The sequence below is a fragment of the Mucilaginibacter sp. P1_D10 genome (genome assembly GCF_056406215.1).
In genome coordinates this window covers 115344-346029 of sequence record NZ_JBFUAP010000006.1, presented here as the reverse complement: position 1 = coordinate 346029, position 230686 = coordinate 115344, and the positions used below count along the sequence as shown (strand labels likewise).

The window sequence follows — 230686 nt, the reverse complement described above, 5'->3', positions numbered from 1 at the left end:
TTTGGTGTTTTTAAGTAATATATTGATGCGGGTGAGCGTATCGTCATCAGGGTCGCAGGCTTGTGCTTTTTCCAGGTAAGGGATAGCCTTTTTTGCAGCGGCGGCGTATAGCGCCATCACTTTCTTGTTTTCGGTAGGGTTGTTTGCTGTCTCATTTAATTTATCGGCAAAGCCCTCGGCTTCTTTGGCATAAATATAGCCCAGTGCGCGCTGCGCCACATAGTAGTCGGGAACGGCTGCTGCAACCTTTTCATAAAACTGCTTCGCCCTCACCGTTTGCGCATCATCCTCATACAACTTCCCCATCGAGTAGTAAAAGTTGATGCGTGCTTTGGCAGTCAGCTTAGCGGTATCCGGAATCAGGTTTTCGCCAAGTTGTATGGCGTTGCCTTGTACGCCATCTACCCGGGCCAGGTTAAAATCAAGGTAATGGTTATAAACTTCTTCGGCGGTTTGCGCTTTGGCACTTGCCATAGCAAACACAGCTAACAGCAGTAGGAAAGACTTTTTTATCATAGGTAACATTTGCCGTAAATATAATCAGCTAACGTAATAAATGAGGTTTGATTGTGCCTGTGTTTTTGGAGCTAAGCGTAGAGGAAGGGCGATGGCTTTCAACCTCATCGCTATAATTATCAAAACCGTACCGAAAATACATGCCTTTCGTTAACAAGGTTGTATTGCAAGGTAAAGCCGTAGTTGTCGCATATTTGCTTGCAAATAGTGAGGCCCAGCCCAATACCCTCAGAATCTGTTGATTTATGGAACCTTTTGAGCACCTCGGTAATATCGAAGGTGTTTTTGCCGGTATTGGCAACGGTTATTTGCCGCTCCTGTAAGGTAATATCGATTTCGCCGCCGGGGTAATTGTGCCTGATGGCGTTGCTTATTAGATTATTCAGTAGTACCTCCATCAGCAGCTTGCTGGTTTTTAATTGTTTGTCCTCCAGGTTGGTTATCAGGCTAATATTCTTGCCGTGGATAAGATCCTCCTGCTGGTAAAGGCTTTCTTCTATGATAGCTTTGATATCTACCTGCTCATCGGCACCAATTACGCCGTTCTCAATTTTGGCCAGCAGCAGCATCGATTTATTAAGCCGGGTAAGCCGTGCCACGGTGCCGTAGATATCGTTGAGCAGTTTGCTTTGCTTATCGGTGTACGCATCGGTTTGCAGCAGGGTATCCAGCTTGGAGTTGATAACCGAGATGGGTGTCATCAACTCGTGCGAGGCGTTCTCGGTAAAGGCTTTCAGGTTTTGGTAATCGTGCTTTACGCGGCCGGCCATGGCGGTCACGGCCTGGTCCAACTCATTAAACTCGTCAATGCCCGATGGTGTGTTGTTTGCCGTCACCGTATCGGCTACGTTGAAACCTTTAAGCTGGGCCAACACGCGGTAAAATGGCTGCCAGATGCTTTTGAGGATGAACCGGTTTAGCGCTGTAAGCATCACCAGCAGCACGAAAATTACTACGATAGTTATTTGGAAGATGATTTTGATGAGGTATTCCGTTTCTACCTTTGATTGGGTTACCAGTATGCGGTAGTTTTGGCCCTTTACTTTCACCATACTGATGAGCGCGCGGCCCGCCTCCAATTCGTTCTCATCAATTTCTTTATAAACGGTGTCTACAAAACGCCTCTCAACCCGTTGGTTGCCCAGCAGCTTAAAGGTAATTTGCTGATGGTTAGATTCGTACACCTCTGGCAGGGCCTGGTTCAGACTTACGTAATTGAAAACCTCCTGCTCTTCCAGCTCCAGGTCTTTATCTATCCGGTTGGTTAAGATATGGCTGATGGCGTAGTAGTAAATAATGCCGGTTACCAGCATGGTGGCTATGGTAACGGCAATGTTTACGCGGTTGTATTTGTTCAGCAGTTTCATGCGCCGGCAAATTTGTAACCCATGCCATAGGCGGCTTGTATATAATCGTTGCCGCCGGCCTCTACCAGTTTTTTGCGGATGTTTTTGATGTGCGAGTAAATAAAGTCGAAGTTATCGGCCACGTCGATATTGTCGCCCCAAAGATGCTCTGCAATGGCGTTTTTTGATACTACTTTGCCTTTGTTGGCGATGAAGTACAGCAGCAGGGAATATTCCTTCCGGGTGAATTTTATCGGCTGCCCGTGTACGGTAACGGTTTTGGCAGCAAGGTCTATGCCTATCTCGTTGTACTTAAGCAGGTTGTCGCCGTTAAAGGTTTTGCGCCGTACGATAGCCGCCACGCGCGATTTCAGTTCAGACAGGTGGAAGGGTTTGGTGAGGTAGTCGTCGGCACCTAAATCCAGCCCGGTGAGGCGGTCGTCCAGGGAGTTTTTGGCCGATATGATGAGGATGCCGTCGTTATGCCGGTTATCCTTAAGATGCTTAACGATGTCGAGGCCGTTTCCATTGGGGAGGGTGAGGTCTAAAATAACGCAATCGTAGCGGTAAACGCTCACCTTGGCCAAGGCCGCTGCAAAGTCGGCCGCGGTTTCGCAAATGCTGTCGGCACCTGTAAAATAGGCTTCTATGCTATCGCGCAGGCCTGCCTCATCTTCTACTATCAAAATCTTCACAGCATAAAGTTAAGCGTAAAATTTGGAGAAATGCTGTGTTGCCGTCTATGGAAGGGTGGCTTGTGTTAATGTACTGATAATCTGATTTATGGTGCGTTTTTTAAAAAATATATCCTTGCCATTAGTGTTCTTGTGACAATTAATCTTTAATTTTATCTACGGTAAATACCCCCCGAAGCGTTACCATTGCCAATTATAATTTACGATGAGATTAAAGCTATACGTGTTTTGTGTACTGTGTATTTTATTGCAGCAGGGTGCATTTGCTCAAAAGAATAATTACGAATTCTCGCGCCTGGATATTACCAACGGATTATCTGATAACCAGGTAAACTGCATTTTTAAGGATAGCAAGGGTTTCGTTTGGTTTGGCACTACATCCGGCCTTAACCGTTACGACGGCTCCAAATTCAAGGTTTTTAAGCGGGATAACAAAAACCCCAATTCCCTTTCCGAAAATCACGTGGTGCGGATAGAGCAGGGCCCCGACGATAAGATGTGGGTGTTTACCCATAACAATATCAGTGTGTATGACCCTCATACCGAAAAAATCACCAACAATATTGCCGCAGAGGCAGCCCGGTACAAGGTACCCACCAACCAGATAACACATGTGCGTGCAGATGCGGATGGCCGGTTTTGGTTCGTTACCAACCGCGCGGGCCTGTATTGCTACAACCCGGCAACCAAATCAACATTGTTTTACAGCACGCTATCCAACTCGGCGGCCATATTGCATTCCAATTATGTGATGGACGTATTGCCCACCAAACAAAACTCCGTTTGGCTGCTGTATAACGATGCCGTGTTGGAAGAGTTCAACACCAGCAGCAACAAGGTTACCCGTAGCTTTGATGGTTTTGCCAAAGCCATAGATGCCAGGCCGCGCAACTATACCCTGATGATGGATAACCGCAGCAACCTGTGGATAAGCTCGGATGCTGCGTCCATCGGTGCTTTTTGCTACAACACGGTTACCAGTACTTTAACGCATTATAGCAGGGATACCCGGCAGGCCAGGTTAAACTCCAATGTGATAAACAGCATAGTGCAGGCCGATGACGGCAAGATATGGCTCGGCAGCGACCATGGCGGCCTCAACATCATCGACCCGAAAACCAACACGGTAAACTATGTAATGAGCAAACCCGACGATGCAAAATCCCTCAGTGGCAACAGCCTGAATCTCTATAAAGATAACAGCGGCATTATTTGGGCAGGCACCTTTAAGCAAGGCCTAAACTATTACCATAGCGGCATTATGCAATTCCCGCTATACAAGCACTCTAACAGCGATTCTAAGAGTATGCCCTACGAGGACATCAACAGCTTTGCAGAAGACGCTAAAGGCAACCTGTGGATAGGCACCAACAGCAACGGGCTGGTGTATTTTAACCGCACAGCAAATACTTACACCAGTTACAGGCATAACCCGGCCGACGCTAACAGCCTGGCCAACGATGTTATTGTGAGGCTGTATATCGACCGTAATAGTAAGCTGTGGATAGGCACCTATTTCGGCGGACTTGATTGCTACGACGGTAGCAAGTTTACCCATTACCGCCATAACGAAAAAGACCCCACCAGCATCACCGACGACCGCGTTTACAGTATCATAGAAGATTATAAAGGCGAAATGTGGGTGGGCACCTTCCAGGGAGGCTTCAACGTTTTCGACCCGAAAACCAACTCTTTCAAACACCCCAAATACCCCATGCAGTCCGAGTACACTGCCTTTGTTTACGAGGACCGCGACCGCAACAAATGGATAGGCCGTGATAAAGGAGTTGACGTGATAGAATACAAAACCAACAAGGTGCGCCACTACGCCGCGCAGCCCAAAAATGCTAACAGCCTGGTGGGTAACGATGTTAACGCCATTACCCAAGACAAACGCGGGCTGATATGGATAGGCACCAAAGACGGCCTGAGCATACTGGATACCAAAACCAATAACTTTCTCAATATAGAAGAGGGCGTAAACCTGCCTGCCAACAACATAAGCAATATCATCGAAGATAAGCAGGGCAAGATGTGGGTAAGCACCACCAATGGCCTGGCCAAGATAGAGCTGAGCCTGGTTGACGGCAAATACAAGTTTCGCCTTAATAATTATAACGAGCTGGATGGCTTGCAGGGCCGCGCATTCAACCTGTACTCGGCCATGCGGCTGAAAAGTGGCGAACTGGTTTTTGGTGGGATAAACGGCTTCAATATCTTCGACCCGAACATTGTCAACACCTTTAAGCCTAAGCCGAGGCTCATCTTTACCGATCTGCACGTGTTCAACAAAAACGTAACCGTTGGCGATACCGTAAATGGCGGCGTGGTGCTTACCAGGGCCCTATCCGAAACCAAGGAGATTACCCTTGCCCACAGCCAAAACGTATTCGATATTGAGTTTGCCGCCTGCGATTACTTTAACCCCGATAAGGTGAAATTCGAGTATAAGCTGGAGGGTTTCGATAAAAATTGGATAACCGCTACAGATGGCAACCGCAAGGCAACTTACACCAATCTGGATGGTGCCGACTATGTATTTAAAGTGCGCACGCAAAACGCTGTAAGCGGCGATGATACCATATCGCTCAATATCACGGTGAAGCCGCCGTTCTTCAAATCGCCGCTGGCTTATGTAGGTTATTTTGTGGTTTTGATAGGTAGCTTGCTGCTGATACGCCGCCGTGGCATTCAAAAAATAAAACAGCAGTTCGATGCCCGCCAGGTTAAGATGGAGGCCGAGCGCAAGATAGCCCAGGAGCGCGAAGAGGCACGCCGCATGCATCAGCTGGATCTGATGAAGATCAAATTCTTCACCAACGTAAGCCATGAGTTCCGCACGCCGCTGTCGCTTATCCTCTCGCCGATAGACAGCCTCATTAAAACAGCCGAGAAACCCGACCAGCAAAACCAACTGGTCACCATCAAGCGCAACGGCAAGCGACTGCTTAACCTGGTAAACCAGCTGCTCGATTTCCGTAAGATGGAGTACAACGAGTTGAAGCTAAGTCTGAAGAAAGGTGATATCATCCAGTTCATCAACGAGGTGTGCGGTTCGTTTAAGGATGTAGCCAGCCAAAAGCAGATACAGTTTCTGGTGGAGAGCGAAGTTTGCGCCTACGTTACCGATTTCGACCATGATAAGATAGAACGTATCCTGTTCAACCTGCTCTCCAACGCCTTTAAGTTTACGCCATCGGGCGGGCACATCAGCGTATTGCTTAGCCTGGCAAGCCCCGATGAAGCCAGGCCGATACAAACCATGCTGGAAATAAAGGTGATAGATACCGGCATTGGCATAGCCAAAGAAAATCAGGAGCGAATTTTCGAGCGCTTCTTCCAGGATGACCTGCCCGAGAACCTGCTAAACCAAGGCAGCGGCATAGGTCTATCCATAACCCGCGAATTCGTGAAAATGCAGGGCGGTACCATACAACTGGAAAGCGAACCTGACTACGGTAGCTGCTTTACTATCAACCTGCCTATTGGCGTAAAATGCGAGGAAGTGCAGCCGGTGGTAGAGGTGCAACCAGAGGAAGCGGTACCTGCCATGCTGAAGGACCCGGAACCGACCGGCCCCGGTTCGGCACGCAAGCCTACTATTTTATTGGTAGAGGATAACGATGACCTGCGCTTTTACCTGAAAGATAACCTGAAGAACAGCTTCCACATTGTAGAAGCTGTGAACGGTAAGGATGGCTGGCAAAAGGCCCTGGCCATGCACCCTAAGCTGATTGTAAGCGACATCAGCATGCCCGAGATGAACGGCATCGAATTGTGCAAAAAGATAAAGGCTGATAGCCGCACCGCCGAGATACCCGTATTGTTGCTGACGGCCCTCGGCACCGAGCAGGACCAGTTGGCCGGCCTGGATAGCGGTGCTAACGACTACATCATAAAACCGTTCAACTTCGAGATACTGCTGAGCAAAATACACAACTCGCTGCGCATGCAGCAAACCTTCAAGAAAACCTATCAGAAACAGATAGAGGTAAAGGCCAACGATATCAGCGTGGTATCTGAGGATGATAAATTCCTGAAGGCTGCCTTCGCGTACATCGAGCTGAATATCACTAACCTTAATTTTTCGGTAGAAGAACTGGCGCGGCACCTTAACTTAAGCAGGGTATCGCTTTACAAAAAGCTGCTCACCCTTACAGGCAAAACCCCGGTTGATTGTATCCGTACCATCCGTCTGAAACGCGCGGTGCAACTGCTGGAAAAAAGCAAGCTAAGCATTGCCAATGTGGCATACGAGGTAGGTTTCAACAATGCCGCCTACTTTGCCAAGGTGTTCCGCGAGGAGTACGGCATACTGCCATCAGAGTATATTACAGAGCTGAAAAACAAGGAAAAGGAAAACGAAATGGTGTAAGTTCCATAGATACTGCCGCGGGCTTCCAGCCCGTGGTACGCACAAGTCAGCTTTCAGCTGACGCAAGCTGGAAGCTTGCTCGATGCCCGCCACGATATACGCTGCGCTAATCCCGCGGCAGCGATAGTTTTTTTATTGACGTTGCCGCAGGGTCTCTCGATAGAGGACCCTGCGCCGTAGGACAGGTCGCCAACATGCATCACCGAGAAAATGCATCACGATGCGAGCCGGAATGTCCTGCTTCCGCAGGGTCCTCTATTGAGTTTAAGTTAACCCATAAAAACACTGCACTTAAAAAGATCTCGCCACTGCATACTGAATATCATAAAACGTTCCGATGGAACGTAAAAATGGACGGTTTACATATTTCTACCCATAAGCCGTCCCGAAGGGACGAAGATGGTAAATGCGTATCCCTTCGGGATACCTTATCGGTAGAAAAAAGAAAGATATAAAAGCGCGTTCCATAGGAACGCTTTATGGGTTCTGACGATTTGATAGATGGCTTGAAGATTTTGTGGGTTAACTTAAATCTATTGAGAGACCCTGCGGCGACAAAAGGGCTAACTATTTTACTCCATTGCTGCCGCGGGCTTTCAGCCCGTGGTGTGCACAAGGTCAGCTTTCAGCTGACGCAAGCTGGAAGCTTTCACAATGCCCGCCACGAGATATGCTGCGCTCGCGCGGCAGCGAAGAGTTTAACTATGTTACCCCAATATCTGCTGATACAACTTAAAGTAATCCGCCGCCATCTTCTCTGCCGAAAATTGCGAAGCGGCCCAATCGCAGCAGCGTTGCCTGCTGATGCTGTTTAATTTCTCTACCGCGTCAACCGCTTCTTCAACCGTATCAACTAAAAAGCCGGTACGTTCGTGTTGTATCAGCTCAGGCATCGATCCTTTGTTGAACGCGATTACCGGTGTACCGCAAAGCATGGCCTCGGCTACGCTCATGCCAAAGGGTTCAGCAAAATTGATGGGGTGCAACAGGGCTGCGGCTTTGCCTAAAAGCTCGTTGCGCTTCTCCGGACCGGCATGGCCAATGTATTGTATCTGCTCATCCAGGTATGGCTCAACTTTTTCTTTCCAGTAATTTTCATCCTGTATAATGCCGGCAATCAGCAGTTTTTTTTTCGCTTTTTTTGCTATCTGTATCGCCTCGGCTGCGCCTTTATCATGATGGATTCGGCCAAAGTATAGCAGATAATCCTCCGGCACTTCGGTAAAGGTAAAGTCTTCCGTATTCAGCCCGTTATACACAGTGGCAATGTATTCCAGTTCGGCGCTGCGGTCGGCATTGCTGATGGATACGTAATGCCCCTTTGCATTGTATTTTTTATAAACCGGTATAATACGTGGCGACGAAAAGCCATGTATAGTAGTAATCACCGGCGTTTTTATCAGCCCGCTATAGCTAAGCGGCAAAAAATCGAAGTTATTGTGTATGATGTCGAACTTATCCGCCTTTTCCATCAGGTTACTGATGTGCAGGCACTCCAGCACCTTGGCATCCTGGGTGCGGTCTTCCTCGTAACCACGTTCGCAAATAGCTTCCAGTTCGCCTGCGGTGACAGAATCGCCGGTGGCGAAAAGGGTTACCTCTACGCCCAGCTTTATCAGGCCTTCGGCAATGTTAGATGCTACTTGTTCCCATGGCCCGTAGTGCCTCGGCGGCGTGCGCCAGGCAACGGGTGCTAATATGGCGGCCCTCAACTTAACAAACTTTGATATGTTCTTCCATTTTGTTGTACTCATATTCCAACTCGAATGCTCTCAGCACAGTTAAATGGGAGATGAGGTAAGCCAGCGTACTTTCGGCACCCTGGTTGCGGTTGATGCCGGTTGGCAGCAAGCCGTCGCAGCAGCCCTTGGTTTCGTGATCGTACAATGGGGCACGCAGCGTGTTTTCGCCCAGGAACCATTTATAGCTCAGGAACATTTTTTCGATGTATTGCGGCTTGCGGAAAATCTGGTAAGCCTGGAAATGCATCAGCACCATGGCCATAGTTTCTATAGCCTGCTGATCGAACGCAGGGAACTTGCCGCCGCGGTGATACCAGCCATCGTTACCCACCGGGCTAAGGTACCCGTTAGATAGCGTCAGCTTATCCAGGAACGCCATGGTGGTTAGCGCGATTTTCTTGGCTTTCTCGTCGCCGGTTATTTCGCAGCTGTGCAGTAAAGCTAAAGGTAATATGGCGTTATCGTAGGTCATGCTTTCTTCAAACCACTCCCAATCGTCGCTGCGGGTGTTGTCGTAGGCATCTATTAAAGGCTGGGTCATACGTTTTAATTCGCTTACCATACCCTCGTCGGTAGGGAAGGCCTGCAGGTAAAGGCTTATGCCGATAATGGTGTTGGCCATCCCGCGCAGGTATCGCAGTGCTTTAAAATGAGGATAAGAACGGTGGAACAGTTCCAGCGCAAACTCCCGATACGAATTGCTGGCTGCACAATTGATCAAATGGCCCAATGCCCAAATGGTGCGGCCAAAGGAGTCTTCGGTACCCACTTCATCCAGATACCGCCTGTCGAAACTCAAAAAGTTACGGAAGTTGCCATCCTCGGTTTGCATGTAGTGGATGTAACTTAGATAGATAGGCAGCAACTTAAAGGCCTCCTGGCTGCCGTTGCGCTGGTAGGCCATCAGGGCCATAATCAGCGCGCGGGCGTTATCATCTACGCAATAGCCTTCTTTTAAATTCGGGATGCCATATTTTGCATGCTGAACGATACCGGTATCATCGGTTAAACGCTGTACATGCTGTAAACTGAATTTTGGCAATACTTCCGGGTCTACAATGCTGTTCTTTAGTATCTTATCGCTGAAATCGTGTTTGGCCGCTGCTTCTTGCGCTACCCTGATAAATTCAGCACCTGTAACCGGCCAGCGCAGGTGCAGGCCGTATTCGTAGGCATTTTCTTTTAATTCGTTTAACAGGGCATCATCATCCAATAACTCATTAACGGTTTCGGCCAGTGCATCGGCGTTCTTAAAATCGAACAAACGGCCACGGTCGTTAGCCAGCAACTCGGTAGCGTGCCAGTAGGGGGTAGATACCACCGCAGCACCTGCACCAACAGCGTAAGATAATGTGCCGCTGGTTATTTGCGCCTCGTTCAAATATGGCGTTACGTAAACTTCGCAGGCGGTAAGGTAATCTATCAGTTCGTCCTCGGCAACAAATTTATTGATGAAGGAAAGATGTTGAGAAACTTTTAATTGTGCTGCCAGGCTTTTCAGATGGTCGCGGTATTCTTCTCCCGAGTGTTTTACCACGCCGGGGTGGGTGTTGCCCAGTATCACATACATCACATCAGGATGTTTGGCTACAATTTTCGGTAAAGCCTTTATAACGGTTTCTAAACCTTTGTTGCGGCTTATTAACCCAAAAGTGAGCATTACACGTTTGTTTTTAAAAGGCGTAAGGCTTTTAACCGGGTTCACTTCGGGCGCTTCCAAATCGGGTACGCCATGTTCTATAATTTGTATTTTTTCTACCGGGATATCGTAAATATTAACCAAAAATTCTACCGCCCGTTTGCTCATCACGATGATTTTTGACGATTGCTCGGCAATTTCGCGGATAATGATGCGCTGTACGTAGCTGGGGTCTTTTAAGATGGTGTGGAGAATAGATATCAGCGGTTTCTCCAGCCGGTTGATGAGCGGCAGGATGTAGATGCCGCTTTCGCCGCCGTAGATGCCGAATTCGTGCTCCAATATAACGGCATCAACTGCGCTGGTATTGATATAATTTGCTGCGCGGATATAATCCTTTTGGTGGTTTTGGCGGATAACGTATTTTACGTCCTCGGGGTATTCGTATTCCTGCAGGTTTTCAGAATCGTTAAGTGCCACCACGAAACCGCCCTCGAGCAAAGTTTTCCTTTTAGGAAAATTGGCATTGATGGCGTGCATCAGGTTCTGGTTAAAGGTAGCTATACCGCATTCGCGGGGCGGATAGGTAGATATATAAGCGATTTTCATAGTAGATGTTTGGTGCCGATAAATGTTGTTTTTGAGATACTATTGCGCCCTCTTGACCAAAAAAACATGCATCGTGACCTTTTAAAAGGTATTTATGCGGGTAAAAAGCAATATTTATATGGGCACACCCCATAGTGCATAAACTATACCAATTAACTCGTAATAAAATTGAGTAACCGCGTTTTTACACAGGAATTATAGTATTAATTAAAATTGGAGGGTGGGTTGGCGAGTTTAACCACAAAGAACACAGAGACTTGCAGGATGTATGATCACAAAGGGCACAAAGATTTTTTGGAAAGGTAAGACTGAAAAACACCCGGTAAAAAACTATAAAAGCTTTGTGCTACTTTGTGTTTCCCCTCTTTGCGTTCTTTGTGGTTAAAAAACGAATATTATGCAGGCGAATAAAACTCAATAGCCTCCATAATCACCGCACAAGCATGAAGTATCTGCGCTTCGGTAATGATTAATGGTGGCGCAATACGCATAGAGTTGCTGCAGTGGAGGAACCAGTCGGTTATGATACCATTTTCTATACAGCGGTCGATTATTTTTTTGTTCAGTTCGAAGCTTTCGAATTCGGCGGCCAGCATAAGGCCTTTGCCGCGGATGGCTTTGATGGCGGGGTGAGTAAGCTGCGCGCGGATAAGGGTCTCTTTAGCTGCTACGCCGTCTATCAGTTTATCTTCTAAAAGCACTTCCAATGCTGCCAATCCCGCAGCGCAGCACACGGGGTGCCCGCCAAAGGTGGTAATGTGGCCAAGTATGGGGTTCTCTTTAAATGCCGCCATCACCTCTCCCGAAGCTACGAAAGCCCCTACGGGCATACCGCCACCAAGTGCTTTGGCCAGCAGTAAAATATCCGGCACAATGCCGAAATGCTCAAAGGCGAAGAGCTTGCCCGTGCGACCGAAGGCAGCCTGTATTTCATCCAATATCAGCAGGGCACCCACTTGGGTACAACGGGTGCGGAGGGCCTGCATGTAGGCTGCCCCGGGCACGCGGATGCCCGCCTCGCCCTGTATGGTTTCTACGATTACACAGGCGGTTTCGGTAGTGATATATTGTAAGTCATCCGTCTTGTTGAATCGTATGAAATTTACGCCCGGCAATAGCGGGCGGTAAGCCTGCTTGAATTCTTCGTTACCCATTACGCTGAGCGCGCCATGGGTGCTGCCATGGTACGAGTTGTGCATGGCCGCTATTTGTTGCCGCCCGGTAAAGCGTTTGGCGAGTTTCAGCGCACCCTCAACCGCTTCGCTGCCAGAGTTGGTAAAGTAAACCGAGTTGAGTCCGTCGGGCAAAACAGCAACCAGCTTTTCGGCAAAGCGCACCTGCGGGGTTTGCACGTATTCGCCGTACACCATCAGGTGCATGTATTTATCGGCCTGATCCTTTATGGCATCAATAACCCGCGCATTGCCATGCCCCAGGTTGCTTACGCCGATGCCCGAGATAAGATCGGTAAAGGGTTTGCCATCCTTATCGTACAAATAAACGCCCTGCGCACGCTCAAACTCCAGTAACAACGGGAAGTGGGTGGTTTGGGCGTTGTTATTCAAAAACAGCTGGCGAAGGGTAAGCATGGGGCAAAGGTAATAATATATTGTTTTGGGGTGGGATGGCGTTGTACTGGGTGGTCTGTTTTTTTCTTGCCGGCGGCAGGGGCGGAGCAAGGGTTTCGCAGTCTTTACCACCATCGGTAGAAATAGAATTCCCTGAAAAATCCACTCGATTTATCGAGAAAAACTATACGCTGTTTTGTTAGTCATTTCGTGAGGAAAAAATCAAAAGAAAGTCCCTAAAAAATGTGCATTGTGGTAAAAACACGGAGATTTTCGACAGTGTTTTGTGGCGTTTTTACTTGGCATCGAGAAAAATCGCTGCGCCTGATTTTCCGGTTATGGCTCATCGTAACAAATGTGTTTAAATAACACAATGCCATCGTATTATCGGATAATATGTATATTATTGCTACTCGTTCCCAAGTATTCTAACCATTAGCTTACACCCATTGTCGACAGGAAAACTCACCTTACTGCTGCTTTGCTTGTGCCTGCCTGGCCTTGCCGCCTTTGCCCAAAAAAAGAACGCCGCTTACCGCTACCATATCAAACGGGCATCGGGTCCCATAAAAATCGATGGCGTGGTAGATGAAGCCGACTGGCAGCGCGCCGACTCGGCCAGCAACTTCTACCTCGTTTTACCTATGGATACCAGCTATGCCAAGGTGCTGACTACGGTAAAGATGACCTATGATAATGATAATCTGTACGTTGTGGCCATCTGCTACGGCGGCCTGCCGGGCCAAAATATGGTAGAATCGCTTAAGCGCGACTTCAGCTTCGGTAAGAACGATAACTTTTTGCTGTTTATGGATCCCTTCGATGCTCGTACCGATGGCTTCAGCTTCGGCGCAAACGCGGCCGGCGCACAGTGGGATGGCACCATGTACGAAGGCGGCAAGGTAGATTTGAGCTGGGATAACAAATGGTATTCGGTAGTGAAGAACTATCCCGACAGGTACGTGTGGGAGGCTGCTATCCCTTTCAAAAGCATCCGCTATAAAAAAGGCATCCGCGAGTGGGGCATCAACTTCAGCCGTAACGACCTTAAATCTACCGAAAAATCGAGCTGGGCACCTGTGCCAAGGCAGTTCCCAACGGCATCGCTTGCCTACACCGGTACGCTGGTTTGGGACGAAGAACCACCCGTAGCCAGCAGCAATGTATCTATCATACCCTACGTTTTGGGCGGCGTTAGTAAAGACTATCAGAACAAAACAGGTACCAGTTGGCGCAAGGATATTGGCGGCGACGTAAAGATTGGGCTCACTTCCTCCCTCAACCTGGATATGACAGTAAACCCCGATTTTTCGCAGGTTGATGTGGATCAGCAGGTGATAAACCTCAACCGCTACGAACTTTTCTTCCCCGAAAAACGGCAGTTCTTTTTAGAGAACGGCGATTTGTTCTCCAACTTCGGCTATGCCGATATCCGGCCTTTCTTTTCGCGCAGGGTGGGGTTGAATGCGCCTATCCGTTTCGGCACCAGGCTTACCGGTAAAATAAATAAAGACTGGCGCGTAGGCGTAATGGATGTACAAACCGGCCAAACGGATATCAACAACCTACCCGGCCAAAACTTTGGCGTCGTTACGCTGCAAAGGAGGGTTTTCTCGCGCTCCAACATCGGTATCATGTTTATTAATAAGGATGCTACCGGCAGCGCGCCAGTTGCCGGCAATACTACGCCCGCCTATAACCGTAATGTGGGGGTAGAATACAACCTGGCATCCTCCAATAACCTATGGACGGGTAAACTATTGGGCCTGAAATCGTTCAGCTCCGGTGTCAAAGGACACGATTACGTACAGGCCGCACACCTGCAATACCTCAGTAAATACTGGACATTATACCTACAGCAGCAATACGTAGGCAGCAATTACAACGCCGAAGTAGGCTACGTGCCTCGCCGGGGATATAATAAGCTTAGTCCGCTATTGCTGCATAACTTTTTCCCAAAGAATGGCTCGGTGCTGATACACAGCCTGCAGCTATCCTCTAACTATTTTTTCGACGAGCACTTCAAGAGAACCGACAACGAAAGCATCTTCAGCTATATCATCACCTTCCGCAACCGTAGCCAGCTCTGGTTTTCGGGGGTAGATACCTACGTAAAGCTACTGCGCCCCTACGATCCCACCAACATTGGCAAAGGCAACCTTCCCATCGGTTTCGAGAGCCACTGGAACACTGCCGACGTGCAATACATCTCCAAGCCACAGAGCGTATTTACCTATGTGTTCGAGGCGGCATACGGCGGCTACTATGACGATGGCACTAAGCTTACCCTCAGCAGCCAATTGGGCTACCGCTTTCAGCCATATGTAAATATAGCCGTGACAGCCTCTTATAACGATTTGCGCCTGCCACAGCCCTATGGCCGCAACAGTTTCTGGCTCATTGGTCCGCGTACCGATGTTACATTCACCAATAACCTGTACTTTACCACCTTTGTGCAGTACAATGAACAGGCGCGTAACATGAATATCAACACCCGCCTGCAATGGCGCTACAAGCCGGCTTCGGATTTGTTTATCGTGTATGGCGATAACTCTATCCCCTCGCCCTTTATGGTTAAAAACAGGCAGTTGACCGTTAAATGGACCTATTGGTGGAATATATAGAGCTAGGTTGAGGAAGAGGTTGCATCATAAATCGGGCAAGTTGATATTATAACATCCTTGTGGTTTTGTTGTGGCAGCAAACAAACGCCAGAAGCTTTCATTAAGTGTTCACGCAGCGCAGTGTGAACGCCGTGAACACTAGCAATATGCTATTAATCAGGTATTTGCAAATTTAAAAATGGTGTCAAAATAGTGTCACCACCTATGTAGTTGCTGGGTGCTATATTTGCTTAAAAAACCATTGCATCTAATATCACTCTATGCTTATCGGGCAACATGGGTTTTGCTACAGTCTCCGGTTGCAAATACATGATGCAAATCCGATTTGCAGATTTGACCTGTTCTACGGCATACGCAAAATATTGCGTCTCTACGGTGAAAATCAGGTATATTTAGACGACTAATCTCTAAACCCGTGAGCAAAGAACAAACCATAGACCTGCTGAAATTTATGGAACCCTTTAAGCCCGAAACCATCGAACTGGCTTTATGGCTGCGCGATTTTGCATGGGATCTGTTCCCCGATACCAACGAACTGGTTTACGATGCTTACAACGCCGTGGCGTTTGGCTGGTCGCCAACGGAGAAGCTGGGGCAGGTATTTTGCAACGTGGCTATATGGCGCACTAACCAAAATGTGATATTCGGTTTCAACTGGGGCAGCGAACTGGAGGACCCTCAAAAGATGCTGGTAGGCAACGGCAAGCAGTTCCGCTACATCAAAGTTGCCAGTAAGGACGATTTCCCCAAAGAATATATGTATAAGCTGATGGCCGATGCCTACATCAACTCCCTGGCCAAAGTGAAGAACCCAAAAGACATCATCCAGGGGTTTACCACCACCAAATCGGTTTCGCCGGTGAAAAGGGAGTTGAAGGGGAATGTGGTGAAGAAAAAGTAATGCGACGATGAAAGTATTGGAGAACAACTGGCGTTACAAATCGCTCGAAAATTTAGAGAAGGATAAATGGCCTGATGAACATTCTGAGTATGGGCTGGTAAACCGCGTTGCCGCTTTAAGAAAAATTCGCCTGAATGAATTTTCGATTGAAGATTTGCGATTAATGATTGGTCAAAACGAGGGCCTTGGTTATTTAATCCCATTGGCTATAGAGGTGCTTACCAATGATATTCTTGCGGAAGGAGATATGTATGAAGGGGACTTACTTCAAAATGTATTGCGGGTAAACGCGGGATTTTGGAAAGAAAACAGAGATTGTTGGGCGACCTTAAACGATTTGATTTCCGGGAATATCGAAAGCATCGAAGAACAGCGGATAGATGCCACAATATTTATAAAAAATCAACCTTAAATCGGTGCTAAACGAGGATGTTAAAACTGATTTTAACTATAATAGTGCGATTCCGGGGATAAATTGAAAATGCCTTTTATTTAAAGTTAATAAAGGGATTTGGTAATATATCGCAGTGGCGCCTATCAGCGTGTCAGCTATCCCTGGCCTATGGCTTAAGCTATAGGTTTTGAAAATATCTAAAAAAATATCTAATATTTCTGTTGTAATCGGGATGACGTTGTATTTAGCCAAATGTTTTTCTACTCGACCAAATTCGGCTTTGTCTCTCGCCCCAACTAAAAATTCAGCAGCGGTTATACTGCTTACATAAAATGCGTCAGCCCCGAAGCTCTCAATCTTTGTTTTAATACCAGGGTTTCCACGATAAATTTCTATTAAAATATTAGTATCAAGGATTACCATTTGGATGGCCAGGCTTTAGCTCTTATCTCTTCAATAGTTGGGAAATTAGGGTTTGCACCAAAATCTTTTAATAATTCAGCAGCAGAAGTTCTTTTGTTGCCCGGAGGTATAGGGTGCGCCGCGGCCGCGTCTTCTGCTATCTCTGTAACAATTACCTCTACTTTTTTACCAAAAAACTCCTTTGGCATTTCTATACTGTGGTTTTCTTTATCCGGAAATAAAATTGTTCTGTACATCGCCCTGCAGTTTGATTATATCAAATATAAGGAAATAGGGGTAACATTAAAATTATTGAAACTGAAGTTAACTGCGAATACATAACAAAATGTTACTGCCCGATGTAAAACCGCTCCCTTATCTCCACCAAAATATCTTCGGCTAATTCGGCGTTCGGCCTCTCGGGAAGCGTGGATTTGGCAAAGTTTGTTTTAATCTCCTCCATTTTTTCGTCAACCATCTGCATCAGTTGCTCAAACGAATATTCGCCGTTCCTTATCTTCAACAAGAAATTACGGTCGGGCCGATGCACATTAACCTCGCGATGCAACGCAATTTCATTAGCCATATTGAGTAAACGGAAGGTGTGCATCATGTTTTTAGCATCGTAGTTCTGCCCATGCGATACGGTGCTTTTATACCTGGCATCGTTGCGTTTGTCCTCCCATTCTTTGTATTCCCGGTATTCGCGGCAATAAACCGAATAACCATCTTTATTGAAATTCATCACCGCCAATGGCTCAATTCCCTTTGGCACGTGGGCCAACTGTACATCTTCGGCGTGCGGGCCTGATATTATTCCGTAGAACTTGTCTCCGGTTTTTAACTGTGTTTGATGATAAAGCAAATAAGCATCCCTAAAATGCGGTATGCCGGTTAGCCCGCAATTTTGCTGCTCAAATCCATTTTCTTTAAGCCATTCGGTTACCCGGAGGCTTCCGTTTCCGCTTACCACGTAGCAAAACTCTAATACCGACTTCCGTTCCGCTTCGAAGGTTTTGTTTATCTTTTTATTTAAGCCTTTTGCTTTTTTAATTTGCGTTTGCGCGTACCCGGCAAATGTATCGAGGCATAACTTCGATAGGAAATCCTCGGCCCGCACAAGGTTCATCAACGGGTGCCGGTACAACACATGAGCTGGCGGCGTGCTGAGTAATTCTAATATATTTGGATTGTTTTTAGTTAGCAGATCAAGAAACCGGGCAATTTCAAAATACACTTCGTCGTTGGTGGCATTCGCAACTTGTTCTGTATTGCCAAATCCATAAAGCTCTCGCTGTGGTAAAATAAAAATCCCTTTTTTGTCGATATCGGATGTTTCAATTGCCAGGTTGTAGGCATGGCTGCCGCTAACGCAATCGAGCACTAAAAATTCGGGCTGCTGTTTTAATCCCTCGAAAGTCATCAAACTACGTATTTTCTAAAGATAGCGTTTAGTTCATCGGTGTTCTTGTTTGTAGAAGGCAGTTGAGGCACGGCAATCTTGCTGGTGCTGAGTGTATCGTTTAGCCATTCGTTTAGCAAAATAACCGGGCTTATCATCGTTTTTTCATCAGAAACCAATTTCCTTTTCATCAATTCGTCAATAGCAGATTGAATTATGCTATCATTGATAAGCACCCTTAGATGCGCAAACTCCATCGGCGGAACCGTCCCTCTTTCAATTATCCAGCGGCAAGCCAAAGCGGGCCGAAGTGCATAAAAATAGCGCTTCATTTTTACCTGTTCGCTTTGCAGGTCGTTCGTAAGCGTATTAAAAGCCATGGATAAATAATGGTTGGCCCCCGATCTTAAGGAATAATAATCAGGCATCAACGCTTTCATTTCAGCCGCAAAGGCATCATCCTGCTGATAAATAATTGGCGATTGCAGCCATTCATAAAGTGGCGAGTTGGATTTCAGGAAAAGTTTAAGTGCTTTGCGAATATCCCAGCCGCCAATATCGAGTATCTCATTAACCGGCAATTCAACAACATCTTTAACATCGGCGATGTTCAGATAATCGTTCAGTTGGCGTGCGTAAATAAAGCGTACATCAAAATCACTATCGGGCGATGCGAAACCCCAGGCCCGGCTACCCGATTCGCAGGCATAAAGTATCCTGATGTTTTGTTGCTGCTCCAGCTCTGATAGTTTTTGCTTTATTGTTTCCCGCATCTTATCACCCCTTCTTAGTCCCCGCTACGTTTACGATAATAAAGCATGCATGCGGAATGCCCAGGGTAGTGCCTGGTTTTACGTTGAGGTATGCCCTCAGGTACCCATCAGTTATGCCGCGCATGGCCCGGTTATATGAAGCCACAAATTCCGGGTACAAGAAGATTACGGAGCGCAGGAAATGCAGTGAGCCGTCGGCATCTACCCGTACCGAAAATGAGTATTTAAAGTCGTCGTAAGCGTTTTTGATGCTAATGTTGTACTCGGGCAGCATATAACCCTGGTTAACGCCTTCCCGTATTTCATCTACGGTTAGGCTGCTTATGGGTTCTATGGTAAGCAATTTAGTTTTGCTGGTGAGTACTGCGGGCTCCCGGGCGGAAAATGCCTTTGAGGTATCCTTATTGGCCAGGGCCGTTTTTCGTTGGATAAACAGCGTGTCGGCCCGCGTGGGTTTCATTAACGCCGCAGCGGTGGTGTGTAATTTATTTTTGATGTAATCATCAGCGTAGAGCGTCATGTACACTACCGATTGATCGCGCATCAGCGAGCGACCCTCCACCTTCATTATTTGGAAGGTGATGCTATCGCGGGTAAGTTTACGAAGGCGCATCCACGACCATGCAATGTTAAAAAGCGAATCGTGATCGAACAGCACCGGGGCATTCACGAACATCTTACGCTTGGGGTTATAGATGTTCACGGAGTCTTCTGACAGGAACGAAAAACGCCACTCGGGTTCCAACTGGTAACCATCTTCGTTAAACGCTACGCCATTTTTAAAGTTCCGCCGCACCTCGGTATAGCGGATGCCCTTTACCGGCATAAAAGTCGGCTTTACAGATTCATCGTTCTGGATGCTGGTATATATCTTATTTTTTTTTGGTCCACCGCAGGCAGTGAGCAAAAAAACTAAGGCAAGTATGGCAAAGATGCTGGATTTATGTTTGGCGAAGTTGGTGTACATCATACAATTGCGAAGATAGGATAATGGCTTTAAACGTAAAACAGGCGGGTTAAATCTTGGCGGGTAAAAATTTTTAAGGGAAGGGAGGCCGCCTTTTCAAATAGGTTTTTTCGAAAATCTGTAAATTTTATTACTTTTGTACCCCGGCAGTACTTAAAGCCGCAAGCTTTCGCATAGTGTAACGGTAGCACATCAGACTCTGACTCTGCTAGTAGTGGTTCGAATCCATTTGCGAAAACCCTCAAAGGGCGAATGATGTTTAGTCATTCGCCCTTTTTATTTGTAAAAAGATTTGTGCGGATAGCCGGCAGGTTTCGTAACGGGAAGCGCCGAAACTGCATATTTTATTTAAATTCGAAAGCATTTACTAAAACAACCACCGATGAAATTACGGACACTTGCCGCAAGTATATTGGCTTCTGCAGGCATTATCGCCCTGCTCTCCTCGTTCGCCATACCTCCCAAACCCAAATTTAAGCCGAGGATAGTCAACATCGTAAACTTTATCCGTTTGCTGGAGCCGAGGAACCCTGCGGTTACGCAAGATGTGCTTTACCAAACAGTTGTAAAACAGGTGGATATCATGAACAAGTATAAGCTGCGCGGGACATTCCTGCTGCAATACGATGCTTTGATGGATGGCCGATACCAAAAGCTGCTTAAGGGCCTGCCCGCAGGCAGTTTTGAAATTGGTGCCTGGTGGGAGATACCTCAGCCCATGGTAGAGAAAGCCGGCTTAAAATGGCGCGGCCGTTACCCCTGGGATTGGCACGCCAACATTGGCTTCTCTACAGGCTATACGCCCGAAGAAAGGGAAAAACTGGCCGATGTTTACATGCAGGACTTTAAAAGCATCTTTGGCTATTATCCTAAATCGGTGGGCTCTTGGTTTATTGATGAACATACTTTAAACTACCTGTATCAAAAATACCATATCGTAGCATCCAGCAATTGCAAAGATCAGTATGGTACCGATGGTTATACACTTTGGGGCGGCTATTGGAACCAGGCTTATTATCCAAGCAAAGTAAACTCGTATATGCCGGCGCAGAACGAAAGCAACCAAATCCCTGTGCCGATATTCCGAATGCTGGGCAGCGACCCCGTGCGGCAGTACGATGCAGGATTAGGTACCACCTGGCAGGGCGTTATTACGCTGGAACCCGTTTATAAAGATGCGGGGGGCAGCGCAGAATGGGTAGATTGGTTTTTTAAGCAGTTGGTAAATGGCGAACCAATGGAGTTTGGCTACACGCAGGCGGGGCAGGAAAATTCTTTTACCTGGGATGCCATGGCAAAAGGTTTTGATATACAGATGCCCCTGATAGCCAAATTGAGAGACGAGAAAAAAGTACAGGTAGAAACGCTGGCAGAATCGGGCACTTGGTTTCGTAAGCATTACAAAACCACCCCGGCAACATCGGTAACCGTTAATGAGGATATCGGCACAGGCGACCGCAAAACGGTGTGGTTCAACAGCCGGTTTTACCGGGCCAATTTGCTTTGGGAAAAAGGCACGCTGCTTTTTAGGGATATCCACCTGTTTAACGAGAAGCTTCCCTCGGCCTACCTTACCAAAAAGGTGGAGACCAATGTATGTTCGTTTTACACGCTCCCCTTTGTTGATGGTTATTTATGGAGCACCCCTGATGATATAGCCGGCTTAAGTTTTAAAACCATAGAAAACGGTGAGATTGTGGCATTAACCGGTGGAAGCCCCAAAATCACCAATCCTTCTCCGGGTAAGTTGCGTATTGCCTGGCCGCTAAAAACCGGCAAGGGCACGCTGGTAATAAATCTGGACGAAAAGAAACTGACAGTTACCATTACAGGTAAAGCAACGGCCAACTGGTTTCTGGACCTTAATGTATCGGCAAAAGCAAGTTTGCCTTTCCAGTCCATCGGCGAATCGGACATTAGTTGCCAATTCCAAGGGTTAAATTACCGCATTCATACGCCTAACGGTAAATTTTCTAAATTGGAGGGTAAAGAGGTGTTCCGCATCAGCCCGGGGGCAACCGGACTTACATTGAATTTTGCTGAAGGATATTAATGATTGTGTATGCGAAGAATGTTAGAGATTAAGATAGTGCCTTTTTATATCATCCGGAAATATTTGGCGTTCCTGGGCGCGTTTATATTTATTTTCGCCGGTGCATCGGCACAAACCGAATGGAAGAAAGCGAAGAGCGAGCTGGTGTTTGACGCACCTCCCTTTGCGCAATGCCACGCTTCTACCATCGTAGAGACAAAAAAAGGCGACCTGTTGATAGCCTGCTTCGGTGGCTCGGCAGAGAGCCGACCCGATGTTTCTATATGGCTCAAGAAGGTTGGCGATACTACGGATAAAGCGCAACCGATAATGATTGCCGATGGCGTGATAGATAGTGCAACCCGTTACCCCACCTGGAACCCGGTGCTGTTCAAACTAAAAACGGGCAAGCTGTTCCTTTTTTACAAAGTTGGGCCCAACCCCAGGGAATGGTGGGGGATGGTTAAAACTTCCGACGATAACGGCCTTACATGGTCGGCGGCGAAGACTTTGCCGAAGGGTATATTAGGGCCTATCAAAAACAAGCCCATCCAATTGCCCGATGGCAGTATCTTATCCCCATCAAGCACCGAAGGAAACAACGGGCGATGGGAAGCACACATCGAACGCTCTGTTGATATGGGGGCATCCTGGACAAATATACCTGTAGATACCACCAAGGGGTTTGATGTGATACAGCCGAGCATTCTTACCTATAAAAATGGCAGCCTGCAGATTTTATGTCGCAGCAAACAGGGCACGGTGGTGCAGGCATGGTCTTACGATAAGGGGAAAAGTTGGGGTGCCCTTTCGGCTACCAGTCTCCTGAACCCAAACTCGGGTACGGATGCCGCGACCCTCAAAAGCGGTAAACAGCTTATCGTTTACAACCCCGATGTGCCGGGCAAAGAATGGTACAATGGGCGCAGCAAACTACGCGTGGCCTGCTCCACAGATGGCAAAACCTGGCGCGATGTAGCAGTTTTAGAGGATGGCGCTACAGAGGAATACAGCTACCCTGCAATCATCCAGACCAGCGACGGCCTCATTCATATCACCTACACTTTCAACCGCAAAAACATCAAGCACGTGGTTTTGAAAGAGGGGATTTGATTGCCCTTACTTATCCCACCATACCCTCGCCTGCGGGTTAAAATCGTTCAGGCCGCCGTATGCGGCCAAGGCACGGTTTACATTATTGCTGTTCAGCGTAAACTCTTGCTGCGGGTAGGGCAGCTTGCGTGGTATAACGCCATGCGAATCGCTCGGCCCGGTAATGGTATTGGGGTTGGGCGTGAGTTTGGGGTAGCCCGTACGCCGCCAGTTAGCATAAGCCTCATCGGCATCAAAAATAAAACCCGCCAGCCAAAATTCGGTGTTGATGCGCTCTATCGAACCTTCGGTGGTAGGGTTTGCCGGGTTTACCAAAGGGTTTTTGGCTAAGTAAGCCGTTATTTGCGCGTTGCTGATATTAGGTGCGGTAGGTAACAAGGTCAGCGATTGCATGTGCGCAGTTACGCCTGCCTGGTAATGTGCGGCGGCATCGCCGGTAATAAAGCCGCGCAAAATGGCCTCGGCCAATAGAAATTCTACCTCGGCGTATTGAAAATCAAAGAACACAGTCTCCTTGGGTTGGAACACCGCGTAGTTTACGCGCGTGTTTGGTGCCGAGGCGGTGGCTTTGAAACTATAGCCGATAAATTTTGATGTATCTGTAGAGGTAACCACGCCGCCCAAAAAAGCTTCTTTGCTGTAAACCGCGCCATATATATTCAGGCGAGGGTCGCCGCTGGCGCGCATATGGTCTATAAGGGTTTGATGCAGGAAGAAATGCTGGTCGTTCAAATTAAAGGCGAAGCCGTTGGGGGCCGCAGTGTTATGTTTCAACACAGGCATATCCATATTGGAGGCCATCACGCCCTCGGCATAAGCTTCTTTAGTCAATGTGGATGCCTGCGCGGCATCAACCTTTATCAGGCGCATGCCTACCCTCAGCAATAACGACGCGGCGAGCTTGCGCCATTGGTCGGCACTGCCGCCGTAAAACTGGTCGCCCTGCACGGCTATGCCTGGGTTGGCGCGCAGCAAGGCGATGGAGGCCCTAAGCTCGCTCCCCAGGTCGGCGTATATCATTTGCTGGGTATCGTATGCCGGGGTGAAAATGCCGCTGGCCAACGCCTTGCCTGCCTGGCTGTAGGGGATGTCGCCGTAAAAATCGGTGAGTTTTTGGTAGATGAAAACCCGCCATATACGCGCGGCGGCATAGGTGGTTACCAGGCCGGCATCGGCTTTTAGCAGCGGTAATACGTACTCCAGATTTTGCAGCACGGGGATGTAAAAATTGTTCCAGTAACGGCGGGCGATATCGTCTGAAAGGGCGTATGTAGTGCCCGACCAAAAATCTGAGTATCCATACTGCATAAAAGCATGGCAATAATTGGTGCGCGGCTCCATATCGGCCTGGGAGGTTCTCACCAATGCATCCGACAATAAATAGGCGGGCTGGGGTGTGCTTACGCCATCGGGGTTCAGGTTATAATCGGCAAAATCTTTAGTACAGGCGGGCAGTAGTGCAACCGTACACAAAAGGGCGAAGATCTTTTTTATCGTGGCTTTCATGGCTTGTTGCAGCTAAAAATTGACGTTTAAATTAAACCCGAAAGTACGGCTGATGGGTAACCCACCCGTGTCGAAACCAAAGCCATTGCCTATACTATCCGATGCCTCCGGGTCGAAAATGGGCAAATCCTTGCGGATATAGAACAGGTTGCGCGCTATAAGCGAGAACGTTGCCGATTTTGCGGGGGTATGCGCCAGCATGCCTTTTGGCAGCGTATAACTTAAGGCCACTTGCCTGAATTTGATGAACGTACGGCTAAAAACCGACATCTCGTCGGCATAATAGACCAGCGTGGCAGCGGCGTTGTATTGCTGGTAAGGGCTGTAAGGCAGCGTGTTTTTGATGTAGTTTGGCGCAGCATCGGTGCCCGTATTTACCAGGCCCTGTGGTATGTATTTACCGTCGCGGCCCTGCAGCGTCCATTTGGAATTGCCGAAAAAGCCAGCCCAGCGGGCACCATCTTCATAAACCTGGCCGCCAAATTGCCCGTCTATCAAAATGCTCAGTCTGAAGTTTTTGTACCGGAAAGTGTTGGTTACGGCGCCCGACCAATCGGGGTTGACGGTACCCAAATAAGTTTCGTTGTTCACCGCCAGCGAACCATTGCTTTGCTTTAGCGGGTTGCCCGATGCATCGTAAGTTAAAGCCCCTTTGTCAATCACCACCGCGTTTTTTACGCCCGTGCCATCGGTACTTATGGCTTTGTAAAGTAGTTGCCCGTCGGCATCGCGGCGCAGCGGCGTACCGAATATAGAGCCCAGCGGATACCCCACTTTGGCTTTGATATTGTAATAAAAGGCCACGCCATTCACAGCCGATGCATCGTTCAGCGCGGTAACGCGATTTCTGTTTTTCGCATAATTTACGCCCAATTCCCATGAAAAATCCGAGGTTTTTAGGGGTATTCCGTTAATAAGTAGCTCAATTCCTTTGTTAGTCATAGAGCCGGCGTTTTGGTACGATGAATTGAAGCCGGCAGCCGCGGGCAGCGTAATGGGCAGCAGGAAGTTTCTGGATACTTTATTATACCAGGCAAAATCGATAAAAAGCCTGTCGCGGAAAAAGCGCAGTTCGGTACCTAATTCGGTTTCGGTAGTAGTTTCGGGTTTTAATGAGCTTGGCGGCAACGATACATTGCTTATTTCCTGCCCGGGGATATTGTTTACCGTCGGCGTAAATTTGAAGGAAAGGTCGGTTTGATTGGGATTGGGATTGCTGCCGGTTTGGCCTATAGCCAATCGCAATTTACCGTAGGATAATACCACGGGCTTTATCTTAAGCGCATCGGTGAAAATATAACTAAGGTTGGCCGAGGGATAAAAGATATAGTTGATGAACCCCGGCCGTTTTGAGGATAAGGCCGAATACCAGTCGTTACGCCCGGTAACTTCTAAAAATAGGTAATTCTTATACCCAAATTGCGTGGCCGCGAAAACAGAATTGGTTTTTGAGCGCGGGGTTGATACCTGCACCGGCTGGCCCAGGGTTACGTTGCTCAGAGCGGTAGAGTTGGGGTCGGCGAGGCCCGTGCCGGTGAGGTTTAAGGAGCGGTAGGTAGATTTCTGGAACTCGAACCCGGAAAAGGCATTCAGGCTGAAATTGCCGAAGGCATCGTCGTAACTCAGCAGTCCGCGCACATCGCTCCGTTGCTGGTAAATGGTAATATTGTTCAGCTCGCCGTTGCCGTTTTTATTATTGGTGAGGTTTACCAGCAAACCCTCGGTAACTACGTAATCAATGCCGCTTATTAGATTGGCGTGCAACTTATCGGTAATATCGTAGCTGATATTGGCCGACGACAGCACCCGGTTTTGCGTTTGGTTATTTACTACTTTTTGCAACTGTACATAGGGGTTGGTATAGGTGTACAGGTAATTGCCGGCGTCGTCTTTCTGGTTCAGGAAGGCGATATCGGTAACATTATCCGAGCGGATGAAGTACTTTACGAACGAGCCCCGGTCATCGCCCCTAAGCAGTGGGATGTTGAAACGGAGCGTGCGCGATAGGTCGGCCTTGAAGTCGGTATGCAGCTTTGGGCCAAAATCCTGCACGAACCGGAACACGCCATTATACCTTTCGTACCGCGAGCCCGGCATAGGCGTATTGTTATTGGTTTGCGATAAGGAAGCCCGGAAGCTATTATCGTCGGTAGTTTTGGTAAAAGCAAAGGTATTGGTGGTGGCAAAGCCGGTGCGGAAGAATTTATCGAAACGCGTTGAAGCGAATTGCGGCACGTATGGCCCTATTTTGCCATCGGCACCTAGTGCCATTTGCCCGGCAAAGGCCTCGCCCCAGGACTGGCCTGTTAAGTAACTGCTGTTGGGAATGTTATCTGCCGCCGTATATAGCCTGCCGTTGTTGCCACGGCCATATTGGTATTGCAGGTCGCCATAGGGTACCATGCGCTCTATGGTGGTATTACTGTTGAAGGCGATGCCTACGCCGGGGCTTTTAAGACCCTTTTTTGTGCTGATGAGTATAACGCCTGCCTGCGCGCTGCCTCCGTAGAGGGCCGCTGCCGAAGCACCTTTCAGGACGCTTATCGATTCTATATCATCCGGGTTAATGGAGGATAGGCCATCGCCCGGGTCGCCGCCGCCGAATACTTTCAAGGGCTCGTCGGTATTTTCTTTGGTATTGCTGTTGATGGGCACGCCATCGACTACATACAAAGGCTGGTTAGAGCCCGAGAACGACGAGTACCCACGCAGGATAACCCTTGACGAGCCACCCGGCCCGTTCGGCGGCGATTGTACGGTTAAACCGGCTACTTTGCCCGCAAGGCTATTGATAAAAGTTGTTTCGCGCGTTTCGGCGGTTTCAATGCCGCTTACCTGGGTAATGGCGTAGCCAAGTTTCCTTTCTTCACGCTTAAAGCCCAGTGCAGTTACCACAACCTCTACCAGCGCCTTATCCAACGGTGCCATTTTCACGTCCAGGTTGGTTGCGCCATCTACGGTGACTTCCTGCGGGGCATAGCCGATATAGGTAATTATCAATACAGCGTTATCCGGCGCGTCTACGGCGAAATAGCCGTCGGTATCCGTTAAGGTGGCAAAGGATGTTTTTTTTATCTGGATGGTGGCGCCTGGTAGCGGCTGGTTATTTTCGTTGATTACGCGGCCGGTAACATTGCCGGTGTTCATTTGCTCGCCCAGCGGCAAAATAACGATGAGGTTGTTGGGCAGTTCGTTATAGGTAAAACCCGTGCCCTCCAGTATCTGGTCTAAAACCTTTGCTATTTCCTGGTTTTGTACGTTGATAGTTATCTTTTTATCGGCCGGTATCTTATGCTCGCTGTAAACGAAGTGGTAGCTGCTTTGCTTTTCTATGGCAGATAAGGTCTTCTTGAAATCCACCGATTTCAAGTTGAGCGTTATTTTGCTTTGTGCGCATACGGTGGCAATTGCAGTGATATTCAAGAATACTGTTAATATAAACTTCAATTTCATTATCAATAGCTACTTATTAAGCTGCAGTAGTTTTTGTATAGGGTGCCGGTATAAATTTATCGTGTTTTTTTTAGATGCCTGTAGGCAATATTGTAGAATAAATTGTTCTTGCTATATACTGATGTGTTTTGATCATAAGAATTGGTTTAATTAGGCGCTTGACTCCATCAGAGATTTAGTTGAAAGCCGGGGAGGAGTCCCCGGCTTATTTTTTTGCTGTCAGCATAACAATAATATCTCCTGTAGTGCGCCTAAGCCATAGCCTAACTGCTCCACCAGCATGTGTATTCGCCCATAAAAAATTAATGTTTAAAATAACATAATTTTTTGCGGAAAACATTGAAGATACAGCGGTTATTTGATAATAAAACGCTGTACTATGGCCTCGTCGGCCGAGTTGCTGCCCACTTTTATGGCATAGCTGCCGGGGAACAATCTAAACTTATGCTGCACCGAATCCCATTTTTGCAATTCGGCTACGGAGACCTTCAGTTGCACCACTTTAGTTTCGCCGACGTTTATTTCTACCTTTTGAAAATCCTTCAGCTCTTGTATGGGCAGGTTGGCATTATCAGGGTAAACGATGTAGGCCTGTGCGGTTTCTATGCCTGCCGCCTTGCCGGTATTGGCTATGTTACAGCTTATGGTGATGGTATCCTTTAGCTTATATTTTTTGTTGATGGTACTGGCCGCCTGGTAGCCGAAAGTGGTATAGCCCAACCCATAGCCGAAGGGGTATTGCACCTTGCCCGTGTGGTACCTGTAGGTGCGGCCGGCCATGCCGTAGTTATCGAAGGCCGGCAAATCGTTAATAGAGTTATAAAAAGTAAGCGGCAGCCGACCTGATGGCGGCACTTTGCCAAAAAGTATATCTGCCAGCGCGTTGCCGCCTTGCTCGCCGGGGTACCAGGCTAATATAACGGCATCGGCATATTGGGCTATTGCTGCTATGTCCACATCGCTACCTGCGGTAATCACTGCGATGATAGGCTTTTTAACGTCCTTGCGCAGGGCTTTCATAAAGGCAATCTGGCTGGCAGGCAGGCTCAGTGTTTTTTTATCGCCGCCCGATGGGGACAGGAAAGCATCGCCTGCTTCGCCCTCATTAACCGGCAACAAGCCCAGCACAGCTATGGTAATATCGGCATTGCCAGCGGCCCATATCCCGCCGAAGTGGGTGGTATCGCTTTCGCCAACGGCAAGGTCATATTCTACCCTTACGCCCTTATCTACCGCGCCTGATATACCCTCCACAAAGTTCACCATATTGGCATTCAGGCCGTGGTAGCTACCCACCAGTGCATCAAGCGATGCTGCATTTGGGCCAACTACCATAATGCTGCTATACAAGTTGCTTTTTAAGGGCAGCAGGTTGTTCTTATTCTCCAGCAGCACCATACTTTGCTGCGCGGCCAACCTTGCCAAATTGATGTGGCCGGCATTGTGTATGCTATCGGCACCGAAACCGTAATACGGCGATTGCTTTGGGTCGTTATAAAAGCCGAGCTTGAATTGCGTAAGCAGCATGGGTGCCAGTGCAGCATCTACATCTTTATCGGTTATCAGTTTCTGTTTTACGGCTTCGGCCACATCGGTTTGCAGCACGCTGGAGCAATCGAGGTTGATGCCCGCTTTTATGGCCGCCGCCGCTGCTTCTACGCGCGTTTTTAAATATTTATGGGTGGTGTACACATCGTCCAGTGCGCCGCAATCGGTTACGATGTAGCCTTTAAATCCCCATTCTTTACGCAGTATGCTTTGGAGTAGCGTATTATTTACCGAGTTGGGCGTACCGTTTACGCTGTTGTAGGCCGTCATCACGCTGGATACGCCGCCTTTTACCAGTTTGTTGAACGCGTATAGGTAGGTGTTGTGCAAATCTTGTTCGCTCACCAACGCATCGAAGTAATCGCGGGTGGCTTCGGGGCCGCTGTGGGCTACAAAGTGCTTGGCGGTGGCTGCAATTTTAAACTGGCCGGGTATGCTGCCTTGCATGCCATCTACATAGGCCATACCTATTTTGCTGGTGAGGAACGGGTCTTCGCCGTAGGTTTCCTGCCCGCGGCCCCAGCGCGGATCGCGGAAGATATTGATATTGGGCGACCAGTAGGTAAGCCCCACGTATTGCCCATGATTGTTTTTAGCAATAGCCAGGTTGTATTTAGACCGTGCTTCGGTTGATATGGCGTTGCCTACCTGCTTTATCAGCGCAGGGTTGAAGGTTGCCCCCATAGCAATCGCCTGCGGGAAAACCGTGGCCTCGCCCGCGCGAGCCACGCCATGCAGGCCCTCGTTCCACCAGTTATAGGCGGGGATGTTAAGGCGTTCCACCGGTTGGTTGCGGTAGCCCAGCAGCATCGCTTTTTCCGTCAAGGTAAGCTTACTCAAAAGGTCCTTCACCCGTTCTTGGTCCGTAAGTCGGCTATTTAAATATGGGGCCTGCTGCGCGTTGCAATCGGCAGCAAAACTAAGGGCTATGGTTACCGAAAGTAACGCAGATAAGAGGGTTTTCATGAAGCGTAAAGTAAATTTTCTTAAAAAATTATTTAATAATTAAGCGGTATTTCCGGAGGGGACAAATCCATATTTACCGTTAAATGCTTGTTGTTGCTATACCGCCTGAAGGTACCGATTTTACGGGAGAGGCGTTCGTTTTGCCGGGCTTTTTTTACCAAAGCGTATGTATAAGCATTGCAAATAAAAGCATAACCGTGTGGTGAAAAATTAACGTTTTTGTCATATTGTTAAGCGATATTGGAAAAAAATGTAAAAAATTGCTCAGTTTAAAGTATAATTAGCTTACTTTAGATAACCAGTTATCGTACATACTTTTTGTAAGCCCTCATCAGATAAATGAAACCACAGCTCCTGAAACTATCGCAGAACGCTATCCATTCGTTCAGTGCCCGCAGGGATACTATGCCCAACGTAAACAGCCGCTGGCATTACCATACCGAAGTGGAGCTGGTATATTTTAAAAATGGCGACGGCACGCAGTTCGTAGGTGACAATATAAGCACCTTCGGTAGCGGCGATGTGGTGCTGCTGGGCGCAAACCTGCCCCATTACTGGAAGTTCGATGATAGGTATTTTAACAAGGAATGCCCTGTTGCTGCGGACATCAGCGTAGTGCATTTCGACCAGAATTTTTGGGGCGAAGCCTTCATGAGCCTTCCCGAAAACATCGGCATCCGCACCATTATAGAACTGGCCCAGCGCGGCATCAAAATTACCGGGGCAAACCAGCAAGCCATTGGCGAATTGGTGGAGAAGATACTCTCTGTCGATGGCGCCCGCAAAATTATCCTGTTGATGGAAGCCCTGCTGGCCATTGGCGAATGCAAAGACGTAGTGCAACTAGCCTCGCTTGGCTTCAGCCATAACTTCCAGGAGCCGGAGAAAGACAGGATACACGATATCTACAATTACTCGATAGCCAACTTCCGCAAAAAAATAAGTTTAGATGAGATCTCGGCCATCGCCAATATCAGTCCCAAATCGTTCTGTAAATACTTTAAGCTGCGTAGCCGCAAAACTTATTCGCGCTTTATCAATGAGATTAGGATTGGCCACGCCTGCAAACTGCTGATAGAGGACAAATTGCATGTAAAAGAGATATGTTACCAAAGCGGCTTTTACAACTTTGCCAGTTTCCATAAATACTTTAAGCAGATAACCGGCAAAAGCCCGTTGACGTATCAAAAAACGTTCAAGAATTATTAATTGGTGAGTAGTGAGGTGTGAGTAGTGAATAGTTTAATAAAAGGTAGTAAGCAAGCAGCAGTAATTAAACGGATAAGTAACCACTCACTACTCAACCCTTTAGTCGATATAAATAGTAGTCCCCTCTATCTTGTAGCGGAATTTCTCTATCCTTTGCAGGGCCATGAGTGCATCGGCAACGGTATCGTTCTCAAAAACGCCGCTGAAGTGGTATTGCTTGGCTGCTTCATTCCTGAATACCACATCAACCCCGTACCAGCGTTCCATCTTTTTGGCGAGGGTGATGAAGTTATCGTCGTCGAACGCGAAGCGGTTGTTTATCCACGAAGTTTCGGATACAGTGCTGTCGTTCTGGCGGATGTAGCTAAGCGATGTCAGCACATATTGCGCAGCCGGGGTGGTATCGTTAACGGCTCCTTTGCGCTGGGTTTTCTTAATGGTTGCAGCATCGTTCGTCACGATGAGTTTTTCCTTTGGTTTCAGGATGATACGGTCTGAAGGGCGGTCTTTCAGCGTAACTTCTATGGCACCGCGTATTAGCGTAGTTTCGCTAACGGCATCATTGGGATACGATTTTACATCGAAAGCGGTACCCAGCACCTTAACGTTCATCTTGTCGGTATGGATGATGAAGGGATGCTCGTGGTCTTTAGTAACGTCAAAGAAAGCTTCGCCGGTCAGGGTTACTTCGCGGGTTTGGCCGGTAAATACTGCCGGATACCTAAGCGTACTTTCTGAGTTAAGTGTAACGCTGGTACCATCGGGCAGTGTGATGATGGATTTTGCGCCTTTCTTTGTGGTTTTTTGCTGCCAGCCCAAAGTAGAACCATCCTGTTCGTGCTGAGAAGTACGTCCTTTTAAAAAATAGAGGCTGCCTGCCAATAAAATTACTGCAGCAGCAGCTGCGGGCCAAAAACGTGTTATGCTATTGTTTTTTTTTATGATGGGCAGGGGGAAGATTTGCGCTATCTCGTTTTCATCTTCGGCTTTGTTTTCGCCGGCAGCTTCGCGCTTGCTTATCTTATCCTGTATTTTCTGGAAAGCGGTCGCATCGTCAGTATATTCGGTATCCGTGTGCTCCCAATAGGTGCAAAGCTCGTCGTATTGTTTTTTACAGGCAGGATAGGTACTGATGAGGTGCTTAAGCTCGGCGCTTTCCGCCGGACTTATATCGTCTGTAAGTTGTTTCGAAACCAGTTCAATAAATTTATCGTTGCCCATCGTTATTAGTACCCGCACTTTTTACTATGGACAACTTTTTAGCGGAATTACTTACAAGCACGAAAAAAAAATATAGTAAAACTATAATCATGCTTTTAATCATCACCATTATTGCCATTAAATTAAGAAAATATTTTCTTCAGGTTTAAATTGCAGGCTTTTCTGTATTCTTCTAATTAATACATTAAAAAAGCGGCATATTAAACGCTAATTTACATATAAGACGCTGATTTTTAGCATCAGGTTACACTAAATATCATTATGTGCATTAAAATGTTAAAAAAGTATTTCAATTTGCCTGTAGGCAATAGGCAGCTAATCGTTGTCATTTAAGCAAAAGGCGTTTATTGCGGCATCCGAGGCACAATATCCTGCAAAAAGCGCGATGCTTTTGAAATCCCCACATCACATAAAAAAACATGATTAAATCCCTTACCGTTGCCAAGGCACTATTCATCTCTGCGCTGGTAATCACTTTAGCTGCCGCTACCAAATCCGTAAAAGCGCAAAATAGTTATGAATTGAATTCCGGCTGGCGTTGCGCCCCTATTGCTAATACAAAAGACCAGGGCACGGCTATATCCTCAGTCAACTATAATATCGCTGCCTGGCTGCCTGCCACGGTACCCGGCACCGTGCTTACCACTTTGGTAGCCAACAAGCAAATGCCCGACCCATTCTATGGCATGAATAACGAGCAGATACCCGATATCTACAAAACCGGGCGCGATTATTACACCTATTGGTTCGTTAAGGATTTTAAGCAGGCTACTACAGCAAAAGGTAACCAGGTTTACCTCAACTTCAGGGGGGTAAACTACAGCTTCGATGTATTCCTAAACGGGCATAAGCTCAATAGCCGACTTAACAAAGGCATGTTCATGCGCCGCAGTTTCAATATTACCAAGTGGCTTACGGCAACAGGCAATAACAGGCTTGCGGTAATCGTGTACCCGCCCGATGTGGTGGGCAATGCCAATGGGGGACAAGGGGGTGATGGCACCATCGCCAAAAACGTAGGCATACAATACACCGCAGGCTGGGATTGGATACAGCCTATCCGCGACCGCAACACCGGCATTTGGGATAAGGTTACCATTCAAACTACGGGTGCAGTAAAAATAAATAACCCGCATGTAATCACGCTGGTCCCCGGCATCCGCCTGCCCGAAGGCCCTCAGCAACCAGCCATCATCAAAGTAAGCACCGAACTGGAAAATGCGACCAATACGCCCGTTAGCGGCACGCTGCAATATATATTAAATGGTAAAACGATATCAAAGAAAGTAACCTTAAAAGCGAATGCAACGCAGGAAATAAAGCTGGACGATTACAGCTTGGCTAACCCAAAGCTGTGGTGGCCAAACGGCTACGGTCGGCAGGATTTGTACAACCTTAAGCTGCAATTTGTGGCGGATAACAAGGTATCCGACCAGCAGCATATTTCCGTCGGCGTGAGGCAGCTTACTACCGAATGGAACGCCCGTACCGAGAGCCGCCAGATAAACGTAAATGGCCAACGCGTATTTATCAAAGGCGGCAACTGGATAGTATCTGACGAAATGCTGCGCTTTAGCGATGCCCGCTACGATGCAGAGGTGCGCTTTCACCGGGATATGAATCTGAACCTGATAAGAGTTTGGGGTGGCGCATTGATAGAACGCCCCGAGTTTTACGAGGCTTGCGATAAATACGGCATGTTGGTTTTTCAGGATATGTGGGGCTCCGGCGATTGCAACGGCCGTTGGATGGACCCGATGAAGCTGGAGGACCAATGGACCCGCCGCCAATACCCCGACGACCACGGGCTATACCTGGCATCTATAAAAGACCAGGTGAAAATGATACGTAACTACGCATCGCTGGCCATATGGTGCGGTGGTAATGAAATTACCCCGCCCGAGGATATCCTAAAGGCCTTAAAGGACACGATTATGCCCGCGCTGGACAACACGCGCTGGTTTATAGAATACTCCAACTCCGAAAATATGTCGCGAAATGTCGCTGGCGGCAATGGCGATGGGCCTTACGGCATCCAACCGCTATCCGTATTCTGGAACGACCGTACTTTCCCTTTCAACTCGGAGGTAGGTTCGGTAGGGGTAAGCGATTATGAATCGTTGAAAAGGTTTATCCCGGCAGAGAACCTGGTGCCGCCCGTTTACGACGAAAATACCCACAAAACCAAAACCGACCCGGTTTGGGATTACCATAAGTACATCGGTTACGATGGTTTCATCAACAAATACGGCAAACCGAAGGATGCGGAGGATTTTGCCAATAAGGCACAACTGGTAAATTACGACCAGTACCGCGCGCTGATGGAGGGCTTCAGCTCGCACATGTGGGATTGGTACACCGGCACCATCATCTGGAAAACGCAAAACCCATGGACGGCCATGCGCGGGCAGATGTACGATTATTACCTCGACCCCAACGCCTGCCTCTACGGCCTGCACAACGGCAGCGCGCCGCTGCACATTATGTACAACCCAACCGATGGCATGGTAATGGTGGCCAACAACACGTTCAAACCCATGACCAACCTGATGTTGGTGGCCAAAATATACGATATGGCCGGCAAAGAAACCCTGATAACGCAGGTATTTGCCGATGTTACGGCGGCTACCACTAAGCGATATCTATCTATCAAAACAAATATCGATGCGGCGGCTAAAGAGGATGGCGCATTCGTAGTGCTGGAGCTGTTGGCGCAGGATAAGACCTTATTGAGCCAAAATATCTATTGGGTAGCCAATGAAAAAGGCGACTACTCCGGACTCCAAAAAATGGATAAAGCCGATTTGCAGGTAAGGGCCAAGGATCTGTCCAACGGTAAAATAGAGGTAACCCTTACCAATGCGAATAATGGCCCGCTGGCGTTCTTCAACCGGCTGTCAGTGGTGGATGCGGTTACAAAACAACGCCTGCTACCTGCTTTCTACAGCGATAACTACGTTACGGTTTTGCCGGGCGAAACAAAGAAGGTAATCATAGATTATACCCTGGTGAAAGGTGTAGCCTCGCCAATGATTAGCATTAGCGGCTGGAACATGGCTGAGCAGTTTATTAGGGTTGGGAATTGAGCCGAGGTTTTTCTCGCAAAGGCGCCAAGTTCGCAAAGTCTTTACCAAAAAAACTTTGCGGCTTTGCGCCTTTGCGCGAAATTAATCTTTTATATCTTGGGCTGGTGCAGTTGGTTTTCTAAAAGGACAAGGCCGTATTGGGCGCTCTTCCAGCGCTGGTCTAATGATGGGGGTACGGCACCCGGTGTTTGGGCAAAGTTGCCTAAAATGATGTCCATATCGCCGTCGCCGTCTACATCTGCTTTTTCTATGGTGAGGGATTTGACGGGCAGGCCGCTGTTTAGCGTGTAGGATTTGAAGTGGTAGGTTTTGCTGTCGGTGTTTTCCAGGTAAACAAAGGATTCGTTAAGCAGCCGGCCGAAATCGGGGAAGAAGGCGGAGGCTGCCAAATCTATATCGCCATCATTGTCGAAATCTTCGGCAAGTACTTTGGTAACGCCGTATATGGGGTAAAAGAATGCTTCTTCGAACACATCCTTGCCTTTGTTGATGTTCAGCCTTATGCCGTGGTAAGGTTTCAGGATGTTGGAGTAATCGGCGTTATCGCCATGTACGGTAACGATGTCCGTCAGCCCATCGTGGTTATAATCGGTCAGTACCATATCGGTGGTGCCGTAATTGGGCGGGAAACGCAGCACCCGTTTTGCCTTGAATTTGAGGTTATCCTGCTGATAGAATATGTAAACGCTCTCATCGCCCTGCGAAAACATGGCCACGATGTCCTTCTTGCCGTCGCCGTTCATATCCTTAACGTAACACATGATGGCGCCGGGCATCGGCAACAAAACATCTTCTTTATAGGTGCCGCCGGCTTTAATCTTTTTGAACAGCGAAAGCGAGCCCGTTTTATTGCCGAAGTTGCACACCACAATTTCCGGGATGCCGTCGCCGTTAAGATCTTCGATTTCGGTATGTACGGGGCGGTGCAGGTTGGTAAGCAGGGGCGTTTCGGCATCGTTAGCCAATTGCGTGTAGCTCCCCGTGCTTAGTTCGGTGGGGTAAAGCTTGCCAATTTCGGTAAGGTAGGTGTGGTTTTGGTAAAAGTTGAAATCGACCACGGTGCCGCCAACATCATAATTTTTGGTGATTCCTGCCTGGTATTGCCAGTTGATGATTTTGTTGTGCGCGTTGCTTACCCAAAGCGTTTTTGTATCGGCATTGTATTTTAGCCCGGTGATAAGCGATGGCGTCTCTTCGTCTATCTGGATATTTTTGCGGGTAAATTGCGTAAGCGGGGTATTGCGCGAAAGGCGTTTTTCATCGTACAGGATGGTATCGGGCGCGGTGCTTACGATGTAGTTTTCCAGTTTGTCCCAATCTGCTTTGCTGATGATGGGCGTTGCCGGGATAATGTCGTGTTTGGCTATGATGTCTTTTTCCTCGCCGCTAAGACCGCGCAATGGGTCGTAACCGGGGTAGATGATGCCCATGCGGCTGGCCATAATGGGCAGCACGTGGTTTTTCCAGATATCTTTGGTGAGGCTCTGCACATCGGGCTGCATGTGGCAAAGGCTGCAGTACCGGGCAAAAAGGTCGGCCCCTGTAGCTTTGGTTACAGGATTATGCTGCTTGTTAGTGAACGAGTTAAGGCTGATGAACAGCGTAAATAGGAAACATACCGTTAAAGCCCAACCCCTCGTTTTCATAAAACACGTGTATAATTACAACTACGTGTAAGAGAGGGGTATGGATGCCCTTGGTGGGCGAATTTTCTAACAACTACAGGCTATATTGCTAATTGCTCAACAGTGGTTTTACCTGCGCTGCCTTTAACTTCTTTACGATATCAGCCCCAACCTGTCTTCCCTGGGTGTTGCCGTTTTCGATAGCATCTTTAAAATGTATGCCGCCGTAAAATCGCGATAGTGAGGCTTCCTCGGCGGCTTGTATGAATGATTTGAAGCTGCGCGGGCCCACGCCGTACGGCATCTCCGAATCGTCGGTGTATTCGAAATGGTCGCCCAGCAGGTAAGATAATAGGGTTGCTGATGCGTTCGACAATACCGCGTGGCCGCTCGGGTACTCGGGGAAGGGGGGCGTTTGCAAAAAGGGCATCCATTTTACATCGATATAGCGGTTGATGTAGGTTTCGGGGCGTATGCCGTTGCTGCGGTATTTCTCGTCCCAGCAGCTGATAAAGGCATCCATTAGGGTGATGCCTTCTAAAGCTAACACCTGCACCGAGGCATCGAAGCTAAGGTTGGCCTTTTTTACCGCGATACCCGCTATATTCATCCAGTGCCCGCCCGGACTTATCTTTTTAAAGCCGATGGCCATATGGCCCGATGTGGTTACCGCAAAGGGATTACAATCCCAAAACGATGCGATGTTGATTTGCTCTCCGCCGGGGTGCTGCGATACCTTGTACACCTCGTAGGCCTGCCGGTAAAATTCGCTGGTGCTATCGGTGCTGAAAGGCGTTGGCCGGGCCGGCATGAATTGTTTGGATGAATCAATCATCATCGGCCTAACGGTTTTCCAGTTTGGTTCTACGGCTTCCATATACATGGGTGGGGTAGGGTACCAGTTTTTGCCGCCTTTTACGGGCGTGTAGCGCAGTTTGCCGCTCAGGCGGTTATAGTTATCACCACGGCTAAAAGCAATCACTTTGTTGGTCATCTCTACCGCTGCCGATACCGATGATTTGATTACCRCTTCGCTGATGCTGTTCTTCTTCAGCAACTCGATGTATTTGTCCTCATCGTCCTGCAGCATAAAACCCGACGGTAGCATCTGCTTGCCGAGTTCTAAAATACTGTACACCGCGGCTATGCGGTAATCGTAACTCCCGGCGGGCAGGCTGATGGTATTATCTATCTTGTAGCTTTTGATAAAGTTACCAATGGGGACTATCTCTTTATTATTCAGGGCCACCAGGTTATAAGCACCCATCATAAAATAATTGTAATAGCGGGCGGCGGCGGGCGGGTTCACCACGTCATGTATCATTACCGCCGATACCGAATTGATGGCTTTATCCAGCGCGAGGTAGTCGGGCAGGGGCGTTTTGGCCTGTTGCGCGTGGCTAAACTGGCTGATGATGATGGCCAAAGCCAGTATGAGTATTCTTTTAATCATTAGTTTTCCTTGTAAAATTGTAAAGGTTGGCCCGATACGCCAAGCACCAGGTATTTAAGGCCGCTAACGGTTATTTCAGTGGCCGATTTTACGTCGCCATCAACGCTAAGGCCCGATGCCGCTTGTGTTTGGTAGGTAAAGCCGCCTTTGCCGTCGCCGGTTAACAGCACGCCGTAGTTGGCATCAAAACTACCCAGCTTAAGGCGGTTATCGGTATGGTTGCCAAATAGCAGCAGGTCGGCTTTGCCGTCGTGGTTAAAATCGCCGCTGAGTATCTGCGATACGGATGAGAACTGCGCCTGGATAGGCAGTTCCACCGCCACGAACTTACCGTTACGGTTTAAGAAACAAGTGGTATTTACGTTCTCAACACTTAGCTTTTTGGCTTTTGCCAGTTCGTCGGGGGTGAACACATCCTTCATGGTAGCATCGCAATAGGCCTTGTAGGAGCGGAACCTGCGGCGCATGGGGAATATCTGGTCGTTCAGTTCGTCGCGGCTCACAAAGGGGTAGCTTACGCCCTGCACATAAAAGTTAAGGAAGGGGTCTATCGAGCCGTTGTTATCGAAATCGGCGTAATACATCTCGGCGGGCTGGCTGCTATCGGCGTGTACCTGGGTGTTTGCGCCCAGGTTGCCCGCTACAATATCGGGTTTGCCATCGCCATCTACATCGGTGATGGTGAGGTCGTTCCAGAAGCCTCCCTGGGGTTTGCCGAAATAATCCGCTGTTTTATCTATGAAGCCCGCTTTGGTATTGAGGTAAATGGTTATCGGCATAAACTCGCCGCAAATCACCAGATCCTTGCGGCCATCGCCATCCAAATCTGCCCATTGCGCATCGGTAACCATACCTACGGTGCCGAAAGGGGTAGGCGTATTGGCGAAGGTACCATCGCCGTTATTGGTAAGCAGGTAGCTTTGCGGCGCAACGGGGTATTGGCCGGGTACGATGCGGCCACCTATGAATAAGTCGATTTTGCCATCATTGTTGTAATCGTAAGGTCGAACGCAACTCTTGCTGCTGGCAATAAGCAGGGGCAAGGCGGCACTATTAAAGCTGAAGTTGCCTTTGCCATCGTTAAGATACAGTTTATCCTGCAGCTCGTTGCTGTTGGGTTCCAGCAGGGCGTAGCCGCCTTTTGCCAGATATAGGTCGGGGAAGCCATCGCCGTTGGCATCAAAAAAAACCACCGCGGAGGTGTTTTCGGCATTCAAATCGGCTATATCCTTTACTGTCCAGCCTGTTTTGGTTTGCAGGCATAGTTTGCCGGGGCTGGACTGATCGCCGGCAATGAACATATCTTCCAGCCCGTCTTTGTTCACATCTGCACGCGCTATTACCGGCCCTGTTTTAGATGCCATAAACAACATCAGGGGCTGACGCTTGAAATCGTTGATGGTGTTTTCGGTATGGGTATAATCTACCGGCGTTTTTACCTTGGTGAACACCTGTTTCGGTGTTGATGATACAGCAACATTGCCGGGCTTTTTGGCATCTGCATAAGCTAAATTCAGCCTTTGGTTTGCCTTTACGCCAGTGAGCACTTGCACGCTTTTATCGGGCCAGATAACCTTTACTGAATCGATGGTCTGCGCATCGCCCAAGCCAAAATTCAACACGGTAGATACGCAGGAAAGATAGCCGCGGTTGGAGTTAAGCTCCTGGTATTGCGTGCTTTTGGCGGTGTACACATATACTTTAGCCCCGGTGGTGATTATTTTGCCCAATTGGGTATTGAGGCTAACTGCCAGGTAATTGGTGTTTGCGGCTTCGCGGCTGGTGTTCTTAAAAACAGAGGCGACGTTGTTGATGTTGTTGGTGATGATATCCAAATCGCCATCGTTATCCAGATCGGCATACACCGCGCCGCTGGATATGCCGGGGTTATTAATGCCCCAATCCTGCTTCTTATCGGTGAAACCAAGGTTGCCGTTGTTTTTGAATATGTAGTTGGATAGGGCGGTAGAGGGCATAGCTTGTACCAGGTCCATCAGCAGGGCGGGCTCCCTGTCCATCGCTTTTTTCATTTTGTAATCGCCCCAGTAGCGCAGGAAATCTTTGTTGGTATAATCGCGCAAGTAGCCGTTGGATATGAAGATATCCTTATAACCATCGTTGTCGAAATCGGCAATAAGGGGGCACCAGCTCCAGTCGGTGTTAGAGAGGCCGGCCAATTGGCCAATCTCGCTGAAAGTGCCGTCGCCGTTGTTTAGTTGCAGCATATTGCGCATGTACTGTTTGTACAGGCCCTGGCCCAGCATCAGTTCGAAGGTTTCGTAATTCTCCTGCAATTGCAGGAGTTTTTGCCTGCGGTTATCGGGCGGCAGCATATCCAGCGTCAGTATATCCGGCAGGCCATCGTTGTTGATATCGGCAATATCAACCCCCATCGAAAATTGCGACATGTGCCTCAGCATCTTTTTCGAGTCTTCGCTAAAGGTGCCGTCGCCTTTGTTGATGTATATATAATCGGGTTCGTTGTAGTCGTTGGTTACGTAAATATCAGGTAGCCCGTCTTTGTTGATATCGGCTATGGCTATACCCAGCCCAAAGGTTAGCGGGTTTTGTATGATGCCTGCTTTTTTGGATACATCTACGAAATGGCCGCCCTGGTTTTCGAAGAGCTTGTTGCTGGCCAGTTCGTCGGTCTGGCTTTTTATCTGGGCCAGCTCGATGTTGTTTATTTTTTTGACGTTGTGGTTCAGCAGGAACATATCCGGCTTGCCATCGTTATTGTAATCGAAAAATACGGCCTGGGTACTGTAGCCGGGATCATCGAGCCCGTATTCTTTTGCTTTTTCTACGAATTTGTTTTTGCCCTTGTTAATGAAGAGCTGATTGCGGCGTAATTCGGGGTCGCCCGTGCCCGAGTAGCATACATAAATATCAAGCAGGCCATCGCCGTTTACATCGGCCATGGTTGCGCCGGTTTTCCAGGCACCGCTGCGGCCGGATAAGCCCGATGCGGCATCGCTTGTAATATCTTTAAATTTTAAGCCGCCCAGGTTTAGGTACAGCTTGTTTTGCCCCATATTGCTGGTGAAGAAGAGGTCCTGCAGCCCATCGTTGTTGATATCGCCCACGGCAACGCTGCCGCCGTTGTACAGGTACTCGTACGATAGTACGTTGAGTTTTTCGTCTTCCTTAAGGTCGTTCCTAAAAGTAATGCCGGTTTGCTCTGCAGGGAGCAGGTTGAACAGCGTTTGCTGCGCAGGGCTTTTTTGGGCAATACCTGTTGCCGATAATGCCAGTATAGAAATCCTGAGGCTTTTTTTTGCGGACTCTAATAAATTGCAGCAGCGATAACGCATGTAATTAGGGGGATTATATATCAGTAACGTAAACTATAAAAATAGCGATTGCTTTCTACTTTAAACAAAAAAACAAGGCTGCTTGCACAGCCTTGTTTTTTTATAAGCGATTGGGGGAGATTATTTATCCCACCATACCCTGGCGGTGAATACGTCGCCACCGGTTAACTTTGATACAGCATCGTTGTAGTTTGCTGCGTTGGTAGATGGCAAGCCAAGCGGATAAGGGTTCCTTCTTGGGATAGAGCCATCGGTAAACTGGCCGATGTATTTAACAGGAGTCAACACAGGGAAACCTGATCTTCTCCAGTTAGCCCATGTTTCGTTGAAGTTGAATGTAGTAGATGTTACCACAAAGTACTCCATGTTTATCTGTTGCAATGCAGTTGCAGGCACCAATGGGTGCGTAGCTACATAAGTAGCAACAGTGGCAGCCGGAACGGCACCTGCAGCGTTGAACTGTGCTATGCTGTTGATATCGGCAGCAAGCGCATTGGCGTAGTGGGTAGCGGCAACGCCGGTGTTCCAGCCTCTGCTTGCAGCCTCGGCCAATAGCAATTCGCTTTCGCCATAAGTGTACAGCATGTTTATACGGCTACGGTCATCATAAACGGCAAACCTTGGGCGTGAGTATTTGCCATCGGGTGCTGCAACGTCGCCTGTCACGGCAGGGTTAGCAGGCGAGGTACCCGGGTAGCCTGGTGCTTTTGAAATGTCGGTAGTGCCACCGTTTTGGTCATAACCGTTTGGCATACCAATTTGTAAAGAGGCGGTATTATCACCTGCTGCGTATGCTTCGTTGGCAGCTTTACCAGTGCCTGCTGCAATTTCTGCAACCGCGCTGACACGTGGGTCTGTAGTTGACTGCATGTAGCTGATCAAAGTATTTGACCATCTAACTTCCCTGAAATCATCTTTTACCAATAAAGCGTTAACATCGCTGTTGCTGTTACCGTTAGCTTCGTCGGCTTTTACTTTGGCGTTATCATCAATAGATGCCATAGTGCCGCCGGCGTATGCTTTCTCAGCATATTTCTGTGCAGTAGCCGCATCAACTTTAGTTAAGCGCATAGCAACTTTCAACATTAAAGAGTAACCCAGTTTTTTCCATTTTGCAATGTCGCCGCCGTACATCAAATCTGATGATGGCTTGTCTTTAGCTACATTTAAAGCGGCAGTTGCCGTTTCTAACTGAGAAAGCATTGAGGTGTACACCGCTTGCTGCGTATCAAAAACCGGGGTAATAACGCCCGATTTTGCCTGGCCTTCCTGAGAGAAAGGGATATCGCCGTAAGCATCAGTAACACGCTGCAAAATCAATACGCGCATAATGGTACCAACGGCATCAAGGTTAGCATACTCTGGTTTGCCTGCTATCAGGTTCTTCATTTCGTCAACCAAGGTGGCCGCGCCATAGCTGGTGTTCCAGGTACGCTCCAGGTAACCCCGTCCGCTACCTCCGTAAACATACTTGTCGCCATTGCTGTAGTATGAGTACGTTCCTGCTAATGATTGCGACCACATGCTCTGAAAAAGTAATTGATCGTAACCGCTGTTTGAAAACTTGATCTGAGATTGAGCCAACAAAAAGTTTGGTGGAAATGTAGCCGCGTCTACTTTGGTTGGGTTTGTGTTGATTGCCTCAAAGTCTTTAGTACAACCCGCTATAAAGGTGGCGCCTGCAAGCAGGCAACTATATATAAGTCGTTTTTTCATCTTGTTATTTTTTAAATTTAAAGTTAACATTTAACCCGTAAGTCCTAACAGCAGGAACGCTGGTACCTTCGATGCCTGCATAGTTGATGCCTGGAGCAAAGTTCGATTCCGGATCGATATTGTCAGTATGTTTCATGATGGTCCACAAGTTCCTGGCAACCAACGAAACAGTGATTGAGTTAAACGGCGTATTAGCTATAGTAGTTTTTGGTATAGCATAGCCTAAAGTAACCTGACGAAGTTTGATGAAGCTACCATCCAGTACGTTAAGCGCAGAAATACCTCGGGCTAAGCTCTGGTAGTAAGTTTGCGCTGGTACGTTTACTGTATTTGGCTGGCCTGCTTCGTTTACACCCTGGCCAACAACACCGCCTTCGCGACCAGCTAAGGTCAATTGGTTTAAACCGCGGAAGATGCTGTAGTAGTTGGTAGCCGATAACACCTTGTTGCCGTAACGGTAATCGATAAGGAACGAGAAGTTGAAGCCTTTGTAGCTAAAATCGTTACTGAAACCACCATAGAATTTAGGCATAACGCTACCCATTGGGTTACGGCCTGTAGCTTTAGGGATACCCTGTGCATCAAAGATGATTTTGCCGCTTGCATCGCGCAGGTAATCGTTAGCTAAGATCTGCGGGCCTGCCATACCAACAATAAAAGCTGTTGTAGCATTCAATGGGCGATAAGTACCTAAACCAATATTACTATTATTGGCATCTGTTGATAATACCTTGTTTTGAACATAAGTAAAATTGAATGATGAGGTCCAGCTAAAGTCCTTGCTTCTAAATGGAGAACCGTGTAATTCAACCTCTAAACCTTTATTTTGGGTAGAACCTGTTGGAACATAATAGCTGGTGTAGCCACTGGAGATATCAAGCGATCCTCTCAGGATTTCACTCTTGGTTTTTTTAGAGAAGTAAGTTACATCTAAGCCTACGCGGTCATTAAAAAATTTCAACGCGGTACCAATTTCCAACTCCCCTAGTGTATAAGGTTTTAAGAAAAGGTTTGGCAACGATGTGTCAAAGCTACCCGCACTTATGCCATTTATTGAATTGTTTACATTGTAATAAACTCTGTTAGCGTACGGATCGGCACCCGCACTGGTCTTAGCATAAGAAATGCGCAATTTACCAAAATCCAGTCCGTTAATATGAGTAAGCTCAGAAAAGATGAAACTACCGGAAACTGAAGGCGTAAATATACCATGACCAACGTTGCTGCCAATACTTGAGTAAGCATCGTAACGGCCTGTTGTACTTACCACCAGGAAGTTTTTAATACCAAAATCAGCCGTGTAGTAAGCAGAGTTTACTTGTTGCTTGATGATGCCCTGGTTACCGGCGTCGCGGGTTTTACCGTTAGACAGATCGTAGAAGTAAGGGATGATGAATTGGTTGGCATTTACATAAGTACCCGATGCATCGCTTTTGCGGATGTTACCACCCACAGATAGATCCAGGTTTAACAAATCTTTGATCAGGTCATGTTTTGCCCCGATCAAAACGTCGGAGTTTAATTCTGTGATCTGAGTAGTTTGAGTAGACATACCGCCATTGTTGCCGGCGTAAGCAGTACCTGTTGGGGTGATACCTAAACGCTTATCGTTTATTTTATCATAACCTACACGGCCCTGTATGTAGGCCCATGGGGTTATGGCATATTTAGCCGAGATAGACGATATCAAACGCTCCCTGGTAGTGTTGGTTACAAAGTTGTAAGCAGCAAAATAAGGGTTGGTTACATAGATATCATCAGTGAAAGACTGCTCGGTACCATCGGCTTTAGTGCCGGGCGCAAGGATACTTTGGCCTTCGTTTGGTGCCAGGAACTGAACGTTGTTAGGGTTGCCCGGGCCATCGCTCAAGCCTGAGCGGTTTTTCGCATTATCTAAAATGTAGTTGGCTACGAGATTGATATCCAGGTTTTTGATAACCGTTTGCGACCCGTTGAAGTTAAAAGTCTTTCTGGTTAAACCGCTATTTGGCGTAATTGCGTGGTTGGTTAAGTTAGATGCTGATAATCTGAACGCGCCGGTTTCGTTACCGCCGGTTAATGAAACCGTATTGGTAAAGGTGTTGCCTGTTTTGTAGAATTTGGTGTAATCGTCGCTGGTTTTTGAGTAAGCATAACTGTTGCCATCGAACTGTATTACCGATGAGCCATCCAATTTAGCGCCCCATGCCTGGTTGCCCGATGCTAATGCACCTGCAGCAGTAGTAGGCTTGGCCCCAAGTAAACCCTGGCCGTAAGTTGTTTGGAAATCGGTGTTATCATAAACCTTATCCGCCTGGTAGTTGCTATTGTACTCAACGCCGAAACCGGAGTTTTTCTTGCCCGATTTGGTGGTGATCAAAATAACGCCGTTTACTGCACGTGTACCGTATAATGCCGAAGCCGACTGGCCTTTCAGTACGGTCATGGTTTCGATATCATCAGGGTTGATATTGCTGATACCGTCGCCGAAGTCAGCACCACCCCATTCGCCCGATTGGCCTCTTTGGGTGTTGTCCATTGGTACACCGTTGATAACGAACAGCGGGCCGCCTGCAGTTAAACTGGTTACACCACGTAATAATATACGTGCTGATGAACCAGGGCCGCCGTTGGTGCCGCTGATGCTTAAGCCCGCTACGCGGCCTTGCAACGAGTAAGCAACGTTTGTTTCTTTAGCAGTGTTTAACAAGTCGCCTTTTACGGTTGTTACCGAGTAACCTAATTTGCGCTCGTCTTTTTTGATACCGAGGGCCGTTACTACAACTTCGTTCAGTTTGGTGTTAGATACCAGGGTAACCCTAAGGGCTTTGCCTGTAAATGCTACTTCCTGGGTAGTGAAGCCAACGTAGCTGAATACTAATGTTGAATTTACCGGGGCATCCAACGCAAACTTACCGTTTACATCGGTCTGGCCGCCGTTTGAAGTGCCTTTAACGGTAACGCTAACGCCTATAAGAGGTTCGCCGTTTTCGTCGGTAACTAAACCGGTAGCAGGTACAAAGGCACCGCTTTTGGTTTTTACGCTTACCGTGTTTGCGGTGGCCGCAACTGCAGGTAGCTGTATGCCGGCAATTATTAAAAATGCCAGGGCAACTTTACATACCGGTATCGCAGGCGACATCCGGTACCTATTTCTTACACCCATTGGATGTTTAAAAAATTCCATATTTAATTGATTTAAAAAGGGGTTAATTTCAATGCCCCGATTGCGGGGATTGCTTAAACAGTTTTAGTTTTCATAAGCTGTAGTCCCTACCAGGTAACTATGCTTTTTGGGGAGTGGAGGTAATTTTTTCTTACATAGGCAAGCTGCTGTGTTTTAGTTTTTTGATCATACTTTTTTGAGTTTAGTTATTATGCATATGCGGTTACATCACCGCGCATGATGTGTTCTGATGGTATGGACAAATAAAAACTGGATGTTGCCTACACGTTATGAAAATATTTTTTACTTTTTTAAAAAGAAAACCCACTTATTAAAAATTATTAAGAAGATTTAATGTGAGTCTTAGATTATTGTTCGCCGTTTGTTGCGTAAAAGGAAATAATGACGATGCAGCCAAAACGCGTGCACAGGGCATTTAGCGGCCCATTATTAATGAGAAAGGCAAAAGCTTAGTGTACAGGGCGGGCAGAGGATTGCTTTTTTTTGCGTGGGAACGCAGGAGCAGGAATCGATTAGAAAAATAAAGGGAGCGATAACAGTATGGTAATGATGCCGAAGACGGTTTTGTCGGTAGCGGGCTGTGGTATGCGGCGCTGGTCGGGATCAAGCACGGTAGTGAGTTTTTTGAGGGCCCTGAAAAGTTGCGTTTGCACCGTGCGGGGCGATATATCCAACACCTCGGCCACTTCTTTATACCGCATGCCGTCTTCTTTTATCAGCCTGAAAATGATGCGGCATTGCTGTGGCAGCGAGGCTATTGCTTTATCAAGCTTAAACACCAACTCTTTTTTTTCGAGTTCTTTTTGCGGGTTATAGGTGTTAACCAGGGCAAAGTCGTCGGTGTCTTCAATTTGTACCAGATGTATGTTAGAGTACTTTTTTACGTAGTTGAGGCTTTGGTTTTTTACGGCGATGTAAAGGTAGGTGGCAGGGTTAAGTATGCCGGTAAGTTTTTTGCGGCTCTCCCAACATTTTACGAATAATTCCGACACGATATCCTCCGCAACCTCGTTTTGCTTTACATAAAGCACGCAGAATTTGATAAGGGGTTTGTTTAATGCGTAGAAAAGCTGCTCAAAGGCTTTCATATCGTCCTGGTGGCAGGTACGGCTCCATAATTCAGCGATATTGGTATTTTTGTTTCTCAAAGTATCCTTAATTATAGTACGCAGTAAACTTTAACATTTACGTAACAATAATAGTACATTTAATATAATAATCAAACAAGCTGGAGTGTATTTTTAAAAAATTTTAAAAAGAATGGGAACTTAGTGTAGGCAATACAGTATTTAATTTTGTCTTACGCTATATATAAATAGTTTAATATTGTTTACAAAAACCTAATTGTAAGATGATGAAGAAGTTAGCGGTACTGTGCCTTTGTGCCTTAAACGCCTCCGTTTTGCTGGCGCAGGAGCACCAAATGTCTAAAAATTACCAGCCACCCACCGATCCCCTGGTGCAGCAGAAGCTGAGCCAATGGCAGGATCTTAAATTCGGGCTTTTTATGCATTGGGGTACCTACAGCCAATGGGGCGTGGTAGAAAGCTGGAGTATTTGCCCCGAAGACGAGGGTTGGACGCAACGCAAGGGCCCTTACGGCGAAACCTATAACGGCTACGTAAAAGCATACGAAAACCTGCAGACTACCTTTAACCCTACGCGCTTCAACCCCGAGAAATGGGTGGCCGCTGCAAAACGTGCCGGCATGAAATACGTGGTATTTACTACCAAGCACCACGATGGTTTCAGCATGTTTGATACCAAACAAACCGATTATAAAATAACATCGGCAAAAACGCCTTTTTCTGCTAATCCGCGCAGCAATGTTACTAAAGAGATATTCGATGCTTTCCGCAAGGAGAATTTTATGATAGGCGCTTACTTTTCTAAGCCCGACTGGCATTCGCCCGATTATTGGTGGCCATACTTCCCGCCTAAGGACCGCAACGTAAACTACGACCCGGCACTGCATCCGGATAAATGGCAAAAATTTAAAGATTTTACCTACAACCAGATAAGCGAGCTGATGACCGATTACGGAAAGGTGGATATCTTATGGCTCGATGGCGGCTGGGTGCGCCCTAAAAGCACTATCGATACCGCGGTAGATTGGCAGCGCGGTATTAAATTCAATCAGGATATAGATATGCCCAGGATTGCCGCTATGGGCCGCGCCAAGCAACCGGGCCTCATCGTAGTAGACCGCACCGTAGCGGGCGAATTCGAGAACTACACCACGCCCGAGCAACAGGTGCCCGGCGCGCCTTTGGATCATCCCTGGGAAACCTGCATCACCATGGGCGATTCGTGGAGCTACGTACCAAACGATCATTATAAATCGGCACAGCAAATAGTGCAGTTGCTGGTAAAGATCGTATCGCGCGGCGGTAATTTATTGCTCAACATTGGCCCCGGCCCCGATGGCGACTGGGACCCGGTAGCGTACTCGCGCCTGGCGCAGGTAAGCGGCTGGATGGAGACCAATGGCGAAGGCATTTACGGCTCGCAATCGGTAGCGCCATATTCCACAGGCGACATTTTTTATACCAAGGCAAAAAACAGCAACACCATATATGCCTTTTTAATAGCGGGTAAAGATAGTACGGTTAAGTTTGAGTCAACGGTTACTATTAAACTGAACAATATAAAGGCTGTTAAAAGCGTAAGCCTGTTAGGCGCAAAGCAAAAACTTAAATATAAACTGAAGGGCGATGAACTAATTGTGAGCCTGCCCGCCGCCATACAGCAAAATACTGGCTGCCAATATGCAGCAACCTTTAAAATAACGTACTAAAAAAAGTTTAAATGAGATTATATAAAGTTGCTGCTTTGGCTGTCATCATCACAGCAACAGCCGCCCTTACCGCTACCGCGCAACAAAATGATGCGCGGTATCCCATTATTCCGTATCCTACCGAATTGGTACCGGCAAGCGGAGGGTTCAGGATTACGCCGGCTACCAAAATAGTTGCGCAGGCAATGTTCAAAAACGAAGCTGCGTTTTTAAACCAGCTTATCGGCAATTGCCTCCGGCGGAAATTGGTCATCGGCACTGCATCGGCAGGCAAAAATATCAGCCTGAAATATGATGCGAGCGTTGCCGCCGAGGAAGGATATAAATTGAGCATCAGCCCTACACAGGTGGTAATAGGCGCCAGAACGGCTAAGGGCATGTTTATGGGCGTACAAACTTTAAGGCAATTGCTGCCTGCTATCGCAGAGGTACGTGGGGGAATGATACCGGCCAGCCACATCTATTTGCCCGCCGTAGCTATAAACGATGCTCCCGCTTACGCATACCGCGGCATGCACCTGGATGTATCGAGGCATTTTTTCTCGATAAGTTACCTGCATAAGTATGTGGATATGCTGGCGCTTTACAAGTTCAATAAGTTGCACCTGCATCTGACGGACGATCAGGGCTGGCGCGTGGAGATAAAGAAATACCCCAAATTGACTGAAAACGGCGCATGGCGCACCTTCAATAACCAGGATTCCATCTGCATGAAAAAAGCGGTTGATAACCCCGATTTCGAGATAGACAAAACGCATATCATCCATCGGAACGGCAAAACCCTGTACGGCGGTTTTTATACCCAGGCGCAACTGAAGGAACTGGTGATCTATGCTGCTGCCCGCAAAATAGATATCATCCCCGAGATTGATATGCCCGGCCACATGATGGCTGCCATAAACGAATACCCTTACCTAAGCAGCGATGGCAAAAAGAGCTCCTTCGGCGAGTTGTTTACCAAGCCTATTTGTCCCTGTCTGCCATCAACTTTTACCTTTGCGCAGGATGTGTATAGCGAGATAATGGATATATTCCCCTCGAAATACATGCATATCGGTGGCGACGAGGTAGACCGCTCTACCTGGGCAACATCTGAAGATTGCAAGGCATTGATGAAAAGAGAGGGATTGAAGAACACTGCCGAACTGCAAAGCTACTTCATCAACAATATGGAGAAATTCTTCAACTCTAAGGGCCGCAAGCTGATAGGGTGGGACGAGGTGCTGGAGGGCGGCGTAACCAATACCGCCGTAATTATGTACTGGCGCAGCTGGGTGCCAAAAGCGCCCATAGAGGCGGCAAAGCTAGGCAACAAAGTAATCATGACACCGGGCAACCCCTTGTATTTTGATTCGCCGCCCGATAAGAATTCTATCCCAAACGTTTATAACTTTCAGATTATCCCGAATGGTTTGACGGCAGATGAAGCCCGGAATATCATTGGCGCACAGGCCAACCTGTGGTCGGAATACGTCCCTACTGAAAACCGCGCCGATTACATGATTATGCCCCGCATGACAGCCCTGGCTGAAGTATTGTGGACGCACAAGCGGGATTATCCCTCGTACCAGCAACGTTTATTAGCCCAATATCCGCGTTTGGATGCAATGAAAGTACACTACCGTTTACCGGATTTGGGTGGATTTTTATCATCGAATGTTTTTACGGATGAAACCAAACTGGATATCCAAATACCATTGCGAGGATTAACCGTGCACTATACCATCGATGGCACATTGCCTGATATGTTATCGCCCGCGTTGACCCAGCCATTGGTAATCAAAACCTCGCAGCACATACGCCTGGCAGCCTTTAAAACTGATGGATCGATGGGCGATGTTTACGATTTGCAGTACCAAAAGCAAACGCTGGCCGAACCGACAAGCATAGCTAACCCCGCCAAAGGATTGCTTTGCAGCGAATACAGGCAGTTATATAAAAACACCACGCTTATCCCCAATACCAAGCCCGATACAACGTTTACCGTACAAAGCATCATCGTGCCAAAAGAAGCCGAAGCACCAAGCTTCGCCATAAAATACCGGGGTTATTTGGATATCCCGGCGGACGGCATCTACAGCTTTTATTTAACTTGTGATGACGGCGGCACGCTGAAAATTGCCGGCCGCGATGTGGTGGACAACGACGGCCTCCACGCCGCGATAGAAAAGAATGGGCAGGTTGCCCTAAAGAAAGGACTTCAGCCTATCGCGCTTGATTTTATCGAGGGCGGCGGCGGGTACTCCCTGAAGTTGAAATATAGCCTGAATGGCTCGGAACCGAAAGATATACCGGCGGACTGGTTGAAAAATTAAGCATCATGCTAAAGAAAATATTGCTTTTTGGTTTTTTGATAAGCGGCACGGCTGCCACATTTGCGCAAGCCCCGCCAAAACCTTACGGCGCGCTGCCCAGTAAAGCGCAGTTGAACTGGCACGAGATGGGGATGTATTGCATTATCCATTTTGGGGTAGATACGTATACCAACAAGGAGTGGGGCTTCGGCGATGAGGACCCTGCGATAGTGAACCCAACCAAATTCGACGCGATGCAGATCGTGGGCGCGGCTAAAGCCGGCGGATTTAAGGGCGTGGTAATTGTTGCCAAGCACCACGATGGACTTTGCATATGGCCAACCAAAACTACCGAGCACAACATCACCAAAGCCACCTGGAAGAACGGACAAGGCGATATGGTACGCGAGTACCAGTTGGCCTGCCAAAAACTGGGGATGCAATTGGGCCTTTACTGCTCGCCCTGGGACAGGAACAACCCGCAATACGGTACCCCCGAATACCTGGAGATCTATCGGGCACAGCTAAAAGAACTTTATACCAATTACGGCCCGCTGTTTATTTCCTGGCACGATGGTGCGAACGGCGGCGATGGCTACTACGGCGGCAAGCGCGAAGAACGTAAAATTGACCGCACCACTTATTACGATTGGGATAACACCTGGGCCATGATACGCAAATGGCAACCCAACGCCGCCATATTCGGCGATATTGGTGCGGATGTGCGCTGGGTAGGCAACGAGGAAGGCGAAGCAGGCATAACCAGTTGGGCCACTTATTCGCCACAGGCACCCGATGCCGGCAAAAAGCCATCAAACGGGTACAGCAAATATTGGGAAGCTACCGAAGGTACCCGCCAGGGCAGTTGGATGCCCGCCGAATGCGATGTGCCCCTGCGACCGGGATGGTTTTACCATGCCTCGCAAAACGAACAGGTGAAAACGCCTTATCAATTATTAGAACTTTACTATAAAAGCGTAGGCCGCGGTGCCGACCTTGACCTTGGCCTCTCGCCAAACCAACAAGGCCTGCTTGATGACAGGGATGTAGCATCGCTGAAAACCTTTGGCGAATTGCTGCAACAAACCTTTGCCGTAAACCTGCTCAAAGGCGCAGGGTTTACCGTAAGCAATGTGCGCGGTGGCAACAAGCAAAAGTTCGGTCCGGCATTTTTGACGGACGCCGACCGCTACAGCTACTGGGCCACCAATGATAATATCACCACCCCGCAACTGGTTGCCGATATGCATGCCGCCAAAACCTTCAACGTGATACGCCTGCGCGAGAACATTAAACTGGGGCAGCGCATCAACGCCGTAGCTGTAGATGCCTTTATTAATGGTGTATGGAAGGAAATCGCTACAGCTACCAGCATCGGTGCCAACAGGCTCATCCGTCTGCCACAAAATATTACCGCAAGCAAGGTGCGGCTGCGCATAGTCAGTGCAGCGGCCTGCGTTGCCTTAAGCGATTTCGGCCTGTTTAAAGAACCTGCGCACCTTAGCGCACCCATTATTACCCGCGATAAAGCCGGTATGGTAAGCATTGCCACCGATGCGCCTGTAGGCAGCATACATTATACGGTTGATGGCTCGGCACCAACGCTTGCGTCGCCGGCCTACCAAAAACCTTTCCTACTGGCGGATGGCGGCATCGTAAAAGCCATCAGTTTTGATGCAGCCAAAGCGGGGGATGTAAGCGCAAAAGAATTCGGCCTATCTAAGGTGGGCTGGAAAGTTGTCAAAGTATGGCCGCCGGCCGATGGCAAGCCCGAGTTAGCTATCGACGAAGATATCAATACCAACTGGAACACCCTGCCGAAAGATACCCTTGCCAAAACGCAATATCCACAGGAAATAACAATAGACCTGGGTAAGGAGCAAACCATTGCCGCCTTTACCTACCTGCCCCGGCAGGATAAGCAAACACCCGGCATTGTTGATCGTTACGCGCTCTACACCAGCACCAACGGGCAAATATGGGATCCGGTTGCCAAGGGCGAGTTCGCCAACATCCAATCGAACCCAATAGAACAAGTGGTTACGCTGGCACAGCCCGTAAAAGCCCGGTATTTTAAATTTTCGGTATTGCACGTAACCAAAGGCAACGGCCTTGCAGTGGCTGAATTGGGTATCAAAGTAAAATAAACCATGAAAAAGTACCCGATATATTTCCTTTCTTTATTAGCCTTATGCAGCTTAAGCCTTAATCTTTCGGCACAAACAAAAAAGAAGACGGCTAAAACCACCAATTACACCAGTTTTGTAGACCCCTTTATCGGTTCGGCATTGCACGGACACGTGTTCGTTGGTGCCAATGTGCCTTTTGGTGCCGTGCAGTTGGGGCCGGTGAACATCAAGGCGGTAGATTGGGATTGGTGCTCGGGCTATAATTATTCCGACAGTACCATCGCAGGCTTCGCCCACACGCACCTTAGCGGTACGGGTATCGGTGACCTGGGCGATATCCAGTTTATGCCCACTACAGGCGATGTAAAGGTATTGAGCGGCAACCTTAGCGGCTACAACAGCGGATACTATTCGCTTTTCAGTCATAAAGAAGAAATTGCCAGGCCGGGCTTCTATTCAGTGAAACTTAAGCGCTATAACATCGGCGTGCGGTTAACGGCCACCACAAGGGTAGGCATACACGAATACACGTTCCCAAAATCGGATAACGCGCATATCGTTATCGATCTGCAGAAGGGTATCGGCTGGGATCATCCCGTTGAAACCTACATCAAGCAGGTTAACGATACCACAGTTATTGGTTATCGCCATTCCTCGGGCTGGTCGGTAGACGACCGTATTTACTTCGCCGCTATTTTCTCTAAACGCATCAGGAATTTCGCGGTGTATGATAGCCTTGCCAAAACAAGCGGTGCTGAATTGAAAGGCCGCAATGTAAAAGGTGTACTCAGTTTTGCTACCCTTGCCGGGGAAAAAGTGAAAATCAAAGTAGGTATTTCGCCTGTGAGCATGGATAATGCCCTGGCCAATATAAATGCCGAAGCCTGCAACTGGGATTTTGATAAAGTGAAGAACGATGCCAATGCCTTATGGAATAATGAATTGGGTAAAATAGCTGTTAAGGCTACCCCGGCGCGCATGCGTACTTTTTATACCGCATTTTATCACACCATGATAGCGCCCTCGGTTTATAACGATTACAATGGCGATTATTTGGGCACCGATAAAAAGGTGCACCACAAGCCGGGTTTCACCAACGTTACCACCATGAGTTTATGGGACACGTACCGCGCCGAAAACCCGCTGATGACCATAACCCAGCCGCAGCGCGTTAACGACCAGATAAGCTCGATGCTGGCCATCTACCAACAGCAAGGCAGGCTACCGGTATGGCCCCTGATGGGCAGTGAAACCGACTGCATGGTGGGCAACAGCGCCATCCCCGTAATTGCCGATGCATTCCTGAAAGGCTACGTCGGCTTCGACCGCAATTTGGCCTACGAAGCCGTAAAAACAACCGCCATGGGCGATCGCCGCGGCCTTAAATTCGTGAAAGAACTTGGCTACATCCCCGCAGATACCATGACCGAAACAGTAGCCACCGGTATGGAATACGCTATTGATGATTGGTGCATTGCCCAAATGGCCAAGAAATTGGGCAAGATGGACGACTACGCATACTTTAGCAAACGTGGCCGTAATTACATCAACTATTATAACAAAGAAACGCACTTTATGCGCGGCAGGCTTGGGGCAAACGAATGGCGCAGCCCGTTCAGTCCCTTTGTGTCGCGGCATATGAAGGATGATTTTACCGAGGGTAATGCCTGGCAATATACCTGGCTGGTGCCGCAGGACGTTGAGGGGCTGATGCAGTTGTTAGGTGGGAGGGATGCCTTCGTGAAGAAGCTCGATTCACTATTTATCGCAAAAGGCGATATGGGCAACGAAGCCTCTAACGATATCACGGGCCTGATAGGCCAGTACGCGCACGGCAACGAGCCCAGCCATCACATTACCTATATGTACGCCTATGCCGGGCAACAGTACAAAACTGCCGAGAAGGTGCGGTTTATACTGGATAGCTTTTACACCAATAAAAAGGATGGTATTATAGGTAATGAAGACGTTGGGCAGATGTCGGCCTGGTACGTTTTATCGGCTATGGGTTTTTACCCGGTGAATCCGGCAAATGGGGCTTACGTTTTTGGCAGCCCGGTAATCAATGATGCCGTGCTGAAGCTGGCGTGCGGCAAGTCGTTCCACATCAGCATAAAGAATAATGTCGGTACTAATAAATACATCCAAAGCATAACCCTCAACGGAAAGCCGTATGCTAATGCTTACCTGCTGCACAGCCAACTGGCTAAAGGCGGCAACCTCACCATAACCATGGGCAGCAAGCCATCGGCGGTGTTTGGGGTAGCAGCATCGGCAAGGCCGAAGTCGGTTTATTAAGAAAGCAAAGCATTATAACACCCTTTTGTGGTTTTACAGTGGAGTAATTAAACCGCCAGAAGTGTTCATTAGGTGTTCACGGTGCGCAGTGTGAACACCGTGAACACTTTCAATATGCTCTTAATCAGTTGTTTGCAAATTTCAGTATGGTGTCAAAATTGTGTCACCACCAAGGTGGTTGCGGTTTGCTATATTTTATGCCGATTTGCGGGTAGTTTGATAAAGCGAGGAGGCATGAAGCGAATCTAAAATTTGCGAAGCGGAGATTATGCCGTTCAACTCATAATCAACCTCATCGTACAAGATCTGGTTATTGGTATCCAGCACATAAGTTGCCAGTAAAGGCACATTTACATCAATGCCCGAATAGGTGTTCCACACCGGCGATGCTTCTGAGAACAGCTTTAGCTTTTGGGCTATGGCGTTATCTTCATCGTAATAGAAGCTCAGCGAGAGGCTGTTATCCCATATCATGTTTTCGAAGGCTTTGCTTTCTTCGTCGGGCGTGATGATGAGTAGGTTTGCGCCTGCAGCCCTTATCTCGTGTTGTATGGCGTTCAATTGTTTTAGGCGGGTTGTGCCACTCTCGCCCCAATGGGTAGAGTAGAAGCTGATAACCAGTGGTTTATTCAGTAGTTGGCGCAGCACAACGGGCCCCTGCACCTGCGAGCCGTTGAAGAACTGCCGCCAGTTGTTGAATTCTTTTTTTAGGGTGAAGCCGGGTAGGCTCTGGCCGGTTTTCAATGGTTTCAGCGGTTGGTATTTTTTGTAGGAAAGCTCAAGTTCGTTAATAATCTCTAAAAAATCGAAGCTATGCTGAGTGTAGTAGGTTGATGCCATGGCGTTTACTGTTTTTCGGTTTGGGTTTTTAATTCCTGTACTTCCAGCCTAATCTCCTGGGCTAATGCCTTTACCTGCTGCAAGGCTGTGCGCAAGCGGGTGCCTGCTGCGTGGTTGCCTTTTATGTAAAACTTATCTGCATCGGGCTCAATGGCGGCTATCAGGTTTTTGAGGTCGGTATATTTGCTCATGTCGACTGGAATTTTGATGATGCTCTGTATCAGCATCTATAATAAGTAAGGTTTATGTGATTTATTCTGGATGATCGGGCCATTCGTGGGCCGCTATATTGAAGAGGACTTAACAGCAACAACAATACTGAACGCCTTTGGGGAAGCGGTACATTTTGTGCGATGCGAGTAGTTGAGTAGTCATTGTATATAATATCTATAGATTTAATAGATAATTCAAATGTAGGAAGATTACCTGATCGCATGCAAATTTTATTTGAAAAAAATTTATTGGTCGCGGCGCCTTCCGGCAAACAATAGCCTCCCAAAACAATATGCCACCCCCCCTGCAACCTTGCCAATCCATTTTTGTTATTTTGACGTCGGCAACAAACAAGGTATAACAATGGATGAGTACGCATTAATTACCGGGGCAGGCCGGGGGATAGGTAAAGAACTGGCTGTGCAACTGGCCCAACGCGGGTATAATTTGCTGTTGGTTGCCCGTTCCATAGGCGATTTGGAGGCGCTTGCCCAAACAGTTGAAGCAGATTATCAGGTAAAGGCCCACTGCCTCAGTGCCGACCTTTCCGCAGACGGTGCTGCTATAGCGGTTGCCGATTGGTGCAAAACTTTGGGCGTATCCGTAAGCATCCTCATAAACAATGCAGGCTACGGGCTGTGGGGTAATTTTGACGGACTTGATTTAACTGCTCAAACGAATATGCTTAAACTGAATATCAATGCCCTGGTAGAGCTTACCTATTGCATGTTGCCGCTGTTAAAACAGCAGAGCGAGGCCTACGTGCTTAATGTATCCAGTACGGCGGCGTACCAGGCTGTGCCCTCGCTGGCGGTGTATTCGGCAAGCAAGGCGTTTGTTTTGAGCTTTAGCAGGGCTTTAAGGTACGAGCAGCAGTGCGGCAATGTAAGCGTTACCTGCCTGTGCCCGGGCCCAACAGATACAGGTTTTGCCAAACGCGCAGGCATGGATGCGTTGCAGGAAATTGCTGAAAAATTCAATATGTCGCCCGTGGAAGTTGCCCGCGCGGGGCTGAAAGCCATGTTCGATAAAAAAGCCGAAGTAGTGCCGGGTTTCCTAAACAGGGTTTCGGCCATCGCCGCCAGGCACGTAAATAAAGGCCTGGTAGAGCGGATAACGGCAAGCTTATATAAAAAATAAAAAATATATTAAATAATGGTTGCAGGATTGGTTTAAGTCCTTACATTTGTAATGTCTATAAAATACATAGATTTTATAGAATATAAATAAATGACCATCAATAGCCAAAATATCATCGCATGCCCAATGCGAATGCCATTGCCAACAGCGGCAATGTGTTGCTGTTGTTGTTGATTTTCCCTCAGTCCCCTTTAGTCCTGCAGGTTAGGTGCTTTTTAAGCACATAGCATTTTTGTCAACCTTACATTTCATTTCCATGTCGGTCATATACCAAAAATTTACGCTGGGTAGCCAGATTACCCAGGGACAAAAAACCTTTTTTAACGAGCACGGGTTTATCCATTTCCGTAATTTTATCAAGCCCCAAACCGTTGCCGATATCCTGCATGCCTCGGAAGAAGTGCAGCAAAAATGGATTAGCAGCAACACCGAGAAAGTAAACGGCGTGCCCATAAAATACGGTAAAGACCTTGATGGCAGCAAGATAGTGCAGCGCTTTGCTTTTATCAACCAGCACCACAGCCTGCTGGGCGAGTTTGCTCAGGACCCTCGTTTTGATGTATTGCTGGATATCATAGGCCCCGGTGCCAGGCTGGGTACCGAGGAAAAGGATGGCATGGTGTTTAACCACTACGTAAACGGCCCCGAAAGCGGCTTTACCAAAATGGGCTGGCATACCGATGGCCTTCGCGATATTTTCCTGGGCGGCAAGCTAAACCCGATGCTCAACGTGGGCATCCACCTGGATAACCTACACCCCGATAACGGCGGCCTGCGCATATTGCCCGGCACGCATAAGCAAGGCATCTACAGCATGCTGTTCAAGAAACGATACTTCCTTGATAATGATGCCGATGCGGCCGAAATTGCCATAGCGCCCGCCGCCGGCGACCTTACCATTCACGACGGCCGCCTGTGGCACCGGGTAGCGCAATCTGCAGTTATTGGCGAGCAAAGTCGCCGCAGGGTTATCTATATCCCCATTATTGCAGGCAAGTATCAGCCCAAAAACGAGAATAGCCCAACCGCTTTCTACCAGAAATTTGCAGGCTTAGTAAAATAGGTAATATGTTGATAGCGTTGATAATAGGATACTTTATTCGCCGCCGTAAGCTGGCTGCGGCGAGGCAACAGATGCAGCCTGCGATACAAACACTTAACACGTAAACTATGTCGCTCACCATCACCGATGCAAACTTTAACGAGCTGGTACTGGGTGCCGACAAACCCGTATTGGTTGATTTTTGGGCCGATTGGTGCGGCTCCAGCAATATGGTAGGCCCTGTGGTTGAGGCTATTTACCGCGAATATGCAGGCAAGGCCATCGTAGGCAAGATAGATGTAGACACCAACCCCGAGGCAGCCAAACGTTACGGCATATGCAATATCCCGGCATTGCTATTTTTCAAAAACGGCGAGATTGTGGATAAACAGATAGGTGCCGCACCAAAACAGCTGCTTGCAGAGAAACTCGAAAAGCAATTGGTGTAAGGCTTTGATTTTCTGTATCAACGTCAACTTATCCTCCAATATTCCTACAGAATACCTGCGTAATATGGCTGGAAATTAAGAGCCTACCATGAAGATTATCAACAAACAAGGGATTGCCATTGCCCTAATCGCGCTGGCCTCCTTTACTGCTTCGGCACAAAATAAAACAGGCCTGCATATCCTTAAAAGCCACAGTATCAATAGCCCGGGCGGCTGGGATTACGTAACCGTAGATGCTGCTAACAAGAAAATATACGTATCGCACGGTACACAGGTGAATATCCTGAGCATTGCCACCGGCGATTCTATCGGCGTGATCCCCAATACCAACGGCGTACATGGCATTGCCCTGGTGCCTGCCCTGGGTAAAGGCTACACCAGCAACGGGCGCGATAATACCTGCTCGGCTTTCGACTTGAAAACCAATGCTTTAATTGCCACCATCCCGGTCGGCACTAACCCCGATGCGATCTTTTATGACGATTTTTCGAAGAAAGTGTATGCCTTTAACGGCCGCAGCAGCGATGCCTCGGTGATAGACCCCGCTACCGATAAAGTGGTGGCTACCATACCATTAGGCGGCAAACCCGAAACCGGCGTATCTGACGGCAAGGGCAAAATATTCGTGAATTCTGAAACCACCAACGAGGTAATTGCCATAGATGCAGCTACTTACAAAATAATTGCCCGCTATAAAATTGCGGATGGCGACGAACCAAGCGGCCTCGCTATAGACAGGGCAACCAATCGCCTGTTCGTGGGCTGTGGTGGCAACCAAACTTTGGTGGTAATGGATGCCGCCAACGGTAAGAACCTGGCTAAATTCCACATCGGCGATTGCGATGGCGTGGCCTTTGATCCGGAACTGAAACTGGCATATACATCTAATAATGAGGGTACTATATCCGTAATTAAAGAAATCAGTGCAAATAAATTCGTGTTCGTGGAGAACATTACCACCGAAAAAGGCGCGCGTACCATCGGCATAGATGTGCTTACACATCACCTGTTTTTGCCCACCGCAAAGCTGGAGGCAGTGGCCCCAACTGCCACCAACGCCAACCCAAGGCCACGGATGGTGCCGGGGACGTTCCATATAATAGAGGTAGGTAAATAGTAATTTGGCCGCAAAACACCGGAGAAAATCCGAGAAAATCGGAGGATTTTCGGTGTTTTCCTTTGCTATCCTTTTATTTCACCCGGCTTTTTTAAGAGATGGTTTTGGCATCGGCGTGGCGATGCATTTAAAGGCGTGGAAAAGCAAACCTACGGTTTCGGATGGATGGCCGGGTGGGCATCGGGGGAGATGGCATTAGCGTCGCCAAGTGCGGTTTTTAAGCGACTTCAAACTGCTAAAGCCCCACCGCCAACTGCCCACTGAATGTGCCTATCCCTCAATTTTTAATTCGGTTTATCACAAATACATAGTTGTTACATTCTGCGCTTTAACTTTTCAAAAAATTTAAGTACGTTTGAACAACTTTAACTGATCTTTATGCGATTTAAAAAACCTCTTGATTTACTATTGAAGGAAGCTGCGGAAAGCGGCCAGGGAACCTTAAAACGAACCTTAGGCAGTTTTAACCTGGTAACTATGGGAATAGGTGCCATTATAGGAGCCGGCTTGTTTTCTTTGACCGGCCTGGCCGCCGCGAATAATGCGGGCCCCGCCGTTACTATTTCATTTATTATTGGCGCTATCGGTTGTGCTTTCGCAGGCTTATGCTATGCAGAGTTTGCCAGTATGATACCCATCGCCGGTTCGGCTTATACTTACTCTTACGCTACCATGGGTGAGTTTGTGGCCTGGATCATCGGTTGGGATCTTGTGCTGGAATATGCTTTGGGTGCTGCCACGGTATCCATCAGTTGGTCGCAATACCTCATCAAGTTCCTCCACCTATACGGACTGCAGATACCGCCTCAGTGGACCATGTCGCCATGGGAAACAGCAACGCTTGCCGATGGCACAGTTGTTAACGGACTTTGCAATCTGCCTGCCGTTTTTATCATCGTTTGCCTTTCGCTGTTGCTGATAAGGGGTAATAAAGAATCGGCATTCGTAAACAACACACTGGTAATTTTGAAAGTTGCCGTAGTATTGGTGTTCATCGCCGTAGGATGGCCACTTATAAAACCAGAGAATCATATACCATACATGCCTGCTAATACCGGCACGTTCGGCGAGTTTGGCGTATCGGGTGTGTTAAGGGGTGCCGGCGTGGTATTCTTTGCCTTCATCGGTTTCGATGCCGTATCTACTGCTGCGCAGGAAGCTAAAGACCCTAAAAAGGGTATGCCTATCGGTATCATCGGTTCATTGCTGGTTTGTACCGTGTTATACGTACTGTTCTCTCACGTAATGACTGGTGTAGTTAAATACACCGATTTTAAAGGCAGTGCAGCACCTGTTGCCGTAGCTATCCACGCTATGAATTATGCCTGGTTAGAAAAAGCGGTTATCATCGCTATCCTCGCAGGTTATACCTCAGTTATCCTGGTGATGCTTATGGGCCAGTCGCGCATATTCTTTACCATGTCTAAAGACAGGCTAATGCCTCCTATATTCTCTAAAGTACACCCTAAGTTCCAAACGCCGTATGTGGCCAACTTGTTCTTTGCGGTGTTCGTGAGCTTGTTCGCCGCGTTTGTACCGGTGAAGATAGTAGGCGAAATGGTGTCTATCGGTACCTTGTTTGCTTTCGTACTGGTTTGCGTTGGCGTAATGGTGATGCGTAAAAGCGACCCTACCACCCCGCGCCCCTTCCGTACGCCTTGGGTACCTTTCGTACCTATCGCAGGTATCTTGATCTGTATTGCCATGATGGTTTCCTTACCAGGCGATACCTGGATACGTTTAGCCGTGTGGATGGCATTAGGCCTCATTATTTACTTCGTTTACAGTAAAAGACATTCGTTGGTGAGGGCCAATCTGGCAAAAGCCGAAGGCAACGCTGACAAGCTGTAATAGCTATATAAAACATAAACAAAAAAGGTTCTGTGCAAACAGAACCTTTTTTGTTTTCATCCCTTTTGTAGCTGATGAAAACTAACAAAACCCTTTGGGTGCTTGTTTTTATTTCGGTAATCAACTCCATGGGGTTCGGCATCATCGTGCCGTTGCTGTACTCTTATGGCAAAAAGTTCGGGGTTACAGAGCAGACTATAGGCCTGCTCACCGCGGCATTTTCTGTAGCGCAGTTTTTTGCCACGCCTGTGCTTGGTTCCCTGTCAGACAGGTTTGGCCGTAAGCCTTTGCTGGCCATCAGCCTGTTGGGCACCTGCGCATCATTCATCATGTTTGGTTTGGCCGGTAGCATCTGGATGCTTTTTGCTGCGCGGATACTGGACGGCATTACCGGCGGCAACATCTCCGTGGCGCAGGCGATGGTATCGGATATCTCCTCGCCAAAAGAGCGCGCCAAAAACTTCGGGATACTGGGGTCGGCTTTTGGGTTCGGTTTTGTTATTGGTCCGGCTATAGGCGGTTTGCTGAGCAAGCTGGGCGAGGGGGTGCCATTCTTCTTCGCGGCGGCTATTGCCATGGTGGGCGTACTGCTCACGGTGTTCCTGTTAAAAGAGACCAACGATACAAAAAAGAGGGGAGCGGATAAGGCTCACAAATTTACCTTTACCTCGTTGGTAACTGTTGTGCAGAAACCCGTTATCGGCACAGCAATATTCGTAGGTTTTTTGCTTACCATGGCGCAGTTCACCATGATTATTGGTTTCCAAACCTTTACGGTAGATGTGCTGAAGATCAACCCCACCCAAATAGGCCTGATGTATGCGGGCTTCGGCGTAACGGGCATATTGATGCAGTTGGCGGTGCCGCTCATCAAAAAGGCTATACCCTCGCAGGCACTGATCCTTTTGCTCTCTACCCTGGTGTGTTTGGGCACGATGATACTTACAGGCATTGCAACCGGCATAGTGCTGTTCTCGGCTGCAATGGCTGTTTACGGTCTGTTCAACGGCTTGCGCAACCCCATGATCAATGCCATCATAGCCGACCATAACACCGATGCCGGGAAAGGGGCGGTGATGGGCGTTAACCAATCGTACGCTTCCATCGGGCAAACGCTGGGGCCGGTATCCGCCGGACTGGTTACGGCAATTTCGATACATAGTGTTTTCTTTTTATCGTCTTTATATATTTTAATCGCACTTTTGCTGAGTATTCGCTTAAAATCGAGAGAATAAAATCCTGCGCCAATGCCACACTTTATATTCAAAGAGATATTATCGGTTACGATGATCCTCTTCGCTATCATCGATATCCTCGGGGCCATACCCGTAATCATACAGCTTCGCCAGCGCGCAGGGCATATCCAATCAGAAAAGGCAAGCATAGCGGTGCTGGTGCTGATGATCGCGTTTCTATTCGTAGGCGATGAGCTGCTAGCCATAATAGGGCTGGATATCGCATCCTTTGCCATAGCGGGCTCCATTGTGATATTTATCATTGCACTGGAAATGGTTTTAGGCGTAGATTTTTTTAAGGAAGAAGTGCCCGAATCAGTATCCATCGTCCCCCTTGCTTTCCCACTGATAGCCGGTGCCGGAACCATGACCACGCTGCTGTCCCTCAAATCGCAATATCAAACCCAGAATATCATCGTAGGCATCATATTGAATACCATGTTTGTGTATCTTGTCCTTAAAAACGTGCAATGGCTGGAAAAGCTCTTCGGCAAAACCGGCCTGCACATCCTGCGTAAAACATTCGGAGTGATACTGCTGGCTATAGCGATAAAATTGTTTAGGAGTAATTCGGGGTTGTAGAAAGAGTTAAGAATCAAGAGGCAAGAACCAAGAGTTAAGAATCAAGAAATAAGATAATTCCTAAACGCCGGGACGAGCGCCTACGCTTGTCCCCCGCGTCATTGCGAGGAACGAAGCAATCTCTACGCAGGACAATCCACTATGCAAATCGCTCTGATTATCGGGAGATTGCTTCGTGCCTCGCAATGACGATGTGGTTATTTTAGCGCTCAAACGCCGCAGCAGGCACCGGCATGCAAAGCGACCGGGAGGAATACAGTATGAAAATTTACGTTGATAAACAATCTTTTGAAATTTCGTCACGGAATGTGATCACAGGAATTGTTTCGTTGAAAATAGATAAAGACATTTTTTTCCCGGAAAGAGATTGGAACGATAGCGTAGTCATTATTCTTATATCCTGGATTGAGTATATCATTGAAATTCGTGTCAAGAAACTTAGGAGCATGAAATTTTATTTTTTTGATGGTCCTTTTGCATTTGAATTTATAGAAAAACAAAAATTGTCTTACCTGCAATTATTTGACAATGGTAAAACCGTCTCAAGGCGCCACGTTAATTTTAATAATTTTGTCAATGGCTTCGAACGCAATTTGCTGCAATGCTGTGAGGAAGTGATTGAGGAAATGGATAAAAGGGGATGGGTAACTCCTGAAACTGTTAAATTAAAGTTGTTATTTAACGAATTGAGCTCATAGGCTGCCGCGAGTTTTCAACTCGTGGCGGGCATGGTGTCAGCTTTCAGCTGACGCAAGCTGGAAGCTTGCGCCATGCCAACCACGAGATGCGCTACGCTAACCCGAACGCCGCGACAAGCGTCCACGCTTGTTGCAATTGTTTCGGTGAGCGTCCGCGCTCACGAGGCTAACAAGGGCAAAGAATACAGTATGGAGGTTTAGATAGGCGATAATTTATACCACAATAATGAACGAAGATTTAAAACGAAGGGCTTACCTGGAAGGGCAGAAGCTGCAAAAAGCCGGGCACGATGCCGAGGTGATACGCGCAAGGCTGGATAAAATGGGCATCCCCGAAGATTTGATAGCACAGGTAGTAAGAAACCTGTACATTCAGCAAACAGTAGATGAGAGTAACCGGGAGGCTGCTTCGTCAAATATAAAGTTAAATACAGCGTTGATCCGCGTAGGTGCTGGCTTTGCTTTGGCTGTTATAGTTTATTTGATCTTCCCTGGCATCATTATTTTACCCATTGGCCTAATTGGCGGGGGTATAATTTCAGCTTTTATGGCCAAATCGAACAGGAAGTAAGTAATTCCGCTGCCGCGAGTTTCCAACTCGTGGCGGGCATGATGTCAGCTTTCAGCTGACGCAGGCCGGAAGCTTGCTCCATGCTAACCACGAGATACGCTGTGCTAATCTCGCCGTAGCGGGCGTGTTTAGAAATGGCGGGAGCCTAGCTAATAAAATGTCTACAATTTATCGTATATTTCACCATATCAAAACCTATCAATAGCCATGAAATCCGACTTACAGATATTAGCAATTTACATCTCGATATTGAGCTTATTGGCATTGATAATCTACTTTATATCGCGGGCTGTGGAGCGCAGGCTCGAAAGATCGGGCAATAAACGGGCGAGATTATGGGGCGCACTAACCTTCATACTGACTTATTTTATTATAGTATTTGCTATTGGCACTATAATCCTTCTACGTATCAGTTTTAGAAGATGATGATGGAAAGCGTTACCCCGGATAAAACGCAAACCAAGCTATAAGATTGAAATGCTGTCACCTATCGCTATTTTATTGTTTCTTAACATCGGCACACCCGAATTAGTGATCATATTGTCTATTGTTTGCGTTCCCGCTTATTTTGCATCACGTGCCATTCGGCGGGCCTTTCAAAGTTCAGGCAGAGCATACGCCATGCTTTGGAGTATATTAACTTTCATACTTTGCTTTTTCGCTACTTTGTTTGTTATAGGAGCCATTATTGCCGCCAGTTTTGATTTTGGCAGGTAGGATGTGTTTAAGCTTTGCTCTTTTGAGCAACCATTCTGCAAATACAAACACCGTTGCAGCGAGATACGCTGCGCTAATCTCGCAGTAGCGGAAATTGATGTTGATTTGCAATGTGTTATTTTATAACTTAGTTTTATAAACCAAGGCCTCACATGGGTATTCTTTTTATCTGGATTTCTGTATTCCCAATACTTGCCGGTATTGCCGCCTATTTTGTGTCGAAAGTTGCGCGGAAAAAGTTGGAGATGGCGGGTAACAGGCACGTTAGGCTAATCAGCGTCATTACATTTATTTTCAGCTTTGTATTAATTTTTGTGACCATGTCTGCCCTGTTGTTTTACAATGTCCAATTCCGGCGATAATTTTTTGACGCGTTTCCTCCGTATCAACCATTCGGCAAATAGCAAATTCGGCACAAAGCCCATCCAGGCATCTATCATATAAAGGGGTAGCGGATCTATGCGGACCAAGCTGGAGATAATAATTTTCCAAAGCCTTAGCGTTACTGCCGATAGGGTAAGCGCATAGCTCCGTATCATATATTCTTTATGCGACTTTATGTTCCCTGCTTTAATTTCCAAAACGGCCTTATAAGTGAACCAAAACCAAAGGCAATCCAGTATCACGAAGGCAGTTTTTGTCGGTAGCAGGCCGTTAGCGTAGATGGCCATAATCATAGCAGCCGGGAAATTCACCAATAAAATATCGTAAGCATAAATACGGCCCATAAGCCGGTGGATAGGTTTATGATCGCGCAGTATATCGCTGTTGAATTGCGTAAAGCCGGCCAGCAAAGCAAATATCACGGAGAATACGTGTGTATAAAAAGCTATTTTCCAAGGGAGGATGTGCAGGTATTCCTGTTTAAATTGCAGGAAGCCGATATCATCACGCATGGGGAAATATTCCACTATTCCCCGCAGCATCAAAAAAGTTGCCACGCACAGCAACATATACGCCACTGTTGTTTTAAGGATATATCGTACTGCTTCCAGATGCGTGTTGTTTTAAATGATAGCCAAATTAGCAAATGTAATTGTAGTACCAAACGCCGCTTGCTGCCGCGAGTTTCCAACTCGTGGCGGGCATGGTGTCAGCTTTCAGCTGACGCAAGCTGGAAGCTTGCCCCATGCCAACCACGAGATACGCTATGCTAATCTCGCGGTAGCAGACCTTTGGTTTTTTTCTTGATTCTTGTCTCTTGTCTCTTGCCTCTTAATTCTTGATTCTTTCTACAGCCGCTACTCGCTCCTTAAACTCTTCACCGGGTTGGCCAATGCGGCTTTTAGCGTTTGCAGGCTAATAAGCACGGCAGTAACAGCAGTTAATGCCAGCACAGCCAATACAAAAGGTGCGGGGCCAAGGCTGATGCGGGTGGCATAATTATCAAGCCAGTGCTGCATCATATACCAGGCCAGCGGACAAGCAACCAAACCGGCAATAAGCACCGTGCCTAAAAAATCTTTCATAAACAGCAGCATCACATGGCTTACCGATGAGCCCAGCACCTTGCGGATGCCTATCTCTTTGGTGCGTTTTTGTACACTTAGCGAAATCAGCCCCAGCACGCCCAGCAGCACGATGATGATGGCCAGGCCCGTTGCCAGGTAGGCGGCTTGTTTCAATTGCAGTTCGGTTTTGTACATTTTGGCGAGGGCATCGTCCATGAAGTTATATTCGAACGGTGCGCCGGGCATTACTTCGGCCCATTTGCGTTGCAGGGCTTCCAGGTTGCTTTGGATATTGCCCGGCCTTAGCTTGATGGAGAAATAGCGATAAAAGGGCATTTGGTTTACGTTGTAGAACGTTACCGGCTGCATCTTAGCCTGCATGGAGCCAAATTGGAAATCGGCCACTACGCCGCAGATGGATAAGGGGTCGCGGCTGCCCAATGCCCGGAATTGCTGGCCAATGGCATCTTTTGCGTTGGCGAAGCCGAGCATTTTAGACTGCATTTCGTTGATAACCACCTTGGCCGAATCGGCCTGCATATACTGCCGCATAAAAAACTGGCCGGCCCTTAGCTTCAGTCCGTAAGTTGCTGCGTATTGGTTATCGGCAACCAATATCTGTGAGGAGAAGCCCGATGCCGAATCGGCATCCATTTTTGTTGCGCGGAAGGTGCCGCCGTTGTTGCCGTCGGGGATTTCCCATGACAGGCTGACTGCGCTTACCTGGGGCAGCTGAGCCAGTCGGTAACGAATGCCCTCCATTTTTTGCACGCCGGGTTTGCTCCAATCGCGCGGTAGCTGGGCATACACCACATAGTCTTTATCGTAGCCCAGGCTTTTGCCGAAGAAAAGGTTGATTTGTTTCGACACCACTATCGCGCCAATCAGCACCACAGCTGCTGTGGCAAACTGGAAGGCAATGAGCGCTTTGCGGAATAGCACGTTATCCTTTACCTGATTGAGCTTGCCTTTTAGCGAATCGACCGATTTTAATGCCGATAGCACCAAGGCGGGGTACATGCCGGCGATAAGGCCAATGGCCAAAGCCAATGCAAAAGGCAGCAGGTAAAAATAAAGGGGGAAGGAGAACAGCCCGCCGATATCCGTAGCCAGCAGCGAGGCGAAATAGGGGCGCGCCAGGCCATAGATGCCAAGGGCAAAAAGCGTGGCGATAAGTACCATCAAAACCGATTCGGTGAGGAACTGCCAGATGAGTTGTTTCCTTAAGCCGCCCAGTACCTTGCGGATGCCCATCTCTTTCATACGCTGCGAGGAGCGGCTGATGCAGATGTTGACGAAGTTGATCACCGCCATCAGCAAAATAAACAAGGCGATGGATGATAGTGTGTAAAGCATCTTTTTTACCAGCCCGTTGTTGCTCTCCAGGTAATACTGGGATAAGGGAACGAGGTAGGGGGTGAGGTTGGCGCTGATTTGGGGTGGCGCATTCTTTTTAATAAGACTAAGCATCGGCCCGGTCAGGGCTTCGGGTTTTACGCCGGGGCGCAGTTCTACCAGGCCGACAACTACGGTATTGTTCCAGCCGTCTAAACTCCTGCCCATGAATTTTGCGGCGGCACCGGGTAAAAAGAAGGTGCTGTTGCTTTGTTCTATTACGTTGGTTACCGAGTTTTTGCTCAATTTATCCAACACGCCCCGTATCACGAAATCGTGACGTTCGCCCTTAAAATTTTCGATACTGAGGGTTTCGCCTACCACATCTGTTTTGCCAAAATATTTGATGGCCCGGTCATCGGTAATCACTACGGAAAAAGGGTCGTTAAGCGCGGTTGCAGGGTTGCCATGCAGCAGCTTAAAGCCGTAGGTAGTTAAGAAGGTGCTATCGCCCACCTGCAGGCTCTCCCTAAAGTGCATATCGCCTTTAGATACGTTGGAGCTTACGCCATCCCAATGGTAGTAATTGGCTACAAGCCCCGGGTATTCGTCCTTCAGGGTCTTGGGCATAGGCGCCAGTGCCGTAAGCGGGTAGCCCATGTTAGGGTCTTTCCATTTGCTTTGGATGATATACTGGTTTCCGGCGTTTTTGAGATCGGAGTTAATATTCACCTCGTGCCAAACGTAGCCGGCAATGAGCAAGGTAAAGGCGATGCCTACTGATAGCCCGAATATGTTGATGAGCGAGAAAAGCTTATGCTTGATGATGTTGCGCCAGGCAATGATGAAGTAGTTGTGCAGCATAGGTGTGGGTTTATGCACCTAAATTACGCAGCTAATACGCGATAAATGAAAAGATTAACATTATTTAACAAGGTGGAGTAATTTGAAGATTTGGTAATTTGAAAATGAAGATTAACTAAACTTTCGCTACTGCGGGTTTTCAACCCGTGGTTTGCACAAGGTCAGCTTTCAGCTGACGCAAGCTGGAAGCTTGCCCCATGCCAACCACGAGATACGCTTCGCTAATCCCGCGGTAGCTTCATCGTCAAAAACTCCCCCTTCAGGGGGCCGGGGGGCTATACCTAATCTTTCTTAGGATGCTCTATCACGAAAACGTCTTCATTGTCTTTCTTCATGAAGTATTTTTCGCGGCCAAATTTTTCGAGTTTGGCTTTGTCGGTAGAGAGTTCGGCAAAATCCTTGTTGATCTTAGTGGTTTCGGTTTTATAGAAATCGCGCTCCTGCTCCAGTTTTGCCAGTTGCTGGCGGTATTGGTATTGCGAAAAGATATCGTTGTTATCGAAGAAAATCATCCATACCACAAATATTACGGTTACCAGGAAAAATTTGTTCTTGATAAGGTTGATGAAACGTTTCATATATAGCTACCGGCTGAATTTAATTATAAAGCTATTTAATTTATTTGGGCGTTGCAAGCCGGATTACTAACTTATTAACACCCTTACAGCTAAAATGCAGATAAACAAGGGAAATCGCGGAGACTCCCCTTGCTTAGATGCTGCCGGAAATTGTTAGTGGTCGTAGTGAAACTGTTCTTTTACGATCTTGCCATCCTTCACTTCGTAAACGCAAAGTTCGCTCATGGTGGCGCGGCCCTGGCCTTCCATTTCGTTATCCATGGTGAGGATAAAGGCGATTCCGTTGCCCGCAACCAATGGCTCGGATACGGTGTACCCATACGATTTTACTACCATGGCTTCATAACCTTTGGCTTTCTCCTTTAGTTTAGGCAGCCCCTTGGTTTCTATGCCCGATAAAGGCGAGGCAACGGGTTCGATGTTGATGGCATCTTCTGCAAATAAATCGTCGTACGCGCCTTGCCAATCGCCTTTGCGGCAATAGTCGGCTAATTTCTGTGCGATTTCCCTGGTTTCCATGTTTCAATTATTTGGTTGATAATTCCCTACCCGGCTTACGTCTGTACGCGCAGGAGGGGTTTCTATACGCTCTTTTAATGCCGCCCTGAAAGCTTTAAAAGCCGGCATTTCGGTAAATGCGGCATTGTCGCCCTCGTTGTCGAAGGATATCATGTGCATAAAAGAGCTGTCGCCGGTTTTATACACCACATATTCTATGCCATCGGGCTTATCGGCCTGCAATTGCGTGAATACATCTTTAATCAGGTCTTCGTTTTCGGCTGCGCGGCCATCTTTTACGGTGTATTGGATAATGGAATGTTGCATGATGATTGGTTGTTTGATTGAATCAAAGCTACCGCAAGCTGTTGGTTTTACGTGAGGTGCATAAGCGACAGGTTGCGGGGCGAAACAGGTCAAAAAGCATATCAGATGGATTACCCTTACATCAATTTAAAAACCAATCCTTAACATTATAGTAACATTAACTCTTTTAATGTTAACATTGAGATAATATTGAGGTAATACATTTGCATTAAAATAATATTAAGTAAATGTTAAAAAATACCGCCCTTGTACTATTAACCCTCATCATGGTGTTATTATTCAGCACTGCAAATGCTCAAAACAATAAAGCAGGCACCTGGGGCATTGCCACCGTAGTTTTACCAGGCGACAGCACACACCGCTGGGGCGGCTATATCGAACTGCAGGCCCGCGCCAACACGCTGTTTAACCAGTTTTTTTACTACGAAACAAAGGGTGGTGTGAGTTACGACATCGCAAAAAATTATACCGCGCTGGTAGGTACCGGGCGATACGTAACTTACGATTTTAACAACCTGGATGCGCCGCCAACGGTAAAAGAGTTTAGGATGTGGGAACAGCTGACGATTAACTCCTTTTTAGACAGGATAAAAATAGAACACCGCTACCGCGCCGAGCAGCGCTGGCTCAACGGCATCTACCGAAACCGTTTCCGTTACCGCCTTAACCTGGTTGTGCCGTTAAACCACAGAAAAATAGAAGCTAAAACTTTCTTTATATCGGTATTCGATGAGATCTTCCTGAACAATGTAGCGCCGCACTTCGAACGTAACCGTTTTTCGGCGGCGTTTGGCTACCAGTTTGATAAATCTTTAAGCGTGCAAGCTGGCTGGCTGGATCAGTATAATTACAACCTAACAACGGCAGGGGCCAAAAACAACCTGGCAATAACGGTTATGTATCGTATAAACCGCAAAAACACTAAGCCAAAGGAGCATATACCTACCACAGTTGACTAATAATCATTACAAATACAAAATTTACGTTGCGATTTGCTGTTTTTGCGCTTAACTTAGCCGACCAAAATGGTATAGTAATCCAAAAAAACACAATAATATAAATTTATGAGCTTGATAATTGATGTTCATGCGCGCCAGATACTTGATTCGCGCGGTAACCCTACGATAGAGGTAGATGTTTTAACCGAAAATGGCGCTTTGGGCCGTGCTGCAGTACCATCGGGTGCTTCTACCGGCGTGCATGAGGCTGTTGAGCTTCGCGACAACGACAAAAAAGTATATATGGGCAAAGGCGTATTGAAAGCCGTTGCCAACGTAAACGATAAAATTGCTGCCGAATTGAAAGGCATCGATGTTTTTGAGCAGAACCTGATCGATAAGATCATGATAGATCTTGACGGCAGCGAGAACAAAGGCAATTTGGGCGCAAACGCCATCCTTGGCGTTTCTTTAGCCGTGGCTAAAGCTGCTGCACAGGAAAGCCGCCAGCCTTTATACCGCTACATTGGCGGCGTAAACGCCAACACTTTGCCTATCCCGATGATGAACATCGTGAACGGTGGTTCGCACTCTGATGCGCCTATCGCTTTCCAGGAGTTCATGATCATGCCGGTTGGCGCTTCTTCTTTCTCTGAAGCCTTGCGCTGGGGTACCGAAGTGTTCCACAACCTGAAAAAAATTCTGCACGATCGCGGCCTTTCTACCGCAGTAGGTGATGAAGGCGGTTTCGCACCAACCTTTGAAGGTACCGAAGACGGTGTTGAAACCATCCTACAGGCTATCGAGAAAGCCGGTTACAAACCAGGCGAAGATATCTACATAGCGTTTGATTGCGCCGCATCTGAGTTTTACAAAGACGGCAAATACGATTATACTAAATTCGAAGGCGAAAAAGGTTCTATCCGCACCAGCGAAGAGCAGGTGGAGTATCTTGCCGAATTAGCAGGTAAATATCCTATCATTTCTATTGAAGATGGTATGGCTGAAGATGACTGGGCTGGCTGGAAATTATTGACCGAAAAATTGGGCAGCAAAGTACAATTAGTAGGTGATGACCTTTTTGTAACCAACGTAAAACGTTTACAACAAGGTATCGATAGCGATACAGGTAACTCTATATTGGTAAAAGTAAACCAGATTGGTAGCTTAACCGAAACCATCAACGCGGTTACTTTGGCGCAAACTAACGGTTATACATCAGTAATGAGTCACCGTAGCGGCGAAACTGAAGATGTTACCATTGCCGATTTAGCTGTTGCCCTTAACTGCGGCCAAATCAAAACCGGTTCGGCATCACGTAGCGACAGGATCGCGAAATACAACCAGTTATTGCGTATAGAAGAAGAACTGGGCGACAGTGCCCGTTTCATCGGCAAGAACTTTAAGTTTTTGAAGAAATAAATCGAATAGGTTATTCATTTATCTTAAATATAAAAGTCGGCTTTGCGGTCGACTTTTATATTTAAGACAAAAATTAATTCTATAAATTACAGCCAAAATATAAATTACAGTTTCATGAAATCAATTGAGTTGTTTGCTGGTGCCGGTGGGTTAGGAATTGGGCTTCACCAAGCAGGATTTCATCCTTTGAACGTTGTGGAATGGGATCGCTATTGCTGTGATACCATTCGAAAAAACAAAAAGCGCAAGGGCTCACCTGTAGAAAACTGGTCGGTTGTAGAAGGCGACGTTAAGGCGGTTGATTTTGTTAAATTTTCAGGCCAGCTTGATCTTGTATCGGGCGGCCCACCATGTCAACCATTTTCTTTAGGTGGTAAACACCAGGCATATGATGACAAGCGTGATATGTTTCCAGAAGCAATCAGAGCCGTTCGGGAGACGCAACCTAAAGCTTTTCTATTTGAGAATGTTAAGGGCTTAACGAGGGATTCATTCCAGAACTATTTTGAATATATTCGATTGCAGTTAGAACATCCTGATTTAGTATGTACTGGAAACGAAGATTGGCTTCACCATTTACAACGGCTCGAACGCCATCATACGAGCGGCATTCGAAACGACTTGCATTACAACGTTGTTACGCGTGTTGTAAATGCCGCAAATTATGGCGTACCGCAAAAAAGAGAACGAGTACTTTTCGTTGGATTTAGGGATGATCTTGGAATTGAATGGAGTTTTCCGGAAGAAACCCACTCATTAGATGCTCTAATTTGGAATCAGGTAAAAGATAGTGCTTATTGGGATAGACACGAAGTGCCTTATAGCTTGCGTCATGTTAATCAAAGAATGATGCAACGAGCAAATTTATTAAAAGAAAGACCAACCCTATTGCCATGGCAGACCATCCGCGATGTAACCAAAGACCTCCCGGACCCCGAGGCACTTTTTACAGAGGTTAGTGTTTTTTCTGATCATATTTTCCAATCAGGAGCAAAAACCTATAAAGGGCATACAGGCAGTCCAATTGACGAGCCAGCAAAGACATTGAAAGCTGGCGTTCATGGTGTACCAGGCGGTGAGAACATGCTTTCGTTTCCTGATGGGCGAGTTCGCTACTTTACAACACGCGAAAGTGCGCGTTTACAAACTTTTCCGGATAACTACGTATTTCATGGCTCTTGGGGTGAAAGTATTAGACAATTAGGTAATGCTGTGCCCGTTCAATTAGCGAAAATAATTGGGCAAGGCATAGCCATGCATTTAATATAACTTTCAAATCATGGGCACCATATCAACTATTGCGGATCTGCAAGGGAATCTGGATCGATTAATGCAAGAGGCAAAAAGCGAATCACTTACGCCAAGGTCAAGAAAATTATTAGAAAGCCATATAAGGAAAGTAATTGAAGATTTAGGCGGCCTTTTAAATCAGCTTGATCCTATACGGCAACCGACTTCCTTATTCGACCCAAGTAACCCTAAAATAGTGGGCCGTTTCGTTTCTCTTGCATTAGTTGCGCAATCGCGAGTACCGATGTCCGAGATATCGAGATTTTATGGATCTGGTGTTTATGCCATTTATTATAATGGAGATTTCCCACCTTATCGAGCTATTTCGAAATCGGAAACGCCAATTTACGTTGGTCAAGCTGCTCCTTCAGTTTCCAACGCCAAAACCCCTTCGGAGCAAGGAGATAAGCTATCAAATAGACTTACCGAACATTATAAAAATATTAATAAAGCAAGTTCATCATTATCTGTTCATGACTTTGAATATAGAGCGTTGGTGGTTCAAAGTGGTTGGGAAACAGCGGCGGAAGATTACTTGATTCACTTATTTCGTCCGATATGGAATAGCGAAACTCAATTAGTTTACGGTTTGGGAAAACACGGTGATGCAGCTTCAACTCGTTCAAACAAAAGATCGCCATGGGATACTATTCATCCTGGTAGAATATGGGCAAGTGATATTACACTTCAAGACGCTAAAAATTTGAGCCGAATCGAATTGGAACTTGAAGATCATTTTAAAAAGCACGTGGCTTTTCCAGATTTGGATTCTCTACTTTTAAGTTTTATTGACGAGTTGAAGCAAGTATAGCATTATCCTACCCAACATTAGCATTTCTCGTTTTCTCTTTTTACTTTCGTGGCAATGAAGATGAAGACAGTGTACAGGGCTATGGTTATTTTAGTGGTATTGGCCCTTAATATTGGTTGCGACCAGGTTTCCAAATCTATCGTGCGCAAAAAGCTAAGTTACGAGCAACCCATCAGCTTTATACACGACCATTTTACGCTTATCAAGATAGAGAATACCGGCGCATTCTTAAGTGTTGGCGATACCCTGGGTAAGCCTTACCGTTTTATATTGCTTACCCTGTTGCCTGTACTTTCCTTACTGGCGGGGGTAATCTTCCTCATCGCACAGAAGAATTTCACGAAGCTTATACTGGCCGGCATGATATGCGTTATCGGCGGCGGTATCGGAAATATTTACGACCGTATTGCCTATGGTTCGGTTACTGATTTCATGCACATCCGTTTCGGCATTTTCCAAACCGGTATCTTCAACGTGGCCGATGTATCCATCATGATAGGTATCGGGCTCATTTTGCTGGATGCTTTGGTGAAGAAAATGGAAGAGAAGAAACTACAGCCGCAAACCGAGCCGCCGATTGAAACAGTAGACGCTGAGTAACCCCACCCTACCGCGTTAACGATTGCAGCGGATACCGGCCCTGTGGCTAAGGCCTGTGCAGTATGAGCGGAAAGCGTGGGCCGAAGGCAACGCCCATGAATCAGTCAGCAGTTTTCAGAAGGCAGTTGGCAGTTTTCTTTCAAGGTCGCAGATGAAATGCAAGGCTCTTTACCTTAACAACATCCCATAAAATTTACGCATCATAAGTCGGTACATCTTCGCCGCCGTATACCCATTTGCAATCTAAAATTTGCACATCTGCATATCCGCACACATCTGATTTAAAAACCGTATCTTTGCAGAAATAATTACCCGTTGATTTACGGTTTTGATCAATAGACACTCTTCAGATCCGCTTAATGCTTCGCGTTAGCACACAATACAATACATTTATTACATTACATGTCATTCGAAAATTTAAATTTAATTGAGCCTATCTTAAAGGCTTTAAAAACAGAGGGTTATACTACGCCAACCCCAATACAAGAACAAGCAATCCCTTACATATTACAACACCGCGACTTGCTTGGCTGCGCCCAAACGGGTACAGGTAAAACGGCTGCTTTTGCTATCCCTATTTTGCAGTTATTGTTTTTAGATAAGCAAAAACACAAGGAGCAAAAATCTATCAAGGCCCTTATTTTAACCCCAACCCGCGAACTGGCCATCCAGATAAGCGAAAGCTTTACGGCTTATGGCAAGCACACCGGGTTGAAGAACCTGGTTATCTTTGGTGGCGTGTCGCAAGGCCCGCAAACGGATGCTTTACGCCGTGGCGTGGATATCCTGATTGCTACTCCAGGTCGCCTTTTGGACCTGATGAACCAACGCTTCGTACACCTCGACCAGATAAAAATGCTGATTTTGGATGAGGCCGACCGTATGCTGGATATGGGTTTCGTACACGACGTAAAGAAAATCATTGCCAAGGTACCCCAGAACAGGCAGACCTTGTTCTTCAGTGCTACCATGCCTAACGAGATACAGAGCCTGGCCGATTCTATCCTGCAGAAACCTGCTAAAGTAGAGGTTGCCCCGGTATCTTCTACTGCCGATACAATACAGCAGTCGCTATACTTCGTGGAGAAAAACGATAAACGTTTATTGCTTAACCACATTCTAAAAGATAAGAACATCAAAACTGCGCTGGTATTTACCCGTACCAAGCATGGCGCCGATAAGGTGGTTAAAGACCTGGTAAAAGCCGGCATCACTGCCGAAGCTATTCACGGTAACAAATCGCAGAATGCCCGCCAGCGCGCGTTAACCAACTTTAAGAACCGTACTACACGCGTTTTGATTGCAACGGATATTGCTGCCCGTGGTATAGATATAGACGAGTTGACCCACGTGATCAACTACGAGATACCTAACATCCCCGAAACCTACGTACACCGTATTGGCCGTACCGGCCGCGCGGGTGCAAGCGGCATAGCCCTTACGTTTTGCGATGGCGAGGAAGAAATAGATTTCCTGAAAGATATCCATAAGCTGATAGCCAAAGAAATCCCTGTAGAAGAAGGGCATCCTTACCCGCTTAGCATACAAGCCATGACGGAGAAGATGATGAGCAAAGCTAAAAACGCACCGGCGAAAAGCAAAAGCGGTGGTGGCGGCGGTTCACGTGGCGGTCGCCCCGGTGGTGGCGGCGGCGGTGGTGGCCGTAGCAATGGCGGTACCAGGGCCGATGGCAGCCGCAAAGCAGGCGGTGCCAGCGGCATGAGCGGTGCCGGCGGCCGGATGGGTAGGCGGTAAGAGCCCCCTCCGCCCCCTGAAGGGGGGACTTCTCGAAAACATTAAACAGAAATGCCCGGTTTTGCCGGGCATTTCTGTTTGAAAATAATCCGTCATACCGAATTTATTTCGGTACCCCACGCGGCAGGTGACCGGCATGCAAAGCGGCTATATATGGTGGCGACCGTTATGATGGGGTCTTGAAACAAGTTCAAGATGACGTTTGGTGGTTTTTTGGAACGCCCGAACTCAACACCGTTAATATGGGCAATAACTCCTACCTCTAATTTACTGACCTCTAATTTTTTTACTCCCACTTAAACGTCTTCACCGCAACGGCGTACACGCCTATGCCCCATAGTAGCAGGATGAATAACTGATGCGTAACGTCGCCCAATCCGGCGCCTTCAAAGGCTACCTTACGCATGGCGTTGTTGAGGTGGGTGAGGGGCAGCGCATTACTTACATACTGTAGCCATTTTGGGAAAGCCGTTACCGAAAAGAACGTGCCTGATAGCAGGAACTGCGGCAGGGTAATGATATTGGATAATGGCGGTACGGTGCTCTCGTTTTTGGCGATGCCGGATATGTTGAAGCCGAAGCCCATGAATATGATAAGCCCGATAGTGCAGAGCACAAGCATATTCAGCACCGTGACGACCCCATGCACCAACGTAAACCCGAACGCGAAGTGCCCCACCATCAATATGAACAGGGCGCCAAGCAAGGAAAAGGTGAGCCTGGCCAGAGCCTCGCCTAGCACAATACTGTAACGCTTAACCGGCGTAGCGAAGAAACGCTTGATAACCAGTGTGAGCCGCAAGCTGAGGAATACGAACGCCGTACCGAACACCCCGCTGCTTAGTAAAGAGAAGCCCAACTGCCCCGGCAATATAAAATCGATGTATTTGTACTCGCGACCGGTTACGGTGGTTTCGTTTAATTGTGCCGCCTGTACCGCGCTGAGGACCCCTATTTCTTTCACAAGCTCCGCATTCTTTTGTAATAATATACCATTCAATACCGATTTAAGGATACCGCCTTTTTGTGATGAAGAGGTATATTGCACGTTAACCGTATAAGCCGGTACAAATTTCTCGGGTGACAGAGTACTTGGCACCAGGGGAGACCCTAAGGACATTTTGAATTCTTTAGTGGCTGCGGCATTTTTCTTTATTTCGATAATGGCATCAAGATTCCCTTTAGATAAGTCTTTTTTCATATCGTCGGCCGGGACATTGGTCTCCAGATTAATAACCGAGGATTTTTTGAGCGCCTGGTATATCGGACTCAGCGTATCCGTACCTTTCACTACACCCACATCAACCTTAACGCCGCCGCCACCTATATTGGCAAACACCAAAATAAATATCAAGGGAAAGGCCAGGCTAAATACCACCGCCGAGGGGCTGCGGAGTATGGACCGGAAACTTGCTTTGGCAATAGCCAGTGTGGCGCGTGTATTACTATAATTTTGGTTCATTAGTCATTGGTTCAATAGTTCATTAGTACATTGGGGAGATTGTAAACTGGCAACTGCTAACTGCACACCGCCAACTGGAATCTACCCTTCCCGCCATTCTTTGCCGGTTAGGTTGATGAAAACATCTTCCAGGTTGGCTTCTTTTACTTGTTTCTTGCGTTCGAAACCGGTAGCCACAAGTTCATCTATAAAATGGTCGGGAGTATCTATGCCTACAATGTGGCCGCCATCTACAAAGGCTACACGGTCGCACAGTACTTCGGCTTCGTCCATATAATGGGTGGTAATTACCACGGTTGTACCGTTATTGCGTATCTCGCGTATCAGGTCCCACAGGTTGCGACGGGCTTGCGGGTCAAGCCCGGTAGTTGGCTCGTCCAGGAAAATTATCTTGGGGTCGTTTATCAGCGTAGTGGCTATAGAGAAACGTTGTTTTTGCCCACCGGAGAGGTCCTTGTATTTGGCCTTGGCTTTATCGGTAAGGGCTACTTTCGCCAGCATTTCCATAGGTGTTTTGTCGATGCCGTATAAGCCCGAGAACAGTACAATCAATTCCGACAGGTTGAGGTTAGGGTAGTAACCTGCGGCCTGCAATTGCACGCCTATTATTTTCTTGATGCTGTCGGCATCTTTGCTGATATCGAAGCCGGCAACCGTAATCTCGCCCGAGGTTTTGTCGCGCAGGGTTTCGATGATTTCCAGTGTGGTAGTTTTGCCCGCGCCGTTGGGGCCAAGCAGGCCGAATATCTCGCCTTCGTAAACCTCGAAACTGATGCCCTTTACAGCGGCAAAATCGCCGTAGTTTTTGGTAAGGTTGTTAACCGTAATAATAGGTTGTTTTGCCATAGCGTAAATATGCGATGGATTTGTGGAATATCCATATGTCCGGGGTGCTTAGGGCATTAAAATTCTATTAGATTTTGCCGGCGGCAAACTTTATAGTAAAAAGTACGACAGGAGCATAACAATAATTGACGTATTGAAGCGAAATTTCTACAACGCATACAATATTTACAATTATCTTTATTGCATTATAACCACCTAATTCACATGTATCGATATTTTGTATTCTTAGCTGTTGTACTGGTTTCTTGTAATTCGGCAACTCATAAAAAACACAAGCAGGATAGTATCCCTGTAGCTAAACCACAAAACCATGCTGTTTTTCCATTTACAGTGGAAAAGTTTAATTGGGCATCGATAGAAAAATCTAACGATAGTTTAAAGAATGCCTTTATCAACGCGAACCTGGCCAAATTTACGGACGAATACGGTGCTTACAAAAGCGAATATAATACTGATAAGTTGATTGATGCCCTCCACATTTGCGATATTAACGGTGATGGGAAGGACGATCTGATATTTGAAGGTAAAAGCGGAGGGGAACCTTATGAAGTGGCATTTATATTACACACCACTAATGGGTTTAATATTGTTTTTAAGTCATTTCAATTTTTAAGAAAGTTGGATATAAAAGCCGGAAAGGTGTTTCGGGCATATATCAAAGACGATGGCTGTTGCGCCGCCTACATCGATTTTAATAAAACATATACGGCTACTTACAAGGGCGACATCCCTCATCTTAAATTGGAAACGGTATCAGCAAATTACCACAACATGCCTTTTAACGGCTCTTATTTTAAGTCCCCAATCCGGTTTGCAGTTTTAAACGAGAATTATAAGCTGAGATTTGAACCGATCGTAAACGATACTACCAAAAATGGGATTGACGGAGAAATACATAAAGGGAATACGGTAGCCGAGTTGCATAAAAATACTACAGGCACAGCCCTCGCAAGTTCTACTGACAAATCAGGTAGGGTTTGGTGGCTTGTTCAGATACCAGCGAAATATAAACTTGGCAAAAGCCTATTTTACGAAGACCCGGAAAACGGCATTACAGCCGATAAAGTTGGCTGGATAAGCAGCCGGTATGTAAAAACTATTGATTAATTATCTTCCCGCCTTCCTTCAACTCGCTTTCAGATTTCAGCACCTTGCTGCCATCAGCTTGCTTAATTTCGTAGGCAGGCTCATCGGCAGTTGCCTTGCGTTTTACTTTGGTGCCTTTTATGGTTTTTGTAATGGTTTCGGTATGCTTCTTTTCTATTTTGCCTTCGGCTGCCGGGGCGCCCCATTGCCGGTGTACGGTATCTCCCTTTTTTATGATTGATGTTTTAACCGAAGAAAGCAAAGTGCCTGCCAGTTTCGCGTAGCGGGGGAAATGATAGATAAGGCCGGACTGGGAATTCTACCGTATGTTTCGGCTTACGGGCCAAAACATACGGATATATGATGGAGGTATGATTAGCAGGCCAGGCATCCTACGCCGATGATCAGCACGGCTACTACAAGTGCCATGATGGAGTAAAGTGATGGGATAGTAAGTTGAGTTGTCATGATGATGTTGCGTTGTTTTAACACTACAAATGTGCATCAGCGGGCAAATTTTGTTTAACGTTATTAGGCGAAACATGGCAAATCGTCGGTAAACGGATTTCTGAGGGGAATGAACAGGGGAGGCATTATCGGTGAATTTGGCGGCTATCGGTGAGTGCAGGTTTTTGGTGTGCGAATGGGGGGGGCATTGGTTAAATATCGAACACCGAATGCTGAATATCGAATGATGAATGATGAAAACTCCGTCATGTTGAAATTTTTTCAACACCCCATCATAAAAGTTGCCATCCTGCTAAGCCACTTTGCTTGCCGTTGACCTGCCGTGTGGGGGGGCGAAATAATTCGGGATGACGGCGGGGTTAGCAGGACATTCCACATTACATAGTTTGCTTTGCATGGTGCCGCAGGGTATTCTTCGAGAGCCTTGCGGAGAGGCAGGGGCTTAATGCGATGCCCCTTAACTCCAGAACCCCCGTGCTTTAATCTGCGCAGAGGGGTACCCCAATTGTTTCAGCAACTTACGCAGTTCGCTTACCATGGTATTGTTGCCGGCCAGGTAAAAAATGGTATGCGCCATATCGTAGTGCTGTTCTATTACCCATTGTATAATACTGTGGTGGCCATAAACATCGGTACGCTCAATAGCTTGCAGGGGCGACCAAAAATACTCCTCGAATAATTTACGGTGGTGCGGATTGGCAATGAGCACCGCACCCGCGAAGCGGCCCCTGGGCAATACCATTTGCTGCAGGGCAAGCATATGCCCCATGCTGCTCTCATCGCCCAGCCCAATAATGACGGCTTTGCTTTCGGGTGCGTGGCGGGTGCTGCCTATGGCCAGGTAATGCACGTCGTCGCCCTTCTTCAGGCTGGCGGCCCATTTGCTGCCGGGTCCTTTGTGCGCCGCATCTATATAGAGGGTGCAGGTATGCGTTTCGGCATCCCAGCCGCTTGGGGTGTAATCGCGGTAGGTAAGGTTATCCACTTTGAATTTGATGTAGGGGATTTCCTGCCAGCTTTGCACGTCGGCATAGGGCAGGTGCAGGTCTACTTCAATCATGGTAGCAGGTTCCCAGTGGCGCACTTCCAGCACGCGGCCGCTTTGTAGCAGCCGGCTTTCTAATAGCCGGCCGGCCCGGGCTTTCAATTTATCTAAGGTTGATGTTTGCATCTGTGATGATTTAATAGCACAAATTACGGCAAACAGGGTGGCCGGGGAAATGGCGGCATCGGGGTAATGATTGGACTATTTACGGTAGTGCCTGCGGAATTCGAGTGGCGTATTTCCTGCTGTGCGCTTAAACACGCGCGAAAAATAGGTATGGTCGTCATAGCCCAGGGTATGCGCTATTTCTTTTGTGTTCATTTCGCTGTAGTACAAAAGGCGCTTGGCTTCCAGCATCACTTCCTGTATTATCCAGTAGCTTACGGGCAGCCCGGTCGTTTTTTTGAGCGCTTCGTTCAGGTACGATTCGGATACGTTTAACTGCGCCGCATAAGCCGAAGGGCTTTTCTGCATGCGCATATTTTCCGTAAGCATTTTTTTGAATTGCTGCGATAGCTGCGCCGGTCGGGATAGGCGCCCTTGCTTATCGCCGGCGGTACAATAGCAGCCGGCAACTATTCCCAAAAACGATTGCAACAGGGAATGCACAATGGGCAAGTAAAAGGCATCATTAGGGTTGCCATGGTATTGGTTATCCAGCAGGCAAAGGAGGTCGTTGCATTGGGCCAGTTGCTGTGGGTTTAATACGCAGGGTTGCTGCAACAGCAGGTGCCCCTCAAAAACCTGGCGGTAATCGGGCGGTATCAATGGCGTATCAACGGCAATAAACCAGCCCTCGCCCACTTTCTGGCGGATGGGCTGGTGTACCTGCCCGGGCAGCAGATAGTAAACCGAGCTCCCGGCAAAGTGCATCTCGTGGAAATCGACCATCAGCGAAGCGTTGCCTGCTATCAACAGAAAAAAAATGTAATGATCGTCGCGGTGTATGCCCAGCATTTCAACCTCCTTACCCAGGTCGCCGGGTAAAAAGTGGCGTATATCCAGGCCGCTGCTTGCCCTGTCTTGTATCTTATGTACCGGGATATCTTTCATACTGCTGGCAAAGTAAAGTATTTGCGAAGGGAGTTTGGCAAAAGCCTTTAATATTTTGCGGGGATTTCGTCGGTAGCGGCGGCATTGAAGCTGAGGGTATTTAAGGGATACTAAACGTCATTCTTCTTGTTTCAATATCCGTCATAACAGTGGCCAAATGCTAAGCCGCTTTGCAATTCGCCCACCTTGCAGATGGGTTACCGAAATAAATTCGGCATGACGTAGCTGTTTTGGTTCAATCTTGGTTCTAACCTCTTGCCTCTAATCTCTTTTTTCCTCACCCTTCCATCAGCCCATAAACTTCCTGCATGTAGGCAGCCTCGTCCATTGCTGTGTGGAAATCCTCCCACTCGTGGGGCGTGAAGGTAAACTGTATATCGCTTACGGGCGTGCGCATCACAATGCGTTCCTGCCCATCCGGGAACGGGAAGGAGTGGCCGTCGAAATCCAGGTCGGCAGCAAAATCCCTGAACTGCGCAAACTGCTCAGGCGTGAAACTGAGGATGAGGTTGTGGTTCCAGATGAAAACACAGCGGCATTCGGAGCACCGGCTGATAACCGATGCCCCTTTCTGACTAAGCACTTTTGCGTCGCACATAGGTAGGTGATGTTAAAAATTTGTGCCTGCTTAAGCGGTGTTTCCCCCATGAAAAGTACTTGCCGAAAAAGCAGGGCTTAAGTTTTTCTGAGCATATCAACCGCTCACGCCAACAAAGTAAAGCCTTATTTAGAATAAATCCAAATAAAAATAAGAGAAATTTATTTTTAGATATGGAGCTTGAATTGTTGGAAGAGAGCGGAAAATCGCTTGGATATCTCTTTCCGCATAGGAAATGTATATACGATTAGCTATTTTCGTTGTAAACCAACTCCATACACACATAATGAAAAATCTTTTATTGGTGGCGATGTTTGCCCTGGCCATAGCCGCCTGCCAAACTGCCGAAAAGAAACCCAATGCCGTAGCCACCGTGCCAGCTGCCTACACCGTTCCGGAAGATAGTGCTATTACCAAAGCGGTACATGATGCTTACACCGCTCTCACTTTTAAAAAAGGGGAGCAACCCAGGTTTGATGAGATAGGAAATTATTTTATCCCGCAGGCGCAATTCATCAATTTCCGCGCCGATACAGCAGAAGTTGCCTCCTTGCCGCAAATCATTAAATTGTACAAAAAATTTGTAACAGACGGCCATATAGCTATGTTTTATGAGGAAGAAGCATACGGCAAAACCGAGCAGTTTGGCAATGTGGCCCACCGTATCAGCACGTATAACACGTACCTCAACACCCGTGATAGCATAGCCGAGCGTGGCGTAAACAGTTTCCAGCTCATCAAAACGCCCAAAGGCTGGAAAGTGAGCAGCATTATTTGGGATGTGGAAAGGAAAGGCCTGCCAGTGCCGGCGTATTATTTGAAGAAGTAAATAAGTACGTCCTTGCGAGGAACGAAGCAATCGCTACGCAGGACGGGCTCTATGCAGGTCGCTCTGCTTATCGGGAGATTGCATCGTTCCTCAATGACGCGGTGTTTAAAGGAGAACGCCTCTCAAGTTAAGCTTGAAAGGCGTTCGGCATTGTCTGAACCTTGATTCTCTTGATTAGAGGATTTTCCTGATTTTAAATCGGTGAAATCGTAAAAATCCGCTTAATCCCGGTTCTTATTTCATCAGATTAATAAAGTCATCGAACAGATAACGGCTATCGTGCGGGCCGGGGGATGATTCGGGGTGATATTGTACCGAGAATGCTTTTTTATCTTTTACGCGGATACCTTCTATCGATTGGTCGTTAAGGTTTATGTGGGTAATCTCTACCTTATCAGATGCCCTCACCGCCTCAGGCACTACGCCGAAGCCGTGGTTTTGCGAAGTAACCTCGCAATGGTTGATGATTACGTTTTTCACCGGGTGGTTAAGGCCACGATGCCCGTTGTGCATCTTTTTGGTTGGTATGTCGTTTGCCAAAGCCAGCAACTGGTGGCCCAGGCAAATACCGAATAAAGGCTTATCGGCAGCTAAGATTTCTTTTACGGTTTCTACAGCGTAGGGCATGGCCGATGGGTCGCCGGGGCCGTTAGAAATAAAGTAACCTGCCGGCGCAAAATCCTTTTCCATTTCGGCAAAGGTGGTTTTGGCGGGGTAAACTTTGGCGTACACGTCGCGGTCGTCGAAGTTGCGGAGGATGTTCTTTTTTACGCCGAGGTCTAACACCGCCACGCGGTAGGCAGCAGCTTCGTTGCCGAAGGTGTAAGTTTCTTTGGTTGATACCTGCGAAGAAAGTTCCAGGCCATCCATATCCGGCGCTTCGGCCAGTTTAGCTTTCAGCTCTTCTATATCCAGTATCTCAGAGGAGATGATAGCGTTCATGGCGCCTTTATCGCGTATATGGCGCACCAGCTGGCGGGTATCTATATCAGATATGCCCACGATGTTTTGCTCCTGGAAATAATCCTGTATGGATTCATCGGCCTGTTTGCGGCTGTAGGCAATGTTGTAGTTTTTGCAAACCAGCCCGGCTATCTGTATCTGGCCCGATTCTACCTCCTGAGCAGATATGCCGTAGTTACCTATGTGCGCATTGGTAGCCACCATTATTTGCCCGAAGTACGATGGGTCGGTAAAAATTTCCTGGTAGCCGGTCATCCCGGTGTTAAAACATATCTCGCCGGTGGTGGTACCTATTTTACCTGCGGCTTTACCGTTAAAAACGGTGCCATCGGCCAATAACAATACTGCGGGCAGTTTGGTGTAATGGTTCATTTTGCAAAAAAATTGAAAGGGTAATTTGTTCGGATTTCCTGGCACGAAGCTCCGTATGAACAGCACTGAAAATTGAAGTAAAACACCTCTTTATTCACGCCGCAAAAGTATGATTTAATTTTTTAAATCAAAAGTTATTACCACTTGTTTTTTGCGGCCACCAAAGCGCCGCGGGTTTGGCTACTTGCCTTTGTTGCCCCAAAAGAAAGTTGTTTTTAGGCAATGCGTGCACCAGAATGGTCTGATAGGCAAAAAGGGTAGGAATTTTTTAAGGTAAAAATTACGCGGTTTGCGGTCGGTATGGTTCATGGGTTTACCACAGTACATGCATGGGTATATTTTATCGTCCATTAAATCGAATAGTATAATTATTTATAATTGGGCTGCCCTAAAATATAAAATAATATATAAATACAAGGAAAATAGCCTTCAATTTTTCAGGATGAAAAATACCGGATGAGTTCCTAACTTTGCGGTTCACGAAACTATCATCAGTATGTCGGTAAATAAGGAAGTAAAGCGCATTACGGTGCATACCCTGCAGGAAATGAAGAACCGGGGCGAAAAAATTGCCATGCTTACGGCATACGATTATTCGATGGCGCTGATCGTTGATAATGCGGGTACCGATATTATACTGGTTGGCGATTCGGCCTCCAACGTAATGGCCGGGCACGAAACCACTCTGCCTATAACGCTCGACCAAATGATATATCACGCTGCATCGGTAGTGCGCGCTGCTAAGCGGGCGCTGGTGGTGGTAGATTTGCCTTTCGGCTCATATCAAGGGAATTCTAAAGAAGCCCTGGCGTCGGCCATCCGCATTATGAAAGAAGCGGGCGCGCACGCAGTTAAACTGGAAGGCGGCGTGGAGATCGCAGAATCTGTAACACGTATCCTTACCGCCGGTATCCCGGTAATGGGGCACCTGGGCTTAACGCCGCAATCGATATACAAATTCGGCACCTACACCGTAAGGGCCAAAGAAGAGGCGGAGGCCGCCAAGTTAAAGGAAGATGCCTTGAAGTTGCAGGAATTGGGCTGCTTCGGCATCGTGCTGGAAAAAATTCCATCTAAACTGGCAAAAGAAGTAAGCGATAGCCTTAATATACCAACCATTGGCATTGGTGCCGGGCAGCATTGCAGCGGACAGGTACTGGTGATACACGATATGCTTGGCCTGAACAAAGGTTTTAAACCCCGCTTTTTACGCCAATACGCCGACCTGTACAGCGTGATGGACGGCGCAATAAAAAACTACGTAAGCGATGTAAGAGCAAGTAATTTCCCGAACGAAAAGGAAGAATATTAGGTAGATGTGCAGATGTGCGAATATGCAGATGTGCAGATGAAAAATTAATATAGATCCTGAATTCAAATCCGAAACCGTAAATCCCAAATCCGAAATAAAATTGGCCCGCCCCGAACATAACTATACCAGCCACGATGTTACTGATAAGGATATCCTTTACGAGGATAACCACCTGATTGCCGTAAATAAGCGCGCCGGCGACATTGTACAGGTAGATGATACTAACGACGAGCCACTTGACGAGAAGGTAAAGAAATATATCGCAGCTAAATACAATAAGCCGAACGGTGCTTTCCTGGGCGTAGTGCACCGCCTGGACAGGCCTGTGAGCGGCGTTATCCTCTTCGCCAAAACCAGCAAGGCTTTGGATAGGATAAACAAGCTTTTTAAAGGCCGCGAGATGCATAAAACCTATTATGCCATTACCCGCAAACGCCCCCAGCCCGAGGCCGGCAACCTGGTACACTGGCTGGTGAAAAACCCGCAAAAGAATGTTACCAAAGCGCACGATAAAGAAGTGCAGGGCAGCCTCCGTTCTGAATTGAACTATAAGCTTGTTGGCGAACTGGATGGTTATTATGTAATAGAGGTTGACCCGATAACCGGCCGGCCGCACCAGATACGCGTGCAGCTAAGCACCCTGGGCTGCCCCATAGTAGGCGATAATAAATACGGTTACCCACGCGGTAGCCTCCGCAAAAGCATATGCCTGCATGCCCGCCGCCTGCAATTTGTCCACCCCGTAAAAAACGAACCGGTTATGATTGTGGCACCATTGCCTAAGGATGGTTTTTGGGATAAGTTTGAGGGCTTGGTGAGGTAAAGGGGAGTTAGAAGAAAGGTCTGAATTCTGTTGACCTAATCTTTCGGACTTCAAAAAATATATTGTTCAAGTGGTCGAAATCGGCATCGGTAGTGATAAGCGTTAATCCCATCAATGCAGCAAGCGATGCTATCCACAAATCGTTTTTACCCATATTTCGAGGGGTATCGAATGGGTAATTTTCGAATTTCGGGTTTAGCCTTTGCGAGTAAGCATCAATTTCTGCGTAGATATTTACATAGAATTTGTCAACATCTATAATATTAAGTTGATCAAGAATGCTGTCTAGCAAATTTCGTTTGTTTAGTCCCCAATTGTTTCTTAACGCCAAAGATTTTAATTCCGCTTCCGACACTACAGAGATGTAAAGTAGTGAATTGGAGGGATTAATAAAATTGATGATTGCGTTAAAGTTTTTTGCTCGGACAAGGCTAATAATGATGTTGGTATCCAAAAGGATGTTCATTATTTATCTTTTTCAAGTTGATCCAATAAATCGGTCCATTCTTCCTCGGTAAACGGTTCTATCGGTGGGGCTTCTTCAAGCGCCTTAATTAGCGTGCTATTATTTTTGCCCGCTTTTAAACCAAATGCGGTGGTGCCACCGGCAGCTAAAACCTCCTTCGGAGAGTACGACTCATGGCTCCTGAACGATTCTCCATTTTTTGTTATACCCGATTTCATTGTTTCTCCTCCTCATAACAAATATAAAATTAATAAAGCATTTAGAAAAATGCGGACCATGGTTTAATTCCACTCCCCATAGCAACCATATAAATAACATTTTATAAGTATTTTCGCACTATACTACAATGGAAGCGGTTAAACTCATAGCGGAATATGAAAGCCTCGGCATAGCCGATGTGATAGACCATGAACGGTTTAACCTGATTGCTATCGACCATCATTCCACCCGTATAGAAGGATCAACCCTTACCGAGATCGAAACCCAGGTGTTGATAGACGAGGGGCGCACACCAAACGGCAAACCGATGGAAGAAAGCCTGATGGTGACCGACCATCACGCCGCGCTGTTGTTTGCCTTAGAAAACGCGAAAGCCAAAAAAGGCCTAAGTGTTTCGCTTTTGCAAAGTATCAATAGCCTGGTTATGAAACGTACCGGCAAGGTTTATAATACCATGCTTGGTTCCGTAGATTCGGCAACGGGCGCGTTCAGGAAAGGGAATGTTACAGCAGGCGTTTCTTATTTCCCCAATTTTGATAAGGTTGAAAGGCTCACGACCGAATTGGTAAAAAAACTCAATGAGTCGATGGGTAAACCGCTTACTGTGGAGCAGCAGCTGAAGCTTTCTTTCGATGCACATTTCAACCTGGTCAGCATCCACCCTTATTATGACGGCAATGGCCGTACATCAAGGTTGCTGATGAATTATATCCAGGCCTGGTATGGCTTGCCATTAGGTATCGTCCGCAGTGAAAACAAGGTTGCCTATATACAGGCGTTGGTTGATACCCGCCAGCAGGAGGACATTGAAATCTTCAGGCGGTTTATGGCGGATGAATACACCACAATGCTGAAACTGGAGATTGAGAAATTTAAAGAGATGCAAAGGCCGGGTAAAGGGAGTGGGTTTAATTTTTTGTTTTGAGAGGGATTTTATCTAACAGAATATATTATGGAGGACAGCGCAAATATTCAATTAACTCAAGTGCCCATTGGCATATCTCTATTGTTAGAAAAAGAATTAGAGATTATGAGGAAACCCGAAAATGGGGTTGGACTTCAATGAGGTGATGCGCGAGTTAGAAAAGAAATTCCAATAACTCTACATCCCCTTCACTTCTTCCCAAATTCTTTCATCCACCAGCACACCCTCTGCCAGGCTTTTTTCCCTGGTGCGCAGCATGTTTTCGCCTGGGTAGAGGATTTCGGTGCCGCCTTCCGTCGCGCTGCTTTTGGTGTAATCGAGAATTTGCTCTATCAGCGCCTCGTTTTGCACGCCATCTGCTTTTATGGCTATGAAAACCTGCGATACCCCGGTTTCTTTCCGGCCGCTTTGGGTAATGGCCGCGGTTGAGCTTCCCCCGCTCAGGATGGTGGCCAGCAAATCGAGTACCAGCGACAAACCCGAGCCTTTCCAAAAACCGATGGGCAATGCCCGCCTTGTAGCCAGTATGGCTGCGGCATCGGTACTTAGGTTACCCTCACTATCGTAGCCGCCGGGTAGGGGCAGGGGTTTGTTTTGAGCCTCGTATTGCCAAAGCTTGCCAAAGGAGAATTGCGATATGGCCATATCCAGCACCACATGCCCGCCTTGTTTGGGTACGGCTATAATCAGGGGGTTATTGCCCAGTCGCGGCTGGGTGCCGCCCCAGGGCGGCAGGTTGGCTATAGTATTGGTAAAGCAAATGCCCACGCAACCAGCTTCGGCGGCTTGCCAGCCGTAGGTGCCGCCGCGCATCCAATGGTTGGTGTTTTTAATGGCCACGCAGCCTATGCCGTTCGCTTGGGCCAGCGCAATGGCTCTATCCATACTAAAACGGGCATTGAGCATACCGGTGGCAAAGTTGCCGTCCCATTGCTCAATGGCACCAAAGGAGCTTATTAGCGATGGCTCGGCATTGGGGGTAATCAGCCCTTCCTTTAAATATTCAATGAATACGCCAAAGCGGTTAAGCCCGTGCGAGGCCACGCCATCGCGGCTGTTATCGGCAAATATGCCGGCGCAGGCATCGGCGTTGTCGTTGGTAAAATCAAGCGAAAGCAATACGCGTTTAAATTCGGCTTTAAGTACAGCGTACGGTATGCGCAGGCTTTGTTGATTTGGTGAGTGGCTGATGGGTTTGTTTAGCATCAATTCTTCCTTTGGTAATGTATCGCCGCAATTTAAGATTTTTGCCGCCTAATCAATCACCCGGCATCCAACCTAATCAACCATAGGCAAAATAATGCGGGCTTAATAGAGTTATATTGATTGGCCGGGCAGGTGTATGTAAATGTAATTCCTATTTTTGCGGCTGATAAAGGATGAAGAAAAATATTGGTTTCTGTTGTGCATCGTTATTGCTGCTGATTGGGCTGGTGGCAAACTCCTGCAAAAAAGAGGATAAAAGCAATATACCCAATTTGCTTACCACCCGGCAGTGGGAACTGGCATCGCTGCAGGTGTATAATTATATAGGCGATACCCAGCAATCAACCGATACTATCACCTGCGATAGCACGCAAATATTTAAGTTTTATAAAGACGGCAGCTGCACTTATACTAATTTCGATTGTACAGTGCAGGATATTGCCCGGGGCACTTACAGCCTGAGCGACACTAAGCTCATTTTGTTTGCCGATATGGTTTGCAAGGACAATAGCACCGTGGGCAGCTCCAAGCCATTTGCCAATGCGCAAATAAGCAACCTTGGCGAATTTTCTATGGTGCTGCAAACCGGCGATACGCAGGCGTATTATACGTCCACGCAGCCGCGCACCATTTACCGTTGGGGATTTATACGCCAGAAAGAAGTAATAACGCGATAACTGGTTAAATTTTTATATTTTGCAGTAATAAAGCTGATAGCCATTTTGAAAAAGAGAATAGCCATTTTCGCTTCCGGTTCGGGGTCTAACGCCCAGAAGATAATGGAGCACTTTAAGCGCAATGCCGATGCCGAGGTAGTATTGATACTTACCAACAACCCGCAGGCCTACGTATTGCAGCGCGCCGATAATTTCGAGGTGCCGTCGCACGTATTTACCCGCACCGAGTTTTACGATACCGATGAGGTAATTGCCTTGCTTAAAAACCTGCAGGTAGATCTTATTGTGCTGGCGGGTTTTTTGTGGCTGGTGCCTAAAAATTTATTAGCTGCTTTCCCTAATAAAATCATCAATCTGCACCCTGCGTTACTACCCAAATTTGGCGGCAAGGGCATGTATGGCGACAACGTACACAAGGCGGTATTGGCCGCCGGCGAAGAGGAATCGGGTATTACCATCCATTTCGTAAATGCCGAGTTCGACGAGGGCGAACCCATCCACCAATCCAAATTCAAGATAGAGCCCGGCGATACGCTGGAGATCGTAAAATTCAAAGGCCAGCAGTTAGAGCACCTGCACTTCCCCAAAGTGATTGAGAATTTGCTGAAGAAGATGCGTTCTTAGAAAGAGATTAGAGGCGGGAGGTTAGAGATTGGTTCTATTTGCCGCCAATCTTTCCCGTAGCAACCTGTACAAATCTTCAAGGCTATACTGCAACGTATTTGCCGTAATACTCACCGGTGTTTGGTACTGTCGGTAATTCATGGCGGCCATTTTCTTCATGATGGCGTTGCTTTGGCGATCGATGTACTCGGCAGGGTTATGCACCAGTACCATAATGAGCTTTTGTTTGCCTACTTCTATTACTTCTATACCTGCTATATCAGCCCAGGGTATCAGGCCGAAAGTATAGCCGCTGCAATTATCAGTAATACCTTCCGCGCTTACGATGAGGCCCGGCCGGGTATCGAACAGTTTTTTCACCAGGCAATACGCGCAAAAGCCAAAGAACGCCACGGCCACAATGCCTAAGCCATAACCCAGTATTGGGTTTGGTTGGTTGCCAAAAAGCCTGATGTTGGGTTTTGTAATAAACCAGACGCCAGCAGCCACAAAAGCCAGGCTTCCCACAAACATGAGCACTATTTTGCCTTTGTTAAGCGGTATCTCTATTTGGGTGGCGGTGCTAACTGCGTCGGACATGGTTGAATTGTTTGGTAGGATAAAGATAATGTCTGAACTCGAATTTTTATAGAATTAAAAGAATTGAAAGAATTTTAAAACAAAGCACTTCAATTTGCTTTAACCTTTAACCTTTAACCTTTAACCTTTAACCTTTAACCTTTAACCTTTAACCTCTACTTCACTTTCTCGAACCGTGTGCCGCAACCCTCTATGCACATAATTGGGCCGGCAGGGATGAGCGTTAGTTTTTCGCCTTCTATTTTGTAAATAAAATTTTGAGTGGCGATACCGGCCTGCGTTTTAAAAACCAGGGTGGTGCTGTCGCGCTGGGTGTAGCTTTTGTATTGCGAAAAATACTGCAAAAAGTTATCTGCATTGTTTAAACCCGTTACTTCCATGGTGCCATCGCTTTTCAGCGTGATGCTGTGTTCGCCGGTGGTTGCTACGGAGTGATAGGTGCCACTGCCGTCGCCCGGGTCGGCGTAAGTGGCGGATAGTTTCCATTTGCCTTGTAAAGAAGTATTCACCAGGAATTTGCTTTCTTTTGTGCAGGCGGCCATAAACATGATAATGGCGAGTGCTGCAAGTTTAGCTGAAGTTTTCATCGGTTTGTTTTTTATCCTTACGGCTGAGAGGCTGGCAACGCAACAAATGGGGCTTATTTTTATAGCAAAACGTCCTTTTTATCTCCTTAAGCATCAATTACAAACCCAATAAAAAAAACTAACCTTAAGTCTCTAATCTCTAATCTCTAATTCATACCTTTGCGGCTCAAAAAAAGCCCTGCAAATGAGCCAGTCCGTTCAAATAAAAAATGCCCTTATTTCTGTTTATTACAAAGACAACCTCGAGCCGATAATCCACGAGCTGAATCGCCTTGGTGTCAACATATATTCAACCGGTGGTACCGAAACTTTTATCCGCGACCTTGGGGTTGATGTGATTGCCGTTGAGGATCTTACCTCGTACCCATCCATACTGGGCGGACGCGTAAAAACCCTGCACCCAAAGGTGTTTGGTGGTATTTTATCGCGCCGCGGTTTAGATAGCGATGCCCAGCAACTGGAGCAATACGCTATCCCGGAGATCGATCTGGTAATTGTAGACCTGTACCCCTTCGAAGAAACGGTAAACTCCGGCGCAGGCCAGGAGGATATCATCGAGAAGATTGATATCGGCGGTATCTCGCTTATCCGCGCAGCGGCTAAAAACTTTAAAGATGTGGTTATCGTAGCCTCTAAAAACGATTATGGTATTTTGGAAGACATCCTGAAAAGCCAGGACGGTACAACTACCATAGACCAACGCCGTACTTTCGCGCAAAAGGCATTCAACATATCGTCTAACTACGATACGCACATATTCCAATATTTCGATCAAACCGAGCCGATGCCTGTTTTTAAACAGAGCATACAAACCAGCCAAACATTGCGTTATGGCGAAAACCCGCACCAAAAGGGTACTTTCTACGGTAACCTTGATGCGATGTTCACTAAGCTGAACGGCAAAGAGTTATCATACAACAACCTGGTTGATGTTGATGCTGCCGTGGCACTGATAAACGAGTTTACAGAGCCAACCTTCGCTATATTGAAACACACAAACGCCTGCGGTATTGCCAGTCGTTTACATACTAAAGAGGCCTGGTTAGATGCCCTGGCCTGCGACCCGGTTTCGGCTTTTGGCGGTGTATTGATTACCAACGCCGAAGTTTGCGAGGCAACTGCTTTAGAAATAGATAAGATATTTTACGAGGTGCTGATTGCCCCGGCTTATACCGATGATGCGCTGAAAGTATTAACCGCTAAAAAGAACCGCATCGTACTCATCCGCAATAAGGTTGAGCTGCCGACAAAGCAATTCAAAACCCTCCTGAATGGTGTTATAGAGCAGGATATGGACCTGGTTATTGAAGGCCCGGCACAAATGAACCCGGTAACCGAAAAGGAGCCTACTACAGAAGAGCTGAAAGACCTTTATTTTGCCAATAAAGTGGTAAAGCACACTAAATCCAACACCATCGTTTTCGCCAGGAACAGCCAGTTGATGGCAAGCGGCGTGGGCCAAACCTCAAGGGTTGATTCTTTGAAGCAGGCCATCATCAAAGCCGAAAGCTTTGGTTTCGACCTGAAGGGCGCGGTAATGGCATCTGATGCTTTCTTCCCCTTCCCCGATTGTGTGGAGATAGCTGCCGACGCAGGCATCACAGCCGTATTGCAGCCGGGCGGCTCTATAAAAGATCAGGACTCCATTAACATGTGCAACCAAAAAGGCATTGCCATGGTTACTACCGGGGTGAGGCACTTTAAGCACTAAGGTGTGGTGAGTGGTGAGTTGAGAATGGTGAGTGGTTGTAAAATGGTGCACTCGCGTTAGGGGTAGAAGCGGATACCGGCCTGTGGCTAATGCCCGTGCAGTATGAGCGGATAACCCGGGCCGAAGGCAACGCCATAAGCATCTCCTAAAATATAACCGGAATAAAATTTATAACACAAATCATACGATTAACGCCAGTTCCACAGAAAAGAACGGGTACAATACGATAAATAAAACCGAACTTACACGAAGGTTTTAACGAATAAAAATCGACACAAGGGCACGAATTATACAAATCGGGAGTTATTAACTATTAATTAGTTTTAATTCGTGAAATTCGTACCCTCTACGCATTTTCGTAACAAATCGTGTTCATTATTATTAACTTTGCAAAATATTTGAAATAACGCCACATGGGTTTATTTAATTTTTTCACACAAGAAATCGCCATAGATTTGGGTACTGCCAATACCCTCATTATACATAATGATAAAGTAGTTGTTGATGAGCCATCGATAGTTGCTTTCGACCGCACAACTAATAAGGTTATTGCCATTGGCCGCCAGGCCATGCAAATGGAGGGTAAAACCCACGATAACATCCGCACCGTGCGCCCGCTTAAAGATGGTGTAATTGCCGACTTTAACGCCGCCGAACTGATGATACGAGGGATGATAAAAATGATAAACCAGGGCAAGGGATGGTTCTTCCCATCGCTGCGTATGGTTATCTGTATCCCATCGGGCATTACCGAAGTTGAGAAACGCGCGGTGCGCGATAGCGCCGAAATTGCAGGCGCTAAAGAAGTGTACCTGATATACGAACCAATGGCAGCTGCCGTAGGTATCGGTATCGACGTAGAAGAGCCGATGGGTAACATGATCATCGATATTGGTGGCGGTACTACCGAGATTGCCGTTATCGCCCTATCGGGTATTGTTTGCGATCAGAGTATCCGCGTAGCGGGTGACAACTTCGATTCCGACATCGTACAGTACATCCGCCGCCAGCACAATATCATGATTGGCGACCGTACTGCCGAGAAGATAAAAATAGAGGTAGGCGCCGCATTGCCGGAACTTTCCGAACCACCTGCAGATTTCGCTGTACAGGGTCGTGACCTGATGACTGGCGTGCCTAAGCAAATCACGGTATCGTACACCGAGATTGCGCATTGCCTGGATAAATCTATCTCCAAGATAGAAGAAGCGATACTGAAAGCCCTGGAGATAACTCCACCCGAACTTTCGGCGGATATTTACCAAACCGGTATTTACTTAACAGGAGGTGGCGCATTGCTACGCGGCTTAGACAAACGCGTAGCCGCAAAAACCAAACTGCCCGTACACGTTGCCGAAGACCCGCTGCGCGCAGTAGTGCGCGGTACCGGCACCGCCCTTAAAAATATCGGTAACTTTAAGTTTTTAATGCAATAATTTTAGATGTGAGATATGAGATTCGAGATATGAGAAAGCGCAGTTTTCCTAATCTCACATCTCATATCTCACATCTCATATCTAATCTCCCCAATGCGTAACCTCCTGATATTTATCACTAAGTACAACGCATTCTTTTTGTTCCTCATTTTTTTTGTATCATCGCTGGTTATCTACATCAAATACAACTCCTTTCAAAAGGCGAGTTTTATCAACAGCACCAATAAGGTTACCAGCGAGTTTTATACCCATGCCGACGAGTTGAAAGGCTACCTTTCTTTACGCCAGGTGAACGACCAATTGGCCCGTGAGAACGCTGAACTTCGCAACCAACTACGCTCTTCTAAATACGCCGATTCGGTTGCCAAACATGTGGTGAACGATACCATTTACAAGCAACAATACGAGTATATAGAGGCCAAGGTTATCAACAACTCGGTAAACAAGCGTAATAACTACTTAACTATAAACCGTGGCAGCAAAGATGGCATTGGTAAGGGCATGGGCGTAATAACGGGCGCGGGGATAGTGGGCAAAGTGGTGCTGGTAGGCGAGCATGTTTCCATAGTGCAATCGCTGTTGCATAAAGATTCGCGCTTTAGCGTAATGCTGGCTACACATAAAGAAATTGGCTACCTGCAATGGGGCGAGGACTTTGACCCGCACAAAGCCCTGCTGGAAGATGTATCGAATAACGCATCGCCCAAGGTAGGCGAGCAGGTGGTAACTTCGCAGCTATCGCTTTTCCCGGCTGGGATACCTGTAGGGAAAGTAAGCGGCCTCAACGCTAAGGGCACCGGCTATTTCCTGAAGATGGAAGTGGCGTTGGCGGTAGACTTCAGCAAGTTGGAATATGTGTATGTAGTAAACAACAAGTTTGCCACCGAACAGATGGGATTGGAGGCCCAGGAGAAGAAAGATGAGTAGGGTAATCCTGATAAGCCTGGTGCGTTTCGTGCTGCTGATATTCCTGCAGGTGTTCCTGCTAAAGAATATCGCACTTTACGATTTGAGCATCCCGTATCTGTATATACTTTTTATACTGCTGCTGCCTTTCGAGATACCCAACGTGCTATTGTTTATCCTGTCGTTTGCGGTGGGGCTGACTATCGACATGTTTTACGATACACCGGGGCTGCATGCCGCGGCCTGTACGGTGCTTGCCCTGGTACGTGTGTTGTTCATCAGCATAACGGTGCAGAAGGATGGTTTCGATAACGAGCCCGAGCCAACACTCAGCATTATGGGTTTCCGCTGGTTTTTCTTCTACGCCTCGGTGCTTACGCTGGTGCATCACTTCGTGCTGTTCAACCTTGAAGTTTTTAGGATAAATGAATTCGAGTACACACTAATACGCTGGGTATCGAGTTCAATATTTACCGTATTTTTAATGATCGTTTCGGGCTTGTTATTTTTTAGGAGAAAACAGCGTTAATGAACAGTTTTTTTGAGCGGCGGTACATAATCGCCGGTATTTTCATCGCCTTTATTTTGCTATTACTGGGCCGCTTGTTTTACATACAGGTGGTGGATGACCGCTATGCCCTTTACGCCAGCCAGAACGTAATCCGCAAGATGATACAGTATCCTGCCCGTGGCCCCATCCTGGATAGGAACGGCAAGATAATGGTGCAAAGCGATATCATCTACGATATTATGGTGATACCGAAGCAGGTAACACCGTTTGATACCATAGAATTCTGCAAACTGCTGGGCATAGATAAGGAAGGCTACGATAAACGCATGGCCAAGGCCCGCAAGTACTCGCCCTACCGCGCCTCGGTTTTCGAGAAACAATTGTCGCCGCAGTTGTATGCCACTTTTCAGGAACGCCTTTCGGAGTTCGTGGGTTTCTTCCCGCAGCAACGACCCGTGCGTTCCTACCCCGATTCTGCCGCTGCGCAGTTTTTGGGCTATATTGGCGAAGTTACCGACCCGATTATCAAACGCTCGGGCGGGTATTATAGTCCGGGCGACTATATCGGCATCAGCGGTGTAGAAAGATCTTACGAAACGGTGTTGCGCGGGCAGCGTGGCGTGCTCAATAAGATGGTAGATTCGCGCAACCAACCCAAAGGCTCCTATGCCAACGGCGCGTTCGATACCGTGGCAGTAGCGGGAGAAAAGTTGGTATCGTCATTAGATATGACCATACAGAAGCTTGGCGAGGCCCTGATGCGCAATAAAGTGGGCAGCATAGTTGCCATAGAGCCCTCTACCGGAGAAATACTTGCCTTTGTTAGCACCCCTACTTACGACCCAAACCTGCTGGTAGGGCGAGAGCGCGGCAACAACGCGGCCAAATTATATAAAGACCCTTACAAGCCCTTCTTTATCCGGCCGGTGCAGGCAACGTACCCGCCTGGTTCATCGTTTAAACCGTTGAGCGCTTTGATAGCTATGCAGGAAGGTATGATAACGCCGCAAACGGTTTATGTATGCCGTGGCTATTATCAATCAGGTAATCGCCGCATTAAGTGTTTTCATAACGAGGTGCATGGTGCGGTAAACCTGTCGCAGGCTATTGCACATTCATGCAACGGGTATTTCGATATGGTGTTCGAGAAGCTGGTTAACCGCTTTGGGGCACGCAATGTTGATACGGGCTATAGCGCCTGGCGAAACAATGTGGCCAAATTTGGCCTCGGCAGCCGGCTTGATCTTGATTTGCCCGGCGAAAGCAGGGGCCTTTTACCCAAAGCCGCTTTTTACGACAAGCTTTACAGCAAAGGCGGCTGGCGCTCCAGTACGGTAATTTCCCTTGGGATTGGGCAGGGCGAGCTTGCGGCAACGCCATTGCAGCTTGCCAATATTGAGGCCATTATTGCCAACCGTGGCTTCTATTATAAGCCGCATTTAATCAAAGCCATCGGCGATAAGCGAATTATTAAGAAGGAATATACCTTGCGCAATTACGTAGGGGTAGATTCGGCCTATTTCCATCCCGCTATCGATGGCATGCAGCAGGTGGTAGATGTGGGTACCGCTTATGGCTCAAAAATACCCGGTATTATCATGTGCGGTAAAACAGGTACGGCCGAGGTTAAAAACCGGGGGGATAATTCGGTATTCGTAGCGTTCGCGCCGCGCGATAACCCTAAAATTGCCATTGCGGTGATTGTAGAGAACTCCGGCCAGGGGGCAACCTGGGCCGCGCCGATAGCCAGCTTTATTGTAGAGAAATATTTAACCGGTAGTATATCCAAACGCGCATCGGGTATTACGCCTGAGTATTATATGAATGCCAACTTGTTGCCGGTAATTGTACCCACGGCTGCCGACAAACGAAAACAGCACCTGGATAGCCTTAAAAAAGCCCAGGTGGATTCATTGGCGAAACTTAAATTGAAGGCGGCTGCAAACCAGCCGGCACCAGGTACGCCCGCGGGCAAGCAACCCTTAAGTAAACCCACGGCTATGCTGCCAAAACGTAAGGACGATGAATAACAACAATCAGCGCAGTAGCTTTTTTTCTAATGTAGACTGGCTAACAGTGTTCCTGTTCATCACCCTGTGCATTATTGGCTGGTTCAACATACGGGCAGCAGTGTTTGATGAGAACAACTCCAGCTTCATCGATACCGATACCCGCTATGGCAAGCAGTTCATCTACATAGCCGTAGCTATGGTACTGGGTATGCTGATTTTGCTGCTGGAGAGCCGTTTCTTATCTGCCCTGGCGCCATTCTTTTATGTGACTACGGTATTGATGCTATTGCTGGTGCTGTTAGTGGGCCATAACGTGGGCGGTAACCAGGCCTGGATAGATATGGGCGGCGGCTTTAGGCTACAGCCCTCGGAGTTTGCTAAATTTGCCACCTGTTTGCTGCTGGCGCGATACCTAAGCGCCACCAACGTAAAGGTAACCGACCCTAAGAGTTTCCTGATAGCAGGGAGCATTATTCTGCTCCCCATGGTGCTTATTAAGCTGCAGCCCGATGACGGCTCCACGCTGGTATTCTGTTCGCTGATATTCGTTTTATACCGCGAGGGGCTGTCGCCGTATTTCCTGATAGTTGTAGGCCTGCTTATTACGCTCTTCATTACCTCCTTGCTGTTCCCCAGCGGTTATGTGGTTGCGGTTATCATTATCGCAACTGTGCTTATTTCGTTATCAATCAAAAGAAACAGGCCGCTTATATTCAAAGTTATCATTGGGGCCGCCATCAGCATAGGTTTCGTATTCGGCGTAAAGCCCTTGTACGAGCATGGTTTAAAGCCGCATCAGCGCAAGCGTATAGATGTGGTATTGGGCCTCACCAGGGATATCAAAGGGGTTGGATACAACCAGAATCAGGCAAAAATAGCCATCGGTTCCGGCGGGGCCTGGGGTAAGGGATACTTGCAGGGTACGCAAACCAAGTACGCGTTTGTGCCGGAGCAAAGCACCGATTTTATTTTCTGCACCATAGGGGAGGAGTGGGGGTTTGCTGGCTCGGTAGTGGTGTTGGGCTTGTACCTGTTTTTGTTGCTGCGCATCGTGCTCATTGCCGAGCGGCAGCGTGCACCGTTCTCCCGTATTTATGGGTATGGCGTGGCCTCTATTATCTTCTTCCACGTGCTCATCAATATAGCCATGGCCATAGGCGTGATGCCGGTAATAGGTATCCCTCTGCCTTTTATCAGCTACGGAGGCTCTTCATTGCTTAGCTTCACCATCCTGCTGTTTATTTTGCTGAAGCTGGATAGTAACCGTATGGGGGTTATCCACGGATAGGGGGCGGTTATTTACGCGTAGCGCCTCCTCAGCAAGGCATAAAACTTATCTGAGGTTTCTTTTTTGCCTTCCCAGTTGTTTTTGGTTACGTAGTTGTTCTGCAAAAAGCGGTCGGCTTCCTCAAAGCTGCTGAAACGGTTTACAATTTCTATCGCTTCGGTATAAGCTAAATTGTAGCCTTTGAACAGGTCCTTCACAAATAGCAGCTTGTCGTTGAGCGTAATGGCAGATTTGATATCTGCCAATGGCTCTAAAGTTTCTACAGGCTCCTGTTTAACTTCCTTCTTCTGCGCCGATAGGCGCTGATTAAGGGTAAGCACCGGCTCTGCTTCTTTTTCTTCTTCCCCGGCTTTTTTGCCTTTGGTTTTTGGCATCAGGTTCTCTACCTGTATATCCTCCATGCTTTCGGCTAATGCCTTTTTGCCGTTTTTCTTCGGCTCGTCAAACAGGGTTGGTTCAGGTTCCGGAATTTCTTCCTCTGCTGTTTCCTCAATTACAGGTTCAGGCTCAACAATTTCTGCAACAGAAGCTGGAATTTCTTCGATTTCCGGCTCCGGTTCAACTTCTTCTTCAACCACCACCGGCTCTTCTTCAGCCACCTCAATTGCTTCTTCTCCGGCCTCCGGGTTGTCGGCTTCAGGCTCTTCTTCTATCTCCGCAATCGGCGTCAGCAGAAGCTCGTCCTGGCTCTGGCCTTCTTCTTCGTCCTCAAAATTATCGGCTTCATCAAGCAGCAGTTCATGGCGGATGGTTTCGGGTTCTTCCTCCACTTCCGGGCTATCGGCAGGAGCATCGACGCTCTGGTCTATAACAGGCTCTGGTTCTTCAAAAGGCTCGGGCTGCTCAAATTGTAGTTCATCTTCTTCGGGCCGCACTATCTCAAACCGGATGCTATCGTTAGTAACAGGTTTGGGTGTATCCGGCATGAAAGGCACAGTGGTGTTTTTTGCGGGCTGCACCATCGGCTCGAACCATTTAGGCTCGTCCTTAATACTGGTTTTGGCCGCTGGCTGGCTTTTTATGGCGTTCAGCTTGCGCAGTATTTCGGCATGGTCCTTTAAAAAATGGGTGTTGGCAACAAAAAGCTCAAGCTCCAGGTCGTTCAGATCATCTACCGTAGTTTGCAGATACTCATACTGTTCGTTCAGTTCTTGTATAATTACGCCTATCTTTTTAAATACTTCCTGTTGCTTCATAGCTATTATGTTAGGAAAAATGCCAATCAAAAATAGGATAAAATTCTGATATTAGCCCCTCACAAAAGTTTTGCGATTTGTACACAGAGGAAGTTTTCAGGCGGCGTAACGAGGTAGGCGGAAGCATAGAGGTAATTTGCGGGTCGATGTTTTCGGGTAAGACCGAAGAACTCATCAGGCGGGTAAACCGTGCGCGTATTGCCAAAGTGCAGGTGGAAATTTTTAGCCCCGTGGCCGATACCCGTTACGATAAAAGCGCCCTGGTATCACATAACCTCAACTCTATCCCCTCTAAAGCTGTCGACAATGCATCAGCCATATTGCCGCTTGCTGCGCATGTACAGGTGGTGGGTATTGATGAGGCCCAGTTTTTTGATGATGACCTGCCGCACGTGGTAAGCAAGCTGGCCAACAGCGGTGTAAGGGTAATTGTTGCCGGTTTAGATATGGATTTTAAGGGCCGCCCCTTTGGCTCGATGCCCGAACTGATGGCCATGGCCGAATCTGTAACCAAGCTGCACGCCGTCTGCGTAAAATGCGGCAGCCCCGCGCTGAACTCGTACCGCCTGGTGCCGGATGAGCGCCAGATACTGCTCGGCGAAAAAGAAAGTTACGAGCCACGCTGCCGCAACTGCTTTAATTTGGATGGCGTAGCCGGATAGCCAGTGGGCAGTTTGCGGTGGGCTGTTTACGGTTAGCATTGTTTTTTATAGGATGCGGTGGCTGATTATTTGTGGCCCATTAAATCAATTCTAAATTCCCGGAGGACATCATCAGCGGAATCAACGTAATCATTAAAACGGCGAAGCCCTATTGAGCGCATTGAAAACAATTAACCTGCGAAAAATCAACGGTCATTTTTTTTCCTTGTCGTAATAAACAAATTATGTGCCCTAGTGTTAATTGTACGAGGGCGTTGGATGCGCGCCTGCGAAATCAACATTATTTACAGGCTTAAGATTATGGCTAAGAAAGTTTTAGTTATTGAGGATGATAAGGATATAAGGGATGCCGTTACGCTTGCCCTGGAAGACGAAGGCTACGTGGTGATATCGTCCGACAATGCCAGGATACTGAAGCACCTGGGCGAACATGCCCCGGATATCATCCTGCTGGATAACTGGCTTACCGATTGGAGCAGCGATGCCAACGGCCAGCAAATAAGCAGGGGTTTAAAAACTGACCCCGCCACCAGCCATATTCCCGTAATCATCGTATCAGCCGTAAGCAATATCGCAGAAGTTGCCGAAGCCGGCCTGGCCGATGGCTACCTCAAAAAGCCATTCGATTTAACTGACCTGGTTGCGGTAGTGGAGAAATTTGCTTAGATCCCCGGCCCCTAGCACCTGAAGGGGGAACAGAAGTTAGAGGCATGTTTGATGTATTGCCCAAGAGATTAGTCATTCCACAATTCGGATGCTGGGATGCCTTTTAGTTTACCATCTTTGATTAACAAGGCTTCTTTATAAGCGGATTTTAGTAATTCCATTTCGTCTACGCTCAACCCCTTGTCAAAAGAGATAGATATTTCACCGCCTGCATTTTTTACAAGCGAGGTTATATCAGATATTGTATCCGAACTATCGTCTGGGATATTAATAGTTAGCGTTGTCATGATATTCTCTTAAAATCATAACAAATATCAGCGGAATTTAATTCATAGAAAAGCCCATCTGAAAAATTCAGATGGGCTTAAAAATGTCAAACTCCCCTTCTTCATAGGAGTCCTTCGGCCCGGGGACCGGGGGGCTCGCGCCTAAATCTTTATCCCTAACCCAATGTTAAACGACCTACCGTCGCCGGGGAGGATGCCGGGGCCGGGGTACATGTTTATCCTGCGGGTGAAGTATTTCTCGTTAAGCAGGTTGTTTACCTGGAAGTTTACGTGGTAATTCTTTAGGAAATTGTAATTGAAGCTCCAATCTACCAAACGGTAGGCCGGCACTACTCCGCTGGCGCCTGTTGCGTTGAAGGCGGTGTTATTGGCATCGCTAAAGTTTTTGCTCACGTAGCTGAACAATATGGTGCTGGTTACCGCGCCGCTCAGGAAGGTAAGGCCGGTGCGGTTGGTCCAGGTTGGGGTGCCTTCTATCTGATGACCCACCAGGCTATTGTTTACGCCCGAAACGTTGATAGAGCCTGTAACGTACCTGGCATGCGTGTAAGCCAGGGTGTTGAACAGCCTAATGTCCGTGCCCGATTGCGGGTTGAATCCACGTAGCGATGACACCTCGGTATAAACCTCGATGCCTTTAGATACCGCATTGCCTATGTTGGTTAAGTAGAGATGTTTTATATTGGTGTTATCCGTTAGTGTTAGGGTGCCGGCGCGGTTGTTATATTTTACGTAAAAGGCGTTCACATCAAATGTAAATACCTGTGTAATGCGGCCGCGGTAACCAAAATCAATATCGTAGCCGCGGCTATCCTTGATGTTCTTGTCCACCACGGTAAGCTGGTCGGCCGGCACTACTGCCGCGTATAGGTAAGGGCGGTAGGCTTGCGAAATGTTGCCGTATAGCTGGCTGCCGTTGCTCACCTGGTATTGCAGCCCCGCGCCAAACAGCGGGAAGTTACGGCTTTGGTGGAAATCAATAGGCGTGTTGCGGTTGTTCACCACACCACTTAAGTTAGATTTGATTACCTCTAACCTGGCCCCCGGCGTAAAAGAAAACCTTTTGGTGATGCGGAAAAGGTTCTCTACAAAGGCCGCGTAGTTATCGGTTTTCAGATGGGTATCTATGCCGTAATCTTTCACCAGGCTCAAATCAAAGTCAGATGCGGTTGTGCCTACGCCTTTTTGCAAGCGTTTGGTAAGGGTGTTAGAATAGCGTATGCCGGTGCTTAAGGTGCTGATGTGCCCGCCTAAAAGGTAACTGGTAGCCAGGCGCGCCTCGGTAGTGAAGCTTTTGTAATAGTCGCGGTCTACCTGGCGGGGGTTGTATGTTTTAAGGGTGGTGTTTACGGTATCGCTTACGTTTGGCGTGGCAATAAATTGTACGCTGTTGCGCTGGCCCGCAAGCATGTGCGAGGTAATCTCCAGTTTGGTGTGTTTGCTGAAGTTGTAGTTGAACAACAATGCCGGGATATTGATAACCGGATTGAAGAAGTTACGCGCACGGTTCGACTGGCGGCTGGTAACGGCAAACTGGGCGTCGGTTAAGCCGCCGGCAATCTGCTGCACATAATCTGACCGGGAGAACTCGAACGCCAGGCTGCCCTTGCTGTTGAACTGGTATTTAATGTGCGCATAAAACGCATGGTAATTGAACTTGGAATTGGGCCGCCATCCATCGCCGTTGCGGGCATCAAAATAAGCGTAATAGCTAATTTTGCCCACTTTACCGCCAATAGCATTGTAGGTGTTAAAGAAACGGGTAGCGCCAATGGTTTGTTCGCTCTCCAGCCCAAAGGTTTTGGTGGTATCCGGTTCTTTTATCTTAAAGTTAATCATCCCGCCAAACTGGTCTCCAAATTGCAGGGCTGCCGAGCCACGCACATACTGCACCTCGCCAATAGCCTGGAAAGGCATGTTGTAATGGTTTTCGGGGTAGCCGAACACATCTGAGTTTGTGTTGTATCCGTTTTGGCGGATGTTTGTTTCAATAGAGCGGTGCATATCGGTACCGCGGGTGCCTATGTTAAGCTGCAGGCCCGCGCCATCCATTTCCCAAACGTTGATGCCTGGTACCTGCGCAAACAGCGTACGCGCCACGTTGCCAGATAGGTTTGCTTTGCCTGGGTCGGCGTATATTACATTGGTTTTTTTGCCCGAGAAGAGGTAGGTGCCGCTTTGGTCGGGCAGGTTTTTGCTGCGGCCCTCTTTAATGATAACGCTATCGAGCTTTACGGTGTCTATAGCGGTTTTTTGTTGTGCCTGTGCTGCGCCGCTCACAAAAATAGCCAGCAGCAACATGATATATAAATGTTTCATTTACAATTTCTTGATAAAGTATTTGGATAAGTAAGATAACAGCAGCCACCTGCCGCAACATGGTGCGCAAGCGTGTTGATTATAGCTGCTTAAATTGAAGAGGATTTAAGCCAAATGCTCTGGCGGTTGGCCGTCTACAGTGATGAATGGATCAATTAAGCCGTTTTGTACAGGCTTAAGGGTTAAAGGTGCGATATCTTCAAACGATGTAAACCGATAGGTGAGCACCGGGAGGCTGTATTTGCCATCCAGGCCGCCTTTCTTTATGGAGGCATCGTGGTCTTTATCGCCCTGGGGGATATCGTTTATCTGCCTGGCGTAGATGATGTTCTTGCCTATCAGCTTGGTTTTTTCGTAGTTCTGTATCACCATCAGGTAAAGCGTATCGCGCGTTACTTTTAGTTTTACATAGTTGTAGCAGGCGTTTTTAAGCTGTACCTGCCCGTCTATGTTTTTATAATCGCCCCAGGTTTCGGTTATGCCGGGGAGGTGCTGGGCAACCTTTACTTCAATCAGTGCGTTGGGGTTGTACAGGTTTTGGCTGATGAGCTCGTTCATGCGTTTATCCGTGCGGTAAACCTGGTATTGCTGCATCAACATATATCCGCCCGCGTTGAACAGGTGGATGCTTATCAGCAATATGGCAATCAGTCGCTTCAATCAATAATGGTTCTAAACAACCGCAATTTTAACAAAAAATTAACAAAATGTAATAGTCATTTCCCGGTTACAATATTAATCCGGCGTTTTTCTGTTGTTAAATTAAATTACCTTTGCGGCAATTGACTGAAAACTACATTTAGTCAATTTTGATTGTTTTTAACATAATTGATTTTAATGCAAAGTAAAAAAAGAGTGCTGTTTTATCTGGTAGACGGCGCCCATAGCGAAGTACTCCCCGAGCTGTTAGCGCAGGGGATACTCCCGAATATAAAAAGGATAATAGACGAAGGCACCTACCGCAAAGCCACCACCTGTTTCCCAAGTACCACCGGCCCGGCTTACCTGCCGTTTTTAACCGGCCATTTCCCCGGCACGCAGGATATTACGGGTATCCGCTGGTTCGATAAAAAAGAATTCAAACGTACTCGCTGGAACAAGAATGCTATGCGCAGCTATTGCGGCCCGGAGGCAGCCTGGTTCAATACCGATATGCACCCGGATAAGCCCACGCTGTTCGAGTTGATGGGCGAATCGTACAATATGTACAACATGATAACCCGTAACGTGCCCGATGAATACGATCTGGGCAAAAAAGGCAAGGGCATGCTGTACACCAAGGCGCATTTTAAACAGATACATCACCCGGTTGATTTGCAGGGCCATGCCCGTATTATGGAGATGCTGGAAAGTGGCAAAGATTTCGATTTCCTGTTTGCGGTGTTCCCCAGCGTTGATTGGGATTCGCACTACCACCACATCCGCGATGAGCGCACTATAGAAGCTTATCGCATAGTAGATCGTAGCCTGGGCACCGTACGCGCCAAGCTGGAAAGCAAAGGCTGGTGGGACGATACCCTCTTTGTGATGACATCCGACCACGGGCTTACCCCAACTACTAAACACCTCGATCTGGGCGACTGGATGACCAACAACGGCCTTAAATCTGTTTACTACCCGGTTATCTGGAGACGCAAACCCAAATCGGCTGTAATGATTTCCGGCAACTCCTTCGGTAGCATACACCTGCTGGATCACGAGGGCGACCACGTGCTCCGCGAAGCCGAAATAGTAAAGATAATGGGCGGCGAACGTTTGGAGAAACTGATCAAAGAAGACGCTGTAGATTTTGCCATTTACCGTGGCAACGAGGAGCAGACTTTCATCACTCACAACCGCGAAGGCAAAGCTAAGATATCGGTTAAAGACGATGTGTTTACGTACGAGCCAATAACCGCAGATGTACTGAAGTACGGCGGCAAGGTTGAAGCGACGGGCCATCGCGCCATTCTGGAAGCCACCTTTGAAACAGATTACCCGGATGCTATTTTCCAAATATACCAGTTGTTCCAAAGCCGTAGGGCTGGGGATATCGTGATAAGCGCTACCGTGGGTTACGATCTGCGCGATTTTTGGGAATACCCCGAGCACGTGGGGTCGCATGGTTCACTGCATCGCCAGCACATCCACGTACCGATGATATATAACCAAAAAGGTTGGGACACCAAGCCGGCACGTACCGCCGATTTGTTCGATACCATCCTGAAATGGAAAGGCATCACCCCCGAAAAATCGGAAGGCGAACCATTATTTTAATATAAAAGAGAGAAAATTAGCATATACAAATGACCGAACAGGAAGCTATTAAGGAAGATAAACAAGAGATAAATAAGGTATTCAACAAAAACGTTATCATTAAAGGAGCCCTTTGGTTCGCACTGATAACGGTTATCACCATCGCTGGTATCTTTTTTTACAACAACACCGGCAATACCGTAAAGGCACTTCAGCATATCTCTTATAAATATATCGCCATTTGCTTTGTTATGCTGTTTGTAGATCTGCAATTGGGCAGCTGGCGAAACCATATCTATGTGCGTAAACTGGCCCCCGCCGTTTCGCATTGGGTGAGTTTCAGGGCAAACGTGGCCAATATGTTTATGGGCGCGGTTACCCCGGCCCATGGCGGCGCGGGCCCTGCCCAGATATTCGTGTACACCAGCAACGGTGTTACTTTTATTGATGCGTTTGCCATTAGCCTCATCAATATGGGTGCTACGCTGATATTTATGCCACTGGCAGGCTTTGTGGCCATAACACTGATGGATACCAGCAGCGTAAGCAGCTTCGTGCCGCAGATGCTTAAATTCGGTTTTACTTTTTTCCTGCTGTTTTTGATGGCCTTTATTCTGGCGTTCTGGAAACCGCTTTGGGTGGGTGCCATCATCAAAAAAATCGCCGCGGGCCTTTCTGCCATCTTCCCCAATCGGAAACAAAAATTAAGTGCCTGGGCAGAAAAATCATTTTTGAACATCAGCAAATACCAGGAAACCTGCAGCGTTATCATACGCAAGCACCCCTTTTTGTTCCCGCTTAGTTTGCTCATAACCACCTTGCTTTACCTCAATAAATATTGCCTGCAATGGGTGATTTTGATGGGCCTTGGTGTAAATGCTAACCTGGTGCAGGTGATCGCTTTCCAGGTGATTATCCAGTTCGGTATATACTTTGCGCCTAGCCCTGGGGGCAGCGGCTTTGCCGAGGTGTTGATATCCAAATTGTTCGGCACCATTATCCCGGCTACTTTGCTGCCCATTTTTACCCTGCTGCAACGCTCGTTCCTGCTGTTTTTTCCGGCTATGGTGGGGGCTTACGTGGTAATCAATTTACTGCGGAAGCAAACGATGAAGAAGGCGGCATCCTCATAGGCGATAATGGTGCCATCTATACCACCTGGCAGCGCAAAGGCGGCATCTACTATGCTCAGCCTGGCCGCCCCGAAACTTTTATTGCTAAAGGCCGCACCTGCGATATCTCCGGCCCGGACGATAATCTGGTGTTAACCTATCAAAATAATGATACCGTTAAGATGGTATCCCTGAAAACGAAAAAGACTACCGCCATTGATAAAGGGGCGTTTCTGCAAACTGCTGTGCTGGCCCGTAATAAAACGCTTTGTGTTTGGGAGCAGGGGAGTATGATTAAGTGCAAGATGATGTAACAGCTTAATGTCTTGAGATTACAGATTCGTCGAAAAAACTCTGAAAGTTGTGTTGATATTGTATATTTAAAGGAATGTGGATTGAAACAATTGTTGTAATAATATTGATAACAGGCGGTATCTACTTCGGTTTTTTCAAAACCGGGGAATATGTAATTAAAAATCCTATAAATGCAGTAGGCACCGTTATCGGAGTAGAAAAAACACCAATAACTCAAGGCATGGGCTCAAGTGCGGAGCGCGTTTGTAAGATAACCTTACAAATAGAGGAAGAATCGGGATCAAGAAACATAGTAATTAAGCAGCCGTTTAAACAGTATGCACGACCGGAGCCCGGTGATATAGTAAACATTATTTTCGATGCCGATAATAAGGACTATGCCACTATCGTAGTTGATTAATCATTTCATAGACGCTGTTTATGCAGGGCGCTCAGTAGAGTATCTTGCGCTAGTTTTATAGAAAACTTGCATAGCATGGACTGGACAAAAATCATCATCGGCGCAATCGGTTTGGCGGCTTCTGTTTTTGGCTTGGTTATGCTCATCAAAGCCACCAGGCGCGCAAGGTGGAAGAATTATAGTGCCGATTACATGTCTGGTTATGGCATACGGTTTCGCTGGTGGATATTGTTGCCCTTGTTTATCATCCTCTTATCGATGGCATACCTGATCGAGGGCCTTCAAGGGCTTTAGAAATACCGGCTTGCCCGTCTTATTTTTAAAAAAATTCTCCTAAAGGTTAAATGGCTCCTATATAATTTGTGTGTTATACCTTATATTTATCTTTTTACAAGGTACCACGTAAATGCCAGCCATTAACCCCAAACTGCCCGATCATCTTAAAGCCAAAATCGAAGAACACATACCCACGTTTGAACAACTGCCGGGCGTAGTCATCATTCATGATATGGTGGATGGATCGGTGGCTTATTTATCGTCAAGAGGACTTGCCCTGCTGAACACTACTATGGAGGAAATAGCAACTATACCGGTGGAGGAGTATCACCGCAGGCATTTTAATGACGAGGATGCCAAGGATTACGCCCCCAAGTTATTCGATTTAATGAGCCGCAACAGTGATGATGAGATGGTAACATTTTTTCAGCAGGTGCGTTTTGCCGGGAGCGATAACTGGAACTGGCACCTATCCAGTTTAAAGATTTTTAGTCGCGATGATAATGGCAAGCCCCGTTTGCTGATAAGCCTGGCACTACCAATAGATGCCATGCACCATATGACGACTAAGGCCGAACGGCTATTGCAGGAGAATAATTTCCTGCGCAAGAATTTCAAGATCTTCAGCCGGCTTACCCCTCGCGAAAAAGAGGTGCTGCGCTTAACCGCGTTAGGGAAAAGTGCTGCGGAAGTAGCCGCTGAGCTTTTTATTGCCGAAACCACTGCCGAAACTCACCGCCGCAATATCAAAGCCAAATTGCAGGTAAACACCTATTTCGAACTCTCGGAATACGCCCGCGCCTTTGATTTGATATAGTTACAGATGCTGTCTTCCTGGCCTGATTAAATACCTACTTGTAAGTATTGCAGGGCCTGGCCGCAGGCTTTACTTTTAAACGTATTTGCAAAGGTACTGTTGCATAAAGGAACTAGTACCTAAACCCTATCACATTAAAATCGAATTGCTGTTTTAGTAGCGCGGGTGATGCAGTAGCACCTCTCGGTCATTGGCCGAAGTGTTAAACTCCGGCCAATGAAACAGCGATGAGGTACTTGAACTCCTTAATTCCCGTCGCGTTATTTTTTACCCTCGCTTAATAGCTTATCCAACTTGTCCTTTGTTTCGGGTATAGCTTTCAGAGATAAAGCTTTTTTGAAACTTTTGATCGCTTTTATTTTATCACCGGTTGCAAGATATAAATCGCCCAGGGAATCATAGCAATTGGCGCTTTCAGGATTGTTGGCAATATTGAGTTCGAATAAAGTTTCTGCCTTTTTATACTGTTTAGCATTCAACATTTGGTATCCAAGGCTATTAACCTGGTTCTCGCCCGGTTTAACCGTGTATCCCATTTGTTCAGAAACGTTTTTGTAATGCGCTACCAATACCGAATCTATCTTAAAATTGGGATTTTTCAACTCGCTTTGGTAAATTCTCAACTTGTAAAAATCAAAGATGAACCGTAAGGCGTCGTACTCTCCAATTAACCTTACCGATGGGTGATCGTCGTTCTCGTAATACTTGTATTTGAAACGTAACTGGTTCTTTTTGTTTTTATTAAGGTCTTTAATCAATTCTAAATTGCTGCGGATAAGCGCCGTGGACCCGCTGGTATCTTTTTGGACGCTAAGTGTATCCACGCCTTTTTCCAGGCGATTAGCTATGGCCATAAACAGCGTTTTGCTTTTATAATTTTGAGCGGCCAAAATGGTTTTTGCGTCTCTAACAGGTTTTTGATGGTCCCACCATAAGGATGCTTCGAGCGAAACATAGGAATTAAACAGCTCCGGTTTATGCAGTAAGGTGTTCATAACCGTTAAGCCGCCAAGCGAATGGCCAATAATTGTTTTATAAGTTGTGGTAGGGTAGCTGGCGTCGATATACGGGATAAGTTCTTTCTCTATAAAGGCCATGAATTTTTCGCCGTTGCCAACCACACCGGGTAGTTCTTTATCGGTACCGATGGTTAGTTCGCTAAGCCTGTCTGCCTGCACAATGCCAACCACAATCATTGGCGGGCAGAGGCTCGATTCGGCCATATGCTCGGTAATACTCACAACGGTATTGAAGTTTTCGCTGCCATCGAGCAAATAAATAACCGGGTAGTGGCCGCGGTCTTTAATTTTATTACCGCCGTTGCTTGTAGGGATATGTATCCAGATTTTACGTTGCTGGCCTAGTATTTTCGAAGGGATAGTTTCCTCAAAGCCGGTAGTAAAGGGGCTGTTTTCCTGCGCATAGCCGCAAATAGTAATTAAGAGTAAGATGATACCGCATAAAAAAGATTTAGTAAGGTTTTGTGGGTTAAAGCCGGGTAGATGGTACTTCATGAAGGGGGATTTATGTATGTAATATACAGACGCTGGGTATATCGATTATGTTACAGGATACGCCACGAGGTATGGAATTAAAGATTATGTCTAGCGGGGACGGCAGACTAATAGTTAAGCCAATTAGCCAGTACCGGCGTGCAGGTAGCTATGCTGGCAAATTGAAATACCAGCGCGTACAGTGGTGTGGGCGGAAAAAAAACAATCATTTCCGGTATTCTTTAATTTCCTGGCAGTATATTTACGCAGATAAACACCAAAACCTTATGCGTAAAATTACTTTGCTTGTGCTTTGCTGCTGCGGCCTTATATCTGCCTGTTCAAATAAACTATTTCATAACGGTTATTATTTTGATAACGACGGGAAGAAAGTAAGCGGACTAATTACCTTTCAGCCATCGGGCGATAACTTTTATTACAAAGCCACAAAAGATGCCGATAAAGAGAAAATCAAGCTTGAAAATATCAAAGCCCTGGTAATGGTGCGCTTGAATGAGAACGACAGCCTCACGGTACTCACCGATGGCGGTAACGTCAACAAAAGATACTTCGCCAAAACCATCGCCGTGACCCCAACAACTCACCTGTATTACAAATTCAAATCAATCTCCAGCGGTGGCGGGATGACGATGACCCAAACCCCGGCACCCTCCTTTGGCCCGCCTACCTCAACCTCACACATCACCTATAATTATGGTTGGCGAATGTCTCCTTCTTACGATGCCACCCAGATGATACCGATGTACCAGGATGGTAATACCACTTACCAATTAACCAAAGGGAACTTTATCAAAGTATTGAGCAACGCATTTGCCGACGTGCCCGACCTTGTGCAACAACTGCAAAACAAAAAATTTAAGTTTAAAAACCTGGACAAGATATTGGCAGCATATCGCTCGAGGACGAAATACACGGGGAATTAGCGGTATCTACTGTAAAATGCTTTCGATATTCCGGATGCTTCTGTTCCGTCCCCTGATATAAAACAGGTGGAGCATCGCGCGAAATACGATAGCACCAACAGCTGCGCCCGCAATGCCCGATAATAATTGCCGCAGATTGAAATGAACAAACGCCGGGATAATCATTGCCAGGGCCACAAACCCCACCCAAATTACAAACAGGATGCGGAAGGCCTTGTGTAGTGTGGTATCAATTTCTACCAGCGTAGTATATTCATCTAAGGGTATCAACTTGCCGCTGAGCACGCAAGCCGGCGACTTGGCTGATGAGCCGATGATCTTAAAATCGGTATCGTTAACCTGCCCTATAAAATATTTAGTGGTTATTACCCTCGCCAGCGACGATTTATAAAGCGTGTTGTGGTTTAAGATTTCTCTGGTTGCCGGCAAGGTTTGCTGCACAGTAAAGACGTAATTATTTTTGCTGAGATTCATGCAGGGCTATGGTGAGATGTAAATGTAGAAAAATTTCAAACTAAAGTTGTTGGTACAACACTAACAATTAGGGAAATCGCTTTTAAAATCTGCAGCTGTCAAATTTTGACTAAAGCCTCCTTAAGGCCTTTTTATTGACCGTTGGCTGAAGCCAAACGGCAATGAACAGGAATATTTAAATAGAATTGCAGCCCTAATCATTGCCGTCCCACTTTAGTGGACGGAAATGAATCAAGAAACACGCGGGCTTTAGCCAAAAACAATCTGCAAGTTTTAAAAGCGATTTCCCTGCACTAACAATAGCGGAGGCAAAAATTTAAAACTAAAATGCCTGCGTCAAAGAGTTTGAGTTTTTAACGTTACTTCTTTATCTTGTACATCTTAACTTATTTCCCATGAAGCCTTTGCAGGTAATTTATTCGATTTTTTATAGCGCGGGCTTCTTTTTTGCGCTTTATATAGGCCTTCGTACTGGCTTTACAGGCAACAGCCACACGCCGCCGGGCTCATTCGTCATCGAGTTTTTTGTGTTGCCGGTAGGCTTGGTTTTATTGCTCATAGACATCGCACGCAATAGGCCCAACACTTTTAAAAAGTTACTTGTTCATGTAATAGGGTTATCGGCCAACTGGGCGATTATGGCTTATATATTAATACTATACTTTAGGTAGCAAATGCATTTTACGGTGCAGGCAGCGTTCCTCGAAAGATGACACTGTGCTTGAGTATGATACAAATTTCATTTATCGATATGCCGTGCCGGAATGTCCTGTTGCCGCAGGGGCTTTTTTCAAAGAGATCCCGCGGGGACGACATGACACACAAAAGCAATACGATAAGACAAATAACATATTAAATAGTGCAAAAAAGGCAGCAGCAAGTTTGTAATAAAATGGATAAAAGCATAAGTCAATTAGAAGGATGGAAATGGAAAAGTGAAATCCCGTCAAGGGAAACACACGGTGGGATTGAATGTAGATTTTATGAACTGCACAATCAACCTGTATCGGAACTTGACTTGGCAGATATAAGGTTTTTAATAGTTCAAAACACAGGATTAGAATATTTGGTAAATATTGCCATTGACAGACTAAAGGAAGATTTGTTTGTAGAGGTGGAATATTATCCTGGTGATTTACTTTGTTCTTTGTTAAGAATCAATAATGAGCCGAATTTTTGGATAACGCACTTAAAAGAAAAGCAGGAAATAATAGAACTTTACACGGAACAGAAAAAGAGATTGGGTTCAATTGATTTGACTGATGAGTTAATTCAACGAATCAAGGATTCATACCAAGAGTTCTTAAAGAAATAAAGTTATTCCGTCAAGCCTCCCTGGAGTGGCGCAGCATCGCAGCGTAATGGTACATTTGCAATTTGAACGGTAAAGTAGTATTTGTTCTTCGAAAGACAAAACTCCTACTGTCGCAGGGCCTTTTTCCTGCCTTCGCAGCTTCTTTTTTCAAAGATACCCTGCGTTTCAGGAATGATTTCCGTTTGCGATATGCTTTGCGGGAATTTTCTACCGCCGCAGGGTCCTTTTTCAAAAAGACCCGGGGACGGAATGTTTTATTATTACGTCAATTACCACCCCTACAATTATAGCTGTCAGCGTAAACGTTATCATCCCTAATATATAAGCAGCAAATGCTTTTATATAGTTTACCGGTTTTTGCTTATCGAAAAACTGGCCGATGGCCCAGCTACAATAGGCAATACCTGCGACACCCGCTATTTGCACCAGGTTATAATGTGTAAGCCCCTGTATAATTGCGAAGGCGGCGAAAAACAACATTCCCATTCCAATTGTAAAACACAGAAGTATTAAAATTTCATAGAAATTGTAGCCGTATTTTTTGAAGAATATTTTTATCCAAAAAGCGATAAATACGCCCATAATAACGTTTGAATACCCATAATGCTCCTGAACCCATTTGAAGATAAGGCCAATTGCAGATTTTGCAAATGCATCATTTTTTGGATAACCATCTTCGATATGAAAGTAATGGTTTACCAGGGTGTAGATCAAAGAAGTTACAACGATGAAAATACTTGGTTTTACCAGCCGGCTTCTGTTTTCGGTAAGGAAGTGTTTTATATTTTCTCCCGGCCTCAAAAGCAACTCCCGTACGGTGTATAATATTCCTTTCTCAAAATGGAATTCGTGTTCAATTTCGTGGAGGATATAATGCCCGTTAATGCGTTTTATATGAACAGGCTGCCCGCAATTAGCGCAATAGTTTAGTGTTACCTCGGTATTACAATTTTTGCAATTCATATAGTGTTCGCCGTCCGTTAAATATTATGCCATCAATACGACAACCCAATAATCCGTATCGACAATAACGTAGCACATAAATACGCATTTTTAGGAATATTTGCTACCCTGCCGGGAGCTTTTCGGTGGAGAGATCTGTGCCGTCACCGCAGGTCTCTCGGCAGAGCACCCTGCGCTTCGGGACGTAATGATTTCATTTACCGATATCCCACGCGGGAATGTCCTGGTGCCGCAGGGTCCTTTTTCAAAGAGACCCAGCGGGGACGGAGAGGCTATATGCAAACGACTTGCTAATTCGTATAGTCTATGGTATTTGCTAATAATTATCTTTCAACTCGATCACTCCGCAAAGGGCTAACAAGCCTAACATAAATAAAATAATGCCACTAATAAGCATTGTAATCTTATGGCGGTTATTTATAGAATTACTTTCATTATCGAATCTTAATCTTGTAAAATAAAATAATAGCGCCGCGCCTATCAAAACACATAAAATTTCGTAAACTTTCATACTTTTAATTAATGTTGGTCGTAATTTTTAGATTTAATCCATTGCTTTCACCGTCGCTGTAGGGTCTCCGCCCATCCAGGAGCCCACGCCTGGAGATGCCAAAATTTGTTAGCGTCTACGCTTACATCATTGAGACATAAGTGCCTAAGAATGTACGTAAGCATTGACGCTTACAATTTTATTCAGTCCGGCGGACGCCGGACTGCGCGGTAGTAAGTTACGAAAAAAGCCACCAGTGTCACAACCGATGGCTTTCAAATGTCAAAGGAGTGGAGAGCTTACACGCCCAAATCCTTCATGATAGTATTGATCTTATCATCCAGTAGCTTATCTGTTTCGGCGTAGGCTTCTTTGCTGGCCAGTTTACCGTTTACGCTGCAATAGAATTTAATCTTTGGCTCGGTGCCTGATGGGCGGGCCGAGATGATGCTGCCATCGGCGGTAATAAACTGCAATACATCTGATGTTGGCAATTCTATCGGTTTACTGGTGTTGGTGGTCAGGTCGGTTTCCACGCTCTTTTCGTAATCCTTTAGGGTGATAACTTTCGAGCCGCCCAATTCTGCAGGCGGGTTGTTGCGGAACGTTTCCATCATGGCCACAATTTCTTCGGCACCGGTTTTACCTTTTTTAGTAAGCGAAATCAGTTTCTCTTTATAGAAACCGTATTGCACATAAGTATCCAGCAGGGCTTCGAACAAGCTGCTGCCTTTGTCTTTGTAATAAGCGGTCATTTCGGCAATAAACGCACTGGATACCACGGCATCCTTATCGCGTACAAAATCGCCGATGAGGTAACCGTAACTTTCTTCACCACCACCGATGAACGTCTGCTGACCTTCAAATTTGGTCATCAGCTCGCCGATGTATTTAAAGCCGGTAAGTGTGTTGTAGCAGGTTACGTTTTTGGCTGCCGCTATGGCATCTATCAGGTAAGTGGTTACGATGGTTTTTACGATGTACTCCTTGCCGGTAAGCTTGCCTTTTTCTTCCCATGCGGTAAGCAGGTAGTTGATGAGCATGGTACCGGTTTGGTTGCCGTTCAGCAGTACAAATTCGCCGTCTGTATTTTTAACGGCGATGCCTACACGGTCTGCATCAGGGTCGGTCGCTAATACCAGGTCGGCATCGGTATTCTGTGCTTTTTTGAGGGCCAGGGTGAGGGCCTCTTTTTCCTCGGGGTTAGGGTAAACCACGGTTGGGAAATTGCCATCGGGCGTGGTTTGCTCATCTACCAAAATCACATTCTCGAAACCGAAACGCTCCAATGCCTGCGGCACCAGGGTAATACCCGTACCATGGATAGGCGAGAAGACGATCTTCAGGTCCTTTTGGCGCTTAATAGCATCCGGCGATACCGAAAGGGTGGTAATGTTATCCAGGTAAAGCGCATCTACCTCTTCGCCAATTTCTTCGATGTTGGCATCTACGCGGGTAAACTTCACCTCGTCGATGCTTTTTATCTTGGCAACCTCGTCCATTACGGCAGCATCGTGCGGGGCAACAAACTGACCGCCGTCGTCGCCGTAGGCTTTGTAGCCGTTATATTCTTTAGGGTTGTGCGATGCGGTAAGCATTACCCCGCTTTTGCAACCGAAGTGGCGCACAGCAAAGGAAAGCTCTGGCGTAGGGCGCAGGGCCTTAAAGTAGTAAACGTGGATATCATTTGCCGAGAAAACGTTGGCGGTAATGGTAGAGAACAGGTCGGCATTGTTGCGGCTATCGTGCGCGATGGCCACTTTTATTTTTTCGCCGGGGTAAGTTTTTTTAAGGTAGTTGGCCAGGCCCTGCGTAGCCGAGCCGATGGTGTATTTATTAATACGGTTGCTACCCGGACCCATAATGCCGCGTAAGCCGCCGGTACCAAACTCCAGGTCGCGGTAAAACGAGTCGGTAAGTTCTGTATAAGCTTTATCGTCTATTAGTTTCTGAATTTGGGCCTTTACGTCGGCATCATAATTCCCCTCAAGCCATGAGTTGGCTTTCTGAAGGATGGTAGGGTCTAATTCCTGCATAGTGGTTTGTAGTTGTATTTCGGGTTAATAGGATTCTTACATCCAAATATGATAATAAAAATGTATTTTAAGTATGGCGAGGTTTATTCTGTCATGAATATTAACGCAGGCTTAATAGAATAATAAAAAAAGGGATTTTGTTTAGGAGGGGAGGAGATTTATGGCGGGCGAAAGATGTCTGAACTCGAATTTTAAGGAATTTGTTGAATTTATAGAATTTTGCATGGTTTGTTCTCATTCCGTGCTTCCTTAAATTCTTTAAAACGGCGCAGCCCTCTTGAGTACCATTTAAAAAAGATTAAGCACGAAAAATTCGGGTTCAGACAAAATTCTTACGGCTTAACAACCGTATCATCAACAAACACATCATCCAAATCGGGTTTGTTGCCGTCGGTTATCTTGCCTTGCAGCATGCTTTGCCCGGTAGTGCCGGGGTTATTGCCATGGCCAAGCGGCCATTTGCCGGTAGTGCCGTTAACCTTTAAATCGGCTACAAGGGCGGCATTCAGGCTAAAATCGGTGCAGTTGTTTTTGCTGAGGTGGTATTTTAGCCCGGCGTATTTCTGCGTGAGGGCCAGTATCTTCTCAAACTTACGCCGCGAAATGAATTTTCCGGCTACTTCGTCCCATTTATGCTCCGTATCGTCGCGATAGCCCGAAGGCGATGAAGGGAATAAGGGCGAGCCGGCAAACGGGTGGTTCTTATAAGGATAAAAGCCAAATGACAGCGATACATATGTAGAATCGCTGTTGTATTTGATGAGTGTAATAAAGGTATGCCCCGAGTTGGTGAAATGATAAACCTTGGGTTTGCCTGCTACGGGTTGTTTTACATGTATTAGCATAGCGTAGGCTACGGCTTTTTTGCCATCCTTAAAAGTATCTGATATTCGTTGGTAGGTTATTTTAGGGCTGCGCGGCTCAGTGGTTGCAGGTAAAAGCACCGCCGGCTGCCGGGCCAGCAGGGTATCATCTACCGCGTTGAAGTTAAGGTAGCGTTCGTCCAGATCCGTAGTATCGGTGGCGAGGGAATCTGCCGGGGCCTGCATAAGTGTATCGGCTCTGGTATCGCGCTGATTGTATTGCATGGTTTTGAAAAAGCATTTCATGGCCAGCGAGTACATTTTTAATTTGGCGAAGGCGTTGGCCAGGTTATACAGCAATTTTTTGTTTGATTGATTGGCATCGAGGTCTGTACCGATGCTAAGCTGCTTAAGGCGCTGCATCAGCAGTTTCCGTTCGGCAGATTTGCTGATTTTTACCTGCAAATCCTGCTCCAGCGCGGGGTCTTTTAGAGCCAGGTTGCTTGCAGCCTTATTGTTTATGCTGAAGCCCGGGTTTTGCGCATGTGCATCTTTAAGGTACCTGCCCGTGGTATCTACTGCATCGTACTTCGCAGCCGAAAATACCTGGGCCTTTACGCATAATTGCGCGCAAAACAATAAGACGGTAATTACTACTGCTTTTACGATAGGTGTGATATAGCGGGTTGGCATTAACATTATGCTGAGCTTGTGCAATATAGATAATACGCGCGGATTTGATATACTTACTTAGCCACCAAACCCATTTGCCGCTTATTTTTTACACAGCGCCGACGGATTTGGGCGGAATGACAGCGTAAAACACGCTTGCAAATACCGTGAAAATACCCGGCGCAGGGGAATATTCATGCCCTTCTGTAAATCCCTACTTTATATCGGGTGATAGGGCTCTCCAAAGCTGCCTAAGCGCAATGAGCAGGCCACACCTGTCAATGATAATTATATGAGCGTTAACACATGCCTTCTAAGATTTTATTGCTGCGCTTGAGCAAATTATTGCGCTGTTATTAAAATAGTTTAAAAAGTCTCGGCAACGCCATGTTTCTGTAAATTGCGCTTATCGTTATTTTTTTGCACAAAAATAGATTTGGCGAGCGACTTGCCTTTATTTGGTTTAAAAAGTCCACGCACTTTTCCCTGCCTGCCAACCTGCCCGGGTTGATAAGCAATTGCCGTTATTCGCCTTTTTATTTCGCATTGCATTTTGCTTTCTGTGGCTGCAATTGGCCCTGCAATACGCTATTTGATAACCAATAATGCACTTATTGGGCAACAAAGAGCCGTTGCTTATGCATTCGATTGCTCAATGTTTTTCTAAATGTAATAATATTAATCAAAAGTAAATTAATGGATTTTTTATAAGGCTTAAGCGAAAGCAATTAATTAATGGTTTAAAAGACACCCCTTAACATTTGTTCTATAAACGTTAACATTTGTGTTATTATCTCATTATTTACTCCAATACTTTTACTTCTGATGATTAAGGTGCAAACCGTAGCGCCTTTTTATCGCAACCAATTAAACTATTAGAAAAATAAATGTATGATGAGAAAATTACAAATTAAAAATCTTGTGGTACTACTTGGCCTAAGCTTATCATTTTGCTTGATGAGCCTGGCGAGTTTTGCCCAAACCCGGCAGATTACAGGTACCGTTACCTCTGCCGATGGAGCGGTGCCCGGTGCATCTGTTTCTGTAAAGGGGACAACCACCGGCGTTATGACAGACGTTAACGGCGGGTTTAAATTATCAGTTACCGGTAACCCAACCCTTGTGGTAAGCGTTATCGGTTACACCACTAAAGAAGTTGCCGTTGGCGCTTCTAATTCTTACACCATCAGGCTCGAATCTAACGTGAGCGCCCTGAACGAAGTTGTGGTTATCGGTTACGGTACCGCAAAACGTAAGGACCTTAACGGTGCCGTGAGTAGCGTAAACGCCGAAACCATTGCCAAGCTGCCTGTACCCTCGTTAGATCTTGCTTTGCAAGGCCGTGCGGCTGGTGTGCAGGTTACGGCTAATGACGGCGCTCCCGGCGGCAACACCACCATCCTTATAAGGGGGGTTGGTAGTTTGGCCAGCGGTGGTAACAACCCGTTGTACGTGGTAGACGGTTACCCGCTTGAGGGAGGCATCAACAACTTCAACACAAATGATATAGCAACTATAGATGTATTGAAAGATGCATCGGCCACCGCCATATACGGTATACGCGGTGCAAATGGTGTTGTTATCATTACTACCAAAAAAGGCCGGAAAGACGGCGTTCAGCTTTCTGTTGACGCTTACAACTCTTTCCAGGCGCAACCAAAGAAATACGATCTTTTGAATGCACAACAATGGGCTACACTGGCCAACGAAATTGGTGATGCAGATCAAAACTTTGTTGAATTGGCTAACTGGCGTAACCCATCATCTCTTACAACTGCCGATTGGCAAAGTGCGCTTTACCAAACAGGTAAAACACAAAGCTACAGTGTTGCAGTACGCGGCGGTAGCGATAAAGTACAAACGGCAATGTCTATCGGCTACTACGACCAGAAAGGTATTGTGTTAGGCTCTTACTTTAAAAGGGTAACGCTGGGCCTAAACTCAGATTACCAGGCTACAAAATGGCTAAAATCGTCTACAAGTGCTAAATATACCTACCAAACCAGCAACAACCCGTTCGGTACCGGTGCTTTGGGTAACTTAACACAGCTTATCCCAACATTAGATGGCGGTAACAGCGCAACCAGCGAGATAAAGGATGCAAACGGCAATTACGGTTTTTATAACCCTATAAATACCTATACTGCCAAGTATAGCAACCCGCTTTATGGCATCGAAAACAACGAGTACGAAAACATAGGTAACCTTTTGCTCACCAGTTCGTCGTTAGAGGCAACGATTATCGATGGTCTTAAGATCAAAACAAATGCAGGCGTAAGGCTTAACACCTACTCGGGGTCGTACTATCAGCCGGAAGACCTGCGCATACAAAATCAGTATCCAAGTGCGGTGCCGGGCAACGCACTGTATAGCCAACGCCAGAACAATACCTTCGAATGGCTTTGGGAAAACACCTTATCTTACGATAAAACTTTTGGCAAACATGCCATTAGTTTTGTAGGTGGTGTTTCTGAGCAAAGCACATCCTTTACTGCTAACGGAGGACAGGGCATACCGAAAAATGGCGTTATCCGCGATTTGGCGCAGTTAGTTGATAAAACCCTTCAGTTTGATGTAGAAGGCAATGGTAAAACCATTACTACTTTAGCTTCACAATTTGGCCGTTTAACCTACCGCTTTATGGATAGGTACTCTATTAACGGTACTGTGCGTCGCGATGGTTCTTCAAAATTTGACGATGGCCACAAGTACGGCGTTTTCCCGGTAGCAGGTGCTACCTGGAGGGCCAAAGAAGAGCCTTTCCTGAAAAACATTAGCTGGTTAAACGATCTGAAATTCCGTGGAAGCTACGGTAAAGTTGGTAACCAGGGCCCTATTAAACCTTTCCAATACCAGGCATTGTATTCAACAGGCTTACCGGCAGCAAGCAGTGGTAATTTGGGTTATCCTTTTAACAAGATATACCAGGGTGGCACAGCGCAAAGCCAGCCAGCTAATCCTAACCTGAGATGGGAAACCGATTATCAGACCGATATTGGTATGGATATAGCCTTTTTAGGCGGCGACCTTACCGTTGGTGTAGACTGGTTTAAAAGAGAGTCTAAAGACTTTTTATTACAACTTGCATCGCCTGCACAGTCCGGTTATTCCAGCATTACCCGCAACGTAGGTAGCATGGAAAATAAAGGTATCGAAATAGCGGTAAATTACAGGCATACCATAAACGAAGTTCACTACGGCGTGGCCCTAACCTTCTCGGCTATCAAAAATAAGTTGACCAGTATAACTTCGGGTACGGATTTCGTTACCAATTTTGGTGGCTTAGGTTTAACCGGCCCGGGATGGTCTGACAATACGTTCACCAAAACATATATCGGCCAGCCTGTTGGTTCTTTCTATGGTTACAAAACTTTAGGCATCTTCCAGTCGCAGCCCCAGGTTGCTGCCCTCAACGCAGCAGCAGCAGCAAAATTCCCTTCGAACCCATATTACTACCAAGTGGCTACATCTGCCGGCGACCGTTACTTTGAAGACACTAACGGCGATGGCCACGTAACTGTAGACGATCAGGTGAACCTTGGCAGCCCGCTGCCTAAGTTCTACGGCGGCTTAAACTTTGATGTTTCTTACCGCGCGTTCGATGTTAATGCTTACTTCTACGGTGTTTATGGTAATAAGATACTTAACTATCAGCAGAGCTCGCTGCAAAGCTTCCAGAACAGGGGCTTCGTAGGTGTTGAAAACGTAAGCTTACAGTATTATCAAAACCGTTGGACTTCTTCGAATCCATCGAACGTTTACACAAGGGCTACTTATAGCGATGCGCAAATCCTGAGCAACGTACCATCAAGCACCTGGATTGAAAACGGCAGCTTCCTTAAATTGAAAAACGTTACCGTTGGTTATACGTTGCCTAAGTTTATTAGCGATAAGGTTGACGTGGCTAAAATAAGGTTATATGTTTCAACCCAAAACCTCTTCACAATTACAAGTTACACAGGCCTTGATCCCGAAATTGGTATACAAGGTGGTAACCCCACACAAAATGGAGTGGACAACGGTACTTATCCGGGGTCTAAATTTTACACCGTGGGCTTAAATGTAACTTTTAAATAAGAAGATAAAATATTAACGATATGAAAATTAACAAGAAAAACTTCACCCTCTTAGCATTGTCTGCGGCATTAATGATGCCACTGGCCTGTAAGAAGGACTTTTTGTCGCAAACAAATCGATTCAAGTCTACTGCGGAAGCTACCTTCCAGAAAAAAGGAGACGTGATAGCCCTGGTAAACAGTATCTACGATGGTTACCAGAACAGCGATCTGCTTAAAAAAGCAATTTGGTATTACGCCAACTTCCAAACACACGATTTTTATAACTATGGGGCAGATGTTGCCTGGAACAACTACCAGATCAACTCCAGCTTCGGCGCGCTGTCTACGCTTTGGAACAATGCTTATATAGGTATTGCCCGTGCAAACTCTGCATTCGCCATTATTGCCACAGCTAAAGAAAAAGGTATCGTAACTGCTGCGCTGGCCGATCGCCTTACCGGCGAAGCCTACTTTTTACGCGGCATGACCTATTATTACCTGGCCGGCTCTTTTGGCGGCGTGCCATTGGAGTTGAAATCTGTTACAGATGGCTTAACCCCGCGCAGCTCGCAGGAAGACGTTTTTAAACAAGTTGTTGCCGATATGAAACTGGCTGAAGGGCTGTTACAGTCTAAAACAACTTTGCCCGGTGAAGATTTGGGCCGTGCAACCAAAGGAGCAGCTTACGCTTACGAAGGTGCTGCGCAAATGTGGCTGAAAGATTATACCGCTGCTTTAGCCGCTTTTAACAACCCGGAATTGACCAATAACTACCATTTGTTGCCAAAGTTTATGGATGTACACGAATTCACTAATCAAAATAACGATGAGTCGATATTCGAGATCCAGTTTGAAGTATCCGGGTCACAAAGCTGGGACGGCGGATGGCAAAATGGCGGCGAAGTTGCCTGGATAGACGACTTTAGCTGGCCCGAAGAAATATCAGGTTTTGGTTATGATTACGCAAACCCCAACCTTTGGTATTCTTATCAGGCTGGCGATAAACGCAGAGAAGCTACCGTTGTGGGCCCAGGCGACCAAATTAAAAGCGACGACATTGTTAATAAATGGGGGGGTATAAAAGGCTACCCTAACGTAACTGCTGGTTATCAGGCGTACGTTAAAAGTTTGCAGGATCACGCTGCTGATCCGAGTAAACCAGTCGACCTGACAAGCGGAACCAGGTTTGCGGTAAATACGGATAATAATACTAAGCCTGGTGAAATAATAAATACAGTTGGTACCGTTGCAAATCCATGGTATGGTGCGTCTGATCAGTTACGTTCTGGTTATTATAATGCCAAAAAATGGCGCGACCCACAGTTAACCGGTGGTACAGGTCCACAGGTAATATTCGGTTCTCAAAACCAAATATTGATGCGTTATGCTGAAGTTTTATTAAGCCGTGCAGAATGTAAAGTACGTACCGGCGACGTTGCAGGCGCTATGGCCGATCTGAAACTGGTTAGGGATAGGGCCTTTGGTGGCACCGCACCGGCAGTGATGCAGGATGGCCTTACTTACGATGGTAAGCCTACTACGCCTATTACCGATCCGTTACAGATGGTATTAAGCGAGTACAGGCACGAACTTACTGCAGAATACTCGGTATTCTACGATTTGCGCCGCGCTGGCCCAGGTGTGGCATCAGCATTTATAAAAGCTGCTTATGGTACCGATGCTACTTCAACTCCGCAGCCTTTTAAATTCGGCCCAACTGCCGATGGTAAACCGCATGGTGTTTACATTACTACTTTGCCTGAAGGGCGCGATATATTGCCTATCCCGCAACAGGCTATCGGTTTAAACCCGAATCTTACTCAAAACCCGGCTTACCAATAAGCAAAGCCGGTATCGCAAAAGAGGCTTTTCCTGAAAAGGGAAAGCCTCTTTTTTGCTGATTTAGTAGTTTTTTTAACCTAATTTTAAAGGCAAATCCCCTTTAATGCCGTGTTGTATCGGTAAACCTATTGTGCTGTATGAGAGTCCTTCGTAATATTTTTTTCTTCCTTGCTTTGTGCAGCCTGTTTGCATGCGGGCGTAAAGCCAATACCCAGTTCGAACAGATTGCTTCTTCCCATTCCGGTATCGAATTCAAGAATACCATCACCGAGAATGATTCTATCAACCCGCTCGATGTGGTGAACATTTACAATGGCGGCGGGGTAGGCGTGGGCGATTTCAACAACGACGGCCTGCCGGACCTGTACTTTACCGGCAATATGGTACCCAGTAAGCTTTACCTCAATAAAGGCGATTTTAAGTTTGCCGATATTACCGATGCTGCCGGCGTTAACGGCGCGGGCCGCTGGAGCCGTGGCGTTGCTGTAGTCGATATCAACAACGATGGGCTGATGGATATCTACGTTTGCAACACCATTAAAGCCGATTCTACCCAGCGCCATAACCTGCTCTATATTAATCAGGGAGTGGATAAAGACGGCATGCCTCATTTTAAAGACATGGCTGCGGCATACAATTTGCACGTAGGTACGCAATCAACCATGGCAAGTTTTTTTGATTACGATAACGACGGCGACCTGGACATGTACCTCACTGTAAACAATGCAAGCTCAACTTACAACCCTAATGTTTTTGGCCCAGCAATTAACCGTGGCCCCCACATAATTACAGGCAGGCTTTTCCGCAACGATTGGGACAGCAAGCTAAACCACCCCATTTTTACCGATGTTACCAATAAAGCCGGCGTAACCATCAGCGGCTTTGGCCATGGTGCCTCAACGGTAGATTTTAACGGCGATGGATGGAAGGATATCTATGTGTCCGACGATTTTATCTCCAACAACATCCTGTACATTAACAACCACGACGGTACTTTTACCGATCATTCCAAAGAATATTTCAAGCATACCTCGCTCAACTCAATGGGGCAGGATGTAACCGACATAAATAACGACGGCCTTGCCGATGTGGTAGAGCTGGATATGAACCCGGCCGATAACTATCGAAAAAAAATGATGCTCGGCCCAAGCAGTTACCAAACCTACCAAAACTTCGATGCCTTTGGCTATCAGTACCAATATGTGCGCAATACCCTGCAATTAAACCAGGGCCCACGCCTGGGGCAGCAGGGCAAAATAGGCAGCCCTGCCTTTAGCGAGATCGGATTTTTAAGCGGCATTGCCCAAACCGATTGGAGCTGGACCCCGCTGCTGGCCGATTTCGATAACGACGGCTACCGCGATTTGATCATCACCAACGGCTTCCCTAAAGATGTATCGGACAGGGATTTCATGATTTACCGCCAGCAGGCCTACGTAGCTGCGCCGAAGGAAACGGTGCTGAAACAGATACCCGAAATCAAGATACCTAATTACGCTTTCCAAAACAACGGCGACCTTACCTTTAAGGATGTTACCAAAGCCTGGGGATTGGATATCCCAACCTTTAGCAACGGTGCCGTTTACGCCGATTTGGATAACGACGGCGCTATGGACATGGTAATCAACAACGTAAACGACGAGGCCCTGGTTTATCGCAACACCGCGCGCGATGAAGGCAAAGACCTAACCAAGGTAAATTACCTGCAGGTAAGCTTCAAGGGCGATAAGCAAAACCTCAACGGGCTGGGCACCATCGTAAATATATATTACGACAAAGGCAAACAGCAGATGTACGAGAACACGCCTTACAGGGGTTATTTATCATCGGTGGAGAACATAGCCCACTTTGGCTTGGGCAAGGTTACCAAAGTAGATTCGATACTGATAAAATGGCCGGGCGGCAAAATGCAAAAGCTGGTTGGTGTAAAGGCTAACCAAAAGCTAGTGGTAAGTATTGCCGATGCAAAGGATAGTTATACGAATGCGCAGCCTTTAATTGATACCAAAGCATTGTTTACCGAGGTGACCGATTCAGTGGGTCTGCATTGCTTCAACACCAGCACGCCTTTTATCGATTTCAACGTGCAGAAACTGCTGCCGCATAAGTTATCGGATTATAGTCCGGCCCTTGCCGTTGGCGATATCGATAACGACGGCTTGGACGATATGGTAGTAGGGGGCGATTCTTACAACCAGGCGCAGGTAATATTCCAGTTGCCCAACGGTAAATTCAGGCAGCGCAATCTGTTGCCCGGCACCACGTTCCCGCCTATAATTTTTAAAGATGCAGGCTTATTGCTTTTTGATGCCAATGGCGATAGCAAGCTCGACTTGTACGTTGCCAGCGGTGGCTACGAGGCCGGCCCCAACGACCCGGAATACCAGGACAGGCTTTACCTTAACGATGGAAAAGGCAATTTTACCCTGGCAAAAGATGCCGTGCCCACGAATTTTACCAGCAAACTATGCGTACGCGCATTCGATTATAATAAGGATGGTAAGTTGGATTTGTTCGTATCGGGCAGGGTAAGGCCATGGGAGTATCCAAAACCGGTATCGAGTATCATCTTACGTAACGATAGTAAAGATGGCCACGCCAAATTTACCGATGTTACCGCCGAAGTGGCTCCCCAACTAAAAGATATAGGCCTGGTGTGCGATGCGCTGTTTACCGATTTCGATAACGATGGCTGGCCCGATCTGGTGTTGGCAGGCGAATGGATGCCGGTTACTTTCCTAAAGAATCAGCAGGGCAAATTCGTGAACGTTACAAAAGACACAGGCATAGCCGGCAAGCTGGGTTGGTGGAACTCTATAACCGCGGGCGATTTCCGCCACACTGGTCGTATCGATTACATCGTGGGCAACGTTGGGCAAAACAGCCTGATGCAGGCCAGCGATGAATACCCGGTTTATATCAGCGCCAAGGATTTCGACAAGAGCGGTGCCTATAGTGCCATTCCGTCCATATTCCTGCTGGATAAAGATGGTGTACGCAAAGAGTTCCCGGTGCAGGGCCGCGACGATATGACGAAGCAGATGATCAGCATGAAGAAGAAGTACACCAACTACAAATCGTACGCAACGGCAACAATGGATGATATCCTTACGCCCGAGCAGCGCAAAGGTGAATTGAGGTTGAAAGCCAATATGCTGAAATCGGCCTACATCCGTAATGACGGCAACGGCAAGTTTACGCTCATCCCGTTGCCCGTTCAGGCACAGGTATCTACCATAAACGGCATGGAAACCGGCGATTTCGACGGCGATGGCAACCTGGACGTGGTGATGAACGGGAACGATTTTGGTACCGAGGCCTCCATAGGCCGTTACGATGCCCTAAACGGGTTGATGCTGAAAGGCGATGGCAAGGGCAACTTTAAGCCGCTGAGCATATTGCAGAGCGGTATCTACATCCCCGGCAACGGCAAGGCTTTGGTAAAACTGCGCGACAATAAGGGTAGGGTGCTGCTGGCCGCCAGCCAGAACAGTGATTTTATGAAGATATTCAAATGGAAAGCCACCGGGCGTACCATTGCCGTTAACCCCAACGATGCCTACGCATTAATCAAATATAAAGACGGGCAAACCGAAAAGCAGGAGTTCTATTTCGGATCTTCTTTCCTGTCGCAGTCTGCCCGTTTTATCACCTGGAACAATGGTATCGAAAGTGTTACCATTATTGACGATTCCGGTCGAAAAAGGGATGTAAAATAATCGTGCAATCGATTGTTTTTTGAATATATTTGTTCAATAACTAAAACTAAATTATAGCGTAACCCGCCACTAATGGGTAACGCCCCGCTAATGATGATGAATAAAAAAATTTACACCGCCCTTGGGATAGCCCTGCTGCTATTGGGCACGGCAGGCATGCGGCAGGCCAATGCGCAGGCTTTAAAAAGCCAGGTATCGTTAACAGATCTATCGGCCTTTGCCACCGCGCCCAAAAACTGGCAGCTGGCAGCTACTGTGCATGCCGATATGGATAAAGTAAACGAATTTGCCTTAACGCAAGGCAACGGCATACTGGTAAACAAGATAGATGATAAGAACCCCGGGCACGACCTTTACTTCACCCTCCAGCACGGCGATATCGACCTGGAGTTGGATTATATGATGGCCAAAGGTGCAAACTCGGGCATATACCTGCAAGGCCGCTACGAGATACAATTGCTGGATAGCTGGGGTACAGTAAACCCAAAATCGAGCGATAACGGCGGAATTTACGAACGCTGGGACGATGCCAAACCCGATGGCATGAAAGGCTATGAGGGCCACGCGCCAAGGCAGAATGCCAGCCGCGCCCCCGGCTTGTGGCAGCACATTCGCATATCCTTTCAGGCACCAAAGTTCGACGATAAAGGCGTAAAGATTTCCAATGCTAAAATACTTTACGTTTGGCTCAACGGCGTGCTGATACAGGAGAACGTAGAGCTATCGGGCCCAACCCGTGGCGCATTCGATGCTACGGAAAGCGCCATAGGCCCGCTGCGTTTGCAGGGCGACCACGGCGCGGTAGCTTTCAAAAACATCAGCTATACCAATTTCAACAAGCCGCATCCAACGGTAGCAAACCTTAAATACACGGTTTACAAGGGCAACTTTAATGCCGAGCCCGATTACAAGACTTTGAAGCCTGTGGCAGAAGGCGTTCCGCCGATGCTTACTTCCAACGAAGTAAAGCTGGCCAATGAGTTCTTGTTGAAATATACCGGCACCATACACGTTTACGAGGCGGGCGAATACACCTTTAAATTAAGCGTTCCCGGTGGTAAGGGTGCTTTGCGCATCAACGGTGCACCGGCAGTTACGGCAGGTGGTTTCAGGGGCGCGGGTACGGTTACTTTGCCCGCAGGTGATTTGCCTTTCGAATTATACTACACCAAAAATGTAGACTGGGCCAAAGCAGCCCTGGGCCTTACGGTAAGCGGCCCCGGCGTACGCGAGTTTCTGCTTAGCGATGGAAACGTCAGCAATAACGATGCGGTAGACCCCATCCTCATCAACGCTACAGAAAATGTCATCCTCCGCAGCTTTAGCGATCTGCCGGGTGGTTTCCGCGTAACCCATGGCATTGGCGTTGGCAGCACCGAGCAATTGCATTATACCTACGATGCTGATAAAGGCATGATTGTGCAGATATGGCGCGGCGGCTTCCTTGATGCTACGCCCATGTGGCACGACAGGGGCGACGGCTCCTCGCGCCCGGCCGGTTCGGCACAATTTTTTGGCAAACCTGCGCCCGGCATAGCCAAACTGGCAACGCCTGATGCAGCATGGCCGGCCGATACCAATGGTACCGCCTACAAGCCAAAAGGCTACGTACTGGATAACGATGGCCGCCCAACCTTTAAATACCTGCTTTACGGCGCTTTGGCTACAGATGCCAGTTTAGTGATACCCGGCGGGCAGGGCCTTCACCGCGAAGTGAGCATTGCAGCACCGATTGAGGGCCTCACCATGCGCCTGGCACAAGGTAGCAAGATAGAGCTGCTGAAAGGCGGTTACTACAGCGTGGACGACCAGTATTATATTAAATTGGATGATGGCGTTACCGATAAACCGGTAATCCGAACCTCTGGCGGCATGCAAGAGTTGATTATCCCAATCCAAAAGAAATTAACCTATTCCATCATTTTTTAAGAAGCAGGTTATGAAGAAGTTAATAGAAGTTAGAAAAGTTGGAGATGTTAGAAAGGTTGAAAGAGTTGGAGACGTTAAAAAGGTTTTTAATATGATGAGAACTGCGAAAGTTATAGGGGCTTTGATGCTTGCTTTATCGTTTGGCCAGCAAGTTTTTGCGCAGGCCGAGTCGCCAAAGGAGGACGACTTTTTTAAGATAATGAAAGTGCCCGCACCTGAGGGTACTATATTAGAGGTGGGCGGCTTATGCACCCTGCCAAATGGCAGCCTGGCGGTAACCACCCGTCGTGGCGATATTTTTATTGTGGAGAATCCAACCAGTCAGCACCCTTTCTTCCGCAAGTTCGCATCGGGCCTGCACGAGGTGCTTGGCGCAGCTTATAAAGATGGTGCCTTGTACGTTGTACAGCGCGGCGAGTTGACCAAATTGGTGGATACCAATATGGATGGCAAAGCCGATGTATTCGAAACAGTGTATGCCTGGCCATTATCGGGTAATTACCATGAGTACAGCTTCGGACCGAAGCTTGCGCCCGATGGCTCATTCTTCGTAACCCTTAACCTGGGTTTCCCGCCGGATTGGTGGCACCCTAAAAGCTTCGTGCCATACCGTGGCTGGGCGCTTAATATTACCGAAGATGGTAAGGTTACCCCATGGGCTGCGGGTTTCCGTTCTCCATGCGGTATCAGCATGATTGATGGTCAGCTTTGGTACAGTGATAACCAGGGCGACTGGGTTGGCTCGGGCAGTATTATGCCGGTTAACAAAGGTGCCTTTATGGGCCACCCCGCCAGCTTGGTTTGGACGAACCTACCAAATTCGCCTTTGAAGCTTACTTCTGACCAATTTTTTGCCAAAAACAACCCACGCATAGAGTTCGACAAAAATGGCCAGCCATTTAAGCCGCTGAACATCGTCGATGAAAAATTCAGGACCGAATTCGAAGCTAAAAAAGAAATCCCCGAGTTGCAGCTGCCGGCCGTTTGGTTGCCGCATGGCATTTTGGGTATTTCCAACTCCGAAATCGTGAAAATACCCGATGGCGTGTTCGGGCCGTTTGCGGGCCAGCTGCTGGTGTGCGATCAGGGCCAGAGCATGGTTGATAGGGTGTTCCTAGAGAAAATAAACGGCGAGTACCAGGGTGCCGCATGGGCCTTCCGCAGCGGTTTCCAGTCGGGCGTAATACGTTTGGCCTGGTTGCCCGATGGCTCATTAGCCGCCGGCGAAACCAACCGTGGCTGGGGTTCGGCAGGGGAAGCCACCATGGGCCTGCAGCGTTTGATATGGAACAACCGCATCCCTTTCGAAATGCGCGCCATCCGCGCCATGCCCGATGGTTTCGAGATAGAATTTACCAAACCTGTTGACAGGAAAGTAGCAGAGGATATTGCCTCTTACTCGGTAGAAAGCTACATCTACAAATACCAGGCAGTTTACGGCAGCCCGCCGGTAGGTACTCAGAAATGCAATATTACAGGCGTTAAGGTATCTGAGGATGGCTTGAAAGCGCGCCTGGTGATAAGCAACCTGCGCCAGCGCTACATCCATACCATTACTTTAGATGGCATCCGCGATAAAGAGAACTACTTTAACCTGGTACACCCAACCGCTTACTACACCCTCAACAACATCCCCGAAGGGCCAAAATTGAGCATGAGCGGCGTGAGCACCAAAAACTCGGCTAAAAGCCCTACGGCTCCGGTTAAGACCGCGCCGGTTAAAGGCAAGCCGTTAAAAACTGCAGCATTGCCCGCTAAGGCGCTTACTTACGATGACGTGAAACCTTTGCTGGCCAAGAACACTTGCTCGGCATGCCATAATCCGGATGCAAGGCAGGTGGGTCCGGCGTTTAAGGATGTAGCGAAGCGTGGTTATACTGTTGCCCAGATAGTGGCCCTGATAAAGAACCCTAAGCCCGAACATTGGCCGGATTACTCTACCCCAATGCCGCCGATGCCACAGGTTAGCAACCCCGATGCCGTGAAGATAGCCACCTGGATAAGGTCGTTGAAATAAGACTAAAAGAATTTGAATAAAAAGATAAGAAAAACGAAGAAATACCCCGATTTTTCTCCGATTTTTAAAGGAAAAACATACCATAAAATGAAGTATATGAGATATAGATTTATAGCAACAGCACTGCTTGCTGGGGCAACCTTCGCGGCAAATGCGCAAAATGCCAAGCCCGAGGATACCGAGTTTTACACCCCTGTGCCGCCGGTGGTTAGTCCGGGTAAGGCCCCTGGCGATGCCCCCGCAGATGCCATCGTTTTATTCGGCGGCAAAAATTTGGATGAGTGGATACTTGTAAAAGATTCTGCCGCTACAGAGAAATGGGATTTGCATAAAGGCTTTTTTACCGTCAATAAAAAGAACGGCGATATATGCACTAAGCGTAAATTCACTGATTTCCAATTACATATAGAGTATCGCATCCCTGCAGATATAGAAGGCAGCGGACAGGGACGTGGTAACAGCGGTATATTTTTAGCCGCCCTGCCATGGGGTGCCGGCGGCTACGAATTGCAGGTATTGGATAACTACGAGAACAAAACCTACACCAATGGCCAGGCAGGCAGCATGTACAAGCAATCGCCGCCGCTGGTGAACGCCTGCCGTAAACCCGGCGAATGGAACTACTACGATGTGGTATGGACGGCCCCCCGTTTCAATGAAGACGGAACGGTAAAAAGCCCCGCCCGCGTAACGGTGATACACAACGGTTTACTGGTACAAAACAACTATGAACTAAAAGGCGATACCCCTTACATCGGCGCGCCGCAGTACCGCAAACATGGCGCGGCACCTATAAAACTACAATCGCACGGCGACCCAAGCAAACCCATCAGCTACCGCAATATTTGGGTAAGGAATTTGTAAGAGCGTTTTACACGAAATATAACAAACATCAACAAAAGTAGTGGTGGCACTATTTTGACAGTACTCGAATATTTTTAATGTTCTGGTTATGAGGTATTTGAAAGCGTTCACGGTGTTCACGCGGCGCTGCGTGAACACTTGATTGGGCAGACCGGGTTCCGTAAGCCACTATAAAAACAAAGAGGTTGTATCAAAATCAAATTGCCCTATTGGCAGAGAGAGATTGATGATACAGCCTCTTTTTATTGTTTGGCCATGCTCATAAAATCGTATCGCGCCTCCCGGGCAAATTTCTGTTGCTAAATGTTTAATTTGCTGGCTCAATTAAATCCGATATGAAAATCTCCCGCCCGTTATTTTACTTCGCCCTTCTGGTAATGTCGACACCTCTGTTTGCGCAGGACCGCAGCATTGCATATATGAGCGCGGGCGGTAAGCTACGCCCCTTGCAGGCCATAATGGATATACGCCATTACACCATTGCGCTGGACGTGGATATCCCTAAAAAAAGTATAGATGGCTATTGCGAAATAAGCCTCATCCTAAGCAAACCTACCGATACCCTGCTTTTCGATTTGGTGCATTTGCTAAATGTGCATAAAGTTGCCGTTGATAAGGGCAGCGCCGCGTTCGAGCAGAAGGGCGATTCGGTACTCATTATCAACAAAGCGGGTTATAAGGCGGGCAAGCATATCATCCGTATCAACTATGGTGGCGAACCGCCCATTGCCGTTAGGCCACCATGGCAGGGCGGCTTCACCTGGACCACCGATAAAGCCGGCAACCCATGGGTAGTTATCAATTGCCAGTTACAGGGCGCAAAACTGTTCCTCCCCTGTAAAGACCACCCCAGCGATGAACCCAACGAGGGGATAGATATGTTCATCACCATCCCCAAGGGCTTATCGGTGGCTGGTCCTGGTTTGCTGCAGGGCGTGAAGAAGGTGGCCGGCAATAAAGCCACCTGGCATTGGAAAACAAACTATACCATCAGCACCTATTGCATGGTGTTCAATATTGCTAAATACAAGGTTTACAGCCGCCCTTATACCACGGTAGATGGGCATACCGTGCCTATACAGTTTTACGTGCTGGAAGAGGATACTGCCCACGCCAACCATGTGCTGGATATCCGCGCCCGCGATACCCGCATATTGGAGAAATACTTTGGCGAGTACCCCTGGGTGAACGAAAAGATAGGCATAGCAGAAGTGCCTAACCCCGGCATGGAGCACCAAACCATGGTTACCTACGGCGATAAATTCAAATACGATAAATATCCCAACGGGCTCGATTACTCGGCCAACCTGTTCCACGAGTTTGGGCACGAGTGGTGGGCCAATAAGGTTACCAACAAAGATTGGGCGCACATGTGGATACAGGAGGGTATTAACACCTATGCGGAAGCACTGTTTTTTAAAGAAACCATGGGCGAAGCAGCATATGATTCGGTAATGGTGAGCCAGCGGGCGGGCATCCGCAACCTTAAGCCCGTGGTGCAGGGCGAAGAGCTGGATATGGCCGTAGTGTACACCGGCGACGTGTACGCAAAAGGCTCATTCTTTATGCATACCATGCGGCATGTGCTGGGCGATAGCGTGTTTTTCCCGCTGCTGAAGAAGTTTGTTACCGATGTAAAGTACCCTTATAATCGCTTTTTTACCACGCAGGATGTGCAGCAGTACTTTTGCAAAGGCTCGGGCCGCGACCTGAACGCGTTATTCGATTTCTACTTGCGCACCACCAATACCATGGATTTCGAGATGAGGAAATCACGACCTGATATTTACACCCTCAGTATCAAAAACAGCCCGATGGACCTTGATCTGGACATCCTCACCGGTACTGGCATCGTCCATACTACCATCAAAGCCAACAAAGCCACCCCGTTGAAAATCACGAGCAAAACCCTACCGGTGATTGACCCTAAAGGATGGTATTTTAAGCGGGTAATTATGCAGTAGTTGGGGGTGAGGACGGTACACTGCCGTCTTCTTTACTTCATCATTCGATATTGGGCGTGCGGTGTTCGATATTTAACCCCGGTGGTTAATATCTAAACCCGGCTTACAAATACAATTGCACCATCTTTTTCCAGTACCGCGGCCGGTGGGCGTAATTATCCCATACGTAAAACTCATTGGGGATGCCTTTATCCCAAAGCAGGCGGCTAATCTCGTGGTTGTTGAACAGGAAAGGGTCGGTTTGGCCAATGGCTAATATAATGCTAAGCTGGCGCAGGGCGGCCAGCATGGGTTCCTCATGCATGTTGGCCACGTACTGCCCCGGCATGTTAAAGTAAACTTCGGGGTTGTGGAAACCATCGAACAAATCGTTGAAGTTGTCTATTTGTCGGGTAAGGTCGTACCGGCCGCTCATGCTCACTATTTTCTTAAAAACATGCGGATATTTTAGGCCGATATTGAGCGCATGGTATGCACCCATGCTGCAGCCAGCAGTTTCGAAGTATCCGCTGCTGTTTTTTTGGCTCATGAGGGGCAAAACCTCGTTAAGCAGGTATTCCTCGTACTGTAAATGCCGGGCAATACGTGTGGATGGATGGGCCCAGCGGTTATAGAAGCTCTCGGCGTCTATGCTGTCTACGCAAAAAAGCTGTATCTCGCCGCTGTTTATCTTATACTGCAGGGCATCTATCACGCCCCAGTCCTCGTAATCGTAAAACCGGGCCATACGGGTGGGGAAAAACAGCACCGCCCGCCCGGCATGGCCGAAGATTAAAAGCTCCATGTTGCGCTGCAACCTGGGGCTGTACCATTTATGATATTCCCTGTTCATTCCACCATAACCTTACGTGCCGAAATATCTTTACTACATGTTACCTGCGCGTAAACAGCAGGTTAACTATTAACAATAATTTTACTCCTGATAACTTGCTTCCAAACCTGGTAGCCGGCACTGCTTAGGTGTAGCCCGTCGCCCGCAAACAGGGCCTTCTGCGGGTAGCCCTTAGCATCCAGCATCGGCTTAAAAATATCTATAAATTGCCAGTTGTTTCCTCGTTTTATTACTTCGTTCTCGATGATATTGTTGGTGTATTTAAACTGATCTGCCATGGGCCAGCGTGTTATACTTGGCTTAAGCGAAATAAAATAGCAGGGGATATTACCAAAGCGTTGGTTTGCCTTTACTACCATTTGTTGAAAAAAAATAAACACCTCTTCGGGGTTGCGGCCATCGCCAAGGTCGTTGTCACCCGCATAGATGATTAACCGCTTAGGGCTGTAATTGACCATCACCCTATCAAAAAACCAAACGCATGCCGCCAGAGTAGAGCCTCCGAAACCAAGGTTAATGGGGTTAAGGTCGGCAAAATCCTCTTTAAGTGTAGTCCACAGCCTTACCGACGAACTGCCGTAAAAGACAGTTTCGGCGCTGTAGCCTGCTTTCAGGCTTTTCTTTTCGAGGCCTTTTATATCATCTTCGTACCAATACATGCTGCATTTATGTTTAATCCGGCACGCAAAAATGGTAGCGTGTTATCGTTCTAACTGTCCCAAACCTAAAAATTCTTTGGGTAGTTTGTAGCGGGAAGGCCAAAATTTTGTGCTGGGGCGACGCTTTTATACCTCCACAACCCCGATGCGCTATTGCTTTGATGACCGAAAATATTATTTTTGTTCAAAATACCTACCGAATGAAAATAAAAGATACGGCACATCCTGCACAAGTAGTACAGCAAGGTTTGCCTGTTTTCTTTTTGCAATTAGGGGAAAACACCAGTTTGTTTTTCGACAAGATACTGAAACAGGCTGTGCAATCGAACGGTAAGGATAATGTTTACGTACTTACCGATACCAATTTTGCCGACTACCGCAACTACAACTGCATCGATGTTTCTAAGTACACAAAAGGCGTAAAGGAGTTTGATAAGGTTTACGAGCATCACTCCATCAACCCGTTTTTTTTTGAGAAAGCCTGTTTCGACAGGTGGTTCATCATTAACGATATTGCCAAAGAGCTTGGCATAACGTATTTTGTGCATGCCGATTGCGACGTGCTGATACTGCAGGATCTGAAGCCCATTTACCACGAATACATCAAAGATAAATACGATGGCACCATGATGTTTTTTGAGTTGGGCGAGCGGAGCGTAACATCGGGTCACACTTCTTTTTGGAACACCAAACTTATCAACGATTTCTGCAATTTTGTTTTAGCCAGGTATGCCGATAAGCCAGCCTTTGAAATTGTTTTGAAGGATACCCTGGCAGGTAAATTTTTAGATAACAAAAACGTATCTGATATGATACTGTTGGATGTTTTCCGTACCGAAGCAAAACCAAATACCCTCAATTTGCTTTCGTTGGAAAAAGAGGGCATCAGCTTCGATTTTAATGTGAACGTGCCCTTTAACGGTTGCAAGCATTATTTTGAAACCACCGCCGGCACCAAAATAAAGAAGATGTACCGCCGCAAAGATGGTTTATACGCAAAAGTAGCTGATACCTCGGGCGAGCCGCTTTACTATAAGTTTTATACGCTGCACTTCCAGGGATATTTAACTAAAACGCTTATACCGCTACATGCCAGCCCGCAAAATGTTATAGAACATGCCGATAATTACGTTTCGGCTAAGGCGCATAATTGGGTGCGCAGGGCTAAGCTATATAAAAACAACGTGCGCGACAGGGTTAAGAAAATACTGGGAAAATAAACCTAAATTAGCGCAGGAAGCGTGCAAAACACAGGTGTCTGCACATTTAATTATTTTTAGATAAAAACACGTTAAATTTTATTATTTTTAGAAAATAAGTCCATTATATTAAAAAAGTAAAATAATATTGCTTAATTATTTTTAAGTTTGCAACAAGCTCTCGTTATTTTAAGAGATACAATGGCCATACCGCTGAAAAATTTATGAAAAAAACCACCTTCTCCTTGCTTGCCATTTCGCTGGCTTTTGTGGCATCATCATTCCTAAGTTCATGTATCAGTAGCCGAAAGCTAGCTTATTTCAATAACATTCAAAAAGACAGCACGGCTGCAATAACCGAGCAGCGGCTGGAAACCAAAATAAACGTGGCCGATTTGTTGCAAATCAATATATCCACGCTCGATCCGCAAACCACCGTTATCTTAAATAACTCTACAGCGGTGAATTCTGGCCAGGGCGGCCTTAGCGGATACCTGGTAGACGAAACCGGGAATATTAAGATGCCACTTTTAGGTAGCTTAAAAGCCGAGGGCTTAACCAAAATACAGCTAGCCGATTATATTACCAATACCCTGCTAAGTAAACAGATAGCCAAAAACCCCATCGTAAACGTTAGGATAGTTAATTTTAAGGTTACTGTTTTAGGCGAAGTTGGCCACCCCGGCGTAATATCTGTACCCAACGAACGTATTACCTTGCCCGAAGCTTTAGCCTCGGCCGGCGACCTTACGCTATATGGCAAACGCAGCAACGTGCTTTTGATAAGGGAAGTTGACGGCAAACGCACCTGGAAACGCTTCAGCCTTAACGAAAGCCAGTTATTCGATAAAGATATTTACAACCTGCAAAACCAGGATATAATTTACGTAGAGCCAAATAACGCAAGGGCCGCGTCTTCAGATCGCACCACCCAGCTGATACCGTACTTCTTTAGTGCCGCATCGCTTTTGATCGTTATCTATTTACAGTTTATCAAAAAATAACATTTGTCCTGTTAATGAAAAACACTGCCCAGTCTACCAATGTTTCCAATCCGTTTGAGGGGACTACCTCAAAAAACGCAGTAGGCGCAATAGCGTTCAGGTACTTGCCTTTTTGGCCGATATTCGTATTCACCATCGTGGTATCGCTTACCATAAGCTACTTCTATATCCATTATCAAACCCCAATCTATGAAGCCAATACCACCATTTTGCTTAAAGATTCGAGAGGGGGCGGCGCTGATGGCGCAAACGTGCTGGAAGCTTTGGGTTTGGCCAATGGCTCAAAAACGGTAGACAACGAGATAGAGGTGTTAAAATCGCGCGTGCTGATGGAGCAGGTGGTGAAGGATTTGGGCTTGTATGCGCAGGTTTACAATAAAGGCGCGCTGCGCGATATTTTGATTTACCCCAACCCGGTTAAGTTTATCGCCCTCAACCCCGAGGATTTGAAAAACTCGCCAGATTTGCCTATCTCATTCGAGTACCTGCCAACTAAGAATTATATCAAAATTGCGGGCAAGCCATATGCGTTAGGCTCGCCGGTGCGCACCCCTTATGGCGATTTTATCATCAACCCTGTTAAGCTGGATAAATCGTTGTCGGCCCAGGTGTTCAAAGGCGAATACTACCTGCAAATCCGCAATATCAAAACAGCTGCCAAATTCACGCAAAGTGCGTTGGTGGTGGCATCGGCAGTAAGGTCGTCGTCGCTGATATCGCTTAAGTTGGTAGATCAGGTACCCATCAGGGCCGAGGATATCCTGAATAACCTTGTACGCGTTTACAACGAGACAGGCATTTCAGAAAAAAAMCAAACTGCGCTTAATACCCTCAACTTTATCAACGAGCGGTTGGTGCTGGTAACCAAAGAACTCTCCGGCGTAGAGACCGAGATGCAGGATTATCGCCAAAGTCAGGGGATAGTGGATCTTTCTGCCGAAGGCCGCAACTATATAGATAACGCAAGGCAAAACACCAGCCAGCTTGCGCAGATGCAAATACAGTTGGATGTACTTAGCCAGATAGAGAGATACATCGTGCGGAAGGGGAATACCACAGGTACAGTACCTTCTACGCTTGGTATTTCTGACCCTATACTGCTGCAGTTGCTTGATAAGCTTTACACTGCCGAGCTTGAACTGACCAACCTGCGCCAAACCGCAGGCGAGAATTCGCCGCCGGTAATGGCCGTGCAGGAACGTATAAACCAGATAAAACCAGGTTTGTTAGAAAACCTGAATGCGTTGCGCCAAAACCTGCTGACTACCCAAAACCGTTTGAAGGCCGAAGGCAGCATCAATTCATCGCAATTGCGCGGCGTACCACAAAAAGAGCGTAAGTTTTTGGAGATAAGCCGCCAGCAGGCCATCAAAAACAATATTTATACCTTGCTGCTTACCAAACGCGAGGAGGTTGCTTTATCGCGTGCGGCCACTGTTCCGGATAGCCGCGTTATCAACTATGCCGAAAGCAAAGGCACGCCGGTAAAACCTATACCTATCAACATTTACCTGGTGGGGCTTTCAATAGGCGTAATAGTAGGTATCTTGTTCGTGCTGGTAAGGGAACAATACAACCAGGAGGTGCTGTTCCGTTCGGAGATTGAACGGAAGACGGATGCTACCGTGCTGGCCGAGATTTTGCACGATGATAGCGGCGAAACGCTGGTTATCAAAGATGGCAGCCGAACGGTTATTGCAGAGCAATTCAGGGCCTTGCGTACCTCGCTCAACTTCATAGGCATACAGGGCGATAAAAAAACGATTTTGGTTACCTCATCTATATCGGGCGAGGGCAAGAGCTTCACAGCCATCAACCTTGCAGTGAGTTTGGCGTTAACAGGCAAGAAGGTAGCGATACTGGAATTCGACTTGCGCAAGCCCAAAATCAGCAAGATGATGGAAATTAGTCAGGAACCAGGTATCAGTAACTATATGGCAGGGCTGGCAACTTACGAAGAGATATGTCTGTCTATGCAAGACAGGGATATCCCGGGCCTTGTTATTTTGCCTGCAGGCACCATACCGCCCAACCCTACCGAGCTGATGCTGAACGGCAGGCTGGATGTGCTGATGGATAAGATTAAAGCAGAGTTCGATTACGTATTGATTGACTCGCCTCCGATTGGTTTGGTTACCGATGCCAAGATCCTGAATAAATATGTTGATGCTTGTTTATACATGGTAAGGCACAAATACACGCCTAAATACTACTTAAACCTCATCGATCACATTTACACCAATAACGAGCTGAGCAACGTCAACATCATCTTCAACGGCTTAAAACTCCGTGGTATATTGGGCCGTTACGGCCAGGGTTATGGTGCGGGCTACGGCTACGGTTACGGCTATGGTTACGGCTATGGTTATGGCTATGGCTATGGCTACGGTTACGGCTACACTCAGGAAGCCGACAAGAGCAAGAGGGGCATAAAAGGCCTGCTTTCAGCCATTTTCAAGAAACCCGCTAAAAAGAGTAAAAAATCGCAAAACTAAAGGCTACCCGGCTTAATATGCGTAAGAGGATAAACAGTAACAAATTATAATGGAGCAGGATACGACACATCAGGAGTGGGATCTGGAAATTAAACCTCATGATACCGTTTTCAACCTTCATTTAAAGGATGTTTGGAACTACCGCGATTTGCTTTGGCTGTTGGTGCGCCGCGATTTTGTATCGTTTTACAAGCAGACAGTTTTAGGCCCGCTGTGGTTTTTTATCCAGCCCATATTCACTACCATCGTTTTCACATTCGTATTTGGCGGACTTGCCAAAATAGGCACGAGCCATATTCCGCAGCCTTTATTTTATATGGCCGGCACTATTGCCTGGAATTATTTTGCCGATTGCCTCACCAAAACTTCCACCGTTTTTAGGGACAACGCCAGCATATTTGGCAAGGTTTATTTCCCCCGGTTAATTATGCCGCTGAGTATAGTGGTATCTAACCTGGTGAAATTTGGTGTTCAGTTTGGCCTGTTTTTGATTGTATTTGTTTATTACCTAATCCAATACCATTACTTCCCCGAAAATTTAAAGCAAGGAGATAAGGTTGAGCCTAACCTATTTGTATTACTATTCCCCATAATAATAGCCCTCATGGCAATACTTGGGCTGGGCCTTGGCTTAATTATTACTGCTCTTACAACCAAATACCGCGATTTGGCGTTTGTAGTAACCTTTGGCATGCAATTATTAATGTATGCTACGCCCGTTATATACCCTTTGTCAGAGGCTTCGCCAAAGTACCACACGCTTATCAAACTAAACCCCATGACCGGGCTTATAGAGACCTTTAGGTATGGTTTTACAGGCGGCGGGCAGTTTTACCAGGATTCGTTTGTGTACAGCGTGGTGGCCAGTTTGGTGATATGCATGCTTGGCCTCATTATTTTTAATAAAGTGGAAAAAGATTTTGTTGATACCGTTTAATTTTGGCTATGGGCGATATTGCTATAAAAGTTGAAGATTTATCTAAAGCGTATCAGCTGGGCGATTTCGGCACCGGCACCCTTAGCCGCGATATCGAACGTAAGTGGGCATTGCTGCGGGGGAAAGAAGATCCCTTTTTGCGCGTAGGCGAAACCAACGACCGCTCTACCGCGGGCACCAGCGATGTGGTATGGAGCTTGAAAGATATCAACTTCGAAATAAAAAAGGGTGATGCCGTTGGCGTGATAGGCCGCAACGGCGCAGGCAAAAGCACCTTACTTAAAGTGCTCAGCCGCGTAACGGTGCCAACAGTGGGTTCGGTTAAGATTATGGGCCGTGTGGCAAGCTTGCTTGAAGTAGGCACAGGTTTCCACCCCGAGCTTACCGGCCGCGAGAATATTTTCCTGAACGGCGCGATCCTGGGCATGCGCAAGCACGAGATAAAAAAACACTTTGATGCCATAGTGGATTTTGCCGGGGTAGAACGTTATATAGATACACCTGTAAAACGCTACAGCAGCGGTATGTATGTAAGGCTTGCTTTCGCGGTAGCAGCGCATCTGGAGAGCGAGATACTGATCGTAGATGAGGTACTGGCCGTTGGCGATGCCGAGTTCCAGAAGAAATGCCTGGGCAAAATGGGCGAGGTAAGCAAGGGCGAAGGCCGCACGGTACTATTCGTAAGCCATAATATGGCGGCCATAAGCAACCTGTGTTCCAAATCTATATTGCTGAAACACGGGCAGTTGCAAACTATGGATTACACGCATACGGTTATAGATAAATACATCCGCACCGGCGAAAATACCGACGGGCAGGCGAATTTAGAGGATATCATCGTAAAGCAAGCCTCCACAAAAGTGGGTTTTTACGCGTTGAGGTTATTATCGCGCAGCAAAGGCATAACTGCCGATTTTGCCATAAACGAAGATATCATCGTAGAGATAGAGTACGATGTGTACGAAGACGGTGCAATTATACAGCCAAGCATCCATTTGCTTGATACCATGGATACCTGTATTTTTGCCACGTTCAGCGCGCCATCGGCCTCAACTACTGTAGATAAATTTTATAACAAGCCGCTGCGGAAGGGCAGGTACAAATCTACCTGTGTAATCCCGGGGAGTTACTTAAACGATAAGAATTACAAGATAAATGCATTCCTGGTGCCCGAGGATATGGCAAATATGGCTATTGCCGAAGGCGTTTTGGCCTTTACGGTGATAGAAACCGGCGATATGCGCAAAGAGTACACCGGCGACTGGTGGGGCGTAGTGCGCCCTAAACTGGCCTGGGATACTCAAGCTATCTAAAATAGCTGCTGCTTTTGGCGGCTATCTTAATATATACACGTGAGTTTACTATGGTGCAACCACTCATAACAATTGCGATACCAACATACAACAGGGCACAGCTGCTAAGCCAGTGCCTCGATGCCTTGTTGTCGCAATTGAGCGATGCGGTGAAGCCGCTGGTAGAGTTCGTGGTATCAGACAACTGCTCGCCCGATGATACGCAGGCCGTAGTGATGGGATATATTGCCAAAGGCTATAGCATAGCTTATAACCGACACAGCGGGAACATCGGGGCCGACCGCAACATCGCTTCCTGCTTCACCAAAGCATCGGGCAAGTACGTGTGGGTTTTTTCCGACGACGACTTTTTGCTGCCGGGCTACCTAAAGTTTATTATCGACCTGCTGCAGCAGCAGGAGTGGGGCACGCTTTACATCAATACCCTTTGGTATAGCGGCGAGTATGCCGGCAAAACCACACTCCCTACCGGTATCAACCTAAAAAAATTCGACGATCCGCTAGAGTATATAGGGCAGGTAAGCTATTGGACCACCTTCATCACCGGCAACATTATCAATAAATCGCTTATCGGCGATACAGCTTATATCGAAGAGTTTTGCGAAAGCAACCTGGTACAACTGAGCTGGACCCTGCCCGCTGCTTTTAAAGGTAAGCCAAACGGCGTCATCAATGATAAGATACTCGCCTGCCGGGCAGATAATACCGGCGGTTACAAGTTGCTGAAGGTATTCGGCACCAATTTTAACGAGGTGATGAGCCGCTTGATAGCTATGGGCTTGATTGATAAACGCGTAAAGCGCATCATGAACCACCATCTGCTGAGCACCTTTTTCCCGATGTTTATCAACAGGCCGGGCAAAAGCTTCGAAAAAGAGAACCCGTTTAAGATAATGGTACCTGTGTTTTGGAACTATAAGTCGTTTTGGTTTAAAATATTCCCCCTGCTATTTAAAAATCAATACTTAAGGCATGTCGGCACTCAATAATTTTATTGGTAAGATATTTTACAAGGTAATAGCGTCGGGTTCGTACACCGGCCGTACCGATGATGCCCGGGAATTGGCCTTATATGGCAAGCTTAAGTTCCGCGGCGAAAAATGCACCCTGCCGCTGCAGGCTATCATCAAGAACCCGCAATACATCTCCATCGGCAAAAAATTCTCGGCACTGTATAACCTGCGCCTGGAAGCCTGGGATAAATACGAAACACAAACCTTTACCCCCGAGCTTACCATAGGCGAATGGGTAAGCATGGGTACCGATGTGCACATCGGCTGCATCAACAAAGTGGTTATAGGCAATCACGTGCTGATGGCCAGCCGCATTTACATTAGCGACCACGCCCACGGCGATACCACCGCCGCTGATTTGGCCTTGCCGCCTATAAAAAGGCCGCTGGTGTCGCGCGGGCCGGTAATTATAGAGGATAACGTTTGGATAGGCGAGGGAGCGTGCATTATGCCCAACGTGCGCGTGGGCAAAAATGCGGTTATCGGCGCTAATGCAGTGGTAACTAAGGATGTGCCCGCAAATGCCGTAGTGGGTGGCGTACCTGCGAAAATTATAAAGGTGGTTGAGGTATAAACCATAAAAAGACGGAAAGATAAATGAAGGTAGCTTATACCATATGTGCTAATAATTACCTGGCTTCGGCAAAGGTGTTGAAGGAGAGTTTTGCAAAGCATCACCCGGATATCCCCTTGTTTATTGTTTTGGTGGATAAGAAATCGCAGGCGTTGAATTACGATGAGTTTTGCGGCGATAGCATCCTTTTTGTAGACCAATTGATTGATTTGGACATAGATGTAATGAGCCTGAAATTCAGCCTCGCCGAGCTTTGCACCACGGTAAAGCCCTTCGTTTTTAAGCACTTTTTTAAGCAATACGACACTGTTGCATACATCGACCCGGATATAAAGGTTTATGCGCCGATGACGGACGTTTGGGAGGCACTGGAAAAATACACCTTTGTACTAACCCCTCACCTGATGAATCCGGTGGACGATGGCAAGATCCCCAGCGATTTTTATACCCTGCGCACCGGCATTTTCAACCTTGGCTTTTTGGGCCTGGCCAAAGGTGCCGAACTGGAAAAATTTTTGAACTGGTGGGGCGAACGCCTACTGGTTTATGGCTATACCAATTGGGATAAAGGCATGTTTTACGATCAGATATGGGCCAACTATATTCCTGTAATGTTCGATAATTACCTTATCCTGAAACATTACGGCTATAATGTAGCCAACTGGAACTGGCACGAGCGTACGCTAGCTAAAAGCGGCGATGGTTACACCGTAAACGGCAAATATCCGCTGGTGTTTTTCCATTTCAGCAGCTACAGGTATGCAACGCCAATGGTGCTTTGCAAATATAATACGCGTTACAATCGCTTCAACAGGCCAGATATTGCCGAAGTGGTGGATGAGTATTACGCCAGCCTGAAAGCCGCAGGTGCCGATAAGGCAAAAGAAATACCTGCCGTTTACCAGGAACAGTTTCTGGTGCAGGAACTGAAGATGTTTGCGGCGCGCCCGCTAAAAGAAAAAATAAGGAACAGGCTCACTAAAATAGTGGAGCGGATATTTTAGTAATGGTAATGCCCGCAACAACAAAAATGTGCGTAATAATACCGGTGCACAAGCCGGCAATAGCAGCAGACGAGGCAATTTCCCTTGCTGCTTGCAAAACACATTTAAGCAGGTACGATTGTTACCTGCTATACCCGGAAGGGATGGATACGGGCGCATACACGGCATTACACGCAGGTTTGCTGTTGCACCCGGTTAACCCCGATTGGCTGTCATCTATAGAAAAGTATAATAAAATGAAGGTAAGCACCGGCTTTTATCAATTGTTTGCTAAGTATGAGTACATGCTTACTTACGAGCTTGATGCCTTTATTTTCCATGATAATTTGGAAGCCGCTAGGGCTTTTGCGTTCGATTATATAGGCGCGCCGTTCTTTGAAGGGTACTGGGCCGCACAACCCGGGGCTAAATTCATGAAGGGCTGCAACTCGGGCTTTTCTGTGCGTAACATACAGGCTTGCATCAATGCTTTGCAGGCGGTGGGTAAGCTTCGCTGGCAATGGCTGCTTTACAGGCTATCGTTGCTGCATTCATCGCGCTTGCGAAAAAAAATCAATGAATGGACTAAGGGCAAATACGAGGTTTTTGTGACCGGGCGGTTTGCTTTCAACTTCGCCAACTTTCATTTGAACGAGGATGTGATATGGTCTGAAGTGATTCCGCAGTTGGTGCCATCTTTTACCGTGGCCGGCCCGATGAGCGCTTTGGCTTTCAGCTTCGAATATAATCTTGACGAATCTCTTCGGTTGAACAAAGGAGAGTTGCCGCTGGGCTGCCATGCCTGGGCCAAACACCTCGATTTCTGGAGCAAGTATATCGACACCAAAAGCTTAACAAGAAAGGAGCAAATTGATGAAGTTTGATTTTTACCTTTCGGAGATGTCGGTATCCGATAAGCATGGCGGCGGATTAACGCTGCAACGCATTCTGGGTGATGATTTGGATGATATAGCCCATTTTATCCACGTAAACCGTTTCGCTGCCGATTTGCCCGCCAAGGGCGAATTCTTGAAACGGAGTACGGATGTGCTATCGGTATGGGAATCAGATTTAATGCGGAAACTTATTGGCCGTTCGCGGGCATCAAAAATAAGCAAGAAGCTTTGGGCAATACAAAGCCGGGCCAATGTGGCTGCCCGTAAAATGGCGGCAATATTTAAAGATAAGCAAGAAGTTACCGGCTTGGTTTGTCCGCAAGGAGCCAACGCCATCTTCGCCCTGGAGGCTTTAAAAAAGAAGATGACGGTAAAGTACATCACCTGGGTGATGGACGACCACCTGGTACGATACGATGACGACCATTGGCAATACCCCGAGGGGACGGAAGCCGTTTTTGCCAGGCACCTGCGCGAGGCGGAGAAAGTGCTGGTGATAAGCCCGGTCATGCAACGCTTCTATAAAGAACGCTTCGGCATCGAATCTACCGTGCTGTTCGGTTCATCGGGCTCGGTGGAGGGTGCGGGGCAATTTGAGGTAAAGCAAGGCCCTTTAAAAATAGGCTACTTTGGTGCGGTTGCTGCCTGGCAGAAAGATGCCTTAGCAGCAGTTGCCGCAGCACTGAAAGGTACCGATGTACAGCTGGATATTTACTCGGGCATTGATAAACTGCCTGCCGAACTGGAAGCAGATGGCGTATTTTTTAAAGGCAGCGTAGCACCCGAACAGGTGCTGGCCCAGATGCAAAATTACGATGCCGTGCTTTTGCCCATCAGTTTTAGGCAAAAAATGCGTAATATGTCGGAGTTTAATATCGCTACCAAAATGAGCGAGTATTTAGCTTGCGGCGTGCCCATATTGGCCGTTGGGCCGGCATACGCGGCCATGATTGCTTATCTTGATGAACATGATGCCGCCATTACGGTAGCATCCGCAGAAGATGACGCCATCAGGGATGGCTTTAAGCACTTGCGCAATGCGCAGCGTGTTGCCCAAATTTTAAAAAATGCCCAAAAGTTAGTGTTGGATGAAGTTGGCTCAATGCCAATGCGTGGGGTTTGGCAATCCGTTGTAAACGGGTAGCGCGGGCCAAAATATACAGGGAATCGCCTTTGGATTTCATTCCCCTCTTGAGAGGGGGCGGGCGTGACGGTGTGGGAGCAGGGGTGTGTTAGGCCATGTATTTGACGCTAACACACCCCTCCACCCCTCTCAAGAGGGGAGCCGCACAAGCCATTGCGCTCGTTGTTTTAAGGGAGCTTTGGCAGACAATAGATATTTTAATTTACAACATACATAACCTTTGCTTAAACACTATGGCAAATTCAGCTAAAAAATTACTGGTAACCGGGTCGTCCGGCTTAATAGGCTCAGAAGTTTGTTATCATTTTGCAGCACTTGGCTGGGAAATACATGGCGTAGACAATAACCAGCGTGCCGTATTCTTTGGCGCGCAGGGCGATACCCGCTGGAACCAAAACCGCATCCAAACCGATCTGGGCGCAAAATTCATCCATCACGAAGTAGATATCCGCGACCGCGCAGGCGTGCTTGCGTTGATGAAAGAAGTGAAACCCGATGCCATTGTACATACCGCTGCTCAGCCATCGCACGATCGCGCTGCGGCAATCCCTTTCGACGATTTTGATACTAACGCGGTAGGTACGCTGAACCTGCTGGAGGCCGTAAGGCAAACCTGCCCCGAATCGCCTTTTGCGCACATGAGCACCAATAAGGTTTACGGCGACAGGCCCAACACCATCGATTTGGTAGAGTTGGAAACTCGTTGGGATTATGCCGACCCTTCCTACGCCGACGGCATTACCGAGGAGTTTTCTATCGACCAAAGCAAGCACTCGCTGTTCGGGGCCTCTAAAGTGGCTGCCGATATTATGGTGCAGGAGTACGGCCGTTATTTCGGCATACCTACTTGCTGCCTGCGCGGGGGCTGCCTAACCGGTCCGAACCACTCTGGCGTAGAACTTCACGGCTTTTTGAGCTACCTGGTAAAATGCAACGTAGAGGGCCGCCAATACAATGTGTTCGGATACAAAGGCAAGCAGGTGCGCGATAATATCCACTCCTACGATGTGGCCAGCTTTATTGATGCCTTTATTGCCGCGCCACGCATTGCCGAGGTATACAACATAGGTGGCGGTCGAGCCAATTCCTGCTCTATATGGGAGGCCTTCAAAATTGCCGAGAAATTCACAGGCAAAGAACAGGTTTATAAGTATGTAGACGAGAACCGCATAGGCGATCACATGTGCTATATCTCCAACCTCGATAAAATGCGTGCGCATTATCCAAACTGGGATATCACCATCTCGCTGGAAGAAACCATCAGGCAGATAGTGGCGGCGCAAGGCACTCACATATAATCATACCTTGTGAAGCTATTAACCTACCAGCCGTTTTCCTTATATTCTAATGGCGGCGGCAACCGCATCCTGCGCCGCTTATTCATGGGCCGGGAAAAGGATGTGGTATCGTTAGTGATAGAGGAGAACCCTCTGCACCCCCGGCACGGTGCCATTGCGGAAGTAATCGTATTTGCAGCGCCGCTGGTGCGCAAATGGGCCCGCTGGAAAGTGCGCAACTTCCGCACATGGCTAAGGTATGGGCTTTATAAGCCATCTACCATCAAAAAAATACAGCAGGCCGCCAGCGAAATTGATTATGAGATACTGCACGTAGTAGACCATGGTCCCTTTTCGGCAGCTTTGTGTACCGATGCATTCTGCAAGAACAAAGAGCTTTGGGTATCCTTCCACGATCATTTTTCTACCACTTATGGTTTATCCGAAAACAGCGAGGCACTGTGGAAACGAGCCGACCGTAGGCTGGTGATATCGGAAGAATTGGGCAACGAATATGGCCGCCTTTTTGGCACAGCCGATTACGAACTGATAACCGACGGTGTAGCCGCTAAAGAAGTAAGCGAACCCAAGGAAAATAATAAGCAGCCCATGGCGGTTTACTTTGCAGGGCTTTTGCACCTGGAGTATATTCCTTTGTTTAAGGTGCTGGCCGATTCACTGGATTTGCTGACGGCGCAGGGCCATCAGTTCAAATTGATATTGCGGGCTACGCAACACATGCCCTTTTTAGAGAATCGCACATTTAAGACCGATTACCGCCCCATGACGCTGGATGATGCCGAGCTAAAACACGAACTGGATAAAAGCGCTATATTATACTTACCTATTAAATTTACCCGGCCCGATTTTTACTTGTATAGCCTCTCTACAAAAATGGTGGGCTATTTGGGCGGGGCCGGCGCTATACTATACCATGGCCCGCAGGATAGCGCGGCTTGCAACCTGCTCACAAAAAACAGTGCGGCGGTATGCTGCGGTAATTTAGATGCGGCGAAACTGGCGGAGGATGTTTTGAGTTTGCTGGCAAATCAGGCAGGCATATCTGCCAACGCAAAAACGCTGGCAAAAGAGCAATTTAGTTTAACCCATATACAGGAACGTTTCTGGCGGCAGGGTGCAAATGCATAATTAGCAGCCGCAAGCTTAAACCTGGTATTTGCTGAACTCTTCGTGGCTGATGATTTTATAGCTCGAAGAAAGGCACTTGGCACAGAAAAGCCTTTGTATAGGCACAAAAAAGGAAACGGGTTTTAATAAAAGCGGCAAGGGTTTTTTGTAATGAAACGGTTGACCGCAGCAATCGCAATAGAGAAAAGGTTTTTGCATGGTAGTATATACTGTACGTTTTGGCATAGATGTTAAAGTATCGGCTTGTACTTAAACAATAGCAGTATATAATTAGGGAGAGGCGGTGCAAATATATTTAATCGTTACGAATATCATTAACGAAAAGGTAAATTTTTAGACGCAACGCATGAAATAACAGCCGATGTTGAAGATTGTTTTCGTTTATCTAAAAAAAACATTTTTTTTAAATATCACATTATCAGCGCTTTTTTAGCCTCATGGCAAAAAAAATAAAAATAGTTTTCATCTGTAGCTCCTTAGAGCCCGGGCATGATGGCGTAGGCGATTACACGCGCCGCCTGGCTGCGGCGTTGATAAAGGGGGGCCATCGCTGTGCGGTATTATCGCTTGCCGATAGGCATGTTGCGCAGCAATATGCCGGCACGCAGCAGGCCGACGGCATAGATGTACCCGTGATGCGCCTGTCATCAGCCATAGAAATAAAACAAAGATTCGCGCTGGCTAAAGAGTGGGTGGATGAGGTAAACCCCGAGTGGTTGAGCCTGCAGTTTGTGCCCTTCGGTTATCACCCTAAAGGGCTGATGACCGGCTTAAGCAAATTGCTGCTTGGGTTGAGCAAGGGCCGTAAATGGCATATCATGTTCCACGAGCTTTGGGTGGGCATAGCCGACGAAGAATCGCAAAAACTGAAGTGGTGGGGCAAGACGCAGCGTATGCTTATCAAATCGCTTGTAAAAAACCTTAAGCCAGCGCTTATACATACCCAAACGGCACTTTACCAAACGCTGCTGGCAAAAATAGGTTTCGAGGCTGCTTACCTGCCGCTTTACGGCAATATACCCGTGATAGGGGAGACCAGGCAAGTGTGGACACCAAAAGACAGGATTGATTTCGTGGTATTTGGCGCTATACATGATAGGGCACCAATCGCCGCCTTTGCGCAGGAGGCGGCTTTATATCAACAAACACATCAAATACCCATCAGCCTTACCATAATGGGCCGCGGCAACAGCGAGCAGGAACGATGGGCAAGCGAGTGGCAAAAAGCGGGCTTAACCTTGCGGCTGTATAAAGAATTATTGCCGGAGCGCATTTCGGAGATACTCTCGGCCTCCACCATCGGTCTATCGGCAACGGCATTGGCAGTAATAGAGAAAAGTGGCTCTTATGCGGCCATGCGCGAACATGGCCTGCCCGTAATCTCCGTATCCAAACCCTGGACACCCGGCGGTGTCGCCCGTCCGGCCATACCTCCGGGTGTAACAGAATACACCACCGGTAACTTTGAGGATTGCATTGCCCGCAGCATTTTTACGCCATACGGCGCAGATGTTACTGCTGTGGCAATTAAATTTGCCGGGGCATTAAATAATTATAAAGCGGACTAGATACCTGATGAGAAAACCCAAAATATGCCTTTTTACCGCGCATGCCCCAAACGTTGGGGGCGGAGGTGCCATATTGCGCAGCTTGCTGGCCAACCTGCCAGGCCTTGATGTGCACTGGTATTATATTGGCAGCGGCCCTGTGGTGGGCTACGAAAACGGGTACCTCGGCCCGGCTTTGATGGGTGGCCCTATGCTGAAGGATATCACTCAAACGCGCAAGATGCTAAAGGGCGGCAAATTGCCCTTTATTGATGAGCTGTCCCAGAAATTACTGAGTATAGATTGCGATGGCTACTGGATAGTATCGCATAACGAAGGACTGCGCATAGCTATTGAACTTGCTGTGCGCCAGCATGAACGGCCCGTACACATGACTGTTCACGATGATTGGGCCGGCGCGCTGTGCGCCCGTTCGGTGCGTTATCGGCTGATGGCCGGGGCCGCAAAAAAACTGACGGTTAAGGCCTTAAAAACGGTGCCCTCTTTCGATTTGATAAGCGGAGGCATGCGTAATTATTACCGTGGCTTAACTGCCCGCCGGGGCGAGGTTTGCCACCGCTACCTGCCCGAAAGCACCATATTGGCCACCCCAGAACCAGAAACCGGGGATAGTGTTTTTATAGGCCATATAGGTTCCATCTACGATAAAAAGGATTTGTTCGCTTTCCTGGCCCTGACCAAAGCGTTTTATCAACAGCAAAGCAGAACGGTAATGCTGCAAATGTGGGGCTGCCATTTAAAGCCAGTAGACGTGCCTGCTGCATTGCAGGCCAACATTAAATTTTACGATACCCTGCCCGAGGAGCAAGTAATACCCCAACTGGCAAAATGCCATTTTGTGTATTGCATGTACCCCCTGAGCAAGGCTCTGCATACCTTTTCTAAAACAAGCCTGCCAACCAAGTTAAGCAGTTATTTGCAAGCGGCTCGCCCCATATTTGGCCACGGCCCGGCCGATAGTACATTGGCCGAATTCCTGGGTACCACAAAATTGGGCGCTATTTGGAGCGCTGCTGATAAGCAAAAGGGTTTCGAATTGCTTGAAGCCATCAGTAGTTTGAGGCCTTCGCGTGCCGATTGGCAGAAGGCCCGTAAGCAATACTTCGGCGAGATGAATTTGGAGGTGATGAACAAAGTACTGAACCCGCATAAAACAACGGATTGAACTTAAATTTAGGCAGATTTAATAACTTGCGGCAGCATGCCCGCACATAATCAAAATGTTAAATATAAAACCACGCGTTATCATAGGCAGCTCAAGCATCTTTTTAGATGCCTTGCGCATTGGCGCTGCTTTAACGGTTTTATATATCCACGTTTATGACCGCTGGTTTCCAAAGTTTGCCCACCCACACCATATGCCGGGCGAACCTTCGCATGCGGCAGTGGTAATCTTCTTCGTATTATCGGGTTATGTTATAGCGCATACCACTATCAGCAGGAACCGTGGCGTTATGCTGTATGCACAGGCGCGTTTGAGTAGGCTCTGTTCAATTGTTATTCCGGTACTGTTGATTACGGCCGTTATAGCGGTAATTGTTAAGCAGGTAAACCCAGAATTGCTGGCCGCTTACTCGCGCGGGCACGATTGGGTGCGGTATATTGCTTCAGGGCTTTTTGTGAACGAACTTTGGCTGTTTTCGGCGGCCCCGCCGCTGAATGGCTCGCTGTGGTCTTTAAGTTTCGAGTTTTGGTATTATGCTATATTCGGGCTTTGGTTCTTCCGTAAAGGCGGGTGGCAATCGTTCATACTGCCGGTGTTGGCGGTACTGGTGGCCGGGCCCAAAATTATCCTGATGATGCCTGTGTGGCTGTTGGGCTACCTGGCCTATATATTGCCACGCCCATCCTTAAGAGCAGCAAACGCCTGGTTTTTTGTACTATTGGGGCTTTTTGCGGCCGGGCTGGCGGTAACTTATGTGCCTTTTTATCCGGGTAAAATCGGCTATAAGCCCTTATACTACGCCAACCAGTTCGTTACAGATTGGGCAGTAGGCTTGTTTATAGCTACAACCCTGTGGATATTACCCACCGGCGACCACCTCAGTACCGAACTGAAGTTTGCCAACTGGTTCCGCAAGGCGGCTGATTTAACTTTTCCGCTGTATGTGCTGCACTTCCCCCTTATCGTATTATGGCGGGCTTTATTTGGTTATAAGGCATACGATATGTTGCAGCTTTGGCAGGTAATTGCATCAGTATTGGTAGTAGCCTCGCTACTGGGTGTTTTGCTGGAGATGCAGCGCCCCCTTTGGACACGGTTTTTCAAATGGCTTTTAGCCACCCCTAAACCATCGGCGAAAGCTTAAAGCCATTTCATTTTGCTAAATATAAAGCAACAATAAGCAATATTTAAGCTGATAATTACAATTTCAATGATTATACTTGTATATTCTTACGAATATGTTAATTTGTAGGATATCTATATGGGATTTATAGCTGATTGTAGTCGGCTAAGCATTTATGAAAGTACTACTGGCGCATCCAACGGGTAATGAATTTGTGCGGGCATTGATAAATGCATTGTCGCAACAAGGCATGCTTGCGGAGTTTGATACCACGGTTGCTGCAGATCCCGCCTCGCCCTGGTTAAAAATGCTGCCGGGCAGCGTAAGGCAGGAGTGGCTGAGGCGTACTTATCCCATCCCCCAAAACGAAATCGTTACGCACCCGTTACGCGAACTTGGCCGGATGATATTACCACGCCTAGGGCTGAAAAGTGCCGTAAAACACGAAACCGGATGGGCCAGCGTTGATGCTGTGTACCGTAACCTGGACCACAAAGTGGCCGACAGACTATCCTCATTGAAAAACGGGAACAAACCCGATGCTATTTATGCTTACGAAGATGGCGCACTGCAGTCTTTTACCAGGGCGAATCAGCTCGGCATAAAGTGTATTTACGATTTGCCTATTGGCTATTGGCGCGCGGCGCGCGAAATGCTGGGCGCCGAACGCGAACGTTGGCCCGATTGGGCGGCAACCCTAACAGGTTTGAGAGATTCGCAACCCAAGCTCGACCGAAAAGACGAAGAAATACGCCTGGCCGAAAGTATTTTCGTAGCCAGCAGTTTTACGGCAAAAACGCTTGGGTATTTCCCGGGTGATTTGCCAAAAGTAGAGGTAATACCTTACGCTTTCCCGCCGGTTTTGGGCGAACGCAGCTATGACACGATTACCGCCGCAAGGCCATTGAAGCTGCTTTTTGTGGGTGGCTTATCGCAGCGCAAAGGCATTGCCGATTTGTTTGCGGCAGTGAAAACTTTTGGCAACAAGGTGCAGCTTACGGTGGTAGGCAGTAAAATGGTTGATGATTGCGTCGTTTTGAACGAGGCCCTGGCACAGCACCTGTGGATACCGAGCATGCCGCATGCCGCCGTTCTAAAACTGATGAGAGAAAACGATGTGTTGCTTTTCCCGTCGTTATTCGAAGGATTCGGGCTGGTGATAACCGAAGCCATGGCACAAGGCACGCCGGTAATAACTACCGACCGTACCGCCGGGCCCGATATCATAACCCATAACGATAACGGCTGGTTGATGGAGGCCGGCTCTACCGATAGCCTTCGGGCGGCAATAGAAAATATATTGATGAAGCCCCAGCTGATTGAGGCGGCCGGTCGGTCGGCAATGGCAACGGCGCAAAAAAGGCCATGGGCGGTATATGGGCAGCAATTAGTTAACGCTATTATCCGTAATAATTGATTATTTTTAAGGTTTCATAATCTATCGATATTAATGAGTACTACCCTCGATAACAATATAGCTGTAGTAGCCCGCGATTCGGCCCAGAAATTTCAGAGCCGGATTGATCGCGAAGCCGTCTTAGCATCGCTGAAGAACGGTATATGGGTGTATTTCGTTTTATTGATTTTTGAAGGGGCCTTACGTAAGTGGGTAATGCCTCAGTTGGCTACCCCATTGCTGGTAGTGCGCGATCCGGTTGCCATATGGCTGCTTATCACTGCCTGGCGCAACGGGTACCTGCCATCTAATAACTATGTTTACATCATTGGGTTTATAGGCAGTGCTGCGTTGTTTACGGCTATCACGGTTGGGCACCACAGCTTACTGGTGGCTGCATACGGTACTCGTATATTGCTCTTCCACTTCCCGCTTATATTTTTGATAGGGAAAATTTTCGATCGCGACGACGTTGTTAAGCTGGGTAAAATAGTGCTATGGATGTCTATACCTATGTTTTTGCTTATCGCGCTACAATTTTACAGCCCACAATCGGCATTCGTAAATAAAGGGATAGGATCAGATTCGCAGGGTGGGGGATTTAGCGGGGCGCTAGGATATTTCAGGCCGCCGGGTACTTTCTCGTTCACAACAGGCAATACACAGTTCTTCTCGTTCGTGGCGGTTTTCGTGGTATATTTTTGGCTTACTTCTACCGAACAAATTAACAGGATATTATTGATAACAGCCACCGTATCGCTTATTGCGGCAATCCCGATATCGATAAGCCGGGGTTTGCTCATACAAGTGATACTTACCGGGGCATTTGCCCTGGCTTCTGTGTCCCGCACCCCCCGGCTTTTGGGGAGGATGTTTTTTGCAGCCATAGGCCTTGTTATTATTTTGGCACTGCTAAGTAACCTCGATTTCTTCAAGAACGCTATTGCCGTGTTAACCTCGCGGTTCGATACGGCTAAGGAAAGCGAGGGTACCATTAACAATACCATCATCAACCGTATGGGTGCCAGTATTTTGGAGCCTTTCGCCAACTCAGATTTGCCCTTTTTTGGCTTCGGCATAGGGATGGGCACCAACGCAGGTGCAAGGTTGCTTATTGGCCGATCTGACGTGTTTTTGATTGCAGAAGGCGAATGGGGCCGAATGATAGGCGAGATGGGAGCCATTTTTGGCATGACAGCTATTATTGTGCGCATGGCATTGAGTATCAAGATGTTATCGCAATCTTACAAACGCCTGCGGCTTAATAACATGCTGCCATGGCTTATGGTGAGCGTTAGTTTCCAGGCGGTAGCGCAGGGGCAATGGGCGCAGCCAACGGCGCTGGGGTTTGGTATAATAATGGGCGGCTTAACTATTGCAGCCATGAAAGCGCCTGCCCCTGCACAGGTTCAATAGCTTACATTAATGGGTAGCCCTCCAAAAAAAATAATGATATACAGGTTAGGGAGCCTTGGCGATACCGTTATTGCCTTGCCCGCTTTTCATAAAATAAGGGAGGCTTACCCCGATGCAGATATAACCCTTTTAACAAATAACCCTGTAGCTGCAAAGGCTGCCCCGCTGGAGAGTATTTTGGGGCAGGGCTATTTCTTCGATAGGGTGTTGGCCTACCCGGTGGGCACCCGCAACGTCAAAGTTTTATTGGAGTTGATAAAGCAGATAAGGGCGCTCCAAATAGATACCGTAGTGTACCTTGCCGGCGTGCGTATCTTAAATACGCTTTTAAAAACCAAGCTCACCGTTTTTAGGGATTGGCTTTTTTTTAAAGCCGCCGGTATCAAAAACACCATCGGTTTTCCGCAGGTTTTGCCCGATTTTATATTGTCGGTTGATGAGTTGACCGGGGATTTGGAATGGGAAGCTAAGAGGCTGGCCCGAAGGGTAGGAGCGCTTGGCCCGATACCACTGGATGATGAGAAATACTGGGACTTGCGTTTTACGGAACAAGAACTGGTAACCGCCGGCGAAAAGCTTAGCATGCTTGCGGCGGGGCAGCCTATAATAGCGGCAAGCACAGGTACTAAAAACCAGGTAAATGATTGGGAAGAAGCTAATTGGCAAAGCATGCTGAAGCAATTGGGGATGCTGCTGCCCGGTTGGCAGCTGGTAATGCTTGGCGGCCCCGATGAAACCGGCAGGGCCGATGGATGTATAGCCGCATGGGGCGACAACGGCATCAATTTATGCGGGCAAACCTCGCCAAGGGTTTCCGGCGCGGTAATGAAGCAAGCAGAGCTATTTATTGGCCACGATAGCGGTCCTATGCATATGGCCGCAGCAGTAGGCACGCCTTGCGCAGCCATTTTTTCGGCAAGGCACCACCCAAGGCAGTGGTACCCGCGTGGCAACGGCAACAAAATCATCTATCATAAAACAGATTGCGCCGGCTGCTGCCTGGATGTATGTGTAACGCAGCATAAGAAATGCATCCTATCGATAACGCCCGATGAGGTGATAGGGGCAGCCATGGATATACTTAAAGCAAAGGGGCATAATAAAACTAATATATCATTTAAATGAAGCTGTTGCACATTATTGCAAGCATGGATCCGGCCAGTGGTGGCCCCTGCCAGGGCATACGGAATACCAACCCTCAGCTAATGCATAACGGCATCAGCAGGGAAGTGGTGAGCCTTGATGCGCCCGATAGTCCATTTTTAGGGATGGACAATTTTACCATACATGCCTTAGGCCCCGCCCGCGGCAAGTGGCAATATTCTGATAAATTACGCCCCTGGCTGTTGGCCAATATGGCGCGGTTTGATGTGATAATCATCAACGGTCTGTGGCTATATTCGAGCTATGCGGGCTGGAGCGTAAAGCGGGAACTGGAAAAAAAGGCCCAAAAAAATGCACAACTGGTTGCGCCGCCCAAGTTATATGTAATGCCGCATGGCATGCTTGACCCGTACTTTCAGCGCGCTGCCGATCGCAGGCTAAAAGCTATACGCAACTGGTTTTATTGGAAGTTAATAGAAAGCAAAGTAGTAAACGATGCCGATGGCCTGTTTTTTACCTGCCAAACCGAGCTGGAACTTGCCCGAATGGCGTTTTCTCCATACCACCCCAAAAAAGAGATGAATGTTGGATACGGCATTATTGCGCCGCCACAGCATTCCGCGCAAATGGACGAAGCCTTTTATAGTAAATGCCCCGGTGCCAAAGGCAAGCCCTTTTTGCTTTTTTTTAGCCGCATACACAAAAAGAAAGGGGTAGATCTATTGATAAAGGCCTACGCCGAAATAGTGAACAAACAGATAAACGGCACAAACGCCTGTTATAAATTAATTGTTGCGGGGCCGGGCTTAAATACATCGTACGGTAAGGAATTACAACGGTTGCTGGCCCATTACCCCGATGTAAAAGAAAACATACATTTTACCGGCATGCTTAGCGGAGATGTAAAATGGGGCGCCATTTACAATTGCGATGCTTTTGTGCTGCCCAGTCATCAGGAAAATTTTGGGATAGCCGTTGTGGAGGCTCTTGCCTGCGAAAAGCCGGTGCTGGTATCGCAACAGGTAAATATCTGGAAAGAGATAGAAAACGGCGGCGGCGGCGTAGCGGCTGCCGATACGTTTGATGGCACCCGCCAACTGTTAAATACCTGGGTAAATTTGTCTCCTGCCCAAAAAACAAGCATGGCACAAAAAGCCCTTGTGGTATTTAAAGAACACTTTGATATAGAACGTGTTGCCAAGCACTTTATAAAGGCAATTTTTGAGGGACAGTAGGTGGGCAAATACTCAATTTTTTTTAATTGATTTTTTCTTTTATCGTAATCGGCTTGCCTGTTGTTGCTTACACCCGGGCTTGCCAGGGAGGGCTGATGCAGTGTTGGCAGATATTGAAAATTTAATAATTGCAGCAATCTGTTGCTATAAATAAATAATATTGGTAAAAATTGTATAAGTTTAGTATTATTGCTTAAAATAGTAACGATTGTAAAGGCGCAATTTTGCGCAAAATAAATCAGCTTTTTTTATTGAAAGCACATCGCGAATTAAACAAATATTATTGTGGCGTATCCAATTTTAGTATTTCTTATTGATTAAATGATTAATCAGGATACATACACCGGTCCATCTTTTTCTGTAGCCAATCGTGCGGCCAGGGTTATATGGCAAATTACGTCGCTGTTTTTTTTCAGGCTTTCGCCAAGGCCTTTTCATGCGTGGCGCTCGTTTTTGCTCCGTTGTTTTGGTGCAAAGGTTGGCAAGGGAGTGCACGTGTATCCGGGCGTAAAAATATGGGCACCCTGGAATTTAGAGCTGCACGATGAATGCGGGGTTGGCAGCGGCGCCACATTGTATTCGCAAGGTAAAATTACTATAGGGCGCAGGGCGGTAATTTCGCAGGGTGTTTACTTATGTACCGGTACGCATGATTATACCAGGGCCGGTTCGCCCCTGGTTACTAAGCCTATTTACGTGGGCGAGAATGCATGGATAGCAGCCGAAGCGTTTGTTCACCCCGGTGTAGTTATTGCAAGCGGCTGTGTAATTGGAGCCCGTTCGGTAGTGATAAATGATATGCCCGAATGGACGGTATGCGCCGGCCATCCGTGCAGGCCGCTTAAGGCAAGGGTAATGGTTAATGATATTGATCGATGATATCTGTTTTAATACTTACCAAAAACGAAGAGCAGGATTTGCCGGGTTGCCTCGAATCTGTTGCCTGGTGCGATGATATACACGTGTATGATTCGCTGAGCGATGATAAGACGATTGAAATAGCCGAAGCGGCGGGTGCAAAAATCACCAGCCGTAAGTTTGATAACTGGTCGGCCCATCAAAACTGGGGTTTAGCCAATATAGCTTTTAAATACCAGTGGGTGCTATATATTGATGCCGACGAGCGGGTTTCGGAAAGTTTGTTTAAATCGTTGCAATTGTTTGATGCCAGCGATACGAACGTAGCTTATGAGATACGGCGCCGCGATTTTGCCTGGAACGGCAAATGGCTAAAGCATGCCCAGGTATCGCCATTTTACCTGCGGCTTTTCCGGCCCGGCAAAATGCGGTACGAAAGGCTCGTTAACCCGGTATCGGTGCCGGATGGTGCAGTGGCCCGGATAGACGGTTACCTGGATCATTACCCCTTTAGCAAGGGTTTTAGGTTTTGGTTTACCAGGCACCTTGGGTATGCAGATATGGAAGCGGCTATGCGGTTGCAGCAAATGGATGCAAATGAGAAGTTCTCAGTACGTAAAGCATTGTTCAGTGCCGATTTTACGAAGCGCCGTTATCACCAAAAAGGCCTTTTTTATAAATTGCCAGGCCGGCCTGTTATTAAATGGGTTTATATGGTGGTGGTAAGGCGGGCGTTTTTAGATGGTGCAGCGGGTGTTACTTACGCCACTATGCAGGCTATCTATGAATATTTTATAGTGCTGAAAACAAAAGAAATGTTGAGCAAATGAAGTGGCATCCGAAAAATAACGTAATCACACCATCGGCAACATGATGGTTATCAGTACGTTTTTGAAACACCGGTTTCTATTTAACGGTTGATATAACTTAATCGCTGTTTTAAGGCGTAGGCTTTAGTAAATTCCGTTATATTTAAATATTTATTTGCCGGATTTTTACCGGCCTAAACGTGTTACCGGCCAAAGGCCTAGTTTATAAATGGATAAGAAAAAAATACTGTTGATTAGTCATAATTTCTCTCCTGAACCAATTGGTATTGGAAAATATAACGGCGAGATGTTGAGCTGGTTGGTAAACCGTGGCTATGACTGTACAGTAATTACTACTTTTCCGTATTACCCATTTTGGAAGGTACAAGAGCCTTACACCAACCATTGGTATAAAAAAGAGGTAATATATAACGAAAAAAGTGGTGCTACCTTAACTATTTACAGGTGCCCATCCTACATCCCCAGCGACCCTACCGGCAAGCAGCGCGCCATACAGGATTTCTCGTTTTGGGTTACCAAATTCTTCATGGTTTTTAAGCTTATTTTGTTTAAGCAGAAATTCGCTCTGATTATTACCGTTGCCCCGCCTTTCCATTTGGCCTATCTGGGCCTAATGCTAAAGAGGTTTAGCGGCGGTAAGCTGCTTTATCATATACAGGATATGCAGATAGAAGCCGCGCGCGACCTGAAGTTGTTTTCTAAAAAGATGGTATTGGCGGGCTTGTTTAGGGTAGAGCATAAGATACTGATGAGTGCCGATTTTGTGAGCAGCATATCTGATGGGATGATAAAAAAGATAAAAGCGAAATTTAACCGCGATATTGTTTTTTTCCCCAATTGGGTAGATACCGACTATTTTTTCCCTTTGCCCAATCGCGAAAAGCTTAAAATCAAATGGGGCTACAAGCCCGACGATATAGTGTACCTGTACTCAGGCGCGGTAGGGGTAAAGCAACGGCTCGAAAGGATATTGGTAACTGCCGAGGAACTGCTGCACATGGAACACATCAAATTTATCATATGCTCATCAGGCCCGTATAAAGATCAGCTGCACGAACAGGCAAGGCGCAAAGGCTTAACCAATATTTCGTTTTTGCAAGTGCAGGAGAGAGATGTGTTCAATGAATTCCTCAATATGGCCGATATACACCTGGTGCTGCAAATTGCTGATGCCGGGGACCTGGTAATGCCATCTAAACTTACTACTATACTTGCAGTTGGGGGGGCTAGTATCATTACTGCCTCGCTCGGTACGTCGTTATACGATATGGTGCACGATTACGATTTTGGTTACGTTGTTGAGCCGCAAGACAGGGATAACCAGGATTTGCTTACCAAGCAGATATTGCAAATAAAGCTTGATGGCGAACTGGAAGCCAAGCGCGAAAACGCCCGCAAATACGCCGTGCAGTACCTGGAAGTTGATAAGGTGATGAATAAATTTGTTGAAGATTTTCTAAGCTAAACTCTCCCGCTAAACTTTGTACAACACAGATATTAAAAGTTTGCACTTATATTAAAAGTATATCTATATTTATACTGGCAACCGGCATACATAACCGCTAAGTGTAACCCGCCGCCGGTATCTGTCTCCATTTTTTTTGTAACCGCTTTATCGATAATTATAAATTATTTTAGCCGATGATAATTAAGCTTACCTTTTGGTGGATTATTTTGTTGCTGATGTTTTTGCGGGGCGTTATCAAGAAATTCAGGGGGGATGCAAATGTTAAGTACTTATACATAAGTTTATTTATAGTTGCTGCGCCGTTTTCTTTTAACCAGATGGTGCTGGCTTTAACAAATGACGCCTTTATAAGGGGGCGGGTTACTTCCGTTGCGCTGGGCAGGTTCCGCAACGAGGTCGATATCAGCGTTGCCTTCGCCATTTCGGTTATCCTTTTACTTGCGGGCTATTATAAACTAAAAAAAAAGTCATTCAGTTTTGCCAGTAACAGGTGGTTATACGCGCTGCTGCTTTTTTGCATTGTATCTTATATAAATCCCTACAACATATTCAAGCCTGCATTACTTGCCGTGTTGGGAATGGTAGTTCCGCTGGCCGTCCTTTTTAAATTATACGAAGGGAATTTTGATAAGCAGGCTATTTTAAAGGGAGCTTTTGATGGGCTGGCTATATTAACTATTATTAATGCGGCGTTGTGCATTTGCTACCCTATAATGAGTATAAATGAGGCCGCTACCATCATTTACGGGCAAGGCGGCATCAATAGCTCGCTTCGGCGCGAGGGGTACCCATCTGCTATCGGTATTTTAGACCATCCGAACGGGCTCGGCTTTATGTCAATCATACCCATCGCATTTTTCTTATCGTGTTACCTCAAAAACTATGGCAATAAAGCAGTTGTGGTAAGCTTAATTTTAACTAGCACGCTTGTTTGCTTCTTTACTTTTTCCAGATCGTCCTACTTGGGCATTTTCATCGCGATTATTACATTGTTAGCGGTGTACTACACTAAAAATAGAAAAGGGTTTAACCGCAAAGTTGCCATAACCGGGGGGGGAGTGGTAGTTGGAGTGCTTTGCCTTTATTTTTACCTGGCCGAGTATGAAAACCTGCTGTTGTTTAATAACATTGGAGAAATGCTTACCGCGCGCGAAAACCATTGGCTGCTTGGGTACGAGATTTGGAAGCAATCAAAAATTATTGGTATTGGCCTTAATACACAAGTTTATTACCTAACGCATGGCAGTTTTAATTATACGGGCGTATCCAGCGGCTTTGCGGTAAATACGGCCATCCACAACATTCACATCATCATTCTTACAGAAACCGGGGTACTTGGGCTGGCAACTTGGATATGGCTCTTGGTAACAAAATTCAAAACCTGCTTAAATTTTGTAAAAGACGAAGATAAAGAAGCTGATATTTTTATGATGGCATTTTTTGCGATGCTGATTGCTATAATATTGATAGGTTTTGTGGATATCTCGCCTTCGAGTTTAGAGGTAATGCCGTTGCTTGCGTTTTTCGGGTACTTCTCTAACCCGAATGTGTTGGAAAAAAAAGCGTAAAAAGTAATTAAGTATGAACCTCACGATTAATGAATATGAAAACCATTAAGAAAAGGCTTAATAAGGCCGAGCGTTTTTTTATGGTACTTAATGCTATTGCGGTATTAATGCTGTTGGTTTTTTTGGTAGTGCCGCGCGTTTTCAGCAACCATTATTTAAGCGTTAATATAGTAGGGTTCAATACACCGGTTGTGTTTATCCTTAACTGCTTTTTTGTTTTTTACTGGCTGGGCAGAACGCGGTATTATTTTTTAATTTCCCTGTTTTTCATATTTGTGTATTGCTTCCTGCTTGTCCAGCGCATAGGCTATAAAGCAACCTTAAGGGCGGCAATTAACTCAGTAATGGTGAAAAGTGGCGGACTATATCTAAACCAGCACGATTATATTGGCGATGTAACCCTGCCCGAGCACCCCAGGCTTCTTTTTACAGAAGCCGATGAAGCTATAGTAAAACAAGGCTTTGCCACTAACCCCAACTGGAGCCGAATGAACCTTTTTGTTGTAAATGGTGTAAATGCCATGATGAAACAACGCCTGAAAATGACCCAGTACCGGGGCGACGATATTATTGTGAACACCAGGGAGGCTATGCGCCGCCTGCTTTTTTTTAGCTATGCCTGGCGGGTTACCAATAAACCCGAATATCTTAAAGCAGCCACCGACGAACTGATGAACGTTTCCTCGGTTAGCAGTTGGAAGCCACAGGAAACCATCGAAACGGCTGAAATTACCCTTTCCGTGGCCATAGCATATGATTGGCTTTACAACGACCTATCGGAGGTTGACCGCATGCTGGTACAAAAGGCCATTATAAAAAAGGCGCTTGAGCCATCGCTTGATGCCTACTATAACGGCTGGCTAGACCTGCGCACCGAAGCCAATCAAATTTGCAACACGGCCATGCTGTACGGCGCCCTGGCGGTTTACGATGTAGATACCAAACTGGCCCGGCAGATCATCAACCGCTCTATCGAGTCGCTTTCTTTCGCAATGGATATTTATGCCCCCAACGGAGTGCATCCATCTGGATACCAATATGGCGCTTACGGCACTAATTTTAATGTTTTTGCCATAGATGCACTAACAAATTTATTTGGTAAAGATTACGGCCTATTACAAAAGCCCGGTTTTTTAAAAACAGGAGAGTACTTGCAGCACCTAACTGGGCCAACGGCGCTGCCCTTCAATTATTCTGATGGCCTGCCGTCGGCAGGCCTGGCGCTTAACCCATCGGCATTTTGGCTGGCCGATAAACTAAAGCAAACATCGTTACGCTGGCCGGCCGAGCGTATTTTATCGCACGGAACGTATAAGGAGTTTGTAAACAACAGGCTGTTGCCAATTGCCATTATTTGGGGCACAACCCGCGGTATGAGCGGCAGCCAGCCGCCTACAAATAACATGTGGGTTGATAATAAAGGCACGCTTGCCCTAATGCGAACCGGATGGGCAGATAGCAGCGCTATTTTTGTCGGCTTTAAAGCCGGCTCCCCATCTACCTGGCATGGGCATATGGATGCCGGCTCCTTTGTACTTGATGCCAATGGAAAGCGCTGGGCCAGCGAACTGGGCGGCGAGAATTTAACCAGGTTGCAAGCAAACGGGGTGAATATCTTAGATATGGGGCAAAATTCGCGGCGCTGGCAAATGTTTCGTAACAATAATAAATCGCACAATACGCTTACGGTTAACGGAGGGTACCAGATGGTTGATTCTGCCTCGGTGATTATACGTTCATCAGGCAACAAAGATTTGATGTATGCGGTTGCAAGTCTCTCCGGCGTTTACCAGGGCACACTTAAGAATGCTACCCGAGGGATTGCCATTGTAGGGCAAAAGCTAGTACAAGTGCGCGACGAAATTGAAACCATGGAGGGCGATAATAATGTAAGGTGGAAAATTATTACGCCTTCGCACGTAAAAATACTGGCCGCAAACTTAGCTGAGCTAACGCAGGGCGATAAAAAAATGTACATGCGGGTAATGGAACCGGCTGCTGCCAAACTGGAGTTATGGTCGGCAAGCCCGAGTTATTTTTATGAGTTACCAAACCCCGGCAACATCATACTGGGTTTCGAGATCAGGAACTCGATTAGTCAAAAGGTGCCTATGTCCGTTGTTTTTTCTGATGACTTAAATAAGCTGAAAGCGCTGCAAAGTGTAAAGCCTTTAAAGGAGTGGAAATAGTGGCTTGATGATATAAGGCTACTTGAGCCTCAAATCGCTTATTACGGGCTTATGATCCGATATTTCTTCTTCAAGAACCTGGTAGTTCAGCACATCGAATTGCTTGCTAGCCAAAATATAATCGATTTGTAACGGAAGGCTGGACCAGTAGGTGGTCTGAAAGCCACTCCCTTTCTCGATAAAGGCATTTTTTAAACCATCGCCCAATTCATTTACGGCGTAAGATATCGGCGTATCATTAAAATCGCCGGTAACAATATATGGGTAAGGGCAACTTTCAAAACTTTTCTTTATCTGATCTACCTGATAGCTCCGCATAACAAAAGCTCCGCTTAGGCGGCCTAAAACAAATGATGAGTTACCCAAGGCTTTTCCGCTTAAAACCTTCTTTTTCGATTTCGATTTAATTTGCACGGCTATCAGGTGTACGCAATATACCCGCACAGTTTTCCCTTTATATTTAACATCTACATAAATAGATTTTGAGTTTGAGTTGTTATTGCCCCCAACAAGGCCTGTGCTTACGATTGGGTATTTAGAGAATATGGCGTTGCCTGTTGAATCTTTACGGAAAACCTTATCGGCGTTGAAATAGTAATATTTTGTTTTTAATAAGGCTTTAATCTGGTTACTAATAGAATCCCGGTTAACCCGGTATTTAGCAAATTCCTCCAGATTAATAATATCGGGGTGCTTGCTTTCAATTACTTCCATTATTTCTTTTTGTACGAAGGTATCCTCATACCTGCCAATGCCGAGAAAAGAATGCACGTTGTATTGCATTATCCGCAGGTCGCTAGTATCGGCCTTGTCGTTAATTACCACCTTTTTGCGGAAACCATATTGCGCCGTAGCCATGTTGAAGCCAGCCAGCACGCAAACAACAGAAATAAGCATCAGTAACGGTTTCCTGAAAAGCCAGTATGGCAAAAAAACAAGGTTGCCGGCAACTAAAAATAAATATACAAACCCTAAGGTAGCGATGATGGTAGAGTCTCGCGGATCGGTGCCTGGCGCAAGATAACTCAATAAAAGGCATGCTGCTACAACGATATTTAAACCTAAAACTATTTTATCTATCAGCAGGAACGGCTTTTTCTTCTGTTTGCTTTTCATACAAAAAGGTGTGATTTAATGCGGGCAAATTTTTTTTAAAAGTAGGCGTTTAAGCTTGCTTTTGGAAACATGGGGGCAATTCTTTTAATAAAACTTTAAAGTTGTGTTTTTTGCAAGGCTAAATTTTTAGCCCCTAAATGCAGGTTTAATGCGGCAAAGTGCATCAAAATAATTAAGTTTACAGCACAAAAATGAGGAATTGGCTAAAGCGGAACTATTACAGGCTGGTTAATTACAACAAAAATGTAAAAATTGGCGGCGGGGTAATATTTAACATCCATAATTATTTTGAGGGCTATAATGTTATAGGGCAAAACGTAATTATGGGCACTTCGCATATAGGCTTAGGAACTTATATTGCCGATGCCTCGGTAATAAAAAACACGTTCATTGGCAAGTTTTGCTCAATTGGCAGCAACATCCAAACAGGCATGGGCGTGCATCCATCAAAAGAGTTTGTTTCAACGCACCCGGCTTTCTTTTCAACTCAGATGCAGGCGGGCTTTTCGTTTGTAAACGAAACCATTTTTCAGGATCATGTATACGCCGATGCGGAAAAAAAACACATCGTAGTAATTGGGAATGATGTGTGGATAGGCAATAACGTAATTATTGTAGATGGCGTTAAAATTGGCGATGGCGCCATTATAGCTGCCGGTGCTGTGGTTACCAAAGATGTTGCGGCTTACGCAATTGTTGGTGGTGTGCCGGCCAGGTTTATACGTTACCGGTTTACCCAGCCAGAGATAGACCAGCTGTTGAAGATACAATGGTGGGATTGGAGCATGGATAAGATAAAAGCAAACAGTACTTTCTTTAAGGATATACAACAATTTATTAAAGCTGTGTAAAAAGCAAAAGGCTATTTTGGCCAATGTGGACGCAGCTGTGGCAAAATTGCATAAGGCATACTATTTTATAATAAAAACATCTTACCTGAATGAAGAAGAAACAGAAAATAGATATCAATTACTTTATTATGTTGGTTTTTTTGCTGTTGTCGGCAAATGCCAATATACTATCATCCACCGTAGCGGTATGGGCAGGTGTTATAGCCTTGCTTTTGTTTTTTGCCATAATTAGTAAGTTTATAACCCGCAAAGAGGTGAATGCTTTCGGTATATTTTCCGGCATATACATCCTGTTTGTAACAATCCGCTTTTTTTTATTCAACGATCTGGAAACAGATTACCTTTACAGCGATTATGTTTTCCTATTTAAGTATTTATTGTTCAGTTGGTTAGTATGCGTGATATTAAAGGATAAGCTCCTTGCCAATTTTGTTAAGGTAATGGTGCATTTAACCATCATATCCCTGGTTTTCTATGCTTTGCAGCTCCTGTCGGCACCAACCATGTACAAATTGTTTGCTACAGTAAATTTCCCAACGGGCAACAACATACCGGGTTATACCAACGCTTTGGTTTTTACATATACTCAGGGCTTTCACGAGCTCACCAACTCGGGCTTTGTTTGGGAACCCGGCGCATTCGGCTGCTTTCTGGTAATTACGCTAATGTTCCATTTTTACTTAAACAAGTTTAAGTACGATGGTGTAACCATATTGCTCATCATTGCCAACATCACCACGTTTTCTACAACAAACTACCTGGGTTTGCTGGTGCTGATATTCCTCTCTTACAGGTACAAGGTCCCCAAAATCAATATCTACGTTTTGATATTGGTGCCCGCCATTATCATCGCACTTATTTTTATCCCCTTTTTGGGCGATAAAATCATTGAAACGTATGAAGAAGATATGCGCGACCTGAACCGCCTGTCGGTGCTCAAAACATATTATCACCACATCCATATGGATATCCCTTTAAACCGTTTCTCCAGCTTGTGGCACATCATCAATAGTTTTGGCAACAAGCTCATATTAGGCGTAAGTAATAGGTATAACGATGTGCTTAACAAGCAATACCCGGTAAACATATCAAACGGCGTAGGCGATTTTATAGCCAAGTTTGGCCTTGTGGGGTTGATATTCCTATTGTATAAATACGGCAGGTTTTGCAAGCAGTATGTGCTCACTGCAGAAAACGTTGTGTACAGCATACTCATTTTGCTGATACTGAGCTTTGGCGAGCCTATATTGTTTTTGCCTATCGTGATGATATTCTTATTTTTAAGGGATAAGCAGAAGCCATTCAGCAAATATGGCACCGATGAGGAGGAAGACAGGCCAAAGCCGTATGGAAGGTAAACTTCGTTGTGCGGTTTTAATCGCTTGCTATAACCGAAAAGAAAAAACCATCGGTTTTTTGGAAAGCTTAACCGGGCAGGATGGCTTTTTGGGCCTTAGCCCCGATATTTATCTGCTGGACGATGCATCGGCCGATGGTACCGCGCAGGCCGTTGCCAGCGCTTTCCCCGCTGTAAAAATAATGACCGGTACCGGCAGTCTGTTTTGGGCCGGTGGTATGCGCGCAATATGGCAGCATGCTATAGCGCAAAAACCGTACGACGCTTTTTTGCTTTGCAACGACGACGTTGTTTTGCTGGACGGTGCGCTTGCACGTTTTATAAATTGCTACAAAGCGCTTGGCAGCAAGGGCACGGTGCTTGTAGGGTCAACCCTGAGCCCGCTGAGCGATAAAATGAGCTATGGCGGGCATTTGCTTTACCAACTTAATCACGCCGCTTATTACGCCGTTAAACCGCACGATGCCGATGCTATGCCCTGCCATCTGGGCAATGCCAATGTTTTTTTGGTAGATGCCGCCGCAGTTGAAAAGATAGGAATATTTTGCGATGCCTACACGCACTACCTGGCCGACTACGATTACACCCTTACCGCTTTTAAAGCCGGGCTGGCAGTATTGGTTGCCCCGGGCTATTATGGTTACTGCGAGGATGATCATGGCGTAAACTGGCTATCGGGCAACCACCCGCTAAAAAAAAGGATAGATTACCTGTACAGCCCTAAGGGGCTGGCTTATAAAGAGTATTTATTTTATATAAAAAAGCATTTCCCGGCCGATTATTTTGGCGCATTTGCTAAATTATGGATGAAAACGCTGTTCCCGGTAATTTGGGATAAGTTTAAAAAAACGCCCAATTGAAAGTAGTAATATTAAATAACGATTTTAGGGTTTATTGGAAAGGCCGGCTGGTTTACCTTAGGGGCTATCTGGCATCGCAAAATATACAGCTTAACGCTATTGAGTTATTTGGCAAAGGGTCGCCCTACGCCTTTGATACGGTGGACAGCACCCACCATTGGTGGGCTTGCCTGTACCCAAACAAAGCTGCCGGCGATGTTGAAAAGGAAGAATTGAAGGAACGCCTTTTTTTGCGACTTGATGAGTTGGACGCTGACGTGGTTATTGGCCCTTCCATCGTTTTTTTTGCGGGCGCATTGGGCATAGCCTGGGCAAAAAAACGCCGTAAGAAATTTATTATGTTTGACGATGCCCGGCCGGCACAGGTAAAGCGCAACGCGGTGGTGCAGTGGGTGAAAAACCTCATCACCAGCCGTGCCGATGCCCTGTGGCTGCCCACTAAAAGCTACGATAAAGATTACGCTGACTTTAAAAAACAAGGCCTGCATTTTTTTTATGGCTTTGCCTGTATAGATAACAAGCTGTTTACGGCCGATAGGGCAGGGCAGGCCAGCATAAAAACCATTATTTGCGTGGCCCGCCTGGTGCCCATAAAAAACCTTGAAGGGCTACTAAACGCATGGCGGCTTATTGAGCAGCAAAACGCCGGCTACCAACTGCTTATTGTAGGCAACGGCCCCGAGGGCGAAAAACTGCGGCGACAAAAGGCACTATTGAAATTGCAAACCCTGAAATTTATAGATGCGGTAGATAACCCAAAATTACCGCAATATTTTGGCAACGCGGGGGCATTTGTATTGCCCAGTTTTTCTGAAACCTGGGGGCTGGTGGTAAACGAAGCTATGGCCGCCGGCCTGCCGGTATTGCTTAGCAAAACGGTAAACGCCGCTACCGATTTACTACAGGAAGGCGTAAATGGCTTTAGCTTCAATGCGTTTGATGATAGCGATATCGCGCGGGCCATATTGAACTACATGCGCCTGGATGAGCCGGCAAAAATGCTGATGAGCCAGAAATCGCTGGAGATTATTGATGGTTTAAGCTATGAAAAAATGGGTAAACAGCTTACCGATGCTTTGGCTTTAATTACCAGTAAACCGTACACCAAGCCAGGCTTTGTAGCATCGGCTATTATAAGCCGCTGGCATGGCCGGTACAATACCGGAGGGTGGGATAAGCTATAACCGCCTTTAATAGGCGTTCTCTTCGCCTTTTAAAGCGTTCCAAACGGTTAGGAAGATAATCTTCATATCAAACAAAAACGACCAGTTTTCCAGATACCATACGTCTGCCTCCACGCGCTGAAGCATAGCTTCGGTTGTGCGGGTTTCGCCGCGCAGGCCTTTTACCTGGGCCCAACCGGTAATGCCAGGTTTTAAGAAATGCCTCACCATAAACCTATCAATCAATTGCGAGTACTGTATAGTGTGACTAAGCATGTGCGGCCGTGGGCCAACTACGCTCATGTTGCCTTTTAATACGTTGAAGAATTGGGGCAGCTCGTCAATACTGGTACGGCGCATTATTGAGCCAAGGCGGGTTATGCGCTTATCGTTCTTTACAGCCTGCACTTTATCGCTATCGCTGTTTACGCGCATGCTTCTGAATTTGTAACACCAAAAGGGGTTATTATCCCGGCCCGAGCGGAGTTGCTTAAACAACACAGGGCCCTTAGATTCCAGTTTTATCAAAATAGCCAGTATAGGGAACAACCAGCTGAAAAAGAATATGATAATAAACAACGAAAAGCAAATATCGAACAACCGCTTTACAAAGCGGTTCAGCATATTTTCTAATGGTTCTGCCCGTACAGATATTACCGGGATGTGCCCAAAGCTTTGAATAAGTACCGGTTTGATGCCGTAATCGTAATACTCCGGTATAATCCTGAAACGGATAAGGTTTTTTTCGGCACCTGATAGCAGCTTCTCTATTTTGGAGGTTTCGGCAAGTGGCAGGGTGCAAAATATTTCGTCTATCTTATTGTTCAGCACATAGTCTATACAATCGTCGGTAGATCCCAGATATTTATCCTCATGGCCAACAGCATCGGGGCTGTCATCAAAAAAGCCCATTAATTTATATCCCCTGTCGGGGTTGCCTCTAAAAAACGAATGCAAATCGTTGCTTATACGCCCGCTGCCAACAATAATTACCTTGCGCGAGTCGTAAAGGGAGGCCCTGTCGCTCTTGCGGATGCTGAGGAATATTAGCTTCCATATCCATAGTGTTACGCCAAATAGCGTACACGAGTAGATAAGGTAACCGCGTGTTATGTAATAAGCTTTGATGCCTATTACCGTTACAATTACGCAAATAAGGGCAATGAAAATAAGGTAAGTTTTAATTACGTTGCGGTAGGTGTTTACCGCATCCCGGTTAAGCACTTTATCGTAAAGCCGGGTTAAATTGGCCGAGAGCAGCCAGGTAAGGTTAAAAACCAAAACTATCGGGAGATAGTTTTTATTGGTAGCCCACAGTATATGTACTTTATCAACAATATAGTAGGCTATAACCATACTCGTGTTTAAAACCAAATAATCAAAAGTAAGATTGATAGATTTTATAAATGTAGCGTAGCGATGAACCATGTTATAAATGATTATTAATAAACTGAAATTTTCAGTTGCTTAAATCGTAAAATATCCATTCTTAATTTAACAGATGGCAAACAAAACTAAGTACCTATGCACAAATAAGCGGTGTAAACAATTGGCAATTAATTGCTTATAGTACCTCTTGTTGGTGCATATATGATATTTGCAAATTGCAGGGGGTGCAACCACTTAGTAAATATTTATTCAAATTCTATTAAATTAAACACTTAATAAATTATGACACTAAATTATACAAATTTCTTAAATAAAAGGCCACTTAGTAGTTTATTGTCGTAAAAAGTAAAAATACTTAACGGTGTGTAAATAGTAATTGCTACGCGTATTATTAATTAAAAGATAAATTTGTTGTAATGGGGTAATGGTCAGAAAAATCGCTTTTAATAATATTGAAACTAAGTACTTTAAACTGCGGTTTTACAAATACATAGTCGATCTGCAATTTTGGGAACCAGCTGTGATAAGTTACACCAAGTCCCGACCCTTTTTCAGCAAATGCATTTTTTAAACCTTTACTTAACTGGTTAACGGCAAACGAAACGGGTGTATCGTTAAAATCGCCTGCAATAATATATGGATAGGCGCATTCATCCATGTGTTGCTTTATTAAAGCCACCTGCCTGCTCCTGGTTACAAATGCACTCACCAGGCCATTCTCAATGGCATTTGTTTTGGCAAGATCTATTTTCCCGTTTATATATTCCTTTTTGTTACCAATGTGGATAGATTGGAGATGAACGCAATAGACCCTTATTACCCCGCCGGGCAATTTTATATCGGCAAATATCGCCTGGGTGGCAAATACGCCGCTATCTACAACTGGTCCTGAGCTAATGATGGGATATTTAGAGAATATAACATTACCGGATGAATCGCGGCTACGTTTATTATAAACAGAACTAAAATAGTAGAAATTAGTATTCATCGCTTTTTTTAGTGCGTTTACAATCCTGCCTTTTTCTCTTCTTATTACCTTGTAATCCTCGAAAGCTGCAATATCCGGCTGCTCTTGTTTTATCATATCAATAATGCCTGTACGGCTGGCACCGCTATCGATGGTACCATAACCGTTAAAGCGGTTTACATTGTATGCTATTAGTTTAATAACGTTTGCGTGTTTTGGCGGGTCGGTAATAGCTGGAGGAGCAAAGCGATAGTTCAATAGCATGAATTTAAACCCCGTGATTATGCAAACGAGGGATAGCAAAGCGTATAGCCGCTGCCGCATAAGCCAGTAGAGCATAAAAACGACATTTATAATTACAAAATGCTGGTACGCGAGCCCTAAAATAGCTATCAACCAATACCGCTGCGGATTGCTATAAGGCGCCAGGTAGCTAAATAGCAGCAGGGCGGCAGCTATAGTATTGGCAATTAATATTAATCGGTTTGTAAATACTGATTTGGTGCGGCTTTTTTCTTGCATTGTTTTATAATAGCAATATTAAAAAATAAGCACAGGATTGCATAGTTGAATAGGGGCTTGCGCAACAAATTTATAAATTATGGGCCCCATCTGCTGGAATTAGCGCTTGGTATCAAAATTGTTATTTAAATTAATAGCATGCGTTAACAATGTTTTTAGGAATAAGCTGTTATAGCAACAGATATGTAAAAACATAACCTATCTATTTAAGTTATTGTGTTGTTTATCAATTCATATTAGTTAGTTAAAGATGATACAAGTTAGAAGCAACGATTGGTTTAAGATTTTTATGGTTATCTCTTTTATCGCATTGTTGGCTGGTACGGCCAATGCGCAGGATGCTGTAACAAAAGATGCTATATTGGCTAAGGTTAAAACAGATTTACCTAAATGGCGGGAAAACCTGTCTGCGCAGCATCCCCGGCTTTTTTTCACCCCTTCTACGTGGAAGGGGTTGCGTGCGAGGTATGCCAATGCGCGGGGGCGCGAAAAAGAACTTTTTGATGATGTAATTAATTATGCTGCCGATATTTCTAAAAAACGTTTGCGTGCCTACCGTTCGCCGGAGCAACTTGTATCGGCAAAGAATGCGCTGGCATCTGCCCAGGCCGAATTGTGGCAAAGGCCAATTGGCGACGATATTGTTACCTTAAGCCTTGCCCTTGCCCTGCAGGACAACGCCGATGTCCGTAATAAACTGCACGAAACCGTTATGGCGGCTTGTAATTATCCAACCTGGGGCATCCAGTCCAGGGGGATACATTTGGCTACCAGCAGTATGGCTCGCGGCCTCGCAATTGCGTACGACTGGGATAATAACATCTGGACCAACGGCGAAAAAGAGCTGATTCGCCAGACCATCAAAAAACATGTTAACGAGATTGAAGAGGGCTTGCTTGGCAATTCCGACTGGAGTAAGGGCTACGAAAACAATCACAATCACGTAGCCGTAGCCGGTATGGGCCTGGCAGGTGTGGCTTTTTTAGATGAAATACCCGAGGCTTCTGAGTGGATAGCAGGCTCGCTTCTCGATTTTGATAAAGTTTCAAAAACATTAAATGATGATGGCAGCACAAACGAAGGGGTAGCTTATTGGAGTTACAGCCTTACTTACATTTTACAATATATAGAATGTACCCGCAATGTATTGGGCACCAATAGCCTGTACCAGGATCCGTTTTTTAAAAATGCTATAAATTACAGGCTTAACTCATCAACTTCCGGTTTTGGTTCGATATTGCCATGGGGAGATGTAAGTTATGGTGGTTATGGCCCTCAGTTTATATTGTACAAGCTGGCATCAGAATTTAACATCCCCGATGGGCAATACATGGCCGATAATTTGCCCGAGAAATGTACAAATGCGGGTGGCGGAATAGCCTGGACCGCCCTGTGGTATAACCCTGCTATTGCCGGAAAGCCACCTGTAAATCTTGATTATCATGCAACGTCGCTTGATATTGTAACCAGCCGCGGAGGATGGACGGATAAGGATTATCTGTTATCGATAAAATCGGGTTTAGCCAGCCATAGTCATACACACTTGGATTTGGGCGCGATAATATTAGGATTTGGTGATGAATGGCTGTTAAGCACATCGGGCTACGGCACGGGTAAAAACCAAGGCACTGCTTTTTGGGAACGTGGGGGTAACGGCGGTCGCTGGGCGTTTTTTTCAAATGCTACCGAATCGCAGTCAACACTGTTAATTAATGGTACAAACCAGTTAACCAATTCCGCAGCCCGCGGCACAATAGATGAATTTATATCAAACGGTGATATCTGTTGGACGGGTGTAAATTTAAGTAAAGCTTACAGCGGCGTTTCGTATGCCAGGCGCGAAGTGCTTAATTACCGCAACCAGTATATTTTAGTATTTGATGATGTGAAAACACCGGCAGATGCATCTGTTGAATGGCTGGCCCAGGTACCCACTAATGCAACTGCTACCTCCAATAGGGTTGATGTAAGTGCAAAAAGCGGCGCTTCGCTACAAGTGAAAGCTATTTGGCCCGCCACTGCTAATTTTACCACCCGGGTTGCAACGAGTAAATTTTACGATTTGCCGCGCGATAAGCAACAGACCTATGAGTTGAAGGCCAACGGTACGCATGTGCAATATGTTGTAGCTTTATTACCGGCAAAGGCTGGAGAAGTTACGCCCGTTAAGAACATCACTGCGCAAAATACAGCATCGGGCTTAACGGTTACCGTTACCGGGAATAACTGGATAGATCATATATTGATAACCGGCACTCAGGCCCGTGTTGCACGTACCACAAATGGCGCAGAAAAAGTTATGTTAACGGTAAGCCGACATGCCAATTAATTAGCATCATTGCTGGTAATAGCAGCGCGTTTTTTTATGCTTTTGGCCAAAAGGTAAATTACCACACACCATAGCACTATAGAAAAATAGAGATTAAGCTCTGGTGAATTTGGAAGGAATATGTTTGGTGCGTGTATGTCATTCATTAAATAATATACACGTGCACAAACAGCCCCTATGAAAAGTAAAGTTGCCGTAATTTTAAAAGAAGTAGTTTTTACTGCCTTTTCTAAGCTGGTGTATATGCCTGAGTAATCTACGTAAGCGAGGTAAAATATAGACAGGTAGATAAAGTTGATATTGAAAATAAGCAGGTTCCCTATATGAAAAAGGGCAGCTGTAATTAACCAAAGCCTCCAGGCTTTAGGGGATATCAGCAAGCAAACCAATGGCGTTAATTCAAAAACCACCGCCATATAATCCATTATTTTAAAGCCCCAAAATGGCAAAAACTTGCCAACATACGGCGCCAGCAGGTAATGGCGCATACTGTTAAACTGGTTATAAAACCAGGCACCTGAACCATTTTTACTAAAATCAAGGTTTATCCAATTCAAGGCTTTTTCTACCCCGGCAGTAAAAAAGGCAAAGCAAAGTATAATACTTAGTAGTGCCAGGCATTTTGCATTTACCGCCGCTGTTTTTTGCTTATCGGGTATAATAGCTAAATGGTGGCCCCAGTCTGAAAACGACATAATAAGCAGCAGCAACAAGTATAATACAGCAGAGTGGCCTATTTTGCCAAAAGAGTAAGAGTAGTTAATAGCTATTATGGCAGCTGCAAAATAAATAATAGATGATAACCTTGTTTTTAAGCCGATAGTAATACAAATTGCCGCAGCTATAAGTAGCACATCTACGCCGAAAAAGAAAGAGGTGCCGGGGAAGCCGCTGGTGAAATTAGCCAGGCTTAGGATCGGCGGGTCGAAAAATGCTTGCGGTACCGATCCTATCCAAACAAAATTCAAAAAGCTTAAGCAAAGTAAAAACAGCCCGGTTAATATTCGGAATACACTGAGCGATTTACTACTTACGCTGGTAGATAAAACTACCCGCTGCCAAAATGTTGTGTTTTGTTTATTTAACCAGAGGGATAAGGTGTTCATCTGTAATATGGCTTGAAATAACGTTCCCGGTTTCAGTTGAAATAGTATTTTCGATGGTAACCACTTTCATCTGTGTGGCAGATAGGTGCTTACTGCTAAACTTATTCCTTATCCACGTATGCATTTCATCAAGTTTGGCCTGGCTTAAGTGAGTGTCTTTTAAAAGATGCAGAAATTTTAGCGTTTTATATTTGAGCTTTTTTGCCCGGGATAGTTTTTTATTATCTACATCGGCGTTGGTATTGGTGATGTAGGGCAGCAGTTCGGGCAAGGGGATAGGTACCGGCTTTAAAAACTCTTCAGGATTTATTTTTTGCCAATGGCCGGCGCTATCTGCTGCATAAATTTCAGAATATGCAACTGTGATCTTTTTATCGGTTTGCTTGAGGTTGTACGCGCCTGATGGCAACATAACGGCAGGGAAAGGCTCAAAACCTATGCCCCTAAGCATCAGGCAACCAAAGAGTATTACAATAATGAGGATTGTAGATCTTAATGAAAACATTTGATAGCTTTAGGTATTACTGCATAACACTATTAACGTTCAGTACAAGAAGTATATCGAACATTTTAAAGCTGTTATACCGCGCAAGTAGGCGGATATAACAGCTTTGAAACATAAAGGCATAAGCCCCGTAATCTGTCAAATGGTAATCAAAACCCGCCGATAGGCCCTATTTTTTATCAAACAGATGGATATTCTCTACCGTGTTTACAATGTTTGCCTTTGATGATGCACCGAATAAAATCGATTCGATATTTGGCAACCCGCATACATATTCTATAGCTTCTTTAGGAGAAATGGCACCGCCACCCAATACCTGCATCGCTATCGCCCTAACTTCGCGGGTTCTTAATGTTTCTTCGTAAATTTCTTTACCGCCGCTCATTCGGAAGCCTACTTTGTTAATTGATGAGCAAATGATAGGGTTTTTAATACCCTCGCCTTCAAGTGCATCAAGCAATTTAGGCATATTCATGGTGATAAAACCAGCATCCGCATTGTACTTTTTCTTTACATAGTGCTGGAAAGCGGCCAACACTTCGTATGCACGTAAGCCCAGAAAAAGATCGGTAATAACGTTTTGTAAAAAAATAACAGGTGTATTAATGCCTTTAAACATTTTCATTTCGGCATCTACCAAAAGCTCCATAATAGAAAGGTAATCTTTTGATAAAAATGCCATACCCCCCTTAAACATCGAACCAAAAAAGTTGCCCGGTACGTATTGCTTTAATGTGCCGGCTATACCCAATTCGGTTACAGCGTTGGCATATTTGTGCGCATACGGCATACATGGGAATATCTTAAAATCCTTGTATTTTTCCGGATCGGCGCGTATTATGTTACAAATGTTAGCAATCCTATCATGCGTGGTACACATAAAAGTGTTTATACCTGCCGCCCGTGCTTCGTCTAACGTTTTTATAATCGCACTATCTTCTCTGAATTTAATGGATTGTGCCCGCGATTTTTCATCCGAAATGTGATTTACCGCAAAGAATTGATTATCTCCAAATAAAATTCGTTCCATAATATTAAATAGCGCTTTGTTTTATCATTTCTATCGCTCTATCCGTGTTCCAGGCAGAATGAAATGTGTTTATAGTATTAGGCACCTTGCCTAAGGCAGCTTTTATAAAGTAGTCTAACTGTGCCGAATATTCTTCTCCGCGCAAGTAAAAATCTACCTCCTCTGTCAAATCGGTTATGTATTTAACCGTCCAGCCTTTTGTGTACCCTTCAATTGGGTTATCTTTTATGTAAACTTTTAGTTCGTTTGCGTCAGAAACAATTTTACCGTTTGTGCCCACTATTGTTAGCGAGGTGGTCATTTTGCGGTGGGTTTCGTCGCTCCAGTTAACCGATAGCAGGCCTGTAACCTTATTCTCCAGTTCTAAGGTCGAATAAACCGCGTCTTCTACTGTTGTAGAGAACACAGATTTAAGCAAGCTTGCTTTGGCAGCGGCAACCGGCGAAAGTATATCGTTCACCAGGTCAATAACGTGCGATGCATAATCCATTAAACAGCCACCACCTTCAGATGGGTCCGACCGCCAGGTATCCTGTTTAGGGCGTATTACCACCGGGCCATAGCTTTCTGCAACAAAGTGGTATATTTTACCTAATATGCCACTTTTAACCAAGCGCTTTACTTCGCCAAATGTGCCGATAAATTTATTATGGTAGCCTATTTGGTTTACTATACCTTGTTGTTTTGCCAGGTTCACCAATTCTTCGCCTTGCGCGGCAGTAAGGCAAAAGGGCTTTTCGGCAAAAATGTGTACTTTGCTTAAAAGCAGATCTTTTATCATGCTGTAGTGAAACTTGGTGGGCACCGCAACTACTACGGCATCCGGCTTTGTTTCGCTCATCATTTTCTTAAAATCGGTAAAGCAATTAAATTTTCCATATTTGGATAGAAAATCATTCACCATTTTGGAGGTGTCGCAAACACCAACCACATCCACATCCGGATGGGCACCCAAAATCGATAAATGAGAAATCCCCATTTTTCCAGCACCTATAATTGCAACTTTAAGCATTTTTATTTTTTATTATTAAGATTATAATGAATCAATAAACGTTTTTAAGTAATTAATAATTTCCTGTTTATTTGACACATATTTATTGGGCACGAAGTTATTAATTTCCTTTAAAATCTCTTCAAGCGAATCGTTTTCGTTCCAGGGGTAAATGTACCCCATTTTTACAAATTCGTTGTGTATCTCTATCTGATGATCGTCAATATGTTCGCCATATTTATGTAACCTGGGTACCGATATCATCTTTTTCCCCATTTTTACACCTTTCATGATAGAACCCGTACCGGCATGTGTAATTATTATTCTTGCATCGCTGTATAACTTATCCAGCGTATCATGATCAAGGAACGGTTGTAGCTTTAAATAATCCGACTGATATTGCGTATACCCGTTTTGCACAATTACCTCTTCATTAAGTTTCCCTTCTTTCAAAAGTTTCTCAATCGCTATTATCGGCCTCGGAAATTCTATATAAAACGTACCTAATAAAACTAATATCATATTTAATAGATTCCTCCTAAATATACCGACTTTGGATATAATTTTTGAGCTGTTTGCCATTGAACTATAAATTCATCGGCGATAGGATATATTAAGCTGGCAGATTTTGCCTTAGTATCAATCCTTGCAAATGAAAGTATCCAAACCACTTTTACAAAGAGCAATTTCCCCAAAATGCACATCGGCACAGCTGTATGGCTGCCGGTTGTAATTATAGCTTTAGGGTAATGCGTTATTAACAGCCTGAAAGATAAAAATAAATTTGTAAAAACACTCAACCAAAATTGTATACCCCGGCCACCCTTCGGCCTAGGTTTTAAAAACCTCACGTTGTATTTTTCTGCCAGGGCAGCAGTAGCTTCTGTTTTCTCAGTAATTAATAAGTAGTCATACTGCGTAAACAGGTCTTTTATCTCTAAAACCTGTGCCAAATGCCCACCATCAGAACAAATTAAAATTATCTTCTTTTTCATTATAATGGATGAATATTTAAAAATAACATAAATAATTCATAAATGTACTATTATACCCGCAATACAAAGGTACTTTTTTTTAAATTTATTTAAAAGACAAAAGTTAGTTCCCGCGAATATTTATATAATTAATAAATAAACATTGGGCTAAGGTTAATAAACGCAACGCGCGCCAATTATTTACAGGCTTGTTTTTAAATATTAAAAAAAAGCTGTTTTGTTGATGTAATATTTCACAGCATGTAGTTCAAGCGACAACCGGCACCCGCGAGCCGTTTGCAACGCGTGAAAATGTTTAAATAATGGCACCAGTTTTTTAAGCCTGCAAGCTATGGTTTAATTGGCTTAGGCCATAGCTTCAATCCAATTGTATATATTTTGGGCACGCACCTCCAGCATAAGATTTTTAGCCATCGCCAACGACGCTTCACTCATCTTTTGGCGCAAACCCGGCGTGTTTTTTACGGTTAAAACCGCTTCGCGTATCTCTTCGATATTTGCCGGGTCAATTAATATAGCGTTATCGGCATTGAGGATGTCTTCGTTAAACGGCAAATTAGACGATACGATGGGCAGCCCGCAGGCCATAGCCTCGATAATAGCGTTGCTGCAGCCTTCGTTCATGGTTGGCAGTACAAAAACATCAGATGCACTTAAAAAATCGGGGATTAATTGTGGGGCAACACTTGTTTTATGTACACAGTTTGCGTTATTAGGCAATAATTTTCCTTTGCCTGCAAAAGCCACCTGTGTATCGGGTAAGCCATCAACGGCCTCGGCTGCACGCATGATGCCTTTGCGTTCGCTAAACTGCCCAACGTACGATACCAGGAAGGCATCCCGCCCGAACCCGAACTTATCTCTCGATTGGCTTTTATCGCGCGGGTAAAACGAACTCCCTTTTATGCCATTGGGAAACACCTTCACCTTTTCATCCGGGAAAATGTTTAATTCCTGCAGTACTTTTTTATTGGCTGTTGATACCGATATAATACCGCTTAGTGTGCTCAGTTCCTTTTTTATTTTTTCTTTGCCGAAGGCCGCGATAGACCATATAGTACTTTCTCCAAACGCTGCAAAAGAGGGGATGTTGAATTCCCGGCCCATACGCGCTGCGCAAATGCCGGCTGGTGCTAAAAAGTGCCCGTAAACCACATCGGGTTTAGTTGGCAGTTTTTTAAATACTTTACGCACTGCCGCAGTAAACACCTGGGTGGTTAAAGGCGAAGTTTTTAGGCCAGCTATTTTTACCTGCCCAAAGGATATATACCTTGGGAAATACAATTTTATAACCGCGCCGTTTGGTGTTACCTCTTCTGCCTCCAGCGGCAGTTTCGAAAAGGTAGACAGGTATTGGTTTACAGGTACCGGCGATATCACTGTGCAGTTTACTCCCATATCGGCAAGCTCCCAAATAAGTTTTTGTACAAAAACTTGCCGGGTAGGTGTTAATACATTGGGATAGCGGTTGCTAATAAAGCAGATGTGTTTCATGAATGTTTTGCCTAAAACAAATTTTATTTACCTGATGCCTTTTTTATTTAAAAGGGAAGGCATCAAATACTTCTTTTTGTTTCGCAGCCATCATAGCAGGCGTTATTTTAAAATTATCAATAATTTGATTGATAGATGGAATTTCTTGCGTGTTTGAATTTATTGGGTTTGATTTAAGGTCGAAAGCTGAATAATAATCATCAAATTTAAACCCGTCGCCCTTTAAATTATCGGTTACTTTTATCCACTGGTTGGGTATGCCAAAGCTATCAGCCAGTATAAGCCCATGCAGGCTGCTTGATATAATGATATCGCTTTGTGCAATTTGCCTGATCACTTCCATTGGGTCGTCCCTAAGGTTGATGATGAACGAATTTGCGTGCGATTCTTTTATTTTTTGGAAGATGGGCTCCTGCTGCTCTTTAAAATGGGGGATAATACCCACGGCGTATTTTTTTTCAATTGGCTTATCAAATAAGTAGGGGGTTATTAAACCGCCATCGCCAACCGGGATATCTAAAGTTTTGCCAATAATTTTCTCAACACGGGCTTTTGTTAATTTACCACGTACCGAGCAAAAGTTCATGTCGCGGTAAAAACCGTGGCTATCACTTTGGTCGTTAGATATAAAACCGGTGCACCAAACGTTCATCGGGCCTTTTGTGAATTTTGCCCTAAACTCCTGCCAAAGAGACCAATACTTTGGGTAAACGTGGGTATCTGCTAAAAAGCAGTCCATACCGCTGCCTATTACGCTAAGCTCGGCAGTTGCAGGTTTGTGCCTTTCTAAATCATAACCAAAAACGTTTCTGATCAATAATTCGTTTAGCAGGTCGCCCATGTTTGGCACATCGGCATAGTAAGTTTTTAATACTCTTTTCATTTGAGATAATTGCGATATTTACAATAAAATGGGCTTACAAATACTTTTTAATTATTTAAAGCCGAATTTGTTTAGCAAATGTAATAATTTACTTGCTATTTTCAAACGGCTGTATAGTATATTAACGGTTATTTAATATGGCTGCGATAAAAAAAGTTTACTTCATTAAGGGTTTCATGTTTTTATCCAGCACGTGGTTTACTTTTTCTACATAATTTGCTTTTATCATATCTTTATCAGATATAAATGTTTCAATAGCTTTTTTGTAATAGTCGGCGTATTCGCCTATAATTTTTGCGGGGTTGCCGCCAGCCAGTTTACCTGATGGTATTGATTTGGTAACCACTGCACCCGCACCTACTATAACATTGTCGCCAATTTGCACGCCCGGCAATATAATTGCATTCATGCCAATAAACACATTATTGCCTATTTCAATTTTTTGGTATTGGTAGCGGCGGCCTTTTTCATCGCGTATAAGCCAGGTGCTGCCGTTATGTGTAATAATGCGCACATTTGAGGCTATGGTTACGTTATTGCCAATGCTAACTAAAAATGGCTCGGAGCCAAAATTTGTAATATATAGGCGGCAGTTTGTACCCACCTTTACACCCAAATGCCGGGCGTAGCCAACTTCGCCTTTAAGGGGTACCAGTATTAGCCGGGATAACACGTTGCTTGCTTTTTTGAGTACTTTTTTTAACTTCATCAGAATAAGCTTTGTTGTAAAATATATGGACAGCTAATGCAAAATTTACACAGCATTTATGATATATCCATCTGTAGCATCCTCCCTGCTTTTTATAATAGCAGGATTGCCGAATACAATGCTGTTTGATGGAACCGAAATATTTACAAAAGAGTTGGGCGCTATCAAAACATTATCGCCTATTGTTATTTTGCCAACAATTACGGCATTTGTTCCAATCCACACTTTGTTACCGATAACCGGAGTACCCATTTTATCCCCTTTAAAACCTGCACCAATGGTAATGCCTGGGTATAGCGTGCAGTTACTGCCTATTATAACTTTACTGTTTACAATAAGGCTACCAAAATGTACGATAAGCAAGCCTGGGCCTATTTTTACAGTTTTAGGTATCTGAAAACCCAGCTTAAATGTTAACCGCCGATAAAATAACCTTCCAATTATCCCTTTAGGGCTCATTTTGCCATGAGTACTCACCTGCCTGAAAAAATAGGTGAACCTAAAATTGGCCGAACTTATTAACATCGCAGCAATGCTTTTTTTACCCCCGCTGTATCTATACAAATCTGCCTGAATTAACTTAGCGCTCATATATTTATTGTTTAAGTACTTTTAGTTGGCCAGCGCCCGGTATTTCTCGTACGTATCCTTAACTGTGATATTTAATTTTACCCTGTTGGGCTCAATTGAAACTTCATTATTTATATACTTTTGTATCAGGGACACAATTTCATCTACATTGTTTTTAGGGTCGAAATAATGAATGTTGGGATAGTCTGCATGTATTAATTCAGAATACCCCGATTCCACATTGCTCAATATCATAGGGATACCAGAATTAAAAACTTCGAGAACGCTATTACCTAAACCCTCCCAAAAGGGCAGGTGGATGAAGATGTGCATTTTTTTTATGTAAGAAAAGTATGTTAATTCAAATCCGTGGAGTTTTATAATATCGGTGTTATTGTATTTGGCGATGATCTTCTGTAACAATTCCTGTTCTTTCCCTTCGCCAAAAAAATGAAATTGTATCTTGTATGGTTTATTGGCAAAAATCTCCACTATTTTTCCAATAGTTTCGATGTTTTTTTGCCACGTGAGCCTGGAAACCAACCCCACATGGAAGTAACCCGGCTCTAAAACAGCATCTTTAACCTCATCAATTATGATGAGCGGGTTATAAATTACCTCAACCTGCTTATCTTTAATATTGGTATATGTCAGCAGATCTGCTTTCACAATTTTAGAAATAGCTATGCACTTGTACGCATGCTTAAAGAGGTATTTTGTTAAAAATGCCGAAAATTTATCGGTGACGCTTTTCTTGGATTTTTGGTACTCTTTAATTGTATTGGCCACTCTTATAACCACCTTTATGCCTGCGAGTTTTCCAACAATTATAGCCACAAGGTTTGGCTTTATAAGCGTTGAATATAATGCCTCAATTTTGTGGTTTTTTAAGGTGCGGTAAAGCGCTGGTATAGAAAAGAATATTTTTTGTTTGTTTAAATAAATGACCTTTATGCCCTCATTTACCATAGAAATATACGGGCCTTTTTGCCGGGCAAGTATCAATATAATTTCGTCGTTGTTTTGGCTGGCGGTATAGTTCAAAAAACCGACCATCATTTTTTCGGCCCCGCCACTATTTAAGTCATTCATAAATACTGCAATTTTCATAGTGGTAGTTTAATGTAAATAAAAAAGCCAATTAATACAAAAACGCCTGATTTAAAACCATCAGCCAACCATTACGCTACTGCCAGCTCTTGTTGCCTGCTCGCAAACCTGCTAAAAGAAATATACAAAACTATTACGCAGGAAATATTTGTTATTACAGTAGCTGCAACAATGCCATATATACCGAATTTATACACCAATATAATATCAAGTACTATGTTCATTGCCAGCCTCAATATCGACATCCTAACCAGTATTTTGGTTGCTTTGAACGCTATTACCGCCCTGTTTATAATTTGAGTTGCCGAATTGAAAACAAAACCAAGCATATTGATAGTTAACAGCATGGCTATTTTTTCCCGGTTATCGATTTTTAATTTGGGGTATAAGAAATTAACTATGGGCAGCCTTACTACAAATATTACGATGCATAAACCAAATGTGCCCGCCATCATCAACAATACAATTTTGTTTAATTCTGATTTTTTAAACCTGTTTTTTGTAACATCTGCTGACCACTTAGAAAGCATTATGGTGAGAAATGATGTTAACATTACGTTGAAAACCATAAACATTTTATCTCCATAATCCAGCATCGATATACTACCAAGTGCCAAAAAAGACGCAACGATTTTATCGAACAACGGGGAGGATGCGGCAATGGTGGAGGATAAGGCCTGAAAAGACCCGGATTTTAAGAACCCTTTAACAACACTTGGCTGGCGCTTGCTTATAGCAATATTGATTTTGTTTTTATACCTGATCACGTAGGTTAGATGTAAAAACTTTGCAAACTCGCCCAGGTTGTATCCAAGGATCGCTGATGATATACCCAGCGATGAATGGAAAAAATAAATAGTCGCAAAAATGATTATTGCCCGCGAGAATGGCGATGTTGCCGCAAGGTTAAATTGATTTAACGTATTAAGAATACCATAGTAAAAGGCATTTAGCACAATGAAGAAGAAAATGGGCAACGAGATGGAAAGATAAAAGAGGAAGTCGCTGGCCACAAAACGGCTGATAGTGAAAATTACGGCAAAGGAAAGTACAGCCAATGCACCTACATACTTTAATATATAGTAGAAGACTGTGGATGTAAACTCTTCGAATTTAACCTTATCATCCATGCGCTCTTTTAAAAACGGCACGCAGGCAGAGCTAACCGAGCTAGAGAAAATAACACCAATAAAATTGATGATGCTGTAGCTGAATAAAAAAGCATCAGTATGTTTGGTAACACCGTACGTATTTGCAATATACACAGGCACCAAAAAGCCCAGGATGTTTGCAAGCATGGTAATAAAAACCAGCTTAAAAGTTTTTGCCAGCAGTTTGCTTTTAAGGATGTCTTTATTAAAAACTTTTTGTAAGGTAGATTTTACAACATTTGTTGACATATTTTGTGTGTCCCCAGTCAATTATTTGTAATAACTCTTAAACCACTCCGAGAACTTGGCCAGGCCTTCGGAAATTGGGGTGTGTGGCTTGTAATCAAAATTATCAATCAGTTCGCCTACATCGGCCCATGTTGCAGGTACATCGCCGGCCTGGATATCCATAAATTCCATTTTGGCCTCTATGCCTAAGGTCTTTTCAATCTCTTTAATAAAAGTCAAAAGTTCCACAGGTTCGTTGTTTCCTATATTATATATCTTATAAGGTGCCGTAGAGGACGAAGGGTCTGGTTTTTTACCTGTCCAGTTAAGGTCGGTAGTTGCAGGGTTATCGGCTACGTTTATTACACCATCAACAATATCATCCACGTACGTAAAATCGCGGCGCATTTTGCCATGATTAAACACCTTTATCGGCTTGCCTTTAGCAATTGCTTCAGCAAAAATAAAGTAAGCCATATCCGGGCGCCCCCATGGGCCGTAAACTGTAAAAAAACGCAGTCCGGATGTCGGTATACCATACAAGTGGCTGTAAGTATGCGCCATTAGCTCGTTAGATTTTTTTGTGGCCGCATATAACGAAACGGGGTGGTCTACGTTATGATGAACCGAGAATGGCATGGTTTCGTTTAGGCCATATACACTTGATGAACTCGCGTACACCAAGTGTTTTATTTTAAAGAAACGCGATACTTCTAATATATTTAGAAAGCCTACAATGTTTGATTGTACGTAAACATCGGGGTTTTCTACCGAGTAACGCACTCCTGCCTGGGCCGCAAGGTGAATGATAATATCAAACTGCTCGCGTGCGCACAAGGAAAGTAACTGTGCTTTATCTTCGAGGTTTATCCTTACAAAACGGTAATTGGGATATACGATGCTTTTAACCTCTTTATACCATTCAATTTCGTTTTTTTGAATACCGCTTTCTTCCAACCTGGCGTATTTAAGCGATGAATCGTAATATTTATTAATGTTGTCTATTCCAACGATATTATCGCCCCTATCAGCCAATTTTTTTACAAGGTGATACCCTACAAAACCCGCACTACCCGTTACTAATATCTTCATTGATTACTTCTTGTTTAGTTATGATAACCGTAATATTCCGCATCCACATTTTCGGATCGAAAACATAAGTGCAAGCCACGAAAACACTGATGGCCGCTGTAACACTGGCCAAGGAAATGTTAGAGGATGCGCAACCCAAAAACACACCCATGATAAATAACCTGTTGAAAAGTGAAAAAGCCTTCAGCCTTAAAAATAGAAAGCGTAACAAGGTGAGGGTAAAAATAGTGGCCATCACCAACCCAAGCCTCAGTATCCAAATTATCCAGAAATTTTCGATAATGGTGATATGACTTGCTTGCTTTACTATATCTAGCCTACCCGTAGACATCCCCCAATACAAGTTGCTATCCGATACTACTTTAAAAATATCAAATACCTGTAAACGCACGTTTGCGCTGGAATCGAAATACGCATGTGCCATTAACCTATCGCCGAAAGATGTTTCGGTAACAAGGTAATAAATACCACCCAACCCTATAATAAGGATAATACTTCGTATAAATTTAAAGAGGCCGGAACGCGCTGTGTCGGATTTCTTAAACATATCCAAAACAAATATTATCCCAATCATCAAACAGCATATAGCCAGCGAGCTGCGAGCACCAAAACATACAACTGCAGTTAGCCCCAGAAAGAACAATATATATTTCTTAAACATAGGCATATCAGATACAATGATAAATGCCATAATGGTAGCCGTTATAAGGGCGTTGTTGAGGGGGTGGTTCTGTAATCCTGTAGACCGGAAACCTGTATTATCCAACTCCCGGTCGATAAAAGGTGGAAAAAGGTGGTTTACCAGCACCCGCTCTACAATCGCTATCCCGCAGTTAATTATAAAGAAGGTGAGAATTATTGTTTGTATTTTTTTTAAATAACTTACCTCAGATGTTTTTAAATACATCGAGAGCAGGATGCCCGGGATAATATTATTGGTGAAAAATACCAACCCGTAGGTAAAACCTTTATAAATACTGTACAGCAATATTAAAGCGATGATAACCAAAAAGGTGACTTCTTGTTTACGGATAGCCAAAAATGCCCCTTTATTTGCCCTATTGAAAAAGTATAAGGTAAACCCTAGTATAATAAGGTATACAAAAGGAAATAGTTTTTGGTAGGAGGGGGCGTTTTCTTCGGATACCATGTAGCCAACCGCACCCAATACATTGGCACCTATAAACAGCATGATCAGAACCGACCACGACATCATCCAGCTTACAATCTTATCAAGTTGTTTATTCATTCACCCTAACTTAGCAATTAAGTACGTATAAAACATGTTAAAAAACGAGAACCGAGCGATTCTCGTTTTTTAACTGTGCGTTATTATTTACCTATCGAATAAACTTTAAAACCAATGGCCAAAAGTTTTTTTCGGTCTACGACGTTGCGGCCGTCAAACAAAAAGGCAGGTTTGGTCATATTATCATAAATCTGTTGCCAGTCGTAGGTTTTAAATTCATCCCACTCGGTCATCACTGCTATAGCATGTGCGCCTTTGCAGCATTCGTAGGCATCTTCAACAACTGTAACCAGTTCGGCGTTTTTGATTTCGCTGCGGCTTTGCAGGTAGTTTAAATCGCCCAACACTTGTGCCTCGGCAACCTTCGGGTCGTACACGGTAACGTTTGCCTGCTCGTTCAAGAGGTCATCAGCAACGTATATAGCCGGCGATTCGCGGGTGTCGTTTGTGTCTTTTTTAAATGCCCAGCCCAGGAAAGCTATTTTTTTGCCCGATACCGTGTTGTAAAGGGTTTTTACAATCTTGGTACCGAAACGCCTTTTTTGGTGGTCATTCATGATGATAACCTGTTCCCAATAGTCGGCAACCTGCTGCAGCCCATAAGAACGTGCTATGTAAACCAGGTTCAATATATCTTTTTGAAAACACGACCCGCCGAAGCCTACCGAAGCATTTAAAAACTTAGGGCCAATACGGCTATCGGTACCAATAGAGCGGCTTACTTCTGCTATATCTGCACCGGTATGCTCGCAAAGTTCTGATAGCGCGTTGATGGATGATACCCTTTGCGCCAAAAACGCATTGGCAGTAAGTTTTGATAACTCAGACGACCACAGGTTTGTAGTAAGTATGCGTTCCCGGGGCACCCAGTTCGCATAAACATCTACCAGTGATTGGATAGCGGCCTGCCCTTCGGGCGTAGTATCGCCGCCTATTAAAATACGGTCTGGCGCGTGCAAGTCTTCAACTGCGGTACCTTCCGCCAAAAATTCCGGGTTGGATAGTATCTGAAACTGTACGTCGTTACCGGTGTTTTGCAAAATGCTTTTTACCGCTTCGGCCGTGCGTACCGGCAGGGTAGATTTCTCTACTATTATTTTGTCTGTTTTAGATACCCTGGCTATCTGGCGCGCGCAAAGCTCGATATATTTAAGGTCGGCAGCCATGCCCTTACCTGTACCATAAGTTTTGGTAGGTGTGTTAACCGATATAAAAATCATCTCGGCGTTGGCTATGGCTTCATCCACGGCGGTGGAGAAAAATAAATTCCTTCCGCGCGCTTCGGCCACCACATCAGAGAGGCCCGGCTCGTAAACAGGGATATTGTTAGTGTCCGGATCGTTCCAGGCATCAATCCTGGCCTGGTTCAAATCAACAACAGTAACCTGAATGCCGGGGCATTTTTGTGCAATTACGGCCATTGTGGGCCCGCCCACGTAACCGGCACCAATACAACAAATTTTAGATATTTTTTTAGTCATTGTGTTGAATTTACGCTAAATGTATTTATTGTTAAGTGTTTTTATAACTTAATAAACTCAAGTATAAGCCATACATGCACTTGCTATGTATTTTACCGGCAGTTTAGCCTGTAAAATACATAACAATGGCGCACAGCCGCTGCCTTGCGTTATTAAAATCTCCTTAAGAACGTCCGTAGTTTAGAGCCGATAGTTTCCTTTTCCTTATCGGTATACGTATTATATGAGCTATAGTAACTGTTTGAATAGCCGTAGCCATAGTTGAACTGATCGCGTTTGATACCGTTGAATACCAGCGTAAATTTGGGGAACCTGTTGGCGGTATCCACCTCATTGATAAACTCAAGTTCGTCTTTAAGGGTGTGGCCCTGCCTAATCATGTAAACCGAAGCATTGGCGGTACGTGCAATAATGTACGCATCTGTTACCAGGTGTATAGGCGGCGTATCGATGATTATATCATCATAAGTTTCCTTTAGGGTATTTATGAGCAAATCTAACCTGCTTTTTTCCAACAATTCAGATGGGTTGGGCTGTATAGGGCCGCAACCTAAAACATCGAGCCCCGGGATGCCGGATGGTTGTATAAGTTTAGTTAAATCGTTGTGCGTTTCTACAAGGAAATCGCTGATGCCCGGATGCTCTGGCGATAGGTTGAATACGCCGGATATCTTAGGTTTACGAAGGTCCATCTCCAGTATCACGGTTTTCCTTGATGCATAAGCCAGAGTAACGGCAAGGTTGGAGCTAACAAAACTCTTGCCCTCGCTACCTATACTTGATGTAAATAGGGTAACGCGCCCTTTGTCTGTATTGCCATGCAGGTGCGATAAATTGGTACGCAACACCCTGAATTGCTCGCCGATGGCAAACTTGCCCCTGCCTTGGGTAACCACGATAGGGGTGGTATCTTCCTGGTAAGAAAGTTCTCCCAAAAGCGGTACTTTAACTGCATCTTCAATTTGTTTGCGGTTGCTGATGCGTTCGTTTAAGCTTTCACGGGCGTATAGTAAGCCTACTGGTGCAGCTAAGCCCAACAATAAGGCAATTGCATACACAATGGAAGGCTTAGGCCATTTTGCTTTTGCCGCATGCGCGTCATCTACTATTTCAGAATCTGATACGGTTGATGCATACCTTAATGATATCGACTCGCGCTTCTCAAGCAAAAATTCGTAAATCTTTTCCTTGCTTTCCTGCTTGCGCTTCATCGCATTATAGACTTTATCCTGCTGCGGTATTTTCTTTAAGTTGGCCTGTATGCCTGCCTGGAATTTCCCGGTTTGCTCTTTAATAGCGTATTGCGATGCTTTTAAAGCGGTGATTTTGTCTTTGAAAGCTTTTCTTAAGCCCGCCAACTGATCATTGATTGAGCTAAGCATAGGGCTGGTTGGCGGCGTGGTGGCAAGCATTTCCTGCTTCTTCATTTGCATGTCTGTGAGCTTATCATACAAAGCCATCAAGCTTGGGTCTTCCAGGTGGGCACTTGTAGGAGGCAACGCGTCTGGATATTGGTTCAATGTTTTTTCCAGTCCGTTCAAAATGCTCAATTGTATATCGGCATCGCTCAATTGCTTTATATTGGCCTGGCTGATATCCCTGAAACCCTGGCTTTGCGAAGCGATATCCGTCATGCTTGATGAGCTTAAGAAATTCTGTATGGCTGTTTCGTCAACGTTGAGGTCGCGGTCTAGCGAATCGAGCCTTACCGTGATAAAGTCGATAGCTTTTTGTGCGTCCCTGTTTTTAGAGGCCATGGCATCATCTTTATATTGAGCCATCAATTCGTTAAGTACGTCCTTGCCGCGGGCCGGGGTTTGGTCTGAGGTTGAAAGGTTAACGAAAGGCGCGTCTTTATTTTCTAGCTCTACTTTTACTTTGCTTTGCAAATCATCCGTTACCTGATCCGGGTCCTGCACCTTTAATTCAATCGTAGTACCAATATAGTTATTCAGTTCGCTGGTCGCTACTATTTTCCAGCTGCCAAGGTCTTCCGTCCTTATCACTTCGCCGAATTTGTAATCTTTATCTCCGGTTTCAGGGTTTTTTAAGGTAAAGGTAGATTTGTTTTTAACAACCACATCTAGCGTTACGCCATTACTGCTTAAGGTAGAGTTTGCCTTAACATACTGGAATTTAACAGGGCTTTTACCGTAAAGGTCCTCCTTATCGGGGCTGCTTGCCAGCGTGTAATTTACCCACAGCTGCAAATCGGTTACAACCTTGTACATTATTTTTTTCGATTGCATCACCTCTATCTCGTTTTCTACGATAACGGGTGTGCTTATGGGATCCAGCTGCTGGGCGTCGCCGCTTTTACTGATAACGGTACCCTCAGAACTGGTTGGGCCCTTAAACTCAAGCGTAGCCAGAATAGGATAAGTTGGCTTTGTTACCTGCAGGTAAAAAAAAGCCAGCACAATAAATAATATAACCGCTAAAATAAATAACGGCCAATGGAAAAGATATTTTTTTACCAGGTTTCCGCCGTTAGCCGAGTCGCTTTCCGAAGAAGGTAATGTAAATGTGGTAATTTGAGTATTTTGCTTGCTCATACGAAATAATTATCTGGTTAAAAGGACAGCAATAATTGATAAAACAGAAATGACTAAACTAGCTCTTTGAAACGTAGAGCCATCATTTGCTGCGCGTTGCTCGTTAGGCTGCACATAAATAAGATCGTTCTTTTTAACGTAATAGTAGGGTGAGTTGAACACATCCTTCGCAGTAAGATCGATTGGGATATATTGCCTTTTTCCATCAAGTTCACGCACCAGTACAATTCTTCTTATACCGGTGATATTTAAATCGCCGGCCATGCTTAAAACTTCGGGGATGGTGGTGCGTTCGTTATAAATCATATAAACATTGGGCGACCTCACGTCGCCCATTACCGATACCTTGAAATTTTGATACCGCACGTTTACGTTTGGCTTGCTTGTGTACAAAGCCAACTTGCTTTCCAGTATCTTGCCAAACTCGCTGGTTGTGTACCCCTGCGCTTTTACCGCCCCTATAAGCGGCATGAGAATATTGCCATCGGTATCAACATAATAGCCAACCACAGCGTTCTGCTCAGATCTGTCTAAGTTACCGCCGCCGCTTGGTCGCTCCAGGTTGTAATTGAATAATGCCGAAGCTTCTACATTTAAACTAGTTACGTGGATACCCAGCTGATCGCCGGGTTGTATGGTAACCGGGGTATAGTTTGTGATGTTTTCTGTAGTGATACTGTCTCTTCTTAAATCCTGGAAATATGGGATGTTTTTGTAAGGAGTACAAGACAGATTGAAAAGAACTAAAGCAGCAATAAAAATGGCGAATAAGTGTTTCAATTTCATATTTAGTAATTTAACGATAGATTTAAACGGTAGTAATCTGTTTGCATAAGGAAGGTAGTATGAATAGTGATTTTTGTTGTGAATATAGTAAGACTAAAGGCGATGAAAGATATGATTTTTAATGAAACCAAATATAATGGGGCTAATTTAAAGGTAGGGGGGTAATAAAAGTCTTTAAAACTGCCAGCCATTCTTCTTGCTTGTAAATCTATTATGTCGTCGATATAATTAATGCGAAAATAACAAAAAATATGAAAAGGTGAATTTTAAAAGATTTTTTTTGCTTAAATTATAGTTTATGTACCTATATGTTTACGAATTTTTAATTTTAGCTGTTTTTTTTGACTCCCGCTTTTCTTCAGTAAATATATAATTTTATGTCTTTAGACTCAAGTATCATTGCCAACGCCGACGATTTTGGCCTCAATGCCTCCGTAAACAAAGCTATATTATTTTGCTTCGAAAAAGAATATATAAATAGCGCCACCTTGTTAACCAATACCCCCGGTTTTGAGGAGGCTGTACAAATAATTAAAGAAAATGCCTGCATCAGCAATATTGGCGTGCACGTTAATTTGGCCGAAGGCCGACCGTTAACCAGCGTGCCCAAGCGCCTGTTGAATGAAGATGGAACCTGGTGCCTGGGACAAACGAACAATATACTTGCGCGATTTACCAGGCACGAACAACAGGCGCTGCTACAGGAGATACACGCACAAATAAATAAAGCTTTGCAGTATGGCGTGCCGGTAAGCCATATCGATTCGCATTATCACCTGCACACCTTGCCCTGGCTAAGCAGGTTGTTTTTGCAGGTTGCCCGTCATTATAATTTAAGGGTAAGGCTGGCGCAAACCTACCGCGAAGGGAGTTACCTTAAATACTGGTATCGCAGGTATATCAATCAAAGGCTTATAGATAGCCATTTGAATTATACCGATAAATTCGAAACCGTGGCCTGTTTTTTAGGCAATAGGCAAACCCGCCCTGGCCATGAAACCGTAGAAGTGATGCTGCACCCCGGCTTCGACGCTGCGGGTGCCCTTACCGATCACTACGATAAGCCAACTATGGAAAATTGGATAAATTATATAAAGCAACTGCAAAACTCTTAATTTCGTAAATATATTCGAAGGCCAATTTATCGTATTTAAAGATTTGCGTTTTTAACTTATTATTTGAGGGCTTAATAAATTTATATTTAAATTGTTACAATAACTGCACGGTAAAACGCCCTTAATGTAAGCTGTTGATTGATAATCTATTGAAAATAAATAATGTTAAATTAAAAATGAAAATTCATTTTTGTTATAAAATTTATAATTTTAACGCCGTATAGGGCATTAATTTTAATTAATAAATTGCGGGGGATTGAAAAAAAACAAATATTTGATGATTGCCGGGCAACACGCCGGGTGTTAATTTAAGTTTATTAAGGATATATAAAGCATTTTTCATATGTTTAACGGATGTGTTTTTATATGAAAGGTATTAAACTCCAGGGCATCTCAGATTTATTTACTTTTTAATGAAATAATGGATAAATACCGCACTTTAAAATTATTCGACTACAATATTTTTACCTCGAGCTTAAGCGACATAAATCTTAAACAAGAGTCAAAGTGTGTTATTAATACGCTAAATCAATATTCTTACGTAATTGCAGAGAAAGATTCTGAGTTTAAAACAGTGCTTACGGCATCAACCCTGTTGCTCCCCGATGGGGTTGGCATAGTTGGCGCCGTTAAAATATTAGTTGGCGCAAAAATCAAGAAAATTGCCGGTGCCGATTTGCATAACCACCTCCTGAAATCGTTGCAGCAGGTTGGCGGCAGGTGCTTTTATCTGGGTTCTTCCCATGAAACGCTTGCCGGCATACGCGAGCGGCTGTCTATCGAGTACCCGGCTATCAAGGTTGGTGTTTATTCGCCCCCTTTCAAGGAAAAATTCAGCGATGCCGATAATGCCGATATGGTAAAGCACATCAACGAGTTTAAGCCCGACGTGCTTTTTGTAGGCATGACCGCGCCAAAGCAGGAGAAATGGGTGTACGAGCATAAAGAAGAGCTGAACGTTGATATAATTTGTTCCATCGGCGCTGTTTTCGATTTCTACTCAGAAACGGTTAAGCGCCCGGGCAAGTTCTGGATAAACCTTGGTTTGGAATGGTTCATTCGCTTATTGCACGAACCCAACCACCTATGGCGCAGGTATCTGGTTTATGGCCCGGTGTTTCTTTACCTGGTGTTCAAAGAAAAAATCGGCCTGATGACCAAAGGACAAAAGCATTTATCTGATAAATGACTGATCCTGGCTCTGGTTGGATCTTGTGTTTAAACAGGCAGGCCGCCCCCCTCGGCCATTAGCCTAAAAGCCCGCACTGTTGGGTTTACCCCAAGCATTGTTGTACCTTCGGTTACAAATAAACGCACCTATTATGTATATTATTTGCAGATTTAAAGCGGCGTGTGGTTTTGCCGCAACCTTGTTGATGATATCCATTTTGCTTGCCTGCAACGGCGCTACGCCCCCGTTGGTAAGCTACCGCCCTTCAAAAGCTATTAAACTGAATGGCGTACATGACAGGGTAATAAGCGGGCTGGATATAAAAGGCGATACGCTGGATTGCCTGGAGCTGAATAACTGTTATAACATCACCGTAAAAAATTGCCGCTTCCGTTTTTCTAAAAAAAATGGCATCATACTGCTTAGTTCCCGCAATATAAAGGTAGTGAACTGTTACTTCGAGAAGCTGGCATCGGGCGTGTATGCCGTAGAGTGCCATCAGATAGATGTGAGCTACAATAATTTCAGGAATATACAAGGCCCCTTCCCACGTGGCCAGATGGTACAGTTTAACGAGGTAACAGGTCCCGGCAGCAAAATAAACTACAACAACGGCGAAAACCTGCCCGGCCAAAGCGCTCCCGAAGATGCCATAAACGTATTTAAAAGCAGTGGCACTGCCGCCAGCCCTATACAAGTTATAGGCAACAGAATAAGGGGCGGCGGCCCCAGCACCATAGGCGGCGGCATTATGTTGGGCGATAACGGTGGCGCGTACATCCTTGCCAAAAACAATATCCTGGTAGATCCTGGGCAGTACGGCATGGCCATAGCGGGGGGCAACCATATCAGCATCATCAACAATACCGTATTTGGTAAACAGCAAAAGTTTACCAATGTGGGGCTTTATATATGGAACCAGCACACCTCCGGCTGCTCATTAAATACCATTACCAATAACAAGGTTAATTTTACCAACGCCGCAGGCGAGCCAAGTGCCGGCTGGAACCAAGGCAACTGCGGCAAAGTTGCCGGTTGGGATACCAATATCTTCAACGCCAAAATAGATGCTTCCATATTGCCGAAAGAGATTATTCCGGCGCAACCCCAATAATTTTTGGCCGCCGGATGATGGGCTTGTGGGTACCGTGCCAAATAATATGCGCTTTAAAGCGATAATGTTATCTGTTTATATAAATTTGCGGGAGCAGCAAATAGCTATGCGAGCAAAAAAACGCATCCATATAAATTGTCCCCTATAAAATGCTTTCCTTTATCAAAAATAGGGCACAGGCATTCTGGAGCGCGGGCAGCGAGCGCGGCCTGAAAGTAAAAAGGAATATCGTATATACTTTTTTGATACGCGGGCTAAGCGTGCTTATCGGTTTTATGCTGCTGCCCCTAACCATCAACTACCTCAACGCTACGCAGTATGGCATATGGGTAACCATAGCGTCATTGGTGGCCTGGATAAACACCTTCGATATAGGATTGAGCAACGGCCTCCGCAATAAGCTGGCGCACTCTCTGGCCCTTGGCGAACATGGTGCCGTGCAGCGCGACATTAGTACCACCTATGCCTTGCTTTGCGGCATTGCTGCCGCGGTATTCGTGGTGTTTTACGGCGTTGGCCTGTTTTTCAACTGGAACTGGCTACTGCGGGTACCCACCACTGTGCAATTCGATATTTGGCCGGTGTTGGTTATTACCCTCGCATCGTTCTGCATACAATTTATACTGCAGCCGGTAAACAGTATCCTTATTGCGATGCACCAGCCATTTAAGGCATCGCTGATACTGCTGTTGGGGCAGGCGCTTACTTATGTGTTGATATGGGTGCTCTCTATTTTTACGCGGGGCAACTTGTACCTGCTGGTGCTGGTGGCCTCGGGCTCGCCGGTGCTGGTGCTGCTGCTGGCAAATATTTACCTGTTTGCTACCAGCCTGAAGGCTTTTGTACCACGGCTTAAGAACGTGTTGCTGCTGAACGCCAAAAGCTTGATGAACGTGAGCGCGGCGTTCTTCTTTATACAGATAGGCGCGCTGATATTGTACGAAACCGACAACATAGTCATCAGCCGCATACTTGGCCCGCACGAGGTTACTACCTTTAATATACCGTTCAAATATTTCTCGGTTATCAATATCGTATTCTACATTATCATAACCCCTTACTGGAGCGCCTTTACCGATGCTTACGCGCGCGGAGATTTTGGGTGGATACGCGGTTCAATCCGCAAAATGCGCAAGCTTTGGGCCGCTGCTGCCGTATTCGCTTTTGTACTATACCTGTTTTCGGGAATCGTTTACAGGCTTTGGATAGGCAAAGGCATAGTTGTACCCAACATGTTATCATTAAGTATGGCGGTGTATGCCATATTGCAAACCTGGATGGTGATACACGCCTACCTGCTCAACGGCGTAGGTAAGCTCCGCGTGCAGCTGATATTGGTAATTGCAACCGGCATTATCAATGTGCCCTTGTCTATATTCCTCATCAAACAGGTAGGTTTACCGGGCACCGTGCTCGCCAATATCATCGTAATGCTGGTAACCAACGTATTTATCACCTGGCAATGCAAATTGATAATGGCTAACAAAGCAACCGGTATCTGGGCCAAATAAAGCCCTTAATTCAATTTTGGTGCTAAAGTGTGGTTTACGCGATTTCCATACCCTGGTCTGCTTTCAGGTTGCGTATCTGATAAACTACACCCATAACAAACGCTATGATGAGCACGGTAAGGCAACTGATTATGGCCGGAGAGCCGGGGTCGGTAGCGATGGGGGAGGAGACAGGCAAGCGCGTCAACGTTTCTACAATAGCTGGTATCATCGAGAAAAAGAGCGTACCGCTCATTAGCACGGTTTCTACATACCTGGCATTTTTGCCCAGTATGCGGAACGATTTTGCATAAATAGCCAGCGGCAGCATAATCAGTATCATCACCCCCAAACCATGCGCCCCCGTGAAATGACCCGTTTTCATGATGGGGAAGGCCGTAAGGCAGGTGAGCACCGTTAATATAGTGTACCATTTGCCCACGCCCTTAAGCGGGTTGATTTTTCCGTAACGGAACGACGTGTAGAACCCGGCAATCAAAGCTAATACACTAATAGACGTGTGGATGATGCCCAGCGTGGTAAGATGGTTTGGCATGGTTGTGATGTTTAAGGTGGATGATGTAGTTAATTAATTATAGCTAAGATAGTTATAATTAATTCTATATATTAAAATATATAACCACAACCTCGCTTAATCTCCGGTACGGCAATCCTTTACCTCAATAGCGCATTAAAATCGCCATAAGGGACGGTACTGTTTGCGAAACCAAATGTGCCGTTGCCTTGTACTTCTGCCGCAGCCTTGATAAAAGCTCCATAAGCGGCCCTTGCCAATGACGAGCCCAGGCTCACTCTTTTCACGCCCAGATCTTCCAATTGGCTAAGCGAAAACCCCGTGCCCGATAGCCCCATTACCACGTTGAGCGGCTTTGGTGAAACGGCCTTTACAACGGTTGCAATGTCCTCGGCAGACTTTAATCCGGGGGCAAAAAGCACATCGGCCCCGGCTTCGGCATAAGCTTGCAGGCGTTTGATAGTATCGTTAAGGTCTACAGCACCGCGTATCAGGTTCTCGGCCCTTGCGGTAAGCGTAAAAGGGAAGGGGAGGCTTCGGGCCGCTTCAACCGCTGCGTGGATGCGTTCTACAGATAATTCAAAAGAATATATAGGTGCGTCGGCTTTGCCGGTGGCATCTTCTATAGAGCCGCCTACCACGCCGGCTTTTGCAGCGAGCAGGATGGCGTTTGCGCAGCCTTCGGGGGCGTCGGCATAACCGTTTTCCAGATCGGCAGCTACGGGTAAATTAACTGCTGCGCTGATGGCCGCGCAGTTGGCCAGCGTATCATCCAAAGTCACCGCGCCCTCGCCATCTGGTTTAGCCAGGGAATAGGCAAGCCCGGCGCTTGTGGTAGCAAGTGCCTCAAAACCTAAGTTGGCCAGCATCCGTGCCGATCCTGCATCCCAGGGGTTGGGCACTACGAATATCCCGCTGCGGCTGTGCAGCGCTTTAAAGGTTTCGGCTTTTTGGTGTTGGCTGGATGGGGACATATTTTTTCTTCTTTTTGATATACATTATATATAAAGCGATATATAAAGCGGTGGCCTGTGCGATTCCGTGCCATTGGGAGGGAATTCGCGCCTGGCCCCTGCTTTTTTCGAATTTAAAACTCCCTCCCAGCGGGAGGGGTGCGGCTGGCTGAGCGTAAAGGCGGGGAGGGGTTCACGAACTATGCCTCGCAAACCCAATAATCAACTATCCAAAACTTCCAAAGGAAAATTCTTCGGAAGCCTTATTGATTTGTCTTTTTTGATAATGTCGATAATAATCCCTTCTATTCCACGCAAAACATTCTGCATATCGTATTTTATTTCAGCCTCGCTGAACCGTAGAAAAGTTACCCCGAAACCTTCCAGTTTTTTCTGCCTTATTTCGTCCTTGTTAAAAGCTTCCTCGCCATTATGCGACATGCCGTCGATTTCTACAGCCAGCATTAGTTCCTTACAATAAAAATCTACAATGTAATTATCGATACATCGTTGCCTATCGAAATCCAAACCCCATAATTTATCTTCTCTTAGCTCGTTTCAAAGCAAAGCCTCGCCGAAAGTCATATTCTTCCTTAGCTTACGAGCCAGGATTTTTAAGTTTGGATTGTATGGGATAATTTTAGCCATTTAATGGAGTACTTTACTTACTGCGTCGCGAAACCCCTCCCTGCACCCTCCCGTTGGGAGGGAATCGCACGAGGCCGCCGCTTTTTTGTTTGTCATCAATTCCCAAATCCCAAACCCTATAATGGTATATTCCCATGTTTCTTCCTGGGGTTGTTAACTACTTTATTCTCCAGCATCTTAAAGGCCTGGATAAGCTTGATGCGGGTTTCGGCGGGCTCTATTACTTCATCTATAAAACCACGTTCGGCGGCGCGGTAGGGGTTGGCAAATATTTCGGCGTATTGCTGTTCTTTTTCGCGCCATTTGGCTTCGGGATCCTCAGCCGTGGTTATTTCGCGTTTAAAGATGATTTCTGCCGCGCCTTTGGCGCCCATTACAGCAATCTCGGCCGTGGGCCAGGCAAAGTTCATATCCGCACCAATGTGCTTGGAGTTCATTACGTCGTAAGCACCGCCATACGCTTTGCGCGTGATAACAGTGATACGCGGCACGGTAGCCTCGCAAAAGGCGTAAAGCAGTTTGGCGCCGTTGGTGATAATGGCGTTCCACTCCTGATCGGTACCCGGTAAAAAGCCCGGCACATCTTCAAAAACCAGTAGGGGGATATTAAAGCTATCGCAAAAGCGCACGAAACGGGCTGCCTTCTGCGAAGAATGAATATCCAGCACGCCGGCTAAAAAAGCAGGTTGGTTGGCTACGATACCTATACTGCGGCCACCCAGCCGGCCAAAGCCAACAACTATATTCTCCGCAAAACCTTTATGTACTTCTAAAAACGAGCCGCCATCTATCACTTCTTCTATCACCTCGCGGATATCGTAAGGCTGCGAGTTATTATCGGGCAGTAGGGTGGTTAGCCTGGGGCGGCTTTCGGTGCCTATGTCATATGGTAGGGCAGGAACCTTTTCTTCGCAGTTTTGCGGCATATAACTCAGCAGCTTTTTTACGTGCTGTATGGCATCTATCTCGTTGCTGCAGGCAAAGTGGGTTACGCCGCTTTTGGTTGCGTGGGTATTTGCCCCGCCAAGCTCTTCGGAAGTTACTACTTCGTGCGTTACGGTCTTCACTACGTTGGGGCCGGTTACAAACATGTAACTGGTATGCTCTACCATCAAGATGAAATCGGTAATAGCGGGTGAGTAAACCGCGCCGCCCGCGCAGGGCCCCATAATGGCAGATATTTGCGGAACCACGCCGCTGGCCATGGTGTTGCGGTAAAATATATCGGCATAGCCGCCAAGCGATACCACGCCCTCTTGTATGCGCGCCCCGCCCGAATCGTTAAGGCCTATGACAGGAGCACCGTTCTTAAGTGCCAGATCCATTATCTTGCATATCTTTTCGGCATGGGTTTCTGATAAAGAGCCGCCGAACACGGTAAAATCCTGCGAGAAAACGTACACCAGCCTGCCGTTTACCGTGCCGTAGCCGGTAACCACGCCATCGCCGGGGTACTTTTCTTTTTCCATCCCGAAATCGGTAGAACGGTGCGAAACCAGCATGCCGATCTCCTGAAAGCTACCTTCATCAAGCAGGAAGTGAAGCCGCTCGCGTGCAGTGAGTTTGCCTTTTTTATGTTGGCTTTCTATACGGGCAAGGCCACCGCCTTCCATGGCTTTTTGCCGCTTTTCTGCTAAGATTTCTAACTTTTTATTCACTACGAGGGTTTATTAGGTGTGGCGTTAAAATTAGTAATTAAAATGTAAGATTGTGATTGGGTTGTTTTCGGTATCCATATTTTACTATATTTGCAACGCATGAAAGCAAAAGAGTTTAAACTTTCGGTTGTTATTTTGTTTATGAGCATCTTTGTTGCAAAGATGGCCATATCCATAGCACCTGCTTTTTTGTGCCTGGATAATAAAGCAGTGAACGCGGTTATTATGCAGCTGGAGCACGAATCCAAGACCGAAAAAGAGGATCCGGAAAAGGACGCCTTTAAAGAGAAAAAGGTTTTTGACGAAAGCTTCATGCATTTTGTGGCACACAAAACCTTTGTTGTTGAAACCAACGTACTGCACAACCAGGAAAATACCCTTTACACGCAGGTTTACCACCCGGTAGTACCTACCCCTCCTCCAAACGCTTAATTCTTTTCGCCGGTTAGCCAAGCTGACCGGACACAATTGTCGTACGCTTTTATGCATACGCTCAAATGGCATGCCTTGTATGTTTCTGCTTCGGCGTGGCTATATGGCTGTTTAGTCCCCAACACATTCTAAAAATTCTATTATGCAAATTAATCAAGGAGGCATCGCCGGCGGCGATCTCAACCTGAAGAAGTATTTCCTGTCTAAAAATCTAAAAAAAGACCTACCCGCAAGTATCGTAGTATTTCTGGTGGCATTGCCCTTATGTTTGGGCATAGCGCTGGCATCGGGCGCGCCGCTTTTCTCCGGCTTATTGGCTGGCATCGTAGGCGGGGTGGTAGTAGGTATGCTTAGCGGTTCGCAACTAAGTGTAGCCGGCCCGGCGGCAGGCTTAACCGTTATTGTATTGAATTCTATAACCAAATTAGGCTCTTTCGAAGCTTTTTTGCTGGCGCTGGTTATTGCCGGTGCATTGCAAATAATTTTAGGCATAATTAAAGCCGGTACCATCGCAAATTACTTCCCCTCCTCTGTAATAGAGGGGATGTTAGCGGCCATCGGTATTATATTGATTATGAAGCAGCTGCCCCATGCTGTTGGTTACGATAAGGACTTTGAAGGCGATGAAGGTTTTGCGCAGCTAGACACCCACAATACCTTTTCTGGCGTGTACAGGGCCCTTGCGAGGGTGAATTACGGTGCCATCATCATCAGTACAGTATCGTTGCTATTGCTTATTTACTGGCCGAAAATTAAAAAGCTGGCCGTTGTACCTGCGCCCTTATTGGTAGTAGTAACCGGGGTGGTGCTGGCCGTTGCCTTTAAAGGCACCAGCCTTGCCTTGGATGCCGACCAACTGGTAAACATCCCGGTAGTAGCCAGCGGTGGCGACTTCTTTGGGTTGTTTAAAACGCCTGACTTCTCTATGCTTAGCAAGATTGACCTTGTGCAACTGCTAATAACCGCCGGTACTATTGCTGTAGTGGCAAGTTTAGAGACATTGCTCAGCTTAGAAGCTGTTGACAAAATAGATCCTATTAAAAGAATATCACCTACAAACCGCGAGCTGGTTGCTCAGGGGGCTGGCAATTTAGTGAGCGGTTTGCTTGGTGGTTTACCTATGACGGCGGTTATCGTGCGGTCATCGGCCAACGTTAACGCGGGTGCGCGCACCAAGGTGAGCGCTGTTGTGCATGGCGTATTGTTATTGCTGAGTTTGCTATTCATACCCAAGCTCATCAATTTAATACCATACTCCTCGCTTGCTGCAATCTTATTATTAACCGGTTATAAGTTAACCCGCATAAGTCTGTTCAAGCAAATGTGGCATAAAGGGTTGAACCAGTTTATACCCTTCGTGGTAACTATCATAGCGGTGTACTTTACCGATTTGCTGATAGGCGTGGGCATAGGTATGCTGGTAGGCGTATTTTATATACTGCGCACCAACTTGCGCAATCCATACTTTTACCAGATAACTACCCGGGGCGATAAAAAAACGATCAGCATAAGGCTTGCCGAAGAGGTTTCTTTCCTGAACAAGGCCGCCATACAGGTAACATTAACCAGCCTGCCCAAGGGCAGCGATGTTATTATAGATGGCTCTAACTCCAGGTATATAGACCCCGACGTGCTGGAAACTATCCACAATTATAAACACAATGCTTACACCAAGGGTATCATCGTTCAGTTGATTGATATTAAAGACAGGTACGATGTGCCGCCCTTCGAAGAATTGATTTACAAACCTTAATTAAAAACATCAATATGTCGACCATAGAAAACAAAAACGGCAACGGCCAAAGCTTGAAGCCATCCATAGATGTAAGCCAGATAAAGCTTGCGCAAAAACATAGCTACGAAAAATTGAAAGAGGGTAACGCCAAATGGGTAGATACGCGTTTACAGGAAGACCCCGATTACTTTACCAAGCTGGCCAAAGGCCAACAGCCCGAGGTATTGTGGATAGGCTGCTCAGACAGCCGCGTACCCGCTAACGAGGTTACCGGCACCCGCCCCGGCGAAGTGTTTGTACACCGCAATATTGCCAATGTTTGTGTACACTCCGACATGAACATGTTGAGCGTGCTTGATTATGCCGTAAACGTGTTGAAGGTAAAGCACGTAATTGTTGCCGGCCACTACGGCTGTGGCGGTGTTGCAGCTGCGCTTACCCACAAGCAATTCGGTATTATTGATAACTGGCTGCGCCACATTAAAGATGTGTATCGCCTGCACGGCAATGAGCTGGACCGCATAACCGATCAAACCCAAAAGGTAAACCGCCTGGTGGAACTGAACGTAACCGAGCAGGTTTACAATTTGTGCAAAACATCCATCATACAAAACGCCTGGATGGAACGCCATGACCTGGAAGTACACGGCTGGGTGATAGATTTAGGCAGCGGCAAGGTTAAAGACCTGGGCCTAAGCAGCAGTAGCCCGAATAACCTGGGCTATGTTTACGAACTTGACAGCGCAGACGCCATAGCTGCGCATTAACGATTCTCATTGTGAGAGGTTTAAGTTTAACCCCCGGATTGCGCGATGCAACCGGGGGTTTTTAGTACCTAAGTTTTTGCAGGATAAATTATAAGCCATTGATGTAGCTATTCAGCCAATCGTAATGGGCGCTGTACCAGCTGGCCATGTATTGGCTTTCGGCATCAATATCCTGAGTAAAACCCCATCTTTGCTTTTCGCGTGCCCATGCGTTCGTAGTCATCTCCCTTTTTTGGAAAGCTTCTATTCGGGCTTTTATTGTAGCCTTACTTAACTGGTTGCTTTTAAGTTCATTCCACCGGGCTTTAAGTTTCGAGATAAAACCTTCGGCATTAGTATTCATGAGTTTGGAAAACAGCATGTTATTAGCCCCAAGGAATGTAAAATCCGACGGGGTTTGTTGATAATAAGTGCCATCATAGGTGCGCCCAAAGGTGGAATCGAGGTCCCATGCAGAATAAAAGAACTTTGGATCGGTGGTTTTATCATAAAAACTCATAAAAACATTCTTGGCCGTGTTATCCACCGCAGCAGTTGCATTTATAAATATGAGGTAGTCAACCATATTATCAATGTAAACCCTACTACCAATACCACTTGCGAAAGTTGCTTCTGAGGACGATACTATAAAATTGTCGAGGTTATAAATCGGCTTCCAATCGGGCGCGGGTTTGTCTCCAAGTTCAGGGTACTCAAACGCCCAGCCTGCCCAGGCAGCGTTGCTGTTGTTGTAGGCCAGTATGTCCCAAAATTCGGTGCCGCTATCGGCACCATCGGCTTTATACATGGTGCCACCGCTTTTTTTAATTTTAAGCTGTTTGCGGTCGAGTTTCTCGGTGAGGCAATACATACCAAGGTATTCGTTATTTTGAAACACTTCAACCATATAACCGCGGGTGCCGTTGAAAGCTGCTGGTTCGGTGGATAAGTAAGGCACGTTATTAAAGCTATTCCAAATATCGGTGCAAAGGCGGTTGCGCATTTTGCCCTGGTCTATATACATCGCATCCAGTATCCAGTCCTCATCTGTTCGTAACCCCAGCAGGGTTCTGTCTGTTTTTGCAAAAGCATCGTCGCGCATTTTTACAGCATATTGCTTTTTAGGATAGGTGCGTGAGGTGGCCCCGCGTATTTTTATAACGATGTTCGATTTTACAAACCACTCGCCGCCATGAGTTTGGTAATCAGGATCGGTAAGTGTAAAGGCGGCGTTCACATTGACATCGCCAATTTCATAATCAGTTTTTATTTGCACTATTGGCATCCCGGTAATCACCAAGTTATGGCTCTCAGTTCGGCCAAACTCATCATAAGCTTCTATTTTGGCGGCCTGGTTTGTGTTAAGCGGGAAATTTACAGCGGTATTATAATTCGCAGTAACAGCATCAAGTCGTACATACCGCGCCGCAATTGTATCATAAGTAACAGCATAATTATTTAGCGGTATACCAGGTGTGGCCGGGAAATAATAGGTATCGGTACTTTTTACGTATGCCCCGCATCCGTTATTTATTTTAAAGCCTTTTAGTTTTGGTGGCGCAACAAAAATAAGCTTGGTCACCACGGTTTTTGTGCTGCCGTCTTCGGCCTTTATGGTGTAATGTACAGGTGTATTAAAATCGGCATTGGCAATGGCATTTACGATGCTTGCGCCGCTGTTGACCGTAATTACCGGCAACAGGGTTGTAGATATACCTTCGGGTATGCGTATTTTGATGGTATCGTGCACCATGCTCGCAAAAACATCAACCGGTAATTGCGGGTTGGCGCTTTTCTCCAGCTTAAAAGATACAATTGTTTTTAGCGATGTTTTGGGTTTGCAAACTACGATGTAATTTTTAACGGTTCCGTTGGGTGCAGCAACCGTGTACAATACCGGGCGGGTAAAATCTTTTTCTTCCTTATTGCCGGGTATTACACGGGCACCTTCTGATACCATTACCGTGGCAACCAATTTTTTAGACATGGTATCGCTTGGCAGTATAAAGGTTACCGTATCATTTATGATATCGCCGTGTATATCGACGCTTAATGCAGGGTTATCTTTGCTTTGGATAGTAAAATCGAGCAGGGCCTTGTCGGACGATAGAAACTCCTTTTTACAACCGCAAATTAAACAGATTATCATAATTGAATAAAAAAACCTCATAGGCGAAAGGAATAGTAATTCTTAGTTAAAAAAAGTTAATTCGTTGATATTGAACTCTTAAATATAATTTTTAGCAGCCTTGGAATTCTATAGTGTATCAAAAAAGTTACAATATAAGTGTAGATTTAACACCTCGGTAAAGTTAACATTAATTTAACCTTTGTTTGAGGCGTAGGGATGTCCCTGATGCCCGGATTGCGCGATGCAACCCGGGGGGTGGGAAATTGACATGAAATGGTTTAATATTACTGCTCCACCATTAAAGTAAACATCGTTTGAATTCTGCTCAATGGGATTTGGGTATAAAAATGTATTTTGGAACAACTACAAACCATCTTATGGAAATACGTTGCCCGGAATGCAAACGAAAGCACATTATATCATTTAACAAGAAAACGTACTTTTTAAGAGCAGCTTTATATCTTGCTGTAATTTTATTTTGCTGTTGGTTCGCATATGGCTTAATTCAGGAGGGTATAGATCCGGTAGTAATTCTGGGGGTACTTGGGTCGTTTGTTGCTTCTGCTATAGCTTTGATTATGTTTTTCATCTATGTTAGAAAAGGCATTTTATTTAAAGGCACAAGCTATAAATGCAAATCTTGCCAACTTCAATTCAAGTTAGACTAGACCACGATATGCACTGATTATTGCACATCAGGTAATCCTTTCATCAAGAGAATCAAGGTTCAGATATCCCACATAATTTATATATGTTTATGGGGTATAATGCTTACCGGCCAATAACCCTTATAGATGCTCCGCCAATCTAAAACAGAACGTACCCTGCGCGGCAATTTGTTGCTTGCTTCGTCTACAGCGATGGTATCGGGTATAACCAATGTGGCAGGCGTGGTGGCTTTTTTGGCCTTTACATCTAACATTACCGGGCATGTGGCCAATTTGGCCCGGCACATGGTGGAGCAGAATTTTTGGGAGATACTCATCTTCGCCATCTGGCTGGGAATGTTCTTCGCCGGCGCTTTTTTGGCCACCTATATAGTGCGTAGTTACGAGGGCCGCAGCTATTATAAAGCGCATTCTATCCCCATCATCATCGAAACCGTAATCCTGCTTTTCGTGGCCATTTATGGGCATAACTTTTATAAGGAAACGCAAACCGAGCGCGAAATTGTAATAGCGGCCATCCTGTTTGCTATGGGTTTGCAGAATAGTTTGGTATCTACCATATCGGGCGGGCTCATCAAATCTTCGCATCTCACCGGGTTGTTTACCGACCTTGGCGGCGATATTGCCGACTGGGTGCACGCCAGGAAAAACGTTACCGAAACTACCCGCCACAAAGTGTACATCCGCACTACGGTGCTGGGGTTTTATTTTGTGGGATGCCTGGTAGGCGGCTACCTGTTCGACTTGTTTGATTTTGCTATATTTTATTTTTTACCTGCAATACTTTTAACAATTTTGTATTACGATCTTTCGCCTATCGCGCTGCATAAACTAATGCGGCTATTTTCGCGAAGCAAAGCATCGGCATAAATAAGAAACACAAAACTACCTATATAATATGTGCGCTAAAAACCTGATACACGATACCAGCCATATCACTTACGAGAGCCTTTTAGAGGGCAACCGCCGCTTTGTTGAAGAAACGCTGCAGGAAGACCCCGATTATTTCACCACCCTGGCCAATGGCCAAAAACCGCCAATTTTGTGGATAGGCTGCGCCGATAGCCGCGTACCGGCCAACCAGATAACCAATACCAATCCGGGCGAGATATTCGTGCACCGCAATATTGCCAATATGGTGATACATACGGATATGAACATGCTGAGCGTATTGGATTATGCCGTTAACGTATTGCAGGTTCGCCACGTAATTGTAACCGGCCACTATGGCTGCGGGGGGGTTATCGCAAGCATGAGCAACAAGCAATTCGGGCTTATTGATAACTGGCTGCGCCATATTAAAGACGTTTACCGAGTGCACGCCCGCGAATTGGACGCAATAGTAGACGAAACCGACCGCGCCAACCGCCTGGTAGAGCTGAACGTAATTGAAAACGTAAGCAACCTCTGCAAAACCTCCATCGTGCAAAATGCATGGCAAAACGGGCAGGAGTTGAACGTTCACGGCTGGGTGTACAGTTTGGCCACAGGCATTATCACTGATATGAAAGTTAGCGCCAACAACAACTCGAAACTGGATGAGGTGTTTAGGTTCGAGAAGTAGAGATTGGAGTTAAGAATCAAGAAGCAAGAGTTAAGAGGCAAGAGTCAAAACCTTGCTCTTATTTATTGAAGATATCTTTGCTCCACCCCCTGAATTCGTAGTATTTGGCTTTGGGTTCGCCTGTCCAGCCGTTGATGCCTTTTTTGGGGAGGACGATGCCATGAATATAAATAACCGGTATTAGTGCCAATCCCAATAGTCCGAAAGCATAAATTCGCCCGGCATAATTGGAAATACAAATGATGATGGCTAAAGTGATAATATACTTTAGCAGCTTACGCCACTTGGGGCTACGCTCTTCGAAATGCCCGAAATAAATATGCCCGAGGAGGAAAAAAGTAGTCACAACGGCTACTTCAACCCAAAGTGTATCTGTATTCCACATAATTAAGGTTTGGCTTTTATGTGGTAAAGATAAATATGTTTAAAGCAAAAAGCCCAACTGCGACAAGGAGTTGGGCTTGATATTTTTATCTTAATTCTTGTCTCTTGATTCTTGACTTCTTGATTCCTTAACGCTCTGGTTCTATGAAGGGGTACCTATAATCCTTCGGCGAATCAAAGGTTTCCTTGATCGTTCTTGGCGATACCCAGCGCAGCAGGTTGATCATCGAGCCTGCTTTATCATTAGTACCGCTTCCGCGGGCACCGCCGAATGGCTGCTGACCAACAACGGCACCGGTTGGCTTATCGTTGATGTAGAAGTTACCCGCAGCATTGCGCAGCTTGTAGGTAGCATCGGCAATGGCATAACGATCTTGCGACAGCACCGCGCCGGTTAACGCGTAGATGGATGTTTTATCGATGATGCTCAGCGTCTCGTCCCATTTGTCATCTTCGTAAACATATATAGTGAGTACCGGGCCGAAGAGTTCTTCGCACATGGTAACATAATATGGGTCCTGCACTTGCAGCACGGTTGGCTGCACGAACCAGCCCTGGCTTTTATTGTAACTGCCGCCGGCGATGATCTCTACGCCATCGTCCTTTTTGGCAGCGTCGATATATTTAGCCAGTTTATCAAAGCTTACTTCGCTTATAACGGCGTTAATGAAATTCTCAAAATCTTCGGTAGGGCCCATTTTAAAGGTGGCCATTTCGCGCTGCATGTGCTCTTTTACCGCAGGCCAAAGGCTGGCCGGGATGTAAGCACGGGATGCGGCAGAGCATTTCTGTCCCTGGTATTCGAATGCGCCGCGTAGCAGGGCAACGGCAACCGCATCGGCATTGGCGCTGGGGTGAGCCAGCACGAAATCCTTACCGCCGGTTTCGCCAACGATGCGCGGGTAAGTTTTGTATTTGTGTATGTTGGTACCGATAGTTTGCCAAATGTGCTGGAAAACCTTGGTAGAACCGGTGAAGTGAATGCCCGCAAAATCGGGGTGGTTAAATACTACCTCGCCTACTTCGGGGCCATCGGCGTAGATGAGGTTGATCACACCATCGGGCACGCCGGCTTCTTTAAATATCTGCATAATCACGTTGGCGGCGTACACCTGCGTATCGGCAGGTTTCCAAACCACTACGTTGCCCATCATGGCGGCACTGGCAGGGAGGTTGCCCGCAATAGCCGTAAAGTTGAACGGTGTAAGCGCGAAAACGAAACCCTCCAAAGGGCGTTGCTCCAAACGGTTCCAAACGCCTTTGCCCGATACAGGGGGCTGTTGGGCGTAAATCTCCGTCATGTATTGCACGTTGAAGCGCAGGAAGTCTATCAGCTCGCAGGCAGAATCAATCTCGGCCTGGTAGGCATTTTTGCTTTGGCCAAGCATGGTGGCCGCGTTCAGTTTATAGCGGTAGGGGCCGGCAATCAGGTCGGCGGCTTTTAAAAATATGGCGGCGCGCTGCTCCCAGGGCAGTTTTTCCCAGTCGGCTTTAGCGGCAAGGGCTGCATCTATGGCGGCAGTAACGTGTGTTTTATCACCATAATGGAACACGCCCAAAAGGTGTTTATGATCGTGCGGCGGGCGAAGCTCTACCAGTTTCCCGGTGCGCACTTCGTCTGCGCCAATGTACATAGGTATATCCAGTTGCTGTGCGCGGGCATCGGCAAGGGCGGCTTTAAGCGCCGCACGTTCCACGCTGCGCGGGCCGTAGTTTAAAACAGGCTCGTTTACCGGCGCCGGAACATTAAAAAATCCTTTTAACATAGGTAATAATTTAAGGCTGCAAAGATAAGGGGAAATAAATAGATGTGCGAATATGTGCCAAATGTTCGCGTAGCAGAAAGCTTTTGTGACGGGCGAATGATAGGAGCAGCCTTGCCGTAAGTGTCCCACTTCGTAAGTGGGACACTTATTTTCAACTTGGTATTGATAATCAAACAGTTGCAGTTTTTAGTGGAACACTTTGGAACATCCCTCTTGTTGATATAAACCTTGTAATTTGTTTATTATTAGTAGGTTAAGCAAATGTTGCTTTGTTCGCTTTTTTGAGGTGGAACACCTTTTTGAAACAGGTAACGGCTGAATTTAATGAAAATCCTGATCAGGGTTTACACTTTAAATTTAGTCCGGCATTGGGTTTACCCTTTTCTACGTGGACGCAACGCTCAGCACATCGTTCATTGCGAGCGATAGTGCGGCAACCGCGAATAGGATAAGTGGCCGCAATGCTCAGTGTCTGAACCCTGATGCGCATGATTATTTGATTCCCTGATGCCAGGTACATCAAGGCAATCCTTAAATCAAGCAAACGGCGAAGCCCTCTTGAATGCCAATTAAAAAACAATGAACCGATGAAAAATCATGGTTCAGAAATTTGAAAAGCAAAGGCTGTGGCACTTCTGAAAACGCAGCCCCGCTATTCTCTCCAAGGCGCTGATAGAAGCGGGCTTTCCGCTGCTATCGGGTTTATCTCGGAAAGGGATACTGCTTGGAAAACACACAATGGCTCGCCAACATCCTCAGCGTCCTTTCGAGGCGCGAAGAATCATTGGCAAGCAAGGTAGCTTGCTATTGGCAACCTTGCATGCGGGCCACAAGTGGGGACACTTGCGTAGGCGGGGAGGCTTACGCCGCTATCCGCCTATGCCTCCATTAAAGTATATTTTTATTATTATATCGTTATAATAATATATAATACTATATTGTGAAAAAAACCCAACCCTTACATCACATGAAGAAAAAACACACACTACTGCCCCGCATTGATTCGTTGGTTGTCTTATGTCAAGGCTTATCAATTTTATTTTTCGTGCTCCTAACGAGTTGTAATTCTCAGAGGAAAGTGTTTGATGAAGCTAAGCCCTACCAATCATTCAGGGGGTTTGAGCCAACTGATCCCACCGAGTACGATAAAATGGTTTCCATTGTTGAAAATGACAAAATCGTTTTGAAAGAAATAAAGTTGCTGAAAACAGAACAAATTTTAAGCTTTTTAAATAATGAGACTGTGTTGGTTTCAATAGGCCAACTGACCGCAGAGGGCGGATTTTCGTATTTACCAGTGGTAGTTTCTTCCAAGGGTTCTAGCTATAAGGTAACAATGGATTATATGAAGTCGGCAACACTTCCAGTAAAAGATTCAGTAACACACGATATTATAGGCCTGCGCCGGGTAGGCGTAGGGTTAAGGCTGATTTCGCTTATTACAACGTTTGAGGCAGGTATAAATATCGGAGACTTGTCATCTATTGGAATTGCGACCAAGGCAGGCAAAATGTCTGGAACGTTGATGGTTGAGGTAATCGGTATTAAATCTAAAGATGTTACTACTTTGATACCCCTTCCTTCGGAAATTAACCAAACTACCATACAGAATGCAATGCAAGCGCTGGCAACTATAAAATCAAAAATTTACGACGACCAGACAAAATTATACCCGCAAATAATGGCAATTTCTGATTTCAAGGTTAACAACACTGGAGGTTCTGTCAAGAAAAGCGGAGCACAAGCAGATAGTATTGCGATTGACAATAAGATTAACCTTCAATTTGATAGCAAAAATAATAAGGCAGCTTATCTGGAGGCGCAAGGATTTAAAAGTCTCTTTGATAAAGAAATTGACCAGGCTATTATCAACTTTGCCGATTGCTCAAGGGCATTCCCTGCTTATCATAGTGTTTTCGAGATCGCGAATTACCTTCGCACCGAGCAACCTCAATTGATCGATAAAAATTCCCCGAAATGGAAAGATGTTTATAAAACCATACTGACAAAATACTCCTGGAAACTCGATGCCGATGTTCTTAGCAAACTTAAAGTAAAAGCTAATTAATAATAAGGCAGAGACCAGATCAATACCTCAAATATATATAACAACATAGGGTACCCAGTATTTGACGAACTCCCCGCCGCAAATGTCCCCGGCTTGTGGCCCGTTTGCAAGGTTACCTCTATGCATTGCACATTCGCATTCGTTATTTGCCGTCATTTTAAAACTTTACGGCACCAGAAGCCGGGGACACCTGCGGCAACGTGAGGATAAGAATAAAATTTTAAGGGAATTTAGATGCGTTAACCTTTTTTATTAACTTTAAATATTAATCGGACCTAAATACTTATTATTTTGAAATTTCAGGGCATTAACTTAATATTCGGGGTCTTAGCATCATTAGTTGGGTTTATTACACTAATTATTAGAGATGACGTTGCGTACTCTATAGGTTTAAAAAGCCCGTTAACAATTTCGGTAGCGTCCGCAGCTATTATTTTATATGGAATTGGCGCAACTCTTTATTCATACCTGCAGGGTAATAGCATTCGAATCAATTTCCCCAATATTGACACGCCTTTAGCGACGAACAAACTTCAAGAGCAGATAGATTTTTTAAAATTAGAGATTTACAAGTTTAATGACGCTAATAGTGAAGTGAATAAAAGTGAAATAGAAGTATTAATAAGAGAGTTAATTAATAAGAGTCTAAACAATGAGGAGTTTACCAAAGTTTTCGAAGCTAAGTTTTTAAATCAATTATCGGAAGAACAAAAAATTAGTAGAATAAACCAAGATTTCGTTGAGATAAATCGAAGGATTGGATTTGAAATTGTCCGACTATCAAAAAGCGCGAATATAAATTTAGTTTTTGGTAGTATAACAACACTTATTGCTGTCGGATTCTTGGGCTATGAAGTATTGTATAAGCCTGTTAACTTTACTGAAATGGTGCCCCTGCTTTCTCATTACATACCAAGGATTACTATTGTAATATTTGTAGAAGTGTTTGCGTTTTTCTTTCTTAAGATTTATAAAGCAAATCTCAATGACATCAAATATTTCCATAATGAAAAGACAAATATTGATTTAAAATTAGTGGCGATTAAAGCCGCTATTGCCACAAAAAATGAAACTATTATACAGACTTCAATAACGGAGCTTGCGAAAACTGAAAGGAATTTCATTTTGAAAAAAGATGAATCAACCATAGAAATTGAAAAAGAACGACTGGATTTTCAATCAAGTAAAAGTGTTTTAGATGCATTGAAGGATATAATTAAAAGTAAATAAATTTTGGCCTTGTTTGGTCGTCATGAACAATCTCCGCCTTGGCGCACGGTTGGTTACGCAAAAACCTACTCATTAGGGTCCGGCTAATCACTCACATACCCTCTTCAAATATCACCGATACCAACCCGGGAAATAGTTTATCTCCTCGTCTGGCGCATGCAGCGCAGGGTAAGAGCGTTGTGTACTCGTGCCTTAGCAGTATAGGCAATACTTTGCAAAAGGTTAGCACGAGTATGCGCCCCCACGTGCCTTACGCCACATACTCGCGCTAGGCAAGGATATTGGTGAGTAGTTTATTAGGTGAGTCGATGAAATACCAAATCCGAAATCGAAATCCGAAATCAATCATAACACTTCCTCGGCTTGTGCCCCACTTTGCAGATCCACCATACAATTAGCGTAATTTTGTATTTTAGTACCCATAAGCCGCAATTGCAAATTCCATTAACGATTATTGAACCTAAGCCAACAATGAACAAAATTATTACCGTTTTAACAATTGTGCTGTTTGCAAGTTGCAGCAACCATGGAAAAAAGCCTGACCACGTTGTAACTGATAGCGGCGCTGTTAAATCGACAAAACCCCCGATAGCACAAGACGATAGCATAGGGCTGGCTAGTGACGACATTACCCCATCGCAGGCGGAAGAGCGGATACGGCTGGAAAGTACTTATGATAACGTGGAGGTTATAGACACCGTTTTCGATAGCGGCAAGGGCCGCTTTAGCTTACGTGTGAAATATTACTGCTTAAAGGATAGTAATATCGTAATCCCGAAAAGGTATTATGATGCCGAAAATCCAACAGATTTTGTAACCCATCCTTTTGTCTCCGATGTGATATTACTAAACGGCAGTGATACCGTTTTAAACAAGCAATTTACTGCGAAAGATTTTTACCCGTTTTTTAAAGACCCATTTGTTGGGGCCTTAAAAAAGTACGGCAGCCTTTTGGGGCCTGGTGTGTCGCATCACGGCAACGAAGATAGCTTTGAGGTGAGTTATTCCCTTTCTATCCCGGCAACTGATTTGGGTATTCCGGTAGGTGTGATCATACAAAAGAACGGCGATTACAAAATTAAAACGGGGTATTAATTTCAGCCAGTGGTGACAACACCAACCTTAGGCTCAAATTTTTCCCTACCTTGCATCAACCAATCCGCGCTGTTATGACCATCGAAACCCTGCAAACTATTTGCCATAGGCTGCCCGGCGTAACCGAAGATATTAAGCTGGAGAGCCATCTTTGTTTTAACGTGGGCGATAAAACATTCCTGTTCACCTCACCGGATAGTTCGCCGCCCTCGGCATCATTTAAAGTGCCCGATGAAGATTTCGAAACCATTATTGCTAAGGACGGCCTGGAGCCACAGCCATACATTGCCCGCTATAAATGGGTACTGGCAAAAGATATCAGCACGCTGAGCCACCAGGAATGGGAGCATTATATCAAACAATCGTACCAGCTGATAGCGGCGAAGCTTCCGGCAAAAATAAAAAAGGGGCTGGGTTTGTGAAAGTTCCCTTCGGCACCGGCCAAACCAGGTCTGCCGCCAGTGTAAACCTACAGCAGGATTAATCATTAAAAAAAACCGATAGCCGGATTTTGTTTTAAAAGATGTTCCATATTGCCCGATGGCTGAGAGGGAAATTAGATGCAATGGTTTCTTCTTGCGCAATATAATAAACTGCTACAATACCAGTGGCGACACCATATTGACACCATTGTGAAATTTACAAATACCTGATTAAGAACTACTTGACAATGTTCACGGTGTTCACGCGGCGCTGCGTGAACACTTATCGAGGACTTTTGGCGGCTTACTTACTTGCTGCTACAAAACCACAATGCTGTTATCATATCAATTTGCCCGGCTTATGATTTTAGCGTGTTTTTCCAAAAGCCTACCCCGCCGCCTTTTGCTGCCCGGCAACCTGTTTAATCTCCTGCAGTTCCAGTTCGTAGGCGCGCATGCGGGCGTGGAGGATGTCTACCTCGGTACGCAGCATCTGAATTTCGGTGATGAGCTTGGCCGATTCGGGTTTGTGGATGTTTTTTTCGCCGGTGCCCAGGATGAGCCACTCGGGAGAGTATTTAAGCTGGAAACACAGCTTGCGGATGAGGTAGTAGCTGATGTCCTGCTTTTTGTTGATTACCTTGCTGATGAAGCCCTGATCAACCCCAATAGCGTTTGCCAGTGCAAGCTGCCCGCCATGCTCCTTCACTATAACCTTAATCCGTTTTACAACTGCGTCGTCCGACATAATCTTTGGCTGCAATTATAGTAAAAAAGTTCATAGATAACAGTTCATAGTTGATAGTTCATAGTAGCTTCTGCCATGAACTATCATCTATGAACCATGAACTCCCTCCATCAATTCCTTCCATGAACTATCACCCATGAACCATGAACTCTTTTACCGCTTCGCTTAAATCATAAACCGATACGGTTTTTATTTTGGCAGCGATGATGCTGGCTGCGGCAGCAGAGCGGTAGCCGGCGGCGCAATGCACCACGATGGGTTTGCCGGTCGGGATTTCGCTTAGCCGTTCGCGCAATTCGGGCAGGGGAATAGCCAGCGCATCGGCAAACAGCATGCCTGCGTTTATTTCGGCGCGGTTGCGTGCATCTATTATGGTGTATTTAGAGGTGTCGGCCTTAAATGCTGCTTCGTCGAAAGAAGCAGATTTCTCAATAGCATCCTCCGGCATGAGCAGGGCCGCTTTGATGTTCCGTTCGTAGCCTATTTTGGCCGCCTTGCGGATCATCGTATCCAGGTCCTCATCCGTATTGGCGATCAGGTAAAATGGCTCGTTCGGCGCAACTATGGAGCCCAGCCAGGTCTCGAATTTTTCGCCATCCTGCAGGTTGATGCTGCCTTTTACATGGCGCTTGCGGAACAATGCGTTAGCGCGGGTATCTATGATGACGATGCCTTTCTCTAATTCGGTATTGCTGTCTACCTTTTTAACATGGTTGATGCTCTCCTCAAAACCGGGTGCGCCGCTTTTGTTCAACTCTACATCGTAACCGAAGTATTTGGGCATAAAGGGCTGGTCGGCCAAAAGGGTCTGCACAAATTTCAGCTCGTCCATCAGTTGCAGGGCGTAGTTTTCGCGCAGCTCTTTGCCAATGGTGGTCTGCAGATCAGGGCTCATGCTTTTGCCACATAGCGAGCCGGGGCCGTGCGCCGGGTAAACGGTAACGTCTTTGGGCAGCACCATCAGCTTTTCGCGGGTGCTATGGTACATATCGCGGGCAAGTTCTTCCTTTTTGGCGGTGATATTGCCTGCGTTTTCGCGTAGGTCGGGCCGACCGACATCGCCGGCAAAGAGGGTGTCGCCGGTAAATACGGCGCAGTCGCGGCCTTTCTCGTCCTCCAGCAAAATGCAGATAGAATCGGGCGAGTGGCCGGGGGTGTTGATGGCTTTCAGCTTGATGTCGTCCAGTTGTATCACGTCGCCATCGTCGAAGGTTTCGTGTGGGTATTCGGCACCCGCCAGTTTGCTTACGTAGATAACCGCGCCGGTGGTTTGGTGTATCTCCAGGTGCGAACTCACGAAATCGGCGTGGGGGTGGGTTTCTATCACGCCCAAAATATCGGCGCCGTGTATGCTGGCAAAATCGTAGTAAGGCTGCGGATCGCGGGCGGGGTCTATCACCACCATGCGGCCATTGCGTATGATGGCGTATGATGCATGGGCCAGGCCCTTATCGTAAAACTGGTTAACTATCATAGCGTATTATGGCCGCAAAGATAATGTTTCGGACGAAATGATAGGAGAGGGGAATGTTGGATGGAGGTAAAGAATTGGGGTTGAGTTTTACCTGTTATTTTTTATTATCCGTATATTTACAATTATGACAACAATAACCTTGCAAGTACCCGACAGCCTTGGCGAGTATCAGAATGATACCGTGAGGTTTATTGCTGCAAAATTGTATGAGTCGGGCAAACTTTCTTTGGGCCAGGCTGCCGATATGGCAAGTTTATCCAAACGCACTTTTGCCGAATTGTTGGGCGATTATGGCGTTTCCTTGCAAAATTATCCTGTATCTGAGATGCTTAGCGATGCGGACGGAATATAAGATAGTTATTGCTGATACCACCTGTTTTATACTGCTCGACAAAATTGGTGAGTTAACACTTTTAAAAGCTCTGTTTGGGCAAGTAATTACTACAACGGTAATTGCACAGGAGTTTGGCACACCGCTACCTAAATGGGTAATAGTACACGATGTAAAAGATACCCATTTTCAAAACTCGCTCGATATCGATGCTGGTGAAGCCAGTGCTATCGCACTTGCGATAGAATCAGAACCCTCTCTTCTTATTTTAGACGACAACAAAGGGCGAAAAGCTGCACGCAAATTAAATTTACACGTTACCGGCACGTTGGGCGTACTTTTAAAAGCAAAACGAATTGGCATCATCGCCGCCATAGGACCGATAATCGAAAAAATACGAAAAACTAATTTTTGGTATTCCGAAGAAGTATTGCAAGAAATACTTTCGCTCGCTAATGAGCTATAACTACTTATTAAACCACCTCACCACTACCGATAATCTCGATAATTTAAGCAAGGCTGCCAGGAAACGATTTAATGGGATTGTTTTCATATCTGTGCTGCGATATATTTTATAAACTGCCTTGCATGTAAATTATTATCGCTGAGGTTTATAAATACTCATTCTTAATAGTGATGAGCGCCGAAACTCGAATGGGTTTCAAACCATTAAAAAGCGCGGGAGTGTGCGATTCCCCTCTTGAGAGGGGTGGAGGGGTGTGTTTTACGCTATGCATTAAGCCGTTTGCATGGTGGCGAACACACCCCTGCTCTCGCTCAACCCCGCCCGCCCCCTCTCAAGAGGGGAATTAAAACCTAAAAGCCCCTAAACTCAATCTGTATTAAGCCCTAACAATTTGGCGCAAATACGTATTTTTGCGGGCTATGATTATTGCTAAAACATACTCCCCAAAAGAAGCCGAAGAAAAGTGGTACAGTTACTGGTTGCAACACAATTTTTTCCGCTCGGTGCCCGATGAGCGCGAGCCGTACACCATTGTGATACCGCCGCCAAACGTTACCGGCGTGCTGCACATGGGGCATATGCTAAACAATACCATACAGGATGTACTCATCCGCCGTGCCCGCATGAAGGGCAAGAATGCCTGCTGGGTACCGGGAACCGACCACGCCAGCATAGCTACCGAAGCCAAAGTGGTGGCCATGCTGAAAGAGCGCGGCATCAATAAAAAAGACATCACCCGCGAGGAGTTCCTGAAATACGCCTGGGAGTGGAAGGATAAATACGGCGGCATCATACTGGAGCAGTTGAAGAAACTTGGCGCATCCTGCGATTGGGAACGCACTAAGTTTACTATGGACGATGACATGAGCGAAGCCGTTATCGACTACTTCATCCGCCTGCACAAACAGGGGCTGATATACCGCGGCGTACGCATGATCAACTGGGACCCGCAAGGCAAAACCGCCGTTAGCGACGAGGAAGTTATCCGTAAGGAGGTAAATCAGAAGCTCTATTATATACGGTATTATCTTGCCCGAGCAGAGTCTGAATATCTCACCATCGCCACCACCCGCCCGGAAACTATTATGGCGGATGCGGCTATCTGTGTAAACCCTAACGACGAGCGTTACACGCACCTGCATGGCAAAACAGTATTCATCCCGCTTATCAACCGCGAGATACCGGTGATACTGGACGAGTATGTTACCATGGATTTTGGTACTGGCTGCCTTAAAGTTACCCCCGCGCACGACCTGAACGACTACGCCCTCGGCCAGAAACATAACCTGCCTATCATCGATATTTTGAATGATGACGGCACCCTGAACGAAAAAGCCCAGATACTGGTAGGAGAGGACCGCTTTGCCGCCCGCAAAAAAATTGCCGTACTGCTGGAAGAAGCAGGCGCATTGGCCAAAACCGAGGATTACACCTCGCAGATTGGCGTGAGCGAGCGCACCAGCGCGGTAATAGAACCTAAGCTGAGCATGCAATGGTTCTGCAAGATGCAGGAGATGGCAAAGCCCGCATTGGACTACGTGCTGGAAGGCGATGTAAAACTCATCCCCGAGAAATTCATCAACACTTATCGCCATTGGATGGAGAACGTGCGCGACTGGAACATCAGCCGCCAGCTTTGGTGGGGCCAGCAAATACCGGCTTACTACCTGCCCAATGGCGAGTACGTTGTAGCTAAAACCAAAGAAGAAGCTTTGGTAGAAGCACAATTAAAAAGCCCTGCCTACACCCTTGCCGATTTGCGCCAGGAAGATGACGTACTGGATACCTGGTTCTCATCGGGCCTGTGGCCGATATCGGTTTTTGATGGCGTGCGCAACCCCGATAATGCCGAAATAAACTATTACTACCCAACCAACGATTTGGTTACCGCGCCGGAGATATTGTTCTTCTGGGTGGCGAGGATGCTGATGTCGGGCCACGAGCTGCGGGGGCAAAAGCCATTCAGCAATGTGTACCTCACGGGCATCGTAAGGGATAAGCTGGGCCGCAAAATGTCCAAATCCCTGGGTAACTCGCCCGATCCTTTGGAACTGATGGCTAAGTATGGTGCCGATGGCGTGCGCGTGGGCATGCTGTTATGTTCGCCTGCCGGTAACGACCTCATGTTCGACGAAAGCTATTGCGAACAGGGCCGCAACTTTGCCAATAAAATATGGAACTCGTTTAAACTGATACAAGGATGGGCGGTAGATACAAGCCTGCCGAATAAAAATCAGATTGCGATAGAATGGTTCGAGAGCCGCTTTAACCAGGCTTTGGTACAGATAGAAGACGACTTTAAGCAATACCGCCTGTCTGAAGCGTTGATGGCTACCTACAAATTGGTTTGGGACGATTACTGCGCCTGGTACCTGGAGATGGTGAAACCTGTTTACCAACCCGGTGCCGAAAAGCAAAGCATCGATGCAGATACGTACGCAGCTACTATCAATTTCTTCCAAAATATCCTAAAGGCGTTACACCCATTTATGCCTTTCTTGACCGAAGAACTATGGCATGATGAACTTTTTGGCGAACGCGAGGCTTTAGATTGCTGTATTGTGGCGCAATTACCCAGCATTGGGGAAATAAATACTCAGCTGGTTGCCGAGATAGAAGTTATCCAGCAGGCAATTGCACAAATACGTAACGTGCGCAACGCTAAACAGCTGTCGCCAAAAGAGGCTTTACCGCTCGCGGTTAAAATAAATTCGGCAATCGATTATAAAAAATACGAGCCGGTTATTAAGCATTTAGGGAATATCGTAGAACTATCGGTTGTAAATGAGGCCTTGGCCGGAGCCGTAAACTTCATTGCAGGTACTGATGAGTTTTACGTTGCTTTGAACATAGAAATAGACGTTGAGGCAGAAAAGGAGCGCCTCGAAAAAGAGCGGGAATACCTTATCGGCTTCTTAAAATCGGTAAACGCCAAACTAAGCAACGAACGTTTCATGGCTAACGCAAAACCCGAGATAATAGAAAATGAATTGAAAAAGAAAGCAGATGCAGAATCGAAACTGAAAACGGTGGAAGATAACCTGCGCGGATTGGCAGGTTAATTGTATGAAGTTAAGGCTGTTTATGATTTATGATTGGAATATTTCGTATCTTAAAACGCCGAAAATCTAACATCAATTAATTGAGCCAAACGCCCGTAAAGTATTGAATGTGAATTTCTTTAATTTCTCTATTGATAAAATACTTACACGAGACCTGTCGATCCTCGATCAGGCGCGTATCCGTTTGCTTTATTATGGTTTTATTTTAGTATTCGTAGCGCTTTGCGCTTTATTCCTGAGCGTGTACCTGCAGGGCCTGCCGCTCCTAAGCGCAACATCGGGCATATTGATGTTCTGCGTGGCGGCTTTATTTAAATACCTCACCTTTAAGCCCCATTGGCAGCGTATATCGCACATACTACTTATCCTCGGCACCATCGTAAACTTATCTACGGTATTTGTGGTGATGCAGGAGGTAAACATCATCGTTATCCAGATTATCATCCTGGTGGTTGTGTTTAGCTTTTATATGCTGGGGCAAAACTGGGGTATGTTTTATTCGTTGCTTAACCTGTTGCCGGTGCTTATTTTCCTGGTAATGGTTTACGATCATAACTATTACATCGATTTTAAACCCGAAAAGGTAGACGAGGCTACCATCATCATCGGCGTGTTTGCCAACTTCATCCTTATCATATTTATCCAGAGCCACTTTTATACGGCCTTCCTCAAGAATATCCAGGAGCTTAAAGCCACGGGCGAGGAGCAGGCGGCATTGAACATCAAATTCGAGAAAGCGATAGAGAAGGCCGAGAAATCGAGCCAGGTGCAGTCGGATTTTCTCTCCACCATGTCGCACGAGATACGCACGCCGCTTAATGCTGTTATAGGCATGAGCAACTTGCTGATGATGAATAACCCGCGGCCAGATCAGGGCGAGAACCTGGATATATTGAAATTCTCGGCCAACAACCTGCTGGCCATCGTTAACGACGTGCTCGATTTCAATAAAATAGAATCGGGGAAAATCGTATTCGAGAAGATAAAGTTCAACCTGGTAGATCTGCTGCATAACATCTGCGGCGGCCAGATTATGAAGGCCGAAGAAAAAGGCCTGTTGTTTAAGCTGGATATAGATAGCGCACTACGCCGCAAGGTGGTTTTTGGCGACCCGACCCGGCTAACGCAGATCATCTTCAACCTTACCAGCAACGCGATCAAGTTTACATCGGCGGGCAGCGTGTGGGTGAGGGTAACTTGCATAGAAGACCGCCACAACAATATTACCGTAAGCTTCTCGGTAAAAGATACCGGCATTGGTATCAAGAAAGAGAACCTTCAGAGCATCTTCGAGCCCTTTACGCAGGAGTCTATCACCACTACCCGCCAGTATGGCGGTACCGGCCTGGGCCTGGCCATCGTAAAACGCCTGCTGGAACTGCAGGGCGTTAAAATGCATGTGCATAGTGTAATTAACCAGGGCTCGGAGTTTTCATTCAATATAGAGTTCCCGGTATCTACCGAAGCGATTGCAGCGCCGGTGCAAAAACAACAAATAACGCAGGCAGCAATAGATGGCGATACGTTTGAATATGAAAGCCTGCGCGTGCTGATAGCCGAGGATAACCCGGTGAACGTAATGTTGATGAAGAAGCTGTTCAGCAAGTGGAAGATAGTGCCCACTATTGCCGAGAATGGCGAACGTGCGGTAGAGATTATGCAATACGGCAACTTCGATATTATCCTGATGGATTTGCAGATGCCGATAATGAACGGCTTCGATGCAACTATAGAGATACGCAAAATGCCCGATCCTACGAAGGCAAATATCCCAATCATCGCGCTTACCGCTTCGGCCCTGTTTGATATTAAGGACCAGGTAACCGCCGCGGGCATGGACGATTATGTAGCCAAGCCGTTTAAGCCCGACGAACTGATGGAAAAAATACAGAGCCTGGTTGCCAAAACTGCCGTGTAATGCCCTATAATTCTTTATAAGAAGGCAACTCCTCTAAAAAACGGTAAGATTGGTTTTCACGATCGATACGGCAATAGTAGTGGCTTAGCCCATTGGTTACCACCAATAAACCTACCTTATGCACCATATTATACCGTGCCGCCTGGTCGAACGTAGCCTGGCTAATAGCTACCGAAGGCGCCTTGCATTCTACCAGTAAAATTTTTTCGCCCGATGAATTGTGCACCACGATATCCGATCGTTTGGCCATGCCATGCAGTTTCAGGCCACCCTCCAGTTTGATAAGCGATTTTGGGTACAACTTGTGTTTGATAAGGTACTGCACAAAATGTTGCCGCACCCATTCTTCGGGCGTGAGGATGATGCTGCGTTTCCGCAGCTCGTCGAAAACGCTCAGTTGCCCCTCATGCTCGGTAAGCTTAAAGGCGTAGGGCGGCAGGTTGAGCGGTAGTAGCAATTCCATTTGTTTTGAGTCGAAAGCCAAAAGTAGTAAGTCTTAAGTCAAAAAAACAAAATGCCCGATTTTAGTTAAAACATAGATTTGACTTCTTACTTTTGACTTCCGACTTTTAACTTAGCATGACTGCTCCCGAAATTATAAAAGACCTTAAGGCCCGCAAATTTAAACCCCTGTACTTGCTGCACGGCGAGGAGCCGTATTTTATAGATCTGGTGAGCAACTACATCGAGCATCATGTGCTATCTGATGGAGAGAAAGGTTTTAACCAAACCGTATTATACGGCAAGGATACCGACGTGATGACGGCTATCAACGCCGCCAAACGTTACCCCATGATGAGCGA

At 46.1% G+C, this 230686-nt stretch carries 185 protein-coding genes, 1 tRNA gene and 1 pseudogene (2 of these 187 only partly in view); 105 read left to right on the top strand and 82 right to left on the bottom strand.

Annotation, left to right across the window (positions count from 1 at the left end; all coding sequences use genetic code 11):
- The 3 genes from AC1DYT_RS12055 to AC1DYT_RS12045 all read right to left on the bottom strand — a co-directional run.
- Nucleotides 1–516, bottom strand: partial view of a hypothetical protein gene (locus AC1DYT_RS12055; protein WP_477469854.1) — the 5' portion only. 81 nt of this gene lie to the left of the window's left edge; only the first 516 of its 597 coding nucleotides appear in the window; its start codon is at nucleotides 514–516; its stop codon lies off the left edge, out of view.
- A 119-nt stretch (nucleotides 517–635) separates the two neighbouring features.
- On the bottom strand, nucleotides 636–1883 hold the full coding sequence (locus tag AC1DYT_RS12050; RefSeq protein ID WP_477469853.1) for a sensor histidine kinase: 1248 nt from the start codon (nucleotides 1881–1883) through the stop codon (nucleotides 636–638).
- The gene (locus AC1DYT_RS12045; RefSeq protein WP_477469852.1) at nucleotides 1880–2557 is read right to left on the bottom strand and encodes a response regulator transcription factor; all 678 of its coding nucleotides are present in this window, start codon (nucleotides 2555–2557) and stop codon (nucleotides 1880–1882) included. Before AC1DYT_RS12045 ends, AC1DYT_RS12050 begins: the two co-directional genes overlap by 4 nt.
- Nucleotides 2558–2762: 205 nt before the next feature.
- Between AC1DYT_RS12045 and AC1DYT_RS12040 the strand changes: the two genes are divergently transcribed.
- Nucleotides 2763–6932 carry a two-component regulator propeller domain-containing protein gene (locus AC1DYT_RS12040; protein ID WP_477469851.1) on the top strand — a complete coding sequence of 1390 codons (4170 nt, stop codon included), beginning with the start codon at nucleotides 2763–2765 and terminating at the stop codon, nucleotides 6930–6932.
- Between the two features lie 707 nt (nucleotides 6933–7639).
- Here AC1DYT_RS12040 and AC1DYT_RS12035 read toward each other — a convergent pair.
- The 3 genes from AC1DYT_RS12035 to AC1DYT_RS12025 all read right to left on the bottom strand — a co-directional run bounded on the left by AC1DYT_RS12035 (nucleotide 7640) and on the right by AC1DYT_RS12025 (nucleotide 12511).
- The gene (locus AC1DYT_RS12035) at nucleotides 7640–8686 is read right to left on the bottom strand and encodes a glycosyltransferase family 4 protein (RefSeq protein ID WP_477469850.1); all 1047 of its coding nucleotides are present in this window, start codon (nucleotides 8684–8686) and stop codon (nucleotides 7640–7642) included.
- Complete coding sequence (locus tag AC1DYT_RS12030; protein ID WP_477469849.1) at nucleotides 8646–10922, bottom strand: glycosyltransferase family 4 protein; 2277 nt, start codon at nucleotides 10920–10922, stop codon at nucleotides 8646–8648. The genes AC1DYT_RS12035 and AC1DYT_RS12030 overlap by 41 nt, the downstream gene beginning before the upstream one ends.
- A gap of 395 nt (nucleotides 10923–11317) precedes the next feature.
- Nucleotides 11318–12511 (bottom strand): aspartate aminotransferase family protein, encoded by a 1194-nt coding sequence (locus AC1DYT_RS12025; RefSeq protein ID WP_477469848.1) that lies wholly within the window; start codon nucleotides 12509–12511, stop codon nucleotides 11318–11320.
- A 428-nt stretch (nucleotides 12512–12939) separates the two neighbouring features.
- Here AC1DYT_RS12025 and AC1DYT_RS12020 point away from each other — a divergent pair, with 428 nt between their 5' ends.
- From AC1DYT_RS12020 to AC1DYT_RS12010, 3 genes are all read left to right on the top strand, one after another.
- On the top strand, nucleotides 12940–15114 hold the full coding sequence (locus AC1DYT_RS12020; protein WP_477469847.1) for a carbohydrate binding family 9 domain-containing protein: 2175 nt from the start codon (nucleotides 12940–12942) through the stop codon (nucleotides 15112–15114).
- Nucleotides 15115–15529: 415 nt separating this feature from the next.
- On the top strand, nucleotides 15530–16015 hold the full coding sequence (locus AC1DYT_RS12015) for a hypothetical protein (RefSeq protein ID WP_477469846.1): 486 nt from the start codon (nucleotides 15530–15532) through the stop codon (nucleotides 16013–16015).
- Nucleotides 16016–16022: 7 nt separating this feature from the next.
- The gene (locus tag AC1DYT_RS12010) at nucleotides 16023–16427 is read left to right on the top strand and encodes a contact-dependent growth inhibition system immunity protein (RefSeq protein ID WP_477469845.1); all 405 of its coding nucleotides are present in this window, start codon (nucleotides 16023–16025) and stop codon (nucleotides 16425–16427) included.
- A gap of 36 nt (nucleotides 16428–16463) precedes the next feature.
- Here AC1DYT_RS12010 and AC1DYT_RS12005 read toward each other — a convergent pair whose 3' ends face one another.
- The 5 genes from AC1DYT_RS12005 to AC1DYT_RS11985 all read right to left on the bottom strand — a co-directional run bounded on the left by AC1DYT_RS12005 (nucleotide 16464) and on the right by AC1DYT_RS11985 (nucleotide 19956).
- On the bottom strand, nucleotides 16464–16832 hold the full coding sequence (locus tag AC1DYT_RS12005; protein WP_477469844.1) for a PIN domain-containing protein: 369 nt from the start codon (nucleotides 16830–16832) through the stop codon (nucleotides 16464–16466).
- The gene (locus AC1DYT_RS12000; protein WP_477469843.1) at nucleotides 16826–17068 is read right to left on the bottom strand and encodes a hypothetical protein; all 243 of its coding nucleotides are present in this window, start codon (nucleotides 17066–17068) and stop codon (nucleotides 16826–16828) included. Before AC1DYT_RS12000 ends, AC1DYT_RS12005 begins: the two co-directional genes overlap by 7 nt.
- Nucleotides 17069–17160: 92 nt before the next feature.
- Nucleotides 17161–18234 carry a DNA polymerase beta superfamily protein gene (locus AC1DYT_RS11995; protein WP_477469842.1) on the bottom strand — a complete coding sequence of 358 codons (1074 nt, stop codon included), beginning with the start codon at nucleotides 18232–18234 and terminating at the stop codon, nucleotides 17161–17163.
- The gene (locus AC1DYT_RS11990) at nucleotides 18234–18986 is read right to left on the bottom strand and encodes a nucleotidyltransferase domain-containing protein (RefSeq protein ID WP_477469841.1); all 753 of its coding nucleotides are present in this window, start codon (nucleotides 18984–18986) and stop codon (nucleotides 18234–18236) included. The genes AC1DYT_RS11995 and AC1DYT_RS11990 overlap by 1 nt, the downstream gene beginning before the upstream one ends.
- Before the next feature lie 4 nt (nucleotides 18987–18990).
- Complete coding sequence (locus AC1DYT_RS11985) at nucleotides 18991–19956, bottom strand: hypothetical protein (RefSeq protein ID WP_477469840.1); 966 nt, start codon at nucleotides 19954–19956, stop codon at nucleotides 18991–18993.
- Nucleotides 19957–20120: 164 nt separating this feature from the next.
- Here AC1DYT_RS11985 and AC1DYT_RS11980 point away from each other — a divergent pair.
- The 3 genes from AC1DYT_RS11980 (at nucleotide 20121) to AC1DYT_RS11970 (ending at nucleotide 23098) form a co-directional block, all read left to right on the top strand.
- Nucleotides 20121–20191: transfer RNA gene (locus AC1DYT_RS11980), tRNA-Gln, on the top strand.
- 144 nt (nucleotides 20192–20335) lie between these two features.
- Nucleotides 20336–22006: a hypothetical protein gene (locus AC1DYT_RS11975; RefSeq protein ID WP_477469839.1), complete on the top strand. Its 1671-nt coding sequence runs from the start codon at nucleotides 20336–20338 to the stop codon at nucleotides 22004–22006.
- A 9-nt stretch (nucleotides 22007–22015) separates the two neighbouring features.
- Nucleotides 22016–23098 carry a sialidase family protein gene (locus tag AC1DYT_RS11970; RefSeq protein WP_477469838.1) on the top strand — a complete coding sequence of 361 codons (1083 nt, stop codon included), beginning with the start codon at nucleotides 22016–22018 and terminating at the stop codon, nucleotides 23096–23098.
- A gap of 6 nt (nucleotides 23099–23104) precedes the next feature.
- Here AC1DYT_RS11970 and AC1DYT_RS11965 read toward each other — a convergent pair whose 3' ends face one another.
- From AC1DYT_RS11965 to AC1DYT_RS11955, 3 genes are all read right to left on the bottom strand, one after another.
- Nucleotides 23105–24604: a SusD/RagB family nutrient-binding outer membrane lipoprotein gene (locus AC1DYT_RS11965; protein WP_477469837.1), complete on the bottom strand. Its 1500-nt coding sequence runs from the start codon at nucleotides 24602–24604 to the stop codon at nucleotides 23105–23107.
- 12 nt (nucleotides 24605–24616) lie between these two features.
- On the bottom strand, nucleotides 24617–28057 hold the full coding sequence (locus AC1DYT_RS11960; protein ID WP_477469836.1) for a SusC/RagA family TonB-linked outer membrane protein: 3441 nt from the start codon (nucleotides 28055–28057) through the stop codon (nucleotides 24617–24619).
- A gap of 354 nt (nucleotides 28058–28411) precedes the next feature.
- A complete protein-coding gene (locus AC1DYT_RS11955; protein ID WP_477469835.1) occupies nucleotides 28412–30571 on the bottom strand; it encodes a glycoside hydrolase family 3 N-terminal domain-containing protein in 2160 nt (719 codons plus the stop codon).
- A gap of 339 nt (nucleotides 30572–30910) precedes the next feature.
- Here AC1DYT_RS11955 and AC1DYT_RS11950 point away from each other — a divergent pair, with 339 nt between their 5' ends.
- On the top strand, nucleotides 30911–31780 hold the full coding sequence (locus AC1DYT_RS11950; protein WP_477469834.1) for an AraC family transcriptional regulator: 870 nt from the start codon (nucleotides 30911–30913) through the stop codon (nucleotides 31778–31780).
- Nucleotides 31781–31879: 99 nt separating this feature from the next.
- Here AC1DYT_RS11950 and AC1DYT_RS11945 read toward each other — a convergent pair whose 3' ends face one another.
- Nucleotides 31880–33001 (bottom strand): FecR family protein, encoded by a 1122-nt coding sequence (locus AC1DYT_RS11945; RefSeq protein WP_477469833.1) that lies wholly within the window; start codon nucleotides 32999–33001, stop codon nucleotides 31880–31882.
- Nucleotides 33002–33420: 419 nt separating this feature from the next.
- On the opposite strand from AC1DYT_RS11945, the gene AC1DYT_RS11940 reads away from it, so the two are divergent.
- On the top strand, nucleotides 33421–36087 hold the full coding sequence (locus AC1DYT_RS11940; protein ID WP_477469832.1) for a glycoside hydrolase family 2 protein: 2667 nt from the start codon (nucleotides 33421–33423) through the stop codon (nucleotides 36085–36087).
- A gap of 89 nt (nucleotides 36088–36176) precedes the next feature.
- Here AC1DYT_RS11940 and AC1DYT_RS11935 read toward each other — a convergent pair whose 3' ends face one another.
- The 6 genes from AC1DYT_RS11935 to AC1DYT_RS11910 form a co-directional block, all read right to left on the bottom strand.
- Entirely contained in the window at nucleotides 36177–37733 is a 1557-nt protein-coding gene (locus AC1DYT_RS11935) for an FG-GAP repeat domain-containing protein (RefSeq protein WP_477469831.1), read from the bottom strand.
- An 88-nt stretch (nucleotides 37734–37821) separates the two neighbouring features.
- Nucleotides 37822–39165 (bottom strand): vanadium-dependent haloperoxidase, encoded by a 1344-nt coding sequence (locus tag AC1DYT_RS11930; protein WP_477469830.1) that lies wholly within the window; start codon nucleotides 39163–39165, stop codon nucleotides 37822–37824.
- Nucleotides 39165–42479 (bottom strand): VCBS repeat-containing protein, encoded by a 3315-nt coding sequence (locus tag AC1DYT_RS11925; RefSeq protein WP_477469829.1) that lies wholly within the window; start codon nucleotides 42477–42479, stop codon nucleotides 39165–39167. Before AC1DYT_RS11925 ends, AC1DYT_RS11930 begins: the two co-directional genes overlap by 1 nt.
- Before the next feature lie 120 nt (nucleotides 42480–42599).
- The gene (locus AC1DYT_RS11920) at nucleotides 42600–44195 is read right to left on the bottom strand and encodes a SusD/RagB family nutrient-binding outer membrane lipoprotein (protein WP_477469828.1); all 1596 of its coding nucleotides are present in this window, start codon (nucleotides 44193–44195) and stop codon (nucleotides 42600–42602) included.
- A gap of 4 nt (nucleotides 44196–44199) precedes the next feature.
- Nucleotides 44200–47361, bottom strand: a complete 3162-nt coding sequence (locus AC1DYT_RS11915) for a SusC/RagA family TonB-linked outer membrane protein (RefSeq protein ID WP_477469827.1) — start codon at nucleotides 47359–47361, stop codon at nucleotides 44200–44202.
- 512 nt (nucleotides 47362–47873) lie between these two features.
- The gene (locus AC1DYT_RS11910; protein WP_477469826.1) at nucleotides 47874–48509 is read right to left on the bottom strand and encodes an RNA polymerase sigma-70 factor; all 636 of its coding nucleotides are present in this window, start codon (nucleotides 48507–48509) and stop codon (nucleotides 47874–47876) included.
- Between the two features lie 203 nt (nucleotides 48510–48712).
- On the opposite strand from AC1DYT_RS11910, the gene AC1DYT_RS11905 reads away from it, so the two are divergent.
- From AC1DYT_RS11905 to AC1DYT_RS11890, 4 genes are read left to right on the top strand one after another with little or no spacing between them, the layout of a single operon-like run.
- Entirely contained in the window at nucleotides 48713–50158 is a 1446-nt protein-coding gene (locus AC1DYT_RS11905) for an alpha-L-fucosidase (protein ID WP_477469825.1), read from the top strand.
- 11 nt (nucleotides 50159–50169) lie between these two features.
- Nucleotides 50170–52473: a family 20 glycosylhydrolase gene (locus tag AC1DYT_RS11900; protein ID WP_477469824.1), complete on the top strand. Its 2304-nt coding sequence runs from the start codon at nucleotides 50170–50172 to the stop codon at nucleotides 52471–52473.
- Between the two features lie 5 nt (nucleotides 52474–52478).
- Nucleotides 52479–54599, top strand: coding sequence for an alpha-L-fucosidase (locus AC1DYT_RS11895; RefSeq protein ID WP_477469823.1), 2121 nt, complete (start codon nucleotides 52479–52481; stop codon nucleotides 54597–54599).
- Nucleotides 54600–54602: 3 nt separating this feature from the next.
- Nucleotides 54603–56879: a GH92 family glycosyl hydrolase gene (locus AC1DYT_RS11890; protein WP_477469822.1), complete on the top strand. Its 2277-nt coding sequence runs from the start codon at nucleotides 54603–54605 to the stop codon at nucleotides 56877–56879.
- A gap of 195 nt (nucleotides 56880–57074) precedes the next feature.
- On the opposite strand, the gene AC1DYT_RS11885 is transcribed toward AC1DYT_RS11890, so the two are convergent.
- Both AC1DYT_RS11885 and AC1DYT_RS11880 read right to left on the bottom strand, forming a co-directional pair.
- The gene (locus AC1DYT_RS11885; RefSeq protein WP_477469821.1) at nucleotides 57075–57719 is read right to left on the bottom strand and encodes a redoxin domain-containing protein; all 645 of its coding nucleotides are present in this window, start codon (nucleotides 57717–57719) and stop codon (nucleotides 57075–57077) included.
- Between the two features lie 5 nt (nucleotides 57720–57724).
- Nucleotides 57725–57946, bottom strand: a complete 222-nt coding sequence (locus tag AC1DYT_RS11880) for a histone H1 (RefSeq protein ID WP_477469820.1) — start codon at nucleotides 57944–57946, stop codon at nucleotides 57725–57727.
- 349 nt (nucleotides 57947–58295) lie between these two features.
- On the opposite strand from AC1DYT_RS11880, the gene AC1DYT_RS11875 reads away from it, so the two are divergent.
- The 9 genes from AC1DYT_RS11875 to AC1DYT_RS11835 all read left to right on the top strand — a co-directional run bounded on the left by AC1DYT_RS11875 (nucleotide 58296) and on the right by AC1DYT_RS11835 (nucleotide 66617).
- A complete protein-coding gene (locus tag AC1DYT_RS11875; RefSeq protein WP_477469819.1) occupies nucleotides 58296–59072 on the top strand; it encodes an SDR family NAD(P)-dependent oxidoreductase in 777 nt (258 codons plus the stop codon).
- A gap of 256 nt (nucleotides 59073–59328) precedes the next feature.
- On the top strand, nucleotides 59329–60135 hold the full coding sequence (locus AC1DYT_RS11870) for a phytanoyl-CoA dioxygenase family protein (RefSeq protein ID WP_477469818.1): 807 nt from the start codon (nucleotides 59329–59331) through the stop codon (nucleotides 60133–60135).
- Nucleotides 60136–60242: 107 nt separating this feature from the next.
- Nucleotides 60243–60563, top strand: a complete 321-nt coding sequence (gene trxA / locus AC1DYT_RS11865; RefSeq protein WP_477458407.1) for a thioredoxin — start codon at nucleotides 60243–60245, stop codon at nucleotides 60561–60563.
- 88 nt (nucleotides 60564–60651) lie between these two features.
- Complete coding sequence (locus AC1DYT_RS11860; RefSeq protein WP_477469817.1) at nucleotides 60652–61680, top strand: hypothetical protein; 1029 nt, start codon at nucleotides 60652–60654, stop codon at nucleotides 61678–61680.
- Nucleotides 61681–62058: 378 nt separating this feature from the next.
- A complete protein-coding gene (locus AC1DYT_RS11855) occupies nucleotides 62059–63531 on the top strand; it encodes an amino acid permease (protein WP_477469816.1) in 1473 nt (490 codons plus the stop codon).
- A 74-nt stretch (nucleotides 63532–63605) separates the two neighbouring features.
- The gene (locus AC1DYT_RS11850; RefSeq protein WP_477469815.1) at nucleotides 63606–64766 is read left to right on the top strand and encodes an MFS transporter; all 1161 of its coding nucleotides are present in this window, start codon (nucleotides 63606–63608) and stop codon (nucleotides 64764–64766) included.
- 12 nt (nucleotides 64767–64778) lie between these two features.
- Nucleotides 64779–65348, top strand: a complete 570-nt coding sequence (locus tag AC1DYT_RS11845; protein WP_477469814.1) for a MarC family protein — start codon at nucleotides 64779–64781, stop codon at nucleotides 65346–65348.
- Nucleotides 65349–65608: 260 nt separating this feature from the next.
- Nucleotides 65609–66046, top strand: coding sequence for a hypothetical protein (locus AC1DYT_RS11840; RefSeq protein ID WP_477469813.1), 438 nt, complete (start codon nucleotides 65609–65611; stop codon nucleotides 66044–66046).
- Between the two features lie 226 nt (nucleotides 66047–66272).
- The gene (locus AC1DYT_RS11835) at nucleotides 66273–66617 is read left to right on the top strand and encodes a hypothetical protein (protein WP_477469812.1); all 345 of its coding nucleotides are present in this window, start codon (nucleotides 66273–66275) and stop codon (nucleotides 66615–66617) included.
- 636 nt (nucleotides 66618–67253) lie between these two features.
- Here the strand turns inward: AC1DYT_RS11835 and AC1DYT_RS11830 are convergent.
- From AC1DYT_RS11830 to AC1DYT_RS11805, 6 genes are all read right to left on the bottom strand, one after another.
- Nucleotides 67254–67445, bottom strand: a complete 192-nt coding sequence (locus AC1DYT_RS11830; protein ID WP_477469811.1) for a hypothetical protein — start codon at nucleotides 67443–67445, stop codon at nucleotides 67254–67256.
- A gap of 194 nt (nucleotides 67446–67639) precedes the next feature.
- Nucleotides 67640–68275, bottom strand: coding sequence for a DUF2306 domain-containing protein (locus AC1DYT_RS11825; protein WP_477469810.1), 636 nt, complete (start codon nucleotides 68273–68275; stop codon nucleotides 67640–67642).
- A gap of 300 nt (nucleotides 68276–68575) precedes the next feature.
- A complete protein-coding gene (locus AC1DYT_RS11820; RefSeq protein ID WP_477469809.1) occupies nucleotides 68576–70984 on the bottom strand; it encodes an ABC transporter permease in 2409 nt (802 codons plus the stop codon).
- A 281-nt stretch (nucleotides 70985–71265) separates the two neighbouring features.
- The gene (locus tag AC1DYT_RS11815) at nucleotides 71266–71562 is read right to left on the bottom strand and encodes an FtsB family cell division protein (RefSeq protein ID WP_477469808.1); all 297 of its coding nucleotides are present in this window, start codon (nucleotides 71560–71562) and stop codon (nucleotides 71266–71268) included.
- A gap of 153 nt (nucleotides 71563–71715) precedes the next feature.
- The gene (locus AC1DYT_RS11810; RefSeq protein ID WP_477469807.1) at nucleotides 71716–72081 is read right to left on the bottom strand and encodes a SnoaL-like domain-containing protein; all 366 of its coding nucleotides are present in this window, start codon (nucleotides 72079–72081) and stop codon (nucleotides 71716–71718) included.
- 3 nt (nucleotides 72082–72084) lie between these two features.
- Complete coding sequence (locus AC1DYT_RS11805; protein WP_477469806.1) at nucleotides 72085–72387, bottom strand: antibiotic biosynthesis monooxygenase; 303 nt, start codon at nucleotides 72385–72387, stop codon at nucleotides 72085–72087.
- Nucleotides 72388–72614: 227 nt separating this feature from the next.
- On the opposite strand from AC1DYT_RS11805, the gene AC1DYT_RS11800 reads away from it, so the two are divergent.
- From AC1DYT_RS11800 to AC1DYT_RS11775, 6 genes are all read left to right on the top strand, one after another.
- Nucleotides 72615–73346, top strand: coding sequence for a DUF2490 domain-containing protein (locus AC1DYT_RS11800; RefSeq protein ID WP_477469805.1), 732 nt, complete (start codon nucleotides 72615–72617; stop codon nucleotides 73344–73346).
- A 105-nt stretch (nucleotides 73347–73451) separates the two neighbouring features.
- Entirely contained in the window at nucleotides 73452–74747 is a 1296-nt protein-coding gene (gene eno / locus AC1DYT_RS11795) for a phosphopyruvate hydratase (protein ID WP_133228121.1), read from the top strand.
- A gap of 114 nt (nucleotides 74748–74861) precedes the next feature.
- Nucleotides 74862–76016, top strand: a complete 1155-nt coding sequence (locus AC1DYT_RS11790; RefSeq protein WP_477469804.1) for a DNA cytosine methyltransferase — start codon at nucleotides 74862–74864, stop codon at nucleotides 76014–76016.
- Nucleotides 76017–76026: 10 nt separating this feature from the next.
- Nucleotides 76027–76848 carry an Eco29kI family restriction endonuclease gene (locus tag AC1DYT_RS11785; protein WP_477469803.1) on the top strand — a complete coding sequence of 274 codons (822 nt, stop codon included), beginning with the start codon at nucleotides 76027–76029 and terminating at the stop codon, nucleotides 76846–76848.
- 54 nt (nucleotides 76849–76902) lie between these two features.
- A complete protein-coding gene (gene lspA, locus AC1DYT_RS11780; RefSeq protein ID WP_477469802.1) occupies nucleotides 76903–77448 on the top strand; it encodes a signal peptidase II in 546 nt (181 codons plus the stop codon).
- A gap of 402 nt (nucleotides 77449–77850) precedes the next feature.
- Nucleotides 77851–79203, top strand: coding sequence for a DEAD/DEAH box helicase (locus AC1DYT_RS11775; protein ID WP_477469801.1), 1353 nt, complete (start codon nucleotides 77851–77853; stop codon nucleotides 79201–79203).
- 286 nt (nucleotides 79204–79489) lie between these two features.
- Here AC1DYT_RS11775 and AC1DYT_RS11770 read toward each other — a convergent pair whose 3' ends face one another.
- Both AC1DYT_RS11770 and AC1DYT_RS11765 read right to left on the bottom strand, forming a co-directional pair.
- Complete coding sequence (locus AC1DYT_RS11770; RefSeq protein ID WP_477469800.1) at nucleotides 79490–80665, bottom strand: ABC transporter permease; 1176 nt, start codon at nucleotides 80663–80665, stop codon at nucleotides 79490–79492.
- Between the two features lie 81 nt (nucleotides 80666–80746).
- On the bottom strand, nucleotides 80747–81511 hold the full coding sequence (locus AC1DYT_RS11765) for an ABC transporter ATP-binding protein (RefSeq protein ID WP_477469799.1): 765 nt from the start codon (nucleotides 81509–81511) through the stop codon (nucleotides 80747–80749).
- Between the two features lie 330 nt (nucleotides 81512–81841).
- Here AC1DYT_RS11765 and AC1DYT_RS11760 point away from each other — a divergent pair, with 330 nt between their 5' ends.
- On the top strand, nucleotides 81842–82618 hold the full coding sequence (locus AC1DYT_RS11760) for a hypothetical protein (RefSeq protein ID WP_477469798.1): 777 nt from the start codon (nucleotides 81842–81844) through the stop codon (nucleotides 82616–82618).
- On the opposite strand, the gene AC1DYT_RS11755 is transcribed toward AC1DYT_RS11760, so the two are convergent.
- The 4 genes from AC1DYT_RS11755 to AC1DYT_RS11740 form a co-directional block, all read right to left on the bottom strand.
- Nucleotides 82608–82859, bottom strand: a complete 252-nt coding sequence (locus tag AC1DYT_RS11755) for a hypervirulence associated TUDOR domain-containing protein (protein ID WP_477469797.1) — start codon at nucleotides 82857–82859, stop codon at nucleotides 82608–82610. The two genes, AC1DYT_RS11760 and AC1DYT_RS11755, sit on opposite strands and share 11 nt — an antisense overlap.
- A 663-nt stretch (nucleotides 82860–83522) precedes the next feature.
- Entirely contained in the window at nucleotides 83523–84236 is a 714-nt protein-coding gene (locus AC1DYT_RS11750; RefSeq protein ID WP_477469796.1) for a siderophore-interacting protein, read from the bottom strand.
- 75 nt (nucleotides 84237–84311) lie between these two features.
- On the bottom strand, nucleotides 84312–85163 hold the full coding sequence (locus AC1DYT_RS11745) for a helix-turn-helix domain-containing protein (protein WP_477469795.1): 852 nt from the start codon (nucleotides 85161–85163) through the stop codon (nucleotides 84312–84314).
- 277 nt (nucleotides 85164–85440) lie between these two features.
- Nucleotides 85441–85761: a DUF6686 family protein gene (locus AC1DYT_RS11740; RefSeq protein ID WP_477469794.1), complete on the bottom strand. Its 321-nt coding sequence runs from the start codon at nucleotides 85759–85761 to the stop codon at nucleotides 85441–85443.
- Between the two features lie 286 nt (nucleotides 85762–86047).
- Here AC1DYT_RS11740 and AC1DYT_RS11735 point away from each other — a divergent pair, with 286 nt between their 5' ends.
- A complete protein-coding gene (locus AC1DYT_RS11735) occupies nucleotides 86048–86590 on the top strand; it encodes a hypothetical protein (RefSeq protein ID WP_477469793.1) in 543 nt (180 codons plus the stop codon).
- A 234-nt stretch (nucleotides 86591–86824) separates the two neighbouring features.
- Here AC1DYT_RS11735 and carA read toward each other — a convergent pair whose 3' ends face one another.
- Nucleotides 86825–87925, bottom strand: a complete 1101-nt coding sequence (gene carA, locus AC1DYT_RS11730) for a glutamine-hydrolyzing carbamoyl-phosphate synthase small subunit (RefSeq protein WP_477469792.1) — start codon at nucleotides 87923–87925, stop codon at nucleotides 86825–86827.
- A gap of 496 nt (nucleotides 87926–88421) precedes the next feature.
- Between carA and panB the strand changes: the two genes are divergently transcribed.
- Nucleotides 88422–89237, top strand: coding sequence for a 3-methyl-2-oxobutanoate hydroxymethyltransferase (panB, locus tag AC1DYT_RS11725; protein ID WP_477469791.1), 816 nt, complete (start codon nucleotides 88422–88424; stop codon nucleotides 89235–89237).
- Between the two features lie 100 nt (nucleotides 89238–89337).
- Nucleotides 89338–90060 (top strand): RluA family pseudouridine synthase, encoded by a 723-nt coding sequence (locus AC1DYT_RS11720; protein WP_477469790.1) that lies wholly within the window; start codon nucleotides 89338–89340, stop codon nucleotides 90058–90060.
- 7 nt (nucleotides 90061–90067) lie between these two features.
- Here AC1DYT_RS11720 and AC1DYT_RS11715 read toward each other — a convergent pair whose 3' ends face one another.
- The gene (locus tag AC1DYT_RS11715) at nucleotides 90068–90526 is read right to left on the bottom strand and encodes a type II toxin-antitoxin system VapC family toxin (protein WP_477469789.1); all 459 of its coding nucleotides are present in this window, start codon (nucleotides 90524–90526) and stop codon (nucleotides 90068–90070) included.
- Nucleotides 90526–90744 carry a hypothetical protein gene (locus AC1DYT_RS11710; protein ID WP_477469788.1) on the bottom strand — a complete coding sequence of 73 codons (219 nt, stop codon included), beginning with the start codon at nucleotides 90742–90744 and terminating at the stop codon, nucleotides 90526–90528. Before AC1DYT_RS11710 ends, AC1DYT_RS11715 begins: the two co-directional genes overlap by 1 nt.
- Before the next feature lie 128 nt (nucleotides 90745–90872).
- Here AC1DYT_RS11710 and AC1DYT_RS11705 point away from each other — a divergent pair, with 128 nt between their 5' ends.
- Nucleotides 90873–91670 (top strand): Fic family protein, encoded by a 798-nt coding sequence (locus AC1DYT_RS11705; protein WP_477469787.1) that lies wholly within the window; start codon nucleotides 90873–90875, stop codon nucleotides 91668–91670.
- A 177-nt stretch (nucleotides 91671–91847) separates the two neighbouring features.
- On the opposite strand, the gene yiaK is transcribed toward AC1DYT_RS11705, so the two are convergent.
- Entirely contained in the window at nucleotides 91848–92876 is a 1029-nt protein-coding gene (gene yiaK / locus AC1DYT_RS11700; protein WP_477469786.1) for a 3-dehydro-L-gulonate 2-dehydrogenase, read from the bottom strand.
- 173 nt (nucleotides 92877–93049) lie between these two features.
- On the opposite strand from yiaK, the gene AC1DYT_RS11695 reads away from it, so the two are divergent.
- Nucleotides 93050–93553, top strand: a complete 504-nt coding sequence (locus AC1DYT_RS11695; protein ID WP_477469785.1) for a hypothetical protein — start codon at nucleotides 93050–93052, stop codon at nucleotides 93551–93553.
- 45 nt (nucleotides 93554–93598) lie between these two features.
- Entirely contained in the window at nucleotides 93599–94177 is a 579-nt protein-coding gene (gene purN, locus AC1DYT_RS11690) for a phosphoribosylglycinamide formyltransferase (RefSeq protein WP_477458441.1), read from the top strand.
- Between the two features lie 21 nt (nucleotides 94178–94198).
- Here the strand turns inward: purN and AC1DYT_RS11685 are convergent, their stop codons facing one another.
- A complete protein-coding gene (locus AC1DYT_RS11685) occupies nucleotides 94199–94756 on the bottom strand; it encodes an STM3941 family protein (protein WP_477469784.1) in 558 nt (185 codons plus the stop codon).
- A gap of 155 nt (nucleotides 94757–94911) precedes the next feature.
- Complete coding sequence (locus tag AC1DYT_RS11680; RefSeq protein WP_477469783.1) at nucleotides 94912–95343, bottom strand: hypothetical protein; 432 nt, start codon at nucleotides 95341–95343, stop codon at nucleotides 94912–94914.
- Between the two features lie 184 nt (nucleotides 95344–95527).
- Here AC1DYT_RS11680 and purH point away from each other — a divergent pair, with 184 nt between their 5' ends.
- The 6 genes from purH (at nucleotide 95528) to rodA (ending at nucleotide 103207) form a co-directional block, all read left to right on the top strand.
- Nucleotides 95528–97054 (top strand): bifunctional phosphoribosylaminoimidazolecarboxamide formyltransferase/IMP cyclohydrolase, encoded by a 1527-nt coding sequence (gene purH, locus AC1DYT_RS11675; protein ID WP_477469782.1) that lies wholly within the window; start codon nucleotides 95528–95530, stop codon nucleotides 97052–97054.
- A 413-nt stretch (nucleotides 97055–97467) separates the two neighbouring features.
- The gene (locus AC1DYT_RS11670; protein ID WP_067054626.1) at nucleotides 97468–98490 is read left to right on the top strand and encodes a rod shape-determining protein; all 1023 of its coding nucleotides are present in this window, start codon (nucleotides 97468–97470) and stop codon (nucleotides 98488–98490) included.
- A 93-nt stretch (nucleotides 98491–98583) separates the two neighbouring features.
- Nucleotides 98584–99417 carry a rod shape-determining protein MreC gene (mreC, locus tag AC1DYT_RS11665; RefSeq protein ID WP_477469781.1) on the top strand — a complete coding sequence of 278 codons (834 nt, stop codon included), beginning with the start codon at nucleotides 98584–98586 and terminating at the stop codon, nucleotides 99415–99417.
- Nucleotides 99410–99925: a rod shape-determining protein MreD gene (locus tag AC1DYT_RS11660; RefSeq protein WP_477458448.1), complete on the top strand. Its 516-nt coding sequence runs from the start codon at nucleotides 99410–99412 to the stop codon at nucleotides 99923–99925. The genes mreC and AC1DYT_RS11660 overlap by 8 nt, the downstream gene beginning before the upstream one ends.
- Entirely contained in the window at nucleotides 99925–101937 is a 2013-nt protein-coding gene (gene mrdA / locus AC1DYT_RS11655; RefSeq protein WP_477469780.1) for a penicillin-binding protein 2, read from the top strand. The genes AC1DYT_RS11660 and mrdA overlap by 1 nt, the downstream gene beginning before the upstream one ends.
- A complete protein-coding gene (gene rodA, locus AC1DYT_RS11650; RefSeq protein WP_477469779.1) occupies nucleotides 101930–103207 on the top strand; it encodes a rod shape-determining protein RodA in 1278 nt (425 codons plus the stop codon). Before mrdA ends, rodA begins: the two co-directional genes overlap by 8 nt.
- 11 nt (nucleotides 103208–103218) lie before the next feature.
- Here the strand turns inward: rodA and AC1DYT_RS11645 are convergent, their stop codons facing one another.
- Nucleotides 103219–104403: a hypothetical protein gene (locus AC1DYT_RS11645; protein ID WP_477469778.1), complete on the bottom strand. Its 1185-nt coding sequence runs from the start codon at nucleotides 104401–104403 to the stop codon at nucleotides 103219–103221.
- A 77-nt stretch (nucleotides 104404–104480) separates the two neighbouring features.
- Between AC1DYT_RS11645 and AC1DYT_RS11640 the strand changes: the two genes are divergently transcribed.
- Both AC1DYT_RS11640 and AC1DYT_RS11635 read left to right on the top strand, forming a co-directional pair.
- Nucleotides 104481–105065, top strand: coding sequence for a thymidine kinase (locus AC1DYT_RS11640; protein WP_477469777.1), 585 nt, complete (start codon nucleotides 104481–104483; stop codon nucleotides 105063–105065).
- Nucleotides 105066–105365: 300 nt separating this feature from the next.
- Nucleotides 105366–105731 (top strand): response regulator, encoded by a 366-nt coding sequence (locus tag AC1DYT_RS11635; protein WP_477469776.1) that lies wholly within the window; start codon nucleotides 105366–105368, stop codon nucleotides 105729–105731.
- 68 nt (nucleotides 105732–105799) lie between these two features.
- Here AC1DYT_RS11635 and AC1DYT_RS11630 read toward each other — a convergent pair whose 3' ends face one another.
- The 3 genes from AC1DYT_RS11630 to AC1DYT_RS11620 form a co-directional block, all read right to left on the bottom strand.
- The gene (locus AC1DYT_RS11630) at nucleotides 105800–106018 is read right to left on the bottom strand and encodes a hypothetical protein (RefSeq protein WP_477469775.1); all 219 of its coding nucleotides are present in this window, start codon (nucleotides 106016–106018) and stop codon (nucleotides 105800–105802) included.
- A gap of 141 nt (nucleotides 106019–106159) precedes the next feature.
- Nucleotides 106160–108337, bottom strand: coding sequence for a TonB-dependent receptor family protein (locus AC1DYT_RS11625; protein WP_477469774.1), 2178 nt, complete (start codon nucleotides 108335–108337; stop codon nucleotides 106160–106162).
- 105 nt (nucleotides 108338–108442) lie between these two features.
- Nucleotides 108443–108997 (bottom strand): hypothetical protein, encoded by a 555-nt coding sequence (locus AC1DYT_RS11620; RefSeq protein WP_477469773.1) that lies wholly within the window; start codon nucleotides 108995–108997, stop codon nucleotides 108443–108445.
- A gap of 177 nt (nucleotides 108998–109174) precedes the next feature.
- Here AC1DYT_RS11620 and AC1DYT_RS11615 point away from each other — a divergent pair, with 177 nt between their 5' ends.
- The 5 genes from AC1DYT_RS11615 (at nucleotide 109175) to AC1DYT_RS11595 (ending at nucleotide 113492) form a co-directional block, all read left to right on the top strand.
- The gene (locus AC1DYT_RS11615; RefSeq protein ID WP_477469772.1) at nucleotides 109175–110593 is read left to right on the top strand and encodes an alkaline phosphatase family protein; all 1419 of its coding nucleotides are present in this window, start codon (nucleotides 109175–109177) and stop codon (nucleotides 110591–110593) included.
- Nucleotides 110594–110622: 29 nt separating this feature from the next.
- Entirely contained in the window at nucleotides 110623–111705 is a 1083-nt protein-coding gene (locus tag AC1DYT_RS11610) for a lysylphosphatidylglycerol synthase transmembrane domain-containing protein (RefSeq protein ID WP_477469771.1), read from the top strand.
- Nucleotides 111706–112072: 367 nt separating this feature from the next.
- Nucleotides 112073–112399, top strand: a complete 327-nt coding sequence (locus tag AC1DYT_RS11605) for a hypothetical protein (RefSeq protein ID WP_477458459.1) — start codon at nucleotides 112073–112075, stop codon at nucleotides 112397–112399.
- 75 nt (nucleotides 112400–112474) lie between these two features.
- Nucleotides 112475–112693, top strand: a complete 219-nt coding sequence (locus tag AC1DYT_RS11600) for a hypothetical protein (RefSeq protein ID WP_477469770.1) — start codon at nucleotides 112475–112477, stop codon at nucleotides 112691–112693.
- A 112-nt stretch (nucleotides 112694–112805) separates the two neighbouring features.
- Nucleotides 112806–113492, top strand: a complete 687-nt coding sequence (locus AC1DYT_RS11595; RefSeq protein WP_477469769.1) for a response regulator transcription factor — start codon at nucleotides 112806–112808, stop codon at nucleotides 113490–113492.
- Nucleotides 113493–113752: 260 nt separating this feature from the next.
- Here the strand turns inward: AC1DYT_RS11595 and AC1DYT_RS11590 are convergent, their stop codons facing one another.
- Nucleotides 113753–115006 carry an alpha/beta hydrolase-fold protein gene (locus tag AC1DYT_RS11590; RefSeq protein ID WP_477469768.1) on the bottom strand — a complete coding sequence of 418 codons (1254 nt, stop codon included), beginning with the start codon at nucleotides 115004–115006 and terminating at the stop codon, nucleotides 113753–113755.
- A gap of 266 nt (nucleotides 115007–115272) precedes the next feature.
- Here AC1DYT_RS11590 and AC1DYT_RS11585 point away from each other — a divergent pair, with 266 nt between their 5' ends.
- A complete protein-coding gene (locus AC1DYT_RS11585) occupies nucleotides 115273–115929 on the top strand; it encodes a hypothetical protein (RefSeq protein WP_477469767.1) in 657 nt (218 codons plus the stop codon).
- A 6-nt stretch (nucleotides 115930–115935) separates the two neighbouring features.
- On the opposite strand, the gene AC1DYT_RS11580 is transcribed toward AC1DYT_RS11585, so the two are convergent.
- Nucleotides 115936–116403 (bottom strand): hypothetical protein, encoded by a 468-nt coding sequence (locus tag AC1DYT_RS11580; RefSeq protein ID WP_477469766.1) that lies wholly within the window; start codon nucleotides 116401–116403, stop codon nucleotides 115936–115938.
- A gap of 395 nt (nucleotides 116404–116798) precedes the next feature.
- Between AC1DYT_RS11580 and AC1DYT_RS11575 the strand changes: the two genes are divergently transcribed.
- Together AC1DYT_RS11575 and AC1DYT_RS11570 are read left to right on the top strand one after the other, a co-directional pair.
- Nucleotides 116799–117074, top strand: coding sequence for a hypothetical protein (locus AC1DYT_RS11575; RefSeq protein ID WP_477469765.1), 276 nt, complete (start codon nucleotides 116799–116801; stop codon nucleotides 117072–117074).
- A 188-nt stretch (nucleotides 117075–117262) separates the two neighbouring features.
- Nucleotides 117263–117718 carry a contact-dependent growth inhibition system immunity protein gene (locus AC1DYT_RS11570; protein ID WP_477469764.1) on the top strand — a complete coding sequence of 152 codons (456 nt, stop codon included), beginning with the start codon at nucleotides 117263–117265 and terminating at the stop codon, nucleotides 117716–117718.
- Between the two features lie 228 nt (nucleotides 117719–117946).
- Here the strand turns inward: AC1DYT_RS11570 and AC1DYT_RS11565 are convergent, their stop codons facing one another.
- The 3 genes from AC1DYT_RS11565 to AC1DYT_RS11555 form a co-directional block, all read right to left on the bottom strand.
- Nucleotides 117947–118681, bottom strand: coding sequence for a DUF3667 domain-containing protein (locus AC1DYT_RS11565; protein ID WP_477469763.1), 735 nt, complete (start codon nucleotides 118679–118681; stop codon nucleotides 117947–117949).
- Between the two features lie 789 nt (nucleotides 118682–119470).
- Nucleotides 119471–121207, bottom strand: a complete 1737-nt coding sequence (locus AC1DYT_RS11560) for a phospho-sugar mutase (protein WP_477469762.1) — start codon at nucleotides 121205–121207, stop codon at nucleotides 119471–119473.
- A gap of 332 nt (nucleotides 121208–121539) precedes the next feature.
- Nucleotides 121540–122703 (bottom strand): hypothetical protein, encoded by a 1164-nt coding sequence (locus AC1DYT_RS11555; protein ID WP_477469761.1) that lies wholly within the window; start codon nucleotides 122701–122703, stop codon nucleotides 121540–121542.
- Nucleotides 122704–123573: 870 nt separating this feature from the next.
- On the opposite strand from AC1DYT_RS11555, the gene AC1DYT_RS11550 reads away from it, so the two are divergent.
- The 7 genes from AC1DYT_RS11550 (at nucleotide 123574) to AC1DYT_RS11520 (ending at nucleotide 139075) form a co-directional block, all read left to right on the top strand.
- Nucleotides 123574–126759 (top strand): SusC/RagA family TonB-linked outer membrane protein, encoded by a 3186-nt coding sequence (locus tag AC1DYT_RS11550; RefSeq protein WP_477469760.1) that lies wholly within the window; start codon nucleotides 123574–123576, stop codon nucleotides 126757–126759.
- Nucleotides 126760–126779: 20 nt separating this feature from the next.
- On the top strand, nucleotides 126780–128582 hold the full coding sequence (locus AC1DYT_RS11545) for a RagB/SusD family nutrient uptake outer membrane protein (RefSeq protein ID WP_477469759.1): 1803 nt from the start codon (nucleotides 126780–126782) through the stop codon (nucleotides 128580–128582).
- Nucleotides 128583–128719: 137 nt separating this feature from the next.
- Nucleotides 128720–132301, top strand: coding sequence for a VCBS repeat-containing protein (locus AC1DYT_RS11540; protein WP_477469758.1), 3582 nt, complete (start codon nucleotides 128720–128722; stop codon nucleotides 132299–132301).
- 90 nt (nucleotides 132302–132391) lie between these two features.
- Nucleotides 132392–134230: a 3-keto-alpha-glucoside-1,2-lyase-like domain-containing protein gene (locus AC1DYT_RS11535; protein ID WP_477469757.1), complete on the top strand. Its 1839-nt coding sequence runs from the start codon at nucleotides 132392–132394 to the stop codon at nucleotides 134228–134230.
- Nucleotides 134231–134321: 91 nt separating this feature from the next.
- Complete coding sequence (locus AC1DYT_RS11530) at nucleotides 134322–136247, top strand: c-type cytochrome (RefSeq protein WP_477469756.1); 1926 nt, start codon at nucleotides 134322–134324, stop codon at nucleotides 136245–136247.
- Nucleotides 136248–136343: 96 nt separating this feature from the next.
- Nucleotides 136344–137111 carry a 3-keto-disaccharide hydrolase gene (locus tag AC1DYT_RS11525; protein WP_477469755.1) on the top strand — a complete coding sequence of 256 codons (768 nt, stop codon included), beginning with the start codon at nucleotides 136344–136346 and terminating at the stop codon, nucleotides 137109–137111.
- Between the two features lie 335 nt (nucleotides 137112–137446).
- The gene (locus tag AC1DYT_RS11520; RefSeq protein ID WP_477469754.1) at nucleotides 137447–139075 is read left to right on the top strand and encodes a M1 family metallopeptidase; all 1629 of its coding nucleotides are present in this window, start codon (nucleotides 137447–137449) and stop codon (nucleotides 139073–139075) included.
- A gap of 103 nt (nucleotides 139076–139178) precedes the next feature.
- Here AC1DYT_RS11520 and AC1DYT_RS11515 read toward each other — a convergent pair whose 3' ends face one another.
- Together AC1DYT_RS11515 and AC1DYT_RS11510 are read right to left on the bottom strand one after the other, a co-directional pair.
- A complete protein-coding gene (locus tag AC1DYT_RS11515; RefSeq protein WP_477469753.1) occupies nucleotides 139179–139907 on the bottom strand; it encodes an esterase family protein in 729 nt (242 codons plus the stop codon).
- Between the two features lie 62 nt (nucleotides 139908–139969).
- Nucleotides 139970–140566 (bottom strand): SGNH/GDSL hydrolase family protein, encoded by a 597-nt coding sequence (locus AC1DYT_RS11510; protein WP_477469752.1) that lies wholly within the window; start codon nucleotides 140564–140566, stop codon nucleotides 139970–139972.
- Between the two features lie 200 nt (nucleotides 140567–140766).
- Between AC1DYT_RS11510 and AC1DYT_RS11505 the strand changes: the two genes are divergently transcribed.
- The 24 genes from AC1DYT_RS11505 (at nucleotide 140767) to AC1DYT_RS11390 (ending at nucleotide 170470) form a co-directional block, all read left to right on the top strand.
- Nucleotides 140767–141786 (top strand): hypothetical protein, encoded by a 1020-nt coding sequence (locus tag AC1DYT_RS11505; RefSeq protein WP_477469751.1) that lies wholly within the window; start codon nucleotides 140767–140769, stop codon nucleotides 141784–141786.
- Nucleotides 141787–141989: 203 nt separating this feature from the next.
- Nucleotides 141990–142769 carry a polysaccharide biosynthesis/export family protein gene (locus AC1DYT_RS11500; protein WP_477469750.1) on the top strand — a complete coding sequence of 260 codons (780 nt, stop codon included), beginning with the start codon at nucleotides 141990–141992 and terminating at the stop codon, nucleotides 142767–142769.
- 14 nt (nucleotides 142770–142783) lie between these two features.
- Nucleotides 142784–145264: a GumC family protein gene (locus AC1DYT_RS11495; protein ID WP_477469749.1), complete on the top strand. Its 2481-nt coding sequence runs from the start codon at nucleotides 142784–142786 to the stop codon at nucleotides 145262–145264.
- Between the two features lie 49 nt (nucleotides 145265–145313).
- Complete coding sequence (locus AC1DYT_RS11490; RefSeq protein ID WP_477469748.1) at nucleotides 145314–146201, top strand: ABC transporter permease; 888 nt, start codon at nucleotides 145314–145316, stop codon at nucleotides 146199–146201.
- Nucleotides 146202–146209: 8 nt separating this feature from the next.
- A complete protein-coding gene (locus AC1DYT_RS11485; RefSeq protein WP_477469747.1) occupies nucleotides 146210–147514 on the top strand; it encodes an ABC transporter ATP-binding protein in 1305 nt (434 codons plus the stop codon).
- Between the two features lie 50 nt (nucleotides 147515–147564).
- Nucleotides 147565–148503 (top strand): glycosyltransferase family 2 protein, encoded by a 939-nt coding sequence (locus AC1DYT_RS11480; RefSeq protein ID WP_477469746.1) that lies wholly within the window; start codon nucleotides 147565–147567, stop codon nucleotides 148501–148503.
- Nucleotides 148487–149101 carry an acyltransferase gene (locus tag AC1DYT_RS11475; protein ID WP_477469745.1) on the top strand — a complete coding sequence of 205 codons (615 nt, stop codon included), beginning with the start codon at nucleotides 148487–148489 and terminating at the stop codon, nucleotides 149099–149101. The genes AC1DYT_RS11480 and AC1DYT_RS11475 overlap by 17 nt, the downstream gene beginning before the upstream one ends.
- 23 nt (nucleotides 149102–149124) lie before the next feature.
- Nucleotides 149125–150105, top strand: coding sequence for a glycosyltransferase family protein (locus AC1DYT_RS11470; RefSeq protein WP_477469744.1), 981 nt, complete (start codon nucleotides 149125–149127; stop codon nucleotides 150103–150105).
- Nucleotides 150106–150131: 26 nt separating this feature from the next.
- Entirely contained in the window at nucleotides 150132–150968 is an 837-nt protein-coding gene (locus tag AC1DYT_RS11465; RefSeq protein WP_477469743.1) for a DUF5672 family protein, read from the top strand.
- Nucleotides 150958–152124 carry a glycosyltransferase family protein gene (locus AC1DYT_RS11460; RefSeq protein ID WP_477469742.1) on the top strand — a complete coding sequence of 389 codons (1167 nt, stop codon included), beginning with the start codon at nucleotides 150958–150960 and terminating at the stop codon, nucleotides 152122–152124. The genes AC1DYT_RS11465 and AC1DYT_RS11460 overlap by 11 nt, the downstream gene beginning before the upstream one ends.
- A gap of 233 nt (nucleotides 152125–152357) precedes the next feature.
- On the top strand, nucleotides 152358–153422 hold the full coding sequence (locus AC1DYT_RS11455) for an NAD-dependent epimerase/dehydratase family protein (RefSeq protein ID WP_477469741.1): 1065 nt from the start codon (nucleotides 152358–152360) through the stop codon (nucleotides 153420–153422).
- A 9-nt stretch (nucleotides 153423–153431) separates the two neighbouring features.
- Entirely contained in the window at nucleotides 153432–154550 is a 1119-nt protein-coding gene (locus tag AC1DYT_RS11450) for a glycosyltransferase family protein (RefSeq protein ID WP_477469740.1), read from the top strand.
- A gap of 437 nt (nucleotides 154551–154987) precedes the next feature.
- Complete coding sequence (locus tag AC1DYT_RS11445) at nucleotides 154988–156118, top strand: glycosyltransferase family protein (RefSeq protein ID WP_477469739.1); 1131 nt, start codon at nucleotides 154988–154990, stop codon at nucleotides 156116–156118.
- Between the two features lie 7 nt (nucleotides 156119–156125).
- A complete protein-coding gene (locus AC1DYT_RS11440) occupies nucleotides 156126–157283 on the top strand; it encodes a glycosyltransferase family protein (RefSeq protein WP_477469738.1) in 1158 nt (385 codons plus the stop codon).
- 55 nt (nucleotides 157284–157338) lie between these two features.
- On the top strand, nucleotides 157339–158427 hold the full coding sequence (locus tag AC1DYT_RS11435; RefSeq protein WP_477469737.1) for an acyltransferase family protein: 1089 nt from the start codon (nucleotides 157339–157341) through the stop codon (nucleotides 158425–158427).
- Nucleotides 158428–158581: 154 nt separating this feature from the next.
- Nucleotides 158582–159823: a glycosyltransferase family 4 protein gene (locus tag AC1DYT_RS11430; RefSeq protein ID WP_477469736.1), complete on the top strand. Its 1242-nt coding sequence runs from the start codon at nucleotides 158582–158584 to the stop codon at nucleotides 159821–159823.
- Between the two features lie 33 nt (nucleotides 159824–159856).
- Complete coding sequence (locus AC1DYT_RS11425; protein ID WP_477469735.1) at nucleotides 159857–161218, top strand: hypothetical protein; 1362 nt, start codon at nucleotides 159857–159859, stop codon at nucleotides 161216–161218.
- 33 nt (nucleotides 161219–161251) lie between these two features.
- Complete coding sequence (locus tag AC1DYT_RS11420) at nucleotides 161252–162343, top strand: glycosyltransferase family 9 protein (protein ID WP_477469734.1); 1092 nt, start codon at nucleotides 161252–161254, stop codon at nucleotides 162341–162343.
- Nucleotides 162340–163557 carry a glycosyltransferase gene (locus AC1DYT_RS11415; protein WP_477469733.1) on the top strand — a complete coding sequence of 406 codons (1218 nt, stop codon included), beginning with the start codon at nucleotides 162340–162342 and terminating at the stop codon, nucleotides 163555–163557. Before AC1DYT_RS11420 ends, AC1DYT_RS11415 begins: the two co-directional genes overlap by 4 nt.
- 321 nt (nucleotides 163558–163878) lie before the next feature.
- On the top strand, nucleotides 163879–164436 hold the full coding sequence (locus tag AC1DYT_RS11410) for an LbetaH domain-containing protein (protein ID WP_477469732.1): 558 nt from the start codon (nucleotides 163879–163881) through the stop codon (nucleotides 164434–164436).
- The gene (locus AC1DYT_RS11405; protein ID WP_477469731.1) at nucleotides 164433–165245 is read left to right on the top strand and encodes a glycosyltransferase family 2 protein; all 813 of its coding nucleotides are present in this window, start codon (nucleotides 164433–164435) and stop codon (nucleotides 165243–165245) included. The genes AC1DYT_RS11410 and AC1DYT_RS11405 overlap by 4 nt, the downstream gene beginning before the upstream one ends.
- 208 nt (nucleotides 165246–165453) lie before the next feature.
- A complete protein-coding gene (locus AC1DYT_RS11400) occupies nucleotides 165454–166710 on the top strand; it encodes a WcaI family glycosyltransferase (protein WP_477469730.1) in 1257 nt (418 codons plus the stop codon).
- Nucleotides 166711–166886: 176 nt separating this feature from the next.
- The gene (locus AC1DYT_RS11395; protein WP_477469729.1) at nucleotides 166887–168281 is read left to right on the top strand and encodes an O-antigen ligase family protein; all 1395 of its coding nucleotides are present in this window, start codon (nucleotides 166887–166889) and stop codon (nucleotides 168279–168281) included.
- A gap of 35 nt (nucleotides 168282–168316) precedes the next feature.
- The gene (locus AC1DYT_RS11390; protein ID WP_477469728.1) at nucleotides 168317–170470 is read left to right on the top strand and encodes a heparinase II/III domain-containing protein; all 2154 of its coding nucleotides are present in this window, start codon (nucleotides 168317–168319) and stop codon (nucleotides 170468–170470) included.
- 18 nt (nucleotides 170471–170488) lie between these two features.
- Here the strand turns inward: AC1DYT_RS11390 and AC1DYT_RS11385 are convergent, their stop codons facing one another.
- The gene (locus tag AC1DYT_RS11385) at nucleotides 170489–171586 is read right to left on the bottom strand and encodes an endonuclease/exonuclease/phosphatase family protein (protein ID WP_477469727.1); all 1098 of its coding nucleotides are present in this window, start codon (nucleotides 171584–171586) and stop codon (nucleotides 170489–170491) included.
- 191 nt (nucleotides 171587–171777) lie between these two features.
- Here AC1DYT_RS11385 and AC1DYT_RS11380 point away from each other — a divergent pair, with 191 nt between their 5' ends.
- The 4 genes from AC1DYT_RS11380 (at nucleotide 171778) to AC1DYT_RS11365 (ending at nucleotide 175838) form a co-directional block, all read left to right on the top strand.
- On the top strand, nucleotides 171778–172437 hold the full coding sequence (locus tag AC1DYT_RS11380) for a CatB-related O-acetyltransferase (protein ID WP_477469726.1): 660 nt from the start codon (nucleotides 171778–171780) through the stop codon (nucleotides 172435–172437).
- Between the two features lie 89 nt (nucleotides 172438–172526).
- Complete coding sequence (locus AC1DYT_RS11375) at nucleotides 172527–173795, top strand: hypothetical protein (protein ID WP_477469725.1); 1269 nt, start codon at nucleotides 172527–172529, stop codon at nucleotides 173793–173795.
- A complete protein-coding gene (locus tag AC1DYT_RS11370; protein ID WP_477469724.1) occupies nucleotides 173785–174654 on the top strand; it encodes a glycosyltransferase family 2 protein in 870 nt (289 codons plus the stop codon). The genes AC1DYT_RS11375 and AC1DYT_RS11370 overlap by 11 nt, the downstream gene beginning before the upstream one ends.
- Nucleotides 174651–175838, top strand: coding sequence for a glycosyltransferase family 4 protein (locus AC1DYT_RS11365; RefSeq protein WP_477469723.1), 1188 nt, complete (start codon nucleotides 174651–174653; stop codon nucleotides 175836–175838). Before AC1DYT_RS11370 ends, AC1DYT_RS11365 begins: the two co-directional genes overlap by 4 nt.
- 6 nt (nucleotides 175839–175844) lie before the next feature.
- Here AC1DYT_RS11365 and AC1DYT_RS11360 read toward each other — a convergent pair whose 3' ends face one another.
- Together AC1DYT_RS11360 and AC1DYT_RS11355 are read right to left on the bottom strand one after the other, a co-directional pair.
- Complete coding sequence (locus AC1DYT_RS11360; protein WP_477469722.1) at nucleotides 175845–177245, bottom strand: undecaprenyl-phosphate glucose phosphotransferase; 1401 nt, start codon at nucleotides 177243–177245, stop codon at nucleotides 175845–175847.
- A 352-nt stretch (nucleotides 177246–177597) separates the two neighbouring features.
- Complete coding sequence (locus AC1DYT_RS11355) at nucleotides 177598–178695, bottom strand: endonuclease/exonuclease/phosphatase family protein (RefSeq protein ID WP_477469721.1); 1098 nt, start codon at nucleotides 178693–178695, stop codon at nucleotides 177598–177600.
- A 250-nt stretch (nucleotides 178696–178945) separates the two neighbouring features.
- Here AC1DYT_RS11355 and AC1DYT_RS11350 point away from each other — a divergent pair, with 250 nt between their 5' ends.
- On the top strand, nucleotides 178946–181024 hold the full coding sequence (locus tag AC1DYT_RS11350) for a DUF4962 domain-containing protein (RefSeq protein WP_477469720.1): 2079 nt from the start codon (nucleotides 178946–178948) through the stop codon (nucleotides 181022–181024).
- Here AC1DYT_RS11350 and AC1DYT_RS11345 read toward each other — a convergent pair.
- The 17 genes from AC1DYT_RS11345 to AC1DYT_RS11265 all read right to left on the bottom strand — a co-directional run bounded on the left by AC1DYT_RS11345 (nucleotide 181021) and on the right by AC1DYT_RS11265 (nucleotide 198959).
- Entirely contained in the window at nucleotides 181021–182130 is a 1110-nt protein-coding gene (locus AC1DYT_RS11345) for a hypothetical protein (protein ID WP_477469719.1), read from the bottom strand. The genes AC1DYT_RS11350 and AC1DYT_RS11345 overlap by 4 nt on opposite strands.
- Nucleotides 182102–182635 (bottom strand): hypothetical protein, encoded by a 534-nt coding sequence (locus AC1DYT_RS11340; protein WP_477469718.1) that lies wholly within the window; start codon nucleotides 182633–182635, stop codon nucleotides 182102–182104. The genes AC1DYT_RS11345 and AC1DYT_RS11340 overlap by 29 nt, the downstream gene beginning before the upstream one ends.
- 169 nt (nucleotides 182636–182804) lie before the next feature.
- On the bottom strand, nucleotides 182805–183665 hold the full coding sequence (locus AC1DYT_RS11335) for an aldo-keto reductase family protein (protein ID WP_477469717.1): 861 nt from the start codon (nucleotides 183663–183665) through the stop codon (nucleotides 182805–182807).
- Nucleotides 183666–183669: 4 nt separating this feature from the next.
- A complete protein-coding gene (locus tag AC1DYT_RS11330) occupies nucleotides 183670–184677 on the bottom strand; it encodes a Gfo/Idh/MocA family protein (protein WP_477469716.1) in 1008 nt (335 codons plus the stop codon).
- A gap of 21 nt (nucleotides 184678–184698) precedes the next feature.
- Nucleotides 184699–185178 (bottom strand): PssE/Cps14G family polysaccharide biosynthesis glycosyltransferase, encoded by a 480-nt coding sequence (pssE, locus tag AC1DYT_RS11325; RefSeq protein WP_477469715.1) that lies wholly within the window; start codon nucleotides 185176–185178, stop codon nucleotides 184699–184701.
- A gap of 2 nt (nucleotides 185179–185180) precedes the next feature.
- On the bottom strand, nucleotides 185181–185651 hold the full coding sequence (pssD, locus tag AC1DYT_RS11320) for a PssD/Cps14F family polysaccharide biosynthesis glycosyltransferase (RefSeq protein WP_477469714.1): 471 nt from the start codon (nucleotides 185649–185651) through the stop codon (nucleotides 185181–185183).
- A gap of 345 nt (nucleotides 185652–185996) precedes the next feature.
- Nucleotides 185997–187145 carry a glycosyltransferase gene (locus tag AC1DYT_RS11315; RefSeq protein ID WP_477469713.1) on the bottom strand — a complete coding sequence of 383 codons (1149 nt, stop codon included), beginning with the start codon at nucleotides 187143–187145 and terminating at the stop codon, nucleotides 185997–185999.
- Between the two features lie 43 nt (nucleotides 187146–187188).
- Nucleotides 187189–188028 (bottom strand): polysaccharide pyruvyl transferase family protein, encoded by an 840-nt coding sequence (locus AC1DYT_RS11310; RefSeq protein ID WP_477469712.1) that lies wholly within the window; start codon nucleotides 188026–188028, stop codon nucleotides 187189–187191.
- Nucleotides 188029–188185: 157 nt separating this feature from the next.
- A complete protein-coding gene (locus AC1DYT_RS11305) occupies nucleotides 188186–188737 on the bottom strand; it encodes an acyltransferase (protein ID WP_477469711.1) in 552 nt (183 codons plus the stop codon).
- Between the two features lie 45 nt (nucleotides 188738–188782).
- Nucleotides 188783–189328, bottom strand: a complete 546-nt coding sequence (locus AC1DYT_RS11300; protein ID WP_477469710.1) for a serine O-acetyltransferase — start codon at nucleotides 189326–189328, stop codon at nucleotides 188783–188785.
- Between the two features lie 21 nt (nucleotides 189329–189349).
- On the bottom strand, nucleotides 189350–190417 hold the full coding sequence (locus tag AC1DYT_RS11295) for a glycosyltransferase (RefSeq protein ID WP_477469709.1): 1068 nt from the start codon (nucleotides 190415–190417) through the stop codon (nucleotides 189350–189352).
- A 71-nt stretch (nucleotides 190418–190488) separates the two neighbouring features.
- Nucleotides 190489–191817: a lipid II flippase MurJ gene (locus AC1DYT_RS11290; protein WP_477469708.1), complete on the bottom strand. Its 1329-nt coding sequence runs from the start codon at nucleotides 191815–191817 to the stop codon at nucleotides 190489–190491.
- Between the two features lie 21 nt (nucleotides 191818–191838).
- Nucleotides 191839–192888, bottom strand: coding sequence for an NAD-dependent epimerase (locus tag AC1DYT_RS11285; RefSeq protein WP_477469707.1), 1050 nt, complete (start codon nucleotides 192886–192888; stop codon nucleotides 191839–191841).
- Nucleotides 192866–194137, bottom strand: a complete 1272-nt coding sequence (locus AC1DYT_RS11280; protein WP_477469706.1) for a VpsF family polysaccharide biosynthesis protein — start codon at nucleotides 194135–194137, stop codon at nucleotides 192866–192868. The genes AC1DYT_RS11285 and AC1DYT_RS11280 overlap by 23 nt, the downstream gene beginning before the upstream one ends.
- 83 nt (nucleotides 194138–194220) lie before the next feature.
- On the bottom strand, nucleotides 194221–195618 hold the full coding sequence (locus AC1DYT_RS11275; RefSeq protein ID WP_477469705.1) for a UDP-glucose 6-dehydrogenase: 1398 nt from the start codon (nucleotides 195616–195618) through the stop codon (nucleotides 194221–194223).
- A gap of 152 nt (nucleotides 195619–195770) precedes the next feature.
- The gene (locus AC1DYT_RS11270; protein WP_477469704.1) at nucleotides 195771–198173 is read right to left on the bottom strand and encodes a GumC family protein; all 2403 of its coding nucleotides are present in this window, start codon (nucleotides 198171–198173) and stop codon (nucleotides 195771–195773) included.
- A gap of 9 nt (nucleotides 198174–198182) precedes the next feature.
- Nucleotides 198183–198959, bottom strand: coding sequence for a polysaccharide biosynthesis/export family protein (locus tag AC1DYT_RS11265; protein WP_477469703.1), 777 nt, complete (start codon nucleotides 198957–198959; stop codon nucleotides 198183–198185).
- 377 nt (nucleotides 198960–199336) lie between these two features.
- On the opposite strand from AC1DYT_RS11265, the gene AC1DYT_RS11260 reads away from it, so the two are divergent.
- From AC1DYT_RS11260 to AC1DYT_RS11245, 4 genes are all read left to right on the top strand, one after another.
- A complete protein-coding gene (locus AC1DYT_RS11260; RefSeq protein WP_477469702.1) occupies nucleotides 199337–200074 on the top strand; it encodes a carbohydrate deacetylase in 738 nt (245 codons plus the stop codon).
- A 421-nt stretch (nucleotides 200075–200495) separates the two neighbouring features.
- Nucleotides 200496–201263, top strand: a complete 768-nt coding sequence (locus tag AC1DYT_RS11255; RefSeq protein ID WP_477469701.1) for a WecB/TagA/CpsF family glycosyltransferase — start codon at nucleotides 200496–200498, stop codon at nucleotides 201261–201263.
- A 187-nt stretch (nucleotides 201264–201450) separates the two neighbouring features.
- Nucleotides 201451–202359, top strand: coding sequence for a right-handed parallel beta-helix repeat-containing protein (locus tag AC1DYT_RS11250; RefSeq protein ID WP_477469700.1), 909 nt, complete (start codon nucleotides 201451–201453; stop codon nucleotides 202357–202359).
- 149 nt (nucleotides 202360–202508) lie between these two features.
- Nucleotides 202509–203870, top strand: coding sequence for a lipopolysaccharide biosynthesis protein (locus AC1DYT_RS11245; RefSeq protein ID WP_477469699.1), 1362 nt, complete (start codon nucleotides 202509–202511; stop codon nucleotides 203868–203870).
- Between the two features lie 34 nt (nucleotides 203871–203904).
- Here the strand turns inward: AC1DYT_RS11245 and AC1DYT_RS11240 are convergent, their stop codons facing one another.
- From AC1DYT_RS11240 to AC1DYT_RS11225, 4 genes and pseudogenes are all read right to left on the bottom strand, one after another.
- Nucleotides 203905–204405: a hypothetical protein gene (locus AC1DYT_RS11240; RefSeq protein ID WP_477469698.1), complete on the bottom strand. Its 501-nt coding sequence runs from the start codon at nucleotides 204403–204405 to the stop codon at nucleotides 203905–203907.
- Between the two features lie 119 nt (nucleotides 204406–204524).
- On the bottom strand, nucleotides 204525–205358 hold the full coding sequence (locus AC1DYT_RS11235) for an isocitrate lyase/PEP mutase family protein (RefSeq protein ID WP_477469697.1): 834 nt from the start codon (nucleotides 205356–205358) through the stop codon (nucleotides 204525–204527).
- A gap of 201 nt (nucleotides 205359–205559) precedes the next feature.
- A pseudogene (locus tag AC1DYT_RS11230) lies at nucleotides 205560–205880 on the bottom strand (endonuclease domain-containing protein); the annotation flags it as partial.
- Between the two features lie 221 nt (nucleotides 205881–206101).
- Nucleotides 206102–207643, bottom strand: a complete 1542-nt coding sequence (locus AC1DYT_RS11225) for an acyl-CoA carboxylase subunit beta (protein ID WP_477469696.1) — start codon at nucleotides 207641–207643, stop codon at nucleotides 206102–206104.
- A 99-nt stretch (nucleotides 207644–207742) separates the two neighbouring features.
- On the opposite strand from AC1DYT_RS11225, the gene AC1DYT_RS11220 reads away from it, so the two are divergent.
- The 3 genes from AC1DYT_RS11220 (at nucleotide 207743) to AC1DYT_RS11210 (ending at nucleotide 210577) form a co-directional block, all read left to right on the top strand.
- Nucleotides 207743–208075, top strand: coding sequence for a hypothetical protein (locus AC1DYT_RS11220; protein WP_477469695.1), 333 nt, complete (start codon nucleotides 207743–207745; stop codon nucleotides 208073–208075).
- A gap of 142 nt (nucleotides 208076–208217) precedes the next feature.
- The gene (locus AC1DYT_RS11215; RefSeq protein ID WP_477469694.1) at nucleotides 208218–209828 is read left to right on the top strand and encodes a SulP family inorganic anion transporter; all 1611 of its coding nucleotides are present in this window, start codon (nucleotides 208218–208220) and stop codon (nucleotides 209826–209828) included.
- A gap of 14 nt (nucleotides 209829–209842) precedes the next feature.
- Nucleotides 209843–210577 (top strand): carbonic anhydrase, encoded by a 735-nt coding sequence (locus tag AC1DYT_RS11210; protein ID WP_477469693.1) that lies wholly within the window; start codon nucleotides 209843–209845, stop codon nucleotides 210575–210577.
- Nucleotides 210578–210665: 88 nt separating this feature from the next.
- On the opposite strand, the gene AC1DYT_RS11205 is transcribed toward AC1DYT_RS11210, so the two are convergent.
- On the bottom strand, nucleotides 210666–212705 hold the full coding sequence (locus tag AC1DYT_RS11205) for a CotH kinase family protein (RefSeq protein WP_477469692.1): 2040 nt from the start codon (nucleotides 212703–212705) through the stop codon (nucleotides 210666–210668).
- Nucleotides 212706–213481: 776 nt separating this feature from the next.
- On the opposite strand from AC1DYT_RS11205, the gene AC1DYT_RS11200 reads away from it, so the two are divergent.
- Nucleotides 213482–214225 (top strand): YoaK family protein, encoded by a 744-nt coding sequence (locus AC1DYT_RS11200; RefSeq protein ID WP_477469691.1) that lies wholly within the window; start codon nucleotides 213482–213484, stop codon nucleotides 214223–214225.
- A 28-nt stretch (nucleotides 214226–214253) separates the two neighbouring features.
- The gene (gene can, locus AC1DYT_RS11195) at nucleotides 214254–214919 is read left to right on the top strand and encodes a carbonate dehydratase (RefSeq protein WP_477469690.1); all 666 of its coding nucleotides are present in this window, start codon (nucleotides 214254–214256) and stop codon (nucleotides 214917–214919) included.
- Between the two features lie 58 nt (nucleotides 214920–214977).
- Here the strand turns inward: can and AC1DYT_RS11190 are convergent, their stop codons facing one another.
- Together AC1DYT_RS11190 and pruA are read right to left on the bottom strand one after the other, a co-directional pair.
- Nucleotides 214978–215304, bottom strand: a complete 327-nt coding sequence (locus AC1DYT_RS11190) for a hypothetical protein (protein ID WP_477469689.1) — start codon at nucleotides 215302–215304, stop codon at nucleotides 214978–214980.
- A gap of 127 nt (nucleotides 215305–215431) precedes the next feature.
- Nucleotides 215432–217069, bottom strand: coding sequence for an L-glutamate gamma-semialdehyde dehydrogenase (gene pruA, locus AC1DYT_RS11185; RefSeq protein ID WP_477469688.1), 1638 nt, complete (start codon nucleotides 217067–217069; stop codon nucleotides 215432–215434).
- A gap of 967 nt (nucleotides 217070–218036) precedes the next feature.
- Between pruA and AC1DYT_RS11180 the strand changes: the two genes are divergently transcribed.
- The 4 genes from AC1DYT_RS11180 to AC1DYT_RS11165 all read left to right on the top strand — a co-directional run bounded on the left by AC1DYT_RS11180 (nucleotide 218037) and on the right by AC1DYT_RS11165 (nucleotide 221884).
- Nucleotides 218037–219137, top strand: coding sequence for a hypothetical protein (locus AC1DYT_RS11180; RefSeq protein ID WP_477469687.1), 1101 nt, complete (start codon nucleotides 218037–218039; stop codon nucleotides 219135–219137).
- A gap of 291 nt (nucleotides 219138–219428) precedes the next feature.
- Nucleotides 219429–220367 (top strand): hypothetical protein, encoded by a 939-nt coding sequence (locus AC1DYT_RS11175; protein WP_477469686.1) that lies wholly within the window; start codon nucleotides 219429–219431, stop codon nucleotides 220365–220367.
- Between the two features lie 471 nt (nucleotides 220368–220838).
- Nucleotides 220839–221462 (top strand): hypothetical protein, encoded by a 624-nt coding sequence (locus tag AC1DYT_RS11170; protein ID WP_477469685.1) that lies wholly within the window; start codon nucleotides 220839–220841, stop codon nucleotides 221460–221462.
- A 74-nt stretch (nucleotides 221463–221536) separates the two neighbouring features.
- Nucleotides 221537–221884, top strand: coding sequence for an MmcQ/YjbR family DNA-binding protein (locus AC1DYT_RS11165; protein ID WP_477469684.1), 348 nt, complete (start codon nucleotides 221537–221539; stop codon nucleotides 221882–221884).
- A gap of 388 nt (nucleotides 221885–222272) precedes the next feature.
- Here the strand turns inward: AC1DYT_RS11165 and AC1DYT_RS11160 are convergent, their stop codons facing one another.
- Both AC1DYT_RS11160 and AC1DYT_RS11155 read right to left on the bottom strand, forming a co-directional pair.
- A complete protein-coding gene (locus AC1DYT_RS11160) occupies nucleotides 222273–222632 on the bottom strand; it encodes a helix-turn-helix domain-containing protein (protein ID WP_477458546.1) in 360 nt (119 codons plus the stop codon).
- Between the two features lie 130 nt (nucleotides 222633–222762).
- A complete protein-coding gene (locus AC1DYT_RS11155; protein WP_477469683.1) occupies nucleotides 222763–224106 on the bottom strand; it encodes an MBL fold metallo-hydrolase in 1344 nt (447 codons plus the stop codon).
- Nucleotides 224107–224230: 124 nt separating this feature from the next.
- On the opposite strand from AC1DYT_RS11155, the gene AC1DYT_RS11150 reads away from it, so the two are divergent.
- The 4 genes from AC1DYT_RS11150 to AC1DYT_RS11135 all read left to right on the top strand — a co-directional run bounded on the left by AC1DYT_RS11150 (nucleotide 224231) and on the right by AC1DYT_RS11135 (nucleotide 229883).
- A complete protein-coding gene (locus tag AC1DYT_RS11150) occupies nucleotides 224231–224458 on the top strand; it encodes a UPF0175 family protein (RefSeq protein ID WP_133228366.1) in 228 nt (75 codons plus the stop codon).
- Nucleotides 224442–224903 carry a PIN domain-containing protein gene (locus tag AC1DYT_RS11145; protein WP_477469682.1) on the top strand — a complete coding sequence of 154 codons (462 nt, stop codon included), beginning with the start codon at nucleotides 224442–224444 and terminating at the stop codon, nucleotides 224901–224903. The genes AC1DYT_RS11150 and AC1DYT_RS11145 overlap by 17 nt, the downstream gene beginning before the upstream one ends.
- Before the next feature lie 419 nt (nucleotides 224904–225322).
- Nucleotides 225323–227965 (top strand): valine--tRNA ligase, encoded by a 2643-nt coding sequence (locus AC1DYT_RS11140; protein ID WP_477469681.1) that lies wholly within the window; start codon nucleotides 225323–225325, stop codon nucleotides 227963–227965.
- Between the two features lie 109 nt (nucleotides 227966–228074).
- Nucleotides 228075–229883, top strand: coding sequence for an ATP-binding protein (locus AC1DYT_RS11135; protein WP_477469680.1), 1809 nt, complete (start codon nucleotides 228075–228077; stop codon nucleotides 229881–229883).
- A 4-nt stretch (nucleotides 229884–229887) separates the two neighbouring features.
- Here AC1DYT_RS11135 and AC1DYT_RS11130 read toward each other — a convergent pair whose 3' ends face one another.
- On the bottom strand, nucleotides 229888–230346 hold the full coding sequence (locus AC1DYT_RS11130) for a type I restriction enzyme HsdR N-terminal domain-containing protein (RefSeq protein WP_477469679.1): 459 nt from the start codon (nucleotides 230344–230346) through the stop codon (nucleotides 229888–229890).
- A gap of 116 nt (nucleotides 230347–230462) precedes the next feature.
- On the opposite strand from AC1DYT_RS11130, the gene holA reads away from it, so the two are divergent.
- Nucleotides 230463–230686 carry the 5' portion of a DNA polymerase III subunit delta gene (gene holA, locus AC1DYT_RS11125; RefSeq protein WP_477469678.1) on the top strand. The gene runs 799 nt beyond the window's last position, so only the first 224 of its 1023 coding nucleotides appear in the window; its start codon is at nucleotides 230463–230465; its stop codon lies beyond the right edge, outside the window.

Coding starts and splice junctions, on each gene's coding strand:
- AC1DYT_RS12050 (WP_477469853.1), bottom strand. CDS start 1,883: ATGAAACTGCTGAACAAATACAACCGCGTAAACATTGCCGTTACCATA.
- AC1DYT_RS12040 (WP_477469851.1), top strand. CDS start 2,763: ATGAGATTAAAGCTATACGTGTTTTGTGTACTGTGTATTTTATTGCAG.
- AC1DYT_RS12035 (WP_477469850.1), bottom strand. CDS start 8,686: ATGAGTACAACAAAATGGAAGAACATATCAAAGTTTGTTAAGTTGAGG.
- AC1DYT_RS12030 (WP_477469849.1), bottom strand. CDS start 10,922: ATGAAAATCGCTTATATATCTACCTATCCGCCCCGCGAATGCGGTATA.
- AC1DYT_RS12025 (WP_477469848.1), bottom strand. CDS start 12,511: ATGCTTACCCTTCGCCAGCTGTTTTTGAATAACAACGCCCAAACCACC.
- AC1DYT_RS12010 (WP_477469845.1), top strand. CDS start 16,023: ATGAAAGTATTGGAGAACAACTGGCGTTACAAATCGCTCGAAAATTTA.
- AC1DYT_RS12005 (WP_477469844.1), bottom strand. CDS start 16,832: ATGGTAATCCTTGATACTAATATTTTAATAGAAATTTATCGTGGAAAC.
- AC1DYT_RS12000 (WP_477469843.1), bottom strand. CDS start 17,068: ATGTACAGAACAATTTTATTTCCGGATAAAGAAAACCACAGTATAGAA.
- AC1DYT_RS11995 (WP_477469842.1), bottom strand. CDS start 18,234: ATGACTTTCGAGGGATTAAAACAGCAGCCCGAATTTTTAGTGCTCGAT.
- AC1DYT_RS11990 (WP_477469841.1), bottom strand. CDS start 18,986: ATGCGGGAAACAATAAAGCAAAAACTATCAGAGCTGGAGCAGCAACAA.
- AC1DYT_RS11985 (WP_477469840.1), bottom strand. CDS start 19,956: ATGATGTACACCAACTTCGCCAAACATAAATCCAGCATCTTTGCCATA.
- AC1DYT_RS11975 (WP_477469839.1), top strand. CDS start 20,336: ATGAAATTACGGACACTTGCCGCAAGTATATTGGCTTCTGCAGGCATT.
- AC1DYT_RS11970 (WP_477469838.1), top strand. CDS start 22,016: ATGCGAAGAATGTTAGAGATTAAGATAGTGCCTTTTTATATCATCCGG.
- AC1DYT_RS11965 (WP_477469837.1), bottom strand. CDS start 24,604: ATGAAAGCCACGATAAAAAAGATCTTCGCCCTTTTGTGTACGGTTGCA.
- AC1DYT_RS11960 (WP_477469836.1), bottom strand. CDS start 28,057: ATGAAATTGAAGTTTATATTAACAGTATTCTTGAATATCACTGCAATT.
- AC1DYT_RS11955 (WP_477469835.1), bottom strand. CDS start 30,571: ATGAAAACCCTCTTATCTGCGTTACTTTCGGTAACCATAGCCCTTAGT.
- AC1DYT_RS11950 (WP_477469834.1), top strand. CDS start 30,911: ATGAAACCACAGCTCCTGAAACTATCGCAGAACGCTATCCATTCGTTC.
- AC1DYT_RS11945 (WP_477469833.1), bottom strand. CDS start 33,001: ATGGGCAACGATAAATTTATTGAACTGGTTTCGAAACAACTTACAGAC.
- AC1DYT_RS11940 (WP_477469832.1), top strand. CDS start 33,421: ATGATTAAATCCCTTACCGTTGCCAAGGCACTATTCATCTCTGCGCTG.
- AC1DYT_RS11935 (WP_477469831.1), bottom strand. CDS start 37,733: ATGAAAACGAGGGGTTGGGCTTTAACGGTATGTTTCCTATTTACGCTG.
- AC1DYT_RS11925 (WP_477469829.1), bottom strand. CDS start 42,479: ATGCGTTATCGCTGCTGCAATTTATTAGAGTCCGCAAAAAAAAGCCTC.
- AC1DYT_RS11920 (WP_477469828.1), bottom strand. CDS start 44,195: ATGAAAAAACGACTTATATATAGTTGCCTGCTTGCAGGCGCCACCTTT.
- AC1DYT_RS11915 (WP_477469827.1), bottom strand. CDS start 47,361: ATGGAATTTTTTAAACATCCAATGGGTGTAAGAAATAGGTACCGGATG.
- AC1DYT_RS11905 (WP_477469825.1), top strand. CDS start 48,713: ATGATGAAGAAGTTAGCGGTACTGTGCCTTTGTGCCTTAAACGCCTCC.
- AC1DYT_RS11900 (WP_477469824.1), top strand. CDS start 50,170: ATGAGATTATATAAAGTTGCTGCTTTGGCTGTCATCATCACAGCAACA.
- AC1DYT_RS11895 (WP_477469823.1), top strand. CDS start 52,479: ATGCTAAAGAAAATATTGCTTTTTGGTTTTTTGATAAGCGGCACGGCT.
- AC1DYT_RS11890 (WP_477469822.1), top strand. CDS start 54,603: ATGAAAAAGTACCCGATATATTTCCTTTCTTTATTAGCCTTATGCAGC.
- AC1DYT_RS11885 (WP_477469821.1), bottom strand. CDS start 57,719: ATGGCATCAACCTACTACACTCAGCATAGCTTCGATTTTTTAGAGATT.
- AC1DYT_RS11880 (WP_477469820.1), bottom strand. CDS start 57,946: ATGCTGATACAGAGCATCATCAAAATTCCAGTCGACATGAGCAAATAT.
- AC1DYT_RS11875 (WP_477469819.1), top strand. CDS start 58,296: ATGGATGAGTACGCATTAATTACCGGGGCAGGCCGGGGGATAGGTAAA.
- AC1DYT_RS11870 (WP_477469818.1), top strand. CDS start 59,329: ATGTCGGTCATATACCAAAAATTTACGCTGGGTAGCCAGATTACCCAG.
- trxA (WP_477458407.1), top strand. CDS start 60,243: ATGTCGCTCACCATCACCGATGCAAACTTTAACGAGCTGGTACTGGGT.
- AC1DYT_RS11860 (WP_477469817.1), top strand. CDS start 60,652: ATGAAGATTATCAACAAACAAGGGATTGCCATTGCCCTAATCGCGCTG.
- AC1DYT_RS11855 (WP_477469816.1), top strand. CDS start 62,059: ATGCGATTTAAAAAACCTCTTGATTTACTATTGAAGGAAGCTGCGGAA.
- AC1DYT_RS11850 (WP_477469815.1), top strand. CDS start 63,606: ATGAAAACTAACAAAACCCTTTGGGTGCTTGTTTTTATTTCGGTAATC.
- AC1DYT_RS11845 (WP_477469814.1), top strand. CDS start 64,779: ATGCCACACTTTATATTCAAAGAGATATTATCGGTTACGATGATCCTC.
- AC1DYT_RS11840 (WP_477469813.1), top strand. CDS start 65,609: ATGAAAATTTACGTTGATAAACAATCTTTTGAAATTTCGTCACGGAAT.
- AC1DYT_RS11835 (WP_477469812.1), top strand. CDS start 66,273: ATGAACGAAGATTTAAAACGAAGGGCTTACCTGGAAGGGCAGAAGCTG.
- AC1DYT_RS11820 (WP_477469809.1), bottom strand. CDS start 70,984: ATGCTGCACAACTACTTCATCATTGCCTGGCGCAACATCATCAAGCAT.
- AC1DYT_RS11815 (WP_477469808.1), bottom strand. CDS start 71,562: ATGAAACGTTTCATCAACCTTATCAAGAACAAATTTTTCCTGGTAACC.
- AC1DYT_RS11810 (WP_477469807.1), bottom strand. CDS start 72,081: ATGGAAACCAGGGAAATCGCACAGAAATTAGCCGACTATTGCCGCAAA.
- AC1DYT_RS11805 (WP_477469806.1), bottom strand. CDS start 72,387: ATGCAACATTCCATTATCCAATACACCGTAAAAGATGGCCGCGCAGCC.
- AC1DYT_RS11800 (WP_477469805.1), top strand. CDS start 72,615: ATGTTAAAAAATACCGCCCTTGTACTATTAACCCTCATCATGGTGTTA.
- eno (WP_133228121.1), top strand. CDS start 73,452: ATGAGCTTGATAATTGATGTTCATGCGCGCCAGATACTTGATTCGCGC.
- AC1DYT_RS11790 (WP_477469804.1), top strand. CDS start 74,862: ATGAAATCAATTGAGTTGTTTGCTGGTGCCGGTGGGTTAGGAATTGGG.
- AC1DYT_RS11785 (WP_477469803.1), top strand. CDS start 76,027: ATGGGCACCATATCAACTATTGCGGATCTGCAAGGGAATCTGGATCGA.
- lspA (WP_477469802.1), top strand. CDS start 76,903: ATGAAGATGAAGACAGTGTACAGGGCTATGGTTATTTTAGTGGTATTG.
- AC1DYT_RS11775 (WP_477469801.1), top strand. CDS start 77,851: ATGTCATTCGAAAATTTAAATTTAATTGAGCCTATCTTAAAGGCTTTA.
- AC1DYT_RS11770 (WP_477469800.1), bottom strand. CDS start 80,665: ATGAACCAAAATTATAGTAATACACGCGCCACACTGGCTATTGCCAAA.
- AC1DYT_RS11765 (WP_477469799.1), bottom strand. CDS start 81,511: ATGGCAAAACAACCTATTATTACGGTTAACAACCTTACCAAAAACTAC.
- AC1DYT_RS11750 (WP_477469796.1), bottom strand. CDS start 84,236: ATGCAAACATCAACCTTAGATAAATTGAAAGCCCGGGCCGGCCGGCTA.
- AC1DYT_RS11745 (WP_477469795.1), bottom strand. CDS start 85,163: ATGAAAGATATCCCGGTACATAAGATACAAGACAGGGCAAGCAGCGGC.
- AC1DYT_RS11740 (WP_477469794.1), bottom strand. CDS start 85,761: ATGTGCGACGCAAAAGTGCTTAGTCAGAAAGGGGCATCGGTTATCAGC.
- AC1DYT_RS11735 (WP_477469793.1), top strand. CDS start 86,048: ATGAAAAATCTTTTATTGGTGGCGATGTTTGCCCTGGCCATAGCCGCC.
- carA (WP_477469792.1), bottom strand. CDS start 87,925: ATGAACCATTACACCAAACTGCCCGCAGTATTGTTATTGGCCGATGGC.
- panB (WP_477469791.1), top strand. CDS start 88,422: ATGTCGGTAAATAAGGAAGTAAAGCGCATTACGGTGCATACCCTGCAG.
- AC1DYT_RS11715 (WP_477469789.1), bottom strand. CDS start 90,526: ATGAACATCCTTTTGGATACCAACATCATTATTAGCCTTGTCCGAGCA.
- AC1DYT_RS11710 (WP_477469788.1), bottom strand. CDS start 90,744: ATGAAATCGGGTATAACAAAAAATGGAGAATCGTTCAGGAGCCATGAG.
- AC1DYT_RS11705 (WP_477469787.1), top strand. CDS start 90,873: ATGGAAGCGGTTAAACTCATAGCGGAATATGAAAGCCTCGGCATAGCC.
- yiaK (WP_477469786.1), bottom strand. CDS start 92,876: ATGCTAAACAAACCCATCAGCCACTCACCAAATCAACAAAGCCTGCGC.
- AC1DYT_RS11695 (WP_477469785.1), top strand. CDS start 93,050: ATGAAGAAAAATATTGGTTTCTGTTGTGCATCGTTATTGCTGCTGATT.
- AC1DYT_RS11685 (WP_477469784.1), bottom strand. CDS start 94,756: ATGTCCGACGCAGTTAGCACCGCCACCCAAATAGAGATACCGCTTAAC.
- AC1DYT_RS11680 (WP_477469783.1), bottom strand. CDS start 95,343: ATGAAAACTTCAGCTAAACTTGCAGCACTCGCCATTATCATGTTTATG.
- purH (WP_477469782.1), top strand. CDS start 95,528: ATGAGCCAGTCCGTTCAAATAAAAAATGCCCTTATTTCTGTTTATTAC.
- AC1DYT_RS11670 (WP_067054626.1), top strand. CDS start 97,468: ATGGGTTTATTTAATTTTTTCACACAAGAAATCGCCATAGATTTGGGT.
- mreC (WP_477469781.1), top strand. CDS start 98,584: ATGCGTAACCTCCTGATATTTATCACTAAGTACAACGCATTCTTTTTG.
- AC1DYT_RS11660 (WP_477458448.1), top strand. CDS start 99,410: ATGAGTAGGGTAATCCTGATAAGCCTGGTGCGTTTCGTGCTGCTGATA.
- mrdA (WP_477469780.1), top strand. CDS start 99,925: ATGAACAGTTTTTTTGAGCGGCGGTACATAATCGCCGGTATTTTCATC.
- rodA (WP_477469779.1), top strand. CDS start 101,930: ATGAATAACAACAATCAGCGCAGTAGCTTTTTTTCTAATGTAGACTGG.
- AC1DYT_RS11645 (WP_477469778.1), bottom strand. CDS start 104,403: ATGAAGCAACAGGAAGTATTTAAAAAGATAGGCGTAATTATACAAGAA.
- AC1DYT_RS11635 (WP_477469776.1), top strand. CDS start 105,366: ATGGCTAAGAAAGTTTTAGTTATTGAGGATGATAAGGATATAAGGGAT.
- AC1DYT_RS11630 (WP_477469775.1), bottom strand. CDS start 106,018: ATGACAACGCTAACTATTAATATCCCAGACGATAGTTCGGATACAATA.
- AC1DYT_RS11625 (WP_477469774.1), bottom strand. CDS start 108,337: ATGAAACATTTATATATCATGTTGCTGCTGGCTATTTTTGTGAGCGGC.
- AC1DYT_RS11615 (WP_477469772.1), top strand. CDS start 109,175: ATGCAAAGTAAAAAAAGAGTGCTGTTTTATCTGGTAGACGGCGCCCAT.
- AC1DYT_RS11610 (WP_477469771.1), top strand. CDS start 110,623: ATGACCGAACAGGAAGCTATTAAGGAAGATAAACAAGAGATAAATAAG.
- AC1DYT_RS11605 (WP_477458459.1), top strand. CDS start 112,073: ATGTGGATTGAAACAATTGTTGTAATAATATTGATAACAGGCGGTATC.
- AC1DYT_RS11600 (WP_477469770.1), top strand. CDS start 112,475: ATGGACTGGACAAAAATCATCATCGGCGCAATCGGTTTGGCGGCTTCT.
- AC1DYT_RS11595 (WP_477469769.1), top strand. CDS start 112,806: ATGCCAGCCATTAACCCCAAACTGCCCGATCATCTTAAAGCCAAAATC.
- AC1DYT_RS11590 (WP_477469768.1), bottom strand. CDS start 115,006: ATGAAGTACCATCTACCCGGCTTTAACCCACAAAACCTTACTAAATCT.
- AC1DYT_RS11585 (WP_477469767.1), top strand. CDS start 115,273: ATGCGTAAAATTACTTTGCTTGTGCTTTGCTGCTGCGGCCTTATATCT.
- AC1DYT_RS11580 (WP_477469766.1), bottom strand. CDS start 116,403: ATGAATCTCAGCAAAAATAATTACGTCTTTACTGTGCAGCAAACCTTG.
- AC1DYT_RS11575 (WP_477469765.1), top strand. CDS start 116,799: ATGAAGCCTTTGCAGGTAATTTATTCGATTTTTTATAGCGCGGGCTTC.
- AC1DYT_RS11565 (WP_477469763.1), bottom strand. CDS start 118,681: ATGAATTGCAAAAATTGTAATACCGAGGTAACACTAAACTATTGCGCT.
- AC1DYT_RS11560 (WP_477469762.1), bottom strand. CDS start 121,207: ATGCAGGAATTAGACCCTACCATCCTTCAGAAAGCCAACTCATGGCTT.
- AC1DYT_RS11555 (WP_477469761.1), bottom strand. CDS start 122,703: ATGCCAACCCGCTATATCACACCTATCGTAAAAGCAGTAGTAATTACC.
- AC1DYT_RS11550 (WP_477469760.1), top strand. CDS start 123,574: ATGATGAGAAAATTACAAATTAAAAATCTTGTGGTACTACTTGGCCTA.
- AC1DYT_RS11545 (WP_477469759.1), top strand. CDS start 126,780: ATGAAAATTAACAAGAAAAACTTCACCCTCTTAGCATTGTCTGCGGCA.
- AC1DYT_RS11540 (WP_477469758.1), top strand. CDS start 128,720: ATGAGAGTCCTTCGTAATATTTTTTTCTTCCTTGCTTTGTGCAGCCTG.
- AC1DYT_RS11535 (WP_477469757.1), top strand. CDS start 132,392: ATGATGATGAATAAAAAAATTTACACCGCCCTTGGGATAGCCCTGCTG.
- AC1DYT_RS11530 (WP_477469756.1), top strand. CDS start 134,322: ATGATGAGAACTGCGAAAGTTATAGGGGCTTTGATGCTTGCTTTATCG.
- AC1DYT_RS11525 (WP_477469755.1), top strand. CDS start 136,344: ATGAGATATAGATTTATAGCAACAGCACTGCTTGCTGGGGCAACCTTC.
- AC1DYT_RS11520 (WP_477469754.1), top strand. CDS start 137,447: ATGAAAATCTCCCGCCCGTTATTTTACTTCGCCCTTCTGGTAATGTCG.
- AC1DYT_RS11515 (WP_477469753.1), bottom strand. CDS start 139,907: ATGAACAGGGAATATCATAAATGGTACAGCCCCAGGTTGCAGCGCAAC.
- AC1DYT_RS11510 (WP_477469752.1), bottom strand. CDS start 140,566: ATGTATTGGTACGAAGATGATATAAAAGGCCTCGAAAAGAAAAGCCTG.
- AC1DYT_RS11505 (WP_477469751.1), top strand. CDS start 140,767: ATGAAAATAAAAGATACGGCACATCCTGCACAAGTAGTACAGCAAGGT.
- AC1DYT_RS11500 (WP_477469750.1), top strand. CDS start 141,990: ATGAAAAAAACCACCTTCTCCTTGCTTGCCATTTCGCTGGCTTTTGTG.
- AC1DYT_RS11490 (WP_477469748.1), top strand. CDS start 145,314: ATGGAGCAGGATACGACACATCAGGAGTGGGATCTGGAAATTAAACCT.
- AC1DYT_RS11485 (WP_477469747.1), top strand. CDS start 146,210: ATGGGCGATATTGCTATAAAAGTTGAAGATTTATCTAAAGCGTATCAG.
- AC1DYT_RS11480 (WP_477469746.1), top strand. CDS start 147,565: ATGGTGCAACCACTCATAACAATTGCGATACCAACATACAACAGGGCA.
- AC1DYT_RS11475 (WP_477469745.1), top strand. CDS start 148,487: ATGTCGGCACTCAATAATTTTATTGGTAAGATATTTTACAAGGTAATA.
- AC1DYT_RS11470 (WP_477469744.1), top strand. CDS start 149,125: ATGAAGGTAGCTTATACCATATGTGCTAATAATTACCTGGCTTCGGCA.
- AC1DYT_RS11465 (WP_477469743.1), top strand. CDS start 150,132: ATGTGCGTAATAATACCGGTGCACAAGCCGGCAATAGCAGCAGACGAG.
- AC1DYT_RS11460 (WP_477469742.1), top strand. CDS start 150,958: ATGAAGTTTGATTTTTACCTTTCGGAGATGTCGGTATCCGATAAGCAT.
- AC1DYT_RS11455 (WP_477469741.1), top strand. CDS start 152,358: ATGGCAAATTCAGCTAAAAAATTACTGGTAACCGGGTCGTCCGGCTTA.
- AC1DYT_RS11445 (WP_477469739.1), top strand. CDS start 154,988: ATGGCAAAAAAAATAAAAATAGTTTTCATCTGTAGCTCCTTAGAGCCC.
- AC1DYT_RS11440 (WP_477469738.1), top strand. CDS start 156,126: ATGAGAAAACCCAAAATATGCCTTTTTACCGCGCATGCCCCAAACGTT.
- AC1DYT_RS11435 (WP_477469737.1), top strand. CDS start 157,339: ATGTTAAATATAAAACCACGCGTTATCATAGGCAGCTCAAGCATCTTT.
- AC1DYT_RS11430 (WP_477469736.1), top strand. CDS start 158,582: ATGAAAGTACTACTGGCGCATCCAACGGGTAATGAATTTGTGCGGGCA.
- AC1DYT_RS11425 (WP_477469735.1), top strand. CDS start 159,857: ATGAGTACTACCCTCGATAACAATATAGCTGTAGTAGCCCGCGATTCG.
- AC1DYT_RS11420 (WP_477469734.1), top strand. CDS start 161,252: ATGATATACAGGTTAGGGAGCCTTGGCGATACCGTTATTGCCTTGCCC.
- AC1DYT_RS11415 (WP_477469733.1), top strand. CDS start 162,340: ATGAAGCTGTTGCACATTATTGCAAGCATGGATCCGGCCAGTGGTGGC.
- AC1DYT_RS11410 (WP_477469732.1), top strand. CDS start 163,879: ATGATTAATCAGGATACATACACCGGTCCATCTTTTTCTGTAGCCAAT.
- AC1DYT_RS11405 (WP_477469731.1), top strand. CDS start 164,433: ATGATATCTGTTTTAATACTTACCAAAAACGAAGAGCAGGATTTGCCG.
- AC1DYT_RS11400 (WP_477469730.1), top strand. CDS start 165,454: ATGGATAAGAAAAAAATACTGTTGATTAGTCATAATTTCTCTCCTGAA.
- AC1DYT_RS11395 (WP_477469729.1), top strand. CDS start 166,887: ATGATAATTAAGCTTACCTTTTGGTGGATTATTTTGTTGCTGATGTTT.
- AC1DYT_RS11390 (WP_477469728.1), top strand. CDS start 168,317: ATGAAAACCATTAAGAAAAGGCTTAATAAGGCCGAGCGTTTTTTTATG.
- AC1DYT_RS11385 (WP_477469727.1), bottom strand. CDS start 171,586: ATGAAAAGCAAACAGAAGAAAAAGCCGTTCCTGCTGATAGATAAAATA.
- AC1DYT_RS11380 (WP_477469726.1), top strand. CDS start 171,778: ATGAGGAATTGGCTAAAGCGGAACTATTACAGGCTGGTTAATTACAAC.
- AC1DYT_RS11375 (WP_477469725.1), top strand. CDS start 172,527: ATGAAGAAGAAACAGAAAATAGATATCAATTACTTTATTATGTTGGTT.
- AC1DYT_RS11370 (WP_477469724.1), top strand. CDS start 173,785: ATGGAAGGTAAACTTCGTTGTGCGGTTTTAATCGCTTGCTATAACCGA.
- AC1DYT_RS11360 (WP_477469722.1), bottom strand. CDS start 177,245: ATGGTTCATCGCTACGCTACATTTATAAAATCTATCAATCTTACTTTT.
- AC1DYT_RS11355 (WP_477469721.1), bottom strand. CDS start 178,695: ATGCAAGAAAAAAGCCGCACCAAATCAGTATTTACAAACCGATTAATA.
- AC1DYT_RS11350 (WP_477469720.1), top strand. CDS start 178,946: ATGATACAAGTTAGAAGCAACGATTGGTTTAAGATTTTTATGGTTATC.
- AC1DYT_RS11345 (WP_477469719.1), bottom strand. CDS start 182,130: ATGAACACCTTATCCCTCTGGTTAAATAAACAAAACACAACATTTTGG.
- AC1DYT_RS11340 (WP_477469718.1), bottom strand. CDS start 182,635: ATGTTTTCATTAAGATCTACAATCCTCATTATTGTAATACTCTTTGGT.
- AC1DYT_RS11335 (WP_477469717.1), bottom strand. CDS start 183,665: ATGGAACGAATTTTATTTGGAGATAATCAATTCTTTGCGGTAAATCAC.
- AC1DYT_RS11330 (WP_477469716.1), bottom strand. CDS start 184,677: ATGCTTAAAGTTGCAATTATAGGTGCTGGAAAAATGGGGATTTCTCAT.
- pssE (WP_477469715.1), bottom strand. CDS start 185,178: ATGATATTAGTTTTATTAGGTACGTTTTATATAGAATTTCCGAGGCCG.
- pssD (WP_477469714.1), bottom strand. CDS start 185,651: ATGAAAAAGAAGATAATTTTAATTTGTTCTGATGGTGGGCATTTGGCA.
- AC1DYT_RS11315 (WP_477469713.1), bottom strand. CDS start 187,145: ATGAAACACATCTGCTTTATTAGCAACCGCTATCCCAATGTATTAACA.
- AC1DYT_RS11310 (WP_477469712.1), bottom strand. CDS start 188,028: ATGAAAAGAGTATTAAAAACTTACTATGCCGATGTGCCAAACATGGGC.
- AC1DYT_RS11305 (WP_477469711.1), bottom strand. CDS start 188,737: ATGAAGTTAAAAAAAGTACTCAAAAAAGCAAGCAACGTGTTATCCCGG.
- AC1DYT_RS11300 (WP_477469710.1), bottom strand. CDS start 189,328: ATGAGCGCTAAGTTAATTCAGGCAGATTTGTATAGATACAGCGGGGGT.
- AC1DYT_RS11295 (WP_477469709.1), bottom strand. CDS start 190,417: ATGAAAATTGCAGTATTTATGAATGACTTAAATAGTGGCGGGGCCGAA.
- AC1DYT_RS11290 (WP_477469708.1), bottom strand. CDS start 191,817: ATGTCAACAAATGTTGTAAAATCTACCTTACAAAAAGTTTTTAATAAA.
- AC1DYT_RS11285 (WP_477469707.1), bottom strand. CDS start 192,888: ATGAAGATATTAGTAACGGGTAGTGCGGGTTTTGTAGGGTATCACCTT.
- AC1DYT_RS11280 (WP_477469706.1), bottom strand. CDS start 194,137: ATGAATAAACAACTTGATAAGATTGTAAGCTGGATGATGTCGTGGTCG.
- AC1DYT_RS11275 (WP_477469705.1), bottom strand. CDS start 195,618: ATGACTAAAAAAATATCTAAAATTTGTTGTATTGGTGCCGGTTACGTG.
- AC1DYT_RS11270 (WP_477469704.1), bottom strand. CDS start 198,173: ATGAGCAAGCAAAATACTCAAATTACCACATTTACATTACCTTCTTCG.
- AC1DYT_RS11265 (WP_477469703.1), bottom strand. CDS start 198,959: ATGAAATTGAAACACTTATTCGCCATTTTTATTGCTGCTTTAGTTCTT.
- AC1DYT_RS11260 (WP_477469702.1), top strand. CDS start 199,337: ATGTCTTTAGACTCAAGTATCATTGCCAACGCCGACGATTTTGGCCTC.
- AC1DYT_RS11255 (WP_477469701.1), top strand. CDS start 200,496: ATGGATAAATACCGCACTTTAAAATTATTCGACTACAATATTTTTACC.
- AC1DYT_RS11250 (WP_477469700.1), top strand. CDS start 201,451: ATGATATCCATTTTGCTTGCCTGCAACGGCGCTACGCCCCCGTTGGTA.
- AC1DYT_RS11245 (WP_477469699.1), top strand. CDS start 202,509: ATGCTTTCCTTTATCAAAAATAGGGCACAGGCATTCTGGAGCGCGGGC.
- AC1DYT_RS11240 (WP_477469698.1), bottom strand. CDS start 204,405: ATGCCAAACCATCTTACCACGCTGGGCATCATCCACACGTCTATTAGT.
- AC1DYT_RS11235 (WP_477469697.1), bottom strand. CDS start 205,358: ATGTCCCCATCCAGCCAACACCAAAAAGCCGAAACCTTTAAAGCGCTG.
- AC1DYT_RS11220 (WP_477469695.1), top strand. CDS start 207,743: ATGAAAGCAAAAGAGTTTAAACTTTCGGTTGTTATTTTGTTTATGAGC.
- AC1DYT_RS11215 (WP_477469694.1), top strand. CDS start 208,218: ATGCAAATTAATCAAGGAGGCATCGCCGGCGGCGATCTCAACCTGAAG.
- AC1DYT_RS11210 (WP_477469693.1), top strand. CDS start 209,843: ATGTCGACCATAGAAAACAAAAACGGCAACGGCCAAAGCTTGAAGCCA.
- AC1DYT_RS11205 (WP_477469692.1), bottom strand. CDS start 212,705: ATGATAATCTGTTTAATTTGCGGTTGTAAAAAGGAGTTTCTATCGTCC.
- AC1DYT_RS11200 (WP_477469691.1), top strand. CDS start 213,482: ATGCTCCGCCAATCTAAAACAGAACGTACCCTGCGCGGCAATTTGTTG.
- can (WP_477469690.1), top strand. CDS start 214,254: ATGTGCGCTAAAAACCTGATACACGATACCAGCCATATCACTTACGAG.
- AC1DYT_RS11190 (WP_477469689.1), bottom strand. CDS start 215,304: ATGTGGAATACAGATACACTTTGGGTTGAAGTAGCCGTTGTGACTACT.
- pruA (WP_477469688.1), bottom strand. CDS start 217,069: ATGTTAAAAGGATTTTTTAATGTTCCGGCGCCGGTAAACGAGCCTGTT.
- AC1DYT_RS11180 (WP_477469687.1), top strand. CDS start 218,037: ATGAAGAAAAAACACACACTACTGCCCCGCATTGATTCGTTGGTTGTC.
- AC1DYT_RS11170 (WP_477469685.1), top strand. CDS start 220,839: ATGAACAAAATTATTACCGTTTTAACAATTGTGCTGTTTGCAAGTTGC.
- AC1DYT_RS11165 (WP_477469684.1), top strand. CDS start 221,537: ATGACCATCGAAACCCTGCAAACTATTTGCCATAGGCTGCCCGGCGTA.
- AC1DYT_RS11160 (WP_477458546.1), bottom strand. CDS start 222,632: ATGTCGGACGACGCAGTTGTAAAACGGATTAAGGTTATAGTGAAGGAG.
- AC1DYT_RS11155 (WP_477469683.1), bottom strand. CDS start 224,106: ATGATAGTTAACCAGTTTTACGATAAGGGCCTGGCCCATGCATCATAC.
- AC1DYT_RS11150 (WP_133228366.1), top strand. CDS start 224,231: ATGACAACAATAACCTTGCAAGTACCCGACAGCCTTGGCGAGTATCAG.
- AC1DYT_RS11145 (WP_477469682.1), top strand. CDS start 224,442: ATGCGGACGGAATATAAGATAGTTATTGCTGATACCACCTGTTTTATA.
- AC1DYT_RS11140 (WP_477469681.1), top strand. CDS start 225,323: ATGATTATTGCTAAAACATACTCCCCAAAAGAAGCCGAAGAAAAGTGG.
- AC1DYT_RS11130 (WP_477469679.1), bottom strand. CDS start 230,346: ATGGAATTGCTACTACCGCTCAACCTGCCGCCCTACGCCTTTAAGCTT.